Annotated in this window: 228 protein-coding genes, 3 tRNA genes and 1 riboswitch (1 of these 232 running past the window's edge); of the genes, 136 read left to right on the top strand and 95 right to left on the bottom strand. The window is 64.7% G+C overall.

Annotated elements, in window-relative coordinates:
• On the bottom strand, positions 1–518 hold the start of the coding sequence (locus ABLE86_RS18305) for an ABC transporter ATP-binding protein/permease (RefSeq protein ID WP_348780400.1). It extends 1,300 nt beyond the left edge of the window; only the first 518 of its 1,818 coding nucleotides appear in the window; the start codon lies at positions 516–518; its stop codon lies off the left edge, out of view.
• A 171-nt stretch (positions 519–689) separates the two neighbouring features.
• Between ABLE86_RS18305 and ABLE86_RS18300 the strand changes: the two genes are divergently transcribed.
• From ABLE86_RS18300 to ABLE86_RS18285, 4 genes are all read left to right on the top strand, one after another.
• Entirely contained in the window at positions 690–1,226 is a 537-nt protein-coding gene (locus tag ABLE86_RS18300) for a cytochrome b (protein ID WP_348780399.1), read from the top strand.
• A 79-nt stretch (positions 1,227–1,305) separates the two neighbouring features.
• A complete protein-coding gene (locus ABLE86_RS18295) occupies positions 1,306–1,629 on the top strand; it encodes a hypothetical protein (protein WP_348780398.1) in 324 nt (107 codons plus the stop codon).
• A 205-nt stretch (positions 1,630–1,834) separates the two neighbouring features.
• A complete protein-coding gene (locus ABLE86_RS18290) occupies positions 1,835–2,611 on the top strand; it encodes an ABC transporter substrate-binding protein (RefSeq protein ID WP_348780397.1) in 777 nt (258 codons plus the stop codon).
• A 196-nt stretch (positions 2,612–2,807) separates the two neighbouring features.
• Positions 2,808–3,125 (top strand): glycine zipper domain-containing protein, encoded by a 318-nt coding sequence (locus ABLE86_RS18285; protein ID WP_348780396.1) that lies wholly within the window; start codon positions 2,808–2,810, stop codon positions 3,123–3,125.
• Positions 3,126–3,327: 202 nt separating this feature from the next.
• Here ABLE86_RS18285 and ABLE86_RS18280 read toward each other — a convergent pair.
• A tRNA-Leu gene (locus ABLE86_RS18280) sits at positions 3,328–3,412 on the bottom strand.
• Positions 3,413–3,555: 143 nt separating this feature from the next.
• On the opposite strand from ABLE86_RS18280, the gene ABLE86_RS18275 reads away from it, so the two are divergent.
• Positions 3,556–4,143 carry a YqaA family protein gene (locus ABLE86_RS18275; RefSeq protein ID WP_348780395.1) on the top strand — a complete coding sequence of 196 codons (588 nt, stop codon included), beginning with the start codon at positions 3,556–3,558 and terminating at the stop codon, positions 4,141–4,143.
• A 38-nt stretch (positions 4,144–4,181) separates the two neighbouring features.
• Entirely contained in the window at positions 4,182–4,697 is a 516-nt protein-coding gene (locus ABLE86_RS18270) for a disulfide bond formation protein B (RefSeq protein ID WP_348780394.1), read from the top strand.
• 46 nt (positions 4,698–4,743) lie between these two features.
• Here ABLE86_RS18270 and ABLE86_RS18265 read toward each other — a convergent pair whose 3' ends face one another.
• Both ABLE86_RS18265 and ABLE86_RS18260 read right to left on the bottom strand, forming a co-directional pair.
• A complete protein-coding gene (locus ABLE86_RS18265) occupies positions 4,744–5,301 on the bottom strand; it encodes an HNH endonuclease (RefSeq protein WP_348780393.1) in 558 nt (185 codons plus the stop codon).
• Between the two features lie 109 nt (positions 5,302–5,410).
• Entirely contained in the window at positions 5,411–6,070 is a 660-nt protein-coding gene (locus tag ABLE86_RS18260) for a DNA-3-methyladenine glycosylase (RefSeq protein ID WP_348780392.1), read from the bottom strand.
• 73 nt (positions 6,071–6,143) lie between these two features.
• Between ABLE86_RS18260 and gluQRS the strand changes: the two genes are divergently transcribed.
• A complete protein-coding gene (gene gluQRS / locus ABLE86_RS18255) occupies positions 6,144–7,028 on the top strand; it encodes a tRNA glutamyl-Q(34) synthetase GluQRS (protein WP_348780391.1) in 885 nt (294 codons plus the stop codon).
• Between the two features lie 9 nt (positions 7,029–7,037).
• Here gluQRS and ABLE86_RS18250 read toward each other — a convergent pair whose 3' ends face one another.
• A complete protein-coding gene (locus ABLE86_RS18250; RefSeq protein WP_348780390.1) occupies positions 7,038–7,346 on the bottom strand; it encodes a hypothetical protein in 309 nt (102 codons plus the stop codon).
• Between the two features lie 128 nt (positions 7,347–7,474).
• Between ABLE86_RS18250 and ABLE86_RS18245 the strand changes: the two genes are divergently transcribed.
• Positions 7,475–8,368 (top strand): DMT family transporter, encoded by an 894-nt coding sequence (locus ABLE86_RS18245; protein WP_348780389.1) that lies wholly within the window; start codon positions 7,475–7,477, stop codon positions 8,366–8,368.
• Here the strand turns inward: ABLE86_RS18245 and ABLE86_RS18240 are convergent.
• Positions 8,335–9,186, bottom strand: coding sequence for a YihY/virulence factor BrkB family protein (locus tag ABLE86_RS18240; RefSeq protein ID WP_348780388.1), 852 nt, complete (start codon positions 9,184–9,186; stop codon positions 8,335–8,337). The genes ABLE86_RS18245 and ABLE86_RS18240 overlap by 34 nt on opposite strands.
• Positions 9,187–9,461: 275 nt before the next feature.
• On the opposite strand from ABLE86_RS18240, the gene ABLE86_RS18235 reads away from it, so the two are divergent.
• The 6 genes from ABLE86_RS18235 to ABLE86_RS18210 all read left to right on the top strand — a co-directional run bounded on the left by ABLE86_RS18235 (position 9,462) and on the right by ABLE86_RS18210 (position 14,009).
• Entirely contained in the window at positions 9,462–9,656 is a 195-nt protein-coding gene (locus ABLE86_RS18235; RefSeq protein WP_348780387.1) for a twin transmembrane helix small protein, read from the top strand.
• 23 nt (positions 9,657–9,679) lie between these two features.
• Complete coding sequence (locus tag ABLE86_RS18230; RefSeq protein ID WP_348780386.1) at positions 9,680–10,261, top strand: cob(I)yrinic acid a,c-diamide adenosyltransferase; 582 nt, start codon at positions 9,680–9,682, stop codon at positions 10,259–10,261.
• A gap of 30 nt (positions 10,262–10,291) precedes the next feature.
• Positions 10,292–11,062, top strand: a complete 771-nt coding sequence (locus ABLE86_RS18225) for a rhomboid family intramembrane serine protease (RefSeq protein WP_348780385.1) — start codon at positions 10,292–10,294, stop codon at positions 11,060–11,062.
• A gap of 247 nt (positions 11,063–11,309) precedes the next feature.
• A complete protein-coding gene (locus ABLE86_RS18220; RefSeq protein ID WP_348780384.1) occupies positions 11,310–12,059 on the top strand; it encodes an electron transfer flavoprotein subunit beta/FixA family protein in 750 nt (249 codons plus the stop codon).
• A gap of 25 nt (positions 12,060–12,084) precedes the next feature.
• Entirely contained in the window at positions 12,085–13,014 is a 930-nt protein-coding gene (locus ABLE86_RS18215; protein ID WP_348780383.1) for an electron transfer flavoprotein subunit alpha/FixB family protein, read from the top strand.
• Positions 13,015–13,127: 113 nt separating this feature from the next.
• Complete coding sequence (locus ABLE86_RS18210; RefSeq protein ID WP_348780382.1) at positions 13,128–14,009, top strand: 3-hydroxybutyryl-CoA dehydrogenase; 882 nt, start codon at positions 13,128–13,130, stop codon at positions 14,007–14,009.
• A 62-nt stretch (positions 14,010–14,071) separates the two neighbouring features.
• Here the strand turns inward: ABLE86_RS18210 and ABLE86_RS18205 are convergent, their stop codons facing one another.
• Both ABLE86_RS18205 and ABLE86_RS18200 read right to left on the bottom strand, forming a co-directional pair.
• On the bottom strand, positions 14,072–15,514 hold the full coding sequence (locus ABLE86_RS18205) for an FAD-binding oxidoreductase (RefSeq protein WP_348780381.1): 1,443 nt from the start codon (positions 15,512–15,514) through the stop codon (positions 14,072–14,074).
• 120 nt (positions 15,515–15,634) lie between these two features.
• Positions 15,635–16,342, bottom strand: a complete 708-nt coding sequence (locus tag ABLE86_RS18200) for a TlpA disulfide reductase family protein (RefSeq protein ID WP_348780380.1) — start codon at positions 16,340–16,342, stop codon at positions 15,635–15,637.
• 30 nt (positions 16,343–16,372) lie between these two features.
• Here ABLE86_RS18200 and argH point away from each other — a divergent pair, with 30 nt between their 5' ends.
• From argH to ABLE86_RS18180, 4 genes are all read left to right on the top strand, one after another.
• The gene (gene argH, locus ABLE86_RS18195) at positions 16,373–17,773 is read left to right on the top strand and encodes an argininosuccinate lyase (protein WP_348780379.1); all 1,401 of its coding nucleotides are present in this window, start codon (positions 16,373–16,375) and stop codon (positions 17,771–17,773) included.
• Positions 17,774–17,884: 111 nt separating this feature from the next.
• Positions 17,885–18,091 carry a lipoprotein gene (locus ABLE86_RS18190; protein ID WP_348780378.1) on the top strand — a complete coding sequence of 69 codons (207 nt, stop codon included), beginning with the start codon at positions 17,885–17,887 and terminating at the stop codon, positions 18,089–18,091.
• A gap of 16 nt (positions 18,092–18,107) precedes the next feature.
• Entirely contained in the window at positions 18,108–19,373 is a 1,266-nt protein-coding gene (gene lysA, locus ABLE86_RS18185) for a diaminopimelate decarboxylase (RefSeq protein ID WP_348780377.1), read from the top strand.
• 106 nt (positions 19,374–19,479) lie between these two features.
• A complete protein-coding gene (locus tag ABLE86_RS18180) occupies positions 19,480–22,074 on the top strand; it encodes a TIGR02302 family protein (RefSeq protein WP_348780376.1) in 2,595 nt (864 codons plus the stop codon).
• Between the two features lie 42 nt (positions 22,075–22,116).
• Here the strand turns inward: ABLE86_RS18180 and ABLE86_RS18175 are convergent, their stop codons facing one another.
• Positions 22,117–23,001 carry a LysR substrate-binding domain-containing protein gene (locus ABLE86_RS18175; protein ID WP_348780448.1) on the bottom strand — a complete coding sequence of 295 codons (885 nt, stop codon included), beginning with the start codon at positions 22,999–23,001 and terminating at the stop codon, positions 22,117–22,119.
• A 230-nt stretch (positions 23,002–23,231) separates the two neighbouring features.
• Between ABLE86_RS18175 and ABLE86_RS18170 the strand changes: the two genes are divergently transcribed.
• The gene (locus tag ABLE86_RS18170; RefSeq protein WP_348780375.1) at positions 23,232–24,155 is read left to right on the top strand and encodes a DMT family transporter; all 924 of its coding nucleotides are present in this window, start codon (positions 23,232–23,234) and stop codon (positions 24,153–24,155) included.
• Between the two features lie 73 nt (positions 24,156–24,228).
• Here ABLE86_RS18170 and ABLE86_RS18165 read toward each other — a convergent pair whose 3' ends face one another.
• Genes ABLE86_RS18165 through ABLE86_RS18155 form a run of 3 tightly spaced genes read right to left on the bottom strand, consistent with a single transcriptional unit; the run spans position 24,229 to position 26,076 of the window.
• A complete protein-coding gene (locus ABLE86_RS18165) occupies positions 24,229–24,870 on the bottom strand; it encodes a glutathione S-transferase family protein (protein ID WP_348780374.1) in 642 nt (213 codons plus the stop codon).
• 5 nt (positions 24,871–24,875) lie between these two features.
• Positions 24,876–25,418: a hypoxanthine phosphoribosyltransferase gene (hpt, locus tag ABLE86_RS18160; RefSeq protein WP_348780373.1), complete on the bottom strand. Its 543-nt coding sequence runs from the start codon at positions 25,416–25,418 to the stop codon at positions 24,876–24,878.
• A 4-nt stretch (positions 25,419–25,422) separates the two neighbouring features.
• A complete protein-coding gene (locus ABLE86_RS18155; RefSeq protein WP_348780372.1) occupies positions 25,423–26,076 on the bottom strand; it encodes a hypothetical protein in 654 nt (217 codons plus the stop codon).
• Positions 26,077–26,267: 191 nt separating this feature from the next.
• On the opposite strand from ABLE86_RS18155, the gene ftsE reads away from it, so the two are divergent.
• The 4 genes from ftsE to ABLE86_RS18135 all read left to right on the top strand — a co-directional run bounded on the left by ftsE (position 26,268) and on the right by ABLE86_RS18135 (position 29,588).
• Complete coding sequence (gene ftsE / locus ABLE86_RS18150) at positions 26,268–26,927, top strand: cell division ATP-binding protein FtsE (RefSeq protein ID WP_348780371.1); 660 nt, start codon at positions 26,268–26,270, stop codon at positions 26,925–26,927.
• Positions 26,920–27,885 carry an ABC transporter permease gene (locus ABLE86_RS18145; RefSeq protein ID WP_348780370.1) on the top strand — a complete coding sequence of 322 codons (966 nt, stop codon included), beginning with the start codon at positions 26,920–26,922 and terminating at the stop codon, positions 27,883–27,885. Before ftsE ends, ABLE86_RS18145 begins: the two co-directional genes overlap by 8 nt.
• Before the next feature lie 228 nt (positions 27,886–28,113).
• A complete protein-coding gene (locus tag ABLE86_RS18140; RefSeq protein ID WP_348780447.1) occupies positions 28,114–28,710 on the top strand; it encodes a YdcF family protein in 597 nt (198 codons plus the stop codon).
• A gap of 89 nt (positions 28,711–28,799) precedes the next feature.
• Positions 28,800–29,588 carry a 1-acyl-sn-glycerol-3-phosphate acyltransferase gene (locus ABLE86_RS18135; RefSeq protein ID WP_348780369.1) on the top strand — a complete coding sequence of 263 codons (789 nt, stop codon included), beginning with the start codon at positions 28,800–28,802 and terminating at the stop codon, positions 29,586–29,588.
• A gap of 50 nt (positions 29,589–29,638) precedes the next feature.
• Here ABLE86_RS18135 and ABLE86_RS18130 read toward each other — a convergent pair whose 3' ends face one another.
• On the bottom strand, positions 29,639–30,151 hold the full coding sequence (locus ABLE86_RS18130; protein WP_348780368.1) for a gamma-glutamylcyclotransferase: 513 nt from the start codon (positions 30,149–30,151) through the stop codon (positions 29,639–29,641).
• Positions 30,152–30,307: 156 nt separating this feature from the next.
• On the opposite strand from ABLE86_RS18130, the gene ABLE86_RS18125 reads away from it, so the two are divergent.
• Positions 30,308–31,294, top strand: a complete 987-nt coding sequence (locus ABLE86_RS18125; RefSeq protein WP_348780367.1) for a DUF2125 domain-containing protein — start codon at positions 30,308–30,310, stop codon at positions 31,292–31,294.
• Positions 31,295–31,572: 278 nt separating this feature from the next.
• On the opposite strand, the gene ABLE86_RS18120 is transcribed toward ABLE86_RS18125, so the two are convergent.
• Both ABLE86_RS18120 and hisC read right to left on the bottom strand, forming a co-directional pair.
• Positions 31,573–32,517 carry a prephenate/arogenate dehydrogenase family protein gene (locus ABLE86_RS18120; protein WP_348780366.1) on the bottom strand — a complete coding sequence of 315 codons (945 nt, stop codon included), beginning with the start codon at positions 32,515–32,517 and terminating at the stop codon, positions 31,573–31,575.
• Between the two features lie 3 nt (positions 32,518–32,520).
• Positions 32,521–33,633 carry a histidinol-phosphate transaminase gene (gene hisC / locus ABLE86_RS18115; RefSeq protein ID WP_348780365.1) on the bottom strand — a complete coding sequence of 371 codons (1,113 nt, stop codon included), beginning with the start codon at positions 33,631–33,633 and terminating at the stop codon, positions 32,521–32,523.
• Positions 33,634–33,959: 326 nt separating this feature from the next.
• Positions 33,960–34,038: riboswitch (SAM riboswitch) on the top strand.
• Between the two features lie 54 nt (positions 34,039–34,092).
• On the opposite strand from hisC, the gene metA reads away from it, so the two are divergent.
• The gene (gene metA, locus ABLE86_RS18110; RefSeq protein WP_348780364.1) at positions 34,093–35,025 is read left to right on the top strand and encodes a homoserine O-succinyltransferase; all 933 of its coding nucleotides are present in this window, start codon (positions 34,093–34,095) and stop codon (positions 35,023–35,025) included.
• A gap of 237 nt (positions 35,026–35,262) precedes the next feature.
• The gene (locus tag ABLE86_RS18105; protein ID WP_348780363.1) at positions 35,263–36,465 is read left to right on the top strand and encodes an AI-2E family transporter; all 1,203 of its coding nucleotides are present in this window, start codon (positions 35,263–35,265) and stop codon (positions 36,463–36,465) included.
• A gap of 15 nt (positions 36,466–36,480) precedes the next feature.
• Here ABLE86_RS18105 and ABLE86_RS18100 read toward each other — a convergent pair whose 3' ends face one another.
• Entirely contained in the window at positions 36,481–37,113 is a 633-nt protein-coding gene (locus ABLE86_RS18100) for a TetR/AcrR family transcriptional regulator (RefSeq protein WP_348780362.1), read from the bottom strand.
• A 71-nt stretch (positions 37,114–37,184) separates the two neighbouring features.
• On the opposite strand from ABLE86_RS18100, the gene ABLE86_RS18095 reads away from it, so the two are divergent.
• Entirely contained in the window at positions 37,185–38,471 is a 1,287-nt protein-coding gene (locus tag ABLE86_RS18095; protein ID WP_348780361.1) for an MFS transporter, read from the top strand.
• 3 nt (positions 38,472–38,474) lie between these two features.
• Here the strand turns inward: ABLE86_RS18095 and ABLE86_RS18090 are convergent, their stop codons facing one another.
• Positions 38,475–39,230, bottom strand: a complete 756-nt coding sequence (locus ABLE86_RS18090) for a class I SAM-dependent methyltransferase (protein WP_348780446.1) — start codon at positions 39,228–39,230, stop codon at positions 38,475–38,477.
• Between the two features lie 115 nt (positions 39,231–39,345).
• On the opposite strand from ABLE86_RS18090, the gene gloB reads away from it, so the two are divergent.
• The gene (gloB, locus tag ABLE86_RS18085; protein ID WP_348780360.1) at positions 39,346–40,113 is read left to right on the top strand and encodes a hydroxyacylglutathione hydrolase; all 768 of its coding nucleotides are present in this window, start codon (positions 39,346–39,348) and stop codon (positions 40,111–40,113) included.
• The gene (locus ABLE86_RS18080) at positions 40,110–40,556 is read left to right on the top strand and encodes a cupin domain-containing protein (protein ID WP_348780445.1); all 447 of its coding nucleotides are present in this window, start codon (positions 40,110–40,112) and stop codon (positions 40,554–40,556) included. The genes gloB and ABLE86_RS18080 overlap by 4 nt, the downstream gene beginning before the upstream one ends.
• Before the next feature lie 18 nt (positions 40,557–40,574).
• Here ABLE86_RS18080 and ABLE86_RS18075 read toward each other — a convergent pair whose 3' ends face one another.
• The 3 genes from ABLE86_RS18075 to ABLE86_RS18065 are packed head-to-tail and all read right to left on the bottom strand — an operon-like array spanning position 40,575 to position 42,953.
• Entirely contained in the window at positions 40,575–41,246 is a 672-nt protein-coding gene (locus ABLE86_RS18075) for a lysoplasmalogenase (protein ID WP_348780359.1), read from the bottom strand.
• Positions 41,243–42,130, bottom strand: a complete 888-nt coding sequence (locus tag ABLE86_RS18070; RefSeq protein ID WP_348780358.1) for an EamA family transporter — start codon at positions 42,128–42,130, stop codon at positions 41,243–41,245. Before ABLE86_RS18070 ends, ABLE86_RS18075 begins: the two co-directional genes overlap by 4 nt.
• Positions 42,131–42,158: 28 nt before the next feature.
• Entirely contained in the window at positions 42,159–42,953 is a 795-nt protein-coding gene (locus ABLE86_RS18065; RefSeq protein WP_348780357.1) for a DUF3108 domain-containing protein, read from the bottom strand.
• A gap of 252 nt (positions 42,954–43,205) precedes the next feature.
• On the opposite strand from ABLE86_RS18065, the gene ABLE86_RS18060 reads away from it, so the two are divergent.
• From ABLE86_RS18060 to ABLE86_RS18040, 5 genes are all read left to right on the top strand, one after another.
• Positions 43,206–43,796: a biotin transporter BioY gene (locus ABLE86_RS18060; protein WP_348780356.1), complete on the top strand. Its 591-nt coding sequence runs from the start codon at positions 43,206–43,208 to the stop codon at positions 43,794–43,796.
• A gap of 4 nt (positions 43,797–43,800) precedes the next feature.
• Positions 43,801–44,244, top strand: a complete 444-nt coding sequence (locus tag ABLE86_RS18055; RefSeq protein ID WP_348780355.1) for a DUF1284 domain-containing protein — start codon at positions 43,801–43,803, stop codon at positions 44,242–44,244.
• Between the two features lie 118 nt (positions 44,245–44,362).
• On the top strand, positions 44,363–44,656 hold the full coding sequence (rpmB, locus tag ABLE86_RS18050; RefSeq protein WP_348780354.1) for a 50S ribosomal protein L28: 294 nt from the start codon (positions 44,363–44,365) through the stop codon (positions 44,654–44,656).
• Between the two features lie 97 nt (positions 44,657–44,753).
• Positions 44,754–45,437: a queuosine precursor transporter gene (locus ABLE86_RS18045; protein ID WP_348780353.1), complete on the top strand. Its 684-nt coding sequence runs from the start codon at positions 44,754–44,756 to the stop codon at positions 45,435–45,437.
• 3 nt (positions 45,438–45,440) lie between these two features.
• Positions 45,441–46,136: a hypothetical protein gene (locus ABLE86_RS18040; RefSeq protein ID WP_348780352.1), complete on the top strand. Its 696-nt coding sequence runs from the start codon at positions 45,441–45,443 to the stop codon at positions 46,134–46,136.
• Positions 46,137–46,160: 24 nt separating this feature from the next.
• Here the strand turns inward: ABLE86_RS18040 and ABLE86_RS18035 are convergent, their stop codons facing one another.
• Positions 46,161–46,589 (bottom strand): Lrp/AsnC family transcriptional regulator, encoded by a 429-nt coding sequence (locus tag ABLE86_RS18035; protein WP_348780351.1) that lies wholly within the window; start codon positions 46,587–46,589, stop codon positions 46,161–46,163.
• A gap of 127 nt (positions 46,590–46,716) precedes the next feature.
• On the opposite strand from ABLE86_RS18035, the gene ABLE86_RS18030 reads away from it, so the two are divergent.
• Complete coding sequence (locus tag ABLE86_RS18030; protein ID WP_348780350.1) at positions 46,717–47,817, top strand: saccharopine dehydrogenase family protein; 1,101 nt, start codon at positions 46,717–46,719, stop codon at positions 47,815–47,817.
• Positions 47,818–47,990: 173 nt separating this feature from the next.
• Here the strand turns inward: ABLE86_RS18030 and ABLE86_RS18025 are convergent, their stop codons facing one another.
• The 4 genes from ABLE86_RS18025 to ABLE86_RS18010 all read right to left on the bottom strand — a co-directional run bounded on the left by ABLE86_RS18025 (position 47,991) and on the right by ABLE86_RS18010 (position 52,627).
• Complete coding sequence (locus ABLE86_RS18025; protein WP_348780349.1) at positions 47,991–49,013, bottom strand: esterase-like activity of phytase family protein; 1,023 nt, start codon at positions 49,011–49,013, stop codon at positions 47,991–47,993.
• The gene (cobT, locus tag ABLE86_RS18020; RefSeq protein ID WP_348780348.1) at positions 49,010–50,905 is read right to left on the bottom strand and encodes a cobaltochelatase subunit CobT; all 1,896 of its coding nucleotides are present in this window, start codon (positions 50,903–50,905) and stop codon (positions 49,010–49,012) included. The genes ABLE86_RS18025 and cobT overlap by 4 nt, the downstream gene beginning before the upstream one ends.
• 4 nt (positions 50,906–50,909) lie before the next feature.
• Positions 50,910–51,896 carry a cobaltochelatase subunit CobS gene (gene cobS / locus ABLE86_RS18015; protein WP_348780347.1) on the bottom strand — a complete coding sequence of 329 codons (987 nt, stop codon included), beginning with the start codon at positions 51,894–51,896 and terminating at the stop codon, positions 50,910–50,912.
• Between the two features lie 119 nt (positions 51,897–52,015).
• Complete coding sequence (locus ABLE86_RS18010) at positions 52,016–52,627, bottom strand: J domain-containing protein (RefSeq protein ID WP_348780346.1); 612 nt, start codon at positions 52,625–52,627, stop codon at positions 52,016–52,018.
• A gap of 163 nt (positions 52,628–52,790) precedes the next feature.
• Here ABLE86_RS18010 and ABLE86_RS18005 point away from each other — a divergent pair, with 163 nt between their 5' ends.
• The 4 genes from ABLE86_RS18005 (at position 52,791) to ABLE86_RS17990 (ending at position 54,795) form a co-directional block, all read left to right on the top strand.
• Positions 52,791–53,093 carry a BolA family protein gene (locus tag ABLE86_RS18005; RefSeq protein WP_348780345.1) on the top strand — a complete coding sequence of 101 codons (303 nt, stop codon included), beginning with the start codon at positions 52,791–52,793 and terminating at the stop codon, positions 53,091–53,093.
• 111 nt (positions 53,094–53,204) lie between these two features.
• Positions 53,205–53,558 carry a metalloregulator ArsR/SmtB family transcription factor gene (locus ABLE86_RS18000; RefSeq protein WP_348780344.1) on the top strand — a complete coding sequence of 118 codons (354 nt, stop codon included), beginning with the start codon at positions 53,205–53,207 and terminating at the stop codon, positions 53,556–53,558.
• Positions 53,555–54,082 (top strand): arsenate reductase ArsC, encoded by a 528-nt coding sequence (locus ABLE86_RS17995; protein WP_348780343.1) that lies wholly within the window; start codon positions 53,555–53,557, stop codon positions 54,080–54,082. Before ABLE86_RS18000 ends, ABLE86_RS17995 begins: the two co-directional genes overlap by 4 nt.
• Positions 54,082–54,795 carry an MIP/aquaporin family protein gene (locus ABLE86_RS17990; protein ID WP_348780444.1) on the top strand — a complete coding sequence of 238 codons (714 nt, stop codon included), beginning with the start codon at positions 54,082–54,084 and terminating at the stop codon, positions 54,793–54,795. Before ABLE86_RS17995 ends, ABLE86_RS17990 begins: the two co-directional genes overlap by 1 nt.
• Here the strand turns inward: ABLE86_RS17990 and ABLE86_RS17985 are convergent.
• From ABLE86_RS17985 to ABLE86_RS17975, 3 genes are read right to left on the bottom strand one after another with little or no spacing between them, the layout of a single operon-like run.
• Complete coding sequence (locus ABLE86_RS17985) at positions 54,740–56,038, bottom strand: HlyC/CorC family transporter (RefSeq protein WP_348780342.1); 1,299 nt, start codon at positions 56,036–56,038, stop codon at positions 54,740–54,742. The genes ABLE86_RS17990 and ABLE86_RS17985 overlap by 56 nt on opposite strands.
• On the bottom strand, positions 56,035–57,156 hold the full coding sequence (aroB, locus tag ABLE86_RS17980) for a 3-dehydroquinate synthase (RefSeq protein WP_348780341.1): 1,122 nt from the start codon (positions 57,154–57,156) through the stop codon (positions 56,035–56,037). Before aroB ends, ABLE86_RS17985 begins: the two co-directional genes overlap by 4 nt.
• A complete protein-coding gene (locus ABLE86_RS17975) occupies positions 57,153–57,761 on the bottom strand; it encodes a shikimate kinase (protein ID WP_348780340.1) in 609 nt (202 codons plus the stop codon). Before ABLE86_RS17975 ends, aroB begins: the two co-directional genes overlap by 4 nt.
• A gap of 115 nt (positions 57,762–57,876) precedes the next feature.
• Between ABLE86_RS17975 and ABLE86_RS17970 the strand changes: the two genes are divergently transcribed.
• From ABLE86_RS17970 to ABLE86_RS17950, 5 genes are all read left to right on the top strand, one after another.
• Positions 57,877–58,026, top strand: coding sequence for a histidine kinase (locus tag ABLE86_RS17970; protein ID WP_348780339.1), 150 nt, complete (start codon positions 57,877–57,879; stop codon positions 58,024–58,026).
• Between the two features lie 7 nt (positions 58,027–58,033).
• Entirely contained in the window at positions 58,034–58,957 is a 924-nt protein-coding gene (locus ABLE86_RS17965; RefSeq protein ID WP_348780338.1) for a site-specific tyrosine recombinase XerD, read from the top strand.
• Between the two features lie 87 nt (positions 58,958–59,044).
• Entirely contained in the window at positions 59,045–59,995 is a 951-nt protein-coding gene (locus tag ABLE86_RS17960; RefSeq protein ID WP_348780337.1) for an acetyl-CoA carboxylase carboxyltransferase subunit alpha, read from the top strand.
• A gap of 275 nt (positions 59,996–60,270) precedes the next feature.
• Positions 60,271–61,578 carry a murein L,D-transpeptidase family protein gene (locus tag ABLE86_RS17955; protein ID WP_348780336.1) on the top strand — a complete coding sequence of 436 codons (1,308 nt, stop codon included), beginning with the start codon at positions 60,271–60,273 and terminating at the stop codon, positions 61,576–61,578.
• Positions 61,579–61,589: 11 nt separating this feature from the next.
• Complete coding sequence (locus ABLE86_RS17950; protein WP_348780335.1) at positions 61,590–61,826, top strand: sulfurtransferase TusA family protein; 237 nt, start codon at positions 61,590–61,592, stop codon at positions 61,824–61,826.
• A 28-nt stretch (positions 61,827–61,854) separates the two neighbouring features.
• Here the strand turns inward: ABLE86_RS17950 and ABLE86_RS17945 are convergent, their stop codons facing one another.
• Positions 61,855–62,982: a GTP-binding protein gene (locus ABLE86_RS17945; protein ID WP_348780334.1), complete on the bottom strand. Its 1,128-nt coding sequence runs from the start codon at positions 62,980–62,982 to the stop codon at positions 61,855–61,857.
• A gap of 2 nt (positions 62,983–62,984) precedes the next feature.
• Positions 62,985–64,139, bottom strand: a complete 1,155-nt coding sequence (locus ABLE86_RS17940) for a D-alanyl-D-alanine carboxypeptidase family protein (protein ID WP_348780333.1) — start codon at positions 64,137–64,139, stop codon at positions 62,985–62,987.
• A gap of 211 nt (positions 64,140–64,350) precedes the next feature.
• Between ABLE86_RS17940 and ABLE86_RS17935 the strand changes: the two genes are divergently transcribed.
• From ABLE86_RS17935 to ABLE86_RS17910, 6 genes are all read left to right on the top strand, one after another.
• Positions 64,351–65,514, top strand: a complete 1,164-nt coding sequence (locus ABLE86_RS17935; protein ID WP_348780332.1) for a M20 aminoacylase family protein — start codon at positions 64,351–64,353, stop codon at positions 65,512–65,514.
• Between the two features lie 129 nt (positions 65,515–65,643).
• A tRNA-Arg gene (locus ABLE86_RS17930) sits at positions 65,644–65,720 on the top strand.
• Between the two features lie 226 nt (positions 65,721–65,946).
• The gene (locus ABLE86_RS17925) at positions 65,947–66,288 is read left to right on the top strand and encodes a YciI family protein (protein ID WP_348780331.1); all 342 of its coding nucleotides are present in this window, start codon (positions 65,947–65,949) and stop codon (positions 66,286–66,288) included.
• A gap of 326 nt (positions 66,289–66,614) precedes the next feature.
• Positions 66,615–66,932 carry a hypothetical protein gene (locus ABLE86_RS17920; RefSeq protein WP_348780330.1) on the top strand — a complete coding sequence of 106 codons (318 nt, stop codon included), beginning with the start codon at positions 66,615–66,617 and terminating at the stop codon, positions 66,930–66,932.
• A 455-nt stretch (positions 66,933–67,387) separates the two neighbouring features.
• Positions 67,388–68,095, top strand: coding sequence for a carbonic anhydrase (locus tag ABLE86_RS17915; protein ID WP_348780329.1), 708 nt, complete (start codon positions 67,388–67,390; stop codon positions 68,093–68,095).
• Between the two features lie 518 nt (positions 68,096–68,613).
• Positions 68,614–69,207 (top strand): DNA-3-methyladenine glycosylase, encoded by a 594-nt coding sequence (locus ABLE86_RS17910; protein WP_348780328.1) that lies wholly within the window; start codon positions 68,614–68,616, stop codon positions 69,205–69,207.
• Here the strand turns inward: ABLE86_RS17910 and ABLE86_RS17905 are convergent.
• From ABLE86_RS17905 to ABLE86_RS17885, 5 genes are read right to left on the bottom strand one after another with little or no spacing between them, the layout of a single operon-like run.
• Positions 69,171–70,631: an aldo/keto reductase gene (locus tag ABLE86_RS17905; RefSeq protein ID WP_348780327.1), complete on the bottom strand. Its 1,461-nt coding sequence runs from the start codon at positions 70,629–70,631 to the stop codon at positions 69,171–69,173. The two genes, ABLE86_RS17910 and ABLE86_RS17905, sit on opposite strands and share 37 nt — an antisense overlap.
• Before the next feature lie 12 nt (positions 70,632–70,643).
• Entirely contained in the window at positions 70,644–71,642 is a 999-nt protein-coding gene (locus ABLE86_RS17900; protein WP_348780326.1) for a branched-chain amino acid ABC transporter permease, read from the bottom strand.
• Positions 71,639–72,550: a branched-chain amino acid ABC transporter permease gene (locus ABLE86_RS17895; protein WP_348780325.1), complete on the bottom strand. Its 912-nt coding sequence runs from the start codon at positions 72,548–72,550 to the stop codon at positions 71,639–71,641. Before ABLE86_RS17895 ends, ABLE86_RS17900 begins: the two co-directional genes overlap by 4 nt.
• The gene (locus ABLE86_RS17890) at positions 72,547–73,287 is read right to left on the bottom strand and encodes an ABC transporter ATP-binding protein (protein WP_348780324.1); all 741 of its coding nucleotides are present in this window, start codon (positions 73,285–73,287) and stop codon (positions 72,547–72,549) included. Before ABLE86_RS17890 ends, ABLE86_RS17895 begins: the two co-directional genes overlap by 4 nt.
• The gene (locus tag ABLE86_RS17885; protein ID WP_348780323.1) at positions 73,284–74,099 is read right to left on the bottom strand and encodes an ABC transporter ATP-binding protein; all 816 of its coding nucleotides are present in this window, start codon (positions 74,097–74,099) and stop codon (positions 73,284–73,286) included. The genes ABLE86_RS17890 and ABLE86_RS17885 overlap by 4 nt, the downstream gene beginning before the upstream one ends.
• A gap of 181 nt (positions 74,100–74,280) precedes the next feature.
• On the opposite strand from ABLE86_RS17885, the gene ABLE86_RS17880 reads away from it, so the two are divergent.
• From ABLE86_RS17880 to ybaK, 8 genes are all read left to right on the top strand, one after another.
• Positions 74,281–75,006: a GntR family transcriptional regulator gene (locus tag ABLE86_RS17880; protein ID WP_348780322.1), complete on the top strand. Its 726-nt coding sequence runs from the start codon at positions 74,281–74,283 to the stop codon at positions 75,004–75,006.
• Complete coding sequence (locus ABLE86_RS17875; RefSeq protein ID WP_348780321.1) at positions 74,999–75,349, top strand: TIGR04076 family protein; 351 nt, start codon at positions 74,999–75,001, stop codon at positions 75,347–75,349. Before ABLE86_RS17880 ends, ABLE86_RS17875 begins: the two co-directional genes overlap by 8 nt.
• Before the next feature lie 7 nt (positions 75,350–75,356).
• A complete protein-coding gene (locus ABLE86_RS17870; RefSeq protein ID WP_348780320.1) occupies positions 75,357–76,406 on the top strand; it encodes an aldo/keto reductase in 1,050 nt (349 codons plus the stop codon).
• A gap of 86 nt (positions 76,407–76,492) precedes the next feature.
• Complete coding sequence (locus ABLE86_RS17865) at positions 76,493–77,758, top strand: ABC transporter substrate-binding protein (protein ID WP_348780319.1); 1,266 nt, start codon at positions 76,493–76,495, stop codon at positions 77,756–77,758.
• 255 nt (positions 77,759–78,013) lie between these two features.
• On the top strand, positions 78,014–79,213 hold the full coding sequence (locus ABLE86_RS17860; RefSeq protein ID WP_348780318.1) for an aromatic ring-hydroxylating dioxygenase subunit alpha: 1,200 nt from the start codon (positions 78,014–78,016) through the stop codon (positions 79,211–79,213).
• Positions 79,214–79,433: 220 nt separating this feature from the next.
• Positions 79,434–80,984 (top strand): hypothetical protein, encoded by a 1,551-nt coding sequence (locus ABLE86_RS17855; RefSeq protein ID WP_348780317.1) that lies wholly within the window; start codon positions 79,434–79,436, stop codon positions 80,982–80,984.
• Between the two features lie 221 nt (positions 80,985–81,205).
• A complete protein-coding gene (locus tag ABLE86_RS17850) occupies positions 81,206–81,928 on the top strand; it encodes a DUF1868 domain-containing protein (protein WP_348780316.1) in 723 nt (240 codons plus the stop codon).
• An 83-nt stretch (positions 81,929–82,011) separates the two neighbouring features.
• Positions 82,012–82,485, top strand: coding sequence for a Cys-tRNA(Pro) deacylase (gene ybaK / locus ABLE86_RS17845; RefSeq protein WP_348780315.1), 474 nt, complete (start codon positions 82,012–82,014; stop codon positions 82,483–82,485).
• A 57-nt stretch (positions 82,486–82,542) separates the two neighbouring features.
• Here the strand turns inward: ybaK and ABLE86_RS17840 are convergent, their stop codons facing one another.
• Together ABLE86_RS17840 and ABLE86_RS17835 are read right to left on the bottom strand one after the other, a co-directional pair.
• Positions 82,543–82,842: a putative quinol monooxygenase gene (locus ABLE86_RS17840; protein WP_348780314.1), complete on the bottom strand. Its 300-nt coding sequence runs from the start codon at positions 82,840–82,842 to the stop codon at positions 82,543–82,545.
• 70 nt (positions 82,843–82,912) lie between these two features.
• A complete protein-coding gene (locus tag ABLE86_RS17835) occupies positions 82,913–84,325 on the bottom strand; it encodes an aminotransferase (protein ID WP_348780313.1) in 1,413 nt (470 codons plus the stop codon).
• Between the two features lie 253 nt (positions 84,326–84,578).
• Between ABLE86_RS17835 and ABLE86_RS17830 the strand changes: the two genes are divergently transcribed.
• Genes ABLE86_RS17830 through ABLE86_RS17820 form a run of 3 tightly spaced genes read left to right on the top strand, consistent with a single transcriptional unit; the run spans position 84,579 to position 87,428 of the window.
• Positions 84,579–85,496: an ABC transporter permease gene (locus tag ABLE86_RS17830; protein ID WP_348780312.1), complete on the top strand. Its 918-nt coding sequence runs from the start codon at positions 84,579–84,581 to the stop codon at positions 85,494–85,496.
• The gene (locus ABLE86_RS17825) at positions 85,493–86,314 is read left to right on the top strand and encodes an ABC transporter permease (protein ID WP_348780311.1); all 822 of its coding nucleotides are present in this window, start codon (positions 85,493–85,495) and stop codon (positions 86,312–86,314) included. The genes ABLE86_RS17830 and ABLE86_RS17825 overlap by 4 nt, the downstream gene beginning before the upstream one ends.
• A gap of 40 nt (positions 86,315–86,354) precedes the next feature.
• Positions 86,355–87,428: an ABC transporter ATP-binding protein gene (locus tag ABLE86_RS17820; protein ID WP_348780443.1), complete on the top strand. Its 1,074-nt coding sequence runs from the start codon at positions 86,355–86,357 to the stop codon at positions 87,426–87,428.
• Between the two features lie 237 nt (positions 87,429–87,665).
• Here the strand turns inward: ABLE86_RS17820 and ABLE86_RS17815 are convergent, their stop codons facing one another.
• The 4 genes from ABLE86_RS17815 to ABLE86_RS17800 are packed head-to-tail and all read right to left on the bottom strand — an operon-like array spanning position 87,666 to position 91,581.
• The gene (locus tag ABLE86_RS17815; protein WP_348780310.1) at positions 87,666–88,955 is read right to left on the bottom strand and encodes a flavin monoamine oxidase family protein; all 1,290 of its coding nucleotides are present in this window, start codon (positions 88,953–88,955) and stop codon (positions 87,666–87,668) included.
• Positions 88,952–90,034 carry a polyamine ABC transporter substrate-binding protein gene (locus ABLE86_RS17810; protein ID WP_348780309.1) on the bottom strand — a complete coding sequence of 361 codons (1,083 nt, stop codon included), beginning with the start codon at positions 90,032–90,034 and terminating at the stop codon, positions 88,952–88,954. Before ABLE86_RS17810 ends, ABLE86_RS17815 begins: the two co-directional genes overlap by 4 nt.
• 26 nt (positions 90,035–90,060) lie before the next feature.
• Positions 90,061–90,753 (bottom strand): transcriptional regulator BetI, encoded by a 693-nt coding sequence (betI, locus tag ABLE86_RS17805; protein WP_348780308.1) that lies wholly within the window; start codon positions 90,751–90,753, stop codon positions 90,061–90,063.
• 27 nt (positions 90,754–90,780) lie between these two features.
• Positions 90,781–91,581 (bottom strand): methyltransferase domain-containing protein, encoded by an 801-nt coding sequence (locus tag ABLE86_RS17800; RefSeq protein ID WP_348780307.1) that lies wholly within the window; start codon positions 91,579–91,581, stop codon positions 90,781–90,783.
• A gap of 167 nt (positions 91,582–91,748) precedes the next feature.
• Between ABLE86_RS17800 and ABLE86_RS17795 the strand changes: the two genes are divergently transcribed.
• From ABLE86_RS17795 to ABLE86_RS17780, 4 genes are all read left to right on the top strand, one after another.
• Entirely contained in the window at positions 91,749–93,368 is a 1,620-nt protein-coding gene (locus ABLE86_RS17795) for an NAD(P)/FAD-dependent oxidoreductase (protein WP_348780306.1), read from the top strand.
• The gene (locus ABLE86_RS17790; RefSeq protein WP_348780305.1) at positions 93,355–95,058 is read left to right on the top strand and encodes an NAD(P)/FAD-dependent oxidoreductase; all 1,704 of its coding nucleotides are present in this window, start codon (positions 93,355–93,357) and stop codon (positions 95,056–95,058) included. The genes ABLE86_RS17795 and ABLE86_RS17790 overlap by 14 nt, the downstream gene beginning before the upstream one ends.
• Before the next feature lie 220 nt (positions 95,059–95,278).
• Positions 95,279–96,499 carry an aminomethyltransferase family protein gene (locus ABLE86_RS17785; protein ID WP_348780442.1) on the top strand — a complete coding sequence of 407 codons (1,221 nt, stop codon included), beginning with the start codon at positions 95,279–95,281 and terminating at the stop codon, positions 96,497–96,499.
• A 2-nt stretch (positions 96,500–96,501) separates the two neighbouring features.
• Positions 96,502–96,747 carry a hypothetical protein gene (locus tag ABLE86_RS17780; protein ID WP_348780304.1) on the top strand — a complete coding sequence of 82 codons (246 nt, stop codon included), beginning with the start codon at positions 96,502–96,504 and terminating at the stop codon, positions 96,745–96,747.
• A 198-nt stretch (positions 96,748–96,945) separates the two neighbouring features.
• On the opposite strand, the gene ABLE86_RS17775 is transcribed toward ABLE86_RS17780, so the two are convergent.
• Genes ABLE86_RS17775 through ABLE86_RS17765 form a run of 3 tightly spaced genes read right to left on the bottom strand, consistent with a single transcriptional unit; the run spans position 96,946 to position 98,863 of the window.
• Positions 96,946–97,245, bottom strand: a complete 300-nt coding sequence (locus ABLE86_RS17775; RefSeq protein WP_348780303.1) for a GNAT family N-acetyltransferase — start codon at positions 97,243–97,245, stop codon at positions 96,946–96,948.
• Positions 97,242–97,883 (bottom strand): alpha/beta hydrolase, encoded by a 642-nt coding sequence (locus tag ABLE86_RS17770; RefSeq protein ID WP_348780441.1) that lies wholly within the window; start codon positions 97,881–97,883, stop codon positions 97,242–97,244. Before ABLE86_RS17770 ends, ABLE86_RS17775 begins: the two co-directional genes overlap by 4 nt.
• A gap of 47 nt (positions 97,884–97,930) precedes the next feature.
• Positions 97,931–98,863, bottom strand: a complete 933-nt coding sequence (locus ABLE86_RS17765) for a VOC family protein (RefSeq protein ID WP_348780302.1) — start codon at positions 98,861–98,863, stop codon at positions 97,931–97,933.
• A gap of 210 nt (positions 98,864–99,073) precedes the next feature.
• On the opposite strand from ABLE86_RS17765, the gene ABLE86_RS17760 reads away from it, so the two are divergent.
• Positions 99,074–100,621, top strand: coding sequence for an alkaline phosphatase family protein (locus ABLE86_RS17760; RefSeq protein ID WP_348780301.1), 1,548 nt, complete (start codon positions 99,074–99,076; stop codon positions 100,619–100,621).
• Positions 100,622–100,686: 65 nt separating this feature from the next.
• Here ABLE86_RS17760 and ABLE86_RS17755 read toward each other — a convergent pair whose 3' ends face one another.
• Entirely contained in the window at positions 100,687–101,541 is an 855-nt protein-coding gene (locus ABLE86_RS17755; protein ID WP_348780300.1) for a PRC-barrel domain-containing protein, read from the bottom strand.
• Positions 101,542–102,026: 485 nt separating this feature from the next.
• On the opposite strand from ABLE86_RS17755, the gene ABLE86_RS17750 reads away from it, so the two are divergent.
• Positions 102,027–103,553 carry an HWE histidine kinase domain-containing protein gene (locus ABLE86_RS17750; RefSeq protein WP_348780299.1) on the top strand — a complete coding sequence of 509 codons (1,527 nt, stop codon included), beginning with the start codon at positions 102,027–102,029 and terminating at the stop codon, positions 103,551–103,553.
• A gap of 46 nt (positions 103,554–103,599) precedes the next feature.
• On the opposite strand, the gene ABLE86_RS17745 is transcribed toward ABLE86_RS17750, so the two are convergent.
• From ABLE86_RS17745 to ABLE86_RS17730, 4 genes are all read right to left on the bottom strand, one after another.
• Entirely contained in the window at positions 103,600–104,061 is a 462-nt protein-coding gene (locus ABLE86_RS17745; protein WP_348780298.1) for a hypothetical protein, read from the bottom strand.
• A gap of 76 nt (positions 104,062–104,137) precedes the next feature.
• Positions 104,138–104,473, bottom strand: a complete 336-nt coding sequence (locus ABLE86_RS17740; RefSeq protein WP_348780440.1) for a hypothetical protein — start codon at positions 104,471–104,473, stop codon at positions 104,138–104,140.
• A gap of 199 nt (positions 104,474–104,672) precedes the next feature.
• Positions 104,673–105,221, bottom strand: coding sequence for an RNA polymerase sigma factor (locus ABLE86_RS17735; protein WP_348780297.1), 549 nt, complete (start codon positions 105,219–105,221; stop codon positions 104,673–104,675).
• Between the two features lie 5 nt (positions 105,222–105,226).
• Positions 105,227–105,415: a NepR family anti-sigma factor gene (locus ABLE86_RS17730; protein WP_348780439.1), complete on the bottom strand. Its 189-nt coding sequence runs from the start codon at positions 105,413–105,415 to the stop codon at positions 105,227–105,229.
• Between the two features lie 212 nt (positions 105,416–105,627).
• On the opposite strand from ABLE86_RS17730, the gene ABLE86_RS17725 reads away from it, so the two are divergent.
• From ABLE86_RS17725 to ABLE86_RS17710, 4 genes are all read left to right on the top strand, one after another.
• Positions 105,628–106,422 (top strand): response regulator, encoded by a 795-nt coding sequence (locus ABLE86_RS17725; RefSeq protein ID WP_348780296.1) that lies wholly within the window; start codon positions 105,628–105,630, stop codon positions 106,420–106,422.
• Between the two features lie 123 nt (positions 106,423–106,545).
• Positions 106,546–106,710: a DUF1328 domain-containing protein gene (locus tag ABLE86_RS17720; RefSeq protein ID WP_018429836.1), complete on the top strand. Its 165-nt coding sequence runs from the start codon at positions 106,546–106,548 to the stop codon at positions 106,708–106,710.
• Positions 106,711–106,846: 136 nt separating this feature from the next.
• Positions 106,847–107,878: an HWE histidine kinase domain-containing protein gene (locus ABLE86_RS17715; RefSeq protein ID WP_348780295.1), complete on the top strand. Its 1,032-nt coding sequence runs from the start codon at positions 106,847–106,849 to the stop codon at positions 107,876–107,878.
• Positions 107,879–107,998: 120 nt separating this feature from the next.
• On the top strand, positions 107,999–108,298 hold the full coding sequence (locus ABLE86_RS17710) for a hypothetical protein (protein ID WP_348780294.1): 300 nt from the start codon (positions 107,999–108,001) through the stop codon (positions 108,296–108,298).
• Positions 108,299–108,317: 19 nt separating this feature from the next.
• Here ABLE86_RS17710 and ABLE86_RS17705 read toward each other — a convergent pair whose 3' ends face one another.
• The 4 genes from ABLE86_RS17705 to xylF all read right to left on the bottom strand — a co-directional run bounded on the left by ABLE86_RS17705 (position 108,318) and on the right by xylF (position 113,503).
• On the bottom strand, positions 108,318–109,976 hold the full coding sequence (locus ABLE86_RS17705) for a CHASE domain-containing protein (protein WP_348780293.1): 1,659 nt from the start codon (positions 109,974–109,976) through the stop codon (positions 108,318–108,320).
• Between the two features lie 59 nt (positions 109,977–110,035).
• Positions 110,036–110,854 (bottom strand): ATP-binding cassette domain-containing protein, encoded by an 819-nt coding sequence (locus tag ABLE86_RS17700; protein ID WP_348780438.1) that lies wholly within the window; start codon positions 110,852–110,854, stop codon positions 110,036–110,038.
• A gap of 14 nt (positions 110,855–110,868) precedes the next feature.
• The gene (locus ABLE86_RS17695) at positions 110,869–112,218 is read right to left on the bottom strand and encodes a sugar ABC transporter permease (RefSeq protein WP_348780292.1); all 1,350 of its coding nucleotides are present in this window, start codon (positions 112,216–112,218) and stop codon (positions 110,869–110,871) included.
• A 241-nt stretch (positions 112,219–112,459) separates the two neighbouring features.
• Positions 112,460–113,503 carry a D-xylose ABC transporter substrate-binding protein gene (xylF, locus tag ABLE86_RS17690; RefSeq protein ID WP_348780291.1) on the bottom strand — a complete coding sequence of 348 codons (1,044 nt, stop codon included), beginning with the start codon at positions 113,501–113,503 and terminating at the stop codon, positions 112,460–112,462.
• A gap of 190 nt (positions 113,504–113,693) precedes the next feature.
• Between xylF and ABLE86_RS17685 the strand changes: the two genes are divergently transcribed.
• Entirely contained in the window at positions 113,694–114,929 is a 1,236-nt protein-coding gene (locus ABLE86_RS17685) for an ROK family protein (protein ID WP_348780290.1), read from the top strand.
• Between the two features lie 18 nt (positions 114,930–114,947).
• Here the strand turns inward: ABLE86_RS17685 and phoB are convergent, their stop codons facing one another.
• The 7 genes from phoB to ABLE86_RS17650 form a co-directional block, all read right to left on the bottom strand.
• Positions 114,948–115,637 (bottom strand): phosphate regulon transcriptional regulator PhoB, encoded by a 690-nt coding sequence (phoB, locus tag ABLE86_RS17680; RefSeq protein WP_348780289.1) that lies wholly within the window; start codon positions 115,635–115,637, stop codon positions 114,948–114,950.
• A 19-nt stretch (positions 115,638–115,656) separates the two neighbouring features.
• Positions 115,657–116,370, bottom strand: a complete 714-nt coding sequence (gene phoU / locus ABLE86_RS17675; protein ID WP_348780437.1) for a phosphate signaling complex protein PhoU — start codon at positions 116,368–116,370, stop codon at positions 115,657–115,659.
• Between the two features lie 47 nt (positions 116,371–116,417).
• The gene (gene pstB / locus ABLE86_RS17670; RefSeq protein WP_348780288.1) at positions 116,418–117,242 is read right to left on the bottom strand and encodes a phosphate ABC transporter ATP-binding protein PstB; all 825 of its coding nucleotides are present in this window, start codon (positions 117,240–117,242) and stop codon (positions 116,418–116,420) included.
• Positions 117,243–117,259: 17 nt separating this feature from the next.
• Positions 117,260–118,579, bottom strand: coding sequence for a phosphate ABC transporter permease PstA (pstA, locus tag ABLE86_RS17665; RefSeq protein ID WP_348780287.1), 1,320 nt, complete (start codon positions 118,577–118,579; stop codon positions 117,260–117,262).
• The gene (gene pstC / locus ABLE86_RS17660) at positions 118,576–120,042 is read right to left on the bottom strand and encodes a phosphate ABC transporter permease subunit PstC (RefSeq protein WP_348780286.1); all 1,467 of its coding nucleotides are present in this window, start codon (positions 120,040–120,042) and stop codon (positions 118,576–118,578) included. Before pstC ends, pstA begins: the two co-directional genes overlap by 4 nt.
• A gap of 71 nt (positions 120,043–120,113) precedes the next feature.
• Positions 120,114–121,151 carry a substrate-binding domain-containing protein gene (locus tag ABLE86_RS17655; protein WP_348780285.1) on the bottom strand — a complete coding sequence of 346 codons (1,038 nt, stop codon included), beginning with the start codon at positions 121,149–121,151 and terminating at the stop codon, positions 120,114–120,116.
• A 199-nt stretch (positions 121,152–121,350) separates the two neighbouring features.
• Positions 121,351–124,620 carry a response regulator gene (locus ABLE86_RS17650; RefSeq protein ID WP_348780284.1) on the bottom strand — a complete coding sequence of 1,090 codons (3,270 nt, stop codon included), beginning with the start codon at positions 124,618–124,620 and terminating at the stop codon, positions 121,351–121,353.
• A gap of 198 nt (positions 124,621–124,818) precedes the next feature.
• Here ABLE86_RS17650 and ABLE86_RS17645 point away from each other — a divergent pair, with 198 nt between their 5' ends.
• The gene (locus tag ABLE86_RS17645) at positions 124,819–125,079 is read left to right on the top strand and encodes a hypothetical protein (RefSeq protein WP_348780283.1); all 261 of its coding nucleotides are present in this window, start codon (positions 124,819–124,821) and stop codon (positions 125,077–125,079) included.
• Positions 125,080–125,084: 5 nt separating this feature from the next.
• Here ABLE86_RS17645 and ABLE86_RS17640 read toward each other — a convergent pair whose 3' ends face one another.
• Positions 125,085–126,005: a LysR family transcriptional regulator gene (locus ABLE86_RS17640; RefSeq protein ID WP_348780282.1), complete on the bottom strand. Its 921-nt coding sequence runs from the start codon at positions 126,003–126,005 to the stop codon at positions 125,085–125,087.
• 91 nt (positions 126,006–126,096) lie between these two features.
• Here ABLE86_RS17640 and ABLE86_RS17635 point away from each other — a divergent pair, with 91 nt between their 5' ends.
• From ABLE86_RS17635 to ABLE86_RS17595, 9 genes are all read left to right on the top strand, one after another.
• Positions 126,097–126,909, top strand: a complete 813-nt coding sequence (locus ABLE86_RS17635) for a phytanoyl-CoA dioxygenase family protein (RefSeq protein WP_348780281.1) — start codon at positions 126,097–126,099, stop codon at positions 126,907–126,909.
• Positions 126,910–127,122: 213 nt separating this feature from the next.
• Entirely contained in the window at positions 127,123–128,184 is a 1,062-nt protein-coding gene (locus tag ABLE86_RS17630; protein WP_348780280.1) for a dipeptidase, read from the top strand.
• Positions 128,185–128,224: 40 nt separating this feature from the next.
• A complete protein-coding gene (locus tag ABLE86_RS17625; protein WP_348780436.1) occupies positions 128,225–129,868 on the top strand; it encodes an ABC transporter substrate-binding protein in 1,644 nt (547 codons plus the stop codon).
• Positions 129,869–129,887: 19 nt separating this feature from the next.
• Positions 129,888–130,952, top strand: coding sequence for an ABC transporter permease (locus ABLE86_RS17620; protein WP_348780279.1), 1,065 nt, complete (start codon positions 129,888–129,890; stop codon positions 130,950–130,952).
• Positions 130,949–131,866, top strand: coding sequence for a nickel transporter permease (nikC, locus tag ABLE86_RS17615; RefSeq protein ID WP_348780278.1), 918 nt, complete (start codon positions 130,949–130,951; stop codon positions 131,864–131,866). The genes ABLE86_RS17620 and nikC overlap by 4 nt, the downstream gene beginning before the upstream one ends.
• Entirely contained in the window at positions 131,863–132,696 is an 834-nt protein-coding gene (locus tag ABLE86_RS17610) for an ABC transporter ATP-binding protein (RefSeq protein WP_348780277.1), read from the top strand. Before nikC ends, ABLE86_RS17610 begins: the two co-directional genes overlap by 4 nt.
• A complete protein-coding gene (locus tag ABLE86_RS17605; RefSeq protein WP_348780276.1) occupies positions 132,693–133,442 on the top strand; it encodes an ABC transporter ATP-binding protein in 750 nt (249 codons plus the stop codon). Before ABLE86_RS17610 ends, ABLE86_RS17605 begins: the two co-directional genes overlap by 4 nt.
• 234 nt (positions 133,443–133,676) lie before the next feature.
• Positions 133,677–133,937: a hypothetical protein gene (locus ABLE86_RS17600; RefSeq protein WP_348780275.1), complete on the top strand. Its 261-nt coding sequence runs from the start codon at positions 133,677–133,679 to the stop codon at positions 133,935–133,937.
• Between the two features lie 254 nt (positions 133,938–134,191).
• The gene (locus ABLE86_RS17595; protein WP_348780274.1) at positions 134,192–135,706 is read left to right on the top strand and encodes an ATP-binding protein; all 1,515 of its coding nucleotides are present in this window, start codon (positions 134,192–134,194) and stop codon (positions 135,704–135,706) included.
• Between the two features lie 22 nt (positions 135,707–135,728).
• Here ABLE86_RS17595 and ABLE86_RS17590 read toward each other — a convergent pair whose 3' ends face one another.
• Positions 135,729–135,908, bottom strand: a complete 180-nt coding sequence (locus tag ABLE86_RS17590; protein ID WP_348780273.1) for a hypothetical protein — start codon at positions 135,906–135,908, stop codon at positions 135,729–135,731.
• Between the two features lie 366 nt (positions 135,909–136,274).
• Between ABLE86_RS17590 and ABLE86_RS17585 the strand changes: the two genes are divergently transcribed.
• Positions 136,275–136,424, top strand: coding sequence for a hypothetical protein (locus tag ABLE86_RS17585; RefSeq protein ID WP_348780272.1), 150 nt, complete (start codon positions 136,275–136,277; stop codon positions 136,422–136,424).
• Positions 136,425–136,460: 36 nt separating this feature from the next.
• Here the strand turns inward: ABLE86_RS17585 and ABLE86_RS17580 are convergent, their stop codons facing one another.
• Positions 136,461–136,742 carry a hypothetical protein gene (locus ABLE86_RS17580; protein ID WP_348780271.1) on the bottom strand — a complete coding sequence of 94 codons (282 nt, stop codon included), beginning with the start codon at positions 136,740–136,742 and terminating at the stop codon, positions 136,461–136,463.
• Positions 136,743–137,247: 505 nt separating this feature from the next.
• Here ABLE86_RS17580 and ABLE86_RS17575 point away from each other — a divergent pair.
• On the top strand, positions 137,248–138,444 hold the full coding sequence (locus ABLE86_RS17575) for a phosphoglycerate kinase (protein ID WP_348780270.1): 1,197 nt from the start codon (positions 137,248–137,250) through the stop codon (positions 138,442–138,444).
• A gap of 172 nt (positions 138,445–138,616) precedes the next feature.
• Positions 138,617–139,642: a class I fructose-bisphosphate aldolase gene (locus tag ABLE86_RS17570; protein WP_348780269.1), complete on the top strand. Its 1,026-nt coding sequence runs from the start codon at positions 138,617–138,619 to the stop codon at positions 139,640–139,642.
• A gap of 241 nt (positions 139,643–139,883) precedes the next feature.
• On the opposite strand, the gene ABLE86_RS17565 is transcribed toward ABLE86_RS17570, so the two are convergent.
• Positions 139,884–140,798 (bottom strand): hypothetical protein, encoded by a 915-nt coding sequence (locus tag ABLE86_RS17565; protein ID WP_348780268.1) that lies wholly within the window; start codon positions 140,796–140,798, stop codon positions 139,884–139,886.
• Positions 140,799–141,330: 532 nt separating this feature from the next.
• Between ABLE86_RS17565 and ABLE86_RS17560 the strand changes: the two genes are divergently transcribed.
• Both ABLE86_RS17560 and ABLE86_RS17555 read left to right on the top strand, forming a co-directional pair.
• The gene (locus ABLE86_RS17560; protein WP_348780267.1) at positions 141,331–141,861 is read left to right on the top strand and encodes a dihydrofolate reductase family protein; all 531 of its coding nucleotides are present in this window, start codon (positions 141,331–141,333) and stop codon (positions 141,859–141,861) included.
• 32 nt (positions 141,862–141,893) lie between these two features.
• Positions 141,894–142,613: an SGNH/GDSL hydrolase family protein gene (locus ABLE86_RS17555; protein WP_348780266.1), complete on the top strand. Its 720-nt coding sequence runs from the start codon at positions 141,894–141,896 to the stop codon at positions 142,611–142,613.
• 374 nt (positions 142,614–142,987) lie between these two features.
• On the opposite strand, the gene ABLE86_RS17550 is transcribed toward ABLE86_RS17555, so the two are convergent.
• Positions 142,988–143,149 (bottom strand): hypothetical protein, encoded by a 162-nt coding sequence (locus ABLE86_RS17550; protein ID WP_348780265.1) that lies wholly within the window; start codon positions 143,147–143,149, stop codon positions 142,988–142,990.
• 358 nt (positions 143,150–143,507) lie between these two features.
• Here ABLE86_RS17550 and ABLE86_RS17545 point away from each other — a divergent pair, with 358 nt between their 5' ends.
• The 5 genes from ABLE86_RS17545 to ABLE86_RS17525 all read left to right on the top strand — a co-directional run bounded on the left by ABLE86_RS17545 (position 143,508) and on the right by ABLE86_RS17525 (position 147,641).
• Positions 143,508–145,415: a propionyl-CoA synthetase gene (locus ABLE86_RS17545; protein ID WP_348780264.1), complete on the top strand. Its 1,908-nt coding sequence runs from the start codon at positions 143,508–143,510 to the stop codon at positions 145,413–145,415.
• A 132-nt stretch (positions 145,416–145,547) separates the two neighbouring features.
• Positions 145,548–145,715 (top strand): hypothetical protein, encoded by a 168-nt coding sequence (locus ABLE86_RS17540; protein ID WP_348780263.1) that lies wholly within the window; start codon positions 145,548–145,550, stop codon positions 145,713–145,715.
• Between the two features lie 19 nt (positions 145,716–145,734).
• Complete coding sequence (locus ABLE86_RS17535; RefSeq protein WP_348780262.1) at positions 145,735–146,316, top strand: DJ-1/PfpI family protein; 582 nt, start codon at positions 145,735–145,737, stop codon at positions 146,314–146,316.
• Between the two features lie 103 nt (positions 146,317–146,419).
• Positions 146,420–147,139, top strand: a complete 720-nt coding sequence (locus ABLE86_RS17530; RefSeq protein WP_348780261.1) for a YafY family protein — start codon at positions 146,420–146,422, stop codon at positions 147,137–147,139.
• 70 nt (positions 147,140–147,209) lie between these two features.
• Complete coding sequence (locus ABLE86_RS17525) at positions 147,210–147,641, top strand: GFA family protein (RefSeq protein WP_348780260.1); 432 nt, start codon at positions 147,210–147,212, stop codon at positions 147,639–147,641.
• Positions 147,642–147,703: 62 nt separating this feature from the next.
• Here the strand turns inward: ABLE86_RS17525 and ABLE86_RS17520 are convergent, their stop codons facing one another.
• Together ABLE86_RS17520 and ABLE86_RS17515 are read right to left on the bottom strand one after the other, a co-directional pair.
• Complete coding sequence (locus ABLE86_RS17520) at positions 147,704–148,411, bottom strand: DUF1013 domain-containing protein (protein ID WP_348780259.1); 708 nt, start codon at positions 148,409–148,411, stop codon at positions 147,704–147,706.
• Between the two features lie 295 nt (positions 148,412–148,706).
• Positions 148,707–149,804 (bottom strand): choloylglycine hydrolase family protein, encoded by a 1,098-nt coding sequence (locus ABLE86_RS17515; RefSeq protein WP_348780258.1) that lies wholly within the window; start codon positions 149,802–149,804, stop codon positions 148,707–148,709.
• Between the two features lie 295 nt (positions 149,805–150,099).
• Here ABLE86_RS17515 and ABLE86_RS17510 point away from each other — a divergent pair, with 295 nt between their 5' ends.
• On the top strand, positions 150,100–151,578 hold the full coding sequence (locus ABLE86_RS17510) for an amino acid permease (RefSeq protein WP_348780435.1): 1,479 nt from the start codon (positions 150,100–150,102) through the stop codon (positions 151,576–151,578).
• 11 nt (positions 151,579–151,589) lie between these two features.
• Here the strand turns inward: ABLE86_RS17510 and ABLE86_RS17505 are convergent, their stop codons facing one another.
• Positions 151,590–152,624 carry a hypothetical protein gene (locus ABLE86_RS17505; protein WP_348780257.1) on the bottom strand — a complete coding sequence of 345 codons (1,035 nt, stop codon included), beginning with the start codon at positions 152,622–152,624 and terminating at the stop codon, positions 151,590–151,592.
• A 799-nt stretch (positions 152,625–153,423) separates the two neighbouring features.
• The gene (locus tag ABLE86_RS17500) at positions 153,424–154,404 is read right to left on the bottom strand and encodes an NAD(P)H-quinone oxidoreductase (protein WP_348780434.1); all 981 of its coding nucleotides are present in this window, start codon (positions 154,402–154,404) and stop codon (positions 153,424–153,426) included.
• A gap of 148 nt (positions 154,405–154,552) precedes the next feature.
• Between ABLE86_RS17500 and ABLE86_RS17495 the strand changes: the two genes are divergently transcribed.
• The 3 genes from ABLE86_RS17495 (at position 154,553) to ABLE86_RS17485 (ending at position 156,634) form a co-directional block, all read left to right on the top strand.
• Positions 154,553–154,747 (top strand): DUF1192 domain-containing protein, encoded by a 195-nt coding sequence (locus ABLE86_RS17495; protein WP_348780256.1) that lies wholly within the window; start codon positions 154,553–154,555, stop codon positions 154,745–154,747.
• A gap of 95 nt (positions 154,748–154,842) precedes the next feature.
• Positions 154,843–156,090, top strand: coding sequence for an MFS transporter (locus tag ABLE86_RS17490; protein WP_348780255.1), 1,248 nt, complete (start codon positions 154,843–154,845; stop codon positions 156,088–156,090).
• A 91-nt stretch (positions 156,091–156,181) separates the two neighbouring features.
• Positions 156,182–156,634 carry a hypothetical protein gene (locus tag ABLE86_RS17485; RefSeq protein ID WP_348780254.1) on the top strand — a complete coding sequence of 151 codons (453 nt, stop codon included), beginning with the start codon at positions 156,182–156,184 and terminating at the stop codon, positions 156,632–156,634.
• On the opposite strand, the gene ABLE86_RS17480 is transcribed toward ABLE86_RS17485, so the two are convergent.
• A complete protein-coding gene (locus tag ABLE86_RS17480; RefSeq protein WP_348780253.1) occupies positions 156,609–157,373 on the bottom strand; it encodes an NnrS family protein in 765 nt (254 codons plus the stop codon). The genes ABLE86_RS17485 and ABLE86_RS17480 overlap by 26 nt on opposite strands.
• Before the next feature lie 606 nt (positions 157,374–157,979).
• Between ABLE86_RS17480 and ABLE86_RS17475 the strand changes: the two genes are divergently transcribed.
• From ABLE86_RS17475 to ABLE86_RS17450, 6 genes are all read left to right on the top strand, one after another.
• Positions 157,980–159,620 (top strand): sodium:solute symporter family protein, encoded by a 1,641-nt coding sequence (locus ABLE86_RS17475; protein WP_348780252.1) that lies wholly within the window; start codon positions 157,980–157,982, stop codon positions 159,618–159,620.
• A 17-nt stretch (positions 159,621–159,637) separates the two neighbouring features.
• Complete coding sequence (locus tag ABLE86_RS17470) at positions 159,638–159,769, top strand: putative transporter small subunit (protein ID WP_348780251.1); 132 nt, start codon at positions 159,638–159,640, stop codon at positions 159,767–159,769.
• A 50-nt stretch (positions 159,770–159,819) separates the two neighbouring features.
• Positions 159,820–160,011, top strand: a complete 192-nt coding sequence (locus tag ABLE86_RS17465; protein ID WP_348780250.1) for a hypothetical protein — start codon at positions 159,820–159,822, stop codon at positions 160,009–160,011.
• Positions 160,012–160,150: 139 nt separating this feature from the next.
• Positions 160,151–160,720 carry a hypothetical protein gene (locus tag ABLE86_RS17460; protein ID WP_348780249.1) on the top strand — a complete coding sequence of 190 codons (570 nt, stop codon included), beginning with the start codon at positions 160,151–160,153 and terminating at the stop codon, positions 160,718–160,720.
• Positions 160,721–160,955: 235 nt separating this feature from the next.
• Positions 160,956–162,272, top strand: coding sequence for an MFS transporter (locus ABLE86_RS17455; protein ID WP_348780248.1), 1,317 nt, complete (start codon positions 160,956–160,958; stop codon positions 162,270–162,272).
• Positions 162,269–162,415, top strand: coding sequence for a hypothetical protein (locus ABLE86_RS17450; protein WP_348780247.1), 147 nt, complete (start codon positions 162,269–162,271; stop codon positions 162,413–162,415). Before ABLE86_RS17455 ends, ABLE86_RS17450 begins: the two co-directional genes overlap by 4 nt.
• Before the next feature lie 645 nt (positions 162,416–163,060).
• On the opposite strand, the gene ABLE86_RS17445 is transcribed toward ABLE86_RS17450, so the two are convergent.
• The 3 genes from ABLE86_RS17445 to ABLE86_RS17435 form a co-directional block, all read right to left on the bottom strand.
• A tRNA-Glu gene (locus ABLE86_RS17445) sits at positions 163,061–163,135 on the bottom strand.
• 98 nt (positions 163,136–163,233) lie between these two features.
• Positions 163,234–163,635: a VOC family protein gene (locus ABLE86_RS17440; RefSeq protein WP_348780246.1), complete on the bottom strand. Its 402-nt coding sequence runs from the start codon at positions 163,633–163,635 to the stop codon at positions 163,234–163,236.
• A complete protein-coding gene (locus ABLE86_RS17435; protein ID WP_348780245.1) occupies positions 163,632–164,021 on the bottom strand; it encodes a fimbrial protein in 390 nt (129 codons plus the stop codon). Before ABLE86_RS17435 ends, ABLE86_RS17440 begins: the two co-directional genes overlap by 4 nt.
• A 30-nt stretch (positions 164,022–164,051) precedes the next feature.
• On the opposite strand from ABLE86_RS17435, the gene ABLE86_RS17430 reads away from it, so the two are divergent.
• From ABLE86_RS17430 to ABLE86_RS17420, 3 genes are all read left to right on the top strand, one after another.
• Positions 164,052–165,080: an RluA family pseudouridine synthase gene (locus ABLE86_RS17430; RefSeq protein ID WP_348780244.1), complete on the top strand. Its 1,029-nt coding sequence runs from the start codon at positions 164,052–164,054 to the stop codon at positions 165,078–165,080.
• Between the two features lie 176 nt (positions 165,081–165,256).
• Entirely contained in the window at positions 165,257–166,168 is a 912-nt protein-coding gene (rpoH, locus tag ABLE86_RS17425) for an RNA polymerase sigma factor RpoH (protein WP_348780243.1), read from the top strand.
• Between the two features lie 617 nt (positions 166,169–166,785).
• Positions 166,786–167,076: a GIY-YIG nuclease family protein gene (locus ABLE86_RS17420; RefSeq protein ID WP_348780242.1), complete on the top strand. Its 291-nt coding sequence runs from the start codon at positions 166,786–166,788 to the stop codon at positions 167,074–167,076.
• 482 nt (positions 167,077–167,558) lie between these two features.
• Here the strand turns inward: ABLE86_RS17420 and ABLE86_RS17415 are convergent, their stop codons facing one another.
• Both ABLE86_RS17415 and ABLE86_RS17410 read right to left on the bottom strand, forming a co-directional pair.
• Positions 167,559–167,924, bottom strand: coding sequence for a cell division protein ZapA (locus ABLE86_RS17415; protein WP_348780241.1), 366 nt, complete (start codon positions 167,922–167,924; stop codon positions 167,559–167,561).
• A gap of 6 nt (positions 167,925–167,930) precedes the next feature.
• Positions 167,931–168,203 carry a DUF4164 domain-containing protein gene (locus ABLE86_RS17410; RefSeq protein ID WP_348780240.1) on the bottom strand — a complete coding sequence of 91 codons (273 nt, stop codon included), beginning with the start codon at positions 168,201–168,203 and terminating at the stop codon, positions 167,931–167,933.
• Between the two features lie 260 nt (positions 168,204–168,463).
• On the opposite strand from ABLE86_RS17410, the gene tkt reads away from it, so the two are divergent.
• The 3 genes from tkt (at position 168,464) to ABLE86_RS17395 (ending at position 173,516) form a co-directional block, all read left to right on the top strand.
• On the top strand, positions 168,464–170,461 hold the full coding sequence (tkt, locus tag ABLE86_RS17405) for a transketolase (protein WP_348780239.1): 1,998 nt from the start codon (positions 168,464–168,466) through the stop codon (positions 170,459–170,461).
• A 26-nt stretch (positions 170,462–170,487) separates the two neighbouring features.
• A complete protein-coding gene (gene gap / locus ABLE86_RS17400) occupies positions 170,488–171,498 on the top strand; it encodes a type I glyceraldehyde-3-phosphate dehydrogenase (protein ID WP_348780238.1) in 1,011 nt (336 codons plus the stop codon).
• Between the two features lie 194 nt (positions 171,499–171,692).
• Entirely contained in the window at positions 171,693–173,516 is a 1,824-nt protein-coding gene (locus ABLE86_RS17395; RefSeq protein WP_348780237.1) for a potassium/proton antiporter, read from the top strand.
• Between the two features lie 197 nt (positions 173,517–173,713).
• On the opposite strand, the gene ABLE86_RS17390 is transcribed toward ABLE86_RS17395, so the two are convergent.
• Positions 173,714–173,893, bottom strand: a complete 180-nt coding sequence (locus ABLE86_RS17390) for a YdcH family protein (RefSeq protein ID WP_348780236.1) — start codon at positions 173,891–173,893, stop codon at positions 173,714–173,716.
• Between the two features lie 233 nt (positions 173,894–174,126).
• Here ABLE86_RS17390 and ABLE86_RS17385 point away from each other — a divergent pair, with 233 nt between their 5' ends.
• From ABLE86_RS17385 to ABLE86_RS17365, 5 genes are all read left to right on the top strand, one after another.
• Positions 174,127–174,330 carry a DUF465 domain-containing protein gene (locus ABLE86_RS17385; RefSeq protein WP_348780235.1) on the top strand — a complete coding sequence of 68 codons (204 nt, stop codon included), beginning with the start codon at positions 174,127–174,129 and terminating at the stop codon, positions 174,328–174,330.
• Between the two features lie 199 nt (positions 174,331–174,529).
• A complete protein-coding gene (purE, locus tag ABLE86_RS17380; RefSeq protein WP_348780234.1) occupies positions 174,530–175,027 on the top strand; it encodes a 5-(carboxyamino)imidazole ribonucleotide mutase in 498 nt (165 codons plus the stop codon).
• Positions 175,024–176,112, top strand: coding sequence for a 5-(carboxyamino)imidazole ribonucleotide synthase (locus ABLE86_RS17375; RefSeq protein ID WP_348780233.1), 1,089 nt, complete (start codon positions 175,024–175,026; stop codon positions 176,110–176,112). Before purE ends, ABLE86_RS17375 begins: the two co-directional genes overlap by 4 nt.
• A 199-nt stretch (positions 176,113–176,311) precedes the next feature.
• Positions 176,312–176,437, top strand: coding sequence for a type B 50S ribosomal protein L36 (ykgO, locus tag ABLE86_RS17370; RefSeq protein WP_348780232.1), 126 nt, complete (start codon positions 176,312–176,314; stop codon positions 176,435–176,437).
• A gap of 96 nt (positions 176,438–176,533) precedes the next feature.
• Positions 176,534–177,124 (top strand): hypothetical protein, encoded by a 591-nt coding sequence (locus ABLE86_RS17365; protein ID WP_348780231.1) that lies wholly within the window; start codon positions 176,534–176,536, stop codon positions 177,122–177,124.
• 58 nt (positions 177,125–177,182) lie between these two features.
• Here the strand turns inward: ABLE86_RS17365 and pyk are convergent, their stop codons facing one another.
• The gene (gene pyk, locus ABLE86_RS17360; protein WP_348780230.1) at positions 177,183–178,619 is read right to left on the bottom strand and encodes a pyruvate kinase; all 1,437 of its coding nucleotides are present in this window, start codon (positions 178,617–178,619) and stop codon (positions 177,183–177,185) included.
• Entirely contained in the window at positions 178,616–179,170 is a 555-nt protein-coding gene (locus ABLE86_RS17355) for a DUF1036 domain-containing protein (RefSeq protein ID WP_348780229.1), read from the bottom strand. Before ABLE86_RS17355 ends, pyk begins: the two co-directional genes overlap by 4 nt.
• 177 nt (positions 179,171–179,347) lie before the next feature.
• Here ABLE86_RS17355 and ABLE86_RS17350 point away from each other — a divergent pair, with 177 nt between their 5' ends.
• From ABLE86_RS17350 to ABLE86_RS17340, 3 genes are all read left to right on the top strand, one after another.
• Positions 179,348–180,145, top strand: coding sequence for an N-formylglutamate amidohydrolase (locus tag ABLE86_RS17350; RefSeq protein WP_348780228.1), 798 nt, complete (start codon positions 179,348–179,350; stop codon positions 180,143–180,145).
• Between the two features lie 11 nt (positions 180,146–180,156).
• Positions 180,157–180,465: a DUF1244 domain-containing protein gene (locus ABLE86_RS17345; protein WP_348780227.1), complete on the top strand. Its 309-nt coding sequence runs from the start codon at positions 180,157–180,159 to the stop codon at positions 180,463–180,465.
• Positions 180,466–180,590: 125 nt separating this feature from the next.
• Positions 180,591–180,851, top strand: a complete 261-nt coding sequence (locus tag ABLE86_RS17340; RefSeq protein ID WP_348780226.1) for a DUF2312 domain-containing protein — start codon at positions 180,591–180,593, stop codon at positions 180,849–180,851.
• 172 nt (positions 180,852–181,023) lie between these two features.
• Here the strand turns inward: ABLE86_RS17340 and ABLE86_RS17335 are convergent, their stop codons facing one another.
• The 10 genes from ABLE86_RS17335 to ABLE86_RS17290 all read right to left on the bottom strand — a co-directional run bounded on the left by ABLE86_RS17335 (position 181,024) and on the right by ABLE86_RS17290 (position 192,121).
• Positions 181,024–181,809 carry an IclR family transcriptional regulator gene (locus tag ABLE86_RS17335; protein WP_348780225.1) on the bottom strand — a complete coding sequence of 262 codons (786 nt, stop codon included), beginning with the start codon at positions 181,807–181,809 and terminating at the stop codon, positions 181,024–181,026.
• 72 nt (positions 181,810–181,881) lie between these two features.
• Complete coding sequence (locus ABLE86_RS17330; RefSeq protein ID WP_348780224.1) at positions 181,882–183,198, bottom strand: TRAP transporter large permease; 1,317 nt, start codon at positions 183,196–183,198, stop codon at positions 181,882–181,884.
• A gap of 21 nt (positions 183,199–183,219) precedes the next feature.
• Positions 183,220–183,768 (bottom strand): TRAP transporter small permease, encoded by a 549-nt coding sequence (locus tag ABLE86_RS17325; protein WP_348780223.1) that lies wholly within the window; start codon positions 183,766–183,768, stop codon positions 183,220–183,222.
• A gap of 28 nt (positions 183,769–183,796) precedes the next feature.
• A complete protein-coding gene (locus ABLE86_RS17320) occupies positions 183,797–184,792 on the bottom strand; it encodes a TRAP transporter substrate-binding protein (RefSeq protein WP_348780222.1) in 996 nt (331 codons plus the stop codon).
• A 71-nt stretch (positions 184,793–184,863) separates the two neighbouring features.
• Entirely contained in the window at positions 184,864–185,847 is a 984-nt protein-coding gene (locus ABLE86_RS17315; protein ID WP_348780221.1) for a hypothetical protein, read from the bottom strand.
• An 8-nt stretch (positions 185,848–185,855) separates the two neighbouring features.
• Positions 185,856–187,220 carry an MmgE/PrpD family protein gene (locus ABLE86_RS17310; RefSeq protein WP_348780220.1) on the bottom strand — a complete coding sequence of 455 codons (1,365 nt, stop codon included), beginning with the start codon at positions 187,218–187,220 and terminating at the stop codon, positions 185,856–185,858.
• A gap of 3 nt (positions 187,221–187,223) precedes the next feature.
• The gene (locus ABLE86_RS17305; RefSeq protein WP_348780219.1) at positions 187,224–188,150 is read right to left on the bottom strand and encodes an NAD(P)-binding domain-containing protein; all 927 of its coding nucleotides are present in this window, start codon (positions 188,148–188,150) and stop codon (positions 187,224–187,226) included.
• A 384-nt stretch (positions 188,151–188,534) separates the two neighbouring features.
• Positions 188,535–189,395 carry an alpha/beta hydrolase gene (locus ABLE86_RS17300; protein ID WP_348780218.1) on the bottom strand — a complete coding sequence of 287 codons (861 nt, stop codon included), beginning with the start codon at positions 189,393–189,395 and terminating at the stop codon, positions 188,535–188,537.
• An 8-nt stretch (positions 189,396–189,403) separates the two neighbouring features.
• A complete protein-coding gene (locus ABLE86_RS17295; protein ID WP_348780217.1) occupies positions 189,404–190,879 on the bottom strand; it encodes an NAD-dependent succinate-semialdehyde dehydrogenase in 1,476 nt (491 codons plus the stop codon).
• 15 nt (positions 190,880–190,894) lie between these two features.
• On the bottom strand, positions 190,895–192,121 hold the full coding sequence (locus tag ABLE86_RS17290) for an iron-containing alcohol dehydrogenase (RefSeq protein WP_348780216.1): 1,227 nt from the start codon (positions 192,119–192,121) through the stop codon (positions 190,895–190,897).
• 400 nt (positions 192,122–192,521) lie between these two features.
• On the opposite strand from ABLE86_RS17290, the gene ABLE86_RS17285 reads away from it, so the two are divergent.
• The 6 genes from ABLE86_RS17285 (at position 192,522) to ABLE86_RS17260 (ending at position 198,004) form a co-directional block, all read left to right on the top strand.
• A complete protein-coding gene (locus tag ABLE86_RS17285; protein ID WP_348780215.1) occupies positions 192,522–193,220 on the top strand; it encodes a GntR family transcriptional regulator in 699 nt (232 codons plus the stop codon).
• Positions 193,221–193,224: 4 nt separating this feature from the next.
• Positions 193,225–194,820 (top strand): sugar ABC transporter ATP-binding protein, encoded by a 1,596-nt coding sequence (locus tag ABLE86_RS17280; protein ID WP_348780214.1) that lies wholly within the window; start codon positions 193,225–193,227, stop codon positions 194,818–194,820.
• Entirely contained in the window at positions 194,817–195,809 is a 993-nt protein-coding gene (locus tag ABLE86_RS17275) for an ABC transporter permease (protein WP_348780213.1), read from the top strand. The genes ABLE86_RS17280 and ABLE86_RS17275 overlap by 4 nt, the downstream gene beginning before the upstream one ends.
• 59 nt (positions 195,810–195,868) lie before the next feature.
• Positions 195,869–196,822, top strand: a complete 954-nt coding sequence (locus tag ABLE86_RS17270) for a substrate-binding domain-containing protein (RefSeq protein WP_348780212.1) — start codon at positions 195,869–195,871, stop codon at positions 196,820–196,822.
• A gap of 67 nt (positions 196,823–196,889) precedes the next feature.
• Positions 196,890–197,483, top strand: a complete 594-nt coding sequence (locus tag ABLE86_RS17265; RefSeq protein ID WP_348780211.1) for a DJ-1/PfpI family protein — start codon at positions 196,890–196,892, stop codon at positions 197,481–197,483.
• A 134-nt stretch (positions 197,484–197,617) separates the two neighbouring features.
• Positions 197,618–198,004 (top strand): VOC family protein, encoded by a 387-nt coding sequence (locus ABLE86_RS17260; protein ID WP_348780210.1) that lies wholly within the window; start codon positions 197,618–197,620, stop codon positions 198,002–198,004.
• A 115-nt stretch (positions 198,005–198,119) separates the two neighbouring features.
• Here the strand turns inward: ABLE86_RS17260 and ABLE86_RS17255 are convergent, their stop codons facing one another.
• The 3 genes from ABLE86_RS17255 to ABLE86_RS17245 all read right to left on the bottom strand — a co-directional run bounded on the left by ABLE86_RS17255 (position 198,120) and on the right by ABLE86_RS17245 (position 200,185).
• On the bottom strand, positions 198,120–198,485 hold the full coding sequence (locus ABLE86_RS17255; protein WP_348780209.1) for a DUF488 domain-containing protein: 366 nt from the start codon (positions 198,483–198,485) through the stop codon (positions 198,120–198,122).
• 4 nt (positions 198,486–198,489) lie between these two features.
• The gene (msrB, locus tag ABLE86_RS17250; RefSeq protein WP_348780208.1) at positions 198,490–198,891 is read right to left on the bottom strand and encodes a peptide-methionine (R)-S-oxide reductase MsrB; all 402 of its coding nucleotides are present in this window, start codon (positions 198,889–198,891) and stop codon (positions 198,490–198,492) included.
• Between the two features lie 103 nt (positions 198,892–198,994).
• Positions 198,995–200,185 (bottom strand): VWA domain-containing protein, encoded by a 1,191-nt coding sequence (locus tag ABLE86_RS17245; protein ID WP_348780207.1) that lies wholly within the window; start codon positions 200,183–200,185, stop codon positions 198,995–198,997.
• A gap of 177 nt (positions 200,186–200,362) precedes the next feature.
• On the opposite strand from ABLE86_RS17245, the gene ABLE86_RS17240 reads away from it, so the two are divergent.
• Complete coding sequence (locus ABLE86_RS17240; RefSeq protein ID WP_348780206.1) at positions 200,363–201,427, top strand: GH25 family lysozyme; 1,065 nt, start codon at positions 200,363–200,365, stop codon at positions 201,425–201,427.
• A gap of 38 nt (positions 201,428–201,465) precedes the next feature.
• Here ABLE86_RS17240 and ABLE86_RS17235 read toward each other — a convergent pair whose 3' ends face one another.
• Both ABLE86_RS17235 and ABLE86_RS17230 read right to left on the bottom strand, forming a co-directional pair.
• On the bottom strand, positions 201,466–201,912 hold the full coding sequence (locus ABLE86_RS17235; protein WP_348780205.1) for a GNAT family N-acetyltransferase: 447 nt from the start codon (positions 201,910–201,912) through the stop codon (positions 201,466–201,468).
• 122 nt (positions 201,913–202,034) lie between these two features.
• Positions 202,035–202,874, bottom strand: coding sequence for a MoxR family ATPase (locus tag ABLE86_RS17230; RefSeq protein ID WP_348780204.1), 840 nt, complete (start codon positions 202,872–202,874; stop codon positions 202,035–202,037).
• Positions 202,875–203,003: 129 nt separating this feature from the next.
• Between ABLE86_RS17230 and ABLE86_RS17225 the strand changes: the two genes are divergently transcribed.
• The 6 genes from ABLE86_RS17225 to ABLE86_RS17200 all read left to right on the top strand — a co-directional run bounded on the left by ABLE86_RS17225 (position 203,004) and on the right by ABLE86_RS17200 (position 211,594).
• The gene (locus ABLE86_RS17225; protein ID WP_348780203.1) at positions 203,004–203,786 is read left to right on the top strand and encodes a 3-hydroxybutyrate dehydrogenase; all 783 of its coding nucleotides are present in this window, start codon (positions 203,004–203,006) and stop codon (positions 203,784–203,786) included.
• An 84-nt stretch (positions 203,787–203,870) separates the two neighbouring features.
• Positions 203,871–204,329: a (2Fe-2S)-binding protein gene (locus ABLE86_RS17220; RefSeq protein WP_348780202.1), complete on the top strand. Its 459-nt coding sequence runs from the start codon at positions 203,871–203,873 to the stop codon at positions 204,327–204,329.
• Position 204,330: 1 nt separating this feature from the next.
• Positions 204,331–206,598 (top strand): molybdopterin cofactor-binding domain-containing protein, encoded by a 2,268-nt coding sequence (locus tag ABLE86_RS17215; RefSeq protein WP_348780201.1) that lies wholly within the window; start codon positions 204,331–204,333, stop codon positions 206,596–206,598.
• 357 nt (positions 206,599–206,955) lie between these two features.
• Positions 206,956–208,089: an efflux RND transporter periplasmic adaptor subunit gene (locus ABLE86_RS17210; protein WP_348780200.1), complete on the top strand. Its 1,134-nt coding sequence runs from the start codon at positions 206,956–206,958 to the stop codon at positions 208,087–208,089.
• A 40-nt stretch (positions 208,090–208,129) separates the two neighbouring features.
• Positions 208,130–211,294, top strand: coding sequence for an efflux RND transporter permease subunit (locus tag ABLE86_RS17205; protein WP_348780199.1), 3,165 nt, complete (start codon positions 208,130–208,132; stop codon positions 211,292–211,294).
• A 141-nt stretch (positions 211,295–211,435) separates the two neighbouring features.
• Entirely contained in the window at positions 211,436–211,594 is a 159-nt protein-coding gene (locus ABLE86_RS17200) for a DUF3309 family protein (RefSeq protein WP_348780198.1), read from the top strand.
• Positions 211,595–211,659: 65 nt separating this feature from the next.
• Here the strand turns inward: ABLE86_RS17200 and ABLE86_RS17195 are convergent, their stop codons facing one another.
• On the bottom strand, positions 211,660–212,616 hold the full coding sequence (locus tag ABLE86_RS17195; RefSeq protein WP_348780197.1) for an NAD-dependent epimerase/dehydratase family protein: 957 nt from the start codon (positions 212,614–212,616) through the stop codon (positions 211,660–211,662).
• Positions 212,617–212,713: 97 nt separating this feature from the next.
• Here ABLE86_RS17195 and ABLE86_RS17190 point away from each other — a divergent pair, with 97 nt between their 5' ends.
• Positions 212,714–213,601: a LysR family transcriptional regulator gene (locus tag ABLE86_RS17190; protein ID WP_348780196.1), complete on the top strand. Its 888-nt coding sequence runs from the start codon at positions 212,714–212,716 to the stop codon at positions 213,599–213,601.
• Here ABLE86_RS17190 and ABLE86_RS17185 read toward each other — a convergent pair.
• On the bottom strand, positions 213,586–214,767 hold the full coding sequence (locus ABLE86_RS17185) for an MFS transporter (protein WP_348780195.1): 1,182 nt from the start codon (positions 214,765–214,767) through the stop codon (positions 213,586–213,588). The genes ABLE86_RS17190 and ABLE86_RS17185 overlap by 16 nt on opposite strands.
• Positions 214,768–215,133: 366 nt before the next feature.
• Here ABLE86_RS17185 and ABLE86_RS17180 point away from each other — a divergent pair, with 366 nt between their 5' ends.
• The 6 genes from ABLE86_RS17180 (at position 215,134) to ABLE86_RS17155 (ending at position 221,518) form a co-directional block, all read left to right on the top strand.
• Positions 215,134–216,333, top strand: a complete 1,200-nt coding sequence (locus ABLE86_RS17180; RefSeq protein WP_348780194.1) for an integrase arm-type DNA-binding domain-containing protein — start codon at positions 215,134–215,136, stop codon at positions 216,331–216,333.
• Positions 216,334–216,840: 507 nt separating this feature from the next.
• Positions 216,841–217,293: a hypothetical protein gene (locus ABLE86_RS17175; RefSeq protein WP_348780193.1), complete on the top strand. Its 453-nt coding sequence runs from the start codon at positions 216,841–216,843 to the stop codon at positions 217,291–217,293.
• A gap of 63 nt (positions 217,294–217,356) precedes the next feature.
• The gene (locus ABLE86_RS17170; RefSeq protein ID WP_348780192.1) at positions 217,357–217,599 is read left to right on the top strand and encodes a hypothetical protein; all 243 of its coding nucleotides are present in this window, start codon (positions 217,357–217,359) and stop codon (positions 217,597–217,599) included.
• A 388-nt stretch (positions 217,600–217,987) separates the two neighbouring features.
• A complete protein-coding gene (locus tag ABLE86_RS17165; RefSeq protein WP_348780191.1) occupies positions 217,988–219,070 on the top strand; it encodes a toprim domain-containing protein in 1,083 nt (360 codons plus the stop codon).
• A complete protein-coding gene (locus ABLE86_RS17160; protein WP_348780190.1) occupies positions 219,067–220,512 on the top strand; it encodes a phage/plasmid primase, P4 family in 1,446 nt (481 codons plus the stop codon). Before ABLE86_RS17165 ends, ABLE86_RS17160 begins: the two co-directional genes overlap by 4 nt.
• A gap of 673 nt (positions 220,513–221,185) precedes the next feature.
• Complete coding sequence (locus tag ABLE86_RS17155; protein ID WP_348780189.1) at positions 221,186–221,518, top strand: hypothetical protein; 333 nt, start codon at positions 221,186–221,188, stop codon at positions 221,516–221,518.
• Positions 221,519–222,011 lie beyond the last annotated feature (493 nt).

The following is a 222,011-nucleotide window of genomic DNA, read 5'->3' as shown; positions in this document are numbered from 1 at the left end:
AGGAGCACTGTCGCCTGCAGGAGCCCGACGCCAAGGTCGGTGGTGAGTTCGCTGAGATGGCGCGCATCCTCGTGCACCCGCTGGTCGGGGTTGACCCCGATGGCGCCGGCATTGGCTAGGCGGAACGCCCGGCGCGGCCGCATCCATTCATTGATCAGGTCGCGCGTCAGCCCTTCGCGCAGCCGCAGCCGGAGATTCTGGTTGAGCCAGGTCTGGGCCACGTTGAGCAGCAGCAGGAAGATCGCGATCACCGCGAACACCGCCAGCTGGTGCAGAAATTCCTTGAGGTCGCGCCGCTCCAGTGCATCGTAGAAGGGCCGGTTCCACCTGTTGAGCTGGACCTGGCCGTATCCGGTCGTCATAACCGTGATCACCATCGCCACGCCCAGGCTGAAAAGCGAGTTGCGAACCGGCGATTTGACGAACGCCCCCCACATCAACGCGAGCTGGTTGCGCAGACTTTCCTCGTCACCCGCCGGCGGTGGGTTCTGCGGCGTGACCTGTGCCTGATCCGCCATGGCATGGATCCTTTTTTGGGGTTGCGCCCTCCCTTGAAAATATAGTGCGCCTGCAGGGGCGCTGCCGTCCATCGCCCGCCGGCATCAGCCACTTGCAGGAATTGCAGACCGCCACATGTCTGACAAAATCCGACTAGCTCTATAGGACAGCCCCAACACGGAAGGCGCGCCATGCGATCCAGCAGCTACACTCCGTCGCAAAAGCTCCTGCACTGGCTGATCTTTCTTCTTGTGATCGGGCTCTATGCCCTCACCTACGGCGAAGACATCTTTCCGCGGGGCGATCCGAGAAGAGACACGGCCTGGTGGCTGCACATCTCCTTCGGGCTCGCGCTGTTCGGTCTCGTCGCGGTCCGGGTTGCGATGCGCCTGGCGTACGGCGCGCCCGAGCTTCCCGCATCGATGAGCGACCTGGAACGCAAGCTCGCCAGGGTGGCGCATCTTGCACTTTACCTGCTTCTCGTCGCCATTCCCGTTCTGGGCATATGGCTCACCTGGCTCAGGGGCGATGCTTTGACCTTCTTCGGATGGTTCACCGTGCCCTCGCCTGTAACGCCCGACCGGGAGCTTGCTCACACCATCAAGGAAGTGCATGGCGTGTTGGCCAACATCATCCTTGCGGTGGTGGCCCTGCATGCGGTGGCCGCTTTGCTGCACCATTTCGTCCGCAAGGATGACGTGCTGAAGAGAATGCTGCCAGGCGGCTAGGCCGCGCGCTGCCAGGCTTGACCTCTTCGACCTCCACCCCATGTGCGCAGGGTGCGAACTGCGCGAGAAGGATCCGTCGATGGCCTCGAGGACGCTCTTCCACATCGCAGCCGCGGCGATATTGGCCGGAGCTGCGGCGGCTATCGTTCCGACTTCGGCCATTTCCGGCCCCAACGCGGCCGATCGGCGCACATCCCTGACCGATCCGGCGGTCGTCGCTCCCCTCTTTTCAGACGACGCCATGACTATCCTGCGCCCACTGCAGGAGATGAAGAACGCCTGGGCGAAAATGCCCGAGGAAAATCGCATGAGGGTGCGCGAGGACTGCAAGAGGCCCCAAGACACCAGGGAGCAGGATCTGTGCGCGGCGGTGGAAAGCATGGAGCGGCAGCAGGCCTACTGAAGCCCGCGCGGGCTGGCCCCAGACATTTTCCCGCACCCCGGCAATTGGCGTATGGCGGCATGCGCTGCGAGCCTGCTAAAAGCCGCCCGCCATTCATGAGGCGTTCACAACGAACTTCGTAGATGGCGAACTGGCTTGCACCTTTTTGGTGCAGGCTCCGGATTTCGTCCGCGGCTGGTGCGGCGGCATTATTGAGAGGAACACTATGCGTATTGCAATGCGTCTTGCCCTTGCGGCTTCGGCCATCGCGCTCGCGATCGGCGCCGCGCAGGCGGAAGAGAAGGTCCTGAAGATCGGCACCGAGGGCGCCTATCCTCCCTTCAACAACCTGACCGCCGACGGCAAGCTCGAGGGCTTCGACATCGACATCGCCAACGCGCTCTGCGACGAGATGAAGGTGAAGTGCGAGTTCGTGACCCAGGAATGGGACGGCATCATCCCCGCCCTGCAGGCCGGCAAGTTCGACGCCATCATCGCGCAGATGTCGATCACCGACGAACGCAAGCAGCAGGTCGATTTCACCAACAAGTATATCGACACCCCGCCGGCGATCGCCGCGCGCAAGGATGCCGACATCAACGGCACCACCAAGGAAGACCTGGCCGGCAAGACCATCGGCGTGCAGGGCTCGACCATCCACTTCAACTATGCCGAACAGGCCTTCACCGACAGCACCGTCAAGGCCTACCCGACCGCGCAGGAATACCAGCTCGATCTGGCCAACGGTCGTCTCGACGCTATCAACGACGACATCGTCTCGATCCAGGAATGGCTGGATTCGCCGGAAGGCGACTGCTGCAAGCTGGTCGGCACCTTCAAGTCCGTCGAGGAGATCCACGGCCCCGGCGCCGGCATCGCCTTGCGCAAGGGCGAGGACGAGCTTCGCGAGAAGCTGAACGTTGCCATCGACGCGATCCGCGCCAACGGCAAGTACAAGGAAATCAACGACAAGTACTTCAAGTTCGACGTCTTCGGCGAATAAGCCGCAAGCGTCGGCTTGTGTCGAGCTTTCGAACGGCGGGCAGCAACCTCGCCGTTCGATCCTGGCCGCGTTGACGGCGGCGGCCGCGCCGGCATTCCTGCCGGCAAAAAGCCCCGCCCACACATCGCCCGCTCGCCCTTGCGACGTGCGGGCAAGCAGGCCTGGGGCGGGGGCTTACAAGGAGAGGACTACCCGAATGAAACTGTTCAAGATCACCACCGTCGTTGCCCTGCTTGCCATGGTTCTGGCCGGCTGCGCCTCGACCGAACGAGAGCAGCGCGCCGGCACCGGTGCACTGATCGGCGCTGCTGGCGGCGCGCTCGTGGGCCAGGCGCTGGGCCGCAACACCACCAGCACGGTGGTTGGCGCCGCGGGCGGCGCCCTGCTGGGTGCGGCGGTCGGCAACATGACGACCCCCAAGCGCGGCGGCGAGGAAATGTGCCGCTATCGCGCACATGACGGCCGCGTCTACACCGCGCCCTGCGACGACCGCTACTACAACGGCCGGTACTGAGGACTGCACCCCATGGGGGTTTAACGAACTTCGCACCGGCCCGGCAGAACAGCTTCCGGGCCGGTGTGATCCTTGCCGCAGGGATGCCGACAGCCGCTGCCGCATCACCGGCGCGCAGAACGACCGAGACGGCGCCCGCCGAATCCGAGGCTGCATCCGAAAGCAATATGTTCGAGAAAATAGCGCCGAACTGTGGCGGCGGTGGTGCCCCCTGCCGGGATCGAACCAGCACTCCTCTCGGAACCTGATTTTGAGTCAGGCGCGTCTACCAATTCCGCCAAGGGGGCCCTGCCCTTGCGGGCGGACGGTTGCGGACTATACGGTCCGGCCTGTCGCCGTCAACTGCCCAGTTATCGAATTCGTTGCGCAACGCCATTGTTAAGCCCTGGAATTCTCTCTAGACAGAACCGGCCCATCAACGGAACCCTCCATGCTTCGCAGACTTTACGACTGGACCCTGTCGCTGGCGGCACGCAAATCCGCCGAATGGTGGCTCGCCTTCATCGCCTTCGTGGAAAGCTCCGTCTTCCTGATTCCGGCCGACGTTCTCTATCTGCCGATGGCATTGTCGCGGCCCAACCGCGCCTATCGCTACGCGCTGGTGGCGACGGTGGCATCGGTGCTGGGCGGCATCGCCGGCTGGTACATCGGCTATCACGCCTATGAAAGCATCGCCAAGCCGGTGCTGGAGTTCTACGGCAAGCTCGACCAGTTCGAGGCGCTGAAGGCCTCGTCCGGCGCCGGCTTCATCCTGCTGCTGCTGCTGACGTCGGGCGCCACGCATCTGCCGCCGATCAAGGTGGTGACCATCCTCGCCGGCGTCATCCATGTGGACCTGGGACTGTTCGTGGCTTCCGCGATCGTCGCCCGCGGCGGCCGCTTCTTCTTCCTGGCCTGGCTGCTGCGCAGCTATGGCGAGCCGATCCGCAACTTCGTCGAGGAGCGGCTGGGCCTGCTCGCCGGCGCGGGCGCAGGCGCCCTCATCGTGCTATACCTCGCCGCGAGATACGTGCTTTGACCGCCCCCAACGCCCGAGGCGCATCGGATAATCGGATCATGTCCAGCCTTACCCAACCCACCAGCAGCGTCCAGACCGTCACCGCGATCATGCTGCTCGTCGCCATGGCCGCCGTGGTGGGCACCGCGCTGGGCTTCGAGCATCTCGGCGGCTACATTCCCTGCAAGCTCTGCCTGGAACAGCGCACCCCCTATTACGCCGGCATTCCGCTGATGGCGGTCGCCGCCTTGTCGTCGAGCCTCAACTGGCCGGCGGCGGTGACGCGGGGCCTGCTGCTGATCGGCGCGCTGCTGATGGCCTATGGTCTCTACCTCGGGGTGTTTCACTCCGGCGTCGAATGGGGCTGGTGGCCCGGTCCGACCGATTGCGGCGCCGTCTCCACGCCGGTGGACACGGGCGGCGGTGGCATCCTTGATGCGCTCAACACGGCAATGCCGCCCTCCTGCGAAAAGGCCGCCCTGCGCATCCTCGGCCTCTCCATGGCCGGATGGAACGCCATTGCCAGCCTGGTTCTGGCAATCATCGCCTTCCGCGGCGCCGTCGGCAAACCCTAGTTCAAGGAAACGGCGACAGCCGCAAGAGCCGGCAGAAGCGCGCGCCTCACGGCTCCAGTTCGACGTCCCAGTAGAGATAGTCGAGCCAGCTTTCGTGCAGATAGTTCGGCGGAAACAGCCGGCCATTGTTGTGCAGATCGTGCACCGTGGGCTGGTAGGGCGTCTGCTTGGGCCACATCTTGGCCTGCGCCGGCATCATGCCGCCCTTCCTGAGGTTGCAGGGCGAGCAGGCAGCCACGACGTTTTCCCAGGTGGTGGCCCCACCGCGATGGCGCGGAACGACATGGTCGAAGGTGAGTTCGTCCGACGCGCCGCAATACTGGCACTCGAAACGATCGCGCAGGAACACGTTGAAGCGGGTGAACGCCGGGTGGCGCGACGGCTTTACATAGTTCTTCAGGCAGATGACGCTCGGCAGCCGCATCGAGAACGAGGGCGAGGAAACTTCCTGGTCGTATTCTGCAACGATGTTCACCCGGTCGAGGAACACGGCCTTGATGGCGTCCTGCCACGACCAGAGCGACAGGGGGTAATAGCTGAGCGGGCGATAATCCGCGTTCAGCACCAGAGCAGGCAGGCCATCCGGAGATACGGTGACCGTCACTGACTCACCTCCTTGTCCTATGAACCTTTCGGCATAGATACTGTAAGCGCGACGTGACAGTGATGTGAAGCGTTTCGCTGTTGTCGCCCGCCTCCAAAAATCATCGATTTCAGGCTTTTTTTGGCATTTTCGACGGTGGAGCCCCCTCGCGGCCCCTGATTTCACGATAATATGACCAGAAGAGGCGTGCCGCGACCCCGCGCCAGGGGGCCCATGATTCGGCCAGCCCGGCCAGAATCTTCTCGCCCGGGCGGGGGTCGAGCCCCAGCGCCTGGCCCACTGCCGTCTGCAGCGCCACGTCGCGCGCCGGGAAGATGTCCGGGTGGCCGGCCGCGAACAGAAGGTAGACTTCGGCCGTCCACGGCCCGATCCCGGGCACGGCCGTCATGTGCCCGATCGCCTCGGCGGCATCGAGTTCGCACAGATGGTTCAGGTCGAGCCCGTCTTCAACCGCCTGAGCCACGGCCAGCAGCGTGCGCACCTTGGGGCGCGACAGGCCGGCCTCGCGAAACACCGCCTCGCCCGCGCCGAGCAGCGCCTGCGGCGTGAGCGGCGAAAGCAGGGTGATCAGACGCCCGAATATCGCATCGGCGCTCGCGCGAGACACCTGCTGCGAGACGATGATCGATGCCAGGCTGACAAAGCCCGGTTCGGACAGGCGCAACGGCACCTCGCCCGCCAGCGCGCGCACGCCGTTCAGCCGCGGGTCGATGGCGCAGAGCGCGGAGAGCCCTTCGGAGATGTCGTCAAGCGATCTGATGCGGCGCATGCGTCTTGTCCCGGGTTCGGCGGCAAAGTAGCAATCAGGGCATCGCCCGTTCAACCCGATATGTGCTTTTGCGATGAACACTCCTGCCGCGCCCGTCTTTCGATTCGCACCGAGCCCGAACGGCGAGCTGCATCTCGGCCATGCCTATTCGGCCCTGCTCAATGCGCGCCTGGCACAAGCCAGGGCCGGGCGGCTGCTGCTGCGCATCGAGGACATCGACATCACGCGCTGCACGCCGCAGTTCGAAGCCGGCATCTATCGCGACCTCGCCTGGCTCGGCATCGAATGGGAGCTGCCGGTCCGCCGCCAGTCGGAACATCTGGCGGAATACGAGGCGCTTCTGCAAAAGCTGATCGACGCCGAACTCGTCTATCCCGCATTCATGAGCCGCGGCGAGATCCGCGCCCATATCGCCGAGGTCGAGGCAACCGGTCGGCCCTGGCCGCGCGACCCCGACGGCGCACCGCTCTATCCCGCCGCCGACAAGACGCTCTCGGGGGCCAAGCGCCGGCGCCGCATCGAAGACGGCGCTGCCTTTGCCTGGCGCCTCGACACGCAAGCCGCGCTTGCGCGGCTCGAAGCCCCCTTGTTCTGGAACGAGTTCTCCGACGAGACGCTGCTCGACACGCGGGCCATCGAAGCGCGGCCGCAGGACTGGGGCGACGTGGTCATCGCCCGCCGCGAGATCCCCACCAGCTATCATCTTTCGGTGGTGGCCGACGACGCCTTGCAAGGCGTCACCCACGTCGTTCGCGGCCGCGATCTCTACGCCGCAACCGGCATGCAGCGGCTGCTGCAAAGCCTGCTCGGCCTGCCGGCGCCCGGCTATTTCCATCACAGGCTGATCCTCGGGGCCGATGGCCGCAAGCTGTCGAAAAGCGAGAACGCCAGCGGCCTCGCCGAACTGCGGCGCGCCGGCGTTTCGCCGGCCGAGGTCCGGCGCATGGTCGGCCTCTGAAAGACCAGCTCAGATGCGCGAAAGGCCCGCCTTGGCCAAAGCCAGGACGGCGATTGTCACGAAGGCACCGCAAAGGCCGGTCGCCGTGGCAAGGGTAAGGTCGCGAAGCGGGATGCCGTAGCAGTTGACGGCAAATATGGCGGCGAAGAAGCCGGCCGTGAACAGTGTCATGTTGCCGATGGGGCCGAAGCCGTCGTCACGCATGAGCACGTCCAGCGCCGCGCCAAAGATGAAGGCGATCACCGCCACCATCGCGACGGCCATCATCAGCCAGCCATATTCGAGATTCCAAAGCACGCCCGCTCCTTTCGAAGCCATGACGGCATCCGCCCCACACTTCTCCAATCTAAGGATCAAACGTTTCCCTTTGCTTGAGAAAATGAATGGCATTAGAGCAGACGCCGCAAGCCAAAGGGGTAGAGGACCCCGTGCACCGGGGGTCATGCATGCCGTCAAGCCTCAAGAAACTGGTTCCCGCGGCTTTCGTGCTGTTCTGGTCCACCGGATTCATCGGCGCCCGCTATGCGATGCCCTGGGCCGAGCCTTTCACCTTCCTGGCAGCGCGGTTCGCACTCGCATTCCTGCTTCTGGGCCTGCTTTCCGTTCTGGTCGGCGCGCGCTGGACCGGGCGCCGGCTTGCGCTGCATTCCGCGATCGCCGGCGCGCTTATGCACGGGGTCTATCTCGGCGGGGTGTTCTGGGCGATCCATCGCGGCTTGCCGGCCGGGCTTGCCGCGCTGATTGCCGGACTGCAGCCCCTGGTCACCGCCCTCGTGGCGGGCCGAGTGCTTGGCGAGCGGGTGCTGCCGCGCCACTGGGCGGGCCTGGCGGCGGGCTTTGCCGGCGTCGCGATCGTGCTTTCCCCGCAGCTCGGCGCCATTGACGGCGGCGTGACATGGCAGACCCTGTCGGCGGCATTCGTCGCCATGGCCGGCATGACCGCCGGCACAATCTGGCAAAAGCGCTTCGGAGCCGGGGGCGACCTGGTCACCGGCACGGTCTTTCAATATCTCGGCGTGGCCGCGGTCATGACCGCCGCCTCCTTCGCCGTCGAAACCCGCACCGTTACCATCAATGGCGAACTCGTCTTCGCCATGCTCTGGCTGGTCCTGGTGCTTTCCATCGGCGCCATCTTCCTGCTCATGGTGATGATCCGCGATGGCGAGATGTCGAAGGTCTCGTCGCTTTTCTACCTGGTGCCGGCTGTCACCGCGATCATGGCCTGGGCTCTGTTCGGCGAGACGCTGACGCCGCTGCAACTGGCCGGCATGGCCCTGACGATGCTGGGCGTCGGCCTGGCCATGGCTCAGCCGGGCACGCGGGCTCGCGCTTCGACATAGCGCAATATGGCCGCGTTGAGCTCTCCGCCCAGGATGAAGACGGCCGAGATGATGTAGAGGAACACCACCGCGATCATGATCGAGGCGAGCCCCGCATAGGTCGTCACATAGGACGAGAAATTGTCGAGATAGGTCGCGAAGACCGCCGACCCCACCAGCCAGCCCACCAGCGTGAAGCAGATGCCAGGCGCTATTGCCACCAGGCTGCGCCTGCCGGCCGGCAGCCAGACATGCACGGCAACCAGCGCCAGAACCAGCACCGTTGCAGCGATCACATAGCGCCACAGCGTGATGGTGCCCATGTAAGGCCTCATCCATTCGAACTTGGCCATTGCCAGGCGCACCAGCAGCGGCGCCAGCACAAGCAGCACGCTGATGGCCACAAAAACGACGGTGGCGATCAGCACGAATGCCAGGCTCTGCAGCCGCCGAAAAAAGACGGAGCGGGTTTCCCTGACGCGATAGGCGCGGTTGAGCGCGCTGCGCAGGGCCTCGACGCCGTTCGAGGCGAAAAACCCCGCCAGTAGCGCGCCATAGGTCAGCAGGTCGCCGCGCTGGACGGTCAGCACCTCCCGGACCTGATCGGCGATGGGCGCGGCAATCTCGGTCGGCCAGGTGTCGAAGACAAGGTGCACCGCTGTGTCGGCAAACGCCTTGGCTCCCAGGAAGCCCGCCAGCGTGGTTGCGAAGATGAGGAAGGGAAACAGCGCCATCAGCGCGGTGATCGCCAGATGACTCGCCATCGCCCAGCCGTCATCGTCATAGAAATGGCCAACGGCATCGAACAGGATGCGCTTTATCGCGACGATCGTTCTCATCCTGCCCGCATCCGATTCTTCTCCCTGGCCTCATACGGCCGGGAATATGGGAAGGCATGCCCGGCATTGGCAACCCTGAAAGCCGCTGCTGCCCGGCGCCTGCGGAGAGACCGGAGGCGCCGTGCGGTAATGAGCCACGCCCTCCTATCGTCATCCGGCAGATCGGGTTATGTCATGGCATCGCCTGCCGGCATTGCCCGACCGCGCCCGTGCCCATGCACGCCATGCGGCCAGACAATCGGGGGCCAGACCGAAGCAACGAAGCTGGAAAACAAATGGCAACCGTCTTCAACATTTTCGCCATCGTCATCATGTTCGCCGTGGTGGTCGTGCTGATCCGCGGGCTGATGAACATGATGCGCGGCGGCTCCGGCAACACCTCGAACAAGTTGATGCAGATGCGCGTGTTCCTGCAGTTCATCGCGCTGGTGCTCATTCTGGTCGCCCTGTATTTCAGCCGCGGCGGTTGAGCGAACAAACCGGGAGGAGGCAAATGGTAAAGCTCAACAAGATCTACACCCGAACCGGCGACGACGGCACCACCGGCCTGGGCAGCGGCGAACGGCGCCTGAAGTCGGACCTGCGCGTGGAAGCCTACGGCACGGTGGACGAAGCCAATGCCTGCATCGGACTGGCCCGGCTGCACACGCAAGCCGTCCACCCCGAGATCGACGCCATGCTGGCCCGCATCCAGAACGACATGTTCGACCTCGGCGCCGACCTCGCCACGCCGGACACCGGCAAGCCGCTGAGCTACGAGCCTCTGCGCATCGTTGCGGCCCAGACCGCACGGGTGGAGGCCGACATCGATCTCCTGAACAAGGACTTGCAGCCGCTGCGCTCCTTCGTGCTGCCCGGTGGCTCGCCGGCGGCCGCCGCGCTACACCTGGCCCGCACCGTGGCGCGCCGTGCCGAGCGCATGATGGTAGCGCTGGCGCAGGACCCGGCCGAGCACGTCAACCGCGACGGCATCAAATATATCAACCGGGTCTCGGACCTGCTCTTCGTGGCCGCCCGTGTCGTCAATGACAATGGAGCGGCCGATGTGCTATGGGTGCCCGGCAAGAATCGATAGCGGCATGCCAGAGGAGCGGACGACAAGCCGATGTTCATTCCGCTCTACGATTCCAATCATCTCAGGCACATCAAGCATCAATACGTCACGATAGGGCTGATCGCGGTCAACGTCGCGGTCTTCTTCCTCACTTCGTTTTCAGACGATTACACCGTGCAGGCCCGGATGCTGGGCCTTGGCTACATCCCGTCGGTGGCCTTCGAAAGGGCCGAGCTGCCGCTCGACCTGATGCTGGTGCCGACGCTGCTCACCTATGTGACCTACGCCTTCCTGCACAACGACATCCTGCACCTGGGCGGCAACATGCTGTTTCTGTGGGTGTTCGGTGACAATGTCGAGGATGCGCTCGGCTATCTCCGCTACCTGCTGTTCTATCTGCTCTGCGCCATCAGCGGCGCGGTGGTGCACGGTCTCGTCGCGCCCGATTCGCAGGCTCCGCTCATCGGTGCGTCCGGTGCCGTTGCGGGCATCGTGACGGCCTATCTCATCCTCTATCCGCGGGTGAAGGTGTGGGTACTGTTCTTCGGCCGCGTCCCGCTGCGCATCCCGGCCTACATCACGCTCGGCCTCTGGATCGCCTTCCAGCTTTCGATGCTCGTCCTGGGCGGCGACGACCAGATCTCCTGGGCCTGCCATGCCGGCGGCATCGCGGCAGGTGCCGTGCTGGTGGTGTTCTTGCGCAGCCGCGACGTGCCGCTTTTCGACCAGGAGGGGGCGGAAGCCCCGGCGGCGGAGGCCGCGCAGCCCGAACCGGCGCCGCCGGCGGATGGCACGGGCCCGTGGCCATGGGGCCGTCCCTGAACCGGGGTTCTGGACCTATCGAAACGGGCTCGATCGCGCCACGTTCAAACGATTTGCCGCGGTTCGGGATATTGACGCGCTTTTCGCCGCTAACTAGGGTCCGGCCGCTTGCGGGCGCTTGGTTGCCAGCGGAAGTACAGATCGGAATTTGCCGGTTTTTCGACTAATATGTCGTCAATCGGCAAATGGGAGGAGCCTCGCTCTGGTAGGGAGCGCTCCAAAGTATCATCAGAGAGGTGAGAAACACATGAAAGTTCTCGTCCCGGTCAAGCGGGTTGTCGACTACAACGTGAAGATCCGCGTGAAGTCGGATGGCTCGGGCGTCGAGCTCGCCAATGTCAAGATGTCGATGAACCCGTTCGACGAAATCGCGGTCGAGGAAGCGATTCGCCTGAAGGAGGCCGGCAAGGTCGAGGAGATCGTCGTGGTGTCGATCGGCCCGGCCCAGGCGCAGGAAACGCTGCGCACGGCGCTGGCGATGGGCGCGGACCGCGCGATCCTGGTCAAGACCGAAGGCGAAACCGAGCCGCTGGGCGTGGCCAAGGTGCTGAAGGGCGTGGTCGAGGCCGAGAAGCCGGGCCTGGTCATCCTCGGCAAGCAGGCGATCGACGACGACGCCAACCAGACCGGCCAGATGCTGGCCGCACTGCTGGGCTGGGCGCAGGGCACGTTTGCCTCCGAGATCGAGATCGACGGCGACAAGGCCAAGGTCACCCGCGAGGTCGACGGCGGCCTGCAGACGGTCGAGCTGAAGATGCCCGCCATCGTGACCACGGACCTGCGCCTCAACCAGCCGCGCTACGCCTCGCTGCCCAACATCATGAAGGCCAAGAAGAAGCCGCTGGACGAGAAGACCCCGGCCGACTTCGGCGCCGACGTGACCCCGCGCCTGAAGGTCTTGAAGACCGAGGAGCCGGGCGGCCGCAAGGCGGGCGTGAAGGTCGGCTCGGTTGCCGAGCTGGTCGACAAGCTCAAGAACGAAGCCGGCGTGCTTTAAGGTTCGGAAGGAAAGGGAACAGACAATGGCAATTCTCCTCATCGCCGAACACGACAACGCAACGCTCTCCGAGCAGACCGCCAAGGCCCTGTCGGCCGCGCTGAAGATCGGCTCGGACGTCGACGTGCTGGTCGCCGGCAAGGGCGCCAAGGGCGCCGCCGACGCCGCCGCCAAGCTGCAGGGCGTGCGCAAGGTGCTTCTGGTCGAGGCCGACGAGCTCGAGCAGCGCCTGGCCGAGCCGCTGGCCGACACCGTGGTGGCGCTGGCCGGCAACTACGACACCATCGTCGCGCCGGCGACCGCGTCGGGCAAGAACGTCGCCCCGCGCATCGCCGCCCTGCTCGACGTGTCGCAGATCTCGGAAATCGTCGAGGTCGTGTCGCCCGACACCTTCAAGCGCCCGATCTATGCCGGCAACGCCATCCAGACCGTGCAGTCGCCGGAGGCCAAGAAGGTCATCACCGTGCGCACCGCCGGCTTCCAGGCCGCAGGTGAAGGCGGCTCGGCTCCGGTCGAGACGGCTTCTGCCGCCGCCAACCCGGGCCTGTCGACCTTCATCGAGAACAAGCTGTCGGAAAGCGACCGTCCGGAGCTGACGTCCGCCCGCATCATCATCTCCGGCGGCCGCGCGCTCGGCTCTTCCGAGAAGTTCCAGGAGGTCATCCTGCCGGTGGCCGACAAGCTCGGCGCGGCGGTGGGCGCCTCGCGCGCCGCGGTCGACGCCGGCTATGCCCCCAACGACTGGCAGGTCGGCCAGACCGGCAAGGTGGTCGCGCCCGAGCTCTACATCGCCGTCGGCATCTCCGGTGCGATCCAGCACCTGGCCGGCATGAAGGACTCCAAGGTCATCGTCGCCATCAACAAGGACGAGGAAGCACCGATCTTCCAGGTGGCCGACTACGGCCTCGTCGGCGACCTCTTCACCATCCTGCCGGAACTCGAAAAGGCGCTTTGACGCCTCCGCGACAAGCATATTAAATTGGAATGGCCGGGGTGGACGAAACCGCCCCGGCCATTTAGTTTGCACTGCACAAAATGTCTGAAAGGGCCCTTCACGGGATCAAAATAATGAGCAGCACCATCGAGACGATCGGCATCATTGGCGCGGGCCAGATGGGCGGCGGCATCGCCCATGTCTCGGCGCTCGCGGGATACAAGGTGCTGCTGTACGATATCTCCGGCGAACGCATCGAAAAGGGCATCGCCACCATCAGCGGCAACCTGGCCCGCCAGGTCAGTGGCGGCAAGCTGTCGGAAGACCAGCGCAAGGCCGCCATGTCGCGCATCTCGGCCGCCCATGACATGGCCGACCTCGCCGGCGCAGATCTCGTCATCGAGGCTGCCACCGAGGACGAGACGGTCAAGCGCAAGATCTATGCCCAGCTCTGCCCGCTGCTCAATCCCGAGGCGATAGTGGCCACCAACACCTCGTCGATCTCGATCACGCGGCTGGCCTCGCAGACCGACCGGCCGGAGCGCTTCATCGGCATACATTTCATGAACCCCGTTCCGGTCATGAAGCTGGTCGAGCTGGTGCGCGGCATCGCCACCGAGGACAAGACCTTCGAGGCGGCCAAGGAATTCGTCCACCGGCTCGACAAGACCACCACCGTTTCGGAGGACTTCCCGGCCTTCATCGTCAACCGCATCCTGCTGCCGATGATCAACGAGGCGATCTACACGCTCTATGAGGGCGTCGGCACGGTTGAAGCCATCGACACCGCGATGCGGCTCGGCGCCAACCATCCGATGGGGCCGCTGCAGCTTGCCGACTTCATCGGCCTCGACACCTGCCTGTCCATCATGCAGGTGCTCCATGACGGCCTGTCGGATTCGAAATACCGCCCCTGCCCGCTGCTGGTGAAATATGTCGAGGCCGGCTGGCTCGGCCGCAAGACCGGCCGCGGCTTCTACGACTATCGCGGCGAGCACCCGGTGCCGACGCGCTAATCCTATGGCGGCGGCCTGCATCCGCGACGGCCGCCGCACCCCTGACTTCTCAAGAACTCGCCCTATTCGGCGGCCCGCAGCCCCGTCTTCGGCCGCACATTCTGGTTCAGCCGGAACATGTTTTGCGGGTCGTAGCGCTGCTTGATCTCTGCAAGACGCTGATAGTTAGCGCCATAGGCCGCCTCCACGCGCTCGACCTCGTCGCCCGGCATGAAGTTGACATAAGCCGTGCCGATGGCGAGCGGCCTGGCATCTTCGTAGAGGCGCCGTGCCCATTCGATGCACGCCTTGTCCATTGCCGGATCGCGCCAGCGCGCATGCACGTTCATGACGAAGTGCGGAAGCCGCTGCGGGAAGGCCGTCGCGCCTGCCGGGACGCGGCTGGCGGCACCGCCGACATATCCGATGAATATCTCGCATTCGGGCCCGGGCAGTTCGCGAACCGCGCCGATCAGCAGGTCGATGCCCGCGTCTGAAAGCTCGGCAAAGTCGTGGCTCTTCCAGTAGTTGCGCGCGCCCGGCGCCAGCAGCGGGTCGAAGGCCTGCTGCCAGCCGGTAAACGGGTGGGGGCTGACGACGTCGGCAATGGGCGTGCCGATTGCGCGCATCCGGGCTGCCGCTTCCTCGCCCTTTTCGATCGGGCCGCAATCGCACATGGCCAGAACCAGCACCTCCTTGCCGTGCCATTCGGCGGGCAGGAACGGAAGCGGCGGCGCCTTGCGCATTACCACCCAGGTGGTGAACTCGTCGGGCGCGGCCGCAAGTGCTTCGCGGTATTCGCGCAGCACCGCCCGCGCATCCTCGAACGGATGCACGACCAGGCCGGACAGAACCTCTGGGCCGACCTTGTGCAGCTGGAATTCGAAGGCCGTGACGATGCCGAAATTGCCGCCGCCGCCGCGCAGCGCCCAGAACAGGTCCGGATTTTCCGTGGCACTCGCGCGCACCAGCTCGCCATTGGCGGTGACGACGTCGGCCGACAGGAGGCTATCGCATGTCAGCCCGTATTTGCGGGTCAGCCAGCCGAATCCGCCTCCCAGCGTGAGCCCGGCAATGCCGGTGGTCGAGTTGATGCCGGTGGGCACCGCCAGGCCGAAGGCCTGCGTTTCCTTGTCCACGTCGGCAAGCGTCGCGCCCGGCTCCACCCAGGCTCGCTCGGCTGACACATCGACCCGCACCGACTTCATCGGCGACAGGTCGATCATCAGCCCGCCGTCGCACAGCGCACTGCCGGCAATGTTGTGACCGCCGCCGCGAACGGCGACCAGAAGCTGGTTGTCGCGCGCGAAGCGGATCGCCTGCATGACGTCCGCTGCCCCGGAGCAGCGCACGATAAGCCCCGGCTTCCGGTCGATCATGGCGTTCCAGATGACGCGCGCCTCCTCATAGGCGTCGTCGTCTTCGCGCAGCAAGCTGCCGCGCAGGCCGGCTGGGAGCGCTTCCAGCGCCGCCGCGTCGATGGCGATCTTGCCTGCTCCGAGGGTGGTGAGATTGAGGCTGGTCATGAACAGTCTCCCGTTTGGGTGTGACCGTCCCCCAGCAAATTTTGCGCCTGCGCAGGTTCACGCACAAGCCAGAGCGCAAAAAAACCGGACAGGCTGGCGCCTGCCCGGCAAACCGCCAGGTCAGTTGCCGATCGCCGCCTCTACCAGGCGCTTGGCATCGGGGCTCGCCCATTCGGCAGGCCCGTTCATGTGGGCAAGCAGGCAGCCCTCGCCGTCGACCAGCAGCGTCACCGGCAGGCCCAGCGCCAGTCCTTGCGTCTTCAAGGTGTTGAAGAGGCCAAGCGTGTTGTCGCGGTAGAGGCCAAGCTGGTCTACGCCGATCTCGGAGAGGAACTTCTTCGGCTTCTCGTTGTCGCCGGTGTCGACATTGACGGCGAGGACCTCGAAGTTTTCGCCGCCCTTTTCCTTCTGCAAGGCGTTGAGCGCCGGCATCTCGGCCCGGCAGGGCGCGCACCAGGTGGCCCACAGATTGACCAGCAGCGTCTTGCCGGCGTGGTCCCCCAGCGTCATCGGCTTGCCGTCGGGCGAGGTGAAGGCCAGGCTGCTGACCGATCGCGGCGGGTCGGCCGGCATCATCGCCGCCACTTCGCCCACCGCCGCCGCAGCGGCACCCTTGCTCTTGTCGGCCTTGGCCGCGCAGGCGGCGTTGTCGGCACTGTCCTCGACCGGAGCGCTGGCGGAAAGCTGCGGTTGCGGCGCACCGGCCGGCGCCGTGTTGCCAGACCACATGTTGGTGGCATATACCGCGATCGCGCCGGCAAAACCGCCGGCCACAGCCGCCATCAGCAGAAGACGCGTGGTGGGTATCAGTTTCTTTTCGTCAGCCATTCACTTTATCTCCGGAGCCCGGTTACCACGATGAGCGACAAGAAGGCCAGCAACGCGATGTGGGGCGGACGTTTTGCCTCGGGCCCGGCCGCGATCATGGAAGCGATCAACGCCTCGATCGACTTCGACAAGAAGCTTTACGCGCAGGATATCCGCGGCTCGATCGCCCATTCCGAAATGCTTGCCGAGACGGGCATCATTGCGACGGAAGATCAAGAAAAAATCGCTCACGGCCTGAACACGATATTGAAAGAGATCGAAAGCGGCGCGTTCGAGTTCTCGACCAAGCTGGAAGACATCCACATGAACGTGGAAGCGAGGCTGGCCGAGCTGATCGGCTCCGCCGCCGGGCGCCTGCACACCGCCCGCTCGCGCAACGACCAGGTGGCTGTCGATTTCCGCCTCTGGGTGAAGGACGAACTGTTCCGCGTCGCCGACGCACTGAAGGGCCTGATCGAGGCATTCCTGGTGCGCGCCGAAGAGCATGCCGCAACCGTGACGCCAGGCTTCACCCACATGCAGACGGCGCAGCCGGTGACCTTTGGCCACCACTGCATGGCCTATGTCGAGATGTTCAGCCGTGACCTGTCGCGGGTGCGCGACGCGATCGAGCGCATGGACGAGAGCCCGCTGGGTTCGGCGGCACTCGCCGGCACCGGCTTTCCCATCGACCGCTTCCGCACCGCCAAGGCGCTCGGCTTCCGCGAGCCGACCCGCAATTCGCTGGACAGCGTGTCGGACCGCGACTTCGCGCTGGAGTTTTTGTCGATTGCCGCCATCTGCGCCACGCATCTGTCGCGCCTGGCCGAGGAGATCGTGATCTGGTCGACGCCGCAGTTCGGCTTCGTAAGGCTGTCCGACAGCTTTTCGACCGGCTCCTCGATCATGCCGCAGAAGAAGAACCCAGATGCCGCCGAACTGGTGCGCGCCAAGACCGGCCGCGTCAACGGCCATCTGATCGGCCTGCTGACGGTAATGAAGGGCCTGCCGCTCGCCTATTCGAAGGACATGCAGGAAGACAAGGAAGCCGTCTTCGACGCGGCCGAAACGCTCGACCTGATGCTGGCGGCCATGACCGGTATGGTCGGCGACATGACCATCAACGAAGCGGCGATGAAGAAGGCCGCCGGCTCAGGCTACTCCACCGCCACCGACCTTGCCGACTGGCTGGTGCGCACGCTTAACCTGCCCTTCCGCGACGCACACCATGTCACCGGCCGCGCCGTGGCACTGGCCGAGAGCAAGAAGGTCGGGCTGGAGAAGCTCGCGCTGGAGGACCTGCAGTCGATCCATGCCGGCATCACCGAGGACGTCTTCTCGGTTCTGTCGGTGCAAAATTCGGTGAAAAGCCGCACCTCCTTCGGCGGCACGGCGCCAGCCGAGGTGCGCCGCCAGATCCGCTACTGGAAGAAGCGCATCGCCAAGGCCTGAGGCGCGCCTTCCCGCGGCCCCATTTGCGCGGACGCTGGATCGCCGGGGGTGCAAAGCGTGCAAAACTTCGCTACAAGCGGCGGACGGATTTTTCACGCACGGATGACACGGATGACCGGCAGCAGACTTCTCACCACGCTCGTGCTTCTGGCCGCGGTCGCCGCGGTCTCGGCCTGCGGGCGCAAGGCCGGCCTCGACTCGCCCTACGAAGCCGCCGTGCAGGCGCGCAAGGACGCTGAAAAGGCCAACGAGCCGCTGCCGCCCGAGCCGGCGCCGCCGGTTGCCGACAAGCCGTTCATCCTCGATGGCCTGATCTGATCGGAACCGAACTGCCGTGAACCACTTCGAATACCGCAACGGCGTGCTGCATGCCGAAGACGTGCCCCTGCCCGAAATCGCGACGGCTGTCGGCACCCCGTTCTATTGCTATTCCACGGCGACGCTGACCCGGCATTTCAACGTGTTCAGCCAGGCATTCGCCAGCCTCGACGCGTTGGTCTGCTATGCGCTGAAGGCCAACTCCAACCAGGCGGTGCTGAAGACGTTGGCGATGCTGGGCGCCGGCGCCGACGTGGTCTCTGAGGGCGAACTGCGCCGCGCGCTTGCCGCCGGCATTCCTGGCAGCAAGATCCTGTTTTCGGGCGTCGGCAAGACCGCGCGCGAAATGGACCTTGCGCTGTCGGCCGACATTCTCTGCTTCAACGTGGAGTCGGAGCCGGAGCTGGAGCTTCTTTCGGCGCGCGCCGTCGCGATGGGCAAGCAGGCGCCGGTGTCGCTGCGCATCAACCCCGACGTCGACGCCAAGACCCACCAGAAGATCTCCACCGGCAAGGCCGAGAACAAGTTCGGCATTCCGTGGCAGCGGGCGCGCGCCGTCTATGCCCGCGCGGCCGAGCTGCCGGGCATCCGCATCACCGGCATCGACATGCATATCGGCAGCCAGATTACCGAGCTGCAGCCCTTCGACGACGCCTTTGCGCTGCTTGCCGAACTGGTCGAGACGCTACGCGCCGACGGCCATGCCATCGACCATGTCGATCTCGGCGGCGGGCTCGGCATTCCCTATCGCACCGACAATTCGCCCCCGCCCCTGCCCGACGCCTATGCGCAGGTGGTGAAGGAGCGTGTCGGCAAGCTCGGCCTGAAGGTGATGTTCGAGCCCGGCCGGCTGATCGTGGGCAATGCCGGCATCCTGGTTTCGGAAGTGATCTACCTGAAGGAAGGCGACGCCAAGAACTTCCTGATCGTCGATGCCGCCATGAATGACCTGATCCGGCCGACGCTTTACGAAGCCTTCCACGAGATCCGCCCGGTGGTGCAGCCGCCGGTAGACGCGCCGCGCATGGTGGTCGATGTCGTCGGCCCGGTCTGCGAAACCGGCGACTTCCTCGGCCTCGACCGCGACCTGCCGCGCCTGCAGGCGGGCGACCTGATCGCAGTCAGCACGGCCGGCGCCTATGGCGCGGTGCAGTCGGGAACCTACAACACCAGGCTGCTCGTGCCCGAGGTTCTGGTCGACGGCGACCGCTTCCACGTCATCCGCCGCCGACAGAGCTACGACGAGCTGATCGGGCTCGATTCGCTGCCCGACTGGCTTTGATCACGCCCGGGACAAGCAATCACGATTTCTTGCCCGGCCTCGTCTTCGCCGTGTTTGCTGCTATGCTTTCCTGTCAGGTAGCGCCTTTGCGCGCCCGGAAAGGCCAATGACGGAAACGCCTGCAAATACAGCCGACGGCCGGTTTGTCCGGCGCCTGCGCCGCGCAAGGCTGGCCACGCTTGCCTCCATGATGGTGGAGCGCGGCTGGCCCTTGGTGCTGCCGCTGCTGGTGACGGCGAGCCTGTTCGTCAGCCTGGCCTGGCTCGGCGTCTTCCGCATCGTGCCCGAACTCGTCCGCTTCGGGCTGCTGGGCGTCTTTGCCCTGGCAGCGTTGGCCGCGCTCTATCCGCTTCGCTTCTATCGCCAGCCCTCGCCGGCCGAGGTCGACCGGCGCATCGAAGCCGCGAGCCGGCTGCCGCATACGCCGGTGCTGGTGCAGACCGACCGGCCAAGCGGCCCGCCGAGTGCCTTCGCGCAGGTGCTGTGGCGCGAACACCAGCGGCGCATGGCCGAGAAGCTGGGCGATATCGACAGCGACGCGCCGCGCCCGCGCGTGCCGGAGCGCGACCCGTGGGGCCTGCGCGACGCGGCAGCGCTGTTGCTATTCGTGGCCTTTGCCTTCTCGCAAGGGCCGTTGGGTGGCAGCATAGCCGATGCCTTCCGGCCCGGTTCGGGCTTCGAAAGCATCCCGCCTCGCATCGATGCCTGGGTTACCCCGCCGGCCTATACCGGCAAGCCGCCGATGCTGCTGACCTCTGATGCAAAGGATGCTTACGAGGCCAACTTCACCGTGCCGCAGGGCAGCGAGGTTTCGCTGCGCGTCTCCGGTGGGTCGGGCAACGAAACACTGACCTTCACCGACGCCAGTGGCGCGGAACACGAGATCGCCACCAAGGCCGCCACGCCGGTGGCCACTGCGGCAACGGCCGCACGCGAGTTTGCCGGCAAGCTCGATGCCGATGGCGTGCTGAGCCTCACCGCCGGAAGGCGCGAACTGCGCCAATGGACCTTCTCCATTATTCCCGACAAGCCGCCGACGATCCGCTTCCTGGAGGATCCGAAGCAGGCGGCCAACGGCGCCCTGGAGCTCAACTACGAGATTCTCGACGACTACGGGGCGGCATCCGCCAAGGCCGAGTTCGAGTTGGCCTCGCCGCAGGCCGCGTACGCCCACCCGCTCTACAAGGCTCCCGAACTGAAGCTCGCCCTGCCCCGCCGCGGCGGCGATGGCAAGGCCCGGACCTCGCGCGACCTGACCGACCATGTCTGGGCCGGCAGCACGGTGCGGCTCACGCTGAAGGCGACCGACGACGCCGGCCAGGAGGCGGTCAGCGAGACCAAGACCTTCACCCTTCCCGAGCGGCCCTTCGCCAACCCGCTGGCGCGCGCCGTGACCGAGCAGCGCCGCATCTTCTCGCTCGATGCCAATCGCAAGCCCTATGCGCTCGAGCTCATCGATGCCATCACGCTGCGCCCGGAAGAGACGTTCGACAGCCTGGCGAACTTCCTCGGCCTGATGGCCGGTCGCACGCAGCTCAAGATTGCCCGCTCGGATGACCAGTTGCGCGCCACCTCCGACTATTTCTGGCAGATGGCTCAGGCAATCGAAGACGGCTCGCTTTCGACCGCCGAGAAGCGCCTGCGCCAGGCGCAGGAGGCGCTCAAGCAGGCGCTGCAGAACGGCGCCAGCGACGACGAGATCGACAAGCTCATGAAGGAGCTGCGGCAGGCGATGAGCGACTTCCTGCGCGAATTTGCCGAGCGCGCCAAGCGCGACCCCAACCTTGCGCGACAACAGCAGCAGGACGGACAGGAGCTGCGCCAGAGCGACCTCGAGCGGATGATGGACCAGATCGAGAACCTGGCGAAGTCCGGCAACAAGGACATGGCCGAGCAGCTTCTGTCGCAGCTGCAGGACATGATGAACAACCTGCAGGCGGGCCGCCAGCAGCAGGGCCAGGGACAGGGCCAGGGGCAGAGCGAAACGCGCCGGCAGATGGACAAGCTGGGCGAGATCATGCGCCGCCAGCAGGAGATGATGAACGACACGTTCCGCCTGGACCAGATGCAGCGGGGCCAGCAGGAAGACGAATTCAGCGAATGGCAGCGTGGCGGACCGCTGCCGCACGAGGGGCGCGGCCGGCAGGACGGCCATCAGGGCAAAGGTCAAAAGCCGGGCAAGCAGCCGGGCTCGCAGCCGTCGCCGGACGACCTGGCGGATGCGCTCAAGCAGCTCCAGCAGGGCCAGGGCAAGTTGCGCAAGGACCTGCAGGGACTGACCAAGGACATGGAAAAGCTGGGCATTCAGCCGGGCAAGGATTTCGGCGAGGCCGGCGACGCCATGGGCCAGGCCGAGGACGCGCTGGGCGACGCCGAAGGCAATCGCGCAGTCGGCGAGCAGGGCCGCGCGCTGGAAGCGCTGCGCCGCGGAGCCCAGGACATGATGAAGCAAATGCGGCAGGCGATGCAGGACGAACAGGGCGGCAGCAAGCCCGGCGGCCAGCAGAATTCCGATCGCGATCCGCTCGGCCGCCCGCGCGCCACCACCGGCCCGGACTTCGGCAATTCGGTGAAGGTGCCGGACGAGATCGACGTGCAGCGTGCCCGCCAGATCCTCGACGCCATCCGCAAGCGGCTCGGCAATGCGCTCAGCCCGGAAATCGAGAAGCGCTATCTGGAGCGGCTGCTGGAGATGCGGTGAGTCTTCCAGCTCGCCGGTGCAAGCCAGCGCCGCATGCCGCGGTCAGTCGTCGGGCAGCACGGTGACGGTCAAGCGCGAGTAGAAGGCCTCGCGGATCGCTTCCGCCATGCCGTTGATCGCCTCGCTCGCCTCGCCCGGCGCGCGGTGCAGCACGACATTCGAGGCGTCGATGTCGCCAAAGCCCTCGGCCGCGGTCAGTTCGCGGCAGTCGGGCGGAATGTTGGAGCGCGACACCGGCGCGATCGCGAGGCCGGAGGCCACCGCCAGTTTGAGCCCGCCCGTGGTGTCGCTGGTATAGGCGACGCGATAGGCGTGGCCGCGATCCTCCAGCGACTTCAAGGCGAAGTCCTTGCACCAGCCGCCGCGGTTGTAGAGCGCCACCGGAAGCGGCTGCTCCTCGTGCTGGAGATGCACGTTGGACGTCACCCACACCGTGGGATCGCGCATCAATATCTCGCCGTCGGAAAAGTCCTGCCATTCGAACACCACGGCAAGGTCGAGTTCGCCCGCCTCCAGCGCCTCCATCTGCGAGGCGGAATGGGCGTAGCGGACGGTGATCTCCACCTTCGGATGCCGCTTGGCGAAGGCCCCCAGCGCCCGCGACAGGATCGAATAGCTGTATTCCTCCGGAATGCCGATCCGCACCGGCCCGTCCAGCGGTTCGGCGCGCATGGACGCGGCCGTCTCGTCGAGCAGCGAGACGATGCGGCGCGCATTATGGATGAGGTCCTGGCCCTTGCGCGTCAGCGACACGCCGCGCGAGCCGCGATCGAACAGCGGTTCGCCGACCATCTCCTCCAGCCGCTTGATCTGCATCGACACTGCCGACTGCGTGCGGCGCACCTGCTCGGCAGCCTTGGTGAAATTACTGGCCTCGGCAACCGCCACGAAGGTGCGCAACAGGTCGCTGTCGAGGTGAACCGTCATTGCCTTGGCCATAAGAATTTCTGATTGCTGGCATCATCCCAATTCGTTTGAAACATGTCAATCAACGGACGATATTGCGTGAGAGATCGAGAGTTTCATGCGAATGCGCCGGCACTGCAGGCGTGGAAATGAGCACAGTCCTCACTCACCCGCTGTCCCCCTGGGGCTGCGGGTTCTTTTTATCCGGCCGCCGGACCGCTTCCGGCTGTTGTGCGAGGGCGCTGAACATCATGCATAACCGGACTGTCCTTGGCATCGCCTCGCTGTGCATCGGCATTCTGGTGTTTTCCGTGCAGGACCCGCTGATCAAGGCGGTGTCGGACCGCTATCCGGTCATGGAGGTGATGGCGATCCGCTCCATCGTCGCGCTGCCCATCCTGCTCTTCATCGTGCACCGCGATGTGGGGCTGGCCGCGCTCGCTTCGCGCCGCTTCGGCCTCTTGACCTTGCGGGCGCTGACCCTCTTCACCTCCTATACCTCCTACTATCTGGCGCTCGCCGCCCTGCCGATGGCCGATGCCGTGGCGCTCTATTTCACCGGACCGCTGTTCATCATGCTGCTGGCCGGCCCCTATCTCGGTGAGCGGGTGGCGTGGCAAAGCGTGGTCACGGCCTCGATAGGCCTGACCGGCGTGCTGGTGATGCTGCAGCCCGGCAATTCCGTGCTCGACTGGGCGGCATTCCTATCGCTGATGTCGGCCGCCCTCTACGGCTTTTCGCAACTGGCGGCGCGCAAGCTGGGCTCTACCGAATCCTCGACCGTGATGAGTTTTTACCAGAACGGCGCCTATCTGCTCGGCGCCATCATCGCCGGCGTCATCTTCACGGTCGCCGATCTCGGCGAGATGACGCATCCGAGCGTGAGCTTCCTCACCCGCCCCTGGGTGTGGCCGACGTCTATCGACTTCGCAATGATGGCATCATGCGGCGTGGTGGCTTCGGCCGGCATGATCCTGCTTTCCCAGGCCTACCGGATGGCCCCGGCCAACGTCGTTGCCACTTTCGAATACAGCGGCATCCTGTGGGTGCCGCTGTGGGGCTTCCTGTTCTTCGGCGAAGTGCCGCAGGGGCCGACCCTGGCAGGCGCGGCGCTGATCGTCGGCGCGGGCCTCTTTGCCCTCAACTCGAGGCAGCGGGTGAAAGCGCCGGCTTGAGGCGGGCACCGTGCATAATGGCGCGGCCCTTTGATTTGGCGGACGAAAATGAGCGCTTCGGAGGAGCCGCCGTTCAAGCTGCGGGCAGTCCCGGCTCCGTAAGCGCAAGGCTTTCGCGGCCTTTCAGAGTCTGCCACCAGGCATCCAGCTTGGGAAATGCCCGCAATTCGGCCGCCCCTTCCTCGGCGGCGGCGAAATAGGCCATCATCGCGCCCAGATGCAGGTCGGCAAGGCTGAGCGCGTCGCCAGCCAGAAACTCGCCGCCAGTCGCCATGTCCTCCACCGTAGCCAGCACGCGACGGGAAGCGAGCAACCCCTCGGCAAGAACGGCTTCGTCGGCCTTCGACCCTCTGGCCTGGTTGAACACGCGCTGCACGAAAACCTGTCTCACCATTGGCCAATAGCCATAAGCGTCAACGACGGCGATGATCTGGTTCATGCGCGCCCGACGTCGTGCGTCCGAAGGCTGGAGCGGCCTTCCTGGCAAGGCATCATCGACGTAGCGCGTTATCGCCGTGGTTTCGTAGAGCACGAAATCGTCGTGCACCAGCGTAGGCACCCGCCCGAACGGCTGCAGCGCCAGATAGTCCGCAGGGATCGTGTCAGCGAACGGATCGATCTCCACGTGGTCCCACGGCACGCCCTTTTCGAGGAGAGCCAGCCGCGCAATCCGGAGGTAGACGCTGTAGCGATAGCCATAGAGCGTCACCCCCATGGCCCTCAGACCTCGCCCTTGACCACGCCGACGAATGGCAACTCGCGGAAGGCATGCGCCACGTCCATGCCATAGCCGACCACGAAGTAGTCGGGGCAGTCGAAGCCGACATAATCGGCGTTCAGCTCGGTCTGGCGGCGCATGCGCTTGTCCAGAAGAACGGCGATGGAGCAGCTCTTGGCGCCGCGCGACATCATCAGCTCGCGCGTGTAGGACAGCGTCTTGCCCGACTCCAGAATGTCGTCGATGAGCAGCACGTCGCGGCCCGCCACCTCGTTGTCGATGTCGCGCAGCACGCGCACCTCGCCGCTGGTGGTGCCGGTGCCGTAGCTGGAGATGAAGATGAACTCGACCTCCGGCGACAGGCCCGCATCGTGCATCGCGCGGATCAGGTCGGCGGCGAAGATGAACGAGCCCTTCAGCACCGATATGACCAGCAGGTCGGTGTAGTCGCGCGAGGCGATTTCCTTGGCCAGCTCGAGATTGCGCCGGGCAATCGCCGAGGCGCTGAACAGAACTTCGATATCCTTGCCGCGAACAGCCGGCATGCTCTTAGTCTCCAAAGGCGACCGCTACGGTCTTCACGCCGTTCTTAGGCACCGCAAGGCGCGAGGAAAAGGCAAATCTGCCGCCCGGCGCCAGGGGCGTCTGCGATGTCCCCAGCTTGTACAAGGTAGCGCGCCCGTCCTCGCCGGTCACGCGGATTTCCAGCGCCGGCAGCAGCGCGGCCCTGTTGCCGTCATTGGTGGCCTCGCCATCGACATAGAGGATCGGCCTGCCGGCAGCGGTGTCGACGCGCGACTTCACCCCGCTGATCGTGAAGGCGGGTGCTGCCTGCGCGACCTCGGGAAAGGGCAGCTGGCGAAGCAGCGCGTGCCCGCCCGAACTCCAGAATGCCGCGAGCACGAGCCCCAGCCCGAAGGCCCAGAAGGCAGGTCCTCCGCGCCGGGAAAAGGGGCGCGCGCCTAAGCGGGGAAGCGTCCTGTTCTTGCGCAGAATCTCCATGCCGGCCGCCGGCGAAAGGCCGGGCGCCACGGCAACCGCATCGGATTGGGGGAATACATGAGCGGGTGCGGCCGAAGGTACAGTCTCGAAATCGGCGTCGATCACATCGGCACGGGTCTGACGGCGCGGCAGCACCTCGACGGCCGCGGGCGACGCTATGATCTCGCCGGAAACCGGGCGCGCGGTGCGACCGTCTGACATAGCCGAAAGGATATCCTTTTCGAATGTTCCCGGATTCCGGAGGTAAACGGAATTGGTTAATGCTTCCCCACCAGACAGCGAATCAGGCCCGCTTTTGCCGTGAAATTTAACCGATCGTTAACCCTCCGGCCCGAAGGTCGTCTCGAACAGTCGGCCCGCTTTGGGGGCCCCAACACCCAAGGGCTCTGCATTTGATCCGCTTCGAGAACGTCGGCCTGCGCTACGGGATGGGCCCGGAAATTCTCCGCGACATTTCCCTGCACATTCCCGAACGCTCGTTCCAGTTCCTGACGGGCCCCTCCGGCGCCGGCAAGACCACCCTGCTGCGGCTTCTGTTCCTGTCGCTGAAGCCGACGCGCGGGCTGATCACCGTCTTCGGCAAGGACCGCTCGCGTATATCGCCGCAGGAGCTGCCGCTGATGCGCCGTCGCATCGGCGTGGTGTTCCAGGACTTCCGCCTGCTCGATCACATGACGACCTACGAGAACGTCGCGCTGCCGCTGCGCGTGCGCGGACGCGAGGAGGCAAGCTACCGCGGCGACGTGACCGAGCTGTTGAAATGGGTCGGCCTTGGCGAGCGCATGCATGTGCTGCCGCCGGTGCTGTCGGGCGGTGAAAAGCAGCGCGCGGCAATCGCGCGCGCCCTGATCGAGCAGCCCGAATTGCTGCTGGCCGACGAGCCCACCGGAAACGTTGACCCGCCGCTTGCGCGGCGGCTGCTGCGCCTGTTCATCGAACTCAACCGGCTGGGAACGGCGGTGGTGATCGCCACGCACGATCTCGCCCTGATGGAACAGGTCGACGCACGGCGCATGATCCTGGCCGACGGAAGGCTCGACGTCTATGACTGAAGCGCCCGACGAGGCCCCGCAGGCGCCCCGCCACGCGCGGCGCAAGACCGCGCCCATCGTACCGCCGCAGAACATAGCCGGGCGCGCGCTGGTGTTCGTCATCGCCATCATGACCTTCCTGTCGTGCCTGACGCTGGGCGCCGTGACCCTGGTGCGCGACACCGCTTCGACCTGGGAAAGCCAGATCGCGCGCGAGGCGACGATCCAGATCAGGCCGGTCGACGGGCTCGACATGGAGGCCGCACTGCAAAAGGCCGCCGAGATCGCCGGCCAGTTCACAGGCGTGCGCGGCGTCAAGATCGTGGACCGACAGGCCACCGCCCGCCTGCTCGAACCATGGCTGGGATCGGGCCTCGACATGGACGAGCTGCCGGTGCCGCGGCTGGTCATCGTTACAATCGACGAGGACAACCCGCCCGACTTCGTGGCCATGCGCCAGCATTTGCTGCCGGCCGTGCCCAGCGCCACGCTGGACGACCACCGGACCTGGGTCGACCGGCTGGTCGCCATGGCGCACACCACCGTCACGCTCGGCATGGCCGTGCTGGTGCTGATGCTGTCGGCAACGGTGCTCACCGTGGTGTTCGCCACCCGCGGCGCCATGTCGGGCAACGGCCACATCATCGAGGTGCTGCACTTTGTCGGCGCGGAGGCGCGTTTCATCGCCGCGCAGTTCCGCAAGCATTTCCTGCTGAGCGGCATGAAGGGCGCGGCCGCCGGCGGCCTGGCGGCAATGATCGTCTTCGTCTTGTTTTCGTGGTGGTCGTCGCGCAACCTGGCCACGCCGCAGGCCGACCAGGCGACCGCGCTGTTCGGCAATTTCGCCATTGGCGCGGCAGGCTATGGCGGGGTCGCGCTGGTCGTACTGCTCATCGGAGCGCTGACGGCCGCCACCTCGCACGTGACCGTGGTCACCTACCTCAAGGACATCGAGGTCGGCCATCACGACGGGCTATAGACCGGAGGCGGACTGATCGCATCATCCTCTCACGCAGCACGACCGGCCGTAACCGAATGTGCGGAAACCTGCATGGCGTCCATTCGCAAATTTCCATGATATGATGACGTGGTTCGAAAAGAGGATGCCAGCGACGGCATGAGGGACGATCCGGTGGCGGCCACAGCACAATCCAAGCGCACAGGCGACGTTCTGCGCACGGCGGCCGTGGGGTTCGTCTGCGCAGGCATGCTGTTTGCCGCCGGCTTCGGCGTGTTTGCCCACCATATCAGCAGTCTCACCACGCCTAAAAATCCGCCGAGCGCCGATGGCATCATCGTTCTGACCGGCGGCCAGGCGCGCCTCGACGCCGCGCTGGAACTGCTCAAGTCGGGCAAGGGCAAGCGCCTGCTCATCAGCGGCGTGCACCCCTCGGCCGGGCGCAAGTCGCTGCAGATCGCGACTGGCGCCGACAAGGCGCTGTTTTCCTGCTGCGTGGATATCGACCATGCCGCGCTGGACACGATCGGCAATGCCGAGGAAAGCGCCAAGTGGATCGAGGACCACGCCTATTCCAGCGTCATCCTCGTCACCAACAACTATCACATGCCGCGCAGCATGCTGGAACTGGGCCGTCTCATCGCCGATGCCGACCTGAAACCCTATCCGGTGGTCAATACGCGGCTGGACGGCGGCGGCTGGATGACCAATCGCGGCGCGCTGAGGGTGCTGTTCACCGAATACACCAAATATGTCGCCGCGCTGGCACGGGCCGTGGTGCCGTTGCGCTCGACGGCGGGCGGTGTCGCAGTGGTCGATGCTTCCTCGAAAACCGCCGCCAACTGAGATCTCTTGCCGTCACGGCGTCGCGCCATGGTTTTCCTTTGGCAGTTCTTGGTGTAACCAGCCCTGACCTTCCGTCTCAGGTTTCATCCATGGTTCAAATTCGCTCGCTGGCGTTCAACATCGTCTTCTACGCCAACCTGATCCTCCAGATGCTGTTCTGGACGCCGTTCTATTTCCTGGCGTCGCGCCAGCGCGCCTGGTTCGTGCCGAAATTCTGGGCCTGCTCCAGCCTGTGGCTGCAGGAGAAGATCGCCGGCACGAAAAGCGAGGTCACGGGGCAGGAAAACCTGCCGCATGGCTCCTACATCCTCGCGCCCAAGCACCAGTCCTTCTGGGACACGATCGCATTCCTGCCCTACATTCCCGATGCGCTCTACATCCTCAAGCGCGAGCTGACCTGGATACCCTTCTTCGGCTGGTATATCGCCAAGATGCGCATGATCCCGGTCAATCGCGGCAGCCGCTCCAAGGCGCTGAAGGCCGCCGTGGCCGCCACCAAGGCGGAGCTTGACCGCAACAGCCGCCAGCTCATCATCTATCCCGAAGGCACCCGCCGCGCGCCCGGCGCCGAGCCGGCCTACAAGTGGGGCATCGTGGAACTTTATTCGCAGCTCAACCTGCCGGTGGTGCCGGTGGCGCATGTGGCCGGGCTCTACTGGCCGCGCCGCAAGTTCCTGCGCCATCCGGGCACCATCCACGCGCGCTTCCTGCCGCCGATCCCGCCAGGGCTGGGCAAGGAGGAGTTCATGCAGCGGCTTATCGCCGAAACCGAAGCCGCCTGCGACCAGCTTCTCATCGAGGCGGCGAGGTCGAAAAACCCGCCGCCGCTGCCGCCGACGGCCGTGGAGCGGCTGAAGGAACTGGGCGCGAAGGTCTAGGGCCCGTTTTCCTCAGCCCCTGGCCCGCGCGCCTGGCGAGGGCCGGTTGGCTAGAGCCGCCGCGCCACGGCTTCCAGCCAGTGGTCGCGAATGCCGAGCGCTTCCAGATGCCGAAGCGTGTTGAGCACATATTCCTCGTTCGGACCCGACTGCCCGACCGCGCCGGCAACGATGCGCGCCGCCTCTGCCTCATGGAGGTTGCCGGCATATTGCTCATGCGCGCGGTCGACGATGTAGCAGAGCGCCTCCACCCTCTCGCCAGCGGCGAGGCGCACGACATGGGTGCGCTCGACATAGACATTGGTGACCAGTTCGCGCTCGCGCAGATAGCTCACCACCTCCTCGCGCAGCTCGCCCGGAACGCGGAAGGCAAGGCCGACACAGGAGCCGCCTCGGTCGAGCCCCAGCACCAGGCCGGGACGTTCCTTCGTGCCGCGATGGACGTAGGATTGCACGCATAATGAACGGCGAAAGCCATGCAGATGCGCGCGCTGGGTCTCGACATGCGCAAAGCCGGGACGCCAGATCAGCGAGCCATAGCCAAAAACCCAAAAATCGCCCATATCGAGAAGCCAACTCCGAATGCAGCGCACTGCTGCCTCGAAGCCATGCATAAAATATCGCCGCCGAAAGGAAAGACAGGATTTTGCCGGGTCGGCCCGTTTCGGAAAAAGGATGCTCCCGAAAGGAGCGCCCGGAAGAAGAGGATCTTCGCCAAGATGCCGTCAGACGACAGCCGCAAGCCAAACTACAGCCGCCGCTTCATGTGGCTGGCGCTTTTCATCGTGGTGCTGTTCGGCGGCTACAGCCTTGGCTGGTTCTACCTTGCCGACAAGCTGGAGGCGCAGGCAAAGTCCCGCATCGCGGCGCTGAACCATGACGGCGTGACCGCCGACTGCGCCAACCCGGTGGCGCGCGGCTTCCCGTTCAGGCTCGGCCTGTTCTGCGACCGCGTCGCCTTCACGGACCCGGCGCGCGGCATCAGTATCACCGCCGGCAGCTTCCGCTCGGTGGGCCAGATCTACGATCCCGCCCATCTCATCGCCGAGCTTGACGGCCCCGCCCGCATCGACGTGCCACAGGCACTCTCGCTCGCGCTCGCCTGGGGCAATCTTCGCGCCAGCGTGCGGCTGGCCCAGCCGCTGCCGCAGCGCGTCTCGCTGGAAGGCAGTCAGCTGAACGCAGACACCACTGACGGCGCGCACCTGGCAACCGTGGAGACCTTCGAGGGCCACATGCGCCCCAACGGTGCGGACGTGGACCTGGCCGGCACATTCTCCAGCCTCTCGCTCGACCCGTCCGTCGTGGACGGCCGCACCGTGCCGCCGCTGTCGGGTGAAACCGACCTCACCATCAACAACGGGGTCCAGCTTATCGGCAGCCGGACGCAAAGCCTGCGCGGCCAGTCCGGCACCATCCACACACTCGACCTCTCCACGGCCCAGACCACCGGCCTCTCACTGAGCGGGCCGTTCTCGGTCGATCAGGACGGCCTGCTGGACGCCGATTTCAAGGTGAAGGTTCGCGACCCACAGGGCCTGGCCACCGTGCTTGGCGGCGTGCTGCCGGAAAAGAGCCGGGAAATCCACCAGGGCTTCATGGGCCTTTCCCTGCTCGGCAGGGAGCCGTCATTGCCGCTGAAGATCGTCAAGGGCAAGGCATCGCTGGGCTTCATCAAGCTCGGCCAAGTGCCGCCGCTGCAGTAGAGCGATGAGCAACTGAATTCGACCCCCCACTCCGGTTTGCTTCGCAAACCACCATTCCGGGGCGAGCCGCGGGTCTCGCCCGTCCTTCGGACCCCCCGCTCGACGGGGGAGAGGGAAGAGCCGGCCGCGAGCCTGGCGCCCTTCCTCTCCCCTTTTGAGGGGGAGAGGTGCCGAGCGACGCGAGGCGGAGTGGGGGTAATCACACCATATGCGATTGCCTCCCTTCGGGAGAGGACGCGAGCGAGGCAACTGTCAACGCAGCCCCAAACCAGCAGGGCTCAGCCCTTCGCCAGCTTCTCCGGATGCGCCACGACCTGGCGGCCGAAGTCGGGCGCGTCGATGTCCTGGCCGGCGTCGATGATCGAGCGGCGGATGGTGCGGGTGCGCGTGAACAGGTCGAACAGCTTCTCGCCGTCGCCCCAGCGGATGGCGCGTTGCAGCGAGGCAAGATCCTCCGAGAACCGCGCCAGCATTTCCAGGATCGCGTCCTTGTTGTGCAGGCACACGTCGCGCCACATGGTGGGGTCGGATGCGGCCAGGCGCGTGAAGTCGCGGAAGCCGGAGGCCGAATACTTGATCACCTCGGACTTCGTCACCGTCTGCAGGTCATCGGCGGTGCCGACGATGTTGTAGGCGATGATGTGCGGCAGGTGCGAGACGATCGCCAGCACCATGTCGTGATGCTCGGGGTCCATGGTGTCGATGTTGGAACCGCAGCGGCGCCAGAATTCCGACAGCTTCTCCAGCGCCTCCGGGTCGGTGCCCGGCAGCGGCGTGAAGATGCACCAGCGGTTTTCGAACAGTTCGGCAAAGCCGGCGTCGGGACCGGACTTTTCCGTGCCCGCCAGCGGATGGCCGGGAATGAAATGCACATGCGCGGGCATGTGCGGCTGCATCTGCGCGATCACCGAGCCCTTGGTCGAGCCGACATCGGTGACGATGGCGCCGGGCTTCAGCGCCGGCGCGATTTCCTCGGCGACAGCGCCGGACGAACCGACCGGCACCGAGACGATGACGAGGTCGGCGTCCTTCACCGCCTCGGCGGCGCTGGTGGTGTAGGAATTCCCGAGATCCAGTTCCTCGGCACGTTTCAGCGTGTCGGGGCTGCGGGTGGCGATGGCGACATGGCCGGCGAGGCCCTCGCGGCGAATGACCCGCGCCAGCGACGACCCGATGAGGCCGATGCCGACGAGGGCGATCTTCTCAAACAATGGAGCGGACATTTTCTAGCTTTTCAAAAACTCGGTGAGAGCGGCGACGACGCCGCGATTGGCTTCTTCGGTTCCGACTGTCATCCGCAGCGCGTTGGGAAAACCGTAGCCTGCAACGCGCCGCAGAATATAACCGCGCTCGCCTAGATAGTCGTCGGCCGCCGCCGCCGAGTGCTTCCCGTCATCGGGGAAGTGAATGAGGATGAAATTGCCGACGCTGGGCGTAACGCGAAGGCCGAGCCTGGTCAGCTCTTCCGTCAGCCATGCCAGCCACTGCTCGTTGTGCGCCACGGTGTGCTCGACATGGGCGCGGTCGCGCATCGCCGCCACGCCCGCCTCGATGGCCGCGGCATTGACATTGAAGGGCCCGCGCACCCGGTTCAGCGCATCGACGACATGGGCGGGCGCGTAAGCCCAGCCCAGGCGCACGCCGCCAAGCCCGTGGATCTTGGAGAAGGTGCGGGTCATGACCACGTTCTGCGAGTTCGAGACCAGCTCGATGCCGGCTTCGTAGTCGTTGCGGCGCACATATTCGGCATAGGCCGCGTCCAGCACCAGCAGCACGTTCCCGGGAAGGCCGGCGTGCAGGCGGCGCACCTCCTCGAAGGGAAGGTAGGTGCCGGTCGGGTTGTTCGGGTTGGCCAGGAACACGATCCTGGTCTTGTCCGTCACCGCCGCGAGGATGGCGTCGACATCTGCGGTCTCGTTCTTCTCCTTGGCCACGACCGGCACCCCGCCCGCTGCCTGGATGTAGATGCGGTAGACCAGGAAGCCGTGCTCGGTGAAGATGCCCTCGTCGCCCGGCTGCATGTAGGTCTGCGTCAGCAGGCCGATGACTTCGTCCGACCCGTTGGAGCAGATGATATTGGCCGGGTTCAGGCCATAGGCCTCGCCGATAGCCTCGCGCAGCCTGGTGGCCGAGCCGTCGGGGTAGAATTCGAGCCGGCCTGCAACCTCGCGCACGGCCTCGATGGCGGCGGGCGAAGCGCCGAGCGGATTTTCGTTCGACGACAGCTTGTGCACCTTGGTGACGCCCGCAGGCGCGCTGCTCTTGCCGGGCACATAGGCAGCGATGTCCATGATGCCGGGCTTCGGCTGCGGGCGGCTCACGTCATTCGCTTGCGTCATGGCTGAAAAATCCGGCTTTCCACGGTCAAAAGGGACGCGAGGGAAATACCCGCCAGGGCGCGGATTGTCGAGAAAAAGCTTTTGGTCCTGGGCTCGAGGACACCGGTCGGCTTATACCCCCACCCCTGCCCCTCCCCACAAGGGGGAGGGGTTTCTTGCGGCGTGGCTGCCCGGCGCCAACTTTCGCCGTTTCGGGTGGCAACGGTCCCGAAAATCGTCCCCCTCCCCCTTGTGGGGAGGGGTTAGGGGTGGGGGTCCATCGGGTGCAATTGCAATGCGACACCCCTAAGTGATTGACGCCGCCCGGGCACGGACGTAAAAAAGCTGCAACGTTCCGTGGTGATTTGGCCGGTCGGCTTGCAGCCACGTTAAACAAGTCGCTAAAGGGACCGATTACGACAAATTCGTTCGGACCGGTCGCGATTTCGCCACCGGTCTTTTTTGTTTGGAGTTTGTGCGATGCCGATCAAGATCCCCGATCAGCTCCCCGCCCGCGAGGTGCTCGTGCGCGAAGGCGTGTCCGTGATGGACGAACGGACGGCGCTGCGGCAGGACATCCGTCCGCTGCAGATCGGGCTCCTGAACCTCATGCCGAACAAGATCCGCACGGAAACGCAGATCGCCAGACTGATCGGCGCCTCCCCCCTCCAGGTGGAGCTGACGCTGGTGCGCATCGGCAACCACAAGGCCAAGAACACGGCCGAGGAGCATCTCATCTCCTTCTACCAGACCTGGGAAGAGGTCAGGCACCGCAAGTTCGACGGCTTCATCGTCACCGGCGCGCCCATAGAGTTGCTGGACTTCGAGGAAGTCACCTATTGGGACGAGCTCAAGTGCATCTTCGACTGGACCACCACTCACGTCCATTCCTCCTTCTTCATCTGCTGGGGCGCGATGGCGGCTGCCTGGCACTTCCACCGCATTCCGAAATACACGCTCGACAAGAAGGCCTTCGGCGTCTTCCGGCATAGCAACAATGCGCCCGCCTCGCCCTATCTGGCCGGCTTTTCGGACGATTTCGCCATTCCCGTCTCACGCTGGACGGAGGTGCGCAGCGCCGACATTCCCACGGGCGCGGGGCTGGACCTGCTGATGGAATCGGACGTGACCGGCCCCTGCCTGCTGGCCGAGGCGACCGGCAACCGGCTCTACATGTTCAACCACATCGAATACGACTCCACCTCGCTCAAGGAAGAGTATGACCGCGACGTGGCCGCCGGTACGCCAATCGAGGTGCCGCACGGCTATTACCCCGACGACGATCCGGCCCGCCGGCCGCTGAACCGGTGGCGTTCGCACGCCCATCTTCTGTTCGGCAACTGGATCAACCAGGTCTATCAGACCACGCCCTACGACCTGGAAAACGTCGGAATGTCCCTCGACACGCCATGACGCTGAGGCTTCCGCAATCTCTCGCCCGGCAATGGCGGCGGATCGCATTGTCCGGCGAAAACTCCTGGCTGGTCACAAAGCGGTACCCTTCCGCTGCTATCCTTCCGGCAGTCGACTTCGCCGGGCCCCGAGCTTCCGGCGTGCGGCAGATGCTCCCCGTTGCGCGAAATCCCTTGGTGCGGCCCGCGCAAGAGAGTAGTGAAGAAGACGCCGCGTCAAGCTGAGGAGAAAAGGCATTTGAGCGAACAGGAACTCGGGCCCTCGAAGCGGGAACCTCGCCTGCTCGGGCTTTCCACGCCCGCCCGCATCCCGCTCATCCCGCCACTCACGGCGGCCCGATGGCTGTTGGTGCTGATCATCGCGGCGGGCGTCTATTTCTTCAACGGCTTCCTGGTACCGGTGCTCGCGGCGCTCGTCATCGCCTTTGCGAGCTGGCCGCTCTACCAGCGGCTGCGCGACGCCGTTGGCGGAAGTCGCACCGTCGCGGCCACGCTGGCGCTCGTCTTCATCATCACCTTCCTCGTGGTGCCGATCGTTCTGGCCGGAACCTACACCGTCAACGAAGTGCGGGAATGGTTCAGCTGGGCGGTCGAAACCAACCGCAACGGCGCGCCGACGCCCGAATGGATGACCGCATTGCCGGGCGTGGGCGAATGGCTGGACCAGCAATGGGTGCGCCACATCGGCCACCCCGGTGCCATCGGCGAGCTTATCCAGATCGTCAGCGGCGCCAATATCGGCAGCATCTATCGCGGCGTGCTGGCGGCCGGCGGCGGCGCCTTCAACCTGCTTTTGACGCTGCTGTTCATGCTGATTGCGCTGTTCTTCGTCTATCGCGACGGCGAAAGCTTCGCCAGGCAGATAGACAAGTTCGGCGAGCGCATCCTGCCGACCCGCTGGGAACGCATTTCCCGCGTGGTGCCGGCAACCATCAGCTCCACCGTCACCGGCATGACGCTGATCGCCATCGGCGAAGGCGTGGTGCTCGGCACCGCCTACTGGATCGCCGGCGTACCCTCGCCGGTCACGCTCGGCGTGCTCACCGGCGTCATGGCCCTCATCCCCGGCGGCGCGCCGCTGTCGTTCACGCTGGTGTCGGCCTATCTGGTCGCGCGCGGCACGCCCATCGCCGGCGTCGGGCTGTTTGCCTGGGGCTCGATCGAGCTGTTCATCGTCGACAAGACGCTGCGGCCCAGACTGGTCGGCGGGCCGATCAAGCTGCCCTTCCTCCCCACCTTCTTCGGCCTGGTGGGCGGCGTGAAGACCATGGGCTTCCTGGGCCTGTTCATCGGCCCGGTGCTGATGGCGCTTCTGGTCGCGGTCTGGCGCGAATGGCTGCGCGAACTCGACCAGCCCGAAAGCCCTGCTGGCGCCGTAGTCCAGGCAACCGAGGAACTTCTGCCCGAGCGGGAACCGAAACGGCTCGTAAGTTCCGAATAGTCTTCCCGGCGGCCGTCAGCGCTGCTTCAGGCTCGCTGCAATCAGACGGTCGGCATTGTCGGCTACGCTCGCCGCAGGCCCTCCGGGTCCGAAGAGTTGGCCCGAGACATAGGCGCCCTCGATCAAGAGCAGCAGCCCGTCGCCGAGCGTGTCGGCATCTTCCGCGCCCATTTCCGCCGCCATGGCGCGCAATCGCCGCCGCAACTCGCGCTTGTTGGCTTCGCTGACCAGCCGCGCCGGGTGGCCATGCTCCGGATATTCGATCGCGGCGTTGGTCATGCCGCAGCCGCGGTAGTCCGGCTGCACCGCGCGCTGGCCCACCCCTTCCAGGAACGCGAGTATCTGGCCGCGCGGATCGCCCGGATGGTCGGCCACCGCCTTGTCGAAGCGCTCCCAGAACTCCGCCTCGTAGCGGCGCAGATAGGACGCTGCGAGTTCGTCCTTGGACGAGAAACTGCGATAGAGGCTGGGCTTGGTCACGCCCGCCTGGCGCACGATCTCGTCGACGCCGATGGCGCGGATGCCCTGGCGATAGAACAGGTTGCGCGCCGCGCCCAATATGCGCTCTGCCGCGCGCGGCTGGTGCTGCGCTGCATCGTCCGATCTGGCAGCATCTGGCAGCTTCGTGATGCTCGTCTTGGTCGACATGCACTGGCTCTCTTGACTTTGTTACTGACCGGTACGTACAAATGACAACCCGCAACGTACCGGTCAGTAACATGAGCTTAGTTCAAAAGCGCCCCTTTGGCCAGCGTTACGCCTTCGTGGTCGTGGCGGTGATCTTCCTTTCGCTGCTGATCGCGGCCGGCTTGCGCTCGGCGCCGGGCGTGCTGATGCTTCCCCTGGAAGAAGCCTTCGGCTGGCGGCGCGACGTGATCTCGTTTTCCGCAGCCATCGGCATTTTCCTCTACGGACTTGCCGGCCCCTTCGCCGCCGCGCTGATGGAGCGCGTGGGCCTGCGCCGCACGCTGCTGGCCTCGCTGGCGCTGATGTCGGCCTCCACCGGGGCCAGCCTGCTGATGAGCGAGCCCTGGCACCTGATCGCAAGCTGGGGCGTGTTTTCCGGCATCGGCTCGGGCGCCGTGGCTTCCGTGCTCGGCGCAACCATCGTCAACCGTTGGTTCAAGACCAATCGCGGCCTGATGATGGGGCTCATGTCGGCCTCCAGCGCCACCGGCATGCTGGTGTTCCTGCCGTTTCTCGCCGCCCTTGCCCAGTCCGGCGGCTGGCAGCCGGTGGTGATCGCGGTTTCGGTCGCCACCGCCGCGCTCATCCCGCTGGTCTATCTGCTGGTGCCCGAGCGCCCGGCCTCCATCGGCATCACGCGCTATGGCGCCGAGCCGGGCGAGAAAGAGCAGCCATCGCTCGCCGCCAGCGGCAACTTCCTGACCGCGACCCTGAGCACGCTCAGGCAGGCGGCGGGCACGCGCGTGTTCTGGTATCTCTTCGCCACCTTCTTCATCTGCGGCTTCACCACCAACGGGCTGGTCGGCACCCATCTCATCGCCTTCTGCGGCGACATGGGCATTCCGGAAGTGCGCGCGGCGAGCCTGCTTGCCCTGATGGGCATATTCGACCTCGTCGGCACCACGCTGTCGGGCTGGCTCACCGACCGCTTCGACCCGCGCAAGCTGCTCGGCATCTATTACGGCGTTCGCGGCCTGGCGCTGGTCTACCTGCCCCTTTCCGGCTTTTCAGGCACCAGCCTGACCATCTTCGCCATCCTCTACGGGCTCGACTGGATCGCCACCGTTCCGCCCACGCTCAGGCTCTCCAATGAAGCCTTCGGCGACCGCTCGGGCCCGCTGGTGTTCGGCTGGATCGTGGCCGGCCACCAGATCGGCGCGGCCACCGCCGCCTATTTCGGCGGTGCCTTGCGCGAGATGCAGGGCGACTATGCGCTGGCCTTCCAGATCGCCGGCATGACGGCGATCGCCGCCGCGGCCCTGTCGCTGCTGATCGAACCCAGCGAGACCCTGCGCCGCCGGGCGCCGCAGCCGGCGTGAAACCTAACGGCCTTTCGCGGCTTTCCGCGCGTGGCCGCTAATGCCTTGCGGCGTTAGCACCGGCACGAAGACCCGGCGCGAGGCGCGCTGGGCCACCGGCACGCCCTGATACAGGCGCTTCTGCGCCTCCACCACGACGACGCCGGAAAAGATCGGCCAGAAGCGGCGGCCGGTGCGCTCCAGCAGATTGTGGAAGCGCATGACGAGGCCGCTGTGCGAGGGCGGAAACAGCAGCGCCTCCGTCCAGGCGGCGGGCGTGAAATTCGCGTCGCGCAGCAGTTCCATGAGCTGGCCGCGCGAGAACGGCCGCCCGGTACCGAAGGGCGTGTGTTCGAAGCGGGCCCAGACGCCGCGCCGGTTCGGCACCACGATGACGACGCGCCCGGCCGGAGCCAGCACCCGCCAGATTTCCTTCAGTGTCTCGCGCGGGTTCTCGGCGTGCTCCAGCGAATGCACCAAAAGCATGCGGTCTATCGAGGCGTCGGGCAGCGGCAGTTCCTCGTCGAACACCAGCGCCGTGGCCGAAGGCTGCGCCGGCGGCCAGGACACCGCACCTTGCGTGGCCGGCATGAAGGCAAAGACGCGCTCGGCATCGGCGCCGAATCGGTCGAGCCAGGGCAACGCATAGCCAAGCCCCACCAGCCGCTCGCTGGGAATGCTGGCCCAGACCGAGGTCAGCGCCATGCCGATCGCGTCTGCGACCGCATGGCCGAGCGGCGTGCCGTAGAAGGAGCGCAGGTCGACGATATCCGAATTCATGGCCCCGACGGTAGCGACCTTGCGAGGCGAGTTCAACAAAGCCTTCTTGGAAGCGTCGCGGGGATGACAGGAGGCACCCGCCGCCCTATCGTCCCCGACAGCAAGGAGAGTAGCGATGACGCTCGAGTTCGAACAATTCATGTGCCGCAGCGACAATTTCGGCGTGCTGGTGCACGACGCCGCAAGCGGACAGACGGCGTTGATCGACGCGCCGGAGGAAGCGTCAATCCTCGCCGCGGTCCAGCGCACCGGCTGGAAGCCGACGATGATCCTCACCACCCATCACCACGGCGACCACGTCGAGGCCAATCTGGCGCTGAAACAGCGCTTTGGCCTGCGCATCGTTGGGCCGCAGGCCGAAGCCGAAAAGATCCCCGGCATCGACCACGGCGTGGAGGAAGGCGCCACCATCCCCTTCGGCGGCCACCTCGTCTATGTCATCTCCACGCCGGGCCACACTGCCGGCCATGTGTCCTACTACATTCCCACGGCGAATGTGGTGTTCACCGCCGACACGCTGTTTGCGCTGGGCTGCGGGCGGCTGTTCGAGCGCCCGGCGGCGGTCATGCTCGAATCGCTGAGGAAGCTTGCCGCCCTGCCTCCCGAGACGAAGGTGTTTTGCGGCCACGAATACACGCAGGCCAATGCGCGCTTCGCCCTCACCATCGATCCCACCAACTCGGCGCTTAAGGAACGCGCCGCCCGGATCGACCGCCTGCGCGCCGAGGGCAAGCCGACGCTGCCCACCACCATCGGCGAGGAGCTTGCCACCAACCCGTTCCTGCGCTGGCACGACCCGGCGATCCGCAGGAACCTCGGCATGGAAAATGCCGCCGACGAGGCGGTGTTCGCCGAAATCCGCAAGCGCAAGGACCTGTTCTGATGTCGGCCGAGATGACCGCAGCAGCCATCATCCAAACGCTAGGTATGCAGCGGCATCCCGAGGGCGGCTGGTATGTGCAGACCTTCCGTGACGCGACTGCCTTCAACCCGCGCGGCCATTCCACCGCGATCTATTTCCTGCTCGAGGCAGGCGACGTTTCGGCCTGGCACCGGGTGAAGGATGCGGCCGAGGTCTGGCACTTCTATGCCGGCGCGCCGCTGGAAATCACCATGCACGAAGAAGGCGGCGAGGTGACCCGCCATCGCCTCGGCCCGGATCTTGCCGCCGGCGAGCGCCCGCAGCAAATCGTGCCGGCAGGAGTATGGCAGACGGCGAAAAGCCTCGGCGAGTGGACCCTTGTCGGCTGCACGGTCGCGCCGGGCTTCGAGTTCTCGCAGTTCGAGCTGGCAAAGGAAGGCTGGGAGCCGGGCAAGGCGGAATAGCTTCCCGCCCCGCCAGGTTCACGCCACTGTCAAAAATCCGAGCGCGATCAGCGCCTGCGCGGCATAGTAGAACGCCCACACCCCGTGGAGCATCCAGAAGCGAAGCGACTTGCTCGGGCCCAGCAGGAACCTTTCCGTCGCCAGCAGCGCATCGGACGCGATGAACAGCACCGCGCCGACAATGATGCGCCAGTCGGCCAGCGTCAGCGCGGCCAGGCCCATGGCCAGGATGGCGACGACATAGATGGCGATCGGCACCCGGAGGCCGGCCTCCACGCGCGGCCACAGCACGGCCAGCATCCCCAGCGCGAGCACGACAATGACGGCCGCCAGCAGCAGGCGAGGCGTCGAAAACAGGACCCCGGCCCCGCCGCCGGCATGCAGGAACAGCACGACATAGAGCAGATGCGCGGCAAGGAAGCTGGCGAGCCCACTCAGGAACGCCTTCTCGCCCTCGCGCGACAGGAAGGCATCGCCCAGCGCGCTGAGCGCCAGCGCGCCTGCCAGCAGCTTCGGCCCGCCAACCGTCACCGTCAGCGCCGCCAGGAGGGCCACCGGAACTGTCTTCACCACCGTGCGCCTGATCGACACCGGCGCGTCGAGGAGAAAGAAATAGATGCAGGCCGCCGCCACCGAAAACAGCAGCATGCCATTGGCCGTCGCTTCAATGCCGCCGGAAAAGGGCATCATGCCTCGGCTCCCGCAGGCTGGTTCCTTCCGAACAGCATCGATTTTGCGGCCAGCACCGCGCCGCCGGTGATCAGGATGCAGGCGGCGATGATGCTGGGCGTCGGCGCGGCAAATCCGGCCACGATCAACACCAGCGTCGACAGCAGCGGCGCGGCATAGCTCGCCGCCCCCAGAACCTGGATGTTGCCGCGCTTGACGCCGTGGTCCCAGGCGTAGAAGGCGGCGCCCACCGGCATCAGCCCCAGGCCGATAACGGCCAGCCACTGGCCGGCATTTGCCGGAAGCACCGTCTCTTCAAGCGCGAAGTGGCACAGCAGCGACAGAACGGCCGTCGCCGCGCAGAACCAGGTGACGATGGTGGTGGGCACGGAAGGGAAGCGGCGCGACAGCAGCGAATAGCCCGACCACAGGAAGGCGCAGACACCGGCCATTGCGTAGCCGAAGGTATAGCGGCTGTCGAAGGAAAGCCCGCCGCCCTTGGTGACGATGAGAAAGGTGCCGGCAAGCCCCAGCAGCGCGCCGGCAATGTGGTTCCAGCGCAGCCGCTCGCCCGGCATCAGCGCCGAGCCGAGCACGATGAACAGCGGCCACAGATAGGCGATCAGGCTCGCCTCCACCGCCGGCGCATTGCGCAGCGCGGTGAAGTAGAAGAAGTGGTAGCCGAACAGGCCGGCAATGCCGATCAGCCAAACCTGCGGCGGGATCTTCGGCTGTTCCGCCGGTTGTGCCATGAACAGACGCGCCACCAGGCCGACGCCGGTGCCGATGGCGAAGGTGATGGCCGAGAGCAGGAATGGCGGAACCTGGCCGGATGCGTCTGTCAGAAGCGCCAGCAGCGCCCACATGGCAACCGCCGAAAAGCCGATAAGCGTGGCACGACCCATATTCCCCCCGGTCGGGGCTGCCAGGCCCCTAGTTCACAGCCTCGAAATTCCGCGCCCGGATTGTTATTGTGCCGATCTGCGTGCCGACCGTGGCGTGGACAGGCGCATATACCCCGGTTGTGCCGATGGGCGCAAACGAGATGGCTATCTTGCTGCGGTTTTTCAGGTACTCGATCGACTTGTGGCCGCTGCGATAGCCGCCCACGGGCACGAAGCGCGCGCTGCAGGTCACCGCCTCGCCCGAATAGCCTGGTATCGAAACCGTCCCCGTCGAGACGTAGCTGAGCACGAGGTTGGCGCGCATCTCGCCGTCGAACATCTTGACCGTGCGGCCGCAGACCTGCTCCGGCTTGTCGGCGCGCACCAGCGTCGCCGACAGCGGGTCCAGCACGGCGCGCAGGTCGGATTTCGCCACCGGCACCCAGTCGTCGCCGCGCTTCTTCGGCGCCGGCACGTTCACCACCTTGCTCACATTGCCGCCGGCAAAGCCGATCTCCGTCTTCTTGGCTTTGCGGCCCGACACATAGTTGGTCACGAAGCCGTCCGGTCGGGGCGATGTGCCGGAGAATCGGCCGGAAGCCGACACCGTGCCCTTGGTGTCGTCGAATATCTGCGCAATACCGGCGCTCGACATGCTGCCGCGCACCCGGAAGCGGTCGCCCTCGAAGCTGCTGTCGAATTTCGAGCGCGCGAGAGTGAGCCCGAGGAAGGAAATGGTGTATTCGCTGCGGAACGACTGAGCCGCCGCAGCCCCCGACAAAAGCGGGGTGAAAACAATGACAGCCGCAATCGCGACCGAAACCGGCTTGAAAATGCTCGCCATGGCTGGCGCCCTCTATGCTTTGCGCGTCCGAAGCGCGACGCGCGAAAATCCCTTCGCGGCGATAAAACGTATAATTTCGGCGGATATATGGGCCGCGGCCGGTAGCCGGCCAGCCCCAGCGCGCACGCCGCGCGGGTTTTGCAGCCGGCCTTATTGCACTGCATCATCAGACTGTGGAATACCATGCGCCCGCGATGCGCGCCGGCAGAGGCCTGCGCCGTCCACGGAGCATCTGATATCTGGAGACCCGAGATGAACAACCTTTCCACCGCGACCGCCAGCAGCGCCTATGTGCCGCTTCGCCTGCGCGACCGTCCGCTTGCGCTGCGCGCCGCCGTCGTGGCGCTGGGCACGCTGTTTCTGGCCGCTTCGTCCTGGGTCGAAGTGCCGATGGTGCCTGTGCCCATGACCATGCAGACCTTCGCGGTCACCCTTATCGGCGCGCTCTACGGCTGGCGCCTCGGCGCCATCACCGTTCTGGCCTGGCTGGGCGAAGCAGTGGTGGGCATGCCCGTTCTGGCAGGCGGCGCCGGCGGCCTTGCCCACTTCGCAGGCCCGACGGCCGGCTACCTATTCGCCTTCCCGATTGCTGCGGCCATGGTTGGCTGGCTGGCCGAGCGCGGCTGGACCGGCAGGGGCAACCTGCTGAGCAGCTTCATCGCCATGCTTCTGGGCAACGCCTTCATCCTGGTGATGGGCGGCGCCTGGCTGGCCGCGATGATCGGCGTGGAAAAGGCCATCACCTTCGGTGTCACGCCCTTCATCCTCGGCGCCATCGTCAAGTCCGCGCTCGCCACGGCAAGCGTCGAAGCCACCCGCCGCGCCGGCAAGCCCACGGCCTAAGGCTGTGACAGTCCGTATTCGCGCCCACCATCTCCTGTGCATGCTGACCTATGTCGGCAAGGGATACAGCGGCGCGTTTACGGCAAATTTCGACAAGATCGTCGAAAGGCTCGGCAATGGCGAGGACCTGATTCTCGTCACCGGGCCCGACGACATCTGCGCACCGCTTCTGGCCGACAAGAACGAACATTGTTTCGGCCAGAGCGTTGTCGAGCGCGACGAAAACGCCGCGCGGGCAGTGGAAACGCTGCTCGGCCGCCCGATGCGGCCGGGCGAGCGATTCTCGCTGGATGGGGAATGGCTGGCGCGCATGCGCAAGGCTTTCGCGGCCGGGGCAACCCGCCAGCCTTGCGAAGGATGCGAATGGCACGACCTGTGCACCGAAATCGCGGGAAAAGCCTATCAAAACACCCGCCTCGCAATCGAAGCGCCGAAGCCTCGCCCTTGACGGGTCAGCCAAACCCGATTAAGGAACGCCAACTTTTCCATGCGGCCGCTTGACCAGATTGCGCGCCATGCACTTTTGGTGCGCCGCATTTGGCCGTCTCGAACCGAAGGTAAGTAATATGTCTCGCGCTTGTGAATTGACCGGCAAGGCCGTTATGACCGGCAACAACGTAAGCCACGCCAACAACAAGACCCGGCGCCGCTTCCTGCCGAACCTGGTCAACGTGACGCTGATTTCCGAAGCGCTGAACCAGAACGTGCGCCTGCGCATTTCGGCCAACGCCCTGCGCTCGGTCGAGCACCGCGGCGGCCTCGACGCCTTCCTGGTGAAGGCCGACACCGACGAGCTGTCGCAGCGCGCGCGCCTGCTGAAGAAGCAGATCGCCAAGAAGCTGGCCGAGCAGACCGCCTGATCGCCTTTCCGGCGGGGGACGACCGCCTGACAGAGAGCGCGATTCGGCCATTTTACCGGCGTCGCGCTCCACTGGTTCCATCACCCAGGTTAAAAAAATGAACTTTTCAGCTCGTTATTTGCCCTTCGTGGCTGCCATGGCGATTGTCGTCGTGGCGTCGAACATTCTCGTTCAGTTTCCCGTACAGGGGCAGCTCGGCTCTCTCGCGCTTGCCGACCTCCTGACCTGGGGCGCCTTCACCTACCCCGCCGCCTTCCTCGTCACCGATCTTGCCAATCGCCGCTACGGCCCGCAGATGGCGCGCCGCGTCGTGTTCATCGGCTTCATGACGGCTGTTGTCTGCTCCATCGTGGTGCCGCCGCTGCTGTTCCAGCATGGCTTCATCGAGTATGGCACCGCCGCCGACCGGCTGGCGCGCATCGCCGCCGCGTCCGGCGCGGCCTTCCTGTTCGGCCAGTTGCTCGACGTCACCGTGTTCAACTGGCTGCGCCGCCAGAGCTGGTGGCGCGCGCCGGTGTTCGGGTCGCTGTTCGGCTCGGTCATAGACACCATCATCTTCTTCTCCATCGCCTTTGCGCCGGCCTTCTTCTTCGTCGGCCCGAGCGACGATTTCGCGCTTGAAATGGCGCCGCTGTTCGGCGTGTTGCAGCACGAGGCGGCCCGCTGGCAGTCCTGGGCACTGGGCGACCTGTCGGTAAAGCTCATCATCGCCGTCGTCGCGCTGATTCCCTACCGCCTCATCGCCGCCCGCTGGAACCAGCCGGCAGTGGCAACGGCATAGCCGATGCTGCCCTGGGTCCAGCTTGATTCGGCGACGACGCCGGGCGGCGGAGAGCTTCGCCTGAAAAGGCGCGGCGGCGAGTTCTCGATCATGCTGGGAACGAACGAGCTGATGAACAGCCGTCTCAGCGGCTCGGAGGAGGCGCTGGCGACATTGTCCTGCCAACGGATCGGCGGGCGCCGTTCGCCTCACATCCTGATTGGCGGGCTGGGCATGGGCTTTACGCTTCGCGCCGCGCTTTCCGCGCTGGGCGCCGATGCCCACGTCACCGTCGCGGAACTGGTGCCCTCGGTCGTCGCCTGGGCGCGCGGCCCTATGGCGGAAGTCTTCGGCGGCTGCCTCGACGACCCGCGCGTCACGATCCGCGAAACCGACGTCGGCCTCCTGATAAAGGAAGCCTCGGCCACCTATGACGCCATTCTGCTCGACGTGGACAACGGGCCTGAGGGGCTTACCAGGCAAGCCAATGACGCCCTCTACAGCCTGCCCGGCCTGCACCGCGCACGCACCGCGCTGCGGCCAGGCGGCGTCCTGTCCGTATGGTCGTCGGGGCCGGATCGGTCGTTCACGAACAGGCTGCGCCAGGCAGGATTTTCGGCCGAGGAAGTGAAAGCCCGCGCCGGCGGCAAGCGCGGCGCGCGCCACGTCATCTGGCTGGCCACCAAACAGGGCGAAGCAAGCTCAGGAAAGGCCGGCTGATCCCATCAGGCGGCACGGCCCGCTTCAGCGATCTATCCGGGTAGACAGGATAATCGACGACAGGGTGCGTTCCACACCTTCCAGCGCACCGATCCGGTCGATCAATATGTCGAGGTCGCGCACCGAAGGCGCCTCCACCACAATGATCATGTCGAAGCTGCCGCTCACCGAATGCAGCGTGCGCACCTCGGGAATACGCCTCAGCACCGTCTCGACCGAGGCCGACAGCTTTGGCAGCGCCGTCACCAGGATATGCGCGCGCACGAGGTTCTTTTCGTAGTCGGCCGACAGCTTGACGCTGTAGCCCGCAATCACCCCGCTTCTTTCCAGCCGCTCCAGGCGGCTCTGCACCGTCGTGCGAGAAACGCCCAGCCGGCGCGCCAGTTCGGCGGTGGAAGCGCGCGCATCCTCCCGAAGCAGGGCGATCAGGGCGCGGTCGGCGTCGCTCGTCATTATGTCCAGTCCTCTCGGCAGATTAGCAATCATGTACCGATATTTTGCGCAAAGTGATACTGCCTTCCGACGTGGCGCCGGATTACGATTTGTCATTCTTTGCATTTGCATTTCGAGGGGCACTACCATGCACGAGATCGTCGTCGTCGGCGCAGGCAAGATCGGCGCAACCATTGCAGACATGCTGGCGGGCAGCGGAGACTATAGCGTCACCGTCGTCGATCGTTCGCAGGCGCAGCTCGACGCGCTGGATGTCGGCGCCGGCATCGCCACGCGCCAGATCGACATCGGCGAGGCCGGCGCGCTGGAAGCCGTACTCGCCGGCAAGTTCGCCGTGCTGAGCGCCGCGCCCTTCCACCTCACCACGCGGATAGCCGAGGCTGCGGCCGCGACCGGCGTGCATTATCTCGACCTCACCGAGGACGTTGCCAGCACCCGCCGCGTGAAGGAACTGGCCGCCAGCGCCTCCAGCACCTTCATCCCACAGTGCGGGCTTGCGCCGGGGTTCATCTCCATCGTCACCAACGACCTGGCCAGGAACTTCGACACGCTGGACAGCGTGCGCATGCGCGTGGGCGCGCTGCCGCAATATCCGTCCAACGCGCTGAACTACAATCTCACCTGGAGCACCGACGGCGTCATCAACGAATATTGCGAGCCTTGCGAGGCGATTGTCGATGGCGAACTGACCGAGGTGCCGCCACTGGAAGAGCGCGAGGAATTCTCCCTGGACGGCGTTACCTACGAGGCCTTCAACACTTCGGGCGGGCTCGGCACGCTGTGCGAAACCTACAAGGGCAAGGTGCGCACGCTGAACTATCGCACCATCCGCTATCCCGGCCATGCGGCCATCATGAAGGCGCTGCTCAACGATCTTGGCCTGCGCGACCGCCGCGAAGTGCTGAAGGACATCCTGGAAAACGCCCTGCCGGCCACGCTGCAGGACGTGGTGGTGATCTTCGTCACCGTTTCGGGCCGCAAGAACGGCCGCCTGATGCAGGAAACCTACGCCAACAAGATCTACAGCCGCCGCGTCGGCAACACCGTGCGCAGCGCCATCCAGATCACCACCGCCTCCGGCATTTGCTCCGTGCTCGACATGCTGGCTTCCGGCGCCCTGCCCGCCAAGGGTTTTGTCCGGCAGGAAGACATCGCACTCGACACGTTCCTGGCCAACCGCTTCGGCCGCAACTACGCGCTGGCTACCAGCACCACGCTGGCAGCCTGAGGCGCCTTGGCGGCAAGGGAGGAGATGAACGCGTCTTCTCCCGATGCCGGACCGCAGCATCCTCCTCCCAATATGCTTTGCCTCACCACCTCTCCCTCACGAAGGAAGAGGTGGTTTTTTTACGCCAGAGAGCCGCAAAGGGGCACGCGATTCGGCGCCTTGAGGAAAAGCGCTCATTCCTCCCGCAACAAGAACTCCAGATAGAGATTGCGCTGCAGGATGGACTGGTTGTCGTCCGACATCAGCGATACCACCAGCGCGCCGTCGGCGCGGCGCCACACGTCCATCGCTTCCATATTGTCGATCTGGTAGTTCATGTCGGCCTGCATCAGCACCGGCCCGTCGGCCACCTTGCCCTTGCCGATGGCGGAAGCCGGAAGGCGGCGCAGGCGCATCTTCACGCCCTGCATCATGGAAAAGCTTCGCTCGAGCAGCAGCAGGTCGCCGTTCGGCAGGAAGGCGCCGTCGGTTATGTCGAAGCCGTCGCTGCGCACCACGGTGAAGACGCCCTTGCGCGGCCCGTCGAGCACGGCGGCAAAGACGTTGCCTTGGCTGTCGAGGCTGCGTTCGGTGACGACGACCAGCGCGCCCTTCAGCGCACCGTCGGCCGGCGCATAGGCCACGGTCTCGAAGCTGCGGTTCATGCGCAGTTCATGCTTCGGCACCAGGAAATCGAGCTGCCGGAACGGCGCGCGCATGTCGTCCGGCTGGATGCGGAACTGTGCCACGCGGTGGTCGCGCTCGAAGCCGACGGTGGCCACGCCGTCTCTCACCGCCAGTCCCTCGGCGTCGACCCGCCATTTGTCGTCGATCGGCTGCCCGGCCGCATCCACCATCTGCACCATGCGGAAATCGCCAATGCCGGTGGGGCGTTGCCCGGCGTCTCGCGTCACCTGTCCGAAGAACCAGAAGCCGGTGTCGGCCACGCCGATGAAGCGGCCTCCCGGCGTCAGGAAGCGCATGGCCGAAAAGCCGCCGAAGTTGCGCGACGACGAAACCATCTCCAGCCCGCCGACAAACTCCAGCGGGCCGAAGCGGGTTTCGTCGCGGCCTATGTGAAACTGGGTGATCTGCCGGGTTGAGACTTCTGCCCGCTCGACCGGAGCGGGCTCGGCCTGAGCCGGCGCGACAATCGCCGCCCCGCTCAGCGCTGCCGCCAGCAACAGGCCGAGCAAGCGCGCCGGAAAGAGCCTCATCCGGCCCGGCGGCGGCCGCCGCGGCGAACCTCGCGCACGGTCTCCTCGCCGAACAGCGAGGCGAGCTGCTCGGTCATCGCCCCGGCCAGCTCCTCCGCGTCGACGATGGTGACAGCGCGACGGTAGTAGCGGGTCACGTCATGTCCGATGCCGATGGCCAGAAGCTCGACCGGCGAGCGCGTCTCGATGAGCTCGATGACCCCGCGCAGGTGGCGCTCCAGATAGTTGCCCGGATTGACCGACAGGGTCGAATCGTCAACCGGCGCGCCGTCCGAAATCATCATCAGGATCTTGCGCTGCTCGGGCCGGGCGATCAGGCGCTGATGCGCCCACAGCAGCGCCTCGCCGTCGATGTTCTCCTTCAGCAGGCCCTCGCGCATCATCAGGCCGAGATTGCGCCGCGCGCGCCGCCAGGGCGTGTCAGCACTCTTGTAGATGATGTGGCGCAGGTCGTTCAGGCGGCCGGGATTGGCCGGCTTGCCGTCCTTCAGCCACTTCTCGCGGGCCTGCCCGCCCTTCCAGGCGCGGGTGGTGAAGCCGAGAATCTCGACCGAAACGCCGCAGCGTTCCAGCGTGCGGGCCAGGATGTCGGCGCAGGTCGCCGCCACCGTGATCGGCCGGCCGCGCATGGAGCCCGAATTGTCGAGCACCAGCGTCACCACCGTGTCGCGGAACTGCGTGTCGCGCTCCTGCTTGAAGGACAGCGGCTGCATCGGATCGATGACGACGCGCACCAGGCGCGCGGGGTCGAGGTAGCCCTCCTCCAGGTCGAAGTCCCAGGAGCGGTTCTGCTGCGCCATCAGCCGGCGCTGCAGCCGGTTGGCAAGCCGCCCGACCACGCCCTGCAGATTGGCAAGCTGCTTGTCGAGGAAGGCCCGCAGGCGGTCGAGTTCCTCGGCCTCGCACAGGTCTTCGGCGCCCACCGTCTCGTCGAAGGCGGTGGTGTAGACCTTGTAGTCGATATCGCGCGGCAGGTTGGCGAAGGGGTCGTCCTTGCGGCGGGCCTCGCCCGGCGTCTCGGCGTCGGCGTCCTCTTCGTCCGACATCTCGTCGGTGTCGGCGTCGGCCGCCTCCATCTCGCCGGCCTGGTCCTGCTCGGAGGCTTCGGTTTCCTCGGGCTGCGACTGCTCGGAGCCGGTGTCTTCCTCGCCGGCTTCCTCGCTCTTCTCGCCGCCTTCCGGCTGGTCCTCGGTCTCGTCCTCGCTTTCCTCGGACTGCTCCTCGTCGCCGAGTTCCTCGGCCATGTTCATCGAGGCAAGCATGTCGCGCACAACGCGCGCGAAGGCATTCTGGTCGTTCAGGTTTTCGGCCAGGTGGTCGAGGTCGGCGCCGGCCTTCTCCTCCACCCAATTGCGCCACAGCGAAACCAGCTTCTCGCCGCTCTTGGGCGCCGGCCGGCCGGTCAGCTTCTCGCGCACCAGCAGCGCCACGGCTTCCTCGAGCGGCGCGTCGGCCTGCTCGCGCACGTCGGCCAGATTGGCCTTGGCGTATTTGTCCTCCAGCATCTGGCCGATGTTTTCGGCCACGCCTGCCATCGCCCGGCTGCCGATGGCCTCGACGCGGGCTTGCTCGACCGCGTCGAACACGGCGCGAGCCTGCTTGCCCTCGGGGGCCAGCTTTGTGTGGATGCGGTTGTCGTGGCAGGCGCGCCGCAGCGCCATGGAATCGCCCAGGCCGCGCGTGATCGCGATGTCGGCCTTGGACGCCTTCTTCGGCAGCTCGGGCAGCCGCGCCCGGTTGCCGGCCAGCGCCGGCCGGTCCTTGGCAAAGGCGACCTCGAGCTCGTTGTCGCCGGAAATGGCACGCATGCAGACAGTGACGGCGCGCTTGAACGCGTCCGTATCGGCGCCCGCCTTGGACCTGCCGCGTATATTGTCGCCCGGACCCGCCACCTGCTTATCCCAAAACGACGTTGGCCGAAGATTCCGGCAGATCCTCGCCGAAGGCGCGCTGGTAGAACTCGGCCACGATCGGCCGCTCCAGCTCGTCGCACTTGTTGACGAAGGTCAGGCGAAATGCCAGGCCGACATTGTTGAAGATCTCGGCGTTCTCCGACCAGGTGATGACCGTGCGCGGGCTCATCACGGTGGAAAGGTCGCCATTGACGAAGGCCGAGCGCGTCATGTCGGCCACGCGCACCATCTTGTTGACGATGTCGCGGCCCTTGTCGTTGCGATAGTGCTTCGACTTGGCCAGCACGATCGCCACTTCATTGTCATGCGGCAGGTAGTTCAGCGTGGTCACGATCGACCAGCGGTCCATCTGCGCCTGGTTGATCTGCTGCGTGCCGTGATAGAGGCCGGTCGTGTCGCCCAGGCCCACCGTGTTGGCGGTGGCGAACAGGCGGAAGGCCGGATGCGGGCGGATGACGCGGCTCTGGTCGAGCAGCGTCAGGCGGCCCGAGGATTCCAGCACGCGCTGGATCACGAACATCACGTCGGGGCGGCCGGCGTCATACTCGTCGAACACCAGCGCGACATTGTGCTGGTAGGCCCAGGGCAGGATGCCGTCGCGGAATTCGGTGACCTGCATACCTTCCTTGACCACGATGGCGTCCTTGCCGACGAGGTCGATACGGCTGACATGGCTGTCGAGGTTCACGCGCACGCAAGGCCAGTTGAGACGCGCCGCGACCTGCTCGATATGGGTGGACTTGCCGGTGCCGTGATAGCCCGAGACCATGACGCGGCGGTTATAGGCAAAGCCCGCCAGGATGGCCATCGTCGTCTGCTGGTCGAACAGATAGTCCGGATCGATGTCCGGCACATGTTCGGTGGCCACCGAATAGGCGGGCACAACCATCTTGGACTCGAAGCCGAATTTTTCTTTCACCGACACAGTCGTATCGGGCAGGTTTGCGATGTCGCGTTCGACCTTGTTCATCACATCTCCACGCGCGGAAGCAAATCTTCCGCCGTCATTCTAGCCTTGTTCGGGAGCGGTCTTAGAGCTTTTTCCTTTCGGGCGAAAGCCGTAGCGGAACGCTCGTTCAAACCTGTCGCTCAACACAAGCCGGCTTGCTTGAGCACGCGATACGCCTGAAGCACATCGCGGAATCGATCTTCCGAACCCCTGTCTCCACCATTGGCATCCGGATGGTGGCGTTTCACGAGTTCCTTATAGCGCGCCTTGATCTCGGTTCCAGTCGCCTTTGCGGTAAGGCCAAGCGTTTCCAGCGCCTTGGCCTCAAGGGGCCTGGCCTTGCGCTGTCGCGGAGCGGCGGTGTCGCTGCCGAACATGTTGAACGGATCGCGGATGTTGCGATAGTAGCCGGCACGCCCCGAGCGGTGCTGTGCCATCTCCGGCGCGGAGCGGTAGCTGCTATTGGTGCCCATGGTCCAGGTCGGGCGGTGACCGGTCAGCGCCTCTTTCTGGAAGCGGGCGATCTCGCTGTCGGCCAGGCCGGAAAAATAGTTGAAACCCTTGTTGTATTCGCGCACGTGCTCGAAGCAGAACCGGAAATACTCGCCTTCCCGCATCCGCCCCACAGGCGCGCGGTGGGTGCCGGCTTCCTGGCAGCCGTCCCACTGGCAGATCGGCGCATGCGCCTTGGCCTCGGCCTGCGGGTCCGGGCGCACGCGGATCTTCTCGAAATATTTCGGATAGGGTTTCATGTCGGCCCATTTAGGGGATTTCCCCCCACGGAAACAAGAATTGACATTTCGACAATCATCACCCTAACCGCTGAATCGACGGTGAACGGTCGACAGACCGCCAATCGGCGCTTACGGCACCTATATTGGGTGAACGTGACATATGTGGGCAAAGGAGATGGCAATGTCCATGAAGACGACGATGGAAACCAAGCTGAAGAATGCCTTCCAGCCGCAACGCCTGGAGGTCGTCGACGAAAGCCATCTCCATGCCGGGCATCATCACGAAGAATCAGGCCACCACGTGACCTATGACGGCACGGGTGAGACGCATTTCCGCATCCGCATCGTTTCAGGCAAGTTCGAGGGCATGAGCCGCATTGAGCGCCATCGCTCGGTCAACGAATTGCTGGCCGACGAGTTGAAGGCCGGCGTGCACGCGCTGGCGATCGAACCGGCAGCCCCCGGCGAGAAGACGCGCTGGTAAGACACTCGGACCGGCGCGGGCACCAATTCCGGTTCTTGCCTGCGCCACGCCGGTTTCCCCGACCGGGCCCGTCGTCACGCGGCTGTCATACGTATCCACTATTCTGGATATATGGATGACCAACGCACCATCGACGCGCTTTCGGCACTTGCCCAGCCGACCCGGCTCGACGCCTTCCGCAGGCTGGTCGCCGCCGAGCCCGAAGGCATCGCTGCCGGCGAACTGGCCAGCCTGCTGGCCGTCCCCCAAAATACCCTGTCGGCTCATCTCGCCATCCTTGCCCGCGCCGGGCTGGCAACGAGCGAGCGCCGGGGCCGCTCGGTCATCTACCGGGCCGGCATGGAGACGTTGCGCGAAATGCTGCGTTTCCTCGTGAAGGACTGCTGCGGCGGCAGCCCTGAGGTTTGTACCCCCTTGTCCGTTGACCTCGCCCCCTGCAACCCTCCCGCACGAGCCATGCCATGACCAACCGGCCCTACAACGTGCTTTTCCTGTGCACTGGCAACAGCGCCCGCTCCATCCTCGCCGAGAGCATCCTGCGCAAGGACGGCGCACCGCACTTCCACGCCTTTTCGGCGGGCAGCCAGCCCAGGGGTGCGGTACACCCCCTCGCTTTCAAGGTGCTCGAAAGCTACGGCTATCCGGTCGACGAATTGAGGTCGAAGAGCTGGGACGAGTTCGCCGACCCAGGCGCCCCGCAGATGGATTTCATCTTCACCGTCTGCGATAGCGCTGCCGGCGAAGCATGCCCGGTCTGGCCCGGCCATCCGGCCAATGCCCACTGGGGCATCGACGACCCGGCCCATGCCGAAGGCAGCGCGCTGGAGAAGGAGGCGGCCTTCGTCACGGCATTCAAGCACATGCGGAACCGTATTTCCGCCTTCATCGCGCTGCCGCTGTCCAGCCTCGACCGCATGGCGCTTGCCAGCCACCTGACCGAGATCGGCAGGCAGGAGGGAGCCTCGGCAAAGACGGCCGAGAACTCATGATGCGCGAGCCTCTCGCCCGTCGCCTGCTCGCCGAAGCGCTGGGAACGGCGCTGCTGCTGGCGACCGTCGTCGGCTCCGGGATCATGGCCTCCAGGCTCGCCGGCGGCAACGCGGCCCTGGCGCTGCTCGGCAACACCTTGCCCACCGGCGCGATGCTGGTGGTGCTCATCCTGATCTTCGGACCTGTTTCAGGCGCCCATTTCAATCCCGTGGTCAGCTTTGCCCTAGCCCTGCGCCGGCGCTTCGCGCTGTCGGACTGCGCGCCCTATATTTTGGCCCAACTGGGCGGGGCGGTTCTCGGCGTGTGGGCCGCCCACATGATGTTCGAGCTTCCGCTTTTGCAGGTGTCGATGACGGCGCGCACCGGAACCGGCCAATGGCTCGCAGAGGCAATCGCCACTTTCGGGCTGGTCCTGGCCATATTCGGCTGCGCGGCGCGCACGCCCGCCGCCGTGCCTTTCGCGGTCGGCCTCTACATCACCGCCGCATACTGGTTCACCGCCTCGACATCCTTCGCCAATCCAGCGGTGACGGTCGCGCGCGCCCTATCCGATACGTTTGCCGGGATTGCGCCAGCAGACGTCCCGGCCTTCGTCGCCGCGCAATGCATCGGCGCGTTCGCCGCGGCCGCGGCCAGCATGCTCCTATGGCCGGCGCCTATTGAGGAGGACGCGGTATCGGCTGGGTCAGGGGCTCCGCAGGCCGGATCCTGATGCGGGTGATGCGGTTCTTGTCGCGCTTCATCACGATGAAACGCTTGCCGTGGAAGGTGAAGGCCTGCTTCTCTTCCGGGATCGACTGCGTCTCATGGATGACCAGACCGGCGATGGTGGTCGCCTCCTCGTCGGGCAGGTTCCAGTCCAGCGCACGGTTGAGGTCGCGGATCGGCACCGAGCCGTCGACCACGATGGAGCCATCGGATTCCTGGCGCACGCCCTGCACGTCGACATCGTGCTCGTCGGCAATTTCGCCGACGATTTCCTCGATGATGTCCTCCAGCGTCACCAGCCCTTCCAGCTCGCCATATTCGTCGACGACGAGGGCGAAATGGGCCTTGCGGCGCAGGAAGGCACTGAGCTGATCCTGAAGCGAAGTCGTGTCGGGCACGAACCAGGGCTTCGAGGCAATCTTCAGCAGGTCGATCCTGGAAAAGTCGTTGCCGACTTCCTCCAGCGCGCGCAGCAGATCCTTGGCGTGCAGAACGCCGACGATGTTGTCGGAAGCGCCGCGCCACAGCGGCATGCGCGTATGCGGGCTCTGCAAAATCTCGCGCACCACCGTCTCGGGCGGGTTTTCGACATTCACCGAGCGCATGTTGGTGCGGTGCACCATGACGTCGGAGACCTCCAGCTCGTGCAGGTCCAGCAGCCCGCCCATGCGGTCGCGATCCTGCTTGACCACGCCGCCCTCGCGATGCAGCACCGCCACCGTGCCGCGCAATTCGTCATGCGCCGACAGAAGCGGCTTGTCGCTCGACAGGCTGACGCCGAACAACCACAGCAGCATGCGCACGGCCCAGTTTGCCGCCACCGACAGATAGCCGAACACCAGCACCGCCAGCCGCGCGAAAGGCGCCACCCGAAGCGCAAACTGCTCCGGCCGCGCCAGCGCCCAGCTCTTGGGCAGGATCTCGGAGAAGATCACCAGCATCACCGTCATGACTGCGGTGGCGTAGGCGACGCCCTTGGCGCCGAAGAGCTCCAAAAGCAGGCTGGTGGCCAGCGCCGAAGCCAGGATGTTGACCAGGTTGTTGCCGATGAGCAGCGCGCCCACCAGCCGATCCTTGCGCTCCAGCAGCCGCTGCACCAGCCCGGCGCGACCGTCGCCCGCCTGTTCAAGCGAATGCAGACGGGCGCGCGAAGCGGCCGTCATGCTGGTTTCGGTCCCGGAGAAGAAAAAGGACAGGACCAGGAGTACGAGGATGATGCCGATCGTAATCCAGATATCCCAATTCATCCGGGATGATTCTCCTTCAGGAAGGCCAGCACCTCGGCAGCCGGCACGTCCTTGGCAATGAACGACTTGCCGATGCCGCGCGTCAGGATGAAGGTCAGCGCGCCGCGCGACACCTTCTTGTCCTGCGCAATATACTCCAGAAGCCGCTCTGCGTCGGGCAATTCTCCCGGAATATCGGCCATGCGCCACGGCAGGCCGACCGCTTGCAGATGCGCTTCCACGCGAGCAGCATCGTCGGGCGAGCAGAGATTCATGCGCGCGGAGAAACGGTGCGCCAGCGCCATGCCGATGGCCACGCCCTCGCCATGCACCAGGCGCGTGCCGTCATAATTTGTCGCCGCCTCCAGCGCGTGGCCGAAAGTGTGGCCGAGATTGAGCAGCGCGCGATCACCCGTCTCGAACTCGTCGCGGGCAACCACATCGGCCTTGGCTCGGCACGATTCGGCAATGGCCTGCGCGCGCGCCGGCCCGCCGGCAAAAACGTCCTGCCAGTACCTTTCCAGCCAGGCGAAGAAATCCGGCCGGTCGATCAGGCCGTATTTGGCGACCTCGGCATAGCCGGCGCGGAATTCGCGAGCCGGCAGCGTGTCGAGCACGTCGGTGTCGGCCAGCACCAGCCGCGGCTGATGGAAGACGCCGACCAGGTTCTTGCCGTGCGTGCTGTTGATGCCGGTCTTGCCGCCGACCGACGAATCGACCTGCGCCAGCAGAGAGGTGGGCACCTGCACGAAATTCATGCCGCGGCGCACGATGCCTGAGGCGAAACCGGCAAGATCGCCGATCACGCCGCCGCCGAGCGCCACCACCGCGTCGCGCCGCTCCAGCCGTGCGGCCAGAACGCCGTCGACCACCTGCTGCAAATGGGCGAAGCTCTTTGTCTTCTCGCCGGCCGGCAGCACGATCGCGGTCGACAAGATACCGGACTTCTCCAGCGAATTCGTCAGCTTATCGAGATGCGCACGCGCAACATTCTCGTCGGTGACGATCGCCACCCGGACGCCGGGCAGTCGAGCCGCGATCTCGGCGCCGGCGCGAGCGACCAGCCCCGAGCCGATCAGGATGTCATAGGCCCGCTCGCCCAGCCCCACCTCGACCTTGACCGTGTCGCTACCCGTCATATCGCGTTCTCCCTGGCGCCCCGGCCCTGTCCGCCCAGATATTCGTGCAGCGCCGCGATCACCTCGTCGGCGATGACCTCCTTGCGCTCGTCGCGCGTCAGCACCGTCACATCCGCCGTCGCGTAGACGGGATAGCGCTCGGCCATCAGCCGCTGCATCACGCCGCGCGGATCGGGACCCTGCAGCAACGGCCGGTTCGGCTTCTTCCCCACCCGCTCCATGAGCGTGTCGATATCGGCCTTGAGCCATACCGAGACACCCTGATCGAGTATCAGGCCGCGCGTCTGCGCGTTCATGAAAGCGCCGCCGCCGGTGGAAAGCACCTGCGGGCCGCTCTCCAGAACACGCTGGATGACTCGCTGTTCCAGCGCGCGAAACTCCGGCTCGCCATAGCGTTGGAACAGTTCTGGAACCGTCATGCGCGAAACGGTCTCGATCTCATGGTCGCTGTCGATAAAGGGCAGGTCCAGCGCCGCCGCCACCTTGCGGCCGATCACCGTCTTGCCCGCGCCCATCAGGCCGACGAACACGATCGAACGCTTGCCGAGCCGCTGCAGCAGCTCCTCATGTTTGTCGGCCGTGTCGTGGGGCGTTTCGCTCGTCATGCTGGCGTTTCGACATGAAAATACCTGACACGTCAAGGCTTCGAAGTACCCTTGAAATGACATCCGTACGGACCCATAACGGGATGGACGAGCAGAGACGGGGCGCAACCGAAAAATGCCGACCTTATTCCGGTTTCTCGTGACGCTTGGCGTCCTGGCGGGTCTCGCCTATGGCGCGATGTTCGCGCTCGTCACCTTCGTGCAGCCCAAGCGCGGCGAAATCACCATCCGCATCCCGGCCGACAAGCTCAATCCCAAGAAGTGACGCGACGATGAAAAGCGGCGCGCGCATCGAGGCGTTCCTGGAAATGATGAGCGCCGAGCGCGGTGCTGCCGACAACACGTTGGCCTCCTATCGGCGCGACCTGGAAGACGCAGCCGAGCATGTCGGCGACCTTGCCGGCGCGGATGCGGCGGCCATACGCTCCTATCTCGGCGAAATCGCCTCGCGCGGCTTTGCCGCCAGCTCGCAGGCGCGCCGGCTATCGGCGCTGCGCCAGTTCTACAAGTTCCTCTATGCCGAGGGCCTGCGCCCCGACGACCCCACCGGCACGCTCGATAGCCCCAGGAAGGACCGTTCGCTGCCCAAGATCATGAGCGAGGCCGAAACCGGCCGCCTGCTCGACCGGGCAGCAGCGGAATCCGCCGACGCCTCGCTCGGCGACAGCGCCCGCATTTCGGCGCGGCGCATGCATGCGCTGGTCGAGGTGCTCTACGCCACGGGCCTGCGCGTTTCCGAGCTGGTGGCCCTGCCGGTAACGGTCGCCCTGCGTGACGAGCGCTTCTTCATCGTGCGCGGCAAGGGCAACAAGGAGCGCATGGTGCCGCTGTCGGGCAAGGCGCGCGCGGCGATGCGCGCCTGGCTTGCCGAGCGCGACAGCGATCCGGCGCTGGCGGAAAGCCCTTACCTGTTTCCGGCCGCGTCCCAGAGCGGCTACCTGCCCCGCCAGGTCTTTGCCCGCGAGCTGAAGGGGCTGGCCGCCCGCGCCGGCATTCCTGCGGCCAAGATCTCGCCGCACGTGCTGCGCCACGCCTTTGCCAGCCACCTGTTGCAGAATGGCGCCGACCTGCGCGCGGTGCAGCAACTGCTCGGCCATTCCGATATTTCCACCACCCAGATCTACACCCATGTGCTCGAAGAACGGCTGGTGCGACTGGTCAACGACCATCATCCGCTTGCCGATGAAGGGCGCTGAGGTTATGTGAAGGCAAGTTTTCGCGGCGCCGGCCTATCTTTCGAGGCGTCGGCGGTCTTTTCTTCAGGCGTATCGGTCAGCTCACGCATGTACAATTACCTCGATTTCGAAAAACCCGTCGCAGATCTCGAAGGCAAGATCCTGGAGCTCAAGAAGCTTGCCGAGAACGGCGAGGCCGTGGACGTGGCCGAGGAGATCGCCCGGCTGGAAAAGCGCTCGCGCGATGCGCTTCGCGACATCTACAAGTCGCTGACGCCGTGGCAGAAGGTGCAGGTGGCCCGCCACCCCGACCGCCCGCACTGCCTGGATTATATCGACGCGCTGTTCACCGAGTTCACGCCGCTCGCCGGCGACCGCGCCTTCGGCGAGGACAAGGCCATCGTCGGCGGCTTCGCCCGCTTCCGCGGCCAGCCTGTCGCCGTCATGGGCCAGGAAAAGGGCTCCGACACCAAGAGCCGGCTGGCGCATAATTTCGGCTCGCCGCGGCCCGAGGGCTACCGCAAGGCCGTGCGCATCATGGAACTGGCCGACCGGTTCTCCATCCCCGTGGTGACGCTGGTGGACACCGCCGGCGCCTATCCCGGCGTCGGCGCGGAAGAGCGCGGCCAGGCCGAAGCAATCGCCCGCTCCACCTCCGCCTGCCTGTCGCTCAAGGTGCCGTCGATCTCGGTGGTGATCGGCGAAGGCGGCTCCGGCGGCGCCATCGCGATCGCCACCGCCAACCGCGTCTTCATGCTCGAGCACGCGATCTATTCGGTGATCTCGCCGGAAGGTGCTGCCTCCATCCTGTGGCGCGACACCACGCGCTCCAGGGACGCCGCCACCAACATGAAGATCACCGCGCAGGACCTGCTGGCGCTGAAGGTCATCGACGCCATCATCCCCGAGCCGCTGGGCGGCGCCCACCGCGGGCCGGAAACGGTGATCCAGGCCGCAGGCGACCTGATCGCCCGGACGCTGGCCGATTTTGCCGCCAGCCCCGTCGACTTCCGCGAACAGCGCCGCGACAAGTATCTCGCCATCGGCCGCAGCCTCTGACGGATTTTCGGCCGGCACGGCTGCCCTTCTCGGTGCAGCCGCAGCGCTCGCATTGAGGCCGTTTGGTGGAGCCGCTGAGGCAGAAGGCGGCGCATTGCCCATTCCTGCCACAAAATTGCCGCCACTCTTTCGTCAAACGGCCATCTGCCGCCAGGCGCCGTTAACCCTTGCGGTAATCAATTCGCAAGGTTAACGGTTTATGGTCTAGCCTGAACATAGGTCGGCAGGGGGATTGCAGTTCCCGCCGTAACCGACGGAAACGAAGACGACATTTGATGCCGAAACTCGCCAGTATCGCTCGTTCTGGTCTGCTGGTCGCGGCGCTCGCTGTGGCCGGCTGCAATGAATCCCAGTCCACCTTCGAGGGTTTGACGGCCAAGGGCGAGCTGCATATTCCGCAGAAAGTCCTGGACGAGATGAAGGCCAAGGACATGCCGCGCACCTCGCCGGTGCTGGCGCGCATCTTCAAGGAAGAAGGCAAGCTGGAAATCTGGAAGCAGAAGTCCAACGGGCGCTACGACATCATCGCCAGCTACGACATCTGCAAATGGTCGGGCAAGCTCGGGCCGAAATTCATCGAAGGCGACCGCCAGGCGCCCGAAGGCTTCTACACGGTGCGCCCGTGGCAGATGAAGCCGAACTCGCAGTTTTACCTCGCTTTCAACATCGGCTACCCCAACGCCTATGACCGGGCCAACGGCCGAACCGGCTCCAACCTGATGGTGCATGGCGCTTGCTCCTCGTCGGGCTGCTATTCCATGACCGATGCCCAGATCGAGCAGATCTACGCCTTCGGCCGCGATGCCTTTTCCGGCGGCCAGACCGAGTTCCAGGTGCAGGCCTTCCCCTTCCGCATGACGGCAGCCAACATGGCGCGCTATCGCGACGACCCGAACTACGAGTTCTGGAAGATGCTGAAGGAAGGCTACGACCAGTTCGAGATCACCAAGGTGCCGCCGAAGGTCGACGTCTGCGAGAAGCGCTACGTCTTCAACCAGATTCCCGAGAACGGCGCCGCCTTCTCGCCGACCGGCGCCTGCCCGGCCTCGACCATGCCCGATACGCTGAAGATGGCCTATCAGAGCTACGTGTCGGACTACGAGAAGGCCTTTACCAGCGCCATCAAGAGCTCGACCCCGGAGCCCGCACCCACCATCGCCGGCCTCAACGAAGCCACTCTCGTCTCGGACTGGACCCGCAAGCGGGCGCGCGGCGAGCGCGTGCCGGTCGAGCCGCCGTCACTCGAGCCGGACGGCAGCGTCAAGGTGACGAGCCAGATGGGCCGCATCGACTCTCCAGCCGGCCGCCGCATGGCAGCCCTCGAGGCAGCCGAGGCGGAAAAGAAGCGGCTCGCCGAAGAGAAGAAGCGCGCTGCCGAGGAAAAGGCGACAGCGATCGCTCTCGCCAAGGCTGAAAAGGCTGCGGCTGAAGCACTGGCCAAGGCCGGTCCCGCGCCGGCGCCGACCGCCTCGCCCGACGCCAGCCAGGTCGCGGCTGCGCCGGCCGACGAGGCCGCCGCTGCTGAAAAGCCCGGCCTTCTGGGCGGCGTGCGCAAGCGCATGGCCAGCCTCTTCGGAGGCTGAAGGCTAGCTTCGTGACAAGCGCTGCGGACGTCTACGATCTCAAGGGGCTGAACTGCCCCCTCCCCGTCCTGAAGGCGCGCAAGCGGCTGGCCGCCATGGCTCCGGGCAGCCTGCTGTGGCTCGAAACCACCGATCCTCTGGCGGTCATCGACATTCCAGCCTTCTGCACGGAAAGCGGCCACCGCCTGGTGGAAGCGCAAGCTCAACCCGGCGGCCACCGGTTTCTGGTCGAGCGCGGGGCCGCGTAGCCCAATTTTCCCGACGTGAAGACGCCGCTTATCGGCGCATGCCCGCAATCGCCAGCGGGTTGTCCTCGATCGCTGCGCGGTCGGGCGTATCGATCGCCGGCCGATTGGTGATGGCGGAAAACAGGCGCTGCACATAGTCTTCCGGCATGTCCAGCGTGATCAGCACCAGCCGCGTGCCGCGCCGCTCGTCGGGCCAGAAAGGCAGGCGCGCTGGCGGGTGCAGGATCTTCTGCACGCCGTGAACGACCAGCGGCCGCGCGGGGTCCTCGGCCAGTTCGATGACGCCCTTCATGCGCAAAAGCCGCTCGCCATGGGTCGAGCGCAGCAGGTCGAGGAACATCTCGATCGCGGCATAGGGCACCGGCCCGTCATGCACCAGGCTGAAGGAGCGCACGCGCCCGTCGTGGTGATGGTGGTGGTCATGGCCGTGGTGGTGGTCGTGGTGATGGTCGTGCCCGCAATGATCGTGCGAGGCATGCGCCGCCTCTTCGCCCAGCCAGCGGCGCACGTCGGCCGTCTTCGTCTCGGGATCGAAGAGGCCGCATTCGAACAGCGCGGCCACGCCGGTGGCCTCGTCCGAGACGTCGAGCTGCGGCGCCGACGGATTGATGCGTGCAAGCCGTGCATTCAGCGCCTGGAGCGCTGCGGCGGCGTCCGCCAGATCGGTCTTGGTGATCACCAGCCGGTCGGCCACCGCCACCTGCTTCACCGCCTCGACATGAGCGTCGAGCGTCGCTTCGCCATTCACCGCGTCTACCAGCGTGATGACGCCGTCGAGCCGGAACGCCTGCACCAGGGCGGGGTGGCCCATGATGGATTGCAGCACCGGCGCCGGGTCGGCGAGGCCGGTGGTTTCGATGATCACCCGCTTCAGCTTCGCGATGCGGCCGGTCTGCAACCGGTCGACGAGGTCGGCCAGCGTGTCGACCAACTCGCCACGCACCGTGCAGCACAGGCAGCCGTCCGAAAGCTGGATGACCCCGTCGGATGCCTGCTCCACCAGCAGGTGGTCGATGGCGACGTCGCCGAATTCGTTGATGATGACGGCGGTGTCAGTAAGCGCCGGGTCTTTCAGGAGCCGGTTGAGCAGCGTGGTCTTGCCGGCGCCGAGAAAGCCGGTCAGTACCGACACGGGAATGGGGTTGAGGTCCTGCATGGCTATTGCGGCCGGCTCGCGGCGTCGCCCTGCGCCGCCACCGGCGCTGTCGGCGCCGGCCTGTCGGGCCGCCAGGTCGGTATCGGCACGTTGGCCTGGTTGTTCTTGGCGTCAATCGCGGCAAAGGCCGCCGGCGCCGGGCCGGTCGCGCCGCCCAGCCCCACCCGCACGAACTGCAGGTCGCGGTTCAGCTCTGCCATGTAGGGCGATTTGAACTTCGGCTTGCCATTGGCGTCGAGCCCGTCGGAGCGCTCCGAGGCACCCGCCTTGCTGCAGACGATTTCGCGCATGTCGGTCGGCGTCGTCAGGTTCTCGCCATAGGGCTGCAAGGTGCCCAGCGTCACGCTTCCGCTGGCCGCGGTGGAAAAACCCTGCCCCAGGAGGTCTGCCGCCCGGTCGGCGCGGCCCCACGGCGTGCGCTCGCCCAGAACCACCGCCGCAAGCGTGCGCCCGTCACGCGTGGCCGAGCCGGCGAGATTGTAGCCGGAAGCGCAGACGAAACCCGTCTTCATGCCGTCGGCGCCGGCAAAGCGCCCGAGAAGCGGGTTGAAGCCGCGTATCCTGTTCTTGCCGTTGGTGGTCAGCCCCTCGATCGTGAAATAGGAGCCATATTGCGGGAACTCGAGCCGGATCGCCCGCACCAGCAGCGCCATGTCGCGCGCAGTGGTGTAGTTTTCGGGGTCGTGCAGCCCGTTGGGGTTGGTGAAGTGGCTGCCGGTCATGCCCAGCCGCTGCGCTTCCGCATTCATGCGGCCGGCGAAGGCAGGCAACGTGCCGCCGACATTCTCGCCAATGGCGGCGGCAATGTCGTTGGCCGACTTGCCCAGCATCATCTTCAAGGCGTTGTCCAGCGTCATCACCGAGCCGGGCTTGTAGCCCATCTTGCTCGGCGGCTCGGCCGCGGAAATCTTGGTGATCTTGATCGGCGACTGCAGGGTCAATTCCCCGGCATTGATCGCGCGGAAGGCGACATAGGCGGTCATCATCTTGGTCAGCGATGCCGGATGCCAGCGCTTGAACGCCTCCTCATGCTCCAGCACCTGGCCCGTCTTCACGTCGAACAGAATCGACGGATTGGCTCCCGCCGGGCCGGCCACCGAGGCGCCAAGTACGACCAGACCCGCGAAAAGTCCTTTTGATAAAAAGAGATGCCGCATGGTTAATTCCGAATTCGCCTCTTGCCGTATCCGCCTCGGGGTCCTTAAGATTTTCGGATCGGGTCTCGAAAAGCGCGGGAATTGAGTTGAGATGCCCCGGACCGCGCGCCCTGCGTGCTATTTAGCCTATGTGACCTCAAGATGGCAAAGCGTATGCGATCAACATTGCGAATAGCGGGGCCAACCTTTTGAACAGCGAAAGTCCTAAATCATGCCGATCCTGAACCGAGCTGCCGAACTTCAAGACGAGGTCACCGGCTGGCGCCGCATGCTGCACCAGAACCCCGAATTGAACTATGACGTATTCCAGACCGCGCAATTCGTGACCGACAAGCTGAAATCCTTCGGCTGCGACGAGGTAGTGGGCGGCATCGGACGCACCGGCGTGGTGGGCGTCATCCGCGGCAATCTCGGCGCAGGCAGCACGATTGGCCTGCGCGCCGACATGGACGCGCTGCCGATGACCGAGGCATCCGGCAAGCCCTATGCCTCGGCCAATCCGGGCAAGATGCACGCCTGCGGCCATGACGGCCACACCGCCATGCTTCTTGGCGCGGCGAAGTATCTCGCCGAAACGCGCAATTTCGCCGGCTCGGTGGCAGTGATCTTCCAGCCGGCGGAAGAAGGCGGCGCCGGCGGCCTGGCCATGGTGGAAGACGGCATGATGGATCGCTTCGGCATCTCCCAGGTGTTCGGCATGCACAACATGCCCGGCCTGCCGGTGGGCCAGTTCGCCACCCGCCCCGGGCCGATCATGGCCGCAACGGCCGAATTCACCATCACCGTGAAGGGCAAGGGCGGCCATGCCGCGATGCCGCATCTGGCGATCGACCCGATCCTGATCGGCAGCCAGATCGTCGCCGCCTTCCAGACCATCGCCTCGCGCACAATCGACCCGCTGGAGTCGATCGTGGTCACGGTGACCAAATTCCACGGCGGCGATGCCTACAACATCATACCCGAACAGGTGCAGCTTGCCGGCACCGTGCGCACGCTGAAGAAGGAAGTGGCGGCCATGGCGCGCGAGCGCATCCACGCCATCTGCGCCGGCATCGGCGCCGCGCACGGCGCGAGCGTCCATGTCGACTACGATGCCAATTATCCGGTCACCTTCAACCATGCCGCTGAAACGGTCCTGATCGGCGACGTCGCCGCCACCATCGCCGGCGAGGCGCAGGTTCACCGCGAAATCCAGCCGCTGATGGGCGGCGAGGATTTTTCCTACATGCTGGAAGCGCGCCCGGGCGCCTTCATCTTCATCGGTAATGGCGACAGCGCCAACCTCCACCACCCCGCCTACGACTTCAACGACGAGGCGATCTCGCATGGCATCAGCTACTGGGTGAAGCTCACCGAAACCGCGCTGGCGGCATGATCGTTGCGGCGGGCGCCGGCCAGCGCCCGCCAGCAAGCCCCTGCGGGCCGCCGCGTGGAGGCCAACATTGGAAAATTGTCCGAAACCCGTTGGCGAAACGGCCTGAAGCGGCTATGTGTCGTCTCGGCTGGTCCCGTAGCTCAGTAGGATAGAGCGGCAGATTCCTAATCTGTAGGTCACAGGTTCGATTCCTGTCGGGATCACCAGCAAAATCAGAGATCTCGTCAGTCCATAACGACGGCGCCGCATCAGTGTCGGTGCAATCCGCGCCGGCCACGACGCCTCGAGATGGCTTATGGCTCGCCTGCATTCGTTCAAGTAGCAGAGGACCGAAATTTCCTGCACTATTTGTCGGATTCCGGCCCGCCCGTTCGTCAATGTCGTGAAGGCAGGTCAATCGGGCTGTCCGAAGACCGTTGCAGGAGAGAAGCCATGGCGCGGTACCTGGTCGCCATTCACCATCCCGACGACTACGACCCGTCCGTCGCGGAGGACGAAGCGATGGCCCGCGATATCGACGTGCTGAACGAGGAGATGGAGGCTGCCGGTGTCAGGATCTTCGTTGGCGGCCTGCACCCGGCAAGCAGCGCGAGGTCATTGCGGGCACAGCGCGATGGCGAGGTGGTCATCACCGACGGGCCGTATCTGCAGACCAAGGAGCACGTGGGCGGTTTTTGGGTGCTGGAAGCCGCTGACCTGAACGAGGCGCTGGCGTGGGGGCGAAAGGCCGCCATCGCCTGCCGGGCGCCCGTCGAGGTGCGCCCGTTTCACTGACGGCTGCCACACACCGCCGGACAGCTTTCCCGAAACGCAAAGAACCCGCCGCCACGGAGAGCGGCGGGCCGGCAAACTTCACGTCAGTGACGGTATACGCAAACGCGGTGGCCCCGGTGCCAGCGATAGTGATGGCGACACCAAGCGGAGTGCCTGTGGTGCCATCCGCCGTAGTAATACGCCGGACGATAGCCGTAGTAGCCTCCGTCGTAATAGCCTGCGTACCAGGGGTATAGCCAGGGCAGGCCCAGACCGAACCAGCCCCACCCCCAATCATCCCAGTCTCCGCCGCCGCCAAAGAAGCGGTTGCCGTGGAAGTGTCCGCCATGGAATCCATGGAAACCGCCATGCATGCCATGGAATCCATGGAACCCGCCGCCCATGCCATGGAAGCCTCCGTGGAAGCCTCCACCCATGCCGTGGAAGCCACCGCCCATGCCGTGGAAACCGCCCCCGAAGCCGCCTCGGACGAACTGAAGGCCGCTCGCCGTGCTGTCAGAGGACTTTTTCACAAGCACGGCTGGCTCAAGCGTGCCTTGGCAGGGGGCCGAGCCGCATGTCTGGCCGGCTTCCGTTGGCTGCGCCATTGGAGTGCGGAAAGCCCCACCGGCCGCTTCGACCGTCGGGGCAATCTCGGGAACTGACCTTGGAATGCCTGCGGCAAACGCGGATGCGCCTGCGAGCGCTCCAATGCTCAGCAACCCCGACCATGCGAGTGTTGAGAGATAGCGTTTCATCTTCTTCTCCAAGGAAACACGTCCGTGGAGCTCAGGCCTGCGATGAACGCGGGAAATGGGCCTCCAGGCGACAATCGCGAAGGCTGGCCCTATCGAACGAACCTTTAGAAACGAATAGGGAACAGAAAAGTTCCACGCGCGGCAAAACGTTGCCCCATCGAGGCGACAACGCGACTCGCAGACGCGCCCTTGTTCCCATCAGTGCGCGAACGAGGCGGCCAGCAGCGGCCGCTCTCCGCTGGTGCAGGTGCCGATAGGGAAAGTCGTGCATCGGACGTGATTTGGATTGACCCGCAGGGCGAATTTGCGCACCCTTTCGGCAACGTAAAAGGCTAGTGCCTGCAGCAGCTTGTGGAGAAGATATGCTGACGAGACGTAATTTCTGCGGCTGTCTTCTGGGCAGCCTGCCGTTGATCGCCACCGCCGCTCATGCGCAGCAGCCCGAATGCGCGGTTTTCACGCACACGCGCCAGGAAGAGACCTCGCCAGACGACGCGATTTCCCTGCTCAAGGCCGGCAACGAACGGTTTGTAGGCGGCCACTCGATCAACTGCGACCTCATGGAGCAGGTCAAAGGGACGGCGGGGCAACAATCGCCCTTTGCGGCAATTGTCGGCTGCATCGATTCCCGGGTGCCTCCCGAGATCGTCTTCGACCAGCGGATCGGCGACGTTTTCTGCGCCCGCGTGGCAGGCAATTTCGTCAATGTCGATATTCTCGGCAGCCTCGAATACGCCACTCAGGTGGCCGGCGCCAAGGCGATCGTCGTTCTCGGTCACAATTCCTGCGGGGCGATCAAGAGCGCCGTGGATGGCGTGAAGCTGGGCCATATCACGGACCTGCTCGAGAACCTGGACCCGGCCCTCGCCACCCTCACGCCAGCCGACGGGCCGCACGATTCGCACAACACAAAGCTCGTCCAGAAAGTGGCCGAGGCAAACGCAAGGCTGACCGCCGCAAGCCTGACAGGCCGCAGCGAAATCATCGCCAAGCTGGTCGATGGCGGCAAGCTGAAGATCGCGGCCGCGATGCACGACATCACGACAGGCCGGGTTTCCTGGTTGACCTAGGCAGCCCCAATCGAGCCTCGCCGTCGCCGGCAGAGATCTACCACCTGTTGGCGACGCAGAAGCCTCGCGGCGTGAGGTGCATTCCTCTCGGGCACGGCCGGACGAACTGACGGTTGGGAACACACCTGCCGAAGCGATTGAGATGCCAGCCTCTGCCGCAGACGCCCCGCAGCCTTGCCCGGTTCGGAACGCAGCGGCCCCAGCGGTTCATGTGCCATCCTCGCCCGCATCGCCAGCCGACATATTCGACCGAGTTGCCCGTTGCTTGCTGCGTCTGCTCGGGCACGACCGGATAGGAAAAGGCCGGAAATGCAAACGTCATCAACGCGCCGGCAGCCGCGAGCGCCACGAAGTTCTTACGAGAGAACATCTTTGTATCCTCCAGTACAGCACTCCCCGCGCGAAGAACTAGGGCCTTCGGCTGGGAAAGGAAGGTGACCGGCAGCTTCTCCAGCGGCTATGAAAATAGTCGAGCCGGCGAGGCAGGCAGATGGAGCCGTGATATTCTCCGACACGCCATGAACAACCGAAGCTTTTTCGAACGAGATGCGGTTGCCGTCGCGCCGGACCTGATCGGTGTCGAAATCCGTGCCCATGGCGTCGGCGGCATCATCGTTGAGACCGAGGCCTATCGCCGCGACGACCCGGCCTCCCATGCCTTTCGCGGCCCCACCGAGCGCAACGCCGCCATGTTCGGGCCGGCGGGCCACGCCTATGTCTACCGCTCCTACGGCATCCACTGGTGCCTGAATTTCGTGTGCGAGCCGGGCAGCGCGGTGCTGATCCGTGCGCTGGAGCCAACCGCCGGCATCGAGACAATGCAGGCGCGGCGCGGACTCACCGACATCAGGGAACTGTGTTCCGGCCCCGGAAAGCTCTGCCAAGCGCTGGCCATCGACCGCTCGCATGACGGGCTGCCGCTCGGCGGGCCGGAGATCACGCTATCGCCGCGCAACGGCAAGGTCGGCATCGTGGCCGGCCGCCGCATCGGCATCAGCCGCGCGGTCGAGCACCCCTGGCGCTTCGGGCTCGCCGGCTCACGCTTCGTCAGCCGGCGCTTTGCTCACGAAGAGGTTCAGACGATAGCCTCGGCCTCGATTTCCACCTCGTAGTCGCCGACCAGATCGCCCGCCTCGATCAGCGTGTTGGCAGGCAGCACCTCGCCGAACACGCGGCCATGTGCGCGCGACACCGGCTCCCATTTGGCGGCGTCGCGAATGTAGATGCGCGTGCGCGTCACGTCCTCGATGCGGCCGCCAAGTGCTGAGATGGCGGCGGCGATCTTGTCGAGGATGTAGGTGGTCTGCGCGCCGGCATCGCCCGGCGCCACGCAGCGGTCGGCGCCATGGGTGGCGGTGGTGCCCGAAACGCGGATCACGTCTTTCACCCTCACCGCGCGGCTGAAGCCGGCGATCGGCTCCCAGACGCTGCCGGAGGAGACGCGCAGCCGGTCGGGCCGGCCGGGCATAGGCTCCGCCTTGTAGACCGACGGAATGGCGTCGAGATGGTGGCTGAGGTCGCCCGAGGCGGTGAGGAAGGGCGGGCGGCGATATTCATCGCCGCAGTCTCCCGGGATCGGCTTTGTGGCCGCGAATGCCTCTTCCAGCCGGGCCTTGTCTTCGGCATCCAGCGCGAAATTGAAGACGTTGAGGTTGTCGGCGCGGTGCTCGTTCTCGCTGATGCGCGCGCCGATGATGGTCGCGGCCACCGCCTCGTGCTCCAGCACCCAGCGCGACGCGACGTTGGAGATCGAAACGCCATGCTTCCGGCCGATCTCGGCGGCGGCAGCCAGAATGCCCTGGAACGGCTCCCAGCCGCCGGCAGTGTCGATGAAGCGCTTGTATTTCGAGCGGCTCCAGTCGGGTATCTCTGTCGGCTCCGACTTGCCCAGCCATTTGTCCGACAGGAAGCCGCCGCACAGCGTGCCATAGGCAAACAGTTTTGTCCCGGTGCGGGCACAGAGTTCGGCAAGCGCGCCGGCGGCGCGGCGGTCGACCAGCGAGAACGACACCTGGTTGGTGGCCAGCGGCACGCCATCGGCCAGCGCCACCGCCAGATGCGCGGCATCGAAATTGGTGACGCCGATGGCGCCGATCAGCCCCTCCTCCTTCAGCCGCGCCATCTCGTGCAGCGCGTCGAGCCAGGCCGGATGCTCGAAGGTCCACCAGTGGAACTGCAAAAGGTCGACCTTGTCGACGCCGAGCCGATCGAGCCGCTCCTGCACGCCCTTGCGCACGATCTCGGCCGTCATCGGCCCCGGCTCCGGGCACCATTTGGTGAAGGCCAGCGGACGCTTTTGGTCCTTGCCGTAGCGTGCCAGCAGCCGCCCCGTGATGATCTCGGCGCTGCCGTAGTGGTCGGCCATGTCGAATGTGTCGAAGCCCGCCTTCGCGTAGGCTTCCAGCGCGTCGGCCGCCTTTTCCGGGTCGAGCGTGGTGCCGTCCTTCTCCAGGTCGGCCACCTGCCACAGCCCGCAAACCAGGCGGCTGATGTTCAGCCCGCCGCCGAGCTCGATGTGGTCAGGAATTTTCTGCATGGAAGGCACCGTTCATTGCTTGGGAGTTGCCGGCTTTGCGCCGGGGCGCAAGGCGGAGGAAAGCTTGCCGAGATGGCGCGACACCACCTTCTCCTCGCCCAAAATGCCGCGCGGGCGCAGGAGCAGGATGGCGCAGAGCCCGACGCCGATCATGACGATCTGCAGCGCGGCCGCGCGCGCCTGCTGCCCGGGCGGGAAGAGTGACGCAATCGCGCCGGCCGAGGCCGCCCACAGCCCCCACACCAGCACCGCGCCGAGGATGGCGCCGCGATTGTTGCCCGAGCCGCCGACGATCAGCATCGCCCAGACCTGGAAGGTCAGCATCGGCAGGTAGTTTTCCGGCGCGATGAAGCCGATGAAATGCGCCTGCACTGCGCCGGCAAGCCCCATGATGCCGCCGCCGATGGCAAAGGCCTGCAGCCGGAATTTCACCGCGCTCTTGCCCAGCGCGAGTGCCGCCGTCTCGTCCTCGCGGATGGCGCGCAGCACGCGCCCCCAGGGGCTGCGCACCAGCCGCTCCAGCGCGAGATAAAGCAGCGCCACCACCACCACGAGCACGCCGAGATTGAACAGCGAAAACAGCAGCGGGTCGCCGGCAAAGCTGGCGAATGGCCGCGGAATGAAGCCGATGCCGAAGGGCCCGCCGGTGATCGGCTCGAGATTGAGCGCGCAAAGCTGCACCGTCACCGCCACGCCGAAGGTGGCGATGGCAAGATAGTCGGCCCTGAGCCTTATCGTCAGCGCGCCTATGAGGAAGGCCAAAAGTGCCGCCACGAGCGATCCGCCCAGCCAGCCGACCAGGATCGGCATGTCGAAGCCACCGAAGCGGTTGGCGGTTTCGGGCGTGGTCAGAAGCGCCGAGACATAGGCGCCGATGGCAACGAAGCCGGCGATGCCGACATTGAACAGGCCGGTCTGCCCCCACTGGACATTGAGGCCCAGGCACATGATGGCATAGGTCAACGCCATGGTCAGGAAGAAACAGCCGTAGCCGATCAGCTCGACGCTCATTCGGGCCTCCCGAACAGGCCCTGCGGCCGCATCAACAGCACCAGCACCAGGATAACGAAGGCCACCGCCGCGCGCCATTCGGCGCCCACAAGCTGCACCGCGAAGGCTTCGGCCAGGCCAACGATAAGGCCGGCCAGCATGGCGCCCGGCACGCTGCCGATGCCGCCCAGGATTGCGGCGGCAAACAGCGGCAGAAGCAGGTCCAGGCCCATATGCGGGCGGATCTGCACCAGCAGACCGGCCATGATGCCGGCCATGCAGGCAAGCCCCGCGCCGAGCATCCACACGATGCGCACCACCTTGCGCACGTCGATGCCGACGACGCCGGAAAGCTGCTGGTTTTCGCTGACCGCGCGCATCGAGCGGCCGATGGCCGTGCGCGTGAGCAACAGGTGCACCGCCACCACCAGCACGGCCGCGACGCCCAGCGACAGCAGCTGGTCCGGCGTGGCGCGCAGGCCCCCGCCCAGCGGCAGCGCGATCTGCAGCGCCTTGGTGTAGTAGGCCGGCTTGGAAGTGAAGATGAATTCGAGCAGGCTGCGCAGGGTGAGAGCGGCGCCGAAGCTCGCCATCACCATGATGATGACCGAGCTGCGCTGCGCCCGCAGCCGGCCGAACAGCAGCGCATCCACCAGCAGCGCCAGGGCGCCGGTGAGCACGACCGCCACCACCGCCGCAACCGGCAGCGACCAGCCGAAGGAAAACGGGCCGATGGGCGTCGGCAAGCCGCCGGCCAGGTAGCCCAGGGCGCTGCTGACTGCGAGCGCGATATAGGCGCCCCAGGCGATGAATTCGCCATGGGCGAAATTGGCAAAACGCAGGATCGAATAGGTCAGCGTCACGCCGATGGCGCCGAGCCCGATCATCGAGCCGGTGATCAGCCCGTCCATGAGTGCCTGCGGGTTCATGGCGTCACCGTCCGGGTTTCTCGGCGCGCGCCGAGATAGAGCTCGGCCACGATCGGGTCATCGCCAAGCGTCGCGGCCGGGCCTTCGTGGCGCAGCCGACCTTCCACGAGGATCACTGCGCGGTCGGCAATGGCCAGGGCCGCCTTCACATTCTGCTCCACCAGCACGATGGTGACGCCCGCTTTGTTGATCTCCTTCAACCGGGCGAACACCTCCGCCACGATCTTCGGCGACAGGCCGGCCGACGGCTCGTCCAGGATCAGCACTGAGGGCTCGACGACCAGCGCCCGCGCCACGGCCAGCATCTGCCTCTGGCCGCCCGAAAGCTGGCCGGCGCGCAGCGAAGGCCGCGCGGCAAGGTCGGGGAACATGGCGTAGACATCGGCAATGCGACGGCTGCGCTTCTCCTTGGGCAGGATGTTGGCCGCCAGCAGCAGGTTGTCGTTGATCGACATCGTGCCAAAAATGTTTTCGGTCTGCGGCACGAAGGCCAGGCCGTGCCTGATCTTCTCATGCGCCGGGACAGTGGTGATGTCGAGGCTGCCGAGCGCAGCGGTGCCCGAATGGATCGGCACCAGCCCGGCAATCGCCTTGACCAAAGTGGACTTGCCGGCCCCGTTCGGGCCCAGCACCACCACCAGTTCACCCTGCTTCACGTCGAGGTCGACGCCGCGCACGATGGGCAGGTCGCGCTCGTAGCCGGCGACCAGCGCGCGGGTGGAAAGTGCCGCCGTCATGCCGCGACCCCGCCGAGATAGGCTTCGATGACGGCCGGGTCGCGCGCCACCACGTCGGGCGCGCCTTCGGTCAGATATTTGCCGGTGGCCATGACGACCACGCGCCCACACAGCCGCGCCACCATTTCCATATTGTGCTCGATGAGTAGGATCGACTTGCCCTGTGTGTTGAGTTCCAGCACGCGGTCGATGATGAGTTCCAGAAGGCTCGGATTGACGCCGGCAGCCGGCTCGTCGAGCAGGATCGCCTCCGGATCGGCCATAAGGATGCGCGCGAGTTCGAGCAGCTTGCGCTGGCCGCCCGAAAGCACCCGCGCCGGTTCATGCTCCAAGGCCGAAAGCGTGACGAAATCGAGCAGCGCCCGCGCCTTCTCGACCGCTGCCCGCTCCTGAGCCGCCACACGGCCGGGTCGCAAAAAGTTCTGCCAGATGTGCTCGCCGGCCTGGCCCTGCCCGCCGGTCAGCACGTTTTCCAGCACTGTCATTTCGGCGAAGGGCCGCGGGATCTGGAAGGTGCGGCCGACGCCGCGTGCGATGCGCCGGTCCGGCCCTTCCTGCGCCACCTCGCGGCCGGCGATGCGGATCGAGCCGGAATCCGGCTTCAGGCTACCGGCCAGAAGATTGAAAAGCGTGGTCTTGCCCGCTCCGTTCGGGCCGATCAGCCCGGCCATCTCGCCGCGCCGCAAGGTGATCGACATGCCGTCGACGGCAGATACGCCACCGAACCGCTTGGCAAGGTCGCGCGCCTCGATGAACGGCGGCGGCGCTTCGGCGTCTCTTTGGCCGTTCTGGGCGGGGGAAGCGGTGGGCATGGTTCCTGGCATCAAAATTCTGATCGATGATGTTTGATCAAACTTTACATCATGCATGATTGCAACTAAAAATTTGCCGTCGCAGACCTGCGGCATCCGAGTTTCGAATGGCGGTACCCATGCCCGATCGGAAACATCATCAAATGAAGCAGGGCGGCTCGCCTTGGCCGGGGCCGCGTCCATGAGCAGCCAGCGCAGTGCCCTCTCGCCCGTCGGCCGCGAAACGCTGCACGAGCGTGTCTATGCCGAACTGCGCCGTTCGCTCATCTACGGCATGTTCGACGCCGGCGACATGCTGCGCATCCAGGACCTTGCGGCAACTCTCCAGACCAGCACCATGCCGGTGCGCGACGCGCTGGGCCGGCTGGTCTCCGAACAGGCGCTGGAGGCGCTGCCCAACCGCTCTGTGCGCGTTCCCGTCATCACCCGCGAGCGGCTGGAGGACCTTGCCCGCGCGCGTTGTTTGATCGAGGGCCAGATGACCGCGCTGGCCGTGCCCAATCTCACGGCGGAAGACTTCGTCCGGCTCAAGGAGCTGACGGTCGCCTGCGAGCAAGCCTTCCGCAGCCATGACGACGAGATCGACAAGGCGCAGGCCACCTCCGAGCTTAACCATGCCTTCCACTTCTACATCTACCGCGCCGCCGGCTCGGAGGTGCTGATCCCGATCGTGGAAAGCCTGTGGCTGCAGTCCGGCCCCTATGTGCGCGCCGCCGCCCACATCCACGACGAGTTCCGCGACATTTCGGCCACCCATCACCACTGGGCGCTGATCGAGGCGCTGGAACGTCGCGATACCGCGGGCTCGGTCAAGGCGCTGACCGACGACATCACCCGTTCCTTCAATCTCATTCGCGGCCGCCTCGACGCCGAGGAAGTCGCAGAAAGGGCCCCGCACAATGGCTGACGCAAAGGACGATTCCTTCGAGCTCTACGACCTGCGCGTCGAAGTGGTCGCGCCCGAAGGCGGCGCCATCTATTGCGGCGCCAGGGTCGGCGATTATTTCGAGATGCACGGCGAAATGCTGCACCTGCCGCCCGGCCAGGGCTTTTCGATCTATTCGCTCGCCTCGCTGCTGCCGCTCCTGCCGGCCAAGCAGCGGCCGACCCACAAGAACGACTGGATGACCACCGACGCCGAGGTGGCCTGCCCCGACCCCAACTGCACCTCGCGCTTCCGCATTACCCGCACCGGCCTGCGCCGCTTCAGCCATGCCGCCACCACGGCAGTGCCGCTTCAGGACGATTGAGACAAGCATGCAAAGAACCAGACTGACACCGGACTACGAAATCTCGCGCGTCATCCGTGGCGGCTGGCAGATGGCCAGCGGCCATGGCGCGCTGGTGAGCGACGATCCGGTCTCCGACATGGTGGCCTTCGCCGATGCGGGCATCACCACCTTCGACTGCGCCGACATCTACACCGGCGTCGAGGAGCTGATCGGCCGCTTCCGGCTGCACTATCGCGACCTGCGCGGCGAGGCAGCGCTGAAGCGCATCGGCGTGCACACCAAGTTCGTGCCCGACCTCAACGTCCTGCCGCGCCTCACCAAGTCGCATGTCGAGGACATCATCGACCAGTCGCTGCGGCGACTCAACGTCGAGCGGCTCGACCTCGTCCAGTTCCACTGGTGGGACTATGCCGCGCCGCGCTGGGTGGAAGCGGCGCGTTGGCTGGAAGAGCTGCGCCGGGCCGGCAAGATCCGCAACATCGGCGCCACCAATTTCGACACGCAGCACATGCTGGACATCATCAAGGCCGGCGTGCCGCTGGTGTCGATGCAGGTACAGTATTCGCTGCTCGACAACCGCCCGGCCAAGCAGATGGCGGCGGCAGCGGCCGAGCACGGCGTCTCCTTCCTCTGCTACGGCACGGTGGCCGGCGGCTTCCTCAGCGACCAGTGGCTGGGCGCACAGGAACCGGGCGACGACCTGGAGAACCGCTCGCTGGTCAAATACAAGCTGATCATCGACGATATCGGCGGCTGGGAGCTGTTCCAGGCCCTTCTGCGGACGCTGCGCGGCATCGCAGACCGGCACGGCACCGACATCGCCACGGTGGCGAGTGCGGCCATGCTCAAGCGGCCCGGCGTCGCTGCCGTCATCGTCGGCGCACGCAACCGCTCGCACCTGCCCTCCAACCTCGCCATCTCCGACCTCGCGCTGACGGCGGATGACCATGCCCAGATCGACAGTGTACTGGCGCAGGCCAACGAGCTCGACGGCGACGTCTACACGCTCGAGCGCGACCGCCACGGCCGCCACGGCTCGATCATGAAATACAATCTCAACAAGGGCGCGGCATGAGCGCGGCGCCTTCGACAGACAGCCCGGAATCGAAACAAGACCGGCATCCGGACGACAAACCGGCAGCCACAACCAAGGGGAACCAAATGCGCAAGACACTTCTCGCCACCACCCTGCTGACGGCGCTCGGCGCCTCGGCGCTGCCGGCGCTGGCCGCCGACTGCGACATCACCGTGGGCCTCGTGATGGAACTGACCGGCCCTGCCGGCGAATACGGCCAGGCCGGCGCCAAGGCCGTCGAAATGGCGTTTCGCGACGTCAACGAGGCCGGCGGCGTCGACGGCTGCAAGCTGGTGACCGACACCCGCGACAGCCAGAGCCAGGGCAACGTCGCGGTCGACCAGGCCACCCAGCTCGTCAACATCAAGAAGGTGCCGGTCGTCATCGGCGGCATCATCTCCTCGGTGTCGATCCCGATCCTCACCTCGGTCACGGCACCTGCCGGCGTGGTGCAGGTTTCGCCCGCCTCCTCCTCGCCGACGCTGACCGAGCTCGGCCGCGAGGGCAAGACCAACGGCGTGTTCTTCCGCACCATAACCTCGGATGCGCTTCAGGGCACGGCCGCGGCGAAATACGCGCTCGACCAGGGCCTGAAGAAGCTCGCCATCGTCCACGTCAACAACGACTTCGGCGTGAACATGGTGCGCGAGTTCAAGGCGGCCTACGAAAAGCTCGGCGGCACCATCACCTCGGTCACGCCTTACAACGAGAAGCAGGCCAACTATTCGTCCGAAGCCAGCGCAGCGATGAACGGCGACCCCGAAGCGCTCTACCTGATCAGCTATCCGGTCGACGGCGCCACCATCGCGCGTGCCTGGATCTCGGGCGGCGGTGCCGCGAAATTCCTGCTCAATGACGGCATGAACTCGGCCGAATTCGTCGAGAGCGTCGGCGCGCAATATCTCAACGACGCCTTCGGCACCTCGTCCGGCACCAGCCCGACGGCCTCGACCGAATATTTCAACGGCAATTTCGAAGCCTTCTCCGGCGGCATCAAGGCCGATGCACCGGCCGCCGACCGCTCCTATGACGCCGGCGCCATCGTCGCCCTTGCCATCGCCAAGGCCGGCAAGGCCGATGCGGCGGCAATCAAGGCCGCCATCCCCGAGGTGGTGGCCGAGGGCGGCGAGCCGATCCACGCCGGCAAGGAAGAATTCGCCAAGGCGTTGGCCCTCATCAAGGAAGGCAAGCCGATCAAGTATGAAGGCGTCATCGGCCCGGTCAGCTTCGACCAGTATGGCGACATCACCGGCCCGTTCCGCCTGTGGCGGATCCAGGACGGCACCGTGACCACGGTGGGCGAACTGAGCGCCGACGAGGTCGGCAAGATCAAGGCCGAAACCGAAAAATAAAGCCGCTTCCGCGGCACATTCCTACAATCAGAATCCCCTCTGCGCCGGCCTCCGAGCCGGCGTCTTTTTTTGTTGCCCCTGCTTTCGATTAACGCCCGGAAAAGACGCGGCTTTTTCGGCTCGCAGAGGCTCTGCAGCCAGCCGAGAATGCGGCTCGCGCCACCCTTGGAAAATCGTTTGAAATCATAAACTATTGCAAATAAACGATAAATATGTTTATATTGAACAACAATTCAATATAAGGGAGGTGGAGCAATGAACCCGCACATTCGCGATATAAGGGTTCCAACCGACTGGGATCGGCGCGGGCTGCCCGGCTGGGCCTATCACAGCCCGGCCCTGCTGGAGCTGGAAAAGGAGCACCTTTTCCGCAATCACTGGCAGATCATCGGCCATGTCTCGGATTTGCCCGAGCCCGGCGACTACCTCACCATGGACATCGTGGGCGAGCGCGCGCTGGTGGTGCGTGGCAAGGATGGCGTGGTGCGCGGCTTCCACAACATCTGCCGCCACCGCGGCAGCCGCGTGGTGGCCGACGAGCGCGGCAACTGCAAAAACGCGCTGGTGTGCCCGTTCCATGGCTGGGTCTACAATCTCGACGGCACGCTGCGGGGTGCGGCACGTCCGAAATCCTTCCCCGAGCTCGACAAGAACGAGTTCGGCCTGCCCCCGCTCGATCTCGAGATCTGGATGGGGCTGATCTTCATCCGCTTCCGCAAGGGGCCGCAGCCCGCTGTGGCCGAGTTGCTGAAACCCTTTGAGGAGGAGCTCTCGCACTACGGCATCCCCGAAATGGTGCCGGCCAACGGCGTGTGGACGCAGACCAGCCCGGTCAACTGGAAGTCGGTGCGCGACGTCGACAATGAGGGCTATCACGTCGCCATGGCGCACCCGGCGCTGCAGGACCTCTATGGCGCGAGCTATTATGACGAGCCCTTCGTCAATGGCGTCTCGCGCTCATTCGCTACCTACAATCCGCATGCCGGCCGCCGCTGGAGCGTGGGGCGCTACATCAATGTCGCGCCCGAGCCGGCACACCTGCCCGAGCGGCTGAAGAAGGCGTGGATCTATTACGGCATGTTTCCCAATGCGGTGATCGCGGTGACGCCGGAGACCGCGCAGTTCTACCAGGAATTCCCGCTGTCGACCGGCGAGACGCTGCTGCGCGGCGCCATCTACCGCTACCGCGACGAAAGCCGCGAAGGGGCCGCCGCGCGCTACCTCTCCTATCGCATCGACCGCGACACCCAGGCCGAGGACGTGCAGCTCTCCGTATGGTCCAACGAGTCCACGCTGTCGAAGGGGTTTGCCGGCTTCTACCTCTCCGACCTCGAATATGGCGTGCGCACCCACCACGACCATATGCGCGCGCAGATCCCGGTGCTGTCGCTGGAGACCGCCCCGGAGGAGAATGACATGGCCAACATCAACGCGGCGATGCGGTCGCGCGCATAGCGCAGTGCTGCTTCCGACGACCGTTTCTGGCAGGGCCGCGATCCGTCGCGGCCCTCGTTCTATAGTCGATCGGAAGCCACAGCCCAGGCAGGCATGGCGGCACAAGTAACGGTGGGACGAAGCTCTTGCCGAACGGCAAGCGCGGCCTAGCTCTCTGACAGCAATTGGCAGGCATTCGACGCGAATTTCGAGCCACCCGCTCGCTCCAGAGGAGCCGATCATGAAAAGGCGTACGTTCCTGACCGGCGGCGCAACCGCCGCCGCTGCCGCTTTGTCGGCAAATGTCGCTCATCCGCAATCGCCGCCAGCGCCCGGCCAGCCCCTGTCGCCGGCCGACGCCGCTTCGGCTGCGGCTCGTCTGCGAGCCCAGTTCGCCGCCGGGTTCGACCCCGACTACTTCGAGAACGTCATCGTCCCCTATTTCCTCGTGAGCACCTATCACGGGGAGGAGCCCATGCTTCCCATGATCGGTGTTGCCCTCACTAAGGAAAACGCCCTGCCCTACGACCTCTGGGGCCTGCTGAGCGACAGCTGGCGGCCGGCTCCCGAACACGGCGTGACGGTTTTCCTGCAGGGGCTCGAAAAACGCGGCCCGGACAATCGCAGGAAGCGGATCTACATGTCGGCCGTGACGCCTGATCTTTACCGGGAGAAATACGGCGGGAAAGTCACGACATTTTTCGACAAGCTGATGTCGGAAGAGAATGCCAGGAAGCCGCTGATGCGGCCCTATCTCGAGGCCTATTGGGATCTCTATTGGGACCTGCACCTCGGCCTGACGCACGACCAGATACCGGACCGCATCCGGCAGATCGGAAATGCCTTCAATACCGTCCTTGCCTACCGCGATCCGACGCAACGCATCGTCTTCGACAACTACATGATCGTCCACTCGAACCTGGACTACCTCAAGGCCTGGATCGACGAGAAGATTGCCGACCTGAAAGGCGGAAAGATTCCGAACCCGGACAAGACCTTTGCCTGGTACTGGATCAAGAACGCCGGGGACGGCGAATTTTTCAGCCCCAAGGACGTCGTCTTCGAATGCTTCCACAATTTCGTGGCGTTCAGCCAGTGGGGGAACACGCTCTACAACATCATGCTGAAGCTCGGCACCGGCACCGGCGACCCGGAAGCCAGGTCATGGTTCAAGCAGACCATGGAGAGCGACTTCGACAACGCCAATGGTGCTCCGTTCACGCCGCTGGAGCGCTTCACGATGGAGCTGTTCCGCACCATTTCGCCCAATGGCGGCAGCATTTCAGCCCTGACCGAAACCAGGCCGCCATATTTCGAGCGGCATGGCTATATCGTGACCCCGCACACTTCAACGAGCAAGGATCCGGTGCACTGGAAGAACCCCACCGACTTTGATCCGTCCCGCTATGAAAGCCAACCCACCAGCCAGGACATCGATGAAGCCAAGGCGCTTTCGATGGGCTTTGCAAGATGCCCGTTCGACAAGACGAGCTTCGAACTGAAGGATGGCCGCAAGGGGTCGATGGAAAACAGCGCCTTCGGGACGGTGTTCGGCAAGGTCGACAACAGGCCGCTTCCCGTGTGCGACTATGCCGGCTTCGCGCCTTTCGGGTTCGGCTACCGGCGCTGCCCGGGCGAACAGCTCACCATTCTCGCCTTCTCGGACTTTCTCAAGAAGGCATGGAAGGACAGACTGGAGTTCGTGCAGCTTGAAATCAGCGATCCCGAACCGCTGCCAATCGGCCCAACAACCGTCATCGGCGACAATATGGGCTTCGTGAGAGCTGCCTGACGGCGCGAACCCTCGGTTCCGTCAAGCGGAATGACAGCGCAGCAGAGCCGGGAACCGCCCTTGTTCCCGGCTTGCTGCCATGGGCACATGACTGGCAACTGCCCAATCCCCTGTCCGCAACCATCCATCTTGCGCGATGTCCTCAACCGACCGCCGGGCCGTCATCCATCCTTCTTGGTCGGCACGTAAAGGCTGAGATCCACCAACCGATGGGTAACACGATGCTTCTCGATTCTGTTTCTCCCGAACTGCTTGCCTATGCCAGGACCCGCAATTCGACCCCGCCGCCACATCTGGGAACCCGCTATGGCAAAACCGGGGGCTTTCTGCCCGAACCCGGCAACACCATTGTCAGCCATGTGACGAAGGGTTCGCGCACGCAGGATGTCCTGATCGAAGCGCGCAACAAATACCTGGCCATGCCCGAAGCGCCCCAGTTCGTCTTCACGCCAATCACCAGCCTGCACATGACGCTCTTCCAGGGCATCATCGAATACCGCCGGAAGCCGGAATATTGGCCGGAGGGCATTTCGCTCGACACCCCGATCGACGAAATGACCGAGATCATGGCCGATCGGCTGGAGGCGCTTTCCTTCTTCGAGCCGTTTCAGGTCGAGGTGACGCATGCCCGGCCGTCAGGGCTGCTGGTCGAGGGTGCGACGCAGCATGACCGCAAGGTCGTGCGGGACTGGCGCAACGCTCTCGCCGACCTTCTCGGCTATCGCCATCCCGACCACGACGAATACCCCTTCCACATCACTTTCGCCTACGCGATCGATTGGCTGGAAGAGGACGCGCTGCCGCGCTGGCAGGCCATGCTGGACGAGGTTGCCGCCGATATTCGCCGGCAGATGCCGGTCCTCGAACTCGATCCGCCGGCCTTCTGCTCGTTCGAGGACATGAACCACTTCAGCGAGCTGCTGATATTCGACTTCGAGGGCTGACCGCCGCCCGGCTTGCCGGGCTACCGGGGCCCTTCCCCGGTAGCCTGCTTGCCCGGCGCACCCGCTCTGCTACAGAAAGGGCCATGTCCAAGACAACGCCCGCCACGCTCGCGCTGACCAAGGCCGGTATGCCCTTTACGGTGGCTGCCTATGACTACGACGCCAATGCCGAGCGGGTGGGACTGCAGGCTGCCGAGGCGATGGGCGTTCCCGCTTCCATCGTGCTGAAGACGCTGATGGTGGAGGTCGACGGCAAGCCGGCCTGCGTGGTGGTTCCCTCCGATCAGGAGGTCAACATGAAGAAGGTCGCCGCCGCCTTCGACGGCAAGTCGGCCAACATGATGAAGCCCGCCGACGCCGAGCGCCTGACCGGCTACAAGGTCGGCGGCATCAGCCCCTTCGGCCAGCGCAAGCAGGTGCCGACGGCGGTGGAGGAAATGGCCACGCTGGAGGGCGAGATTTTCCTCAACGGCGGCCAGAGGGGCCTGCAAATTCGCATGCGCCCCGACGATCTTGTTCGGGCTCTGGGAGCCAGGGTGGCGGATCTCATTCGCTGAAATCCTGAGACGAACAGCCAGGGCGAACGTCCGTCAGGTGGGAACTCGGCTCCCTATTCAGGTCGAGCGAGGGGGCCCCACCTCGTAAACCCGCAGGTTACGCTCGCCTATCCCAAGTTCCTGCCATGTCGTGCGCCATGCCGCGATGTGTTCCGAGGCAAAATGCCGATCCAGCGCCGCCTGGTCGCGCCACATCTCTTTGACGTGGATGAGCCCGGGATCGAGAACATCTTCCGCATAGGAATATTCCTCGCAACCATCCTCAGCACGGCTGGCCAGAACCATCCGAGCCATCACTGGACGCGCAGCCATTAGGTTGTCAGGCGGCAACCGGATTGTTCCAACAATCAGCAACATGCGGCATTCATATCGTGGGAATCTGCGTCGGTGAAGGGTTCACGCCAGCGTTCGTCGCGCCATCCCCCCCTCATCCCCGCCAAACGCCCTCTTTCCTGAGATCGTCCATCGTGCGCGAAATGCCCTCGCGCAGGATTCCCACCATGTCGTCGATCTGCGCCCTGGTGATGATGAGTGGCGGCGACATAACGCACATGTTGATCAGCGGCCGCACCAGCAGGCCAAGCTCGTGGCAGTGGGCATCGATGCGCATGCCGACATTGCGATCCAGCTCCAGCGGGTTCCTGCTCTCGCGGTCGGCCACGCATTCCACGCAGGCCATGAGGCCGAGGCCGCGTACCTCGCCCACCAGCGGCAGTTCCTCCAGCGTCTTCAGCTGCGCCTGGAAATAGGGCGCCACGGCCTGCGCATGGGCAAGCACGCCGCCTTCAAGGAGGTCGAGGTTCTTCAGCGCCACCGCGCAGCCAACCGGATGGCTCGAATAGGTCAGGCCATGGGCATACATCGCCGTCGGATGGTTGGAGCGGCGCAGTTCCTCCAGCAGGCGCTCCGACACCACCATGCCGCCGAGCGGGAAATAGCCAGAGGTCACGCCTTTGGCGAAGGTGATGATGTCGGGCTCGATGCCGAACACGTCCTGCGAGCCGAAGACGTGGCCAAGGCGGCCGAAGGCGGTGACGACCTCGTCGGAAATGAACAGGATGTCGTTGTCGCGGCAAATTTTGCGGATGCGCGGCAGATAGCCTTCCGGCGACACGATGACCCCGCCCGAGGCCTGCACAGGCTCACCCACAAAGGCGCCGATCTTGTCGGCGCCGATCCGCTTCACCGTCTCCTCGAACTCGGCAACCAGTTGGTCGGCGAAGGCCGTCAGGCTCATGCCCGACGGCCGCCGGAACGGATCGGGCGACGAAAGTTTTATCACCAGATCGTCGGCGCCATCCATCCAGTCGCGGTCGCGCGGGCGGCCGTTGAGCGAGGCAGACAGATAGGTCGAGCCGTGATAGGCGCCGCCGCGCGACAGGATCAGCTTCTTCTCCGGTCGGCCGCGCACATTGTTGTAGAACTGCATGAAGCGCAGCGCGCTTTCCACCGCCGAAGAGCCGCCGGTGGTGAAGAAGACATGGTTGAGATCGCCCGGCGCGTGCCCCGCGATGCGCTCGGCAAGCACGGCGGATGCCTCGCTCATCGTGTACCAAGGCGTATTGTAGGAGAGCTGCATGGCCTGGTCGTACATGACCCGCGCCAGCTCCTCGCGGCGGTGGCCGACATTGACGCACCACATGCCCGCCGGCCCGTCGATCAGCCGCCTGCCGTCGCCGTCGGTGATATAGATGCCCTCGCCCTCGCCGATCAGGCTGCGCGCCTCCGCGCCGATTTCGCCGGCTGTCGGCCAGGGCTGTATCAGATGGCGCCTGGCAAGCTCGACCGCCTCCTCATGGCCCAGCGCATTCGCCGCCGTCATGTCCTGTGCCGCCGCCATTTTCCTAGCCTTTCCATGAGCCTGGTTTCGCGTTTCCGGACCGCTCCGCGCTTTGGAATCGTCTGTTTCCAAAGCCCTCATATTGAATGTCCGTTCAATCAATATCTCAGAAATAGCGCTTGATTTCAATCCACGAATGGGCTCTTGTTGAGAGAAAGAAAGCACGGTGCGCGACGGGAACCGCGACGCCGGCAACGAATGGGTGGGACATGCCGGAAGCCTGCGCAGCCGCACTTTTGCGAGAACCGCACCAATGACAGCGGCCGCGGAAGGGTCACCGCCGCTCGCTTTGGGCCGGCGCCGAAGAAGCTCCCTTCTGCAAACCGAATCCGCGCAGGGCTTTGCCCTGATCAGCCCGACCTTTCTATACGCGCTTGTGCTGCTGGTGGTGCCGATCCTGGTGGTGGTCGCGCACAGCTTCTGGACCCAGAACTATCTCACCATCGACCGCACCTTCACGCTGGAAAACTACCGCGTCGCCCTGACCGAGCCGATCTACCGCGACCTGCTCATGCGGTCGCTGTGGATATCGCTTTTGGTCAGCTTGTTCACGGTCGTGCTGGCCTATCCGATCGCCTATTTCATTTCCTTCCACGGCGGCCGACACAAGGGGCTGTGGCTGTTCCTCATCACCATTCCCTTCTGGACCAGCTATCTGCTGCGCGTCATGTCGTGGAAGGTCATCCTCGGCTACAACGGCGTGCTCAATTCCGGCCTGATGGGCCTCGGCCTCATCAGCGAGCCCTCCACCGCCCTGCTCTACAACACCAGCGCAGTGGTCATCACGCTCACCCATGCCTGGGCCGCCTTCGCCATCCTGCCCATCTTCGTGTCGCTGGAGAAGGTAGACCGCTCGCTGATCGAGGCTGCCACCGACCTCGGCGACGGGCCGCTGCGCCGCTTCCTGCGCATCACGCTGCCGCTGTCGTCGCCGGGCGTCGTCGCGGCGCTGCTCATCGTCATGATCCCGACGGTGGGCGACTTCGTCACGCCGCGCCTCGTTGGCGGCAAGGATGGCGTCATGATCGCCAATGCCATCCAGGCGCAGTTCAGCAAGGCCGCCAACTGGCCGCTGGGCGCGGCACTTGCGGTCACCACCATGGTCATCGTCACTGCCATGGCGGCGGCCGCGGTCCTAATCATCCGCAGTGCATCGAGGCTGGCGCGATGAAAGTCCTGCGCAAGATTTTTTCCAGGTGGCTGCCGGTCTATGCCGGCCTCTACATCGTCTTTCTCTACCTGCCGGTGGTCTTCCTGCCGATCTTCTCGGTCAATACCGCGGTCACTCCCAAATTCCCGCTCGCTGGCCTCACCCTCAAATGGTACGAGGAGCTTCCCAACACGCCGGCCCTGCTCGATGCAGCCTGGAACAGCTTGCTGGTCGGCATCGCCGCCGCCATCCTTTCCACCGTGCTCGGCATCTGCGCGGCACGCGCCATCACCCGCTATCGCTTTCCCGGCCGCCGCACTATCAACGGGCTGATCATGGCCCCGCTGGTGCTGCCGGAGATCATCGTGGCCGTGTCCATGCTCCTGGTCATTATGCAGATGGGGCTCGACCTGTCGCTCATGACCGTGGTTCTTGGCCACGTGCTGGTCTGCATCCCCTATTCGCTGACCGTGCTGACCTCGGGCTTCGAGGGCTTCGACCGCAGCCTTGAGGAAGCCTCAGCCGACCTCGGCGAGACCGCCTTCGGCACCTTCCGGCGGGTGACGCTGCCGATGGTGTCGCCGGCGATCATCTCCAGCCTGCTCGTCTCGTTCACCATCTCGCTCGACGAGTTCATCATGGCCTTCTTCCTCACCGGGACCAAGCCGACGCTGCCGATCTACATCTGGGGCCAGTTGCGCTTCGCTGCCAAGCTGCCGGGCGTGCTGGCGCTCGGCACGCTGCTGCTGGTCGGCTCGTTCCTGCTGCTCACCATTGCCGAACTGCTGCGCCGCCGCGCCGCGCGCCGCACACAAAACACCGGAGGCGTCCTTGCCTGAGAAACCGATGCCCGAACGCACGTCCGCCGATCATCGCACGATGATCGAGATCTCACATGTCACGCGCAGCTACGGGGCCTTCAAGGCGCTGGACGACGCCTCGCTGACCATCCGCGAGGGCGAGTTCTTCTCGCTGCTGGGGCCATCCGGCTGCGGCAAGACCACGCTTCTGCGCATGATCGCCGGCTTCGACAACCCCACCAGCGGCACCATCGCCGTCGACGGCCAACCAATGGACGGCATCCCGGCCAACCGGCGCCCCACCAACATGGTGTTCCAGAGCTACGCCATCTTCCCGCATCTCAATGTCGAGCAGAACGTCGCCTACGGGCTGAAGCGCCTGAAGCTCGGCGCGGCGGAAGAAAAGCGCCGCGTCGAGGAGGCGCTGGCGCAGGTCTCGCTCACCGGGCTCGGCAAGCGCGGCGCCACCGAGCTGTCGGGCGGCCAGCGGCAGCGCGTCGCGCTCGCGCGTGCGCTGGTCATGCGGCCCAAGGTGCTGCTGCTCGACGAGCCGCTTTCGGCGCTGGACAAGAAGCTGCGCGAGCAGATGCAGGTGGAGCTGCGCCGGCTGCAGCAGGCGGTGGGCATCACCTTCATCCTGGTCACCCACGACCAGTACGAGGCGCTGGCCATGTCGGACCGCATAGCGGTGATGTTCGGCGGGCGCATCGCGCAGGTCGCCTCGCCCAAGGAGATCTACCAGCGCCCGGTGAACCGTCAGGTGGCCGACTTCCTCGGCGGCATGAACTTCGTCAAGGCCGAGATCGTGGAGGAGAACGGCGCCTCGCTGGTCGTCGACACCCGTGGCTTCGGCCGCGTCAGGACCGACAAGCCGGCCGCCTTCGTACGCAACGGCAAGGCGGCCACGCTCGGCATCCGGCCCGAGCGCCTGCGCGTGCTGTGGGACGACGCGGAAGCGAAATTCGAAGTGGCCGGCCGCGTGGTCGAGCGCCACTATTTTGGGGAGATCACCCATCTGATCGTGGAAATACCGGGGCTGGAAAAGCCGCTCTCCGTCACCGAGACCAACGATTTCGGCGCCGACGACATTCCGGTCGGCGCACCCATCCGCCTCGCCTACGATCCGGACGCACTGGTGGCGCTGGCGGATTGACGGTGCGCCCTTCGAGGCTCGCTGCGCTCGCACCTCAGGATGAGGACCGCCGGCACTCAGGGTCACACCTCAGGATGAGGGCGGCCTGCGCATTTCAAGCCAATTCCTGAGACGCTCTGCCCGACACGCTTCGGATGAGAGGGTGAGACAGGCTCCAACCTCCCTCATCCTGAGGTGCTCGCCCTTTGGGCGAGCCTCGAAGGACGCACCAATCGACCTTGGGAATTGCACTGCAACTCAGGTCGTTTCCTGCAAATCAGCCATCACCTTGTGCGCCGCAATCCGACCCGCCACGATCGCTCCCTCGATATAGCCGGGGAAGGACGGCGACAGCTCCGACGACGCGAAATGCACCGGCGAAGCGCCGGCCAGAAGCACGTCTTCCGCATCCGTGGCATTTACATCGAGAATGAGGTCGCTGTAGGCGCCGCCGCTCCAGGCATCATCGATCCAGCTTCTGTAGCTGAAGTCGAGGATTGCTCCGGCCTCGGGCCCCAGCGCCGCCACCAGCCGCGACATCACTTCGCCGCGCAGTGCGGTCTCGTCCAGGCCACCCCAACGCAGCGCCAGCGGTCCGCCGATGAAGACGACCAGCGCCGGATGGTTTTCATCCTTGCCGGCATCGCAGGCGAACAGCCCCGGCAGGTTGCGCCACATGACCATGCCGCTCAGCCCCCGCTCGCGCCAGAAAGCGCGGGAGTAGCGCACCAGAACCTTGATCACCACTCCGCTGTGCCAGACCCCGAGCGCCTGGGTCAGCCGAGCCGGCGACGGCGGCGAGAAGGCGAGCTTTGAGGCCATCATCGGCGGCACCGCGACCAGCACCGAACGGGCTTCGAACACGCGGTCGCCGGCCATCACCTTCACGCCACCCGACGCATGTTCGATTGCCGTCACCGCCGCGCCGAGCCGCAGCCGGTCGCCAAGATCGCGCGCCAGGTCGTCGGCCAGCGACTGCATGGTCTCGGCCAGAAAATACTGCAGCTCCGACTGGTCGTTGGTGATGCGGCGGTCATTGTCGATCAGGTGCCACAGCGGCACCTTCTCCAGCGCCTGGCACCACAGGCCCTCGATCATCGAGCGAAAACCTGCCTTGGCGTCCACCGGGTCGTGCTGCCGCTCCAGCCATTCCGCAACGGTCAGCCCGGCAATTGCCGGATCGTCCGGCTCGATGCCGTTCATGCGCTCGCGGATTTCCATGACACGGAGATAGTTCCGTTCGGCCTCATCGCCCGGCAAGGGCGGCTGGGCGATGAATTCGCCGTCGACATGGGCCTCCACCCGCGTCTTGCCGCGCGCCTTCACCAGCGCCATCAGTTCCGGCATGTCGTCGCACAGAAACTGCCCGCCGGTGTCGACCAGTTCGCCGAGGCCGTTGCGCCGCGCCTCGACGCGCCCGCCCACCCGGTCGCGCGCCTCGAGGATCACGAAGTCCACGCCGGCGCGGCGCAGTTCCTGCGCCGCCGAAAGGCCGGTGAACCCGGCCCCGACGATCACGACATCCGTCTTTGCCTGCTTGCGGCTCAATAACCCGCCTTTATCTTCTCGAACTCGGCGATCATCTTCAGCTTGAGCTCGTTGGGCAGCGGCGACTGGAACAGCGTCTTGTCGAGGAACTTGTCGACATCGGCATAGCCTTTCTCCTCGAGCACGGCCGGATCGACCGAGGCCATGCCCTTGGCGTTGGCCTGGCCATAGCCCCAATCGCCCACGAGGTAGCCCGCAATGGCCGGGTCGTTCACCGCGTTCAGATAGTCATAGGCCTTTTCCTCCGAGCCCGGTGCGTCCTTGTAGCGGACATAGCCGCAGACCCAGGTGGAGATGCCCTCGTCGGTGTCGCGCTTCATCTTCACCGGCGCGCCATCGTTGGCGAGCTGCGTGGCGGCGTCGTTCCAGGCCCAGGCGAGCTCGACCTCGCCGCCGCTCATCGCCTGCACGATCTCGGTGTTGTCGGTCCAGTAGAGGCGGACATTCTTGTGCACCTGGCGCAGGAAGTCGGACGCCTGTTTGAACTGCTCGTCGGTCATCTGCGTCCAGTCGCGCAGGCCGATGGCCAGGCTCGCCAGCGCATAGGCGTCGTCGACATTGTCGCCGATCGAAACCCGCCCCTCGAACTTTGGATCGGCGAAGGCCTTCAGCGACTGGATGTCCTTCTCGTCCACCTTCTCGCTGTTGAAGGTCACGGCGGTGTTGCCCCAGTCCCAGGGCATGAACCAGACCGTGCCGTTCTCGTCGGTGGCGAGGTTCTTCATCGCCATGATGCCGGGGTTGAGATCATTCCAGCCGGTGATCTTGGAGGTGTCGAGCGGCTGCAGCAGCCCTGCCTCGCGCCACTTCACCACGCTCTGCGAGCAGGGATGGCCGAGATCGGCCTTGAAGCCGGAGCGCGTCTTTTCGAAGGCCTCGTCCTCGTCGCCGAAGAAGGTGAAGGTTGGCGAATCCCCGTGCTTTTCGGCATAGGCGGGATGGAATGCGGGGTCCTCGTAGCCGGCCCAGTCGAAGATGACCAGATCCTTGTCGGCGGCTGAGGCAAGGCCGGCAGCAGACACCCAGAGCGCTCCTCCCAGCGCCAGTTTCATCGAAAGCCTTCTGGTCAATTCCCTCATCGTTCCACCCTCTGGTTGTTATCGTGTCATGAGATCTTCCGCCGGCCTGCGGCTTCCCGCGAAAAATGCTTCGGAAAGACCGAGGCCAGATAGTCCACTGCTGCCTGATGGGCCGTTTCGCGGGTCACGCTCTCGGCGTTGATCATCAGGCGCAGCCACAAGCCTTCCAGCATGGCGCTCAGGCCCAGCGCAGTCGCCTCCGCGTCGTAGTCGTAGGCGGCATCCTGCTTCAGCTGCGTGCACAGCTCGACGATGGTCTGCTGGTAAGCCTCGTCGCGCGCGCCGCTCAGCATCTGGTAGGTCGGGCGCGACTTGGCCTCGCCCCAGAAGGCGCACCAGGCGGCCAGCTTGCGCTTGTTGCAAATCGAACGGTCGAAATCGGCCGCCACCAGCGCCTGCAGCCGGCGCGCCGGATCGTCGCCGGCCTTCTGCAGCGCGTTGCGCCAATGCGCGGAATATTCGTCATACATGTGCTGCAAGGTGGCGACGAGCAGCTTTTCCTTGCTCTCGAAATGGAAGTTGACGATGCCGCGCGACAGCCCCGCGCCATCGGCCACATCGGCCATGGTGGTGTCGGAATAGCCGCGCTTGGCTAGTGAATCGATCGTCGCCTCAATGAGCTGCAGCTGCCGCGTCTCCTTGGAAGCCTTGCGGCCGCGCCGTTCCGCATCGCCCTTGCCGGCGGCCTTCTCGGCCTCCTTCTGTGTCGTCGATCCCATCCTTGCCGCCATGCTCCACATCGCCGGCTAACGACCCTCGTCCGGCTTCCATCCGCGCAGATGAGTGGGGCGGTGCTCCCCACTGTCAAGCACCTTTTGCATGGCCTCCCAGGTTGTGATGTTCCTGTCGACATAGGCAGCGCCCACCACCGCCGCGACCGGTGCATAGAGCGGGCCTTTCAGCCTTTCGAGCTCGCCGCGCGCCACCTCGCGATACCACGGGTTGCGGTCGGTCACGGTGATGTCGCGGAAGCCCGCCGCCTCCATCGCCTTGCGATAATGCGTGGGCGAGCGCATGGCAAAGCTCAAGCCCTCCGCCGCCACATAGGCTTTCATCTCGGGCGACGGCTCGCCGTCATGGCCGATCATCCAGTTCGAGGCGGCAAAAACCCCGCCTGGCTTCAGCACGCGAAAAATCTCGGCAAACAGCGCCTGCTTGTCCGGAACGTGCAGCAGCGCATCCTTGGAGAAGACAACGTCGAAAGTTGCATCCGCGAAAGGCAGCGGGCCGGGCGGCGCCTGCACAAAGGAGACGCGATCGGAAAGGCCGCGCTTCTCGGCCCGCCCGCGCGCGACTTCCAGCACCGGCGCCTCGACGTCGAAGCCGGTCACATGCGCCGCGCCGTGCCTCTCCACCAGATGCAGCGCGATGCCGCCAGCCCCGCAGCCGATGTCGAGGATTTTCTTCCCCGCCAGCGACAAGCCTTCGACCACCCGATCCACCTCCTCCGGCCCGCCGGGCGACAGATAACCCTCGCCCCACAGCGCCTCCAGGAAGCGGATGGCGGTGTCGTCATATTCCGGCTCTGCACTGGCCGTTTCGATCATTGCCCCACCCCTCCAAGCGGAAAAGTCCAACGTCGAAATTTTCCGAAGACTACTCCACTTGCCGCAAAACGCAACGCTCATTTGTTGAACATTCATTCAAAATGGCTGGACAGCATCCAGGCCCTCGTGCCAGACTTGTGAAAAAGAAAACAAGAGCGGGAACCGGAATGAAGACTTGGGACGCCATCGTCATCGGCGCCGGGCACAACGGGCTCGTCAACGCCTGCTATCTCCAGCGCGCCGGGCTCGACGTGCTCGTTGTGGAGAAGAACGACTGGATCGGCGGCGCCGCCACCAGCCGCTCGCTCACGCCCGGCTTCCTCTACTCCAACTGTTCCTATGTCTGCTCGCTATTCCGGCCCGAGATCATGCGCGACCTCGAGCTGCCGCGCTTCGGCCTGCAGGTCATCTCCTATGAGGGCGGCGCGGTGTTCACCCGAGATGGCGACTATCTCGCCAACTACCGCGACCACCACGCCCACCGCCGCGAATTCGCGCGCTTTTCCGCCCGCGACGCCGAGGCCTATGACCGCTACGCCCGCGACGTGACGCGGCAGTGCCGCTTCATCCAGCCGCTCTTGATGCGCACCGCCCCCGATCCGACCAGTTTTCGCCCGCGCGACATCGGCGAACTCATCTACCTCGGCAAGAAATTCGCCGGGCTTGGCGCCGCCGAAATGGCCGACACGCTGCGCTTCTGGACCATGTCGATCTCCGACTTCCTCGACGAATATTTCGAGACCGACGTCATCAAGGCCAATTTCGCGCTCTCGGGCATCATCGGCACCGCGCTCGGCCCCATGTCACCCGGCACGGCCTATGTGCTGCTGCACCACTATATGGGCGAGGTGGATGGTTCGGTCGGCGCTTGGGGCTATGCGCGCGGCGGCATGGGCGCGGTGACGAAAGCTCTGGCCGACAGTTTTCGCGCGTCCGGCGGCACCATCCGCACCGGCGCGGAAGTGGAGCAGGTGCTGGTGAAGAACGGCAAGGCGCGAGGGCTGGTCCTGGCCGGCGGGGAGGAGATCTTCGGCAGGCTCGTGGTCTCCAACGCCGACGTGAAGCGCACTTTCCTCAAGCTCGTCGAGGAGAAGGAACTGCCGGATACCTTCCTGCGCCGTGTCAAAAACTTCAAGATGCGCGGCTCGTCGGGCAAGGTGAACATCGCGCTGGATTCGATGCCGGAATTCCCCGCTTTGCCGAAGGATTCGCCCTGCTATCGCGGCGACATGCACTTCACCGACTCGGTCGAGCGCATGGAGCGCGGCTATGACGACTGGAAGGCCGGGCGCTGGTCGGCGGACCCCTTCCTCGACATGATGATGCCCACCATGCTCGACCCGACCATGGCTCCGCCCGGCAAGCATTTCATGAGCTGCTTCGTGCAATATTGCCCGCCCAAGGTGGAAGGCCGCGACTGGACCGACGCCGACCGCGACGCCTTCGCCGAGACGGTCGTCTCGCAGATCGCCGACTATTCGCCCCGTTTTCGCGATCGCATCGTGCACATGGAAGTGCGCACGCCGCGCGAACTGGAAGCGGAAGTCGGCCTCACCGAAGGCAACATTTTCCAGGGCGAGCTGACCTTCGACCAGTTGCTGTTCAACCGCCCGGTGCCCGGCTACGCGCAATACCGCTCGCCCATCGACGGGCTCTACATTTGCGGCTCCTCCACCCATCCCGGCGGCGGCGTGATGGGGGCGCCCGGCCGTAACGCGGCGGGCGAAATCCTGCGCGACCTCTCCCGCCCCACCAAGCATATGAGCCCGGCCCATGACGTCATTTGATGCAATCGTCATCGGCGGCGGCCACAACGGTCTTGTCGCCGCAGCAACCCTGGCCAAGAGCGGTCGCAAGGTGCTGGTGCTGGAGGCCGCCGGCGAGATCGGCGGCGCGGCCCGCACCGAAGAGTTCGCGCCCGGCTTTCGCGCAGCACCCGCACACTTGCTGAACCGCCTGCACCCTGAAGTGGTGAAGACGCTGGAGCTGGAGAAGCATGGGCTCGTTTTCTCTGGAGGCACCCCCACCCCTAACCCCTCCCCACAAGGGGGAGGGGAACCTGCTGCCGGCTCCGTCCAGCGCCAGCCTTCGACGGCGATGGCGGAACCAGGGCCAATATCCCCCTCCCCCCTGTGGGGAGGGGTTAGGGGTGGGGGTATCCAGCTTGCTCCCAGCGTTGCGCTGTCGCGCGACGGCAAGCCGCTCACCCTTCATGGCGCCTATGGCGAAAGCCTCTCCGGCGCCTCGGCCTCGGAAGCCGCGGCGTGGCAGGAATTGCGGGCGCAGCTCCTGCGTTATGCCGGCATCCTGAAGCCGCTGCTCGCGCGCCGGCCACCCGATCTCGGCAACATGTCGCTGATGGAGACCTCGGCCTTCGCCATGACCGGCCTGTCGCTGTGCCGGCTCGGCAAGGAGGACATGCGCGATTTCCTGCGCATGCTGCTGATGAACGTTTCGGACGTTGCCGACGAACATCTGGACGACGACCGGCTGAAGGGCCTGCTGGCCTTCGACGCCACGCTCGGCAGCCATCTCGGGCCCCGCTCACCCACCTCGCTGCTCGGCCTCTATTATCGCCTTGCCGGCGAGATCGGCGGCCAGACGGGCGCACAGGCGCTGCCGGCCGGCGGCATGGGCGCGGTGGTCGCAAGCATCCTGCGCGCGGCAGAGGCTGCCGGGGTCAGCATCCGCACTGAGGCGCCTGTGGCAAAAATCCTCGTCGAAGAGGGCCGCGCCGCCGGTGTCGCGCTCGACGGCGGCGAGGAAATCCGTGCCCGCACGATCGTCTCGGCCATCAACCCGCGCAGCACTTTTTTGGACCTCGTCGGCACGCGCGAGATCGACACCGGTTTCGTCCGGCGCATAAAAAACATCCGCATGAAGGGTAATGCGGCCAAGCTTCATCTGGCGCTCGACCGGCCGCCGGAATTTGCGGGCGTCGATGCCGCCGGCCATCGCGGCCGCCTCGTGATCGCACACTCGTCCGACCATGTCGAACGCGCCTTCAATCCGGCAAAGTATGGCGAGTTTTCTCCCGAGCCGGTGATTGAGATCACGCTTCCGAGCCTGTCCGACCCCACCCTTGCGCCGAGCGGTGCCTGCGTGCTTTCGGCCATCGTTCAAGATGCGCCCTATGCGCTGAAGGAAGGCTGGGAGGAGGGCAAGCCGAAGTTTCTGGCCGCCATCATGGCCCAGCTCGAACTCTACGCGCCGGGCATCGGCAAGCTGGTTCGCCACGCCGAACTCTTGACGCCCGCCGACCTCGAAGCGCGCTACCGCATGCCCGGCGGCCACTGGCACCATGGCGAGTTGCAGGCCGACCAGATGCTGATGTCGCGCCCCGCCTTGGGTGCTGCCGGCTACGACACGCCGGTGGACGGGCTGTTCCTGTGCGGCGCCGGCTCGCATCCGGGCGGCGGCATTTCCGGCGTACCGGGCCTCAACGCAGCGCGGCGCATCATCGAGATGAGGGGATAGATATGCACATGATAGCAGCAGGCGTCGCGCCTTGCGTTACCCCCCCCTGCCCTGCCGGGCATCTCCCCCACAAGGGGGGAGATCAGCTGGCCGCAGCCGCACCGCTTCTTTTGCGACGTTGGAGATTGGCAGAAACCGACGAGACATCCAATCTCCCCCCTTGTGGGGGAGATGCCCGGCAGGGCGGAGGGGGGTGTGAAGGAGTGTGGCCATGAACCAGATGCCCAAATTGCCTTCAGCCCACTCTCCCGCCCAGCTCCACTTCCGCACGTTGCGCCTCGACACGCCGTTCCAGCCGCGCATCGACGCGTTGATGAAGACCAATGACTGGTACGACTGGGGCGGGTATCGCGCGCCCGCCTCGCTGTGGGACGAGGAGCTGGAATATTTTGCTATTCGCAGCCAGGCGGCGCTGTTCGACATCTCGCCGATGACGAAATATCGCGTCGAGGGTTCGGATGCCGAAAGCTTCCTCAACCGCGTCACCTTGCGCGACGTGACCAAGCTGAAACCCGGCCGCGTCCACTACACCGCCTGGTGCGACGATGCCGGCCGTGTTCTGGACGACGGCACGCTGTTTCGCCTCGCGCCAAACCGTTTCCGGCTCTGCTGCCAAGAGCGGCATCTGCCCTGGCTGCTCGACAGCGCCATCGGCTTCGACGTCACCGTCTCGGAAGAAACCGAGGCGGTCGCCGCGCTCGCCCTGCAGGGCCCGACCTCCTTCGCCATCCTACGCGAGGCGGGCTTTGCGGGCGTGGAGCGGCTAAAAATCTTCGACCTTGCCGAATTCCCGCATGAGGACGGCAGCGTCACCATCTCCCGCACCGGTTTTACGGGCGATCTGGGCTACGAGCTGTTCATCGAAACGCGGCTCGCGCTGAGCCTCTGGGATCGTCTCTGGCAGGCCGGGCAGTCGCGAGGAATCCGCGCCATCGGCTACACCGCGCTGAACCGCGCGCGGCTGGAGGCCGGGCTGATCGTCGCCAATGCCGATTTCGTCACCGCCGAACACGCCATCCGCGCCGACCGGGTGCGCATGCCCGACGAGATCGGGCTGGGCTTCATGGTCGATCTCGAAAAGGGCCATTTCAACGGCCGCCGCGCCATCGCTGGGGCGCGCGCCAAGGGCACGCTGCAGCACGTTCTGGTCGGGCTGGAAATCGAGGGCAACATTCCCGCCGAACATGCCATCGTCTATCATCGGCAGAAGAAGGAGGTCGGGCTGGTGAGTGCGGCCATCTGGTCGCCAATGGCCAAGCGAAACATCGCCCTGGCGAGCCTCGCCCGGCCCTATGGCGATACGGTTACCGACGACCTCTGGGTCGAGATCTACGCCATGCGTGAGCTGAAATACGAGCGGCTGATGAAGCGGGCGAAGGTGGTGCAGCGGCCCTTCATTAAACTCGACCGCCGCACCGCGAGCCCGCCAGCGGAGTTCTGAGCATGAACGTCGCCGAATTCGCGGAACAGTGGCGGCTGGTAAACACGCCGCTGGGCGAGGAATGGTCGGGTCGCGCGCGCTACGCGGCCGCCATGTGGTTCCACAAGCACGGCGACATGGATGCCGAGACGCTGGAGGTCTACCGCATCTGCTCGCGCCTCGACGCGACAGACCCGCTGCCAATCATCCGCGACCGCGGCGTCGGCAAGGACTGGCTGAAGCGGATGGAGGAAGGGAAGCGGGGTTGAGGTGTCAGCTTTGGCTTTGAACCCCCACCCCTAACCCCTCCCCACAAGGGGGAGGGGAACTTTGCTGCATGTCTGCCCGGCACCAACTCTCACCGTTTTGGATGGCAAGGGCTACGAGATCGTTCCCCTCCCCCTTGTGGGGAGGGGTTAGGGGTGGGGGTCATTTCAAATGCAATTGCCCTTGGCCGTGCCGCGCTCTTACCCTTCCAGCACATCCGCCCATTCGGGGTGGTGGCGGAACTGGGCGTGGGCGAAGGGGCAGAGCGGAATGATCTTCTTGCCCGCTGCGCGGGCGTCCTCGATGGCGCGGGTCAGCAGCATCAGGCCGATCCTTTGGCCACGAAAGATGTCCGGCACGCCGGTGTGGTCGATGATCATCCGGTGCTCGCCAACGCGCGTAAAGGTCAGTTCCGCCTCAGCGCCGTCCGGCCCGCGCAGCACATAGCGGCCTTTGCTGCCGGTCTCTTCCAGCTGAATCTCAAGCGTATTGTCGGTCATGTCCGCACCTCCTGTTCGGCCTGCGCCAGGCGATAGGGCGCCAGAAAATCCCTGGCCGCGACAAGCTCGTTCTGCCGCATCTCGTGGCCGCCCTCGTGCCATTCGAGTGTGACATCGGCGCCGTCGGCGCGCAAATAGCTGTCGAGCCGCGAAGTCAGTTCCGGCGGGCAGATCGGGTCATGGCGCCCGGCGGTGATCAGGATGCGTTTTCCCGCAAGGCTGCCCTTCACCTCGGGCTCGAACGGGATCAGCGGGTGCATCAGGATCGCTGCGTCGAACAGCTGCGGCTCGGCGAAGATCAGCGATGCCAGGATGTTGGCGCCGTTGGAAAAGCCGATGCCGATGACCGACGACGGCCTGGCCGCCTCCACATGCGCCTTCACGAAATCGCCCATCTTCGCCGTGCGCGCGGCAAGGTCGTCCATATCGTAGACGCCCTCACCGGTGCGGCGGAAGAACCGGGCGGAGCCGAATTCCGAAACGTCGCCGCGCGGCGAGATCGCCGCCGCGCCGGGCAGCAGGTCCAGCGCAAGGCCGGGCATCTGGTTTTCGTCGCCGCCGGTACCGTGGAAGAGGAACAGCAGCGGGCCGTTCTTCTTGCCGGGCAACTGCGTGTAGATGTAGCTGTCCTTTGCCATGTCGTTCTCCTGTGCGGGCTTCATGGCCCGGTCCGTCTCAACGGCCTTCAGTCGCCCAGCGGCTGCAGGTGCTTTTCCAGCCACGGGCGCAGATGCGCATGCTGGCTCGGCAGCTTCAGCGCCTCGCCCAGATGCGCCGTGTCCTCGTCGCGGTCGAAGCCGGGCTCGTTGGTCGCCACCTCGAACAGCACGCCGCCGGGGGTGCGGAAATAGATCGCCCAGAAATAGTCGCGGTCGATCACCGGCGTCACCTGGTAGCCCGTGTCCATCAGCGCCTTGCGCACCTCCAGCTGCTTGGTGCGGTTCTCCACCGCGAAGGCCACATGGTGCACCGAGCCCGCACCGAGATCGGCATAGGGCACGCCGGGCAAGGTCTCGATGTCGACGAAATCGGCACCGTTGCCATCCTTCACCGCCAGCCGCTTCACATTGCCGGCGGTGTCGACCTCCTCGTAGCCCATGAACTTCAACAGTTCCCCGGTCGCGCCGCCATCCTTCAGCCGCAGCGATACCGAATGGAAGCCGTGGATGGCGTCATCCTCCGGCACGCCGCCTTTCAGCCAGGGCAGCCGCTTGTCGTCCCTGACCTCCACGAGGGCAAAGCTGTCGCCGTCTGGTCCGTCGAAAACGAGCCGGTTCTGGCCGAACAGCGTTTCGCGCTTCAGCCCGGTCACGCCCTGTTCGGCAAAGCGCTTCTCCCAGAAGTCGAGCGTGCCTTGTGGCACGGAATAGACCGTGGTGCCGACCTCGCCGGTGCCGCGCCTTCCCTGGCCGATGTTCGGGAAGGGGAAATAGGTCATCACCGTGCCCGGCGTGCCCACCTCGTCGGCATAGTAAAGGTGGTAGACGTCGGGCGCGTCGAAATTCACCGTCTTCTTCACGCGGCGCAGGCCGAGCTTGTGGGTGAAGAAGTCATTGTTCTGGCGTGCATCCTTGGCCATCGAAGTGACGTGATGCAGGCCCTTGATCTGGTCCAGCATGTCCAGGTTCCCTTTCGCTGTGCAGCCCCGCTGCATGTGTTGCCCCATATGTCGGTCAAGCGGCACAAAGGGGAAGAGCCCGGGCGCAGAATGGACTGTCTTCGGTTATCGAACGATAGCGCCAAAGCGTTCATAGCTTCATGAAAGCTTCGCTTGCGCCGTGCCAGAAATTCGGCTCCATGTGCACGACGCATGATGGGGGAAGCGCGCGTGGCACGCAAAGGCAATCGTCCGAACATTCTTCTAATCACCTGCGACCAGTGGCGCGGCGAATGCCTTTCGGCGGCCGGGCATGGCGTGGTGAAGACGCCCAATGCCGACGCGCTCGCCGCCGAGGGCGTGCTGTTTCGCCGGCACTATGGGGGCGCTGCCCCCTGCTCGCCGGCGCGCGCCTGCCTCTATACCGGCCTCTACCAGATGAACAACCGCGTCTGCCGCAACGGCACGCCGCTCGGCGCGCGCCACGACAACATCGCGCTCGCCGCCCGCCGCCTGGGCTATGACCCGACGCTGTTCGGCTACACCGACGTCTCGCCAGACCCGACCATCCTGCCTCCCGGCGACCCTTTCCTGCGCAGCTATGAGGGCGTGCTGCCGGGTTTTTCGGTGCGCCAGCTCTTGCCGGAGCACCAGAAGCAGTGGCTGTCCTGGCTGGCAGGGCGCGGCATCGACACCAGCGCCGGCAGCCCCGACATCCATCGCCCCGCCGACAGAGTTGCCGGAGACGACGTGACCAACGCCCCGCCCGTCTATTCGAAGGACGAGACGCCGACGGCCTTCATCGCCGGCGAGTTCATCCGCTGGCTCGGCGAGCAGGAGGAAGCGCAAAGCTGGTTCGCGCATCTTTCCTTCATCAGCCCGCATCCGCCCTTCATCGTGCCCGAACCCTATAACACGATGTATGATCCGGCCGACGGCCCGACCTTCCATCAAGCGAAGGATTGGGAAGAGGAAGCGGCAACGCACCCCTACCTCGCCTATGAATACGAGAACCAGAAACGCTCCAAATTCATCCCCGGCGCAGAAGGTAAGGTGCGCAACTGGGGAGACCAAAACTACCGCCGCATCCGCGCGCTCTATTACGGCATGATCTCGGAGGTGGACGCGCAGCTCGGCCGCCTTTGGGCAGCCCTGAAAGCGGCTGGTGCGTGGGAAAACACCATCATCGTGCTGACCTCCGATCACGCCGAGATGCTTGGCGACCACTTCATGCTCGGCAAGGGCGGTTTTCACGACCAGAGTTTTCATATCCCGCTGATCGTCCGCGACCCGTCGCGCCGGCAGGCCGCGGGCACGCAGGTCGAGCATTTCACCGAAGCGGTGGATGTCATGCCGACGCTGCTCGACCTTCTGGACCAGCACGTGCCGCCCCACCTCGACGGAAGCTCGCTGAAACCATTCATCGAGGGAGAGGCGCCGAAAAACTGGCGCGACGCGGCGCATTGGGAGTTCGATTTCCGCTCGGTTTCGAAGGGCACCGCCGAGCGGCATTTCGGCATCGGCCCGCGCGATTGCAACCTCGCCGTGATCCGTTCGGAACGGTTCAAATACGTCCATTTCGGCGGCGGCCTGCCGCCCCTGCTGTTCGATCTGCTGGAAGACCCCGGAGAGCTTCGCAACCTGGCGAGCGACCCGGCTTTCGCCTCTGTCAGGCTGGAATTCGCCGAGCGCCTGCTTTCCTGGCGCGCCCGCCATCTCGACCAGTCGCTGGCGCTGGTCGAGCTCACGGACCGCGGCGCGCTGACCTACACGCCCTGACGCAGAAAGGCCCGCGCCGTTCCCGGCGCGGGCCTCGTCGCTACCCGGCAGTGGGCACAGGCACACTACTCGACGATGATCATGCGCTGCTCGTCGCGCTTCTGCGTATAGGTGCTCTTGTCATAGGCCGGCTGGGCTTCGAGCTGGTCCTTGGTGAAGTCCGTGTAGAGATATTTCTTGCCGTCCTTGTCGGCCATGAAGGCCAGGTTATCCATGCCGACGGCGACCTCCTTCTCGCCAATGCCGAGGAAACCGCCCACGTCGATCACCACCGCGTCGACCTTGCCGTCACCCGAAAGCACCACGTCGCCGATCTCGCCCACCTTGGCGTCCTCGGCACCATAGACGGTGGTCCCGGTCAGGTCGGTGGAGCGGATCTCGCCCACCGGCACCTTGGTCATCCGCGACTTGTCGTAGGCCGCCGTCGTGGTCGGATCGACTGTGGTCGAGTCGGCAGCCGGGGCCTGCGACACGCTGCTGCTGGCCGGCGCGGCCTCATAGGCGCGGCGGTCGAACTCGGGCAGTGCCTCCAGCTGCTCCTTGCTGGTGTTCACCACCAGCCACTGGTCGCCGTCCTTCGCGGCCCAACTGGCATCCGAATAGGCCACAGCCACATATTTCTCGCCAATGCCGAGGAAACCGCCCACGCCGATCACGATCGCATCGACCGTGCCGTTGGGCGAAATCACCAGGTCATTGACCTTGCCGATGTTCTGGGCGTTGCTCTCCGTGCCGTTATAGACGGTCTCGCCGATGATGGCGCTGGCGAGATGTCCATCAGCCCGTTCCACCGGGGCCGCCTGCGTAACGCCTTCCGTCGGCGCGGGGCGGGCCGGCGCCGGCGTCATCGTCTCCTGGGCATGGGCAGCGGTCGTCAGAAGCGCGGCGATGGCGGTCGTAGCCAAGAGGTTGCGAAACATGATAATCTCTCCTTGTGCGTGAACCCTATGCACTGCCGCGCTTGGTCTGACCGTGGCAGGGAACACCAGGCGCGGCATCACGTGTTCACAACGTCGTGACCAAAGGGCTGGTTCCGAATTTTTTCCTGGCGGCCGTGCCGCCGGGCAGGTTGTCGCACTCGTCCAAACGGGCGGAACCATTCGCCGGCTTCCGCATTTTCCGCAGGCAAAGTTTCAATTGGGCGGGTCGGGGACGGCCTGCCCTTCCACGCGTTTGGAGACCGGAAAATGCATTTCGTTGTCGTGCTTGACGGCACGCCGCGCATGACAAGCGCACCTCCGCAAAACTGCCATCGCCGTCCCCACCAGGCTCGCCGCACGCACATCCGCCGGAATGGAAAATTGACCTTCAGCCTCTCTCTGTCCGTCCGCTGCTCCGTTTGCAGCCGGAAGCACTTTTCAAGCCTGCCTCACAGGCATAGAAATGCTACGGAAGAGGACTGAGCGTGCGGGGCACACTGAACACAGCACAGAAGTTGCCAACCGACGTTCTGCTGGCGGTGAATGACGACCGGCGGAACGCGGTGCTGCGCGGCCTCGACGTGCTCGATGCGGCAGGCGACGCCGATTTCGACCGCCTGACCGGGCTTGCCGCCTCGCTGATGGAAACGCCCGTCGCCTTCATCAGCCTTGTCGACGCCCAACGCCAGTGGTTCCGGTCCTGCGTCGGCATGGAAGATGCCGAACTACCCGTCGAACTGTCCTTCTGCGCCCACACCATCGCCGGCGACGAGGTACTGGTCGTGCCCGATGCCAGCGCCGACCCGCGCTTTGCGGTGAACCCGCTGGTCACCGGCAAGCGCGTGCGTTTCTATGCAGGCGTGCCCATCGTTGTCTCGGGGCAGCCCATCGGCACATTATGCGTCGTGGACACCGTGCCGCGGCCGCGGCCCGACGAAGCGCTTCTCGAGCAGTTGCAGGCGCTCGCCGCCCTGGCCGCCAGCCTGTTCAAGCTGAAAGAGGAAAACCACGCCGGCCTGGCGGCCCAGGCAGCGCTTGCCCGTGAGATGGAGCGCCGCGTGGTTGCGGTGGAAGCGTCGTCACTGGCCAGCTGGGCCTGGGACGTGCGCACCGACACCATAGAATGCGACGCGCTGTTTGCCGAACTTCTGGACCTGCCGGCCTCCTCGCGCCTCACCGCCCGTCGCATCTTCCGCGCCATCGACCGCCGCGACGTCAAGAAGGCCGAGGCGGAATTCCGCGCCGCTCTGGCGAGCGGCCAGGACTATATAGGCGAATACCGCATCGCCGGCGTGCATCCCACGCGCTGGCTGGCCGCGCGCGGCCGCGTCATCGAACGCGACGAGAACGGCGAGCCGACCCTGGTCTTCGGCGTCAATTTCGACATCAGCGAGCGAAAGGCCGCCGAAGAGCGCCAGCGCCTGCTGCTGCGCGAACTCAACCACCGGGTCAAGAACACGTTGGCCACGGTGCAGGCGCTGGCCACGCAGACCGTGCGCCACGCGCAAAAGCCCGGCGAGTTCCTCGAGGCCTTCAGCGCCCGCCTGCGCGCGCTCGGCATGGCGCACAACCTCCTGTCCGATTATGAATGGCGCGGCATCGCCCTTTCCGAGCTTGTCCGGCTGGAGGTGATGCCTTTCGACGACGCCGAAAACCCACGCATCAGGGTTTCGGGCGAGCACCTGCTGCTGTCGCCCGACCAGGCGCTGGGGCTCGGCCTCATCCTGCACGAACTCGGCAGCAATGCGCTGAAGCACGGCGCGCTCGCCAGCCCGGAAGGCGTGGTGGATCTGGTTTGGGAGATCGAGCGCGGCCGGCTCTCCAGGCGTCTGGTGCTGACCTGGACGGAAAGCGGCGGCCGGCGCGTCGAGCAGCCGCGCCGCCACGGCTTCGGCTCCATCCTCATCCGGCGCAGCCTGTCCAAGATCCTGTCCAGCGAAGTGAGGCACGAATTCCTGCCCGAAGGCGTGCGGGCGGAGATCTCCATGCCCCTGGACGAAACATTGCTTTGACTGGCGGCGCCGTGGGCGCCGCCGCTTGCCGCGCGGGTGCGGTCGCTCAGCCCTCGCCTCGGGGACCTGTATCTCTTGGAGGCCGGGCCGCGTTCTCGCGATAGATGGCGTGGGCCAGCAACGCCGCCGCCGGCATGAGAAGAACCCCCACCCCGGCCCGGCTGCGCAGCAATGTGGGCAGCACGGCAAGCGCCGACGCGGCAGCCACCGCTGTCAGCTCCTTGTTGCGGCGCCGGATTTCGCGCTGGCGGCGCCCGCCATCGCCCATCAGCTTGTGGATGAGCAGCACGATGCCGGCCAGCACCAGGAAGCCGACGCCGAAGGCCAGGGTCGCCTCCAGCGATCCCAGCCTGCGGGCGGTCCAGATGTAACCGGCACCGATGAAAAAGCCGAGCGCGCACAGGATGGCGGCACCGGCCAGCAAGAAAGCGATCGCCGCGCGGCGTGCGCGGCGCAACACATGCATTGTTTCGCCGGAAGCGAAACTGGCGATCAGCGATGCGATCATCACTCTTCCCCCTCCGTCGCGGCCTAAAACAGGACCGACTGATCTCGTCAAAAATGGTTAAACGCAGGTCCGAACTCTAGCGACGCGACATCAGCGCAAGCAGATAACCAAGGCCCGCCGCGACCGCCAGCGAAGTGACCGGCTTCTCGCGCACCGTGGCCATCAGCTGCTCCTCTATGTCCCGGGCGTTGCTGCGCAGGCCCTCCATCGCGGCCTCGCCTTGCTGGCGCAACTGTTCCACGCCCTCGCGCGCGGCGCGCCGCGCCGTGCTGTAGGTATGCTCGCCGGTGAGGTTCAGCTGTGCAGTCAGCCTGGCGATGTCCGCACGCAACTGGCGGATGTCTGCATCCAGCTCGGCGCTCGTGCCGACGCCCAGGTCGGCGCTTGTGCTGGCTTCCAGTTCGGGGCTCATGCCGGTTTCGGTCTGGGCCTTGTCGGTTTTGCCTGGGGCTGCAGCCATGTTTCAACTCCTTGTTGGTGACGAGTTGGTAACGGCTTGCCTGCCGCAAAGTTCCGGCATGAACTGCACTGAACGGGGCCATGCGGCGCGTGCGCGCAAACGCGCGCAGGAGCCCGCAGGCTCCCATGCTTAGACGCCGAGTGCGGCCGCCTCAGGCGGCGTTCGACCCGGTCACCTGCGCAGAAATCGCGTCGGGGCCGTATTCGGCCTCGCCGGAGATGTCGAGGATTTCCTGGAGCCTGTTTCGGGCGCGGCTCACCCGGCTCTTGATGGTTCCGACCGCGCAGCCGCAAATCTCCGCAGCCTCCTCATAGGAGAATCCGGAGGCGCCTATGAGAATGATGGCCTCGCGCTGGTCCTGAGGCAGTTGCTCCAGCGCCCCGCGAAAGTCCTTGAGGTCGAGCAGGCCGTGCTGGCTGGGATGCACCGCCAACCGCTCGGTCATCACGCCGTCGCTGTCCTGAACCTCGCGCCCGCGCTTGCGCATCTGCGAATAGAATTCATTGCGAAGGATGGTGAAGAGCCAGGCCTTGAGGTTCGTTCCCATCTGGAAGCTCTCGTGCTTGTCCCAGGCCTTGACCAGCGTCTCCTGCACCAGATCGTCGGCCTTGTCGGCATTCTGGGTGAGAGAGACCGCGAAAGCGCGCAGGTTTGGAATTGCTCCGAGCAGATCCTTCTTGAAGGCGGGAGAAACGGCCATGCGGATCAACCCTTCCCTTTCTGAAGAGGCTCCGTTTCCTCCAGCTGCAACAGCAACTGGGTGAAACGCTCCGGCACCTCGTCAGTTATCAGCTGATCATAATATTGCTTCAGTTTGCGGCCAATTTCTGAATTTGCCCCCAGTGGGTCGCCCGAGCCCTCCTGGTGCAAGGCGGCAGTCTGCTGTTTTGTCATGCTGTAGTTTTGTCCCGTTCTACCCACCGAGCGGCTCGTCATCTTCCTGAAAGCAAAGCGCACGAAGCCGCTCCCCGGCTGCCCAATTTTGTTTCTAACGCCCATCGGCCAGATTCGTTCCAATCGAGCGGAACTTTTTGGGATGTGCGTCGTTGAACCTCCTGGTGTTTCAAATTATCAATTCTGAGGTCATGCGAGGGAAACATCCTATCATGAGTCTATCCGCTACCATCTCCCCCCATCTGCCCTATCTGCGGCGCTTCTCACGGGCGGTCTCCGGATCGCAGCAAAGCGGCGACGCCCTGGTGGCGGCCGTGCTCGAAGCCATCATCGCAGATGTAAGCATCTTTCCCAAAGCATCCAGCGATCGCATCGCGCTCTACAAGGTCTTCGCCAGCCTCTTCACGTCGGTTGCCATCCGCGTGCCGCAGGAAAAGGCGGAATCGGCCTGGGAGCAGCGCGCCGCGGCCAATCTGACGGCGCTGTCACCGCTGCCGCGACAGGCGTTCCTGCTGGTCACCGTGGAAGGCTTCACGCACGAGGAGGCGGCCGAAATCCTCGGCGTCAACGAGGCGGAGTTCGCCGACCTGCTGTCGCAGGCCAGCAACGAGATCTCGCGCCAGGTCGCAACCGACATCCTCATCATCGAGGACGAGCCGCTGATCGCGATGGACATTGAGCAGATGGTCGAGAGCCTCGGCCACCGCGTCGTGGGAACGGCGCGCACCCATGCCGAGGCGATCGAGATGTTCGCCAAGGCGCGGCCGAAAATGGTACTGGCCGACATCCAGCTCGCCGACGGCAGCTCCGGCATCGACGCGGTCAACGAGATTCTCGCCGCCACCCCGGTGCCGGTGATCTTCATCACCGCCTTCCCGGAGCGCCTGCTCACCGGCGAACGCCCCGAGCCTGCCTTCCTTGTTACCAAGCCGTTCAACCCGGAAATGGTCAAGGCCTTGATAAGCCAGGCACTTTTCTTCGATCGCCAGGCCAAGGCCGCGGCCTGAGAGCCTCCGGCACAGACATGTTGAAAAGGCCGTCCCCGTGGCGGCCTTTTTCGCTATAAGGGCGCGATTGGAACCAAGCGCGTGCGTGCACGTTTCTCCAGCATTACGAAAGGGAGATGAAAGATGCTGTATTGGGCCCTCGTATTTCTCGTAGTCGCCATTATCGCCGGTGCCCTGGGCTTCGGCGGAATAGCCGGTACGTCGGCTGGTATCGCACAAATTCTTTTCTTCATTTTCCTGGCGTTCCTTGTAATCTCGCTGATAGCCGGTCTTTTCCGCAGGGCCTAGCGGGAAGGCCTCCGTCCGCTACGCGGGCGGAGGCGGTCCGGGGGAAGCATTCGAGAGCACAAGCCTACCAAGGGTATCTAGCGGGAAACCCATCACAGATTGAAATCGTTCAACCTGCGCTGGGGATAGTTGGACGATGATCACAACGGCCAGCGGGCAAGGGAAAGACGGCAAGGAAAGGCAGACCGCCAATCCGAAAGCGCCGGTTGTCGCCCGCGGGCTCGTTCAGGCCATGCACAATGCCGGCGTGGCCGCGATCTACCAGGACAATAACCTTCGCGTGCTGTGGGCTCACAACCTCCCCAGTTCCTGGACCTCCGACGCTGCGGCCGGCAAGACCGACGCCGACTTCCTGCCCGCCATCCAGGCCGAACGCATGGCCGCAGCCAAGCGAGCCGTCCTTGAAAGCGGCAAGCCGATGCGGCTGGAAATCCGCGTTCCGCAGGACGAAGGCGCCAGATGGTTCGAAATCTGGATCGATCCCGACAGGGAAGGCCCCGAGAGGCCTGTCCAGGGCCTCATCACCACCGCAGTGGACATAACCGAGCACAGGCGCCGGGAGCAGACGCTGCGGGCGCTGCTGCGCGAACTCAGCCACCGCTCGAAGAACCTTCTCGCCATCATCCAGAGCATCGCCACTCAGACTGGCCGCTATTCGGGCTCGATCGAAACCTTCCTGTCGCGCTTTCGCGGCCGCCTGCAATCGCTCGCCGCGTCGCAGGACCTGGTCACGTCGTCCAACTGGCGCGGCGCCGACCTGCACGAACTCGTGCTCAGCCAGGTCGGCCGCTACAGCGCCGACATCAGGCATGCCGTCGTGTTCGAGGGCATCAACCCCTATCTCAATCCCAATGCCACGCTGCATATCGGGCTCGCCCTGCACGAACTGGCAGTCAATTCGGCCAATTACGGCGCGCTCGCCAAGCCGGGCGGCTTCGTCACCGTTGCCTCCAGGCTCGTGCCGGACGGCGACGGCGAGAATTCGCTGTCGCTTGCATGGACGGAGGCGATCAGCGCCGACCAGGCTCGCAACGAGAAGCGCTTCGGCAGCGTGACGCTCGAGCGCGTCGTGCCCACCTCGCTCAACGGCGCAGCCAGCTTCCAGATGGACAGCGGTCGGCTCCGCTACGAACTGGTGATCCCCGCCGAAAGTTTCGAAATCGAATAGGCGGGCCAGCCTCCCCCATTTCCGCAGGCGATCTCCGACGAACGGGTGACGGTTTTCATTCCCGGACGGCGGAACTTTGCGGCGCTTCCAGTCGTTTCCCCTGCGGAAGGGAGACACCCCATGGAACACGTTGCTGCACTGCTGCTGATCATCGGCTGTTCGGGCGATCTGAAGCAATGCGGCGAGCTGCCGGCGCGGGTGCCGCTGTACGAAACCGCCGAGGAATGCGCAAGCGCGCTGCCCTTCGCCTTGCAGGACTGGCAAGGCCGCAAGCCGCGCGTGTTCGCGCGATGCGTGCCCGTGGATCCGGCCATGGAGGAGGAGGATGCCCAGCTGGCCTGGAGCGTTTCGCCGGAGGGAGGCCTGACCGCATCCGTCTACGCGGCGGAACCCGATGCGGTCGCCATGTCCGGCTTCTAACGGCTCTTGATCGTCCCGCCTAAAAGCTTTCCGGCGCATCCGTCAGGGGAATCTCGATCTTTACCTCCAGGCCCGTCAGGCCATAGCTGCGCTGGATCGTCCCGTTCAGCTCGCGTTCGATGTTCATGTCGATCAGCTTGGTTCCGAAGCCGACCCTGTTGGGCAGCTCGATCGGCCTGCTGCAGTGTTCGGCCCATGCCAGCTGGAGGCGCCTTTCGCTCCCTTCCGAAACCGACCATCTGACGGTCAGGGCGGACATCGACTCGCCGACCTCGCCATATTTCAGCGCATTGGTGGCCAGTTCGTGGAAAGTCAGGCCAAGAGCCTGGGTCATCGTCTCGTCCAGCAGCACGGGCGGGCCCGACAGCATCTCATCCGGCAGCTCCTTGCCAAAGACCTGCCTAAGCTCGATCTCCACCAGTTCGCGCAGGTCGGCCTTTTGCCAGCGCGAGCGGGTCAGCATGTCCTGGGAGGCGGCCATCGCCTGCAGGCGGTCGGAGAAGGAAGCGGAGAATTCGTCGAGGTTCTGCGAATGCACGGCGGTCTGGCGCGCGATCGCCAGCACGCGGCTGATCGAGTTCTTGATCCGGTGCTTCATCTCCTGCAGCATCAGCTCCCGCTCCAGCAGGCTCTTCTCGGTCGTCGCGTGAAGCTGCGAGGCCGCCTCATAGGCGCGCTCCTGGTAGCGGGCAATCATCGCCATCGCGCCGGCCAGCAGCAGGCCCGCCACGCCCAGCATTACCGGTATGCTGGGCGAGGTCGGCTCGGAGAAGCCGTTGGTCGGGCGAAAGCGCAGCGTCCACGGGCGTCCGCCCAACAGAATGGTCCGCACCACCTGGAAGTCCCGGCCATAGGCCGCAGACGGTTCGTCCCTTGACCGGTAGAACAGGTTCTTGTCCTCTGCCGTGCCGTCGAAGACCTCGGCGGCGACCGGCAGGTGCGGCGGGGCGCCCATTGCCGCCTGGAAGAGGTCGCCGGTGCGGAACGCCACATAGACCAGGCCGGAGACAGCGCCCGGGTCGGCTGCCGTTTCCTGCGGGCCGGAGATGCCGCCTATGCTGGCAAAGATCAGGAAGCCGGGCACGAGATCGCTGCCGTGGCTTTCCTTGCCCAGCAGCACGCGCCCCGTCGCCCGCGGCTCGCCCGACTGCACCGCCAGCTCGATGGCCGAACGACGCGCCGGATCGGTGAACATGTCATAGCCGATCATGTCGAGATGATTGCTCTGCAGCGGCTCGTACAGCAGAACCGGCGTGCGCCACTGCTGTGTCGAAGGCGGGTGTATCGGCATCGCGTTGCCGTGGACTTCCGCGATACGGCTTTCCAGCGAACGCTCATTTCCGTGCTTGTCGAGACCGAGCAGCCCGATGCCGTGCAGGCCCTTGAAATTCTCGGGGACGTCGAGCGCCGCGAAATAGGCGGTGAACTCCGCGCTCGACATTTCCCCGCCCCGCGCCTGCAGGAAGGCCTGGGTGGAACGCAGGAGCGAAAGCTGCAGGTCCAGGCGGCCCTCGACGCGGTTCATCGCGTCGTCCACGACCGCCTCGAACTTGAACCGGGCCGCCTCCTTGGAGGCGACATAGGCGAAGCCCGCCATTCCCAGGCTGGCAAGCGCTACAGCCAGGAACGCCGCAAGGGAAAAGACCTTCTTCACAGGGCGGGCTTGTCCGTCGCTCATATCAAACCCTTCTTAAGGGGTGATAAGACTATTGCAACGACGAGGCCATGGAAACGGTTCTAAGCGGCATCAACCATTCGGCCGATGCCATTTATGCCGCGCGCGCCATGGCCCGGCCCGGGTATCGCACCGGGCGGGCATTTGCCGAGAATGATCATGCCGAGCACCTCGTCCTTGGTAACGTCGTGCGTGTGTGCGGTGCCCACGACCTGCCCGTTCTTCATCACGCAGACGCGGTCGGCGAGGTCGAAGACATCGTGGATGTCATGGCTGATCAGGAAGATGCCGATGCCGTCGGCCTTGAGCTGCCTGACCAGTTCGCCCACCTGCGCCGTTTCCTGAGGCCCGAGTGCCGCCGTCGGCTCGTCCATGATCAGGATGCGGGCGTTGAACAGGATCGCCCGCGCAATCGCCACCGACTGGCGCTGGCCGCCCGAAAGCTTGCTCACCGGCTCCTTGAAGCGCTGGAAGCGCGGGTTGAGCCTGCCCATCACCTTGCGCGCCTCGGCCTCCATGGCCACGTCGTCCAGCGTGCCCCAGCCGGTCCTGAGTTCCCGGCCCAGGAACAGGTTGGCGGCGGCATCGACATTGTCGGCCAGCGCCAGCGTCTGGTAGATCGTCTCGATGCCATATCTCTTGGCGTCGCGCGGATTGCCGATCGTGGCCTCCTCGCCATTGACGAGGATGGTGCCGGCATCGCGCCGGTAGGCGCCCGACAGGATCTTGATCAGCGTCGACTTGCCGGCGCCATTGTGCCCGAGCAGCGCCACCACCTCGCCCGCATGCAGGTCGATCGAGGCATCGTCGACGGCGCGGATGCCGCCGAAGGCGATGGAAATGTTCCTCAGTTCCACGAGGGGAGTGCGCATCTGGTCCATCATGCCCTCCGGTTTCACTGCACGCGACGGCGGTAGAGCGTGTCGAGCCACACGGCCGCGACCAGCACGATGCCAACCACGATGTTCTGCAGCGGCGTGTCCATGCCCAGAAGCACCATGCCCGACTGCAGCGACTGCATCAGCACCGCGCCCAGCATGGCCCCGGCTACCGTGCCGACGCCCCCCGAAAGCGAGGTGCCCCCGATGACCGCTGCGGCGATCACCAGCAATTCGTCCAGGGTGCCCTGCGCATTGGTGGCCGCGTTCAGCCGCGCCGTCGAGATCGCCGCGCCGATGGCCGCCAGGAAGCCCATGAGCATGAAGATCTTCATCGTCACCCAGCGGGTGTTGATGCCGGCCAGTTCCGCCGCCTCCGGGTTGCCGCCGATGGCGAAGACATAGCGGCCGAAGCGGGTGCGGATGGCGATGAAGGTCATGATGATGCCCGCCGCGATCGCGATCAGCACCGGAATGGCGATGCCATGGGCGACGAACAGCCCGCCATCGGGAATCGCGATGTTATTGGCCTCGGCATATTTCTTCACCGTGCCGCTCGGCCATGGGTAGGAATTGGCGACCCACACCGCCAGCAGGATGACGAGGCAGGCGACAGCGCCCAGAAACATTTCGGCCCAGACCGGGCGGAGCGGAAAGCGGAAGCGCTTGCGCTGGTTTCTGCCCGAGACCAGCATCAGGATCACCGCCGCGCAGGCAACGAGGCCGACGACCCAGCTCCAGGTCGCGCCGATCGCCCCTTCCGGTCCCCCGCCCATCAGGCGGAAGGTGGCATCCATCGGCGCCACCGTCTGACCGCTGGTCACCCACCAGGCCGCGCCGCGCCACACCAGCAGCCCGCCCAGCGTGACGATGAAGGCGGGGACCCCCAGATAGGCGATGATGAAGCCGTGCAGTGCCCCGATGGCAAGGCCGACGGTCAGGCCAGCCGCCAGCGCGATGATCCAAATCGATGGATCGCCGAGCGAATAGCCGGCGAAGCGCGGCAGGATGATCGCCTGGGTCACGCCCATGATCATGCCGCATACGCCCAGGATCGAGCCGACCGAAAGGTCGATGTTGCGCGTGACGATGACCAGCACCATGCCCGTCGCCATGACAGCGACCGACGAGGACTGCACCGAAAGGTTCCAGAGGTTGCGCGGGGTCAGGAACAGGCCGTTCGACAGGATGTGGAAGCCGATCCAGATCAGCAGCAGCGCGCCGACCATGCCCAGCATGCGCGTGTCGAGTTCCGTCGCCTGCAGGAAACGCCCGATGGCCCCGGCCTCCGAAGCTCGCGCCCGGTCCGCAAGCCCATGCCCGGCAGTGTCCTGCGCCGCGGGCTCCTGCGTTGTCACTTCGGTCATGACGTCCTCCCGCCCGGTCCGGTCTTGCGCCGGTCTCAGGACCTCATCCTAGCGCACGCCCTTGGAAACACGGAATCGATTTTCCGGAGAGGCACTTTGTGCGAACTGAACACCGCGTGCCCGGCGGCATGCGGCGGCGAATGAAACGCCGCGGTTTCTCCTCAAACCGCGGCGTCCAACGAGCCGGACAGCGGCAGGCGGCCGCGTCTTGCCCGCCCCGTGCGGAACCGAACGAGCCGGCCTAGTCGCAGGCCGCGACCGAACCCGCCTTCACGCCCTGGCAGACCACGTCCTTGGAAACCCAGCCGGCGTCGATGACGACGTTGAGGTTGTCCCTGGTGATCGGCATCGGCTTGAGGAAGACCGAGGTCATCTCGACCTTGCTGGGGCCGTCCGACCACTTGGTCGCGTTCGGGATCTCATCCATCTTCTTGCCGTCGGCGAGCTGTGCGGCGATCTCGGCCGCGGCCTTGCCAAGCTCGCGCGAGTCCTTCCACACCGACACGGTCTGCGTGCCGAGCGCGATGCGGTTGAGCGCGGCATGATCGCCGTCCTGGCCCGAAACCGGCACCGAGCCGGCCAGGCCCTGTGCCTCGAGCGCGGCCACCGCGCCGCCGGCGGTGCCATCGTTGGAGGCCACCACCGCGTCGACCTTGTTGTCGTTGGCGGTCAGGAACTGCTCCATGTTCTTCTGGGCGTTGGCCGGCAGCCAGCCGTCGGTATAGGCCTCGCCGACATTCTTGATCTTTCCGGCGCCGATGGCCTCCTTCAGCACTTCCATCTGCCCGGCGAACAGGAAGTCGGCGTTCGGGTCGGCGCCGTTGCCCTTGATGAAGACGTAGTTGCCTTCAGGCTTCACGGCATAGACGGCCTTGGCCTGCAGGCGGCCTACTTCCTTGTTGTCGAAGGTCAGGTAGAAGGCATCCTTGTTCTCGATCAGGCGGTCGTAGCCCACCACCGGAATGCCCTCGGCCACGGCCTTCTCGACCGCCGGCCCGATGGCGCTGGCGTCCTGCGCCAGGATGATCAACGCGTTGGCGCCCTGCGAGATCAGGCTTTCCACGTCGGTCAGCTGCTTGGCCGCCGAGGACTGGGCGTCGGCGGAAATGTATTTGTCGCCCGAAGCTTCGAGCGCGGCCTTGATCGCCGCTTCGTCGGTCTTCCAGCGCTCCTCCTGGAAGTTCGACCAGGAAACGCCGATGATCTTGTCCTTCGCCTGCGCCACGCCTGCCAGCGACACCGACAGCGCGACACCCGCCAGCAAGGCGGTTGCAAACATCTTCATGATTTCCTCCCTGCGCCCCCTCCAGGGCGCGATGACGATGGCCTGGGGCCCTTGTCGAGGCTATTATTTCGAACCTCGAAAAAATAGTGTCGTAACCCTGAAGTTCTGTCAACATCCCGCCGAAGGTTGACGCGGCGCACGCGAACTGGAATCTGCGCAGCGCAACAAGGCTCCGGGAGGAAATGCCGAAATGCCGGTGGCGATCCGTCACGACGATCTGCGCAAGCGCAACCGCGCCATGGTCATCGCGGCCGTGCGGCGCGCGGGCCAGCCGTCCCGCACCGAGATCGCGGGGACCACGGGCCTCAGCCATTCCACCATCTCGGCCATTTCCGCCGACCTCATCGCCGAAGGCATCCTCGCCGAAAAGGCGGCTGAAGCCGCAAGCTCGAAGCGCGGCCGCCCGCAGGTAGCGCTCGGCCTCGCCCCGGAAGCTGCCGAAGTCATCACCGTGGTGCTGTCGCTCAATTTCCTGTCGGTCGCCGTGGTCGACTACGCCGGGCAGGTGGTCGCATCGGAAGAGCGCCGGCTGGAGACGCTGGCCACCGGGCGCGAAGCGCTGCTCGGCGACTGCGTCGCCATGGTGCGCCGGCAGGTCGAGGCCCGCCGGGCCGTAGGCCATCGCGTGCTGCGCATCGGCATGGCCGTGCAGGGCATCACCGATGCCGGCTCGCGCATGATGCTGTGGTCGCCGATCACGCCGCACGCGCATCTCGAATTCGCCGACCGGATCGAAGCCGCCACCGGCATCCCCGCCACCGTGGAGAACGACTGCAACATGATCGCGGTGGCGCTGCGCTGGCGAAAGCCCGAGCGCTACCGCAACGACTTCATCGCCATCCTGCTCTCGCACGGCATCGGCATGGGCATGGTGCTGAAGGGGGAGCTGTTCACCGGCACGCAATCGTCGGGCTGCGAGTTCGGCCACATGATCCACCGGCCCGACGGGGCGCTGTGCCGCTGCGGCCGGCGCGGCTGCGTGGAAGCCTATGCCGGCAACTACGCCATCTGGCGCAATGCGCGGGGCCAAAGCGAGGACCAGGCGCCGCTGGCAGACATTTCGGACGAAGAGATACGCGCCATGGCCGACAGGGCGCGGGCGGCCGACGGCCCGGAGCGCGAGGCCTTCCGCATCGCCGGCGAAGCCATCGGCTTCGGCCTCGGCAGCCTGTTTGCGCTGATCGACCCCGCACCCGTCGCGCTGGTCGGCATCGGCGCGACCGCCTTCGACCTCATCGAGCCGGCGCTGCGCTCAGCTATCGACAAGACCGCGGGCGGCCAGCACAACAAGGCGATCTCCTTCGACACCTTGCCGAACGAACGGCCGCTGATCCGCGAAGGCTGCACAATGACCGCCCTCACCTTCCTTGACCGCGAAATCTTCGCGCCGGGCCCTGCGCCGCTAAGCGCCGCGGGCGCGGCTTGAGCGGCGGCCGGGCCGGGCTCAGTCCTCGCGGATGGCGTAGCCCGAGCCTCGGATGGTGCGGATCACATCCGGCAGGTTGCCGGGATTGATCGCCTTGCGCAGGCGGCCCACATGCACGTCCACCGTGCGCTCGTCGATATAGATCGTCTCGCCCCAGACATTGTCGAGCAGCTGCCCGCGCGAGAAGACGCGGCCGGGGTGGCGCATCATGAATTCCAGCAGGCGGAATTCGGTGGGCCCGAGCTTGATCTCGCTCTTGCCGCGATAGACGCGGTGCGCCTCGCGGTCGAGCATGATGTCGCCCACCTTCAGCACGCTGGACAGAACCTCGGGCTTGGCGCGGCGCAGCAGCGCCTTCACCCGCGCCATGAATTCCGGCGTCGAGAACGGCTTGACCAGATAGTCGTCGGCGCCGGTGGAAAGGCCGCGCACGCGGTCGCTCTCCTCGCCGCGCGCCGTCAGCATGATGATGGGCAGGCGCTCGGTCTCGGGGCGCATCCTCAGGCGGCGGCACAGTTCGATGCCGGAGACCGCCGGCAGCATCCAGTCCAGCACCAGAAGGTCGGGCACATTCTCCTGCAGGCGGATTTCCGCCTCGTCGCCACGTGGCACGACCTCGACCTGATAGCCTTCCGATTCCAGATTGTAGCGGAGCAGGACGCCCAGCGGCTCCTCGTCCTCCACTACCATGATTTTCGGGGCGATCATCACTTTTCCGGTCTCCCGCTCAGGTCGTCGATTCCGGCGCCGAAAGCGAGGTCTCGTCGAACTTCGGCCGGTTGGGCGGCAACTGCTGGCCAGTCATCACATAGTAGGCGTTCTCGGCGATGTTGGTGACATGGTCGCCGATGCGCTCGAGGTTCTTGGCGCAGAACAGAAGATGCGTGCAGGCGGTGATGTTGCGCGGATCCTCCATCATGTAGGTCAGCAGCTCGCGGAACACGGAGGTGTACTTCACGTCGATGTTCTCGTCCGCCGCGCGCAGCGCCTTCAGGCCTTCGGGCTGGCGGGTCACATATCTGTCGACCACGCCGTTGATCTGCTCCAGCACCATGTCCGACATCGTCTCGATGGAGTGGGCGAGGCTGCGCGGCGTGGCGCTCTCACCCACGGCGCCGACGCGCTTGGCGATGTTCTTGGCAAGGTCGCCGATCCGCTCCAGGTCGCCGGCCATGCGGATCGCGCCCACCACGGCGCGCAGGTCCTGCGCCATGGGCTGCCGCTTGGCGATCAGCGTGATGGCGCGGTCGTCCAGCTCGCGCTGGCGCGCGTCCATCACCGCGTCGTCGGAAATCACCCGCTGGGCAAGCGCATTGTCGGAATTGACCAGCGCCCGGATGGCGCCACAGACCATGGCGCCGGCCAGATCGCCCATGTCGCGCAGCAGCCGGTCGATGTGCCCCAGTTCCTCGTCAAAGGACGTGACGGTGTGTTTGCCCATGATCATGTCTTTGCAATCCTTTGTCCGGCGTGCGGATCAACCGCGAGTCAGCCAAACCGGCCGGTAATGTAGTCCTGCGTGCGCTTGTCGTCGGGGTTGGTGAACATCTTGTCGGTGTCGCCCTCCTCGACCAGCTGGCCCAGATGGAACATGGCCGTGCGCTGCGAAACGCGCGCCGCCTGCTGCATGGAGTGGGTGACGATGACGATGGTGTAGTTCTGGCGCAGCTCGTCGATCAGCTCTTCCACGCGTGCGGTGGCGATCGGATCGAGCGCCGAGCATGGCTCGTCCATCAGGATCACCTCTGGCGAAACGGCGATGGCGCGGGCGATGCACAGGCGCTGCTGCTGGCCGCCGGAAAGCCCGGTGCCCGGCTCGTTCAGGCGGTCCTTCACCTCGTTGAACAGGCCGGCCTTCTTCAGGCTGGTCTCGACGATGGCATCCAGGTCGGCCTTCTTGCGGGCGAGGCCGTGGATGCGCGGGCCATAGGCCACGTTCTCGTAGATCGACTTCGGAAACGGGTTCGGCTTCTGGAACACCATGCCCACGCGGGCGCGCAGCTCCACCACGTCGATGCTCTTGTCGTAGATGTCCTGTTCGTCCAGCGTGATCTGGCCGGTCACGCGGGCGCCGTCGATGGTGTCGTTCATGCGGTTCAGGCAGCGCAGGAAGGTCGACTTGCCGCAGCCCGAAGGGCCGATCAGCGCCGTCACCTGGTTTTCGCGCACGTCGAGGTCGACGTCGAACAACGCCTGCTTGTCGCCATAGAACACGCACACCTTGCGGCCGCGCATCTTGATGATTTCCTTGGGCGTACCGTTCATCTTGTCGTTCACCGCGTTCTCGAGTGCCACTTCCGTCATGATGTTCATACTAAAGCATCCTTCGCCTACCAGCGCCGCTCGAAACGCCGTCGCAGCACGATGGCCGTGATGTTCATCGCCATCAGGAACACGAGCAGGATGATGATGGCGCCCGACATGCGCTCCACGAAGGCGCGCTCGGCCTCGTTGGCCCACATATAGATCTGCACCGGCAGCGCCGTGGCAGGCTCCAGCGGCGTGGCCGGATAGTCGGCCACGAAAGCGACCATGCCGATCAGCAGCAGCGGCGCCGTCTCGCCCAGCGCGCGCGCCAGGCCTATGATGGTGCCGGTGAGGATACCGGGGGTTGCCAGCGGCAATATGTGCTGGAACACCATCTGCATCTTGGAGGCGCCCAGCCCAAGGGCGGCCGAGCGGATCGAGGGCGGCACGGCGGCAAGGGCGGCGCGGGTCGCGATGATGATGGTGGGCAGCGTCATCAGCGTCAGCACCAGTCCGCCGACCAACGCCGCCGAGCGCGGCAGGCCGAGGAAGTTGATGAACACCGACAGGCCCAGCAGGCCGAACACGATCGACGGCACCGCGGCCAGGTTGTTGATGTTGACCTCGATCAGGTCGGTCAGCCGGCTCTTCTTGGCGAATTCCTCGAGATAGATCGAGGCGGCCACGCCGATGGGCAGCGCCAGCAAGAGCACGATCACCATCATGTAGAAAGAGCCGATGATCGCCACGCCCATGCCCGAGGTTTCCGGCCGGCTGGAGGCGCCGAAGGTGAACAGGCCCTTGTTGAAATGCTCGGCCAGCGAACCGTCGGCGGCAAGCTGCTTCATCCATGCCACCTGTTGGTCGGAAACCTTGCGCCGGCTTTCGTCCACCGAAAGGTCGATCTGGCCCTTGAAGGCGGAATCGATGTTGGCGGCAACAAGGATGTCGACATTGCGCGTCGTGCCGATCACCGACGGGTCGTCCATCACCACCGAGCGCAGCTGCGCCCGCACGCCGTCCGAAAGGAAGCCCTTGAGCTTGCGAATGGCAGCCTTGTCGTGCGGGTCGATGCCGAGCTTGGCCACAAGCGCGCTTTCGGCCAGCTTGGGATAGTTGGCCGTGATGAGCACGTTCGGGTCGGTCGCGCGCTTGCCTTCGGGGTCGATGACCTTCTCGTTGAAGGTTATCGGCAGGGTCACCGTCGTCTGCCAGAAGGCGGTGTAGCCCTTGGAGACCACGGAGGTCAGCATTACCGCCAGGAACACCAGGCCGATGGAAATCGCCAGCAGGCCATAGAAGCGGAAACGACGCTCGGCGGCGTAGCGGCGCTTCAGGCCGATGTCGCGGCGCGGGCGCGCAACGGTGCCGCCGGCAATGCCGTTCAAGGGAATGTCGGTCATTCGTACTGTTCCCGGTACTTGCGCACGATGTAGAGCGCGAAGATGTTCATCACCAGCGTCAGGGCAAACAGCGTGATGCCGAGCGCAAAGGCCACCAGCGTCTGCGGCGAGTTGAACTCGAGGTCGCCGGTGAGCTGGTTGACGATCTTCACGGTGATGGTGGTCATCGCCTCGAACGGGTTGAGCGTCAGATTGGCGGCCACGCCGGCGGCCAGCACCACGATCATGGTCTCGCCGATGGCGCGCGAGGCGGTGAGCAGGATGGCGCCGACGATGCCCGGAAGTGCTGCCGGCAAAATAACCCGCTTGATGGTTTCCGAGCGCGTCGCGCCAAGCCCAAGCGAGCCGTCGCGCAGGGCGCGGGGAACTGCGGTGATGATGTCGTCGGAGAGCGAGGAAACGACCGGGATGAGCATCACGCCCATCACCAGGCCGGCGGTGAGGATGCTCTGCGCCTGGATGAAGCTGGTGCCGCCGGCAAGTGCCGCACTCAGGTCGCGCAGGAAGGGCCCGAGCGTCACCAGCGCGAAGATACCGTAGACGATGGTCGGGATGCCCGCCAGCAGCTCCAGCGCCGGCTTGACCGTGGCGCGCAGCCTGGGCGAGGCGTATTCGGCCATGTAGACGGCCGACATCAGCCCGACCGGCACGGCCACCAGCATGGCCACGAAGGCGATGTAGAGCGTGCCGGCCAGGAGCGGGATCAGGCCGAACTGGCCTTCCGCACCTCCCGAGCCCGCGGCTGCGAAGCGCGGGTCCCACACGGTGCCGAAGAAGAAATTGGAAAGCGGCACGCGCTCGAAGAAGTGGATGGTCTGGAACAGCATCGACAGAACGATGCCGATGGTGGTCAGGATCGCGATGGTGGAAGCGGCCAGCAGGCCCCACAGCACCACCGTCTCGACATTGTTGCGCGCCCGCGCGCGCAGGCGGATCTGCGAGAGGCCGAAGGCCGCACCGGCCACCGAGAGCGCAAGGATGGCCACCGCGCCGACCGTGCGCAGCATGTCCTGGGTGCGATTGGCGTCCAACGCAATCGGGATCATGTAGTCTTGGGTATCGGGCGCCAGCGCCACGCCACGCGCGGCCAGCAGCGGCTGCAATTCGGCAAAGCTGGCCGGCGGATTGGTCGACATCGGCGCATCGAGCCGGCGCAGGCCGTTGGCGAGGCTCTTGGTCAGGCCGGCGGCAAGCGTGCGGCTGGCAATGGTGCTCTCGGCCGTCTGCTCGGGCAGTTGCCCCTTGATGCGGGCTTCGACGTAGAGGTTGGAGCCGACGCCCCAGACGACGATCAGAAGCAGCGCCGGAAGCGTGGCAAGCAGGGCTGCCCACCAGCCGTGGTAGTGTGCGCGGGAGTGCGGCTTGGCCGTGCCGTCGTCCTGCGCAATGGCGCGCTGGCGCCCGACAAGGAAGGCGGCGGCGCCGACGACCAGCACGAGCGCAAAGACGAACATCAACGACATGGGCTACTCCGGGCGGACAGGCTGCCCCGGGGCGCGGTAGTCTGGCGCGCCCCGGGGCATCGGTGTTCTATTTACATGGTCTTGCCGGCATCGAAAGCCTCGCGCTGTTCCTTGCGCTCGGCTTCAGGGGCGGCGACCAGGCCGTAGTCGGCCAGCGGGCTGTCGGGGCCGACCATCTGGTCGTCGAGGAAGAAGTCGACATATTCCTTCAGGCCGGGCACGACGCCGAGATGCGCCTTCTTGACATAGAAGTACAGCGGACGCGACACCGGATATTCGCCCTTGGCGATGGTCTCGGTCGACGGCGTCACGCCGTCCACGGTGGCGACCTTCAGCTTGTCGGCGTTGTTTTCGTAGAAGGAGAGGCCGAACACGCCCACGCCGGTCTTGTTGGAGGCGATGCGCGCCAGCGTCTCGGTGTAGTCGCCGTCGATGTCCACGGCCTTGCCGTCCTTGCGCACGGCCACGCAGGTCTTGCCGGCAGCCTTGTCGTCCTGGCCGGCGGCCTTGATGGCGTCGAGAGCGCCGGTGGCCTTGCAGCCGATCGACAGCAGCTTCTCTTCGAACACTTCGCGGGTGCCGTGCTTCTCGCCCGGAATGTAGGCGGCGATGTCCCAGTCGGGCAGGTTCGGGTTGACCTGGTTCCACTTGGTGTTCGGGTTGTCGACCAGCTTGCCGTCAACGACGATCTGGGCGGCCAGGGCCGTGTAGACGTCGGAAGGCGTCAGCGCCCAGTCCGGACCGTTGATGTCGGTGGCAAACACGATGCCGTCATAGCCGATCTTGACTTCCTGGATTTCCTTGACGCCGGCGTCGGCGCAGGACTTCACTTCGTCTTCCTTGATCTTGCGCGAGGAGTTGGCGATGTCGATGGTGTTCTCGCCCACGCCCTTGCAGAATTCCTTGATGCCGGCGCCCGAACCGCCCGACTCGACCACGGGGGTCTTGAAGTTGGTGAAGGTCTCGCCGAAGTTCTCGGCCACGATCTTGGCATAGGGCAGAACGGTGGACGAGCCGGCAATCTGGATCTGGTCGCGGGCGGCGGCAGTGCCGGCCGACGCGGCAATCGCGAGCGCGGCGGCGGAAGCCGTAAGGAAGTATCTGGTCATGAACCCTGACTCCTGTCGGAATTGACTTGCAACGCTTTTTTCGCGTCGCCAGTGGCCTTACCGACAGTTTGTAACAGTCACATGACAGTTTCGTGTCAGCCCGATTAAGTTGAAAAGCCGTCCCACGGCCGCCTTCGCCGGCGGCTTTTCGGCTATCCCGCATCTCCTGAAAACCGCGCGTTGCCCGGTGCGTGGAGCGTCATCCCGCCGATCCGGCTGCACAGCGTTCGGCGGCGTCATCGCCGCCCCAGCGCTCCACCTTCGCCAGCAACGCCTTGGGGCTGATCGGCTTGGCGAGATAATCGTCCATGCCCGCTTCCAGGCAGCGCTCGCGGTCGCCCTTAAGGGCGTGGGCGGTCACGCCTATGATCGGCACCCGGGTTCCGGACGCCGCCTCCAGCTCGCGGATCGCCGCCGTCGCCTCCAGCCCGTTCATCTCCGGCATCGAAACGTCCATCAGGATCATGCGCGGGTTCATTTCCTGGAAGGCGGCCACCGCCTTGCGGCCATTGCCCACGATCTCGAAGGTAAGCTCGGTCTCGTCCAGTATCTGGGTGAAGACGAGCTGGTTCACCTCATTGTCCTCGGCGACGAGGATATCGACGCGGTGGTCGGCCGCCCCTGCCCCGCGGCTGCGCTGGCGCAGGCCGCCGGAAAGCTTTGCCGGCTCGGTCGTGACCACCGGCCCCGCCGCAGCCGGCCCCGGAAGGCCGGCCGCTCCGCCGGCGCGCCGGCGCTGGATGGAGGTCACCAGCGCTTCCAGCAAGGTGGAGGAACGCGACGGCTTGACCAGCTGCGCGTCGATGGCAAGGTCGCGGTAGCTGGCGTTGGCGAGCGACTGGTCGACCGAGGTCAGCATCACGATGGGCGTGCGGGCAAGCTCCGGCGTCTGGCGAACGATGCGCGCCATGTCGGCGCCGGTCATGCCCGGCATCTGGTAGTCGAGCACGATGCAGTCCACCTGCACCCCCATCGCCGCGGCGGCGTGCAGCACCTTCAGCCCCTCCGCCCCGCTTTCGGCCGCGCAGGCGTCGAAGCTCCACGACGTCATCTGCTCCATCAGGATCGCGCGGTTCACCGCGTTGTCGTCGACGATCAGTATGCGCGCGCCGGTCACGTCCACCGGCGTCGTGCTGCGCCTTTCGGGCGCGCCGGCGTTTGGCAGCGCCAGCGTGAACCAGAAGGTCGAGCCCTTGCCCTCGATGCTTTCCACGCCGATCTCGCCGCCCATCAGCCCTACCAGCCGCGAGGTGATGGCCAGTCCCAGGCCGGTGCCCTCGTGCCGCCGCGTCGAAGAGGCGTCAACCTGGCTGAACTTTTCGAAGACGAGCTTCAGCTTGTCGGCCGGAATGCCGATGCCGGTGTCGGTCACGGCGATGTGCAGATGGGTGGCGCCATCCGCCGTCTCGCCGGTCACGTCGATCAGCACATGGCCGGCATCGGTGAATTTCACCGCATTGCCGAGGAGATTGGTGATGATCTGGCGGATACGGCCGACATCGCCCACGAACATGTCGCCCAGGCCGGGCGCCACGCGCACGATCAGCTCGAGGTCCTTTTCCTTGGCACGCGTCGACACCAGCGTGGCCACGTCCTCGATCGCCTCGGTCAGGTTGAACGGCGCCGGGTCCAGCACCAGCTGGCCGGCATCGATCTTGGAGAAATCGAGGATGTCGTTAATGATGGTCAGCAACGCATTGCCCGACTTCACGATGATGTCGGTGAAGGTGCGCTGCTTGGGGTCGAGCTCCGACTTCGACAACAGCTCGGCCATGCCGAGAACGCCGTTCATCGGCGTGCGGATCTCGTGGCTCATATTGGCCAGGAATTCGGACTTGGCGCGGTCGGCCAGCACGGCGCGGGTCTGCGCCTCCTGCAGCTCGTTCTCGCGCTCCTTCAGCTCGGAAATGTCGGTGCTGGAGCCGATCAGGTGCACCGACCCGTCGCGGGAAACCAGCCGGCTCTTCCTGGCGATGAGATGGCGCATGCTGCCGTCGGGATGGGTCAGCGTCTCCTCGGTCTCGCTCAGCCTGCCGCTGCGCAGCACCTCGAAATCGCGCTCGGCGAAACCGTCGCCCTCGGCGCCGAAGAAGTCGCGGTCGGTGCGGCCGATGGCTTCTTCCTTGGAGATGCCGCCGAAAGTGCACCACATCTTGTTGACGAATTCGAAGGCGAGATCGGCATTCTTGACATAGGCCGACACCGGCAGCTCGTCGAGAACGTGGCGGTAGAGCTCGATCTGGGCCATGCTGTCGCGCAGCGCCTTTTCGCGCGTCTTCAGCTCGGTGATGTCGACGCGCACGCCGATATAGGTGCCGTCCTCCATGCGCATGTCGAAGGCCTTCGCCCAGCGACCGCTGGGGTCGACGCGCTCGTAGACCAGCTGCCTTGCATAGTAGCGCTGCAGATAACCGTCGATCCACGCCTCGCGGTCGGTGTCGTAGAGCCTGTCCAGCCTCTCGTCGCCGCTTTCGCGGAAATAGCCGACATCATGCGCCACCTCGATCGCCTCGCGCAGCGTGCGCCCGGGAACCCACACTTCGGCCATCGCCGGCAGCGACGATTTCAGCTTCTCGTTCGCCAGCACGAAGCGGTCGTTGCGGTCGTAGATGATGACGCCGGCCGGCAGCGATTCCAGCAAGTTGGCCAGCCGCAGCCGCGCCTCCTCGGCCTCGTCCTCGCGCGTCTTGATCTCGGTCACGTCGACAAGGAAGCCGGCTACGTAGTTCTTGCAGCCCTCCAGGGTCACGCGGGTCTTGCGCACGATGCGCGTGCCCTGCCTGCTGTCGTGCTCGAAGTTCTGCTCCACCTCGAAGGGCTGGCCTGTCGTCAGCACGTGCCGCTCGGTCTCCTCGAAGCGCATTCCGCTGCGCCCGCCGACGAACTCGCGATAGGTGCGGCCCAGCATCTCGCGAGGCCGGCGGCCGTGCAGCGAGGCATAGGCCTCGTTGACGAACACGTAGCGCAGCTCGGAATCCTTGACGAAGATCGGGTCCTTGATGGCGTCGATCACCGCTTCGGCCAGCCGCGTCTTTTCCAGCATCTGGCCAAGCTGCTGCTCGCGGCGCTTCATTTCGCTGATATCGTAGTAGGAAACCAGCCGACGGCCGCCGGAAAGCGCGGTCACCGAATAGATCATGGTGCAGCCGTCGGCGCGCACGAATTCGCGCGGGGCCACGTCGCCGGCGCGGATTTCGGCCAGCCGGTGGGCGACATAGCCGTCCCAGTTTTCCTCGGCAACTTCGTAGACGCCGGCGTAGCGGCTGATCTCCAGCAGCGCCTGGAACGGCGAACCGGCGCCGACATCCTGCGGCGACAGGTTCCAGATCTGATAGAACTCGTTGTTGACGATCTCGACGATCAGGTCGGCGTCGAGAAGCACGACGCCCATCTTCATGGCATCGAGCACTCGCTTCAGATCGGATGGCGTTCCGGGTCCGTCCGACCCATCGGCGATTGCCATGTCCATGGTGCGTCCCCCCACCGCGCAACATCTTGGCCGGCTCGCCTTGCGACGGCCCTTTTGCACGCATCGTGTCAGACAACGCTTAACGATTGACTAACCTTAACGTCGGGGTTTCGCACCGGCCCGCCGTTGCCGTTCGCGTCAACCGGCCTAGCTTTCCAAGGGCGGGCAGCCCGCCCGCGCATATGGGGAGACTTGCCGATGCGCGACACCAGGCCCATCGCGACCGCGCCGAAGAACGGCAGCAAGGTCCGCGTGTTCTGGACCGATGCCGACGGCCAGGAGAACGAGTCCATCGCCCAGTACCGCTCGGCCGAGATGCTGAAGGCGCTGGGCGGCGATTGCGATGCGACCGATATCGGCTGGTGGGCCTTCGTCGATTCCACGACCCAGAAGAAGATCGAGCCGCATTCCTGGGAGCCGCCGAACAGCGACGACGAGGAAGAAGAAGAGGATGAATAGCCGCCTCAATCCCGCGCGGGCGAAAAAACCTCGTGCTGCGAAAACCACTCCTTCGCCACCTCGATGAAGGCGCTTGCCGCCTTCGACAGGCGATGGCGCGCGTCATAGGCAAGGATGATGCGCTGCAACGGCACCGCCTCGCTCAGCGGCTTGCAGGCCAGGCGCTGACCGTCATAGCTGCGGTCGCCGGCGGGCCGCGTGTAGGAAACCGCCACGCCGAAACCGTTGGCCACCAGGCTGCGCTGCAGCTCGAAGGAGCGCGTCTTCGCCGCCACCGAAGGCGAATGCCCGTGGGCACGAAACAGGTCCAGCATGTGCTGCCAGCTATAGGGCTGGTCGGTCACGATCAGCGGCTCGCCGGCGAGATCGGCAAGGCTCACCGCCTCACGCTTCGCCAGCTTGTGGCTTGCGGCCAGCAATGCGTGCGGCGCAAGTTGGCTCAGCAGCACGCGGGCGGCGTTCGGCGGCAGGCCGAGATCATAGGTCAGCGCAATGTCCACCGCGGCGTCGCCAAGCCGCTTCTCCAGCGTCTCGAAACGCTCCTCGCTGACCGTGATGCGCACTGCCGGATGCAGCTCGGCCATGCGCCGGATCAGTGCCGGCGCGAAATGCGGCGCAAGGTCCTGGAAACAGCCCAGCACCAGTTCGCCGCCCACCGACGCCCGGCCGCGCGCCAGCGCGTCGAGGTCGTCCATATCGTCCAGCACGATCTTCGCCTTGGCGATGAAGGCCTGGCCGAAAGGCGTCAGCGCGATACCCGCGCCGCGCTGGCGCACGAACAGCTTCTGTCCCGTCCGCTCCTCGATCTGGCTGATCGCCACCGAGATCGACGGCTGCGAGACGTTGAGCTCGCGCGCGGCTGCGCTGATGCTTTCATGGCGTGCCGCCGCCACCGCATAGCGAAGCTGGCTCAGCGAATGACTCATTAAGGACGCCTATATTTGATATGAAGACATATTATTTTATCCAAATATGAAAGCGCGCGATAGTCGCTCCGGTCCCAACGCGGAGAGAGCCATGAAGCCCGCCCCCTATGCCCTGAACCCCGAGATCATTTCCGACTACCAGCGCGACGGCGCCGTCTGCATCCGCGGCGCCTTCAAGGGCTGGGTCGACACAATTGCCGCCGGCATCGAGCGGAACCTGCGCGAAAAGAGCGCCACGGCAGTCGACATTGCCGGCGGCAAGGGCAGCTTCTTCGACGACTACTGCAACTGGGAGCGCATCCCCGAATTCGTGCAGTTGGTGCGCGAATCGCCCGCCGCTTCCATCGCCGCTGCCGTCATGCAGTCGCAGACCGCGCAGTTCTTCCACGACCACGTGCTGGTCAAGGAGCCGGGCACCCAGAAGCCCACCCCCTGGCACCAGGACATTCCCTACTACTTCGTCGACGGCCAGCAGACGGTCAGCTTCTGGATCCCGATCGACCCGGTGAAGGAGGCCACGCTGCGTCTCGTCGCCGGCTCGCACAAATGGGACAAGATGGTGCTGCCGGTGCGCTGGCTGGACGACGGCAATTTCTACGCCGGCGAGGGCGACTACCTGCCGGTGCCGGACCCGGACAACGACCCGGAGATGAAGGTGCTGGAATGGGAGATGGAGCCGGGCGACGCGGTGCTCTTCGACTTCCGTACCGTACACGGCGCGCGCGGCAATCTTGCCCCCAGCCGCCGCCGCGTGCTGTCGCTGCGCTGGGTGGGCGACGATGCCCATTATGTCGAGCGTCCGGGCCGCACCTCGCCGCCCTATCACGGCCACGACATGCAGCAGGGCCAGAAGCTGCGCGAGGACTGGTTCCCCGTTGTCTGGGACGCAAGCGCCGCTGCCTGAAACTGACCTTGCGGCATCCATCCAGCGGAGTGTTTTTGGTCGAGCCAACCCACAGCGGCTGGCTCGATTCCTCTTGATATTGGCCCGGTCATCTGCATTCATCGGCGCCCAAGGGACCGCCTCCCCGTTCGTCGCGACAATGCCGGCGCCGATGCGCCTCGACGCATCGCCGCCATACGAGCCTGCCCGGCGGTCTCCAAACCGGGGTTTTTGATGCACGCTGTATTCGACGGCCACAATGATGTCCTGCTGCGCCTCTGGCAGCACGAGAAGAAGGGCGGCGATGCCGTCGCCGAGTTCACCGAGGGCACCCACAAGGGCCACATCGACCGGCCCCGCGCGCGGGCCGGCGGCCTGGCCGGCGGTCTCTGCGCCATCTACGTTCCCTCGGGCGATCTCGTCCTGAAGGCGCCCGCCGCCGACGGCAGCTATGTCACGCCGCTTTCGGAGCCGCTCGAGCGCGCGCCCTCGCTCGACATCGCCATGGAGATGGCCGCGATCGCCCTTCGGCTGGAGCGTGCCGGAAGCTGGCGCCTGTGCCGTACGATGGCCGACATCGACAACGCCATGGCCGACGAGCAATTCGCCGCCGTGCTGCACATGGAAGGCTGCGAGGCAATCGACGCCGATCTTTCGGCGCTTGAGGTGTTTTATGCCGCCGGCCTGCGTTCGCTCGGCCCCGTATGGAGCCGCAACAACATTTTTGGCCACGGCGTTCCCTTCGCCTATCCCATGAGCCCAGACACCGGCCCGGGCCTGACCGACGCCGGCCGCGAGCTGGTCAAGGAGTGCAACCGCCTCGGCATCCTCATCGACCTGTCCCACATCACCGAAAAGGGTTTTTGGGACGTCGCAAAGCTTTCCGACCAGCCGCTGGTGGCCAGCCACTCCAACCCGCATGCGCTGGTGCCGGTGGCCCGCAACCTCACCGACAAGCAGCTCGACGCCATCCGCGAGAGCAAAGGCCTGGTGGGCCTGAACTTCGCCGTCACCATGCTGCGCGCCGACGGCCGCGAGAATGCGGACACGCCGCTTTCGGAGATGGTTCGCCACATCGACTATCTCGTCGACAAGCTCGGCATCGATGGCGTGGCCATCGGCTCCGACTTCGACGGCGCGCTGATCCCGCAGGAAATCGGCACCGCCGCCGGGCTCCAGAAGCTGATTGTCGCGCTGCAGGAGGCCGGTTATGGTGGCGCCGAACTGGCGAAACTATGTCGCGAGAACTGGTTCCGTGTCCTGCGCTCGGCCTGGCACGAAACCGACAGCGACTGACAATAAAGACATCGTCACAACAGGGGAACAATTCGACATGATGATCGGAAAAATGAACGCACGCTTCCGTCCGCTTCTGGCGGGCGCTGCAGCCCTCTCCATGCTGGCCTTCGCCGGCGCTCCGGCCTTCGCCGCAACGCCCGCCGACACGCTGGTCCTGGCCTGGGCCATTGACGACACCATCACGCTTGACCCGGCCGAGTCCTTTGAGCTCAGCCCCGCCGAATTCCTCGGCAACGCCTATGACATGCTGGTGCGCCTCGACACCGACGACACCACCAAGGTCAGGGGCGGCATCGCCGAAAGCTGGACCGTTTCCGACGACGGCCTCACCTACACCTTCAAGCTGAAGCCCGGCATCAAGTTCGCTTCCGGCAATCCGGTTACCGCCGAGGACGTCGCCTGGTCGTTCGAGCGCGCCGTCAAGCTCGACAAGAGCCCGGCCTTCATCCTCACCCAGTTCGGCCTCACCGGCGACAACGTTACCGAGAAGGCCAAGGCCGTCGACGAAAACACCTTCGTGTTCACAGTCGACAAGTCCTACGCGCCGAGCTTCGTGCTCAACTGCCTCACCGCCACCGTCGGCGCCGTGCTCGACAAGAAGCTGGTGATGGAGCACGCCGAGGCCACCACGCCGAGCGACGACTACAAATACGAGACCGACTTCGGCTACGCCTGGATGAAGACCAACTATGCCGGCTCGGGCCCCTTCAAGATCCGCGACTGGCGCGCCAACGAAATCCTGGTGATGGAGCGCAATGACAACTACTACGGCGAAAAGCCCGCGCTCGCCCGCGTCATCTATCGCCACGTCAAGGAAAGCGCCACCCAGCGCCTGATGCTCGAGGCCGGCGACATCGACGTGGCCCGCAATCTCGAGCCGGGCGACTACGAGGCGGTGATGAAGAACGCCGACCTCGCCACCACCTCGGCGCCGAAGGGCACGGTCTACTACATCAGCCTCAACCAGAAGAACCCGAACCTAGCCAAGCCGGAAGTCCGCGAGGCCTTCAAATATCTCGTCGACTACGACGCGATCGGCGCGACCCTGATCAAGGGCATTGGCGAGATTCGCCAGACCTACCAGCCCAAGGGCGTTCTCGGTGCACTCGACTCCGATCCGTTCAAGCTCGACGTCGCCAAGGCCAAGGAACTCCTGGAAAAGGCCGGCCTGAAGGACGGCTTCTCGGTCACCTTCGACGTGCGCAACGGCCAGCCGGTCACCGGCATCGCCGAGTCGTTCCAGCAGACTGCCGCCCAGGCGGGCGTGAAGATCGAGATCCTGCCCGGCGACGGCAAGCAGACGCTGACCAAGTATCGTGCCCGCAACCACGACATGTATATCGGCCAGTGGGGCATGGACTACTGGGATCCGAACTCGAACGCGGAAACCTTCACCTCCAACCCGAACAACGCCGACGACGGCACGGTCAAGACGCTGGCCTGGCGCAATGCCTGGGATGTGCCGGAGCTGACCGAGCAGACCAAGGCCGCCCTTCTGGAACGCGACAACGACAAGCGCGCCGAAATGTACCAGAAGCTGCAGCAGGAAGCGCTCGACACCAGCCCCTTCGTGATGCTGTTCCAGCAGACCGAGGTCGCCGGCGTGCGCGGCAACGTCAAGAACTACAAGCTCGGGCCGAACTTCGACTCGAACTTCCTAGCGCCCGTGACCAAGGATTGATCCGGAAAGGATCGCTCCGTTGAGTACGGAAACGCTTTTGCCGGCAGGGCGCGCCAAAAGGCGCGCCTATGCCACCGCCGCCTCGATCGCCAGTTTTCTGGTCATTGTGGCCACGACCTATCTCGGCCTTCTGGCCGTCACCTTCTTCATCGGCCGCGTCGTTCCCATCGATCCGGTTCTGGCCATCGTCGGCGACCGCGCTCCCGCCCATGTGGTCGAGCGCACGCGCATTGAGATGGGCCTGAACCTGCCCTACTACCAGCAGTTCTTCCTCTATGTGAAGGGCGTGCTGTTGGGCGATTTCGGCACATCGGTGCTGACCACCAACCCGGTCATGACCGACATCCGCCGCGTCTTCCCGGCCACGATGGAGCTCGCCACCGTCGGCACCATCATCGGCGCCGCGTTCGGCATTCCGCTTGGCGTGCTGGCCGCCGTCCGGCGCGGCAGCTTCGCCGACCAGGTCGTGCGCATCATCGGCCTCATCGGCTATTCGGTGCCGATCTTCTGGCTCGGCCTGCTGGCGCTGCTGGTGTTCTACGCGCGGCTCGGCTGGACCGCCGGCCCCGGCCGCATCGACGTGGTGTTCGAATACACCTTCACCCCGATCACCGGCTTCTATCTGCTCGACGCGATCCTCAATCGCGACTGGGCGGCCTTCCGCGACATCTTCGCCCACATCATCCTGCCGGCCTCGCTGCTGGGCTATTTCTCGCTGGCCTATATCAGCCGCATGACGCGCTCCTTCATGCTGAACGAGCTGCAGCAGGAATACATCGTCGCCGCCCGCGCCAAGGGCCTGTCGGAAACGCGCATCATCTGGGGCCACGCGCTGCGCAACGCCGCCGTGCCTTTGGTCACCGTGATTGCGCTTTCCTATGCCGGGCTGCTCGAAGGCTCGGTGCTGACCGAGACCGTCTTCGCCTGGCCGGGCCTTGGCCTCTACATCACCAATTCGCTGCAGAACGCCGACATGAATGCCGTGCTGGGCGGCACCATCGTCATCGGCTCGGTCTTCATCGCCATCAACCTTCTTTCCGACGTGCTCTACCGCATGCTCGACCCGAGGACGCGCGCCAGATGAGCGAACTTGCCCTCTCCCGCCGCGAATGGCTGCTCACCGACAGGCCGCAATCGCGCATGCAGGCCCGGCTCGGCCGCGCCTATGTCACCTGGCGCCGTTTCACGGCCAACAAGCTTGCCGTCATCGGCATGCTCATCATCCTGGCGCTGATCTTCGTCGCCATCTTCGCGCCGTTGCTTGCGCCCTATTCGCCCTATGTCGGCGATCTCGCCAAGTCGCGCCTGCTGCCGCCAGATACCGAGCACTGGCTGGGCACCGACGACCAGGGCCGCGACATCCTCTCGCGGCTCATCTACGGCTCGCGGCTCACGCTCCAGGTCGTCGTGCTGGTCGCGGTCATCGCCGCCCCTATCGGCCTGCTGGTCGGCACCGTGGCCGGCTATGCCGGCGGCTGGGTCGACGCGGTGCTGATGCGCATCACCGACATCTTCCTCGCCTTCCCCAAGCTGGTGCTGGCGCTGGCCTTCGTCGCAGCACTCGGGCCCGGCATCGGCAACGCCATCATTGCGATTGCCATCACCTCCTGGCCACCCTATGCCCGCATCGCGCGCGCCGAGACGCTGACGGTGCGCAATTCCGACTACATCGCCGCCGTGCGGCTGATGGGCGCCTCGCCCTGGCGCATCGTGCTGCGCCACATCATGCCGCTGTGCATCTCCTCGCTCGTCGTGCGCGTCACGCTCGACATGGCGGGCATCATCCTCACCGCCGCCGGCCTCGGTTTCCTTGGCCTCGGCGCGCAGCCGCCGCTGCCCGAATGGGGCGCGATGATCGCGTCGGGCCGCCGCTTCATCCTCGACCAGTGGTGGGTGGCCGCCATGCCCGGCGTCGCCATCCTCATCGTCAGCCTCGGCTTCAACCTGCTGGGCGACGGGCTGCGCGACGCGCTTGATCCACGGGGCAACAGCCAATGAGCGCGCTTCTCCAGGTAGAAGACCTGCGCGTCGCCTTCCCCACCCGCACCGGCCTGGTGCAGGCGGTGCGCGGCGTTTCCTTCTCGCTCGGCAAGGAACGGCTGGGCATCGTCGGCGAATCCGGCTCCGGCAAGTCGCAGACCGGCCGCGCCATCATGGGCCTGACGGCGGAACATGCCGAGATCACGGCCAGGAGGCTCGATTTCAACGGCATCGATCTCCTGAAGGCATCGGCCGCCCAGCGGCGCGCGCTGCGCGGCAAGCGCATCGCCATGATCCTGCAGGACCCGAAATATTCGCTCAACCCGGTCATGACCATCGGCCGCCAGATCGTCGAGGCGCTGCGCGCGCATGAACCGGTCGGCAGATCCGAAGCGCGCCGCCGCGCGCTCGACATGCTGGCCGCCGTGCAGATCCGCGATCCCGAGCGCGTCTTCGACCTCTACCCGCACGAAGTGTCGGGCGGCATGGGGCAGCGCGCCATGATCGCCATGATGCTGGTGGCCGGCCCCGAACTGCTGATCGCCGACGAGCCAACCTCGGCACTGGACGTCACCGTGCAGCTCGAAGTGCTGGGCATCCTCGACCGGCTGGTGGCCGAGCGCGGCATGGGCCTGATCTTCATCTCGCACGACCTGCGCCTGGTCTCATCCTTCTGCGACCGCGTCATCGTCATGTATGCCGGCCGCATCGTGGAGGAACTGCCCGCCTCGAAGCTCTCGGAAGCCGAGCACCCCTATACGCGCGGCCTGCTCAACTGCATGCCCAAGATCGGCGCCGACCGGCACCCGCTGCCGGTGCTCGACCGCAAACCGGAATGGGCGCTATGACCCCCGCACTCGCAATCGACAGCCTCCGCGTCGTCTTTGACGACTTCGTCGCGCTCAAGGATGTCAGCCTTTCGGTCGCCCCGGGCGAATCCTTCGGGCTGGTTGGCGAATCCGGTTCCGGCAAGTCCACCCTGCTGCGCGCGGTGGCCGGCCTCGCACCCGTCACCGGCGGCACCATCGACGTGAGCGGCAGGCCGCTGGGCAAGACCCGCGACAAGGCCTTCTACCGCCAGGTGCAGATGGTTTTCCAGGACCCCTACGGATCGCTGCACCCGCGCCAGACGGTCGACCGTCTGCTGCTCGAACCGCTGGCCATCCACGGCTTCGACAACACCGAAAGGCGCATCCTGCGCGCGCTGGACGAGGTGGGCCTCAGCTCCGCCTTCCGTTTCCGCTACTCGCACCAGCTTTCCGGCGGCCAGCGCCAGCGCGTCGCGATCGCCCGGGCGCTCATCCTCGAACCCTCCATCCTGTTGCTCGACGAGCCGACCTCGGCGCTCGATGCATCGGTTCAGGCCGAAGTGCTCAACCTGCTCGAACAGGTGCGCGCGGACCGAAACCTCACCTTCGTCATGGTCAGCCACGACCTCGCCGTCGTTACCCACATGTGCGACAGGCTGATGGTGATGCAGCACGGCCAGGAGGTGGAGCTGCTGTCCTCCGCCGACCTCGCCGCGCGCAAGGTGGCGCAGGAATACACGCGCAACCTGCTCGTCACCAGCGAAGGGTTCCGGCGCAGCGCGTGATCTCCTGATTTCGGCCGTCGCACAAATTGAGATACCCCCACCCCTGTCCCCTCCCCACAAGGGGGAGGGAGACGATTTCATCATCCTGCCCGCCACAAACGGCGAAGCTTGATGCCGGGTTGTCATGCAACAAAGTTCCCCTCCCCCTTGTGGGGAGGGGTTAGGGGTGGGGGTACAAGACCGGCGATAGCGCTCGCGCACATCTTCAACGTCGGCGATTTGCGGCGAGCCCACATGAAACCCGTCATCCCCGACCTCGCGGGCGGGCGAAGTGAGCGGAGAGTGTCGAGAATGACGAATGCAATTGCGCTCGCGCACATCTTCATCGTCGGCGATTTGCGGCGAGCCCAGATGAAACCCGTCATCCCCGACCTCGCGAGCGGGCGAAGTGAGCGGAGAGTGTCGAGAATGACGAATGCAATAGCGCTCGCGCCCATCTTCAACGTCGGCGATTTGCGAAAACGCTACATGAAATCGTCATTCCAGACCTCGTGAGCGAACGAAGTGAGCGGAGAGTGTCGGGAATCCATGCCTCTACGGTGGGGACGTCCGCTCCGGTCCAGATAAGCTCGATTGTCATCGCCCCGCGACCTTTCACCTGTGGGTTTCACCACGGGCTTGCGCAACCGCCCTGCCAAAATGTTAAAGAATGCTCGCGCTTGCGAGGCTTGAAGTGAGTCTCCCCGCGCCTGCCCCGCAGGCAAACCGTTGAAACCCACGAAACTCATCCGATGCGTCGAGGAGGCGCAATGAAGGTAGGCATTGACATAGGTTCGGGACCCAACGGAACCCCTGCAATGCTCGACCTCGAGGAATTGCTGGCGACCCGTCTGCTCGTGCAGGGCAATTCCGGCTCGGGCAAGTCGCACCTCCTGCGCCGCCTGCTGGAACAGAGCGCGCCCTGGGTGCAGCAGTGCATCATCGATCCCGAGGGCGACTTCGTCTCGCTGGCGGACAGGTTCGGCCACGTCGTGGTCGATGCCGCGCGCACAGAGGCCGAGCTCACCCGCATCGCCGCCCGCATCCGCCAGCACCGCGTTTCCGTCGTGCTGAACCTCGAAGGCCTCGACGTCGACCAGCAGATGCGCGCCGCCGCCGCTTTCCTCGGCGGCCTGTTCGATGCCGAACGCGACTACTGGTATCCGGTGCTGGTGGTGGTGGACGAGGCCCAACTCTTCGCGCCCGCCGCTGCCGGCGAGGTCGCCGACGACGCCCGCCGCCTGTCGCTGGCGGCCATGACCAACCTGATGTGCCGCGGCCGCAAGCGCGGCCTGGCCGGCGTCATCGCCACCCAGCGCCTGGCCAAGCTCGCCAAGAACGTCGCCGCCGAAGCGTCGAACTTCCTGATGGGCCGCACCTTCCTCGACATCGACATGGCGCGCGCCGCCGATCTGCTCGGCATGGAAAAGCGCCAGGCGGAAATGTTCCGCGACCTTGGCCGCGGCCATTTCGTGGCGCTCGGCCCGTCCATCGCGCGCCGGCCGCTGCCGGTGACCATCGGCCCGGTCGAGACCGCGGCGCGCTCCACCAGCCCCAAGCTGATGCCGCTGCCCGAGACCGCGCCGGAAGAAGCCAGCGAGCTCATCTTCACACCCGGCCCGGAGGAACGGCGCCCGGTGGTCAAGCGCACGCCCCCGCCGCCTGCGCCAACGCCCACGGCCGACATTCTCGCACAGCTTTCGCAGCCCAAGCCCGCGCCGGAGGCGCCCGCCGAGCCGGTCTTCGCCATTATCGACGAAGCCGACCGCGATGAACGCATCGAGCTGGTGCTGAAGGAGATATTGGAAGACGCGGACTCCTCCTTCCGCACCGACGCCATCCTCTATCAGGATTTTCTCGTCCGCTGCCGCATCCGCCGCGTGCCGGGCGAGCCCTTGTCGCTGCCCGCCTTCCGCCGCAGGCTTGCGGTGGCGCGCGCCGGCGTCGACAACACCACCGCCTCCAGCGATGGCTGGCAACAGGCGCTCGAGCTTTCGGCCACCGTTCCCGATGATGTGCAGGGCGTGTTCCTCGTCGTCGCGCAGGCTGCGGTCACGGGCGCGCCCTGCCCCTCGGATGCAGCACTCGCGCGCGCCTACGGCACCCACTCCGCGCGGCGGGCGCGGCGCGTGCTCACCTATTTCGAGGAACGTGGATTGTTGGTGGTGCGGACTGATTTTCGCGGCAACCGGGTCGTTGCCTTCCCCGATCTCGACTGCGAAACCGCCCCTGGCGATCCCAACCTGCCGGACGAAGCGGAAGATGCGCAATTTGCTGCCGAATAGCAGCCAGTCAGTTCAACTGCGGTCAGGCCCTGCTTTCGTTTTCCCGCAACCTGTGCAACGCTTCCTGCTCGGCTACCGATAGAAGCGCACCCAGGTCGTTCAGCACGTAATCGCTGTCCACCGCGGCGATGGTGCGGCGCAGCAGCCTCAGCGTGTCGCAGGCTTGACGTAAAGTATCCCGTATTTCGTTGTGTTCTTCCACGGTCGCGCTCGCCCATCTTGGCGCATTTCGGCTACAACAGTTCAGTCTTGGGAAAGTTCCAAGCCTACGCCCATTTGCCGAGCCGCCTCCTGCGTAACGATGGGTTGAAGCCGATTGCACCACCGCTTCAAAAAAAATTCTCGAAGGCACGGAACCTTTCTCCCTCCAAATCCTTTACCCTGCACGTCAGGTAGAGCCCCCCTTCAGCCTGCCGTGCCCTTACTCAAAAAGCCGTCTCAACTTTGAGACGGCTTTTTTTTTGAGCACATCTATGCGTTAATCTCGCCGAAAGCTTGCTGAAGGCTTGATGAAGCGGGGCGATATCCTGGCGGCGGGCAAAAGGGCCTTTCGATAGGGTGCACGCGGATGCTGCTTGCTCGCATGACACTGGTGCTGTTGCTGTCGGCCGCCTTTGCCGGTGCCTTTGCCGGGGTCGTCCGCTATGCCGCCCATTCGAATTTTCGTGGCGACGAATGCCGGGTGATCGACAACCGGGCCTGCTACGGCCCCTATTAACCCTGACCCGCGCCGCACGCGCCGGCGGTCAGGGCGTCACTCACACACCACCTTCACGCGGCCTGTGGGCTGGGTCACCTCGTGGCACAACAGCGAGGCGGCCGGGGCCGCCGCAGGCTCGGCCTGTGCCATCTCGGTCTGCACAGCCGCCTGGCGCTTGGCCGGGGGCGTCTTCTTGCGCGGCGCCTTTCGCGCCCGCTCCGAGGCGGGAATGGGCGGCACCGGCGGGAAGGCCGCCACGGCCAGCGGCTCGCTGCTCAGCAGGCCCGGCGCCGAACCCAGCGGCCGGAACTCGATCGAACCATCGGATGTGCGCATGCAGCCCCCCGCCGCGAGCAGACCGCCGCATGCAAACGCAGCCAACATCGGCCGAATGCGATCAACCATCATGACGTCCCCCTCGCCGCGAAACCGGCGACCTGTTGCGCCACGTCCCAACCCCTTTCAAGTCAACGGAACATCCGCAGAAATTCAAGGTGGCTGGCAGGCGTTTCTGGCGCTTCGCCCAACAATCTCGGCATATGTTGTCGCGCAGCAACGCAAAGCGCGCAATCCCTCGCCGCCACCAGCCCGCCAGCTCCGCCTTTGTGCGGTCCACAGAAACTTTCGACGTGGTTCACCACACCTGGCGGGCAGCGACAGCGGCGGCGGCTGCGCCCGCGCCGGCCGGATCCCTTCGCCTTCCGCGGCTAGGCGGCAAAGCCTCTGCCTCACCGGCCGCGGGGGCGCTGCGATTGGTCGCGCGTTCTCCACCAATTGCCAATCTTGCATCCGACGGAAGCCGCTATACAGTTTCGCCATTGCAGCTAGGAGAGAATTGCCCATGGCCGGTTTCAAGACGCTCGATGACCTTGGCGAGGTCAAGGGCAAGCGTGTCCTCGTGCGCGTGGACCTCAACGTCCCCGTCGCCGACGGCAAGGTCAGCGACGCCACCCGCATCGAGCGCGTCGCGCCGACCATCACGGAACTCTCCGGCCGCGGCGCCAGGGTCATCCTGCTCGCCCATTTCGGCCGGCCCAAGGACGGCCCCGACCCGGCCCTGTCGCTGTCGCCCATCGCAGAGGCCACCGCGCAGGTGCTTGCCCGTCCCGTCGCCTTCGCGTCCGACTGCGTCGGCGACGCCGCCGCCAAGGCGGTCGCCGCCATGAAGGACAGCGACGTGCTGCTTCTGGAAAACACCCGCTTCCACAAGGGCGAGGAAAAGAACGATCCCGAATTCACCAAGGCGCTCGCGGCCAATGGCGAGATCTATGTCAACGACGCCTTCTCGGCCGCGCACCGCGCGCACGCCTCCACCGAGGGCTTGGCGCATTTGATGCCGGCCTATGCCGGCCGCACCATGCAGGCCGAGCTGGAAGCGCTTGAGAAGGGCCTCGGCAATCCGGTCCGCCCCGTGGTGGCCATCGTCGGCGGCGCCAAGGTCTCGACCAAGATCGACCTGCTCATGAACCTCGTGAAGAAGGTCGACGCGCTGGTCATCGGCGGCGGCATGGCCAACACCTTCCTCGCCGCGCGCGGCACCGATGTCGGCAAGTCGCTGTGCGAGCACGACCTTGCCCAGACAGCCAAGCAGATCATGATCGAGGCCGCCCAGACCGGCTGCGCCATCATCCTGCCGTCCGACGGCGTGGTGGCGCGCGAGTTCAAGGCCAACGCCGCCAACGAGACCGTGGCGATCGATCAGGTTCCGGCCGACGCCATGATCCTCGACGTGGGCCCCAAGACCATCGAGACCGTCAACCAGTGGATCGACCGCGCCGCTACACTGGTCTGGAACGGCCCGCTCGGCGCCTTCGAGATCGAGCCCTTCGACCGCGCCACCGTCTCGGCGGCGAAGCATGCGGCCGCCCGCAGCAAGGAGGGCAAGCTGGTCTCCGTCGCCGGTGGCGGCGACACCGTCGCGGCCCTCAACCATGCCGGCGTGGCCGACGACTTCACCTATGTCTCCACCGCCGGCGGCGCCTTCCTGGAATGGATGGAAGGCAAGCCGCTGCCCGGCGTGGACGTGCTGAAGGCCTGAAGCTGTCTTGCCAGAGAAAACCCCGGTCTTCACGGCCCTTTTCGCCCCTTTCGAGGGGCGAAATGCTTTATCCGGGGACCGTCCAGCCTTTCAATCGATTCAAGCATTTGACCGCCATTCCGTTGTGCGGATACTTCTGTTATGCGCCCCTCGAACGACATAGGAGGGTTTCATGACCGAACGTCTCGAAGACATCGCCGCCGCCATGGTGGCAAGCGGCAAGGGTATTCTGGCGGCCGACGAGAGCAGCGGCACGATCAAGAAGCGCTTCGACGCGATCGGCGTCGAATCCACCGCCGACTCGCGCCGCGACTACCGCGAGCTGCTTTTCCGCTCGACCAACGCAATGAAGAACTACATCTCGGGCGTCATCCTCTATGACGAGACGATCCGTCAGAAGGCCGCCGACGGCACCCCGCTGGTCGATCTCATCAAGGCCACCGGCGCCATCCCCGGCATCAAGGTCGATGCCGGCGCCAAGCCGCTGGCCGGCTTCCCGGGCGATACCATCACCGAGGGCCTCGACGGCCTGCGCGAGCGCCTGGCCGAGTACTACAAGCTCGGTGCCCGCTTCGCCAAATGGCGCGCGGTGATCGACATCGACACCACCAGGGGTGTTCCCTCGGCCACCTCCATCGGCTCCAACATGCATGCGCTGGCCCGCTATGCGGCCCTTTGCCAGGAAGCCGGCATCGTGCCGATCGTCGAGCCGGAAGTGCTGATGGACGGCGCCCATGACATCGACACCTGCTACGAGGTGACCAAGGCCGGCCTGGTGAAGCTCTACGGCGAACTCTATGCCGCGCGCGTCAAGCTGGAAGGCACGGTCCTGAAGCCGAACATGGTCATCCCCGGCAAGAAGTCCGGCAAGACGGCCTCGGCCGAAGAGATCGCGGAAAAGACCCTGCGCCTGTTCCGCGAGACGGTGCCGGTCGCCGTGCCGGGCATCGCCTTCCTGTCGGGCGGCCAGTCCGACGAGGAGGCCACCGCCAACCTCAACGCCATGAACGCCGCCAGCGCGCAGCCGTGGAAGCTCACCTTCTCCTACGGCCGCGCCCTGCAGGCCGCCCCGCAGAAGGCATGGAGCGGCAAGGCCGAGAACGTCGCCGCCGCGCAGGCAGCCTTCGCCCACCGCGCCCACATGAACAGCCTTGCCACGCTCGGCGAGTGGCAGCAGCAGCTGGAAAAGGCCGCCTGAGGCTTTTTCCCAAGGCTTTTTCCGAGCATCGAAGCCCCGCCTCGCGCGGGGCTTTTTCTTTTGGGCGGCAGGTGTCCAGCTGGCCTTCGCTAAGAAGGTCTCAGATGGGGTGGGTAGCGGACTGTCTCCTTCTGACGCATCAGGTCGAAAAGCAGACATTCGGTGATCGGCTAATTTGGCGCTATTGGCGGACAGGCCACCATTGGAACTGAGGCCTGTGAGGCAGAAATTGTGAGGGAAACTAATCCGTAGACCATTTTGCCATGCGCCCATCTGAGATCGTTGTGTCGTACCGCTCAATGAACTTCAACATTTTCTCTGTATCGGCATAGGTCTGCGCCCATTTTGCCGCACCGTCGGCGACGGCCAACATCAATAGATAGAGGTTGAACGGCTTGGGCATACGCGGGTCTAATCGTGGCATTAACGGGGTCCTTCCAATGTAAGGCGCTATGGAAGACACCTTTCCAGCGAGGACCTGTCGCGATGCGAGGTTGGTCATGTGGAGAATCGAGTTTCGAAATTCCCAGACCTCAACGGCGCTGATTCCGATTGGCTTGAGGTCCACATATGTGTCCAGCCAGTCGGTGAAATTGCCGCGAACGTCGCCGTGTTCCACAAAAGCGAGCGTATCGACGCACGACATAAGCAACTTTGCCGATGATACATGGTGGCCTGAGTTGAAAAGTAACTTGATAGCTTTGAAATAGTCGTCGTTTAGCAGTTCGGCCAAGCAGAATTTATTTTCCCGCACGTATGTGACCAAATAGTCCGGGACAGATCCGCGCCCTTCGATCTGTGTCACGGCATCGCCGCGAAACGGGCCGGTGGAAACCTGTTGACCTGCAGTCGGCACACCATCGACAACTGGCGTCACACAATAAATTACCTCACGAGGCGCTCTAAAGTGACAGAACGCCTCCTCGAAATAGTGAGTTACTTCGCTAAAGCGTTGCGCTGCAACCCACTCATCGGGGGTGAAGGTCCGTTCGAAATCAAAACGCTTGGCGTTTGTGTGGTCGGTCTCAACGTTGGCTAACAAGTGTTTTAGTTTAGCCTCGTCACTGCCCGTTAGACGGTGATGGCGAGCGCCATATTGCCGAGCTAATCCCTCATCAAAATAAACAAAAAGGTTGAAGGCGCGTTCCACAGACATCGACGCTCATTTTTTTGCTTGATCGTTAATTTATTGCATAATTTTGCGCGGCACCATTACTAGTTGCAACGTGGATCGATAATGTTTGCCCCGGTAGGTCTTCCCTTCCCGGCTGCATGAAAGCGAGCGATTACATTGACCATTTAAATCATTCTGCCGCGACCTGGCGGTGGATTTCAGGACACCGCCAGTACGATCCGGCTGGTTGGAATGTGGCATGCCGGTCTTGCCTTACGGCAGCGATCGGAAGCTTTAGGAATTCGTACTATGGCTCAAACGACCACAATGGGGTCGTGAGCTGACTGCCCCGCTAGGTCTCCGGCTTCTCTCCCAAGTCAGTACCGCGCAAGCCGGGTTTCCGCCTCTCCGGTCACGCTCCATAACCGGCCCCGCGCCGTGCGCTGGCGTGCGGCGGGCTTCAACTCGGCCATGGCCGGAGAGTTGCGCGACCATCTGCTGCCCCGGATTGTAGCCCGCTTCATTTCTACGTACCCTCGGCAGCTTCCAGGAGGTAGCGAGGAGGATATCCCACATGGCGAGGCTCGTCTTTGCATTGAACCAGTCGCTGGACGGCTATGTCGACCACATGGCATTTGCGCCCGATCCCGTGGTTTTTCGTCATTTCATCGACGACGTGCGCGGGCTGGCCGGCACTGTCTACGGTCGCCGCATGTACGAGGTGATGCGGTATTGGGACGAAGACCATTCCGAGTGGGACGAGGCGGAACGTGACTATGCGGCGGCGTGGCGGAGCCAACCGAAATGGGTCGTGTCACGCTCGTTGAAGTCGGTTGGCCCCAACGCCACTCTTGTCAAGGATGACGTCGAGGCGGCGATACGCGGGCTGAAAACTCAGCTCGATGGTGAGATTGAAGTTTCCGGACCAGAGCTGGCGGCAGGTCTGGCCGAGCTGGGCCTTGTCGACGAGTATCGATTGTACCTCCATCCGGTTGTGCTCGGCGGCGGCAAGCCGTTCTTCGCCGGGCCGCGGCCCCGACTGCGCCTCGTGGCGAGCGATCGCATCGGCGAGGAGGTGATCAGGTTGACATATGTTCCGGCATAGTCACGGCAATTGGCTCGCTCTATAACCGGCCCATGTCGCGCCTTGCCCCGCTCCTCACCTGGCTCGCTTTTCCCGCCTATGTCTGGCAGGGGCTTGGGGTGCGCCGCCGTACCTCGCGCATGCTGCCGGCGCGCGGGCCGGTTCTGCACGCCATCGAAGGCAGCCAACCTGCCGTCTCACTTCTGGTGCTGGGCGATTCCTCGGCCGCTTCCGTCGGTATCGACCATTCGCAGGACGGGTTAGCCGCGCAGCTGGCATCGCTGATCTCGGCCCGCACCGGCCGCGCGGTTCGCTGGCGCGCAGCAGGCTTCAACTCGGCCACGGCCGGAGAGCTGCGCGACCATGTGCTGCCCAACCTCTCGCCCGACCCGTGGACGCATATCGTGCTGTCCATCGGCACCAACGACACCAAGAATTTCCACACGCTGCGCCGCTTCAAGAAGGAGTTTGGCGGCCTCCTCTACGCGCTGCGCGCCAAGTGGCCGGAGGCGCGGGTGGTGTGGTCGCCAGTGGTGGAGTTTACGCGTGTGCCGGCGTTGCCGCCGCTGCTTGCCAAGATCCTCGAAATCCGCGCCGGCGCGCTCAACGCGCTCGGCACGCGGCTGTGCCACGAACGTGGCGCGGTGCCCGCCACGCGCCTGCCCATCCCCGACCCGCAGGCCGGCTTTTCCACCGACGGCTTCCACGCCTCGGCCGCCGGCTACCGCGCCTGGGCCGAGCACCTGGCCGACCTTGTTCTGGCGGAAGGCTGAGCCGGCAGGCGGTCGAGTGTTGCGAAGGGGCACCGGCGAAAGTCCCCGATCCCGCATCCCCGCAGCTTGATTCTGCAGCTACTTCGGCTGCGCGACTGTCGAGGCATGGGTCCCCGTAACCCCTCGCTGGCTCGCTACGCTCGCGCTCGGGGCACGAGGACGACGGCGGAAGAATGGCTCGCGCAAATCTCGAACGTTCCCAATTATCCGGGTCTCTACCAGTCCGTCGTCCTCGGACCGGAGCATGAGCGAAGCGAGATGCGGAGGTTCCGGGGACCCATGCCTCGGACTATCAACCGGCAGACCGGTGCTCGGACAGGAAATTGCAGCGCCACCCGAACCGGCGACCGACAGACCGGTCTTGTCCGCGCCCGTCAGTGCCCGTGGCTGAGAAGCACGGTCAGCGCGATCGCCCCCAGCGCCAGAAGCGCCAGCTTCCAGAAGTCGCGCCGCTGCCTCAAGCCCGGCAGGCCGAGCGGCTTGATGACCTGGATCAGCATGATGCCGATGATGACGAGCGACAGCGCTTTGGACATGGCGTGTTTGAGCAGCAACGCCGGGTTTTGTCAAAGCGCCGGCGAGCAAAGGAGGTGCGATATGGAAATCGACCCCCACTCCGGTTTGCTTTGCAAACCACCTCTCCCCCGCTCGACGGGGGAGAGGAAGCGCCGACCGCAGGCTCGCACCCTTCCTCTCCCCTTTTGAGGGGGAGAGGTGCCGAGCGAAGCGAGGTGGAGTGGGGGTAAGTCATGCCGCATGCGATTACCCCGCCCATCCAGTGGAGGAATTAGGCGCTTATTTCCATAGCCAGACCCGCACCGGCCGCTATGATTATCCCGGGAAACTGGAATGCCGGCCAGCAACAAGCCGGACCGATACTTGGGAGGTATCTTGATGTCTTCGCGCTACCATGAAGTCTATGAAAGCTGGAAACGCGCCCCGGAAGAATTCTGGGCCGAGGCCGCGCGCGACATCGACTGGTTCAAGCCGTGGGACAAGGTCTTCGACCCCGACACTGGCGTCTATGGCCGCTGGTTCGCCGGCGCCGAATGCAACACCTGCCACAATGCCGTCGACCGCCACGTCGCCGGTGGTCGCGCCGATCAGGTCGCGCTCATCTACGACAGCCCGGTCACCGTCCGGCAGCAGAAATTCACCTATGCCGAGATGCTGGCCGAGGTCACGGCCCTTGCCGCCGTGCTGCAGGACCAGGGCGTCGGCAAGGGCGACCGCGTCATCATCTACATGCCCATGGTGCCGGAAGCGGTGTTTGCCATGCTTGCCTGCGCGCGGCTGGGCGCCATCCATTCCGTGGTGTTCGGCGGCTTCGCCGCCAAGGAGCTTGCCACCCGCATCGACGACGCCACGCCCAAGCTGATCGTCTCGGCCTCCTGCGGCATCGAGCCCGGCCGTATCGTCGCCTACAAGCCGCTTCTCGACGGCGCAATCGAGATCGCCCGCCACAAGCCCGAGCGCTGCATCGTCCTCCAGCGCGACGAGCAGCGCTGCGGGCTTACCCCCGGCCGCGACGTCGACTATGCGGACGCCGTCGCCGCCGCGAAGGCGTCCGGCCGCCAGGTGCCATGCGTGCCGGTGCTCGCCACCGACCCGCTCTACATCCTCTACACCTCCGGCACCACCGGCCAGCCCAAGGGCGTGGTGCGCGACAATGGCGGCCACATGGTCGCGCTGAAATGGTCGATGGAGAACGAATTCGGCGTGAAGCCCGGCGAGGTGTTCTGGGCCGCGTCCGATGTCGGCTGGGTGGTCGGCCACTCCTACATCGTCTATGCGCCGCTCTTCCACGGCTGCACCACCGTCCTGTTCGAAGGCAAGCCGGTCGGCACGCCCGACGCCGGCACCTTCTGGCGCGTCATTTCCGAGCACGGCGTGGTCGCCCTGTTTACCGCGCCCACCGCCTTCCGCGCTATCCGCAAGGAAGACCCGAACGGCGAGCATCTTGCCCGCTACGACCTCAAAAAGTTCCGCACCCTGTTCCTGGCCGGCGAGCGCGCCGACCCCGAGACGATCAAATGGGCCGAGCAGCGGCTGAACCGCCCGGTCATCGACCATTGGTGGCAGACCGAGACCGGCGGCCCGATCAGCCACAACCCGGTCGGCCTTGGGCAGCTGCCGGTCAAATATGGCTCGCCGGGAGTCGCCATGCCCGGCTACGACGTGCAGGTTCTGGACGACGCCGGCCACCCGGTCGCCCCCGGCACGCTCGGCAATGTGGTGATCAAGCTGCCGCTGCCGCCCTGCTGCCTGCCCACGCTCTGGCACGCCGACGAGCGCTTCCGCCGCGCCTATCTCGACGAGTTCCCCGGCTACTACAAGACCGCCGATGCCGGCTATCTGGACGAGGACGGCTATCTCTTCATCATGGCCCGCACCGACGACATCATCAATGTCGCCGGCCACCGGCTCTCCACCGGCGGCATGGAGGAAGTGCTGGCCGAGCACCCGGATGTCGCCGAATGCGCGGTGGTCGGCATCAACGACCCGCTCAAAGGCCAGGTGCCCTGCGGCTTCGTGGTGCTGTCCTCCGCCGCCACGCGCGATCCGGCGATCATCGAGAAGGAGATCGTGCAGCTTGTGCGCGACCGCATCGGCGCCGTCGCCGCCTTGAAGCTGGTGGTCACCATCAAGCGCCTGCCCAAGACGCGCTCGGGCAAGATCCTGCGCTCCACCATGCAGAAGATCGCCGACAGGGAAGAGTGGATCATGCCCGCCACGATCGACGATCCCGCCATCCTGGAGGAGATCAAGGCAGCGCTCGCCGCGCGCGGCATCGGCGTCTGACACAGAGCGTGACCTCGAAAAGTGGAAACCGTTCGCGCTGGCGGCTGCCCGCCTGCGCGGGCGGCCACTCCTGACGCACCGCTGTCAGGATGGGTGTGAGACAGTGTCTCCTGCAAGCCGAGGAGAGTCGCCATGTTCACGCCAGATGTTTTTAACGCCGTCCGCAAGTATGTCGGCAAGTTCCAGACCTTGCGCGACCAGGTCCGCACGGAACGCTTCATGAATTCGCTTCCCGAAAGCCTCCTGAAGGACATAGGCTGGCCGGACAGATATGCGGCCCGGCGCGCGCACCGCGGCTGAAATGCTGGAGGGACCTGCCATGACACGCCAGAAATCGGTCGGCTTCGTCTTTGTCGAAGGCTTCGCCGACTGGGAATACGGGCTGCTTTCCGGCTCGCTCGCCGAATGGTTCGATGCGCGAGCCGTGTCGCTCACGCCCACCGGCGAGGCCGTCACCTCCATGAGCGGCTTTCGCCTCACCCCGCAGCGCGGCGCCGATCCGGCCGAAAACGCCGATCTCGACGCCATTGCGGTCATCGGCTCCGATCTCTGGGCAACCCCACGCACGCCCGACATCTCGGCCCTGCTGTGCACGGTCGAGGAGCGCGGCGGCGTGGTCGGCGGCATCTGCGGAGGCACGCTGGCGCTTGCCCGCGCCGGCCTGTTCGAAGATGCCGACCACACCAGCAACGGCCGCGAGTGGCTGCTGAAGCATGAGCCCGGTTATGCCGGGGCGGCGCGCTATCGCGACGTGCCTTGTGCGGTCGCCGACAACCGCATCGTTTCCGCGCCCGGCTCGGCGCCCGGCACCTTCGCGCTCGCTTTCCTGAAGGCGCTCTATCCCGAGCGCGCGGAGCATGTGGCGGAAATGGAAAGGCTTTTCGCGCGCGAATTTTCCTGACAGACGCCGAACGCTCCTGACATTATGTTGTCAGGAGACCCATGCCAACATGCGGCCCTCGATAGCCAGCTTTGACAGTGGCCAGCTTTGATAGTGGATTGCCATGCGACGCGCCGACCGGCTCTTCCAGATCGTTCAGCACCTGCGTGGCGGGCGCCTCGTCACCGCGCAGAAGCTCGGTGCGTGGCTCGAAGTGTCCGAGCGCACCATCTACCGCGACATCGCCGACCTGCAGTCCACCGGCGTGCCCATCGATGGCGAGGCCGGCGTCGGCTACATGATGCGCGAAGGCTTCGACCTGCCGCCGCTGATGTTCACACGCGACGAGATCGTGGCGCTGGTGGCGGGTGCCCGCATGGTGCGCGCCTTCGGCGGGGCCACCATGGCCCGCGCGGCCGACGAGGCTCTGGTCAAGATCGGCGCCGTGCTGCCCGATTCGGAAAAGAGCCGCATCGCCCGCACCGAGATCCACACGCCGATGTGGGTGGTCAGCGACGCCGACCGCGACGCCATCGACATCCTCGAACGCTCCATCGAAAAGCGCGACGTGCTCGCCCTCGACTATCGCGACGAGGCCGGCCGTGGCACCATGCGCGACGTGCGCCCGCTCGGCCTCTGGTTCTGGGGCAAGGTGTGGACGCTGGTGGCCTGGTGCGAGATGCGCGACGATTTCCGCGCCTTCCGCATCGACCGCATCGCCAGGGTCACCGCGGCGGGGCGCAGCTTCCGGCCCGAGCGCGGCAAGCAGCTCGCCGACTTCTACCGCCGCGTCGAGCGCAACGAATATTCCGGCGACGGCATCAGCCGCTCGATGCGTGTCTGAGGCCGTCCGGCCTGCCTCGCCCGATCAGGCTTCGGCACGGATGCTCAGGCGCCAATCGACGGAGACCCAAATGGACATGGATATTCGCGAGATCGACGGAGCGTGCCACTGCGGCACGGTGCGCCTGCGCGTCAAGCTGACCGATGGCCTGCGCTCCGCGCGTCGTTGCACCTGTTCCTATTGCCGCATGCGCGGCGCGGTCGCGGTAACGGCCGAGCTGGGCGGCGTGGAAATCGTCTCCGGCGCCGACGCGCTGACCCTCTACCAGTTCAACACCGGCACCGCCAAACACTACTTCTGCTCGAAATGCGGCATCTATACCCATCACCAGCGCCGGTCGAACCCCAACCAGTTCGGCGTCAACGCCGCTTGCCTGGAAGGGATAAGCCCGTTCGATTTCGCCGAGGTCGCCGTCACGGACGGCGTCAACCATCCTTCCGACCGGAAGGAGGATTCCGGGTCCGACATCGTCGGCGTCCTGAAGTTCATCCCCAACGCCTGAGCCTGCCTTGCGCCCAACAAAAAACCCCGCCAAAGCGGGGTTTTTTGTTGTTCCAATGCTATTCAGCGGCGGTGAAGATCGTCCTCGTCTTCGTCGTCGTGGCTGGACTTCAGCGAGGAAAGCTTGGCGAACACCGCGTTGGCGTCCAGCTCCTTCTCTTCCTCGGCGTGCTTCTCCAGCTCCGGCTCCATCCGCTCGGTCATGGAGGCCGGCAGCAGGGTCTCGCCCGTGGGGGCGGCGGCGGGGCGGCCATGCGAGGCGCGCTGCACCTCGATGTCGAGGTCGATCTGCGAGCACAGGCCCAGCGTCACCGGATCCATCGGCACCAGGTTGGCCGAGTTCCAGTGCTTGCGCTCGCGGATCTGCTCGATGGTCGACTTGGTGGTGCCGACCAGGCGCGAAATCGCCGCGTCCTTCAGCTCGGGGTGGTTGCGCACCAGCCACAGAATGGCGTTGGGGCGATCCTGGCGCTTGGAAAGCGGCGTGTAGCGTGGGCCCTTGCGCTTGGTCTCGGGCACCCGCACCTTGGGCTCGGAAAGCTTGAGGCGATGGTTGATGTCACGCTCGCCGCGGGCGATCTCCTCGCGCGAGAGCTGGCCGGTCATGACCGGGTCCATCCCCTTGATGCCCTGGGCCGATTCGCCGTCGGCAATCGCCTTCACTTCCAGCGGGTGCAGCGAACAGAACTGCGCGATCTGGTCGAAGGAAAGCGCCGTGTTGTCGACCAGCCAGACGGCGGTCGCCTTGGGCATAAGCAGCGTATTGGCCATCGAAAATATCCTCTCGTTCGCCCGCGTCCCTTTACGCGGGCGGTGGATCAAGACCACCGAAATCGGGAATTCGACGGTTATATAACGCTGTTCGGGCCCTGGAGCAAGAAAACTTCACGAGATTCCCATGATCGGGAAACCGCCGCCGGCCTCCGTCCCCGACAAAAAACGCCGAGGAATGGCAAGTCGAACGCTTGCCGCCCGCCCGCGCGCACCGCACCCCACCGGTGAAAACTGCGCGCAAACGGGCGTGTTGCGCGCGCTCCGCCCAATTCGACGCCGCCAGCACTTCCCGTTACTTCACCTGATCAGTCATATCCACGACCGGCTGCGCGCCCCTGGTGCTCAACAGCCGGATTTTCTTGCCCTCGGGATCGAATTTCGTCAGGTCGACCATGCGGATCGTCTGGTCGTCGTAGGTCTTGTAATAATAGCGCAGGCTCTGCGGATCGCGGGCGGTGGTAACCATCGTGTAGTCGGTGTGCATAACACCGCCATCCTCTTCCCGCGCCACGCCCACCGGAATGTCGAAATTGTTGAGGATGTGGAAGACCTGCTCGATGCCTTGCGCGGCATTGTCGGACGGGATGGCCGTGGCGCTGAACACGGCGGCGCGCACGAAGCGCGAAGGCGGCGTGAAGTCGCCGGGCAGGCCCAGCATGCCGCTGCCCTGCCCCAGCTGCTGGAAAACCTTCCCGTCGATGGTGATCGGCGGCACGTTGCGCGGATTGAGCGCGATGTAGTTGCGCAGATTGGTCATGTGCCAGTCGAATGCCGGCGAGTTGGTCATCACGCCCAGCGGGTTGTCGTGCACCACGAGCCGCCCGGCTATCGGCTCGATGACGATGCTGGCGCCGGTCCTGTCATAGACGACATAGTGGAACGGCGGCGGCTCCGGTCCCCACCCCTGCAGCACGGTGGGCGCGATGATGACAGCCTCGCTCTCCACCGCCTCGCGCGCCTCATCGACCGACCCGAACTGCGTCAAAAGCCAGTTGGTGAAATCGGCCGGGGATAGCGCCTTTTCCTGGTTGGCGGGCGTGACCGCCGTATAGCCGGCAAAGGTCGGGAAATAGAATGCCCCGACCGCCAGCCCAGCGTCGTTGAGCCCGTCCAGAAGCTTCAGGTCCTTGAACGCGATCGCCCCGACGGCCGCGTGCTTGGCCGAATATTTCAGTCCGTCGCCGCTCGGGGTCTGGCCGACGAAAGCATATCCGCGCGGAACCACGGCGATGGAGCTTTCGATGGTCGTGCCGAATTCGACCGTGCGTCCATGCACGATGGACCCGTCCTTCGTTTTCAGCATGATCCCGGTACAGGCGGCGGCCGGCGGGATGATTGCGGCTGCGGCTACCGCGGCAAGAAGAACGGCCTTTCCGATCAGGGCATTCATGGCGCAAAACTCCGTGAGCAGCCCGCGCGAGCAGAATTGCGGGCCCGCAACTCTAGCGCGCATAGCGCCCCCGCATCATTGACCGCGATCAAAGCGTCATCGCCACAGCCGCCTGAACGCTGGAAGCGAACGGCACGCGCCGACGCCTACACGACTTCGCGATTTTCGCAGCCGGCCGGAACCCGCGCCCGCCATGGCGAATTGTCGGACCGAAATCCGCAATTCGTGGCGCGGCCGGCCAGGCGGCAGGAGCACTCGGCGCCCAGGAAATGAAGCCATGTCCCTGGCCGACTACATGCACCGCAAGCCCCTGGCCGAAATCGTCCGCGGCGCAAGGGGGCACAAGCTTGTGCCCAGCCTGGGAGCGTTCAGCATCACGGCGCTCGGCATCGGCTGCATCATCGGCGCCGGCATATTCGTGCTGACCGGAACCGCGGCGGCGCAGTTTGCGGGGCCGGGTGTCATGCTCTCCTTCGTCCTGGCCGGCATCGCCTGCAGCTTCGTCGGGCTGTGTTATGCCGAGCTTGCGGCGCTGATCCCGGTTTCGGGCAGCACCTACACCTACACCTATGTCACGCTCGGCGAACTCGTGGCCTGGATCATCGGCTGGGACCTCATCCTCGAATACGCCATGGGCGCGGCAACCGTTTCCGTCGGCTGGTCGGGCTACGTCGTCAGCCTGCTGAAGAACTTCGGCATCGCCTTTCCGCCGGCCTTCGCGGCGGCGCCGGGAACGGTGGCCGACAAGCTTGCCGACGGCACGGTGGTCCACGGCATCGTCAACCTGCCGGCGGCCTTCATCGTCGCCGTGCTGACCTACCTGCTCGTCATCGGCACATCCGAATCGGCGCGGCTCAACAACGTCATGGTCGCGGTGAAGCTCGCCGTGGTGCTGGCCTTCATCCTCATCGGCGCGGCCTATGTCTCGCCGGCCAACTGGCATCCGCTGATCCCCGAAAACACCGGCGAGTTCGGGCAGTTCGGCTGGAGCGGCATATTGCGCGGCGCGGCGGTGGTGTTCTTCGCCTTCATCGGCTTCGACGCGGTTTCCACCGCAGCCCAGGAAGCCAGGAACCCGCAGCGCGACATGCCCATCGGCATACTGGGCTCGCTTGCCATCTGCACCCTGCTCTACATCGCGGTTGCGGCGGTACTCACCGGCATCGTGCCCTATCAGGACCTCAACGTCGCCGACCCCATCGCAAGGGCCGTCGACGTCATCGGGCTTACCTGGTTCTCGGTGCTGATCAAGGTCGGCGCGATCGCCGGCCTGACCACGGTCATCCTGGTCCTGCTCTACGCCCAGAGCCGCATATTCTTCACCATCGCCCACGACGGCCTGCTACCGCCAATATTCACGGAGATCCACCCCGTCCGCAGAACGCCATGGAAGAGCCAGATCGTGATCGGCACGGTGGTCGCCATCATCGCCGCGCTTACCCCGATCGGCATCCTGGGCGAGATGGTCAGCATCGGCACGCTGTTTGCCTTCGTGCTGGTGTGCGGCGCGGTACTCTATCTACGCAGGAGCGACGCCACCGCCGCGCGGCCGTTCCGCGCCCCCGGCGTTCCGGTGGTGCCCATACTGGGCATATTGTTCTGCCTGCTGCTGATGGCCGGCCTGCCGCTCGACACCTGGCTGCGGCTGATCGTGTGGCTGGCCATCGGCCTGGCAGTCTATTTCCTCTACGGCCACAAGCACTCGGTGCTGATGAGGCGGCGCTCGGCGGCCGTGGGCCAGGAGCCGTCGGACGCCGCCGGCCCCGTGGGCTGAGTTCTACAGTCTTACGGCGCCGCCCAGTAGTTCAGCACCGCCGACGATGCCGCGCCACCCACCACGCAGGGAATGCCGAGCGCCACCTGGCCGGTTGCCGCGGCCGCGATGCACCCTATCGAAAGCGCGCCCTGCCCCAGCTTGCCCCACCATGCCACGTCGCGCTTGGAGCCGGGGCCCATCCGCTTGAGGTCCTCGAGCCGGTCCATCGCGGTCTTGCGCAGCGACGAGATCTCGACGGTCTCGGCGGCTTCGATCGTTTCTGCAAGCTGCTTCGCCGTCTCCCTGTCGGTCTGCTGCCCATGCAGCTTCTTCAGCTGCTGCAGCAGCTTCTGGTCGCGCGAGGCGTTCATGGCCAAGGTGAACTTGGCCATGCTGCCGATCGTCAGCTTCTCGACATTGTCGCGCTCGACCGACCACGGCAGCATCCTGATCATGCGCTGGAGCGGAGCGGCGCTGCGGGCGGCGTAATAATAGCCCCAGTAGACGTCCAGCATCTCCGGGCGCTGCTCCAGCGGAATCTCCCTGTCCTCCTTCTTCCGGGCAAACCATTTGGCCGGGTTGGCACGGTCCTTCCACGTGGTCTTCTCTTCGGCCACGGGCGTGTCCGGGGTCGGCAGCTTGCCCTCCAGGTAGCGCTGCGCCATCAGCTTGCGCGTCGGTATCTTCGGCGCCGACCGCGTCATCAGCCCACGCCAGTCGGGGTGGCCGGAATAGGCGATGGCGCGCACGATGGCCCAATGATCGGCCGTGCGCAGCACCAGCAGCTTCTTGACGGTGTCATCGGCGCTTTTCGGCTTCGAGCCGATCATGCCGGCCATGAAGCCGACATACATGCCCGCCGCTTCCGGATCGTTCAGCAGGCCGATTTCGCTCGCCGCCTTCATCACCGATGGCGCCCGGGCAAGGTCGCGGCTCGGATTATAGGCGTTCATCCAGGCCAGCACATCCTGCTTGGTAGGTTGCGGCCGCGGTGCCGCCAGGGCCATATCCGAAGCCGTCACCGCGGCAATCAATGCAACCAGTGCAACGAAAAAAGCTCGCATATTCCAGATCGCGCATCCCGCGCGCCCATTTCTTGATTGTCGTAGGGTGTCCATCACCGCGGTGGACTCAACAGGCATGTGGGACCGTTTCAGGACCCACTCGCGACCATTTTGCGGCGGAAGTGCCCAGAAAACGGCGCATTTCGGCCGGCCGGCGCCAACTTCATCCGGCCGTCTCGACCAGCTTCGCCCGCGCGGCTGCGCGTTCAGGTGGATGAAATCCGGCCGCGTCCGGCCGCAAGTCCTTGAACCGGTTGCGATCTACGAAATAGTTCCGCCTCCTTCATCCCCGCCTTTTGCGCAGCCGGCATAATGGCCGCATCGCCCTCGCGGGAACACGGGTCATGAACCGGATGCGCGTGGAGGGCGACGGCGTCCGGGCTGGTGGCGCTACGTGGCGTGCTGGGTGACGAGCCCCCAAGCCGGGCCTCGGCGGCGGCTGGCCACGCGAATGTGGAGGGTGAGGAATGGTCCGCGAAGCGGACGAAAAGCCAACGATTTGGCTTTTCGAATGACGAACGCCCGGAGCCATAGCGGAGGGCCGGTGCGGCGCAAGAGCGCTGGGTGGGCGCATGGCAAGCGTCAATCACTCAAGCGGCCTTGTACCCCCACCCCTAACCCCTCCCCACAGGGGGGAGGGGGACGATTTCGTCCGCGTCGTGGCCCCCAAAAACGGTGAAGGTTGGCGCCGAGCGGCCACGCAGCAAAGTTCCCCTCCCCCTTGTGGGGAGGGGTTAGGGGTGGAGGTACGTGCGGGGCAGGATGCCGGCAACGACATGCGCCTTACGCCGGCATGCCCCTACGCCACGTCGAGCACGATCTTGCCGATATGCTGGCCTTCCTCCATGCGCTCATGGGCGCGCCACGCCTCGCGCAGCGGGAAGATCATATCCATCACCGGCGAGATGCGGCGGCTGGAAAGCAGGGGCCACACATGCGCCTCCAGCCCCGCCGCAATGTCGGCCTTGACCTCCACCGGGCGCGGCCTGAGCGTGGAACCGGTGTGAACCAGCCGCTTCACCATCAACCTGGAAAAGTCGGTGCTGGCCACCGCCCCGCCCATCGTGGCGATCTGCACGATGCGGCCCTCCACGGCAGCTGCTTCGTAATTGCGGGCGACATAGTCGCCGCCGACCATGTCGAGGATGACATTGGCGCCGCGCCCTTCGGTCGCCTGCTTGACCGCAGCCACGAAATCCTCGGTGCGGTAGTTGATTGCGCGGTCCGCCCCCAGCCGCAGGCAGGCTTCGCATTTCTCCGCGCTGCCGGCGGTGGTGATGACATAGGCGCCGAATGCAGCGGCAAGCTGGATCGCCGTGGTGCCGATGCCCGAGGAGCCGCCATGCACCAGAAACGCCTCGCCGCCCTTCAGCCCGCCGCGCTGGAACACGTTGTGCCACACGGTGAAGAAGGTTTCGGGCAGGGCTGCCGCCTCGGTGTAGGTGAAGCCGGCGGGGATCGGCAGCGCATTGGTCTCGTGCACCCTGGCATATTCGGCATAGCCGCCGCCTGGGGTCAGCGCGCAGACCTGGTCGCCGACGCGCCAACGCTTGACCTCGGCGCCAAGTGCGGCGACCTCGCCCGATACTTCCAGCCCCGGCAGGTCGGAAGCGCCTGGCGGCGGTGGATAGACGCCCTTGCGTTGTGCCACGTCCGGCCGGTTGACGCCGGCGGCCTTGACCCGGATGAGGATTTCGCCGGGGCCGGGAAGCGGCACGTCGCGCCGCTCGGGCTTCAGCACCATCGGGCCGCCGGGGGTGGTGATCGCCACCGCCATCATCTTCTCGGGCAACGTCACGCCGCTGGTCATCGCTCGCCTTCCTTTCTTCGGCCGCCTGTCGGGCGTCCGGAATTTGCATCTTGTGCCCCCCCTTATGTAGGCTGGCGCCTCGACTGGCAAACCGGCAGGAAGCACTGGCGAGGCGACAATGGCGATCTTCGACGACGAACCCAGGAAACCCACAGCTCAGCATGTCGTCGGGCAGGACCTTTCGCTGCTCTCGGTCGGCGACCTTGCCGAGCGAATCGCCCAGCTCAAGGCGGAGCTCGCGCGGCTGGAGGCAGAGCTGAAGTCCAGGGATGCCACCAAGAACGCCGCCGAGGCCTTGTTCAAGCGCGGTTAATTGGCCGAACATGTCGCAGGCGCGCCGCCGAAAAGTCGGAATGTCGGTATCTTCAAGGGATACCCCTCCTCAATTCCGATTCGCCGGACAGACGCATGCTTGCAGCCTATAAACCGATCTTCTCGCTCCTGCGTGGCACCGCCTTCCTGCTGGCGGCTTCGGGCCTGCACGGCCTGCTGCTGCCCCTGCGTGGCCAGGAAGAAGGCTTTTCCACCGCGGCTCTCGGCCTGATGGGCACCGCCTGGGCCGGCGGATTCGTGGCCGGCTGCTACTTCGCCCCACGCCTGGTGCGCCGGGCGGGCCATGTCCGCACCTTCGGCACCTTCGCCGCCTCGGCAGCGATCATCGCGCTGCTCACCGGGTTGTGGATCGACGAGTGGGTGTGGATCGTGCTGCGCGCCTTCACCGGCTTTGCCATGGCCGGCGCCTTCATGGTCATCGAAAGCTGGCTCAACGAGCGCGCCACCAACGAGAACCGCGGCACGGTGTTCGGCCTCTACATGATGGTCACCTATGCCTCGATCATGGCCGGCCAGATGATGGTGGCGGCGGGCGACGTGAGCAACGATTCACTATTCATGGTCGCCGGCATCTTCTTCTGCCTCTCGCTCATCCCCACGGCGGTGTCCAGCGCCGCCCATCCCAAGCCGCTGCAAGACGTGTCGCTGGACCTGAAGGGGCTTTACGCCAACTCGCCGGTCTCCTTCGTCGCCTGCCTGCTGATCGGCGTGGCAAACGGCGCCTGGGGCACGCTGGGTGCGGTCTATGGCGCACGGATCGGCATCTCGACCGCCCAGATCGCTCTGATGATGAGCCTGGTGGTGGTGGCGGGTGCTGCCATGCAGATGCCGATGGGCCGCATCTCCGACAGGACCGACCGTCGCTACGTCCTTGCCGCCGCCGCTTTCGGCTCTGCTGCGGTCGGCGTGCTGATCTTCCTGGCCGCCCCCCGCAGTGGCGTCATGGTCATCGCGATGACCGCCGCCTATGGCGCGCTCGCTTATACGCTCTATTCGCTGGCCGTCGCGCATGCCAACGACCACGCCCGCCCGGAAGATTTCGTCAAGGTTTCGGGCGGCTTGCTGCTGCTCTACGGCTTCGGCACGATGATCGGCCCGGTCATCGGCGCCGGCCTGATGGGCTCGATGAGCCCGGAAAGCCTGTTCCTGTCCACCGCCCTCGCGCACTTCATGCTGGCCGGCTACACGCTGCTGCGCATCAGCCGCCGCGCGCCGGTGCCGGTGGAAGACCGCGAAGCGTTCAAGACCTTGCCCTCCGAGCGCGGCGTCACGCCCGAGGCGGTCCGCCTCGACCCGCGCACACCGGCCGAGCAGGAGGCCTGAGCCGGCAGGCAACATCATGCGATCCTATCCAGACCAGGGGAATCGCTTTAGAGCTTCCTCCCGTCAATGCACGGAGCGAGGAGGCTCTACTTTGAAGCGCATCGGTACTGTTTCCGTCTTTATTGCAACCGCACTGGTCAGTGCTTGCACGGCAGACAAACACCCTGAGCAGGAAAGCCGCGCGGTGCTGCCTGCGAAGACTGCCGACCCTGCAGCCGCGTCGGCACCTCCCAAGCTTGTCGAAACCTACACGACCCACATCAGCGAAAAGGACAAATTCGACAACAACGGCAAGCGGCTGACCAGCGCCAAGGAGATCGTTCTCCAGGATCGGAAGAACTTCTACGATTTCAACCTGCGCGACCCGAACGACCGTCCGGACAAATTCTTTAGCTCAAAGCCCAACCGATGGGGCGAGACTACCCCCGTCCACGACTGGCGGATGGGCAGCGGCGTCGAATACGAGGTCCAGAAAGGCAACCCGAACCTGAAGGTGCAGGTATACGACAACGGGCACATCAACGTGAAAATCGAAGGCGATTGAGCCGCGCGGTGCGGGCGGCAAGCAGGGCTCCCGCGACGATCTGCGCGATGCCTGTGACGATCGATTCCGGAACGGTTACCCAGAGGCTCATGGCGGCCGCCGTCGCCACGAGCGCCGCCTTGTCGAGGCGCCCGAACACAGCCGGCAAGCGGGCGTCGCCGTTTTTGACCAGCCAGTTGCGCGTGAAGCTGGGGACGATGCGCCCGCCGATCAGCGCGATCAGCATGGCAACGACAGCAAGCGCGAGCCGCGGGCCAAGGCCCGAAGGGGTCAGTCCGAGGTTCGCTGTGTGATGCAGCGCGTTTGCCGCGCCGAAAAGCGTGATCATCGCCGCGACCGGCAGGTTTTTCCAGTTCCGTCCGGCAATGATTTCTCGCCACAGGGCCAAGGCCAGAACTGCCGGAAACGCGAGGTCGACCGCCATCGCGAGCGACGGAACGGGCAGGAACGCGCAGGCGGCCCGGCCGGCCAGCCATAGCCCGACCAGCCCGACAAGCGGCCAGCCACTGAGTGGAAGGCGCCCCGTCCAGTTCGGAACCGCGGTCAGAACAAAGCCGGTGATCACAGCCGCGAGATAGCCGAACAGCATCTCGTGGACATGCCAGTCGAGGCTTGGAAATGGCCCCGGAAGAGACCCGCCCGCCGCATAAATCCAGAGCCAGGCCGGAATTGCCAACCCCGCATAGAGCGCGGCCAGGAAGAAGAACGGCCGGAAGCCGTATTGCAGGATCGGCGGCATCGACGCGATGCGGCCGCGGCCGTCTCGCTCCGTCTCGCCGGACTTGCGAAGGCTGCGCAGCATCGAGCGGTCGTGCCCTGAGGGGTGTTGATAGGCGGCCATCAGCTGTTTCCCATCCCTGCCTCGCCCAGTTCACGCCTCAGGCGCTCGACGACGGCTACACCGGAATCCAGCCGAACCTTGCATTTGGCTGAGTTGGACACGGGATTGCGCATGGGGGCTCTCTTTCTGAACACAGATGTGGATCGATCAGCGCCGTCGTCCAGCCTTCTTTCTTCTCGCACAAAGAGCCGCGTTCCTGATCTGCACCAAGTCGTATCCTCGCAGATTTCTGTCTATCGCTCGGTCAATGAGTGCGCGATCCCGCACGCGTTTTCAGACACCCAGACTTGCATATTGCGCCAAGTCGGATAGAAATCCCCGGCTGCCTTCGCAGCACTCATCGGCGACGCGCGCTTCTTGCGCATGTAATCCGGCCTGATTCCGGATCGCCTGTCTCGGCACTTGGTTGCCGCTTATTGGCCGCGCGGACATGTCCTTCCTGCACTCGCTGCAGGACGGGTCTGCATTTTCTTCGAGCCGCGCGACGAAAGCGTGAAAATAGGAATGATGCAACTTCAACAACTAGGAACCCCTCTCACTCTTCTGCTTTTATTTCTCTTCTTCGGACTAACCTTCATCATCTCCCTGTCCATCGGTCAGAAGCGGGAAAACGCCGACAGCTACATGACTGCCGGCAACCGGGTCGGCTTCGGCGTCTCCGCCGCCTCGATGACGGCAACCTGGATCTGGGCCTCCTCTCTCTATGCCTCCGCCACCTCCGGCTACACCTATGGAGTTTCGGGCCCGATCCATTACGGGCTTTGGGGCGCGCTGATGATCCTGTTCATCTATCCGTTCGGAAGGCGCATCCGCTCGCTTGCGCCCGAAGCGCACACGCTGGCGGAGATCCTGCATGCGCGGCACGGCCGGTCGAGCCAGCTGATCCTCGCCGGCTCCAATGTCGTCGGCAGCGTCATCAGCCTGACCTCGAACTTCATCGCCGGCGGCGCACTGATCGCGATGCTCTCCCCACTCTCCTTTTCGACTGGCATCCTGATCGTAGCGGCAGGTGTTCTGCTCTACACGCTCTGGTCCGGTCTGCGAGCCTCGATCCTGACCGACTTCATCCAGGTCTGCGGGATGCTCGGTGCAGTCATCGTGATCGTGCCCGCGATCTTCTTCAGCACTGGCGGCCCTTCGCTCTTCGAGGCCGGCGTTCACAATTTGACGGCCGAGCAACAGAACTTCTTTTCCTCGGAAGCCTTCTTCAACCAGGGCGCGCCCTATATCTGCGCGGTTCTGGCCTACGCGATCGGCAACCAAACCATCGCCCAGCGCCTGTTCGCGGTGCGCGAGGACATGATCAAGCCGACCTTCGTCACGGCAACGATCGGCTATGGCGCAACGGTGATCGGCGTCGGGATGCTCGGCGTTCTGGCGCTCTATCTCGGCATCGAGCCGCTCGACGGCGACACGAACAATCTCGTGCCGCAGTTGGCCGCGAGCTATCTCGGTATCGGGATGCTGTGCGTGTTCTTTCTGCTGATCATCGGCTCGCTGGCCTCCACGGCGGATTCCGACCTGTCGGCTCTGTCGTCGATCGCGATGGCGGATATCTACGGACGCAACATCGCCAATGGTGATGCCAACCCGCAGCTGATGCTGCTGATCGGACGCCTGACGATGATCGTGGCGACCGGCGCAGCGCTTTATTTCGCCAGCAGCCGTTTCAATATCCTCGAACTGCTGGTGCTGGTCGGCGCCATCTGGGGAGCACTGGTGTTCCCGGTGATTGCCAGCTTCTACTGGAACAGGGTGACCAACACGGCGTTCACGGTCTCGGTGCTTGCCGCACTGGTTGTGTTCTTCCCCGTCCGGTTCGGCCTGATCGAGCTCTCCGGAGGCATCGCCGTCATCTCGGATATCATCGCTTCGGTCGGTGTCGGCGTGATCATGGGCCTGATGGCGTTCGGCTTTTTTGGCATTCGTGTCGGCCTCTTCGCCGGTGCCGTCGCCTTCGTCGGCGTGCTGCCTTTCGCCGTCGGCTTCATGCACACCCATTCGGTGCTGACGGCCTCGCTGCTCGCCTATGCAGTCAGCGCCATCCTGTGCATCGCGCTCTCGCTCACAAGCTCCAGCCGTTTCGACTTCACGACGATCCGAAAGATGACGAGCCGTTTTGACGATGAGCAGGCTGTCGCCTGAATTGGAAAGGAAACCTCATGTCCACCTTCGCACTCACAGCCTATGTGCTGATGTGGCCGGTCCTTGTTGCCGGCGTCCTGTTTGTGTTGGCGTCGGCCTTCACGCGTGAATGGCGCGAAGCGCGCGCTGAGGGGCGCCCGCTCGTCTAGGACCATACATGCCGGGGCGCTCCAGCCCCGGCACGACGACACCTTGACGCGTGCACGTTTTGGCCCGCAAGGCTGGTGTCATTCCAGTCATTCCGCACAAGGCCAATGAGAAGGATAAGCCGGGCTTCTTCACCAATCCTGTCGAGCGGCCCGTGGATTCGATCAATATCATGATGCTCACCCTCACGCCGGCATTGGAGATGTTCCGAGGCCTGGCGGATGAGCGCGAGCAGTTTCAGTAATATCCTCGTGGAACTCCGCAGTCCTGTAACAAAAATATCTCCGGCTGACCTATGATGGTATTTAGTGCTCGTGCAGCATCTCGCCGCGCGATGTGCCTTAACCGGGCAACGATCTTCGTACTTGAACGGAGTATATTCGATGCCGACCCGCCGCAGCCTCCTTCTGGCCTTACTCCTGCTACCGTGGCCCACCTTCGCGCAAGGCAGCGATGACGCCGCCGCGATGCGCCGCGACGAACTCTTCAGGCGGCTGCGCAACGCGATGACGGAGCGGGAAGGCCGGCTGGCCGAGGATGCGGTCTGGCGCATGTGGATGGAGATGGCGCCCAGCCTCGACATCGCCCGCGCCGTCGCTGACGCGATGGACGCGCGAGAGAGCTATGATTTCGACAAGGCGCTGGTGATCCTCGACCGCGTTGTCATGCAGGCGTCCGGCTACTCCGAGGGCTGGAATCAGCGCGCCTTCGTCCGTTTCCTGAAAGAGGATTTCGACGGCTCGCTGGAAGACATCGAGCGGGCGCTGGCGCTCGAGCCGAAGCACTTCGCTGCGCTCGCCGGCAAGGCGATGATCCTGATGCGCCAGGGCCGCATGGAACTCGGTCAGGAGGCGTTGCGTCAAGCGGTGGAAATCCACCCTTGGCTGCGCGAGCGTTCGATGTTGCTTCCAGTGCCAAGTGAGGCGACGCCCGGCCCGGGCCGAGATATCTGACGACCATATGGCCACGTCCTTTCGCGGGTCGCCTCGGTGTGGCACCCGTGCCTATGATCGTAGCCATCCTCATAGCGCTCGTGGCAGTCGCGCCTGGCCGCTGAATTTTCGTTGCGCAAGCCTCATCTCGGCTATGGTAAGCTGACGACGGAACCACGTTGCGCCGACGCATATGCCTTGACCTGTTTTCCGGCCCGCATTTTGCGACCGCCGGCTGTCAAACTTCGAGGCCTGCATGGAATATGCTGTCACCGATACCTATCGCGGCAATGATCGCCTGCTGTTCGGCATCATCCTGGGCGTTCTGGCCTTTTGGCTGTTTGCCCAGACGACGCTGAACATCGCGCCGGCGATGGCCGCCGATCTTCAACTGGAACAGTCCTTCATGAATATCGCCGTGTCGATCACGGCGCTGTTTTCGGGCATCTTCATTGTCGTCATTGGCGGTCTGGCCGACAGGGTCGGCCGCGTCAGGATATTGATGCTGGGCTTTGTTTTCTCGATCGTCGGCTCGCTGCTGGTCGGGCTGGCCCCGTCGGGGGCGATGGGCGGCACCTTCCTGATGCTGGGCCGGATCTTTCAGGGCCTGTCCGCCGCATTCATCATGCCGTCCTCGCTGGCGCTGGTGAAGGCCTATTGGGACGGCGCGGAACGCCAGCGTGCGATCTCGCTGTGGTCGATGGGGTCGTGGGGTGGCTCGGGCTTTGCGGCGCTGTTTGGCGGGCTGATGGCCGAGAACATCGGCTGGCGCTGGATCTTCATCATTGCCGCCGTCGTGTCGCTGGTCGGCATGCTGATGGCGCGCGGCACCCCGGAAAGCAAGGCGCCCCCGAAAGAGGGGTATAAATTCGACCTGCTTGGCGTGCTGACATTCATGGTCACCATGGTTGCGCTGCAGATTTTCGCGACACAGGGCGCAGAGTGGGGCTGGACCAGCCCTGCCTCGCTGGGGTTGCTGGCCGCAGCGGTGATCTTTGGCTTTTCCTTCTACAAGATCGAAAGCGGCAATCCCAACGCCTTTGTGCAGTTTCGCCTGTTCGGGAACCTGACCTATACCGGAGCCACGATCTCAAACCTGCTGCTGAACGCGACGGCGGGGATCATCATGGTTGCAATGCTGCTTCTGCAACAGGGCGGGGCGATGACGGCGCAAAAGGCCGGTCTGCTGACCATCGGCTACGCCGTAACCATCATGGCGTTCATCCGCGTCGGTGAAAAGCTGCTGCAACGCCTTGGCCCGCGCAAGCCGATGCTGTGGGGCAGCTATATCGTCGGCCTGTCGATCATCCTTTTGATGCCGACCAACCTGATGCTGGGCGCCTACACCGTGCTGGCCGTGATCTCTTTCTCGCTCGGCTTGGCCTGGCCTTCTATGCCACGCCCTCCACCGATGCGGCGCTGTCGAACCTGCCCGAGGACCAGGCGGGTGCCGGTGCCGGCATCTACAAGATGGCGTCGTCGCTGGGAGCGTCCTTCGGCGTCGCCATCTCCGCCACGATCTATACCGCCATTGCCGGCAATCCCGCGGGCGTACGCTGGATCGAGGGCGTGATCACCTTCGTCGGCAATCAGGAAAACCTGGCCTCGCGCGAGGCGGCATTCTTTGCGCTGCTGGCCAATCTGGTGATGGTGGCCGCGGCCGTTCTGTCCATCGTGATCACGGTGCCCAAGGGTAGATCCGTCCTACGCGACTGACCCGGACCCCATGCAGCCGTCGCGATGATCCCGTCGAGACGACGGGCCGCTCGCGGCTTTCGGCAGGAAGCACCGTCCTCCCGGGATTTTGCATCGGCATTATGTGTGTCAGCTCAGGCACATAGCGCCTTAGTTTGGTGACATTTGTCGTCTCCGAGGACGGTGGCGCCCGCGCCATTTCCAGAGTTCCCTAAGCCGCGCCCTCAATCGCTGATTTTGAGGGCCAGAGGAGGTCAATGATGTTTTCTCTCAGGTTCTGTTCATCCTGTGCAGGGCCACGTCCTCGAGCCGCAATTCGGTGCCCATGGTGCCGGCGCGACTACGATGTTGCGCGAAGCATGCCGGAGCATCTCTTCGAATCGCTACGCGGAGAGAAAAGGTCGACATCGATCGAGTGTGGCAACGTCGAATAGGCGCCTATGACGCACACCATCCCCGGCTCGGAAAAGGGCCGGGGATTGCGGCCCCCATCCGTATTGGGCCGGCCAGCAATAAGCCGAAGGGCGTGTTTGGGGACCTTTTGAACACCGCCCTCATAGCCAAGATGACAGCCCGCTCGCCAGGGGGGCGCACGAGCAGAACAACCCAGCCGGACAACTTATTTGACGACTTTTCCGCGGGACAGGCGCAAATGTTTGAAAAGTCTGGCACGCCCAAGGGGAATCGAACCCCTGTTTGCGCCGTGAGAGGGCGCCGTCCTGACCGCTAGACGATGGGCGCGTGAGACTTGCGCCATATAGGCGAGCCTTTTGGAAAACGCAACCGGGATTGTTGCTTCCTGCCACGATGTTTTTCGCTGTGGCCGAAAAGCCTCGCTATCAGCGCCGCGGCTCGATCAGATCCCACAGGTTGCCGTAAAGATCGGCGAATACCGCAACCGAGCCATAGGCCTCGTGGCGCGGCGCCTCGCGGAACTCCACGTCGGCGGCCTGCATCGCCGCATGGTCGCGCGCGAAATCATCGGTTTCCAGGAACAGAAACACGCGGCCGCCGGTCTGGTCGCCGATTCGCGCAAGCTCGGCCTCGTCCTTGGCCTGGGCGAGCAGCAGGCGCGCGCCGTTGCCGCCGGCAGGCCCTACCGTCACCCAGCGCTTGCCGGCGCCCAGATCGACATCCTCCAAGAGTGCGAAGCCGAGCTTTTCGACATACCAGGCGACCGCCTCGTCGTAGTCGCGCACCACCAGCGCGACCGTTGCCACCTTGCGGGCGGTCGAGCTCACTGGGCCTTCACCGCAAAGCGGCCGATGATCCTGCGCTCGCCGATGTCGAAGAGGAAGATTTCGCGGCTACCATCGGCAAGCTCGACATCGATGGAGATGCGGTTGCCCGACAGCGACTGCGAGACGATTTTCGCACCCTCCGGCAGCGCGATATCGCCGGACAGGAAGGCGCCTTCGGCCGGCGACGGCACGCCGATGCTAGTCGAAACGGGCACGTCGGGCTTGTGGCTGCGTTTGTAGACAATCGCGGCCACTACAGCCATAAGGGCGATCAGCAGCACCCCGAGATTGATGGCCATGAAGCGTATCAGCTTACGGCGGACGCTTTCGACCGCGGGGTCGAGCGGCTTTTCGTCGTCGTCATCATTCAGGTGCGGCGATGCCATTTCCATACGGTTCCGGATTGTTGAAGCACAATGAACGACCCTGATAGCGAAGCCGACGGCCTAATGAAAGAGTTTCGCGCCGGCGCCGATGCCGCGGGCGTGCGGCTCGACCAGTGGCTGGCGGCTGAATTGGGGCCGGATTTCTCCCGCAATCGCGTCCAGGCGCTGATCCGCCAGGGTGCGGTAGCCGTCAACAGCGGCGCCGTAACCGAGACCAAGCGCAAGCTGGCCGAAGGGGATCTCGTCACGGTGGCGATGCCCGAGCCGGAACCCGCCGAGCCGCTGGGAGAAAACATCCCGCTCGACATACTTTATGAAGACGACCAGCTCATCGTCATCAACAAGCCCGCGGGCCTGGTGGTCCACCCCGGCGCCGGCAACTGGACGGGCACCCTGGTCAATGCGCTGATCCATCATTGCGGCGACAGCCTGTCGGGCATCGGCGGCGTGAAGCGGCCGGGCATCGTCCATCGGCTCGACAAGGATACGTCCGGCGTCATGGTGGTGGCCAAGACCGACCGCGCCCACAAGGCACTTTCGGAGGCCTTTGCCGATCACGGCCGCGAAGGCGATCTCGAGCGTGCCTATGTCGCGCTGGTGTGGAACATCCCGCCCCGCATGACCGGAACGATCGACGCGCCCCTCGGCCGCGCCGCCGACCGCGTCCGACGTGCGGTGGTGCCCGAGACCCGCGACGACGCCCGCCATGCGATAACGCACTACACGGTGCTTGAGCGCTACGGACAGGGGCAGAAGCAGGCCGCCGAAGCGGCGCTGATGGAGTGCCGGCTGGAAACCGGCCGCACCCACCAGATCCGCGTCCATCTCGCCCATATCGGCCACCCCGTGATTGGCGATCCGGACTACGGCACGGCATTCCGCACCAAGTCCAACCGCCTGCCCGAGCCGCTCAGGGCAAAGGTGCAGGCCCTGCCCCGCCAGGCGCTGCACGCGCGACTACTGGCATTCCGCCATCCCGATACCCATATGACAATGCGGTTCGAGGCACCTTTGCCCGCCGACATGGCGGAGATTGTCGAGGATTTTCGCAGGCTGTAAAAACTTGACCCCGTTTGTTCACTTTGGCGTGACAATCTGTTTCACGTTGAACAAATGGGTGCTTTTCTCGATTTGTTCCTATATAAAGGTATTTGACGCCGGAGAGCATGAGGCGCCGGCGCCGCATGCCTGCCTGATTGAGGGGGCAAATCCTGAGAAGAGGGAGGGCGCAGTTCATGGCCCAGACACTACCAAGCATTGTTTCCGGGGAAGGCGGCCTCAGCCGCTACCTAGAAGAAATCCGCCGTTTTCCAATGCTTCAGCCGCAGGAAGAGTACATGCTCGCCAAGCGGTACCAGGAGCACGATGACACCAACGCTGCCCACAAGCTGGTGACCAGCCATCTGCGGCTCGTGGCCAAGATCGCCATGGGCTACCGCGGCTATGGCCTGCCAATCGGCGAAGTCATATCCGAGGGCAATGTCGGCCTGATGCAGGCCGTGAAGAAATTCGAGCCGGAGCGCGGCTTCCGCCTTGCCACCTACGCGATGTGGTGGATCAAGGCGTCGATCCAGGAATACATCCTGCGCTCGTGGAGCCTGGTCAAGATGGGCACCACCGCCAACCAGAAGCGCCTGTTCTTCAACCTGCGCAAGGTGAAGGGCAAGATCCAGGCGCTCGACGACGGCGACTTGAGGCCGGAACAGATCGCCGAGATCGCGACGCGCCTGAACGTCAGCGAGGAAGAGGTGGTCTCGATGAACCGCCGCCTGTCCGGCGACGCCTCGCTCAATGCGCCCATCCGCGCTACCGAGGGCGAATCCGGCGAGTGGCAGGACTGGCTGGTCGACGACCGCGAGAGCCAGGAGGAGATGCTGGTCGAGCAGGACGAGCTGGAAAACCGTCGCCGCATGCTAGCCGGCGCCATGTCGGTGCTGAACGAGCGCGAGCGGCGCATCTTCGAGGCGCGTCGGCTCTCGGAGGATCCGATGACGCTGGAAGAGCTGTCGACCGAGTTCGACATCAGCCGCGAGCGCGTTCGCCAGATCGAGGTCCGCGCCTTCGAGAAGGTGCAGGACGCCGTCAAGGCGGCCGCCAAGCGCCAGGCCCAGGCCCTGCGCACCATCGAGGCGCAACCCGCCGCGTGATTTTTGGCCAGGCGGCGCCGGCCCGGAACACAGCAATCGCGTCGGCTTCGCCGGCGCGATTTTCATGTTTGCCTAGCGGGCTTTAATGGCGAGTGCACTTTTCTCTCCGTCGTCCTCCGGCCCGAAGCCCCGTAGGGGCGCAGGGTTCCGGGGACCCATGCCTCGCCGCTGGTGCAGCCAGAGCCGTTCCCAAAGCGCAACCCCTATTGGCATGACATTGCACGGCATCTGCTGTGAAGCTTTGCGGGCCCGAATTGGACGGTGGTGGCGACGGCTCTGTCGAGGCATGGGTCCCCGGAACCTCCGCACTTCGCTGCGCTCATGCTTCGGCCCGAGGACGACGGATGAGTGGTCGTTTCCAGCCAATCCGAGGCGTTGCTGCCGTTGAGAAGTCGCCAGGGAGACTTAGGGCGGGAGACCAAAGCTCAAGCGCCGAGGATTTGCGCGCGTCTTATCTACCGTCGTCCTCGGGCCCGAAGCCCGCAGGGGCGTAGGGTTCCGGGGGACCCATGCCTCGCCCTTCATGTAGCCAGAGCGGGGCAGTGTCAGGTGCCGCCCCGTGCAAGCGGAAGCGCCCCTGCCCTTGCCTCGGTCAACGAGGTAGCTAAACTCCCCAAATGAGTCGGCGGGGATATGTCTACATTCTTGCGTCGCAGAAGAACGGCACGCTTTACATCGGCGTGACGTCGGATTTAGCCGGCCGCCTCCAGCAGCATCGAACCGGTACCGGCTCCAAATTTGCCGCGCGCTACGGCGTCATGCGGCTTGTCTGGTTCGACGAGTATGATCTCGTTACCGACGCCATCGCGCGGGAGAAGACACTGAAGAAGTGGCCGCGCCAGTGGAAGATCAACCTGATCGAGGAGCATAATCCGCACTGGCATGACATTGCATGGCACTTGGTTTGAGGGATCCGCGAGTTGCAGTTTCTGGACCGTGGTGTTGACGGCCATGTTGAGGCATGGGTCCCCGGAACCTTCGCACTTCGCTGCGCTCGTACTCCGGCCCGAGGACGACGGAGACAAAAATCGCCTGCGTAAATCTTCGAGGCCGGCGTTGGTATCTCCCCTTATATCTCACCCTGAAAGCCCCCATGGCCGCAAAGCTGCAGATTGGCCGGCAACGACACTACCTCCGTCGTCCTCGGGCCGGAGCACGAGCGATAGCGAAGTGCGGAGGTTCCGGGGACCCATGCCTCGTCCTTCATGCAGCCAGAGCGGGGGCAGAAATAGATGCCGGCCTGACTCGCTCAAGCCGGCACGCGCCAGCTTGCCTTGGATGACGAGGCATCTACCACCTGCGGCCACTGTCCGACGGACTTGGCTTCCCCGAAATCTCTGCACTTTTTGCGCGTCGCGCGGGCTCCGGCTCATAGGCGCCTGTGACCGCCCTACCCCTTCCGCGCCGCCAGCTTTTCGGCAAGGTCTTCCATGCGCTGGGCGAGCGTGCTCAGTGCGCCGGTAAGGGCTGCGTCGTTCTTGTCGGCCTTCATCAGCGCTTCGTCACGGGTCTTGCGCAGGGTGCTGATTTCGCTTTCCATGCCCTGCACGCGCTTGCGCTGTTCGGACAGCTCGTCCATCACCATGATGCCGGCCATCACCGTCAGCCGCTGGTCGCCGATCTCGCCGAAAGAGTCCTTCAGGTGCGAGACATAGAGGTCGAAACTCTGCGCGAGGTCGATCAGGTGTTCTTCCTGGCCCTCGTCGCAGGCCATCCGGTAGGCCTTGCCGTCGATCGTGACAGTCACTTGCGCCATGACACCCTACCTGTCCAGCACTGCGCGGATGGTCTCCATTGCGGTCACCAGCCGGCGCGACACCTCCTTGTTGGCCTCCTCCAGGCGCTCGGCCCGCGCCTCGGAGTTGTCGAGTTCCTGGGCCAGGCGGCTCCTGTCAGCGTTCATGCGCTGAACCTCGGCCTCGGCTTCCAAATAGTCCTGTTCATGTTCAAGGCGCGCGGCGACGCTCTGCTCCAGGGCATCCATGGCCCTGCCGAGCCGGCTTATTACCTCTTTGAGCGTGCTTTCCCCGGTCATGGCTCCGTCAAAACTCCCGCCCATCACCGAATCGTTCGCGTTCAGAACGACTTACACTCAAAACATTATGCTCCGTGCAAACGCGTCGTCAACAAAGCGATTCGGGCTTTCCCCTGCTATCGTGCCGCATCTCGTCGCAAGGGCCGCAAGTTCCCCGCGAAAAGCCGGTGCTTTGGTTGACTCATCCGGCGTGCCTGCTATGTGTCCACTGCTTTTTTACAGGGGTGAAGCCCCCAAAAATCAAGGCTTGGCGAGCAATCATGACCTCACGAGAAAAACACGACCGGATGGCCAACGCGATCCGCTTTCTGTCCATGGATGCCGTCGAGAAGGCGAATTCCGGCCATCCCGGCCTGCCCATGGGCGCGGCCGACATCGCCACCGTGCTCTACACGCGCTTCATGAAGCACGACCCGCAGAACCCGCACTGGCCCGACCGCGACCGTTTCGTGCTGTCGGCCGGCCATGGTTCGATGCTGCTTTATTCGCTGCTCTATCTGACCGGCTACGAGGACATCACCCTCGACCAGATCAAGAATTTCCGCCAGCTCGGCTATCGTACCGCCGGCCACCCAGAGTACGGCCATGCCGCCGGCATCGAGACGACCACCGGCCCGCTCGGCCAGGGTATCGCCAATGCGGTCGGCATGGCGCTGGCCGAGCGCATCCTGAACGCCAAGTTCGGCGACGAGCTGGTCGACCACTACACCTATGTCCTTTCGGGCGACGGCTGCCTGATGGAGGGCATCAGCCAGGAAGCCATCGCGCTTGCCGGCCACCTGAAGCTCAACAAGCTGATCGTGATGTGGGACGACAACAACATCACCATCGACGGCGACCTGTCGCTGACCGACTCCACCGACCAGCTTGCGCGCGTCGCCGCGTCCGGCTGGAATACGGCGCGGGTCGACGGCCACGATCCGGAAGCCATCGCCGGCGCGATCGAAGCGGCCCGCCGTTCCGACCGGCCGACGCTGATTGCCTGCAAGACCACCATCGGCTTCGGCGCACCCACCAAGTCCGGCACCAGCAAGGTCCACGGCTCGCCGCTTGGCGCCGAGGAAATCGCCGGCGCCCGCAAGGCCCTCGGCTGGGACTATCCGCCCTTCGAGGTGCCTTCCGACATTCTCGACGCCTGGCGCGTCTCGGGCCTCAACGCCTGCAAGAAGCGCAACGAATGGGAGGCGCGCCTTGCTGCCGCCGACGCCGAGATCCGCGCCGAGTTCGAGCGCCGCATGCGCGGCGAGCTGCCGGGCGGCTTCGATGCCGTGATCGCCGAGTACAAGCAGAAGCTTGCCGCCGACAAGCCGAAGGTCGCCACCCGCAAGTCTTCGGAAATGGCGCTGGAGGTCATCAACGCCGTGGTGCCCGAGACGATCGGCGGCTCGGCCGACCTGACCGGCTCCAACAACACCAAGACCAGCCAGACCAAGCCGATCGCCCCCGGCGACTACAGCGGCCGCTATGTCTACTACGGCATCCGCGAGCACGGCATGGCCGCTGCAATGAACGGCATGACCCTGCATGGCGGCGTCATCCCCTATGGCGGCACGTTCCTGACCTTCTCCGACTACGCACGTCCGGCCATGCGCCTGGCGTCGCTGATGGGCATCCGCTCGATCTTCGTCATGACGCATGATTCCATCGGCCTCGGCGAGGACGGCCCGACCCACCAGCCGGTCGAGCATCTGGCCGCGCTGCGCGCCATCCCCAACCACAACGTGTTCCGCCCGGCCGACGCCACGGAAGCCACGGAGTGCTGGCAGCTAGCGCTGGAGACGACCAAGACCCCGTCGACGCTGGCGCTGACCCGTCAGAACCTGCCTGCGGTGCGCACCGAGTATGTCGAGGAAAACCTGTGCGCCTACGGTGCCTACGAGCTGGCCACGGCCGAGGGCGAGGCGGAGGTGACCATCTTCGCCAGCGGCTCCGAGGTCGAGATCGCGCTTGCCGCGCGTGACCAGCTGCAGGCACGCGGCCACCCGGCGCGCGTCGTCTCGGTGCCCTGCTTCGAGCTGTTCGAGCAGCAGAGCGACAGCTACAAGGCCGCCCTCATCGGGGACGCGCCGGTCAAGATCGCCATCGAGGCGGCGATCCGCATGGGCTGGGACCGCTTCATCGGCGTCGACGGCATCTTCATCGGCATGCATGGCTTCGGCGCCAGCGCGCCCATCGAGCAGCTCTACCAGCACTTCGGCATCACCGCCGAGGCTGCGGTTCAAGCCGCCGAAGCGCGCCTGTCCAAGAAGTCGAACTGAATTTTCGCTCCCAGGGAGAACCACATATGACCGTCAGAGTAGCCATCAACGGGTTCGGCCGCATCGGCCGCAACATCCTGCGCGCCATCTACGAATCCGGCCGCAACGACATCGAGGTCGTCGCCATCAACGACCTCGGCCCGGTCGAGACCAACGCGCACCTGCTGCGCTACGATTCCGTTCATGGCCGCTTTCCGCACGAGGTGAGGGTCGACGGCGACACCATCAATATCGGCAGCGGCGCCATCAAGGTCACCGCGATCAAGGACCCGGCGCAGCTGCCGCATGCGGAGCTGGGCGTCGACATCGCGCTCGAATGCACCGGCATCTTCACCTCGAAGGATAAGGCTTCCGCCCATCTCACGGCCGGCGCCAAGCGCGTCATCGTCTCGGCCCCGGCCGACGGCGCCGACCTCACCGTCGTCTACGGCGTCAACCACGACAAGATCAGCAACGACCACGTCGTCATCTCCAACGCGTCGTGCACCACGAACTGCCTGGCGCCGGTGGCCATGGTTCTCAACAATGCCTTCGGCATCGAGAAGGGCTTCATGACCACGGTGCACGCCTATACCGGCGACCAGCCGACGCTGGACACCATGCACAAGGACCTCTACCGCGCCCGCGCCGCGGCCATGTCGATGATCCCGACCTCGACCGGTGCTGCCAAGGCCGTCGGTCTGGTGCTGCCGGAGCTCAAGGGCAAGCTCGACGGCGTGTCGATCCGCGTGCCGACCCCGAACGTCTCGGTCATCGATTTCAAGTTCGTGTCGAAGAAGCCGGTCACGGTGGAGGAGGTCAACGCCGCGCTGGTGGCGGCCGCCGATGGCCCGCTCAAGGGCATCCTCGCCTACACCAACGAGCCGCTGGTCTCGATCGACCTCAACCACAACCCGGCCTCGTCCACCTTCGCGCTCGACCAGACCAAGGTCATCGACGGCAACCTGGTGCGCGTCATGTCCTGGTACGACAACGAGTGGGGCTTCTCCAACCGCATGGCCGACACCGCCGTCGCCTTCGGCAAGGTCATCGCCTGACGCGACCAGCGGCAGCAGCCTATATCCTCTGAAACGCCCGGCTTCGGCCGGGCGTTTTGTTTTCCGGACAGGAAAATTTCTCTCTTCCTGAAAAAAATGCATGCGCCATAGTGACTTTGCTTGCGCATCGCCTTGTCTTCGCCTCACTGTAGGAAAATTCAAAAAGCAGCGAAGCCAGGGGAAATGCGCCGTCAATGGATCAGGCAATCTATCTCGCGACGCTGGTCGGTACGGCACTGGTGGTCGCTGCGGCATTCTCCAGCCTGATCGCCTTTCGCTTCGGCGCGCCGCTGCTGCTTCTGTTCCTGGGCATCGGGCTTCTGGCCGGCGCAAACGGCCTTGGCCTGCAGTTCGACAACGCCAATGTCGCCTATTTCGTCGGATCGCTGGCGCTGGCGGTCATTCTGTTCGACTCAGGATTCGGCACGCCTGTCAGCGTGCTGAGGCAAGCCGGCATGCCGGCCCTGACGCTGGCCACTGTCGGTGTGGCTCTGACCTCGATCATCTTCGGCGCGATGAGCCGCTACCTGACTGGGTTCAGCTGGATGGAATCCTTCCTGCTCGGCGCCACCGTCGCCTCCACCGACGCTGCGGCGGTGTTCTTCCTGCTGCGCGCGGGCAACATCAACCTGCGCGAACGCGTGCGCTCGACGCTCGAAATCGAGTCCGGCACCAACGACCCGATCGCCATCTTCCTGACCCTGACGCTGGTCGAGCTCATCGCCATCGGCGTAAATCCAGAGGCCCAGGTGCTTTTCACCGATCTGGTGCTGGGCTTCTTCGTCACCATGGGCCTTGGCGCGGCCGTCGGCATGCTGGGCGGCTTCGCCATCGTGCGCCTGGTTGAAAGGCTCAATCTCGACCGGGGCCTGATGCCGATCTTCGTGCTGACCCTGTCGCTGCTGGTGTTTGCCGCCGCCGGCGCCATCGGCGGCTCGGGCTTCCTGGCGGTCTATCTGGCGGGCATGGTTGCCGGCAATTCCGACATGCGGGCCCAGGCTGCCGTCAAGCGCTTCCAGAGCGGCATGTCATGGCTGGCCCAGATCATCATGTTCCTGGTGCTGGGGCTGTTCGCCACGCCTTCGCAGTTTCCCGCCATCCTTCTCGGGGCGATCGCGCTCGGCCTGTTCCTGATCCTCGTCGCCCGCCCCATCGCGGTATGGCTGTGCCTGAAGCCGTTTCCGCTGCCCCAGGCCGAGGTCGCCTTCATCTCCTGGGTGGGCCTGCGCGGGGCGGTCTCCATCCTGCTTGCGATCACCCCGCTGCTGGCGGGCCTGGAACATGGCCGCGCCATCTTCAACACGGCCTTCATCATCGTGCTGGTCTCGCTGGTCGTGCAGGGCTGGACGGTCGGTCCCCTCGCCCGCCGGCTCGGCCTGATCGTGCCGCACCGTGCCGGCCCGATCGAAAAGGTGGAGCTGGAATTGCCGGGTTCGGCCCACCACGAACTGCTGAGCTACCGTGTCGTACCGGGCAGCCCGGTGCTGCGCGGCGAGCGCCTGCCGCGCTGGGCCCGCCCCTCGCTGGTGGTGCGCGACGGCGTTTCGATGAAATTCCCCGACTTCGGCCGCCTGGTTGCCGGCGACCGCGTCTACATCTTCGTCTCCGACCGCTACCCGGCATTGCTCGACCGGCTGTTCACCAGCCGCGTCGACGTGGACCCGGAGGATGCCGAGTTCTTCGGCGCCTTCGCACTGGACCCGGACCGGCCGGCTTCCGAGCTCGAGGCCGCCTATGGAACCGGCCTGTCGGAAGACGAAATGAAGATGACCATCGGCGAGTTGCTGCTGGCGCGCTTCGGCGGGCATGTCGAATATACCGACCGCCTGACGCTCGGCCCCATAGAGCTCATCGTGCGGGACATCGACGAAAACGGCCGGATCACCGGAGTGGGCCTGTCCTTCGAACCGACCCAGCCGCAGCCCCTGGTGCCGGAAAAGCTGCGTGAGTACGCTCGTTGGCTCCTTGGACGCCCAAGCGCCCGCCCCGGGGGAACCAAGGCTCAAGGCGAGGCGTAGCCGCGGCGACCGGCCCACGCGCCTCCAAGTTGCTGCGGCGCAGACCTGCAGCGCTCACCCAAGTTCCAGAGGTTTGCGGGTTGTTTTCGCGAGCTTAATTCGGTCGCGGCGTGGAGAATTGCTTCCCATGACCCGGCGGCAGGGTGCTGCCGCCGGAATGTAGAACGCGCCCGCTAGCGCGTCGGTTGAAAAAGCCTTCAGTGCGTCGTCGTAGTCGCCTTCAGTTTTTCAATCTCGTCCTTGATTGCCAGCTTGCGTCGCTTGAGAGACGCGATTTCAAGATCGTCAACCGACGGGTGGCTCATCGCCGTGTCGATTTCGCGATCGAGATCGCCGTGCTTCCGCTGCAACTCTTCAAGATGGGTGGCAAGAGACATGATTGGTACTCCCGTTCTGGTTTCCTCGATCATACCGCCACAGGGCGCTCCCACCGCCGGCATTGCTCTGTGACGGTATGATGACAGTGTGCCACCAGATCGTCCGCATGTCGAATGCGGCGTGGTAGCATTTCCTGAAAGCTTGAAATGTGGTATGAAGGCTGCATTGGTGGGTGGCTGCGTCCAGCCTGCCCGTCAGCGCTTTAGCGCCATATTTTTGCAGACGGTAGGACATGTCAGACCAGGAACAGACCGAAATCCGTCTTGAATTTGCAAAGCTGAAGCAGGAGCACGCCGATTTCGACGCGGCGATCAACGCGATGATTGCGACTGCGTGCGATCCGCTGCAGATACAGCGCATGAAGAAGAAGAAGCTGCAGCTGAAGGACAAGATGTCCAAGCTGGAAGACAGGATCATCCCGGATATCATCGCCTGAGGGCACTGTCCGATCCGGCGGAGGCATCGGGCCGATACTGCGCCGCCAATCGCCCGAGGGGCTCCAACAGGCACATGGCCGGAGCTGACCGCGGCAATTTCGTTTCCGGCCGTGAAGCGCTTGCGGGAGCGGCGGCATTTCGTTAATGCCCCGGTACGCTGACTTCCAGCAGGCCAGTTCGACAACCGGAGGCCAGACATTGGACAAGGGACGCGCCGACGTCGCTATCATCATGGGCAGCCAGTCCGACTGGGCAACCATGCGCCACGCCGCCGAGACGCTTGCAGCGCTAGGCATTTCCCATGACAGCCGCATCGTGTCTGCGCATCGCACGCCGGAGCGCCTCTACGACTTTGCCCGCGGCGCGAAAGCTGAAGGCTTCAAGGTGGTGATCGCAGGCGCTGGCGGGGCGGCCCATCTGCCCGGAATGACCGCGGCGCTGACATCCTTGCCAGTGTTCGGCGTGCCGGTGGAATCCAAGGCGCTGTCAGGCCAGGACTCGCTGCTGTCGATCGTACAGATGCCGGCCGGCATCCCCGTCGGCACACTGGCCATCGGCAAGTCGGGCGCGGTCAATGCCGCCCTGCTCGCCGCCGCAGTGCTGGCGCTGGGCGACGAGGCACTAGCCGCGCGGCTGGATGCCTGGCGCGCCGAACAGACCGCCAAGGTCTCGGACCGGCCGGTGGAGGAATCATGACCGCCCCGCTCCCCGCAGGCTCGACGATCGGCATCATCGGCGGTGGCCAGCTTGGCCGCATGCTGGCGATGGCCGCCGCCCGGCTGGGCTACCGCACCATCGTTCTGGAGCCGCAGGCGGACTGCCCGGCGGCCCAGGTCGCGAACCACCAGATCGTCGGCGCCTATGACGACGCGGTCGCCTTGCGCGAGCTTGCGCGTCGCTGCGACGTGGTGACCTACGAATTCGAGAACGTGCCCGTGAACGCGGCGCAGGTGCTGGCGGAAACGGTGGCGGTGCTGCCGCCGCCGCGCGCGCTTGATGTGTCGCAGGACCGGTTGACCGAAAAGACCTTCCTCAACGGCATCGGCCTGCGCACGGCGGATTTTCGCGCCGTGGAAGCTGACGAAGACCTTGGCGCCGCCCTGCGCGACTTCAAGGGCCTTGGCATCCTCAAGACCCGGCGCATGGGCTATGACGGCAAAGGGCAGCGCGTGTTCCGCAATGCCAGCCCCGACGAAGCCAGCGGTGTCTTCAAGGCCATGGGCGGCGTGCCGCTGATTCTCGAGTCCTTCGTGAGCTTCGAACGGGAGATTTCGGTCATCGCGGCGCGCGGAAGCGGCGGAGCCCTTTGCGCCTACGATCCGGCCGAGAATGTCCATCGCGACGGCATCCTGCACACTTCCACCGTGCCTGCCGGCGTCGGCCTTGGCGTGGCTGCCGCAGCCAAGCAGGCCGCCTTCGCCATTCTCCAGGCGCTGGATTATGTCGGGGTCATCGGCGTCGAATTCTTCGTGCTTGCCGACGGGTCGCTGCTCGTCAACGAGATCGCGCCGCGCGTGCACAATTCCGGACACTGGACCGAGGCAGCCTGCACGATCTCGCAATTCGAGCAGCACGTTCGCGCCGTTGCCGGCCTGCCTTTGGGCCTTGCCGCCCGGCATTCGGACTGCGTGATGGAAAACCTGATCGGGGATGAGGTGCAAAGGGCTGCGCAACTGGCTCATGAGCCGAACCTGATGCTGCATCTCTATGGCAAGGCCGAAGCCCGGCCGGGACGCAAGATGGGGCATTTCACCCGCCTGGGCCCGCTGACGGAAGCCTGATCGGCACCGCCAACGCGGCCGGTTGGGGCAGCGGCGTTTTGCCAATTTCGGCAACCATAGGCGAAGCGGGATGATTCATCGCGGGGCGCGGTTGACAGAATGGCGGAACCTCGTCTATGAGCTTTTCACAAATTCGGACGCGCTCTCGGGCGCGTCTTTCAATTCGGCCGGTCAACGGCCCAGTTCGACGGATCAGACCATGAAGATCAAGAATTCGCTCAAGGCCCTCAAGGCCCGCCATCGCGACTGCCAGCTGGTTCGCCGCAAGGGTCGCGTCTATCTCATCAACAAGACCGCCCCGCGCTACAAGGCGCGCCAGGGCTAAGCCCGGGCCGGAAGGCTTCGCGCTTTCCGAGACGGCTTGCCCGTTTCACGCGAAATTCAATTTGACGTTCCCATGCCGAAGGTTAAATCCTTGGGCATGCGGAGCGTTTTTGCATTCTGTATCGGCTTGGCGTTGATCGGCGCGTCTGGCGCTGCTCGGGCGCAGTCGGCCGCACCTCACCGCGACGCCCCTCCCCTGGCCAAAACCGAAACCAGGCTCGACACGCTCTTCGGCGCCCTGAAGCGCGAGCGCAACGAAAAGGCGGCCGAGCGAATCGCCGCCCGTATCCAGGAACAGTGGAACAAGTCCGGCAGCGCCTCGATCGACCTGATGATGCAGTGGTCGCAGAAGGCCATCCAGGGTCAGAAATTCGACGTCGCGCTCGACTTCCTCGATGAAGTCGTGACCCTGGCACCGAATTACGTCGAGGGCTGGAACCGGCGGGCGACGGTGCATTTCCTGATGCAGAACTATCGCAAGTCCATGGCCGACATAGACCGGGTGCTGCAGCTTGAGCCGCGCCATTTCGGCGCCCTGGCCGGTATGGCACAGATCCTGGAATCGACAGGCCGCAAGCAGCTGGCGCTGCAGGCCTGGCAGAAGGTGCTCGACATCTATCCGATGCAGCGCAGCGCGCAGGAGAAAGTGTCCAAGCTGTCGGAAGAACTGGCCGGCGAGGCGATCTGACCGGCGAACCGGCCAAGACCACCCTTCCGAACTCCAGATACGGCGTCAGAGCAACGGCTCAGGCACCGCCACGCCCTTCCGCCCCCACATAGGCAATGCGCAGCATGTTGGTGGCGCCCGGCGTGCGCAGCGGCACACCTGCAGTGATGATGATGCGGTCGCCCGGGCGGCCGAAGCCTTCCTCATAGGCGATACGGCAGGCGCGGTTGACCATGTCGTCAAGATCCTGGGCATCCTCGGTGACCACGCAATGCGTACCCCAGACCAGCGACAGCCGACGGGCGGTTTCCACGACCGGCGACAAGGCGATGATGGGCACCTGCGGCCGCTCGCGCGCGGCGCGCAACCCGGTGGTGCCGGAAGAGGTGTAGGTAACGATCGCCGAAAGCTTCAGCGTCTCGGCGATCTGCCGCGAGGCCAGCGAAATGGCGTCGGCACCAGTCGCCTCCGGCTCGGAACGCTGCGCGTTGATGATGGTGGCGTAGGTGGGGTCCTGCTCGACGCGCTGCGCGATCCGGCTCATCGTGGCGACCGCCTCGACGGGATATTCCCCCGCCGCCGACTCGGCCGAGAGCATGATCGCATCCGCCCCTTCGAACACGGCCGTCGCCACGTCCGAAACCTCGGCGCGGGTCGGCACCGGCGCAGAAATCATCGATTCCAGCATCTGCGTGGCGATCACCACCGGCTTGCCGGCGCGCCGCGCGGCCCGGGTGATCTGCTTCTGGATGCCGGGCACGGCTTCCAGCGGCATTTCCACGCCGAGGTCGCCGCGCGCCACCATCAGCGCGTCGGACAATTCGATGATCTCCGCAAGGCGTAACACAGCCTGCGGCTTCTCGATCTTCGACAGGATCAGGGCACGGCCGCGCGCGATCTTGCGCGCCTCGGCAAGGTCCTCCGGGCGCTGGATGAAGGACAGGGCGATCCAGTCCACGCCCTCGGCCAGAACCGCATCCAGATCAGAACGGTCCTTTTCCGTCAGCGCGCCGACGGGCAGGTCCGTGTCGGGCAGGCTGACGCCCTTCCGGTCGGAAATCCTGCTGCCGGCGACAACCGTGCAGGTGATCGACCTGCCGTCGCAGGCGACGGCGCGAAGTTCCAGCCGGCCGTCGTCGATGAGCAGGCGATGCCCCGGCTGCACCGAGACCAGTATCTCCGGGTGCGGCAGGCAAACTCGCGTCGCGTCGCCGGGCTTTGGGTCGTCGTCCAGCGTGAAGGTCTGGCCGATCTCGAGCATTTCCTTGCCATTGGCGAACTTGCCGACGCGCAGCTTCGGCCCCTGCAGGTCGGCCAGGATGCCGATTGGACGCCCAAGTTCGGTCTCGACCGCCCGAATGCGGCGGACGAGCTCGCGCATGAGGGTGTGGTCGGCATGGCTCATATTGATGCGGAAGACGTCGGCTCCCGCCTGGAAGAGGCTTTTGATCATGGCCTCGGAGGAGGAGGCCGGACCAAGCGTTGCGAGGATTTTTACCTTTCGGCTGCGTCTCATTGAGAATTGGTTCCCGTGACGGCGGCGGCGCCGTCCGTTGCGGGTTCGTCGGTCAGTTGGACCATCCAGCTTGCCTGCTCGCCCGTATCATATTCCTTGAAGCCTGCGCGCTGGAACCCGCGGGCGACGCAATCGGTCACGCCAGCGATCTTGAACTCTTTTTCGGCAACGCACATGGTTATCGGACCGTCCCAGCGCCCACCGCGCTCGGCATCCTCTGCATAAAGATAGTAAAACCGCGATGACAAGGGCCCCTCGATCAGTGTCTTGCAGGTGGAGCCTTCGATATGCCACCAGCCTTCCGTGACCCAGCCCGCCTTGGCGCGGTAGCCGATGCCGACGCCAACCAGGTTCTGCGTGGCATTGCACACCCGAAAATCGGCGTGCGCCGTGCTTGCAGTCACGACGAAGAACAGCGGCACGACGAGGGAGAACAGCAACGCAGCCCACGCAGAATGAATGCGCGGTGCCACGGCAAAACTCATCCTCGACCCCCTCTTGCTTCGTATCGGCATGTCCAGGTGCTCCTTTTCGGCAAAGTCCGGGCGCATGTCAACGCGCCGTCGGCCGGAATCCAATCGATTTAGATGTACGTGAGCGGCAGGTTTGGTCGCGCAGATAAGGTTTCGGCCACAACATTGACCAAACAACGACATTGCATGCAGCCTGACTTCGTGGAATGACCAGCCTATCCCATCAACACCGCCAGACGGGACAGTTGCAAGCCCATGACTCGATCCGCAGTTTTTGCCCCCTTCGAAATCGTCGAGGGCGACCGCAAGCGAGGCATCGTCCTGTTGGCCGATCATGCCAAGCGCGACCTGCCCGACGAGTATGGCGACCTTGGCCTGCCGCCTGCCGAGTTCCAGCGCCATATAGCCTATGACATCGGCGTGGAGCAGCTGACGAGAAGGCTCGCGGCGCTGCTCGGCGTGCCGGCGATAATGGCCAATTTCTCGCGGCTGCTGATCGATCCCAATCGCGGCGAGGACGACCCGACGCTGATTCGCCAGCTTTACGACGGCACGGTGGTGCCCGGAAACTATCCGATGGCGCCCGAAGAGCGCGAGAAGCGGCTCGAGAAATATTACCGCCCCTACCACGACGCGGTCGGGGCGATGGTGGCTTCGGTGGCGCGGGAAAGCGGAAAGGCGCCTTTCCTGCTCTCCGTCCATTCCTTCACGCCGGTCATGCAAGGGCACACCCGGCCGTGGCATGTCGGCCTGCTGTGGGACCGCGACGACCGCGCGGTGCGGCCGCTGATCGAACTTCTGGCGCAGGATAGAACCCTGATCATCGGCGACAACGAGCCTTATGACGGAGCGCTGCGCGGCGACACCATGTTCAGGCACGCCATCGTCAACGGCTATGCGCACGCGCTGATCGAGATCCGTCAGGACCTGATCGCCGACGAGGCCACTGCCGACGACTGGGCGGCGCGGCTGGCACCCATCGTTGACGCCATCAACGATCGCCCCGATATACATCAGGTAAAGCAATTCGGCTCGCGCACCGGGCCGCTGTGACGGAGGACGCCATGGCAGAACTGAGCAACGACCAGCAACGCGACTTCGAGGCCGCCGCCTTTCGCAGGCTGGTCCGGCACCTGCGCGAGCGCACCGATGTGCAGAACATCGACCTGATGAACCTTGCCGGTTTCTGCCGCAACTGCCTCTCCAACTGGTATCGCGAAGCCGCCGAGGAGAGCGGCGTGGCCCTATCAAAGGAAGAGTCGCGAGAGATCGTCTACGGCATGCCTTATGCCGAGTGGCAGGCGAAGTACCAGACCGAGGCTTCCGACGCGCAGAAGGCCCGGTTCGAGGCAAGCCGGCCGAAGGACCACTGACGGCCTCTCGCATTTTCCGGACGATTGTGTTGCCATTCCGCCCTTGACCCCTCAGGACGGGTAAGGCATCGAACGGCTACCCATACGCCGCGCCGAGTCGCGGCTTTTTCATCCGGAGCATAAGAATGGCCGACGAGATCACCGAAACCAGCCAGACCGTTGCCGCGGGCCAGTTGCGCGCGTTCATCGAGCGCATCGAGCGCCTTGAGGAAGAGAAGCAGACAATCGCCGACGACATCAAGGACGTCTTTGCCGAGGCAAAAGGCACCGGTTTCGACACCAAGGCGCTGCGCACCATCATCCGCCTGCGCAAGAAGGATGCTGCCGAGCGTCAGGAAGAGGAAGCTATCCTCGACCTCTACAAGGCCGCGCTGGGCATGGAGTGACGCCGGGCGGCGCGCATCCATTGAGCGTGTCGCGGAAGCTGGCTGCTGGTGGACGGTGTATCGCCAATAGAGGCGGGCGACTCAGTGGCTGAAGGCCAACAGTCGCGGGGGTGAAGCGCAGAGCTGCACCCGCCTTTGTGCGGCCCCGGCCCACTGCACGCCCCTACGCGAGTTAGCGAGAACGGAATCCGATAGATGCGCTGAACTCCGCGGCCTGCTCGATTAACGAGGTTGCGAGAGCCTTTTCCTTTCCGGGGTCGAACCGGATTTCCGGAACTGTGATGCAAAAGCTTCCGATGACGGTGGCACTGCCGTTTCTGACAGGAGCCCCGATACCGACGGCACCACTCAATTTCTGGCTGCGTGTCAGTACGTAGCCGCGATCCCTGATTGCGTCGAGTTCCGCTTTCAGGATTTCCCACGCGGGTGGAGGAGCACCGGTTGCGGGTGAGCGGTCACCCTTGGCTGCGATGGCACGCTGCTCTTCTTCCGGAAGGAAGGCGAGAATCGACCTTCCCGTCGCGCCCCATAAAACGGTATGCGGAACGTACAGCTCCATCTCGTAGCGCAAGGGGTGCAGCGAGTTTACAGCTGCCATGACGCTGACCTGATGGGTTGCCGGAAGGTAGGCAACAAACATGCAGGCCTCTCCGCACTGGGCGACGATCCGTTCCAGGTAAGGAAGCGTAAGGTCCCGGAACCCCTTCTTGTAGCTGAGAAGCGAACCCAGCCGCTCGAGGTCTATGCCTGCACGATAGCGGGATGTCTTGGGGTCCTTGGCGACCATCCCTTCCTGCATGAGCACGCGCAGCAGGCGATGCGTGGTGCTTGCGGGCAGATCCAGATGACTTGCCGCGTCCTTGATCGAGATGTCGCTATCTATCTCCGCCAGCAGACGGATGAGCTTCACACAACGAACGATCGGTCCGTCAAGACGTGCAGCATCTTTCGTGGTCATACGGCAGCCTGCGTTCAACTCAGTAGAACTTGCCGACCCTTGTTCAGGGTCGGCAGATTGTTGTCAAGAAAATCAGCGGGGACCAAGCAGCAAGTCGGGCAGCCACAGGCTGATCTGCGGGAAGATGATGAGGACGATCAGCATCAAGCCCAACAGCAACGTGTAGGGCAAAGCACCCTTCACCACATCGATCATCGGCTCGCCCGAAATCGCCTTCACAACAAAGAGGTTCATGCCGACCGGCGGGGTGAGCAGGCCGATCTCGGTGTTGACGACAAAGATGATGGCGAACCAGACCGGGTCGTAGCCATAGGAGGTGATCACCGGAAACAGCAGCGGAATGGTGATGACGGTCATCGCCGCGCCGTCGAGGAACATGCCCAGGAACAGCAGCAGCAGCATGATCCACATGATCACCATCCAGCCAGGCTGGCCGGTGCCCTGGATCAGATCGACCAGATCCTGCGAGATGCCGAGCATGGTGACCGCGCGGCCGAGGATGAGGCCGCCGAGCAGGATCGTCCCGATCATGGTGATCGAGTAGATCGAACGGACGGCGGCCCGGTGCACGCCCTTCCAGCTCAGCCCCTTGAGCACGTAGACGCCGGTCAGCATCGCGGAGAGGGCGCCGAGGGCGGCGGCTTCGGTCGGGGTGACCACGCCGAAGAAGATGCCGCCGAGAACCGCCGCCATCAGCACGATGGCCGACCAGATCTGGCGCAGCGACGCCCAGCGTTCCACCCAGGTCACGTCTGGCGTGTCGACCGGCGGCGCCTTGCGCTCTTCCGCATGCGACACGATCATCGTGTAGACGATGAACACCGCCAGGATCAGCACGCCTGGAACGACACCCGCCATGAACAGGCGGGCAACCGAAGTTTCGGTGAGTTCGCCATAAATGATGAAGGCGGTGCTCGGCGGAATGAGGACGCCCAGCGTGCCGCCGGCGGCCACCGCGCCCATGCCTCGCTTGACGTTGAGGCCGCGGCGCTTGAACTCGGGAATGACGACGCCGCCAATGGCGCCGGCAGTCGCGACGCTCGATCCGGAAAGGGTCGAGAAGGCGCCGCAAGCCGCAAGGGCTGCATTGTAGAGCGCCCCAGGCATCTTCGAGAACCACTTGTCGGTGAAGTCGAGCAGCTTCGGCCCCATGCCGCTCTCGGTGATGTAGGCGCTCATCAGCATGAAGAGCGGGATGGCGAGCAGGCTGGAGCTGGACAGGTGGAGCGCTGCGCCGGAAGTCAGCGACAGCCAAGCGCTGGTCCCCCCGGTTGCCGAGAACAGGCCAAAGATGCCCGTCATGCCAAGGACATAGGCGATGGGAATGCCAAGCAGCAGCAGCGCAATCAGACCGGCGGTCACCAGACCGGTAGTGATACCGATATTCATTTTGTATCTCCCGTGAGGCGATCAGTCTTGCGTGGTCAGATCACGGGTTTTCGCCCGGGAAATACGGCGCACGAGATGAAGCAGAAGAATAAGAACCAGAAGGCCGCAGCCGATCGGAATTACCGAGGCGATCGGCCAGAGCGTGATGTATGGCTGGCTCGGCGTAGTCGTTCCCTGGGCGAACATCTGGGCCGTCGCCACCCAGCCCGACCACCCGAGAAGGCTGAGATGGAAGATGCTCGCGACAGGCACGAGATAGCCGGCGATCAGTTCCTTGGCGCGATCCGGCAGCGCCGACAGCAAGAGGTCGACGCGGACGTGCCCGCCGACGATATGGGTGCCGGCGAGACCGAGGAACACCACGATCAAGAGCGAGAAGCGGGTCGCTTCGGAGATGAGCGTGAACCCGCCTCCAACCGTGTAGCGATAGGCGGCATTGACGACGAGGGCCACCGCCGCGATCTGGAGGATGAGCGCAGCCACATGCACTGCCCCAGTTGCGATCTTCTCCAGTGGGTTCTGTCCAATCGGTTCGATCGTATCGTCCGAGTGACCTGAATTGTGAGACATTGGGAAGTCCTCGTCGTCCACCGATGCGTCAGCGCGCCGCTTCTACGATCTTCAGCACGTCGTCGAGAATTGGCAGCGTCACCCTGTAGTCGTCATAGACCGATGCGACGGCCGCCTTCAGGGCAGCCTTCTGCTCAGGTGTGGTGACCTGGACGTTGACCTTGCGCTCTTCCCAATCTGCGAAGCAGTCCTTGGATTCGACGCGCTCCATCAGTTCCCACTCGAATGCTTCCATTTCGGATGCCGCGTCCAGCACGACCTTCTGCTGTTCCTCGGTCAATCCCTTCCAGACATCGAGATTGAGGCCGAGGCTCTCGATGTCGTTCTTGAGCGAGACGACGGAAGCATAGGGCGCCTGCTCGAACCAGGAGCGGCCGATATGGGCAACGCAATTGGTGACGATGCCGTCGACGACGCCGCGCTGCAGGCCCTGCGTCACTTCAGTGGTGGGCAGGCGCACGACCTTGGCTCCCAGAGCGGTCAGCACAGCGTCGGATACGCCGCCGACGCCGCGAATCTGGGCGCCGACGAAGTCCTCCGGATTGGTCAGGAATTTCGACTTGTGGAAGACCTGGTCGTTGCCCTTCGGGAAGAAGCTCAACAGCTTGATGTTCTTCGCCTCGTACCAGCCCGAAACCAGCTCGCGCAGGCCGCCGTCGACCGCACGCTTGTAGTGGCCGTAATCGTCGAAAAGGAACGGCATCGTGATCGCTCCCAGTTCCGGGATGTCACCTCCCTGGAAACCGCCGATCATGTTCGAGGCGCTGACGGAGCCGGTCGAAACCGCCGAGAAGGACTCGTCGCTGCCGATCAGCGTGCTACCTGGAAAGACGCGGACCTTGATGTCGCCGTTGCTCAGTTCCTCAACGCGCTTGGCCCAGAGATTGTAGCCGTCGCCGATCGGCTGCGTGCTCGGATATTGGTGTGCCAGTGTCAGCGTGACCGACTGGGCCAGAGCGGCACCCGATGCAATGAGCAGCGCGGCGGCACTGGCGGCAAGTGTGGCAAGCAGTTTACGTGTCATGGTTGGATTTCCTCCGGCTGTATTGGTGCGTCGGAGCGCCAGTGGCCCTGGCGCTCCGATAGTTTTGGGACTTAGTCGACGAGTATCTTGCCCTGGCTGGACACAACGACGCCGTCGACTGTGATTTCGGGTTTGCTGATGACGCCTTCCAGACGCAGCTTCGCGTGGCAGGTGCCGCCGAGCGTGACGGTATCGCCAAGGCCGATATGGGCCGTGCCATACATCTTCTTGTCGGTACGCATGGAGCCGACAGGCTTCACCTTGGGGTTCAGGCCGAGGGCGATCTCTGCGGGCGCGTTGTAGCTTCCGGCATCGCCATGCGTCGCGAGGATGTTCTTCCAGACGTCAGCCTGGGCGCCGCCCTCGATCTTGGTGACGAAGCCCTTCTCGATCGTCAGGATGATCGGCTCCTTGAGCGCGCCGACCGAGTGCGCCGTCAGGTCGAATACCACACGGCCCTCGCCGGTGCCCTCAACCGGGCAGATGTGGGTCTCGCCATCCGGGAACGCGCATCCGCCGCCGCCGTTCTCGCGCATCTGGAACACCTTGCCGGTGATCGCCCGGCCGGGACGGCCCTCGATGCTTGCGGTCAGGTCGGTGCCGTTCGGGCAGGTGACGCGGATAGTCTTCCCGTCGCTGAAGATCTTCTCAACCTTCTTGCCGAGCACATTCATCGCCGGGTAGTCGGCTCCTGCCGGACCGTCGGGGTTCAGCATTGCCGTCGTCAGCTCTTCCATCAGCAGGTGACGCTTGCCAATCTCCAGCAACTCGGCGTTGAGCGGCGAATGCGCCAGAGCCGTGCTGGTCAGATAGATCACCAGGTCGGTGTCGGGGTCCTTGGCGGCCGAGCAGATCGCGCTGGTCGGGTTCAGCGCGTGGGTTGCGCGCGGCGACATCATCGCGATCGTATATTCGATGCCCATGGTGCCTGCGGCAGCGGCGAGCGACTGCCAGAGCACCGTTTCGATCGCCGTGTCGGTGACGATCAGGATCTTGTCGCCCGGCTTGGCGTTAAGCTCAAGCGGCGTGCGCAGGATTTTGACAAGATCGATCATTTGTACGCTCAAGACTTCACTCCGTATGTATCAGGTGCATGGTCATCCCCGGCATTGGCCGCATCTGGCAGCCAGCCTTCGATTCCGAGGCCCGGCGCCCGGGCGGGCAGCGGAAACGCCTGGCCGCTCCACCGCTCGTAGACCGAGAGGCAGCCGGCAAGCTTTTCTCTCAGCGCATCCGGCGCGGGCGGGTCGAGCGGAGAGCCCGGAAGCGCCGCGCGAACGAAACGCCGCTGGCCGCCCGACGGCATTTCGATGGTCAGCGCAACCTGGCCGAACTCGATATCGCCGCCGCTCGGTTGGGTCTCGTCCTCGACGATCTCCAAACGCTCCATCAGTTGCGTCATTTTTGCCTCGCCCACCCCGCTGTCAGTAAAGTCGGCAAGGGTCGGCGTGCCGCGCAGAAGCGCCACCGCAAAGGGATAGGTGGCTGAAAATTTCGCCTGCATCCCGTCACGAGGGCGGTTGTGCTTCAGGAGACCGATGCTGGAGGCGGGCACGCTGAGCGTGTAGCGCGCACCAGGTTGCAGGGCTTTGTCGCCGAGCGCGGCGCGCGCGTCCAGCGCGATGCCGACAAGACGATGCGATGCATAGCAGCAGGGAAAGAGCTTGACCGAGATGAGGTCGGGCCGAAGCTCGAACGCGTCATTTCCAGGCGCTTCCTCGCCGTCGCCTGCCCCATAGAGGCCGGGATAGCCACGCTCTGAAAACACCGTGCGAGAGCCGGTGACGCCGGCTCTCGCAAGCCGCGCCGCGCGATAGCCTGCAGCAGCGGCGAAGCCCGCATGGACCGGCTTGGTCTGGGTCGAGAAATTCGCCTGAAGCCCGCTCGACAGCGATGCCGCGATGGCGAGCGCGTTGGCCATCTGCGCCGGGTCGAGGCCGGCCAGGCGCCCGCAGGCAGCGGCAGCGGCAAAAGTGCCGATCGTGCCGGTGCCGTGAAAGCCCTTGTGGTAGTGGCCGGGACCGACACGGCGCGCAACTGCCTTGGCGGCAATCAGCCCGGCTGCAAACGCCGCGATGACTTCGTCCGGATCGTCATCGCCGTGGCGTAGCACTGCCGGCAACAGCACAGTGCTGATATGCGCCATGCTTTCAAGATAGACGTCATCGAAATCGAGTGCATGCGAGGCGACGCCGTTGACGAGGATCGCCGCTTCTGCGCTCTCGCAAGGTTCTCCGGACCAGGCGCGCGGCCCGTTGCCGCCATAGGCGGCGAGGACGTTGCGGGTGACGGGTTCGGGGAAGCCCGCGGCCGCAACCGCAATCGTGTCGGCCATGGCGCGCGCGATCAGACGGCGCTGCTCCCGGGTCGTGACGATGGCGGGCTCGAGTACCGCGTCGCAAAGGCGGTCGAGAAAGTCGTTCGACATCGTCTAGTTGTTCCTGTTGTTCAGCCTGGCGTCGTAGACTGCGTGTGCGAGTGCGATATCGAGCGCGGTGGTTCCCTGCACGATCGCCATGGCGATGCCGTCAGACGGCCGGTCCGGAACGCGCCCTGCAGCGAGTTCGCCGATCGTGCCGGAAAGGCTCGCCTCGAACCCGGCCGCATCGATAAGGCCGCCCGCTATCCAGGCATGGGCATCTCCCTGGAGGAGCGCGTAGCTGAGGTCGTCGACGAAGCGAACGGCAGCCGAGGCCCAGATTACGTGGTCGATCTCAAGGCCGCCGCCCATCGAAAGAACCGTCGCCCCATCCTTCAGATGCTCGCGCCGCACGAGCACTTCATTGGCGGTGGTGATCGTGACGACAAGGTCCGCCTCATGCACTGCCTCAGGGGCGGATTGCGCGGAAGAGGCCGGAAGCCCGGAGGCACGACAATCGGCGGCGAAACGCTCCGCGGACTCTGGACTGCGCGATGCGACGACGATCTGTGACGGCTTCAGCAGTTCATGGATTGCCAGGGCAATCTGGCTTGCTATCGGGCCGGCGCCGATGATGGCGGCGCGGCGAAGCGGACGCGCCCGCAGCAGGTATCCCGCGACGACCGCCGCTGAAACCCCGGTGCGGAACCTGTACATCGTACGCTCGTCAAAGAAGGCAACCGGTTCACCTGTCTCGAGCGACCACAGCATCAGCCGCGGCGCGGCGCGAGAGGTAAGCCGGACGCCGGCAACGCCGAGATGGTCGAGCACGGCACCCTTGGCCCCCAGGCGGTGCGGCGTGGTTCCGATCCGCATCATAGACGGCGCCGACGCATGGACGCGCCCTTCCCCGATGGCACGGTAGGTGTCGTCGATAATCTGCGCCGCAAGCGCAATCTCGATCGCGCCCCGGCTGTCTGCCTCGGCAAAATAGAGCATGGCCCCCCTAGCCTCCGTTGGCGGGGAACCTTCCACGAAGGGTACATAATGTCAACAGATGAAATTATATTCTACTGGATGGAATGATATGGCAGATGTCGTGGGCAGTCGTGCAAAGCTTTTAGTGGGTTTTGTTGGCGAAGAGCCGCTATATCCGGCAGCGGTTCCGTGGCACAAAGATCGCGCGTGCCAAGGCAGTCGACTACCGGACATCCGATTGTCATGAGCGCTGTGACGACGCCGGACGAAGGGAAGAATGGCGCAGGGGCTACAACGGGTACGATCCCACAGCGCTCAGACGGCGCCGATTCGCCGTGGACGGCTCTTCGGCACCACTGCCGGACGATGTCTGGTCCCGGAAAGTATTAACACGGGCTGGCCGCACTAGATGACGCTTGGGTGCATCGCGGGTGCTGCGTCATACCCAAGCTCTATGACCTCCATCAAACGCCGACCAGCCTCGGAGGAGGCGATTCCTAGGTCTCTGACGCTATCCATATGATTGCGGCCGGCCAAAGTTATGGATGAGACCGGCAGGCCCTGCGACCGAAGGGAGTTCGCGAATTTCTCCGCCTGATCGTGGAAGGGCGGGGTTTCGTCTGCTCCGACCATGATCGCGACCCTGGTGTTCCGGTCATGCCGGTGGGTCAAGGGCGTAAAGCTGGCGACTTCCCCGTTGGTGATGCCGATCTCGCTCTGCAGGAAGGATGATTGCAGCGGCTCGAGTTCGTAGAGACCGCCGAGCAGCAGCGCAGCCTGTATGCTCGATGGCCTTTCCGCTTCGTTGAACAGGAATGTCGCGAGATGCGCGCCGGCGGAGTGGCCGCTCACCGTCAGCCGCGCCGGGTCGCCGCCGAACTCGGCGATGTGGTCGACAATCCAGCGTTTTGTCCGTCGCACCTGGTCGACGATTGTAGCCATCCTGACCGACGGCATCAGGGCATAGTCGACAATGACGGCGATTGCCCCGGCCTTGGTGACGGTTTCGGCGACATAGGAATAGTCGCGCTTGGAGAACATCCGCCAGTAGCCGCCGTGGATGAACATGTGCACCGGCATGCTTTCCTGCCGGACGGCCGGAAAGAAGAGATCGACGGTCTCGGTCGGGTCGGCGCCATAGGCGACATCGGCGACCATGGGCAGTTGCAGGCGCGTCTTCTCGCTTCTGCTGACGATTTCGCGAACGATATCGTCGAACTCGGCAACATGATCGCGGATGCGGAAAGGGTCGGTCGTCGATGCCATCTGCCCTCTCAAAAGCTGGCGGCGAAGTATTTCATCTCGAGGAACTCGGCGATGCCGTGGTGCTGGCCGCCTTCTCGCCCCAGGCCGCTTTGCTTCATCCCCCCGAATGGCGCAGCCGGATCGGACACGAGCCCCCGGTTGAGGGCGATCATGCCCGCTTCGATCTTTGACCCCACCTGCATTCCGCGCGCAAGATCGCGCGTGTAGATGTAAGCGACAAGGCCATATTCGGTGTCGTTTGCCTTGGCGATGACTTCATCCTCGCTATCGAAGCGCGAAAGCGGCGCGACAGGTCCGAATATCTCCTCATGCGCCATCTCGGCATCGGCTGGCACGTCCGACAGGACGGTTGGCGGGTAGAAGAAACCGCTTCCTTCAGGAACGACGCCGCCGCAAAGAACCTGCGCGCCGCGGGAGACGGCGTCGGTCACCAGGCGGTCGAGCTTTTCGACCGCCCTGCGCGTGATCATGGGGCCGCATTCCGTCGCGCTGTCGACGCCGGCTCCCACCCTCAAAGCTGCCATGCGGCTTCGCAGGCCTTCCGCAAAGGCCTGGTAGATGCCCGATTGGACATAGATGCGGTTTGCCGCCGTGCAGGCTTCGCCGGCATTGCGCATCTTGGCGATCATGGCGCCATCGAGCGCGGCCTCAAGATCGGCATCGTCGAAGACGATGAATGGCGCATTTCCGCCAAGCTCCATCGAGCAGGAGATGACGTTCTTCGCGGCCTCCGCGAGCAGCACCCGGCCAACGCCGGTCGATCCGGTAAAGGACAGCTTGCGCACGCGAGGATCGGCCAGCATCGCCGCAGTGAGGGGGCCGGGCCGCGACGTCGTCAGAACGTTGACGACGCCTGGCGGAACGCCGGCTTCCTCGTAGAGGGCCGCGAGCGCAAAGGCGGTCAGCGGCGTTTCACTGGCAGGCTTGAGGATTACCGTGCAGCCGGCCGCGAGAGCCGGCGCGATCTTGCGGGTCGCCATCGCGGCCGGGAAATTCCACGGCGTGATGAGCACGCAGATGCCGATCGGCTGATGGTCGACCACTATGCGGTTCGTGCCGCCGGGCGCGATTGCGTATTCGCCCGTGATGCGGACTGCTTCTTCCGCGTTCCAGCGAAAGAACTCCGCGGCATAGGCGACCTCGCCGCGCGCATCGCGCAGCGCCTTGCCGTTTTCCAGCGAAATCAGGGTCGCGAGCATTTCCGATCGCTCGACCATGAGCTCGAAACAGCGCCGGAGGATCTCGGAGCGCTTGCGCGGTGCCGTCTCGCGCCAGCCGGCGGCAGCCCTGGCGGCCGCCTCGACGGCTGCTGCGGCGTCTTCGAGGGTCGCGTCCGGAACCGCGGCGATCACGGCTTCAGTCGAAGGATCGACGACCTCGATCAGCTCTCCGCTTCCGGACGGACGCCATTCGCCGTCTATATAGAGGCCGCGCGAAAAGGCGCTGATGTCGTGTTGATGGGCAGACTGATGGGAAATGTTCATCGGAGGTCCTGATTGTCAGACGGCGGAAGCGGCAAGGTCGCCGTCATAGGCGGCCTGGAGGAGACGCCTCATTGCAGCGAGATCGAAGGTGCGGGGGTTGTTCTTGATGAGCCGGTCGATGCCGAGGGCTTGCTCTGCCGTCCAGTCGAGCTTGTCGGCGGGAAGCCCCAAAGAAGCGAGAGTCGGCGTGATGCCTATTGCGGCGAAGAGCCTGCCGATTTCGGCAATCGTCGCATCGGCCATCTCCTCGGTGCCGCGGCCGGTGACGTCGAGCCCCAGGGCCGCGCCGATCTGCGCGATCTCGGCGGCGGCGACCGCCCGGTTATAATTCATCACATAGGGCAACATGGTCGCGACCCCCAGGCCGTGCGCGGTGTGGGTGAGGGCGCCTGCGGGGTACTGGACGGCGTGCGCGGCGGCGGTTCCCGCTGTGCCGAAGGCGCAGCCGGCGGCAAGAGCGCCCATCATCACATCGGCGCGGGCCGCCTCGTCGGAGCCATCGCGGCATGCCTTTTCCAGGCTGCGCCCGAGCAGCCTGATCGCAAGCAGCGCAAAATGGTCGCTCATGGCATTCTTGCCGACGAAGACGTGCCGCTGGGCGAGCTCGTGGCCGTTGCCGCGCCTTGCGGCAGTGAAGGCCTCGATGGCATGCGTCAGCGCGTCGGCGCCCGCTATCGCCGTCAAACCCGCCGGGCATGTCAAAGTCAGGTCGGGATCGCAGATGGCGCAGGAGGCGATGAGATGGGGGCTGGAAATCCCCACCTTCAGCGTTCGGTCGGGATCGGAGATCACGGCCACCGGCGTCACTTCCGATCCGGTGCCAGAGGTCGTCGGCACCGCGATGACCGGCAAGATCGGGCCAGGCACCTTGAACTCCCCATAATAGTCCGGGAGCGCGCCCCCATGCGTGAGCAGCAATGCCGCGCACTTGGCCATGTCCAGGCAACTGCCGCCGCCGATGCCCATCACCATATCCGGAAGGAAGGAGCGAACCTCCTCCACGCATGAGGCGACCGTGTCACGGGGAACGTCAGGCAAGACACGATCGTAGACGACAGCATCGATTGCTGCTGCCTTCAGCCCTTGCAATATTTCGGCGAAGAGCTCGGTGCCTGCAAAGCGCTCGTCGGTACAGATCAAGGCCCGCTTGCCGTGCTTCAGGGCGACGCTGGGCAATGCCCGGCGCTGGCCTTGTCCAAACAGAATCTCCCGCGGCAGCCTCATGGCGGCATAGAGCGTCATTATCGATTTCCTTCGAAGGCGGGGGAAAGAGCACGTGATCTCGGAAGGGCGGCAGCCCACGGCTTGAGATTGGCCGTGGCGCGCAGCCGAAATGGTGCCGCAAGCATCAAGGCTGCGGCCTTGGTCGCGTAGGGGGCTATCCGGACCGTGGCATTCAGCAAGCGCAGCAAGGCTACGGGAAATTGGCCCAGCGCTGAACCGCGAGCCAATGGAAACCAGGGAAAAGCTAGTTTTTTCAAGGCAGAACTCTCCTCCAAGAGAACCGCTGGCGAGCGCAGAGCGCGCCCGGAGCAGAAATAAAATCGTCTCCTATATAAAATCGTATAGGATATAGTATTGCATTACGCGAAGCATCCATGCTAGCGATGCGACCTGTCAAGACGAAAAAAGACGGCAGGTCATGAATTCACCCAGGCTTTCGGATGCGCCCGATGGAACCCATCATATCCATCGCGCCAACAGTCTCTCGGATGACGTGTATGAGGCGATCTTTGCGCAGCTCATGTCGCTGAAGATCGCTCCGGGCGAGCGGATCACCGTCGACACGCTCGTCAAGCAGTTCAATGTTTCCCACACGCCCATTCGCGAGGCGCTGGGGCGCCTGGAAGGCGAAGGGCTGGTGGTCAAGACGCATCTGGTGGGCTATCGGGCCGCGCCGCAGATCACGCGGCGCCGCTTTGACGAGCTTTACGAGCTGCGCCTGCTTCTGGAGCCGGATGGGGCTGCAAAGGCAGCGGCCTCAATGGATGAGGAGAAGCTCAAGGTCCTGCAGGACGCTGCCGGAGTGATGGCCCGCCGCGACGACAAGGACGAGCGCCTCCACTATTCCACCTTTGCCCGTCAGGATGGGGTCTTTCACGACAAGATCATGGAGTTCGCCGGAAATCAGCTCATCCGGCAGACGCTGAGCTTCCAGCACACCCATTTCCATATTTTCCGCCTGATGTTCCATTGGCGCGTCACCGAAGAGGCGCTGGACGAGCACCAGGCCCTGCTCGATGCGTTTGCGGCCCGCGACCCTGAAGCCGCAGCAAAAGCCATGCGCCTTCACATCGAGCGTTCGCGAGACCGGCTGCTGCCGGCATTCGAGCGGGACTGAGTCGATGTCCGCTGCCGAGAGCGTCGACGTGCTTGAGGACCACACGCCGTCTCATGACGTCAGCCGCAGCACTGGGCAGCATGCCTCGGCGTTGCTGCGCGCGGAGGGCTTAGGCAAGCAGTATGGCGCGGTAACGGTTCTGTCGGACATCTCGCTGGACATCGTTCCCGGTGAAATACACGCCATCATCGGAGAAAACGGCGCGGGCAAGTCGACCTTGATGCGCCTCTTGTCCGGCTATGCCGACCCGACGGACGGGGCTCTGTTCCTGGAGGGCAAGCCGGTCAGCTTCGCCAATCCGCATGCGGCGCAAGATGCCGGAATTGCGCTCGTCCACCAGGAGATCCTCCTTGCCGATGGATTGACCGTCGCCGAAAACGTCTTCCTCGGACAGGAGTTGACCCGGAACGGCATGGTCGACGACCGCACGATGAGGCGCAGGACGGCGGAAAAGCTCGCAGAGCTCGGATGCCACATTTCTCCCAACGCGCTCGTGCGGAACGTGGCGCTGGCGGATCGGCAGCTCGTTCAGATCGCCCGCGCGCTGCTCGATCACCACAAGCTCGTGATTTTCGACGAGCCCACGGCGGTGCTGACCGGCGAAGAAGTCGAGAGGCTTCTCGAGATCATCTTTCGCCTGAAGTCCGAGGGCATCGCCGTTCTCTACATCAGCCACCGGCTCGACGAAGTGCAGAGGCTGGCCGATCGGGTGACCGTATTGCGCGATGGCAAGATGGTTGGCACCTATCCGGGCCGCACGCTGAGCCAGATGGAGATGGCGCAGCTCATGGTCGGCCGCGAGCTGGCGGCGCTCTACCCCCCGAAGGGAGCGTTCAAGACGGCCGAGGCGATCCTCAGCGTCCGGAACGCCCGTGTCGCGGGATTTGCCGAAAACATCTCCTTCACCGTCCACAAGGGCGAGATCCTTGGCTTCGCCGGCATGATCGGCGCCGGCCGGACCGAGCTGTTCGAGGGCATCGTGGGATTGCGCCCCGCGGTTGCGGATGTGGAGCTGAACGGCAAGCCCATCCACATCCGCTCCCAGCGCGAAGCGATCGAGGCAGGCATCGGCTATCTGACGGAGGATCGCAAGGGCAAGGGCCTCTTGCTGCAGGAACGCCTTGCTGCGAATCTGACGCTCTCGGCGCTCGCCCGCTTCCATCCAGGGTTTTACATGCGCCGTGCCCGGGAGGCCGAGGCGCTCGCGGAGGCGGTGGAGAACTACGACATCCGCCTGAAGAGCATGCGCGCCAGGGCCGGCCAGCTTTCGGGCGGCAACCAGCAAAAACTGCTGCTCGCCAAAGTGCTCCTGACCGATCCGTCGGTCGTCATCATCGACGAGCCGACACGCGGCATCGACATCGCCAACAAGGCGCAAATCTACGCCTTCATCCAGCAGCTCGTCGCCCAGGGCAAGGCCTGCATCGTCATCTCGTCCGAGATGCAGGAGCTGATCGGCATCTGCGACCGCATCCTGGTCATGCGCCAAGGGCGGATCACGGGCGAAGTCTCCGGAGACGAGATGACCGAAAAGAACATTGCATTGTTGGCGACCAGCGATGCTGGCGCCGGAAGCGTCGCCCGAGGGGGGAGATCATGACAACCATCAGCCAGACCGCCCGTCTCGCGCGCGACAAGGAATTTTTTGTCACCTGGGCCGATGCTGGGCCGTTCCTCGCCCTTGCCGCGCTCCTGGTCATCGGCTTTGCGATCAATCCCGATTTCCTCTCGGCCACCAATCTCGGCAATGTCATCACCCGTAGCGCCTTCATTGCGATCATCGCCGTGGGCGCGACATTCGTGATCTCGTCCGGCGGTCTCGATCTTTCCGTCGGCTCCATGGCTGCGTTCATCACCGGCATCACCATCATGTTCATGAACATGATGGCTCCCAGTTATGGCGCCTGGGCCATTCCCGCGGGCATGGCGATCGCCATTGTCGCCGGAGGAGCATGTGGATTGGCCAACGGCCTGATCGTCACGGTCGGCAGGATAGAGCCGTTCATCGCCACGTTGGGAACGATGGGTATCTTCCGCGCGCTGATCACCTACATGTCCGACGGGGGAACGATCCCGATCGACCGCACCCTGCGCGAAGCCTATCGGCCGGTCTATTTCGGCACGGTGGTGGGTATTCCAGTGCCGATCCTCATCTCGCTTGCGGTGGCGGCGGTCGGCTCCTTCATCCTCTACAGGATGAAGTACGGCCGCAAATGTGCCGCCGTCGGCGCCAACGAGGACGTGGCCCGCTATTCGGGAATTTCCGTCATCAAGACCCGGACCCTGGCCTACCTGATCCAGGGTGTGTGCGTCGCGATCGCGGCCATCTGCTACGTGCCCCGCCTGGGCGCCGCAACGCCGACCACCGGTGTTCTGTGGGAGCTGCAGGTCATTACCGCCGTCGTCATCGGCGGCACGGCGTTGCGAGGCGGCAAGGGGCGGGTATGGGGGACCGTTGCCGGAGCCGTCATCCTCGAACTCATCGCCAACCTGATGGTGCTTTCGGACTTCGTTTCCGAGTACCTCGTGGCCGCGGTGCAGGGGGTCATCATCATCATCGCCATGCTCATCCAGAGGTTTTCCAAGTAGCCCGCGTTCGGACCAGGCGGGTGCCGTTTTCAATCGGTCCATTTCAAAGGGAGGTATCAATGTTGAGAGCAAGTTGGATTGCGACGGCCGCGCTGGGCGCACTGCTGGTCGCCGGGCAGGCCTGGGCGGCCGAGAAGAAGGTCGTCGCCGTGTCGATCCCGGCAGCCGACCACGGCTGGACCGCGGGCGTTGTCTACCACGCACAGGCTGCGGCCAAGGAAATCAATGCCGCCTTTGCGGACACGGTAGAAGTGGTCGTGAAGACCTCGCCGTCGGCCAGCGCGCAGGTGAGTGCGCTTGAAGATCTCTCGGCGGGCCGCAAGCTCGATGCGCTGGTCATTCTCCCGCACACCTCCGAGGAGCTGACGATGCCGGTGAAGGCCGTCAAGGACGCGGGCACCTTCATCACGGTCGTCGACCGCGGCCTCAACGACCCGACCATCCAGGACCTCTATGTCGCCGGCGACAATATCGCCGTGGGCAAGAACACGGCGAAGTATCTGGTCGACAAGCTCGGTGGCAAGGGCAATCTCGTGGTGCTTCGCGGCATCCCGACGGTCATCGACGACGAACGCATCAAAGGTTTTCAGGAAGGCATCGAAGGCTCCGACCTCAAGATCCTGGATATCCAGTATGCCAACTGGAACAGCGATGACGCCTTCAAGCTGATGCAGGATTATCTGGCCAAATATCCGCATATCGATGCGGTCTGGGCCAATGACGACGACATGCTGCTTGGCGTGCTCGAGGCCGTCAAGGAATCGGGACGCAGCGAGATCAAGTATGCGCTTGGCGGCAACGGCATGAAGGAAATCGTCAAGAAGGTCATCGACGGCGATCCGGTGACGCCGGTCGAGACGCCCTATCCGCCGTCGATGATCAAGACGGCCGTCTACATGACCGTCGCCAATCTCGTGGGGCATGCGCCGGTGCGCGGCGCCGTCAAGCTCGACGCGCCGCTGATCACCCAGCAGAACGCCGAGGAATTCTACTTCCCGGATTCACCCTTCTGAGCACCCAACCAAAAGCGGGACGGTGGCTTTGCCGTCCCGCATACCCGAACTGGAGGAGGACTTCATTTTGCCAGGCAAGAAAATACTGATGCTGACCGGTGAATTCACCGAGGAGTACGAGATCTACGTATTCCAGCAGGCCATGGAAGCGGTGGGACACACCGTACATGTCGTCTGCCCCGACAAGAATGCCGGCGACCTGATCAAGACGTCGCTGCACGACTTCGAAGGCGACCAGACCTATACGGAAAAACTGGGTCACTACGCCCTGATCAACAAGACATTCTCGGAAGCCGAACGGCAGCTCGACCAGTATCACGCGGTCTACTGCGCCGGCGGGCGCGGCCCGGAATACATCCGCACGGACAAGCGGGTCCAGGCGATCGTCCGTCACTTCCACGAGGAACAAAAGCCCATTTTCACCATCTGCCACGGCGTTCAGATCCTGATTGCAGTGGACGGCGTGGTGCGCGGAAAGAAGGTCGGGGCCCTCGGCGCCTGCGAGCCGGAGGTAACCCTTGCCGGCGGCACCTATATCGACCTGTCGCCGACGGAAGCCTATGTCGATGGAACGATGGTGTCGGCCAAGGGCTGGACCGCGCTCGCCGCATTCATCCGGGAATGCCTGAAAGTGCTGGGCACCGAGATCCGCCACAGCTGACCCCACCAATCAGGCTGCCGCCATACAAACGTGTGCGCGGCAGCCTCGGCGGTGCCAGTGACTGCTGGTGCCGATTGCGTCTGACAGCGACATCAGTCATTGAGGTGGACCATGAAGTGGCAACAGGAGGCAACATGGCAGCCGATACCGTCAGCGTCCGCTACATCGTCGATGACGTCGAAGCCGCGGTCGCGTGGTACACCGCGCATCTCGGGTTCACGCTCGCCTTCAAGCAGAGCCCGGCCTTCGCCGACGTTCGGCGCGGTTCGTTGCGGCTGCTGCTGAGCGGGCCGACCAGCTCCGCCGGCAGGCCCATGGCCGATGGCGAGCAACCCCGGCCCGGCGGCTGGAACCGCATCCATCTGATCGTCGAGGATATTGCCTCCGAGGTCTCTCGCCTCAAGGCTGCCGGCGTGCGCCTGCGCAACGACATCGTGTCGGGGCCGGGCGGATCGCAGGTTCTTCTGGTCGATCCATCCGGAAACCTGGTGGAACTCTTCCAACCGGCGCGCCGGGATTAGCGCCCAAACGCCTTGGCACGGCAGACGCAGTTGCCAGCGCAGTGTTCCCTTCGCGAGCCTGATTACCCTAGGTGCCGCGCACGCGGGCCGATGCCTAGCGGGGCACAGTCAGCGCTCATTCCAGCAGCACTTCGCGCAGCACGACTGCATCGTTGTGCTCCTCGTCATGGGCTGCATAGACCAGCGTCAGGGCACCCTTGTGGGCCAGATTGCGCAGACGATCCAGTTCGGCGCCGCGCGCAGTGAGTTCGGCGCGATAGCGGCGGCGGAATTCTTCCCACTTTTCAGGATCGTGGCCGAACCATTGGCGCAGTTCGGTGCTCGGGGCGATTTCCTTCAGCCATTCGTCGATTGCGGCGTCTGCCTTGGCGACGCCGCGCGGCCAGAGCCGATCGACCAGGATGCGAATGCCATCCCCGGAAGTCGGCGGCTCATAGGCCCGCTTGAGCCTAATCCTTTCCGCTGGGATGGGCCCGGCCATGTCGTCACGCCGGCTGGAAGTTCAGCGCCACGCCATTGATGCAGTACCGCAGGCCCGTCGGCGGCGGGCCGTCCTCGAAGACGTGGCCGAGATGGCTGCCGCAGCGCGCGCAATGCACCTCCGTGCGGACCATGCCGTAGCTGCGGTCGACGGTGGTTTCCACCGAGCCTTCTACCGGGTCGTTGAAGCTTGGCCAGCCGGTGCCGCTCTCGAATTTCAGCTTCGATTCAAACAGCGGCTGGTCGCAGCCGGCGCAGGTGAAGGTGCCGGCGCGCTTCTCGTGAAGCAGCGCACAACTGCCCGGCCGCTCGGTGCCATGGCCGCGCATGACCGCATATTGCTCCGGCGTCAAAAGCGCGCGCCATTCCGCGTCGGTGCGCGTCACCGGAAAGCGATGTTCGTCCATTTTCTCAAACTCCCTGAATCGCCGGCTCGATTTTCGACAGTCCGAGCCGAAATGTAGTGCCGCAGCCTGCCCGCTGCAAAGGCCGAGGGCATTTCGCTGGTGCTCAGTGCTTCCTTGACAGCTCCCTGGTCGCGCTTTCCAGCCCCGAAAGCGTCAGCGGATACATGCGGCCCGCAAAAATCTCGCGGATCATGCCGATGGAATGCGTATAGCTCCAGTGCTTTTCGGCCGTCGGGTTGAGCCAGACCGCGTTCGGCCATTGCTGGAGCACGCGTTGCAGCCACAGCGCGCCGGGTTCGAGGTTCCAGTGCTCGACGGAGCCGCCCGCATAGGTGATCTCATAGGGGCTCATCGATGCGTCGCCGACGAAGATCACCTTGTAGTCGTGTCCGTATTTGTGGAGCACGTCGAGCGTGGAGACGGTCTCGGAGTAGCGGCGGCGATTGTCCTTCCAGACGCCCTCATAGAGGCAGTTGTGGAAATAGAAATATTCGAGCTGCCGGAATTCGGCCCGCGCCGCCGAAAACAGCTCCTCGACCACCTGGATATGGTCGTCCATCGAGCCGCCGACATCAAAGAACATCAGCAGCTTCACGGCGTTGCGTCGTTCGGGGCGCGTGCGCACGTCGAGATAGCCATGCTCGGCCGTGGCATGGATGGTTCCGGGCAGGTCGAATTCTTCATCCGCCCCTTCCCGCACCCAGCGCCTCAAGCGCTTCAACGCCACCTTGATGTTGCGTGTGCCGATCTCAACGGCGTCGTCGAAGTTGCGGAACTCGCGCTTGTCCCACACTTTCACCGCGCGGCGATGGCGGCTTTCGTGCTGGCCGATGCGCACGCCCTCGGGATTGTAGCCATAGGCACCGAAGGGCGAAGTGCCGCCGGTGCCGATCCATTTCGAGCCGCCCTGATGCCGCCCCTGCTGCTCCTGCAGCCGCTGCTTCAACGTCTCCATCAGCTTCTCGAAGCCGCCCAGCGCCTCGACCAGCTTTTTCTCTTCCTCGGTCAGGTGCTTTTCGGCCAACCGCCGAAGCCATTCCTCCGGAATGTTGGCGACGTCGACAGCCCCCTCGCCCGACACCGCCTCCACGCCCTTGAAGACATGCGCAAAGACCCGGTCGAAGCGGTCGATATGCCGCTCGTCCTTCACCAGCGCCGAGCGTGCGAGGTAGTAAAAACCTTCGACATCATAGTCGACCAGGCCCGCCTGCATGCCTTCGAGCAACGACAGGTATTCTCGCAGCGAAACCGGGACCTTGGCTGCCTTGAGCTCGAGGAAGAAGGGTATGAACATGCTTTCACTTTGCGTCGCATAAGCCGTCGAGGCAAGCCGCGGTTCCCGAATCGGTGCGGCGCCACATTGGTAAAAATTCGGATTCAGTCTTTCTTGGTAATTTCCCGTTAGCAATTCGGGCAGTGGGTTCCGATGGCGCCGATTTCGCCGTCGATTCTGTTTTGCGTGCGGGTTCCTATGCGTTTCTCAGGCGTGTCAGCAATTCTCTTGGCGTGCATGTCGCTTGCCGGCTGCTCATCCAGTTCCGGCCTGGCCGACCTGATGGCGCAGGTTCAGCCGCCATCTCGCGAGACGACGAATTCCGTCACCAGGCCAAGCAGCCCCGTCCCGTCGGCAGATGTGGGGCCGGCGGTCGCGGAGCAGCAGGTGCCGACGATCTCGGTGGAAACGATGCCACCGGCGCAGATGGCAATGGCCGCGCCCATGCCCGTGCCGATGGCGCTGCTGCCTCCCAGGCCAGAGCCGGAGTTGCCCATTCCCTCGGCGAAGCCGGCGGCGTTCGTGGTGCCGGCCAAGCCGTCCACCGGCGCGAGGCCGCATGGGCGGGGCAAGATCTACGGCCACCGCTTCCGCGACGCCAAGCCGATCAATTTCGGCAAGGCCTCGCCGCGGGCGCTCGCCGTCCACGGCGTCGACGTTTCCCGGTGGCAAGCCGACATCGACTGGCCGAAGCTGCGCACGCAGGGCGCGAACTTCGCCTTCATCAAGGCGACCGACGGCGGCGACCATCTCGATCCGATGTTCAGGAAGAACTGGCGCGCCGCCCACGAAGCCGGGCTGAAGCGCGGCGCCTATCATTTCTTCTACTGGTGCCGCACCGCCGGCGAGCAGGCCGACTGGTTCATCCGCAACGTTCCGAGGGAACCGGGCGCGCTGCCACCGGTCATCGACGTCGAATACAACGGTGAATCGAGCTGCAAGCGGCGGCTGTCGCCCGAGACGATCCGCGAGAAGATGCAGGTGTTCATGGACAAGCTGGAACGCCATTACGGCCAGCGTCCGATCATCTACACCGCGCCGGACTTCTATCGCGACAACCTCCAGGGCGCGTTCCCGGACTATCCATTCTGGCTGCGCGCAGTGGCGGAGCATCCGTCAAAGGTCTATCCGGGACGGAAGTGGGTGTTCTGGCAGTATTCGGGCTCGGGCCTCTCGCAGGGCGTGGACGGCAAGATCGACCTCAACGTCTTCCACGGCAGCGAGGACGACTGGCACCGCTGGGTCGCGGCAAAATCGAGCTAGCTTGCCGCGACACGAGAACCGACAGCAGCCGGCGGGAACTAGAGCAGATCGTATTCGATAAAGCCGGTCTGTCGCGCGACGCGGTCGTAGAGCTTGCGCGCGGTGGCGTTGGTTTCGTGCGTCATCCAGTAGACATTGGCCACGCCGATCTTGGCCGCTTCTTGCTTGACCGCATCGATCAACGCCGCGCCCACGCCCTTGCCGCGCGTTTCCGGCGCGGTGAACAGGTCCTGCAGGTAGCAGTTGTTCACGATCGACCAGCATGAGCGGTGGTAGAGATAGTGCACCAGCCCTACCGGCTTGCCGTCAATCAGAGCAAGGAAGCCTTTGGGTTCGAACTCGCCATTGGTGAACAGGCGCTTCCAGGTGGTCTGGTAGACCTCTTCCGAAACAGTCGCCTTGTAGAATTCGAGATAGGCTGTCCAGAGGCGCCGCCACTCGTCATGGTCGGCCTGCTGGAGAGGGCGGATGGTGACGTCGCTCATCGGCTGTCGCTTTCCGTGGTTGTTAACTGAATGCGGCAGCCTGCCCGAGCATCGTTTCAACGCCAACGGGCCAGATAACGAAAACCGCTGGCCTGCCCCTCACCCGGCGGCTTCGCGGCCCCCTATCCCTGCCGTCTCGCCATGAACGCCAGGCGCTCGAACAGATGCACGTCCTGCTCGTTCTTGAGCAGCGCGCCATGCAGCTTGGGCAGCGCGTTCTTGGGGTCCGCGCGCAGGTCGGCCGGATCGACATCGTCGGCCACCAGCAGCCTGATCCAGTCGAGCGCCTCGGAGGTGGACGGCTTCTTCTTCAGCCCCGGCACCTCGCGCACCTCGTAGAACTGCGTCAACGCCGCGCGCACCAGGCTCTGCTTGATGCCCGGATAGTGAACCTCGACGATCTTCGCCAGCGTCTCGGCATCCGGAAAGCGGATGTAGTGGAAGAAACAGCGGCGCAGGAAGGCGTCGGGCAGCTCCTTCTCGTTGTTGGAGGTGATGATGACGATGGGGCGGTGCTCCGCGCGGATCGTCTCGCCGGTTTCGTAGACGAAGAACTCCATCTTATCGAGTTCCTGCAAGAGATCGTTGGGAAACTCGATGTCGGCCTTGTCGATCTCGTCGATCAGCAGCACCACCTTGCGGTCGGCTGCAAAGGCTTCCCACAGCTTGCCGCGGCGGATGTAGTTGTTGATGTCGTTGAAGCGGTCGTCGCCGAGCTGGCTGTCGCGCAGGCGCGAGACGGCGTCATATTCGTAAAGGCCCTGCTGCGCCTTGGTGGTGGACTTGATGTGCCATTCGAGGAGATCGAGGCCAAGGGCCGCGGCCACCTGCTTGGCGAGCTCGGTCTTGCCGGTGCCGGGTTCGCCCTTGACCAGCAGCGGCCGCTCCAGTGCGATCGCCGCATTTACGGCCACCATCAGATCCTTTTCGGCGACATAGGCCGAAGTGCCTTCGAAACGCATTCCAAACTCCGCTTTCATGCCGGCGGCGACACTAGGTGCCACGACACCTCGCGACAAGGCGCTGTTCGCAAACTTGCTGCACTTCAATATATAGAATGGGATCGCACCCTCGGACAAAGGACGCACGCAATGAGCGCCAGGAAGACCGCCATCGTAACCGGCTCCACTTCGGGCATCGGCCTCGCAATCGCCCATGCGCTGGCGGCAGAAGGCTGCAACATCGTCGTCAATTCCTTTTCCGACACGGAAAGCGACCATGCGACAGCCAAGGGGATTGCCGGGGACCACAAGGTCGAGGCTGTCTACATACAGGCCGACATGTCGAAACCGGCCGAATGCCGCGCGCTGGTGGACAAGGCAGCCGAACGTTTCGGCTCGGTGGACATTCTCGTCAACAATGCCGGCATCCAGCATGTCGCGCCGGTGGAGGATTTTCCGATCGAGAAATGGGATGCGATCATCGCCATCAACCTTTCCTCGGCCTTCCACACCATCGCGGCTGCCATCCCGCTCATGAAGAAGCAGGGCAAGGGACGCATCGTCAACATCGCCTCCGCCCACGGCCTCGTCGCCTCGCCGTTCAAGTCGGCCTATGTTTCGGCCAAGCACGGCATCATGGGGCTTACCAAGACAGTGGCGCTGGAGGTCGCGACCTTCGGCATCACCTGCAACGCCATCTGCCCGGGCTATGTGCTGACGCCGCTGGTCGAGGCGCAGATTCCCGACCAGATGAAGGCGCACCATATGGACCGCGAAACCGTGATCCGCGAAGTGATGCTGGACAAGCAGCCGACCAAGGAATTCGTGACCGTCGAGCAGATCGGCGCCGCCACGGTGTTCCTCTGCTCCGACGCGGCAGCCCAGGTCAACGGGACCCATCTTTCCGTCGACGGCGGGTGGACGGCGGCTTAGCCGGATGCCTCAAGGTTGGCGGAGGGACTTTCGAAACTCATGACATGCTAGTTTCGAAAGTCGCAAGTTCAGGAAGGAACTGCCATGCGCCTTGTGGTTGACGGAAAGCCGATCGAGATCGATGCCGATCCCGACATGCCGCTCTTGTGGGCGCTGCGCGACCTTGCCGGCAAGAGAGGCGTGAAATTTGGCTGCGGCATTGCCGCCTGCGGCGCCTGCACGGTGCACATCAACGGCGAGGCGGTGCGCTCCTGCACGCTGCCGGTCGGCCAGGTGGACGGTGCCATCACCACCATCGAGGGCCTTTCGACGGATGGTAAACTGCACCCGGTCCAGCAGGCCTGGCTGGAAGAGCAGGTCGCGCAATGCGGCTATTGCCAAACCGGCCAGATCATGAGCGCCGTGGCGCTGCTCGAGCATACGCCGGAGCCGACCGACGCCGATATCGACGAGGTGATGAGCGGCAATCTGTGCCGCTGCGGCACCTATCCACGCATCCGCGCGGCCATCAAGCGCGCGGCATCGCTGAAGGCGGGAGCCTGACATGGTCGGAAAGATTGCACGGCGCACCTTCCTTATCGGAGCCGCCGCAGTCGCCGGCGGCGTCGCCTTCGGTTACTACAGCTATCGCAAACCCTTCCCCAACCCGCTCGAGGGCGATCTGTCCGACGGCGAGACCACCTTCAACCCCTATGTGAAGATCGCGCCCGACAACACGATAACCGTGATCGCGCCGCGCGCGGAGATGGGCCAGGGCGTGGAAACGACGCTGGCGGCACTGGTGGCGGAGGAGCTCGACGTCGACCTGGCTGCCGTCAAGGTCGAGCACGGGCCGGTGGCTTCCGCCTATGCCAACATCGCCCTTCTGACCGACGGCTTGCCCTTCCCGGTGTTCGACCAGTCCACGCTGGCCAAACTGGCTCGCGACGGCATGGCCGTTATCGGCAAGTTCCTGGCCGTGCAGGCGACCGGCGGGTCGACCACGACCATCGATGCCTTCGACAAGATGCGCCGTGCCGGTGTCGCCGCCCGCGAGATGCTGAAGGCGGCGGCGGCAAGGGAATTCGGCGTCGCCGCATCCACACTGACTACGGGGGACGGCAAGGTCACGGATCCCGCGTCCGGCAGGAGCATGACCTATGGGGCTCTTGCCGCGGCTGCCGCGAAGCTTGCGCCGCCGGCAGACATTGCGCTGCGCAAGCGCGGCGAGTGGCGCCTGCTCGGCAAGCCGCAGATGCGCACCGACATGCTCGCCAAGGTCACCGGGCAGCCGATCTTCGGCATCGATGTCGATCTGCCCGACATGGTCTTCGGCACCGTGCGCATGAACCCGCGTCTCGGCGGCGCGCTCGTCTCGATCGATGCGTCCGAAGCCGAGAAGATGCCCGGCGTCATAAAGGTCGTGCCGATCCGCACGCATCTCGGCAACGGTTTCGGCGTGATCGCGAAGACGACATGGCACGCCTTCCGGGCGGCCGATGCGGTCAAGGCGGAATGGGGCCAGGCCCCCTACCCCGCCGACAGCGCCGGGATGTGGCAGGTTCTGGTCAATGCCGCGGCCGGAAACGGCTCGGTGATGCGCGACGACGGCAATGTCGAGAACGAATTCGCCGACGCGCCGCGCGAGAGGCTGGTCGAGGTGGAGTATCAGGTGCCGTTCCTGGCGCACGCGGCAATGGAGCCGATGAACGCTACGGCGCGCCTGAAGGATGGCGTGCTCGATATCTGGGTGCCGAACCAGGCGCCGTCGCTGCTGCGCACTGTCTGCGCCCGCGAGGCCGGCATCGGCGAGGCAAAGTGCAACGTCCACGTGACCTATCTCGGCGGCGGCTTCGGGCGGCGGCTGGAGGCGGATTACGCGCTCTATGCCACCAAGCTCGCGCAGGTCGCCGACGGGCGGCCGGTGAAGGTGACCTGGACGCGCGACGAAGACATCACGCACGACACCTATCGCCCGGCAGCACTTGGCCGCTTCCGCGCGAGGCTGGACGAGGCCGGCATGCCGGTGGCGGTGGACCTGAAGGTGGTCTCGCCCTCGATCATGGCCAGCGTGCTGCCGCGCTTCTATCCGATGCTTTCGGCGCTCGGCCCCGACAAGACGCTGACCGACGGTCTGTTCAACCAGCCCTACCAGATCCCGAACTATCGGGTTTCCGGCGTGAAGGCCGCGCTTGCCGTACCGGTCGGCTTCTGGCGTTCGGTAGGCAATTCCATCAACGGCTTCTTCCACGAAGCGTTCATGGACGAGATTGCGACGGCCGGGGGCATCGATCCGGTCGAACTTCGCAAGCGGCTGATGGCGGCCTATCCCACTGCCGTGAAAGTGGTTGAGAAGGTCGCAGCCATGTCGCACTGGGGCGAGACGCTGCCGAGCGGCAAGGCGAAGGGCTTTGCCTTCGCGCTGAGTTTCGGAAGCTGGGTGGCCCAGGCGGTGCAGATCGCCGAAACGCCGCAAGGTATCCGCATCGAAAAGGTCTGGATCGCCGCCGATGTAGGCACCGCGCTCGACCCCGGCATCATTGAGGCGCAGCTTACCTCGGGCGCCGTTTTCGGCCTGTCGGCTGCGATGGGGCAGGAGATTACTTTTGCAGAGGGCATGGTCGAGCAGTCGAATTTCCATGATTTCGACGTAATGCGCATGTCTCAGTGCCCGCAATTCGAGGTCGCCATTCTGGAGAACGCGCCCGAGATGGGTGGTGTCGGTGAGGTCGGGACGCCGCCTTCGCTCCCCGCGCTCGCCAACGCAGTCTTCGCCCTTACCGGCAAGCGGATCCGTGAATTGCCCTTGAACAAGCAGGTCAGGTTCGCCTGAACCATCGATTTCCTGGAGAGGGGATCGCATGATGCAAGCTCTAGGTAACATTCGTATGCGAAGGGCCCGGTCGAGCTCTTGCAGCCGGAAATATTTCGCCGACATGTCGGCTATGTCGAAAGATAAGCGTCTTTCGGAGACTCTTGTGTGAAGCGAGGTTCCTGACAACCCATTGTCAGTAATTGTCGGTCGATGAATTTTTCTGACTGTTTTGCGTCTGGACTTTGATGTAGAAACCGCCGCCTGTCGGCTTAGGTGGATAAACCGATTGAATCGTCCGGGGAACGGACCCCTTATAGAGCGGCACGCCTGCAAACGACCGTGGTCTCGCCGGGGACCCAAATATTGGAATTGATCATGGCCAGGTTTAGGTTTCACAAGCTTGCCGCTATCGGCGTGCTCATCGGCTTTGCAGTCTGGATGGGCACGGGCGAATTTTCATCGGTCGGCAGCGCGGCAGCCGAAAATGACAAGAAGCCCGCGGAAGCGGAGCAGGTCAAGCCGCCGGTGAGGACGGTGGCGGTGATCACGCCGCCGCGCACGCAGCATGCCCGCGCCATCCGCATGTCTGGCCAGACCGCGGCCGACAAGCGCGCGGTTCTTGCAACCCGCGCAGGCGGCATCATCGCCAAGCTGCCGGTCAAGCAGGGACAGCACGTCAAGGCGGGCGACCTGGTGCTGATGCTGGATGCCGAGGAAAAGACCGCCGCCGTGGAAACTGCGCGCCAGCTGGTCGCGCAGCGGCAGGCGGAAGCGGAAGCCCAGGAGCGCCTGGTCAAGTCCGGCAACTCGCCCAAGCTTCAGGGCGACATCGCCCGCTCCGCGCTGGCAGCCGCCAAGTCGCAGCTCGAGGCCGCCCAGGCAGAGCTTGCGCGCACCGAGGTCAAGGCGCCGTTCGACGGCGTCATCGACCGCCTGCCGGTCGAGCTCGGCAGCTCGATCATGACCGGTGGCGAAGTCGCAACCATTCTCAGCCTCGATCCCATCGTCGCCAAGGGTGAGATCAGCGAACGCGACCTGAGCTATGTGAAGCTCGGCGACGAGGCGCAGGTGAAGCTGGTTGATGGCCAGACCGTCAAGGGCACCGTTCGCTACATCAGCCGCGACGCCTCCGCCCCGACGCGCACATTCCGCCTCGAAGTCGACGTGCCGAATGCCGACGGTGCGATACCGGCTGGCATGACGGCCGAGATCACCCTGCGCGCGAAACCCGCCGACGCGGTCATCCTGCCGCGTTCGGTGGTGACGTTGAGCGACAATGGCGACCTCGGCATCCGCGCTGTCGACCAGGAGGGCAAGGTCACGTTCCACCCGATCGACCTGGTGGACGATACGCCCAACGGGCTGGTGCTCGGCGGAATTCCGACGGAAGCCCGCATCATCGTCGCCGGCCAGGACCTGGTCAGCGAGGGCGACGAGGTCGAGGCCGTCGAGGCAGACGCCGAAACGATCAAGAAGCTGGCCGGCGAAGTGACCGGAAGCGTTCAGTAGGGCCGGCAGAACACCTGCCCACACGATAAAGGTTACAACAATGGGTATCGTCGGCTACGCAATCCGCAATGCGCGGCTCACGCTTTCCTTTATGGTGTTCTTCCTGATCGCCGGCGCGCTGGCCTATCAGTCGATCCCCAAGGAAGCCGAACCGGACGTCAAGATTCCGATCATCTATGTCAGCCTGGCCTATAACGGCATCTCGCCGGAGGATTCCGAGCGGCTGCTGCTGAGGCCGGTCGAGACCCGGATGAAGAGCCTCTCCAACGTCAAGGAGATGCGCTCGGCCGCCTACCAGGGCGGCGGCTACGTGCTCGTCGAGTTCAATGCCGGCGCAGACCTTTCCAACGCGCTGGAAAACGTCCGCGCCAAGGTTCAGGACGCCAAGCGCGACCTGCCGCAAGGCGCGGAAGAACCGACCGTAAACGAGGTCAACCTGTCGGAATTTCCGGTTCTGGTGGTCACGCTCGCCGGCAACGTGCCCGAGCGCACGCTGACCGGGGCGGCGCGCGAATTGCGTGATCGCATCGAGGAAGTTCCGGGCGTGCTGCAGGCGGACCTGCGGGGCGCTCGCGACGACCTGGTCGAGGTCATCATCGACCCGGTCAAGCTCACCTCCTACGGCCTGCGCCTCGACCAGCTCATTCAGGGCGTCAACGCCTCCAACAGCCTGGTCGCCGCCGGCAATATCGAGGGCGCGGAAGGTCGCTATGCGATCAAGGTGCCGTCGCTGATCGAAACGCCGGAAGACATCGCAAACCTGCCGATCGTGGCCGGCCCCAACGCCGTGGTGCGGGCCCAGGATGTCGCCACCGTCCGTTCGACCTACAAGGACGCCGAGACCATCACCCGTCTCGACGGCAAGCCGGCTATCGCCATCGAGGTCAAGAAGCGCGTCGGCGCCAATCTGGTCGAGACGGTCGACGCGGTGAAGGTGGTGGCCGATGAGTTCGCCAAGAAGCTGCCCGAGGGCAGCGTCGTGTCCTACAGCCAGGACAAGTCGACCTCAATCCGGCAGTTGCTCGGCGACCTCCAGAACCATGTGATGATCGCCGTCATCCTGGTGTTCATCATCATACTTTACGCGCTCTCAGGCCGCGCCTCCATATTGATCGGCCTGGCGATCCCGACCTCGTTCCTGCTCGGAATATTGCTGCTCTCGCTGGCCGGCTTCACGGTCAACATCGTGGTGCTGTTCAGCCTGATCCTTGCGGTCGGCATGCTGGTCGACGATGCCATCATCGTCACCGAATTTGCCGAGCGGCGCATGGCCGAGGGCATGGACAAGAAGGAAGCCTACGCGCTGGCGGCAAACCGCATGGCCGGCCCCGTCATCGCCGCCACCATGACCCGCATCGCCGCCTTCTCGCCGCTGCTGTTCTGGCCGGGCATCGTCGGCGAGTTCATGAAATACATGCCGATCACGCTGATCGTGACGCTGTCGGCCTCGATGCTCTATGCGCTGGTGTTTACGCCGACGCTGGGCGCGATCTTCGGCAAGGCGCACCACGAGCCGGAGCACAAGGACGGCCTCTACATGAACACGGTCAAGCTTGCCGTGCGCCATCCGATCAGCACGCTGATGCTGGCGGCCGCCCTGCTGGTCGCGGTGCCTTGGGTCTACGCCCACAAGGGCAAGGGGGTGGAATTCTTCCCCAGCGTCGAGCCGGAATACGGCCTGCTCTACGTCCATGCGCGCGGCAACCTTTCGCTGGCGGAGATGGACGCGGCTGTCAGCCAGGCGGAGAAGCGCATCCTGGGCTGGCCGGGCGTGAAGTCCGTCTATACGCGGGCCGGCAAGACCACCGGCGGCGGCAACAATGTCGACGAGGATGTTGTCGGCGTGATCCAGTACGAATTCGTCGACTGGCGCGAGCGCAAGCCGGCACACGAAGTTCTGGACGAATTGCGTACCGCCATGGCCGGCATTCCGGGCGTGAGCGTGGAAGTGCAGGTGCCCGAGGCCGGGCCGCCCACCGGCAAGGCGATCCAGGTGCGACTTTCGGCTGTCGACCCGACCGGGCTCAACGACAAGGCGCGCGAAGTCGCGGCAATGCTGAAGACCATCCCCGGCGTCATCGACGTCTCGGATGGCCTGCCGCCGCCCGGCATCGACTGGGCGCTGAAGATCGACCGCAGCAAGGCCGCGCAATATGGCGTCAGCCCCTTTGCGGTCGGTTCGGTCGTTCAGCTCGTCACCACCGGCCTGAAGCTGTCGGATTACCGCCCCGCCGGCGCGGACGACGCCGTCGACATCCGCCTGCGGCTTCCGGAGGACCGCCGCACATTGTCGACGCTCGACCAGCTTCGGGTGGAGACCGCGCAGGGGTCGGTGCCGATCTCGAACTTCGTCACCCGCCAACCCGAGCCGAAGATCGGCATCCTCAACCGCATCGACGGCCAGCGCACCATCGTCGTGCAGGCCAACGTCGCCAGCGGCGTGCAGCCGGCAGCGGCGCAGGCGCAGGTGACCGAGGCGATGAAGAAGATGGACCTGCCCGGCATACGCTGGAAGCTTGCGGGCCAGGACGAGGAAAGCAAGGCGGCCGGCGAGTTCCTGAGCAAGGCCTTCGGTGCGGCGCTGTTCCTGATCTTCATCGTGCTGCTGGCGCAGTTCAACAAGTTCGGCAGCGTGATGATGGTTCTTTCCTGCGTGGTCATGTCGACCATCGGCGTGTTCCTGGGGCTGCTCATCACCGGCCAGCCCTTCGGCATCGTCATGTCCGGCATCGGCGTGATCGCGCTGGCCGGCGTGGTGGTGAACAACAACATCGTGCTGATCGACACCTACGACCGCCTGCGCCACGAGGGCTGGGACAAGATGGAAGCGGTGCTGCAGACCTGCCGCGAGCGCGCCCGCCCTGTCGTCCTCACCGCGCTTTCGGCCATCTTCGGCGTGTTGCCGATCGCCTTCGGCCTCGGGCTGGAAATCTTCCATCACGAGACCACGATCAATGCCCCGTCGACGCAGTGGTGGATCTCGCTGTCGAGCGCCATCGTCTTCGGCCTGTCCTTCGCGACAGTCCTGACGCTGATCGTCACGCCGGCGATGCTGATGGTGTTCACGCGCAGCAAGAACAGCCGCGTCAGCCGCTTCCTCGGCCGGGTGTTCCGCCGCGGCGGCAAGGCCGAAAATGCGGCCGGGGCAACCACGGAACCGGCCGTCGGCTCCGGCGGGGTTGCCTATCCCAAGGCCGCGGAGTGATGCGCCCGCGCCGTACGCCGCCTGGACGGCGTGCGGCACGTCTCGCCGGCCGCGAGTTCTGCTCCGGCCGGCGCGCAGGGAACCACAATTCCCGTCAAGCATTGTCAACCCATTGAAACTTTTCAATGGAGGGAGACACTCATGACGCTATCCACACTGCTGATCATAATCCTGATCCTTATCCTGGTCGGCGCCTTTCCGGCGTGGCCCTATTCACGCGGCTGGGGTTATGGCCCCTCCGGCATCGTCGGTATTTTGTTGATCGTTCTGGTGATCCTGTTGCTGACGGGCCGCGTCTGACCGTCTCGTCAAAAGAACGCCCGCAGCAATTGTGCTCCGGGCGTCCTTGTCTTTTAGAAACGAGTTCACGCCGCCTGCCGGCGCACTTCTCCCGCGGTAACAAGATCGGCGAGCGCCTGCGCCACGGCCTCGTCCAACGGTGTGTGCGGGACAGTTCCGATAATGCCTTCCAGCCGCATCGACGCCAGTCGGTGTTCCTCGAAGCGCAGATAGGACATCGACAGGATGGCCTTCCACATCGGCACGAACGGGCTGCCAGCCCGCAGCACCCACCAAGGCATCGATGCAAGCTTCAGCGTGTGCCCGACAGCCTTGTCGGCCGCCGCCTTCATCTGCAGGTCGGTCACGGCATGGCCCGGGAAATTCAGGTTTTCATAAGCGCCCAGCAGGTCGTGCTTTTCGGCCAGTGCGACGAAGGCGGCCGCGAAATCCGGCAGATAGGTCCACTCGTGCACGAGATCGACCGGACCCGGCGCGGTGTAGACGCCCTTCGCGATCTTGGAGGCCACGACCAGGTCGAACCACGATCCCGCGCCCTTGCCGCCAAAGAAATCTCCGGCGCGGAGCAAAGTGGTGCGAACCCGGCCGGCGGCGGCCTCACTGCGAAACAGGTCTTCCATCGCGACCCGAATGCGGCCCTTTTCGGTGGAAGGGTGCTGCGGAGTTTCCTCGGTGATGACCGCCGGCATCGGCGATCCGAAATTGTAGACCGAGCCCGGGAACAGGTGCAGGGCGAGGTTGGCGTGGCAGGCGGCCATCACGTTTTCCGCCATGGGCAGGCAGGTGCTCCAGTCGGAATAGATCGGGCTCAGCCCGTTGAAGACGATGTCCACGCCTTGCGTGGCGCGGATCAGCGACTGCCTGTCGAGCGCGTCGGCGGCGACAGCTTCCGCGCCGGAGAGTTCCGGCGGCAGCTTGCCGTCGCGGGTCACCGCCCGCACCTCATAGCCGGCGTCGAGAAAGGCGTTGGCCACCATGCGGCCAAGCCGGCCGCGGGCGCCTAGAATTGCGATTTTGGTCATTTCGGTCACTCGTGTTTGTGTGAGTAACCTTCATATGTTCCATGCATAGTCGAATTGAAATTGACTGAAATCGGCACGTCGTTATTCACTTTCGAATATGAACGAGATCGACTGGAACCTCATCCGAAGCTTCGTGGCCGTCGCCGAGACAGGCAGCCTTTCGGCTGCCGCACGGCAACTTGCCGCCAGCCAGCCGACGCTCGGCCGCCACATCGCCGAACTCGAGCAGGCGCTGGGCGTCACGCTCTTCCGGCGCGGTCGGCAGGGCTATGTTCTGACCGAGGCCGGCAGCCTGTTGTTCGAGCGCGGGCGGGCCGTGCATGAGGAAGCGACCGCCTTTTCGCGCCTGGCGCTTGGGTCGGTCGAGGCCATCGAAGGCACGGTCCGCATAGCGGCAAGCGAGATCGTTGCGGCCTACGTGCTGCCCGACATGCTTGCCAGGCTGGGCATCGAGGAGCCGGGCATAGAGGTCGAGATCGTCGCCTCGAACCAGATCGAGAACCTGCTGCGCCGGGACGCTGACATTGCTCTGCGCATGGTCGAGCCAACGCAGAACGAACTTCTGGCGCGCAAGGTGGCCGACCTCCCCCTTTGCGCCTGTGCGGCAAAGAGTTACCTGGCGCGGCGCGGAACGCCCAAGAACGCCTACGATCTCGTCGGACACGACCTGGTCGGCTACGACCGTGGTGACGAGATCATCAAGGGCTTCGCCGCCTTGGGGGTCAAGCTCGACCGCCACGCCTTTCGTTTCCGCACCGACAACCAGATCGTGCTTTGGGAGGCAATACGCATGGGCAATGGGATCGGCTTCGCCCAGGAGTCGCTGGTGCGGGCCGACCCGCTGGTCGAGGCAATCCTGCCGGACCTCCAGCTACCCGTGCTGCCCATGTGGTTGGCCATGCATCGCGACGTGCGGAGCAGCCTTCGCATCAGGCGGGTAGCGGACTTCCTTTTTGTGGCTTTGAAGCGCTATTCGGCCGGTTGAGACGCGGGCATGAAATCGGCCCCGCGCGCCAGGCCAGCCATGAGGCAGACCACCACCAGCAGGCAGGACATGGCAACGAAGATCGGGGCGAAACCGGTATGCTCGCCGACGAAGCCGATTGCCGACGGCGCCACCAGGATGCCCGAATAGCCCATCACGGTCACCACGCTCATGCCGGCGCCGGGCGACATGCCGCGCTGGTTGCCGGCGGCCGAGAAGGCGATCGGCACCATGTTGGCAACGCCAAGCCCGGCAAAGGTGAAGGCGCAGATCGCCATCCAGGGCGACGTGGCAAGGCCGGCCGTGAGCATGCCGGCGGCGGCGATAAGGCTCGAAATGCGAAGCGTGCGCACGGCGCCGAAACGGTTGCGCACGCCATCGCCGAGAAACCTCATGGAAGCCATCGTCGCCGAGAAACCGGCGAAGGCGAAGCCCGCGGTGGCGATATCCGCGCCGAGTTCCTCACGCAGGTAGAGCGCAGCCCAGTCGAGCACCGTGCCTTCCGGCACCATGGAGAACAGCGCGACGAGGCCGACCAGATAGATCAACGGATTGGACGGCAAGGATAGTTTGCGGTGCTCGCGCACCACCGGCTTGTCCTCGGCCATGATATGGCGCAACGCCAGCGCGACGATGACAAGTGCCACCACCGTCACCAGGACGGCGTGGGCAGCATGGCCGTAAAGCTGGATCGCCAGGCCGCCAAGGCCGCCGCCGGCAAAGCCGCCCAGGCTCCAGAAACCGTGCGAGGACGACATGATGGCGCGCGAGAGCTTGCGCTCCACCGCCACCGCATTGGCGTTCATGGTGACATCCATGCCGCCGATGACCGCGCCGAAGACATACATGGCCAGTGCCGCGAACGGCACGTTCGGCGCCAGCGCGACCGGCAGCAGACCGACGGTCGCCACAACGGAGAAGATCCTGAGCACCTTGCGCGAACCGTGCCGACCGATGAGATAGCCGCACCATGGCATCGCCGTGAGCGCGCCCAGACCGAAGGCAAGGATCAGCAGACCAAGCGTGAATGGGCTGATGCCGAGCCGGGGCAGGAACAGCGGGATCTGCGGCGCCCAGCTGCCGGTCAGGAACCCGTTGGCGAAAAACATCGCCGCCACAGCCCAGCGGCCGCGCCTGGCAGTTTCAAGGATCTGGGTGGAAGACATGAACGGATTCCGCAAGAGGCGTTGGCGCGCGCGAACTTAAATCGGTTTAACACTTAGTCAACACGATAAGAGCGGCGAAAGATTGGACCAGCCTGTCCCTATGCCAAGGATTATTGCGGATCAAATGCCTGGGCGAAGTGTCGCCTGCGCCAAGCCGGAGAGAGCTGGCGATCAGCGCCAAAAGCGGTTGGGTATCAATCAGATGGAAATTGTATGGCGGAGAGGGAGTCCGCCATACTAACGTCCTTCTGAGTTTCTAGGTGTTCCTCAAATCCAGCAATCCGAGGCAATGGCGATCTCTAATGTCTCCAAATGTCCTCTGCGATGCGCTATGATCCCCACTCGTAAGTGGGGAAGGAAGTGGGGATGACTCGAGCACTACACAAATTGTCCGACGCCGCGGCAAAGGCCGTGAAGAAGCCGGGGCGGCACAGTGACGGCGGCGGCCTCTATCTCAACGTGGCACCATCAGGGTCGAAGTCGTGGCTCTTCATGTGGGTGCGTGACGGCAAGCGCCGTGAGATGGGGCTGGGGCCCTATCCGGCCGTGACACTCGCCAAGGCGCGCGCCAAGGCGGTCGAATACCGGGCTGCGGTCGAGGATGGCCGGGATCCGATCATCGAGCGCAACAAGGAGGCGGAGCCGACCTTCGCGGAATGCGTTGACCAGTTCCTCGCCTCAATGGAAAGCTCGTGGCGCAACGAAAAGCACCGCGCGCAGTGGCGCATGACCCTGACGGCCTACTGCAAGCCGATCCAGACCCGGAAGGTGTCCGCGATCGACACGGCCGACGTGCTCGAGGTGCTGACCCCGATCTGGAAGGAGAAGGCGGAAACCGCGTCGCGCCTGCGCGGCCGGATCGAGCGCGTCCTCGACTTTGCCAAGGCCAAGGGCTGGCGGACCGGAGAAAACCCGGCCTTGTGGCGCGGGCATCTGAAGAATGTTCTGCCCGCCCGCCAGCGGCTGACGCGCGGGCACCATGCTGCGATGCCCTATCGCGACGTACCCCAACTGATCACCCGGCTGCGGGCCAGCGAGGCAATGGCCGCGCGGGCGCTGGAGTTTCTCATCCTCACGGCGGCCCGCTCGGGCGAGGTGCTGGGCGTGCAGTGGCCGGAAATCGACTTCGAGCGGGCGATCTGGACGGTGCCGGCCAACCGAATGAAGGCCGGCAAGGAACACCGCGTGCCGCTGACGGAGCGGGCGCTCGCCATCCTGAAGTCGCTGCATGACGTGCGGGGTTCGACCTATGTCTTTCCCGGGCACAAGGTCGGGCGTCCGCTTTCGGGCATGGCTATGGAGATGCTGCTGCGCCGGTTGAAGGTGGAAGACGTCACCGTGCACGGCTTCCGCTCCTCCTTTCGCGACTGGGCCGGCGACGCGACGACCTTCCCGCGCGAGATCGCCGAGGCTGCGCTGGCGCATGAGATCGGCAATGTCGTGGAGCGCGCCTACCGGCGCGGAGACGCCATTGAAAAGCGGCGCCGGCTGATGATCGCGTGGGCCGATTACTGTGAGGGACAGACACCGGACAATGTAATTCCGCTTAGTGCCCACCACTACTGAAATGCCGCCAATAGGAGCACCGACAGGGCAGCGTAGAACAGGCGAGCGCTTCGTGCTTTCCGATTGGAGTCCGGGACGTTGATCTGTGCGGCCAACGTCCGGGCAGTTTGCCGTGGCCAAGGCGTTCCGGCCGGCTCTCGCAAGCTGGACACCTGCTTCATGAAGGTCACCCGGCATCCACGATGTCGTAGTTTGTGCCATGCGCGCAAGTTTCACCCGTCTAATATGTTACTCAATGCGAGATAACTAGGGACGGAGTGGCGCATGAAGGGCGCCTGCCGCACATTTGAGAGGCTTCTCCCGATGGACAAGGGTGAATGGATCTGGGGCGGTGAGTGGGCAAGCGATCCTCGAGAGGGCAGGCCATCGGCCGGGCACCCATACCGACATCCGTACTCCTCGCTCGGGCGCTCGTATGGGCAGGCGCTCGCGCGGGCGCTTTCGAATTCATTGCGCGCTGGCCAATCTCGCCGCGCGACACTTCCTGGTGACCCACGGAACTGAAGCTTGAGCATCCTGTACAGACTTTTCCCACCTGGCCTTGATCCCTCAAAATCGTTGGAGCGTGAGGCAGACCTCCGCCGGTTTGCCGAGAAGCGCGGAATCGACATGTCACATGACGGCTGGATGGAGACGGTCGTCATTTGGGCCGCGCGAGAACACCCGGAACTCAACCCTCCTAAACGTGGGGCTCCCCGCAAGAGCGCGTGGGATGAGGCGCTCGAGGCGCGAGATTTCCTGGCATATTACGAAGAGCAGAAGCGGGAGCTTGAGGAGACGCAGGGAAATAAGGTGAGCGATCGCGATGTGGCCAAGAGAATGGCCGTCCTCGAGGCTCACAGGGCCGGGCGAAAGGATGCCCTGTCTTCCAACCAAGCGTCTGAAGCGGCAGTGAGGAAGATGGCCAACAAGATCTCGGCGGCCCGTCGCATCATGAAAAACTCAGGCCTTATTTTATGACAGACGACAACACCTAACTGCGCATATGGAGACACACCGCAAAACGAATTGTGAGGTGTCTCAATGAAAAATCGGACAGCCGAGCTGACAATTAAGGTATCTAAAACGCCCGCTGGCGCCCCTGAGCGCGAACACGACCTGCCGCTCGCAGTGACGATCCAGCAGGCGCTGGAAATCACGAGCCTCTCGCGCAGCTTCCTTTATAAAAAGTTCGAAACAGGTGAGCTGACGCGCCTCAAGGCTGGCCGGCGCGTGCTCATCATGCGAGATGAATTGCTCTGCTACCTGAGCTCGATCCGCAAGTGAGCGTACTCGCAGCAATGATCCAAATTTCGACAGTGCCTGCTTGCCCAGCGCGCCCGCAGCAGTCCGCCTCCTCACCGTCCCGCGAGAAACCTCCTCCGGAAACGAAAACTGCCAACCCGATCGCCATCAGCGGCGGCATCCGCGCCGCCAGTTTGCAGGCCGGCACCTGCCGATCCAGCCGCTCCCAAAGGGCGTGTCCGTCGCCCTCGAGTCGGCCAGCAGAGGCGACCTTCCACTAACAATTGCGAAAGAGAAAGGCCCCCAGAACGTCGCCGTTCCGGAAGCCTCATCGTTGTGACAGACGCACAGGCACCACCTCCGGACCGCAAAGTCAATAGCGGCGCGCTCACGGCACCAGTCTCTTTGGCCCGAGCCTGAAAGCGAGGTCATGTTCAAGCGATTTGCGGCGGCGTCTGATGGCGCCGCACCCTCTGACACGTCCGAAGTTCTGGACCAGCGCCTCCCCACACAGCGTTCCCGCAGGAACCATCCGGCGATCGCCTTGCCTGGGCGAGGTGGCGGCATGAGCATTACTACCGCTGCCAAGCTACTCGGAGGGAACACTTACAGCCGCGACACGGTCCTTTGCCCCGGACCCGGGCACACGCACGACGATCGGTCGCTGTCGGTCTTGTTCGACCAGAACGCCCCTGACAGCTTTATCGTCTATTCCTTCGCCGGCGACGACTGGCAGGCCTGCCGAGACCACGTCCGCGCGCGGCTCGGGATCCGCGCTTTCGATCCCAAGCGCAAGGACGAGCGCCTCATGCGCGAAATCCCCCAGCAACCCACCCGTCCCATCACCCTCAATCCTGAGGCAGCCTGCAAGCGCGAATATGCTCGGAAGCTTTGGAGCGAGGGGCGGCCGATCGGTGGGACCCGCATTGAGACCTATCTCCGCGGCCGTGCCCTTGTGCTGACGGATGAGGCCTTCACGGGCCACGCGCTCCGCTACCATCCGAAATGCCCATTCCGTCTCGAGAGCGGTGAGACTGTATTTTTGCCAGCGATGCTGGCCGCAATGGTGGGGATCAACGACAACGAGTTCCGCGGCATCCATCGCACGGCAATCGTCCCGGACGGCAGCGGCAAGGCCAAGGTCAGCGGCCTCGGCAATCCCCGCAAGATGCTTGGGGACGCCAGGCGCGCCTGCGTCAAGCTCTGCCGCGACGAGGAAGTGACGCTCGGGCTCGCCATCGCAGAGGGCATTGAAACCGCGCTTGCCGTTATGAGTCTCGGCTACCGGCCGGTATGGGCTGCGCTTTCGGCCGGCACCATGGCTCAGTTTCCGGTTCTGGCGGGGATCGAGACGCTCTCCTTGTTTGTGGACAATGATGCATCGGGGACCGGGCAGAGGGCCGCCGAGGCTTGCGCCGCACGCTGGGTGGCACAGGGTCGCGAATGCGTGGTCCGAACTCCACTCGAAATCGGTTCGGACTTCAACGACCTGGTAGCGTGGGGCAAGCTATGAGTAGCCCCGAGGACAAACTGAAGGCGCTCGGCGTCATCGAACAGTTGAGAGGACCGGTCCCGTCGCATGAAGCTAGCACGGCCGATGCGGCGCAGCGCGAAAAGGAGCACACATCGCCCGCCACGGAAACGGGACTGATTTCTGAGGATCATGCCGCAACAGTTTTCGTCGACGCCTACAGAGATCGCATACGCTACGATCCTGACCGGAAGACGTGGCTGACCTGGAACGGCAGCTACTGGGAGCAAGACTCAACGGGCCGCGTCTTTTCGTGGATACGGGAAGCCGTCCGGGATTATGGGAGCGCCCGCGCCAAATCGCTGTCGGAAGTCGCGAAGGTGGGCAGCGTCAACTTTGCCAAGGGCGTCGAAACCTTTGCCCGCACGACGCAGTCGATCGTCTGCCCATCTGACCGATGGGACGCGAACCCCGACCGGCTTGGGACCCCTTGCGGAACCGTCGACCTCAAAACCGGGCGCCTTCTGCCAGCTGACCTTGCTGACCTCATCAGCATGACGACCACCGTCGCGCCAGCGCCAGCACATACGGATTGCCCGCGCTGGCTGGCGTTCCTGACAGTGGCAACCGGCGGAGATCCCGAGCTGATGGATTTCCTGCAGCGTTGGGCCGGCTACTGCCTGACTGGGCACACGCGGGAGCACACCCTGGTGTTCCTTTACGGTGGCGGCGGCAACGGCAAGAGCGTGCTCGTCAATACTCTGGCGCGCATCATGGGCGATTATGCCCGCACGGCACAGATGGACACCTTCACGGCTTCGCATTTCGACAAAGGCAGCGAGGGGCTCGCTGCACTGCGCGGCGCGCGTCTGGTGACGGCCTCCGAAACAGATGAGGGCCGGCGCTGGGATGAGGCGCGGCTCAAGGCCGTGACGGGCGCCGACACGATCCGGGCGCGGCGGCTCTATGAGAACTCCACAGAATACAAACCAACCTGGAAGCTGACATTCCTCGGCAATCATACCCCCGCGATCCAGAACCTGGACGACGCTTTGCGGCGGCGGATTGTGATGGTTGCGTTCACGCGCAAGCCCTCTGCTCCAGATCCCCAGCTCGAGGAGAAGCTGCAGGTCGAATGGCCGGCCATTCTGCAGTGGATGATCGAAGGGGCCGTGGCCTGGCACCGCGATGGCCTGACACGGCCGAAGGCGGTGGTCGAGGCGACCGCCGAGTATTTCGCGGAACAGGACACGTTCGGCAGCTGGCTGGCCGAGCGGTGCCAGGTCGAGCTCGGATCGGTCACGCTGAAGGAAAAGGCCATATCACTATACGAAGACTGGCGCGCATTCGCCTCGCAGCAAGGCGAAGATCCCGGCTCGATCAAGACCTTTGGTGCCGCTATGCGCAAGCGCGGCTTCCAGAAGAAGCAGGACAGGGCCTGGGGGACAAAGGCCTTTTTCGGAGTTCGGCTCAAACAGCGGTGAGGGGACGGCGAAGAAAGGTTTCCGGTTTCCGAATGTTTCCGGAATTCTTGCAAGTTCCTCTATATATGCGCGCGCGATAGGGACTTTTCACCGGTTTCCGGAAACATTTGGAAACCGGAAACAGACTCCCATCATGCAGGCGCACGATTGTAGCCTCGGCGACCTGGTCGGAGCCAGCACACAAGCCTTCATCCAAACCTTCATCCAAATCCGGTGCATGGTGGCAAGGTGGGCAAAATGTAAGGAAACTGACGCGATGGGCGATTGCCGTCACATTGCATGAAAATTGGACGGGTAATCGCAGGCGAACGGGACAGCAAACGGCGGCTATAGTGGCGACGGTCTTCCGTACAGCCGAGAAGATGCGCGCATGCGGCCTATCAGTTCCCCCGGTGTAGCTGTAGATCGAAAACAGCCGTCCGCTCCTCAATCGGCCTGCGCGGTAGCGCCAACCTCGCCGCACGCGGCCCTAAAGCGCCATGCCAGAAAAGCGCTTTTTACGTCGCCAAGGTCGCCGAGCGCGAGGCGCAAGTTTCGGGGCTGCAGCTGGTACCGGCTCCTGGGAGGGGAGCGGTTCAGGCGGTGGGGTGCGCAGCTTCTGCCAGCGGCGTTTCTGGGCGGCTGCAATGCGGGCGCGGCCCTCGGCCGTCTTTGGGCCCGATGATGACCCGCCATGCAGCCGGCAGCGCGCCTTGCCGGCAACCACAGCCATGGCACAGGGGTGCCCCCGCCGCGTCCGCGCCCCGCATCGGACCCGCTCGCGTTTCGGGACCGGCTCGCCGGTGCCGAGCAGGCCGATGGAGGCCATGCGCTCGCAGCGCAGGCCTTGCTGGCATGTCTCACGCTCGCAGGCGTATCGGCCCTTCTGGCCTGGGCAGACCACATATTCGTAGCGACACCATTTTTCCCAGGTCGACTGGCTGATGCGCTTGTCAGGCGGCCCGCCGGCGATGCGCAGTTCGAGCGCCCGTTCTTCGGCCGCGCGCTCTTCCTCGATCTCCGCTAAAATACGCCGGTGCCAATTCCGCACGCTAACAATCCTCAACAGGCGTATAAGACCCCATAACGAACTCTATGCGCCCCGGCCGTAGCAGTCAAAGGCCCGAGCCATGCCCGTAGGATTCGGGTGAACGCCTCCGGTGTGTGCTCCCGTGCTCGCCGACCAAGGCCTGACCGCGCCTGCCATGACGCGCCATCGCGCTGTGTTGGCTCAAGGCTGTCAGAATGGTTTTCCAAAATGTTGGCAATTGTGAACAGCGCTGTAATACCCCATGACGAAAGTAATCGTAGCTGCCGGGTGCTGTGCCTTATCTGCTGACGTCCGCACCTGACCCGCCGGAGACCTTCAAGCGGCGAATGACCGTTTAGCGCCCATATTGTTGATTTCCACCAGGAACTGACCCGGGATTAGCGGATATTTCCATCGAGAAGTGACCCATGTTTGAACCTTGCCCCGCGTGTTTTCAGCGGGGGCTATGGAGTGATCGACATGGCGTTAT

This window comes from Mesorhizobium sp. KR2-14 (assembly GCF_040049255.1).
Taxonomy (GTDB): domain Bacteria; phylum Pseudomonadota; class Alphaproteobacteria; order Rhizobiales; family Rhizobiaceae; genus Pseudaminobacter.
The sequence above is the reverse complement of the archived record's forward strand: the minus strand, read 5'-3'. Positions and strand labels throughout refer to the sequence as shown.

Coding starts and splice junctions, on each gene's coding strand:
- ABLE86_RS17865 (WP_348780319.1), top strand. CDS start 76,493: ATGCGCAAGACACTTCTCGCCACCACCCTGCTGACGGCGCTCGGCGCC.
- ABLE86_RS18130 (WP_348780368.1), bottom strand. CDS start 30,151: ATGGGCGATTTTTGGGTTTTTGGCTATGGCTCGCTGATCTGGCGTCCC.
- ABLE86_RS17900 (WP_348780326.1), bottom strand. CDS start 71,642: ATGAGCGTCGAGCTGATCGGCTACGGCTGTTTCTTCCTGACCATGGCG.
- ABLE86_RS17870 (WP_348780320.1), top strand. CDS start 75,357: ATGCAAAGAACCAGACTGACACCGGACTACGAAATCTCGCGCGTCATC.
- ABLE86_RS17260 (WP_348780210.1), top strand. CDS start 197,618: ATGGCAGCCGATACCGTCAGCGTCCGCTACATCGTCGATGACGTCGAA.
- aroB (WP_348780341.1), bottom strand. CDS start 57,156: ATGACGGGTAGCGACACGGTCAAGGTCGAGGTGGGGCTGGGCGAGCGG.
- ABLE86_RS17240 (WP_348780206.1), top strand. CDS start 200,363: ATGCGTTTCTCAGGCGTGTCAGCAATTCTCTTGGCGTGCATGTCGCTT.
- ABLE86_RS18000 (WP_348780344.1), top strand. CDS start 53,205: ATGGATGACCAACGCACCATCGACGCGCTTTCGGCACTTGCCCAGCCG.
- ABLE86_RS17780 (WP_348780304.1), top strand. CDS start 96,502: ATGAACGTCGCCGAATTCGCGGAACAGTGGCGGCTGGTAAACACGCCG.
- ABLE86_RS17495 (WP_348780256.1), top strand. CDS start 154,553: ATGGCGATCTTCGACGACGAACCCAGGAAACCCACAGCTCAGCATGTC.
- ABLE86_RS17510 (WP_348780435.1), top strand. CDS start 150,100: ATGCACCGCAAGCCCCTGGCCGAAATCGTCCGCGGCGCAAGGGGGCAC.
- ABLE86_RS17635 (WP_348780281.1), top strand. CDS start 126,097: ATGAAGCCCGCCCCCTATGCCCTGAACCCCGAGATCATTTCCGACTAC.
- ABLE86_RS18005 (WP_348780345.1), top strand. CDS start 52,791: ATGTCCATGAAGACGACGATGGAAACCAAGCTGAAGAATGCCTTCCAG.
- ABLE86_RS17790 (WP_348780305.1), top strand. CDS start 93,355: ATGACGTCATTTGATGCAATCGTCATCGGCGGCGGCCACAACGGTCTT.
- ABLE86_RS18285 (WP_348780396.1), top strand. CDS start 2,808: ATGAAACTGTTCAAGATCACCACCGTCGTTGCCCTGCTTGCCATGGTT.
- hpt (WP_348780373.1), bottom strand. CDS start 25,418: ATGCCGGCTGTTCGCGGCAAGGATATCGAAGTTCTGTTCAGCGCCTCG.
- ABLE86_RS17340 (WP_348780226.1), top strand. CDS start 180,591: ATGGCCGACGAGATCACCGAAACCAGCCAGACCGTTGCCGCGGGCCAG.
- ABLE86_RS17165 (WP_348780191.1), top strand. CDS start 217,988: ATGTTCAAGCGATTTGCGGCGGCGTCTGATGGCGCCGCACCCTCTGAC.
- ABLE86_RS17375 (WP_348780233.1), top strand. CDS start 175,024: ATGACCGCCCCGCTCCCCGCAGGCTCGACGATCGGCATCATCGGCGGT.
- argH (WP_348780379.1), top strand. CDS start 16,373: ATGAGCGACAAGAAGGCCAGCAACGCGATGTGGGGCGGACGTTTTGCC.
- ABLE86_RS17625 (WP_348780436.1), top strand. CDS start 128,225: ATGATCGGAAAAATGAACGCACGCTTCCGTCCGCTTCTGGCGGGCGCT.
- phoB (WP_348780289.1), bottom strand. CDS start 115,637: ATGATCGCCCCGAAAATCATGGTAGTGGAGGACGAGGAGCCGCTGGGC.
- ABLE86_RS18065 (WP_348780357.1), bottom strand. CDS start 42,953: ATGGCGAGCATTTTCAAGCCGGTTTCGGTCGCGATTGCGGCTGTCATT.
- ABLE86_RS17985 (WP_348780342.1), bottom strand. CDS start 56,038: ATGAATTGGGATATCTGGATTACGATCGGCATCATCCTCGTACTCCTG.
- ABLE86_RS18235 (WP_348780387.1), top strand. CDS start 9,462: ATGGCAACCGTCTTCAACATTTTCGCCATCGTCATCATGTTCGCCGTG.
- ABLE86_RS18215 (WP_348780383.1), top strand. CDS start 12,085: ATGGCAATTCTCCTCATCGCCGAACACGACAACGCAACGCTCTCCGAG.
- ABLE86_RS17210 (WP_348780200.1), top strand. CDS start 206,956: ATGGCCAGGTTTAGGTTTCACAAGCTTGCCGCTATCGGCGTGCTCATC.
- ABLE86_RS17570 (WP_348780269.1), top strand. CDS start 138,617: ATGACCGAACGTCTCGAAGACATCGCCGCCGCCATGGTGGCAAGCGGC.
- ABLE86_RS17700 (WP_348780438.1), bottom strand. CDS start 110,854: ATGGACCAGATGCGCACTCCCCTCGTGGAACTGAGGAACATTTCCATC.
- ABLE86_RS17390 (WP_348780236.1), bottom strand. CDS start 173,893: ATGTCTCTTGCCACCCATCTTGAAGAGTTGCAGCGGAAGCACGGCGAT.
- ABLE86_RS17695 (WP_348780292.1), bottom strand. CDS start 112,218: ATGACCGAAGTGACAACGCAGGAGCCCGCGGCGCAGGACACTGCCGGG.
- ABLE86_RS17575 (WP_348780270.1), top strand. CDS start 137,248: ATGGCCGGTTTCAAGACGCTCGATGACCTTGGCGAGGTCAAGGGCAAG.
- ABLE86_RS17255 (WP_348780209.1), bottom strand. CDS start 198,485: ATGGCCGGGCCCATCCCAGCGGAAAGGATTAGGCTCAAGCGGGCCTAT.
- ABLE86_RS18165 (WP_348780374.1), bottom strand. CDS start 24,870: ATGGGGGTGACGCTCTATGGCTATCGCTACAGCGTCTACCTCCGGATT.
- ABLE86_RS18230 (WP_348780386.1), top strand. CDS start 9,680: ATGGTAAAGCTCAACAAGATCTACACCCGAACCGGCGACGACGGCACC.
- ABLE86_RS17180 (WP_348780194.1), top strand. CDS start 215,134: ATGACTCGAGCACTACACAAATTGTCCGACGCCGCGGCAAAGGCCGTG.
- ABLE86_RS17155 (WP_348780189.1), top strand. CDS start 221,186: ATGCAGCCGGCAGCGCGCCTTGCCGGCAACCACAGCCATGGCACAGGG.
- ABLE86_RS17530 (WP_348780261.1), top strand. CDS start 146,420: ATGCGACGCGCCGACCGGCTCTTCCAGATCGTTCAGCACCTGCGTGGC.
- ABLE86_RS17735 (WP_348780297.1), bottom strand. CDS start 105,221: ATGGCCGTTTCTCCCGCCTTCAAGAAGGATCTGCTCGGAGCAATTCCA.
- ABLE86_RS17335 (WP_348780225.1), bottom strand. CDS start 181,809: ATGACCACGAAAGATGCTGCACGTCTTGACGGACCGATCGTTCGTTGT.
- ABLE86_RS17170 (WP_348780192.1), top strand. CDS start 217,357: ATGAAAAATCGGACAGCCGAGCTGACAATTAAGGTATCTAAAACGCCC.
- ABLE86_RS17895 (WP_348780325.1), bottom strand. CDS start 72,550: ATGAACCCGCAGGCACTCATGGACGGGCTGATCACCGGCTCGATGATC.
- ABLE86_RS17835 (WP_348780313.1), bottom strand. CDS start 84,325: ATGGCGGCGGCACAGGACATGACGGCGGCGAATGCGCTGGGCCATGAG.
- ABLE86_RS18075 (WP_348780359.1), bottom strand. CDS start 41,246: ATGATGCCCTTTTCCGGCGGCATTGAAGCGACGGCCAATGGCATGCTG.
- ABLE86_RS18225 (WP_348780385.1), top strand. CDS start 10,292: ATGTTCATTCCGCTCTACGATTCCAATCATCTCAGGCACATCAAGCAT.
- ybaK (WP_348780315.1), top strand. CDS start 82,012: ATGTCCAAGACAACGCCCGCCACGCTCGCGCTGACCAAGGCCGGTATG.
- ABLE86_RS18140 (WP_348780447.1), top strand. CDS start 28,114: ATGCTGTTTGCCGCCGGCTTCGGCGTGTTTGCCCACCATATCAGCAGT.
- ABLE86_RS18135 (WP_348780369.1), top strand. CDS start 28,800: ATGGTTCAAATTCGCTCGCTGGCGTTCAACATCGTCTTCTACGCCAAC.
- ABLE86_RS17630 (WP_348780280.1), top strand. CDS start 127,123: ATGCACGCTGTATTCGACGGCCACAATGATGTCCTGCTGCGCCTCTGG.
- ABLE86_RS17705 (WP_348780293.1), bottom strand. CDS start 109,976: ATGAGCGACGGACAAGCCCGCCCTGTGAAGAAGGTCTTTTCCCTTGCG.
- ABLE86_RS17500 (WP_348780434.1), bottom strand. CDS start 154,404: ATGATGGCGGTGGCGATCACCACCCCCGGCGGCCCGATGGTGCTGAAG.
- ABLE86_RS17855 (WP_348780317.1), top strand. CDS start 79,434: ATGAAAAGGCGTACGTTCCTGACCGGCGGCGCAACCGCCGCCGCTGCC.
- ABLE86_RS17475 (WP_348780252.1), top strand. CDS start 157,980: ATGATGCAACTTCAACAACTAGGAACCCCTCTCACTCTTCTGCTTTTA.
- ABLE86_RS17925 (WP_348780331.1), top strand. CDS start 65,947: ATGGCGCGGTACCTGGTCGCCATTCACCATCCCGACGACTACGACCCG.
- ABLE86_RS17580 (WP_348780271.1), bottom strand. CDS start 136,742: ATGCGCACATCCGATGGTTCGATCGAGTTCCGGCCGCTGGGTTCGGCG.
- ABLE86_RS17960 (WP_348780337.1), top strand. CDS start 59,045: ATGTACAATTACCTCGATTTCGAAAAACCCGTCGCAGATCTCGAAGGC.
- ABLE86_RS17795 (WP_348780306.1), top strand. CDS start 91,749: ATGAAGACTTGGGACGCCATCGTCATCGGCGCCGGGCACAACGGGCTC.
- rpoH (WP_348780243.1), top strand. CDS start 165,257: ATGGCCCAGACACTACCAAGCATTGTTTCCGGGGAAGGCGGCCTCAGC.
- ABLE86_RS17970 (WP_348780339.1), top strand. CDS start 57,877: ATGCCGACCTTATTCCGGTTTCTCGTGACGCTTGGCGTCCTGGCGGGT.
- ABLE86_RS17905 (WP_348780327.1), bottom strand. CDS start 70,631: ATGCAGAAAATTCCTGACCACATCGAGCTCGGCGGCGGGCTGAACATC.
- ABLE86_RS17770 (WP_348780441.1), bottom strand. CDS start 97,883: ATGGCAAAGGACAGCTACATCTACACGCAGTTGCCCGGCAAGAAGAAC.
- ABLE86_RS17325 (WP_348780223.1), bottom strand. CDS start 183,768: ATGTCTCACAATTCAGGTCACTCGGACGATACGATCGAACCGATTGGA.
- ABLE86_RS17205 (WP_348780199.1), top strand. CDS start 208,130: ATGGGTATCGTCGGCTACGCAATCCGCAATGCGCGGCTCACGCTTTCC.
- ABLE86_RS17560 (WP_348780267.1), top strand. CDS start 141,331: ATGGCGAGGCTCGTCTTTGCATTGAACCAGTCGCTGGACGGCTATGTC.
- cobS (WP_348780347.1), bottom strand. CDS start 51,896: ATGAACAAGGTCGAACGCGACATCGCAAACCTGCCCGATACGACTGTG.
- ABLE86_RS18070 (WP_348780358.1), bottom strand. CDS start 42,130: ATGGGTCGTGCCACGCTTATCGGCTTTTCGGCGGTTGCCATGTGGGCG.
- ABLE86_RS18090 (WP_348780446.1), bottom strand. CDS start 39,230: ATGAATTCGGATATCGTCGACCTGCGCTCCTTCTACGGCACGCCGCTC.
- phoU (WP_348780437.1), bottom strand. CDS start 116,370: ATGGGCAAACACACCGTCACGTCCTTTGACGAGGAACTGGGGCACATC.
- ABLE86_RS18270 (WP_348780394.1), top strand. CDS start 4,182: ATGTCCAGCCTTACCCAACCCACCAGCAGCGTCCAGACCGTCACCGCG.
- ABLE86_RS17540 (WP_348780263.1), top strand. CDS start 145,548: ATGTTCACGCCAGATGTTTTTAACGCCGTCCGCAAGTATGTCGGCAAG.
- ABLE86_RS17945 (WP_348780334.1), bottom strand. CDS start 62,982: ATGCAGGACCTCAACCCCATTCCCGTGTCGGTACTGACCGGCTTTCTC.
- ABLE86_RS17365 (WP_348780231.1), top strand. CDS start 176,534: ATGCGGAGCGTTTTTGCATTCTGTATCGGCTTGGCGTTGATCGGCGCG.
- ABLE86_RS17765 (WP_348780302.1), bottom strand. CDS start 98,863: ATGCTGGACCAGATCAAGGGCCTGCATCACGTCACTTCGATGGCCAAG.
- gloB (WP_348780360.1), top strand. CDS start 39,346: ATGACGCTCGAGTTCGAACAATTCATGTGCCGCAGCGACAATTTCGGC.
- ABLE86_RS18125 (WP_348780367.1), top strand. CDS start 30,308: ATGCCGTCAGACGACAGCCGCAAGCCAAACTACAGCCGCCGCTTCATG.
- metA (WP_348780364.1), top strand. CDS start 34,093: ATGCCGATCAAGATCCCCGATCAGCTCCCCGCCCGCGAGGTGCTCGTG.
- ABLE86_RS17935 (WP_348780332.1), top strand. CDS start 64,351: ATGCCGATCCTGAACCGAGCTGCCGAACTTCAAGACGAGGTCACCGGC.
- ABLE86_RS17270 (WP_348780212.1), top strand. CDS start 195,869: ATGTTGAGAGCAAGTTGGATTGCGACGGCCGCGCTGGGCGCACTGCTG.
- ABLE86_RS17710 (WP_348780294.1), top strand. CDS start 107,999: ATGGAACACGTTGCTGCACTGCTGCTGATCATCGGCTGTTCGGGCGAT.
- ABLE86_RS17200 (WP_348780198.1), top strand. CDS start 211,436: ATGACGCTATCCACACTGCTGATCATAATCCTGATCCTTATCCTGGTC.
- ABLE86_RS17295 (WP_348780217.1), bottom strand. CDS start 190,879: ATGAACATTTCCCATCAGTCTGCCCATCAACACGACATCAGCGCCTTT.
- pstC (WP_348780286.1), bottom strand. CDS start 120,042: ATGTCGTTGATGTTCGTCTTTGCGCTCGTGCTGGTCGTCGGCGCCGCC.
- ABLE86_RS17755 (WP_348780300.1), bottom strand. CDS start 101,541: ATGTTTCGCAACCTCTTGGCTACGACCGCCATCGCCGCGCTTCTGACG.
- ABLE86_RS18210 (WP_348780382.1), top strand. CDS start 13,128: ATGAGCAGCACCATCGAGACGATCGGCATCATTGGCGCGGGCCAGATG.
- ABLE86_RS17610 (WP_348780277.1), top strand. CDS start 131,863: ATGAGCGCGCTTCTCCAGGTAGAAGACCTGCGCGTCGCCTTCCCCACC.
- ABLE86_RS17430 (WP_348780244.1), top strand. CDS start 164,052: ATGAACGACCCTGATAGCGAAGCCGACGGCCTAATGAAAGAGTTTCGC.
- ABLE86_RS17605 (WP_348780276.1), top strand. CDS start 132,693: ATGACCCCCGCACTCGCAATCGACAGCCTCCGCGTCGTCTTTGACGAC.
- ABLE86_RS17885 (WP_348780323.1), bottom strand. CDS start 74,099: ATGCCCACCGCTTCCCCCGCCCAGAACGGCCAAAGAGACGCCGAAGCG.
- betI (WP_348780308.1), bottom strand. CDS start 90,753: ATGGGATCGACGACACAGAAGGAGGCCGAGAAGGCCGCCGGCAAGGGC.
- ABLE86_RS17565 (WP_348780268.1), bottom strand. CDS start 140,798: ATGTCTGTGGAACGCGCCTTCAACCTTTTTGTTTATTTTGATGAGGGA.
- gluQRS (WP_348780391.1), top strand. CDS start 6,144: ATGAACACTCCTGCCGCGCCCGTCTTTCGATTCGCACCGAGCCCGAAC.
- ABLE86_RS17455 (WP_348780248.1), top strand. CDS start 160,956: ATGGAATATGCTGTCACCGATACCTATCGCGGCAATGATCGCCTGCTG.
- ABLE86_RS17550 (WP_348780265.1), bottom strand. CDS start 143,149: ATGTCCAAAGCGCTGTCGCTCGTCATCATCGGCATCATGCTGATCCAG.
- ABLE86_RS17955 (WP_348780336.1), top strand. CDS start 60,271: ATGCCGAAACTCGCCAGTATCGCTCGTTCTGGTCTGCTGGTCGCGGCG.
- ABLE86_RS17350 (WP_348780228.1), top strand. CDS start 179,348: ATGACTCGATCCGCAGTTTTTGCCCCCTTCGAAATCGTCGAGGGCGAC.
- ABLE86_RS17585 (WP_348780272.1), top strand. CDS start 136,275: ATGCTGCTTGCTCGCATGACACTGGTGCTGTTGCTGTCGGCCGCCTTT.
- ABLE86_RS17910 (WP_348780328.1), top strand. CDS start 68,614: ATGAACAACCGAAGCTTTTTCGAACGAGATGCGGTTGCCGTCGCGCCG.
- ABLE86_RS18100 (WP_348780362.1), bottom strand. CDS start 37,113: ATGTCGACCAAGACGAGCATCACGAAGCTGCCAGATGCTGCCAGATCG.
- ABLE86_RS17995 (WP_348780343.1), top strand. CDS start 53,555: ATGACCAACCGGCCCTACAACGTGCTTTTCCTGTGCACTGGCAACAGC.
- ABLE86_RS17990 (WP_348780444.1), top strand. CDS start 54,082: ATGCGCGAGCCTCTCGCCCGTCGCCTGCTCGCCGAAGCGCTGGGAACG.
- msrB (WP_348780208.1), bottom strand. CDS start 198,891: ATGGACGAACATCGCTTTCCGGTGACGCGCACCGACGCGGAATGGCGC.
- ABLE86_RS18250 (WP_348780390.1), bottom strand. CDS start 7,346: ATGGCTTCGAAAGGAGCGGGCGTGCTTTGGAATCTCGAATATGGCTGG.
- ABLE86_RS17720 (WP_018429836.1), top strand. CDS start 106,546: ATGCTGTATTGGGCCCTCGTATTTCTCGTAGTCGCCATTATCGCCGGT.
- tkt (WP_348780239.1), top strand. CDS start 168,464: ATGACCTCACGAGAAAAACACGACCGGATGGCCAACGCGATCCGCTTT.
- ABLE86_RS17830 (WP_348780312.1), top strand. CDS start 84,579: ATGACAGCGGCCGCGGAAGGGTCACCGCCGCTCGCTTTGGGCCGGCGC.
- ABLE86_RS17285 (WP_348780215.1), top strand. CDS start 192,522: ATGAATTCACCCAGGCTTTCGGATGCGCCCGATGGAACCCATCATATC.
- xylF (WP_348780291.1), bottom strand. CDS start 113,503: ATGAAGATGTTTGCAACCGCCTTGCTGGCGGGTGTCGCGCTGTCGGTG.
- ABLE86_RS18025 (WP_348780349.1), bottom strand. CDS start 49,013: ATGAGGCTCTTTCCGGCGCGCTTGCTCGGCCTGTTGCTGGCGGCAGCG.
- ABLE86_RS17490 (WP_348780255.1), top strand. CDS start 154,843: ATGCTTGCAGCCTATAAACCGATCTTCTCGCTCCTGCGTGGCACCGCC.
- ABLE86_RS17330 (WP_348780224.1), bottom strand. CDS start 183,198: ATGAATATCGGTATCACTACCGGTCTGGTGACCGCCGGTCTGATTGCG.
- ABLE86_RS17600 (WP_348780275.1), top strand. CDS start 133,677: ATGAAACCCGTCATCCCCGACCTCGCGGGCGGGCGAAGTGAGCGGAGA.
- ABLE86_RS17520 (WP_348780259.1), bottom strand. CDS start 148,411: ATGGCCAATACGCTGCTTATGCCCAAGGCGACCGCCGTCTGGCTGGTC.
- ABLE86_RS18240 (WP_348780388.1), bottom strand. CDS start 9,186: ATGAGAACGATCGTCGCGATAAAGCGCATCCTGTTCGATGCCGTTGGC.
- ABLE86_RS17290 (WP_348780216.1), bottom strand. CDS start 192,121: ATGACGCTCTATGCCGCCATGAGGCTGCCGCGGGAGATTCTGTTTGGA.
- ABLE86_RS17235 (WP_348780205.1), bottom strand. CDS start 201,912: ATGAGCGACGTCACCATCCGCCCTCTCCAGCAGGCCGACCATGACGAG.
- ABLE86_RS18180 (WP_348780376.1), top strand. CDS start 19,480: ATGACGGAAACGCCTGCAAATACAGCCGACGGCCGGTTTGTCCGGCGC.
- ABLE86_RS17470 (WP_348780251.1), top strand. CDS start 159,638: ATGTCCACCTTCGCACTCACAGCCTATGTGCTGATGTGGCCGGTCCTT.
- ABLE86_RS18295 (WP_348780398.1), top strand. CDS start 1,306: ATGGCCTCGAGGACGCTCTTCCACATCGCAGCCGCGGCGATATTGGCC.
- ABLE86_RS17525 (WP_348780260.1), top strand. CDS start 147,210: ATGGACATGGATATTCGCGAGATCGACGGAGCGTGCCACTGCGGCACG.
- pstA (WP_348780287.1), bottom strand. CDS start 118,579: ATGACCGACATTCCCTTGAACGGCATTGCCGGCGGCACCGTTGCGCGC.
- ABLE86_RS17725 (WP_348780296.1), top strand. CDS start 105,628: ATGAGTCTATCCGCTACCATCTCCCCCCATCTGCCCTATCTGCGGCGC.
- ABLE86_RS17785 (WP_348780442.1), top strand. CDS start 95,279: ATGCCCAAATTGCCTTCAGCCCACTCTCCCGCCCAGCTCCACTTCCGC.
- ABLE86_RS18300 (WP_348780399.1), top strand. CDS start 690: ATGCGATCCAGCAGCTACACTCCGTCGCAAAAGCTCCTGCACTGGCTG.
- ABLE86_RS17745 (WP_348780298.1), bottom strand. CDS start 104,061: ATGATCGCATCGCTGATCGCCAGTTTCGCTTCCGGCGAAACAATGCAT.
- ABLE86_RS17160 (WP_348780190.1), top strand. CDS start 219,067: ATGAGTAGCCCCGAGGACAAACTGAAGGCGCTCGGCGTCATCGAACAG.
- ABLE86_RS17355 (WP_348780229.1), bottom strand. CDS start 179,170: ATGCGCCCGGACTTTGCCGAAAAGGAGCACCTGGACATGCCGATACGA.
- ABLE86_RS17820 (WP_348780443.1), top strand. CDS start 86,355: ATGATCGAGATCTCACATGTCACGCGCAGCTACGGGGCCTTCAAGGCG.
- ABLE86_RS17190 (WP_348780196.1), top strand. CDS start 212,714: ATGAACGAGATCGACTGGAACCTCATCCGAAGCTTCGTGGCCGTCGCC.
- ABLE86_RS17225 (WP_348780203.1), top strand. CDS start 203,004: ATGAGCGCCAGGAAGACCGCCATCGTAACCGGCTCCACTTCGGGCATC.
- nikC (WP_348780278.1), top strand. CDS start 130,949: ATGAGCGAACTTGCCCTCTCCCGCCGCGAATGGCTGCTCACCGACAGG.
- pyk (WP_348780230.1), bottom strand. CDS start 178,619: ATGAGACGCAGCCGAAAGGTAAAAATCCTCGCAACGCTTGGTCCGGCC.
- ABLE86_RS18030 (WP_348780350.1), top strand. CDS start 46,717: ATGCACGAGATCGTCGTCGTCGGCGCAGGCAAGATCGGCGCAACCATT.
- ABLE86_RS17975 (WP_348780340.1), bottom strand. CDS start 57,761: ATGACGAGCGAAACGCCCCACGACACGGCCGACAAACATGAGGAGCTG.
- ABLE86_RS17385 (WP_348780235.1), top strand. CDS start 174,127: ATGTCAGACCAGGAACAGACCGAAATCCGTCTTGAATTTGCAAAGCTG.
- ABLE86_RS17875 (WP_348780321.1), top strand. CDS start 74,999: ATGGCTGACGCAAAGGACGATTCCTTCGAGCTCTACGACCTGCGCGTC.
- ABLE86_RS17310 (WP_348780220.1), bottom strand. CDS start 187,220: ATGTCGAACGACTTTCTCGACCGCCTTTGCGACGCGGTACTCGAGCCC.
- ABLE86_RS17300 (WP_348780218.1), bottom strand. CDS start 189,395: ATGGCATCGACGACCGACCCTTTCCGCATCCGCGATCATGTTGCCGAG.
- ABLE86_RS17185 (WP_348780195.1), bottom strand. CDS start 214,767: ATGTCTTCCACCCAGATCCTTGAAACTGCCAGGCGCGGCCGCTGGGCT.
- ABLE86_RS17245 (WP_348780207.1), bottom strand. CDS start 200,185: ATGTTCATACCCTTCTTCCTCGAGCTCAAGGCAGCCAAGGTCCCGGTT.
- ABLE86_RS17840 (WP_348780314.1), bottom strand. CDS start 82,842: ATGTTGCTGATTGTTGGAACAATCCGGTTGCCGCCTGACAACCTAATG.
- ABLE86_RS17595 (WP_348780274.1), top strand. CDS start 134,192: ATGAAGGTAGGCATTGACATAGGTTCGGGACCCAACGGAACCCCTGCA.
- ABLE86_RS17345 (WP_348780227.1), top strand. CDS start 180,157: ATGGCAGAACTGAGCAACGACCAGCAACGCGACTTCGAGGCCGCCGCC.
- ABLE86_RS17515 (WP_348780258.1), bottom strand. CDS start 149,804: ATGAATGCCCTGATCGGAAAGGCCGTTCTTCTTGCCGCGGTAGCCGCA.
- ABLE86_RS18040 (WP_348780352.1), top strand. CDS start 45,441: ATGCTGCCCTGGGTCCAGCTTGATTCGGCGACGACGCCGGGCGGCGGA.
- ABLE86_RS17810 (WP_348780309.1), bottom strand. CDS start 90,034: ATGAGGGAATTGACCAGAAGGCTTTCGATGAAACTGGCGCTGGGAGGA.
- ABLE86_RS17645 (WP_348780283.1), top strand. CDS start 124,819: ATGCGCGACACCAGGCCCATCGCGACCGCGCCGAAGAACGGCAGCAAG.
- ABLE86_RS17435 (WP_348780245.1), bottom strand. CDS start 164,021: ATGGCATCGCCGCACCTGAATGATGACGACGACGAAAAGCCGCTCGAC.
- ABLE86_RS18220 (WP_348780384.1), top strand. CDS start 11,310: ATGAAAGTTCTCGTCCCGGTCAAGCGGGTTGTCGACTACAACGTGAAG.
- ABLE86_RS18245 (WP_348780389.1), top strand. CDS start 7,475: ATGCCGTCAAGCCTCAAGAAACTGGTTCCCGCGGCTTTCGTGCTGTTC.
- ABLE86_RS18205 (WP_348780381.1), bottom strand. CDS start 15,514: ATGACCAGCCTCAATCTCACCACCCTCGGAGCAGGCAAGATCGCCATC.
- ABLE86_RS17555 (WP_348780266.1), top strand. CDS start 141,894: ATGTCGCGCCTTGCCCCGCTCCTCACCTGGCTCGCTTTTCCCGCCTAT.
- ABLE86_RS17890 (WP_348780324.1), bottom strand. CDS start 73,287: ATGACGGCGGCACTTTCCACCCGCGCGCTGGTCGCCGGCTACGAGCGC.
- ABLE86_RS18200 (WP_348780380.1), bottom strand. CDS start 16,342: ATGGCTGACGAAAAGAAACTGATACCCACCACGCGTCTTCTGCTGATG.
- ABLE86_RS18035 (WP_348780351.1), bottom strand. CDS start 46,589: ATGACGAGCGACGCCGACCGCGCCCTGATCGCCCTGCTTCGGGAGGAT.
- ABLE86_RS18045 (WP_348780353.1), top strand. CDS start 44,754: ATGAACTTTTCAGCTCGTTATTTGCCCTTCGTGGCTGCCATGGCGATT.
- ABLE86_RS17305 (WP_348780219.1), bottom strand. CDS start 188,150: ATGCTCTATTTTGCCGAGGCAGACAGCCGGGGCGCGATCGAGATTGCG.
- hisC (WP_348780365.1), bottom strand. CDS start 33,633: ATGACGCAAGCGAATGACGTGAGCCGCCCGCAGCCGAAGCCCGGCATC.
- ABLE86_RS17535 (WP_348780262.1), top strand. CDS start 145,735: ATGACACGCCAGAAATCGGTCGGCTTCGTCTTTGTCGAAGGCTTCGCC.
- ABLE86_RS18290 (WP_348780397.1), top strand. CDS start 1,835: ATGCGTATTGCAATGCGTCTTGCCCTTGCGGCTTCGGCCATCGCGCTC.
- ABLE86_RS17415 (WP_348780241.1), bottom strand. CDS start 167,924: ATGGCGCAAGTGACTGTCACGATCGACGGCAAGGCCTACCGGATGGCC.
- ABLE86_RS17650 (WP_348780284.1), bottom strand. CDS start 124,620: ATGGACATGGCAATCGCCGATGGGTCGGACGGACCCGGAACGCCATCC.
- ABLE86_RS17480 (WP_348780253.1), bottom strand. CDS start 157,373: ATGCCGCCGATCCTGCAATACGGCTTCCGGCCGTTCTTCTTCCTGGCC.
- pstB (WP_348780288.1), bottom strand. CDS start 117,242: ATGAACATCATGACGGAAGTGGCACTCGAGAACGCGGTGAACGACAAG.
- ykgO (WP_348780232.1), top strand. CDS start 176,312: ATGAAGATCAAGAATTCGCTCAAGGCCCTCAAGGCCCGCCATCGCGAC.
- ABLE86_RS18010 (WP_348780346.1), bottom strand. CDS start 52,627: ATGAAACCCTATCCGAAATATTTCGAGAAGATCCGCGTGCGCCCGGAC.
- ABLE86_RS18060 (WP_348780356.1), top strand. CDS start 43,206: ATGAACAACCTTTCCACCGCGACCGCCAGCAGCGCCTATGTGCCGCTT.
- ABLE86_RS17825 (WP_348780311.1), top strand. CDS start 85,493: ATGAAAGTCCTGCGCAAGATTTTTTCCAGGTGGCTGCCGGTCTATGCC.
- ABLE86_RS17965 (WP_348780338.1), top strand. CDS start 58,034: ATGAAAAGCGGCGCGCGCATCGAGGCGTTCCTGGAAATGATGAGCGCC.
- ABLE86_RS18120 (WP_348780366.1), bottom strand. CDS start 32,517: ATGTCCGCTCCATTGTTTGAGAAGATCGCCCTCGTCGGCATCGGCCTC.
- ABLE86_RS18175 (WP_348780448.1), bottom strand. CDS start 23,001: ATGACGGTTCACCTCGACAGCGACCTGTTGCGCACCTTCGTGGCGGTT.
- ABLE86_RS18155 (WP_348780372.1), bottom strand. CDS start 26,076: ATGTCAGACGGTCGCACCGCGCGCCCGGTTTCCGGCGAGATCATAGCG.
- ABLE86_RS18095 (WP_348780361.1), top strand. CDS start 37,185: ATGAGCTTAGTTCAAAAGCGCCCCTTTGGCCAGCGTTACGCCTTCGTG.
- ABLE86_RS17640 (WP_348780282.1), bottom strand. CDS start 126,005: ATGAGTCATTCGCTGAGCCAGCTTCGCTATGCGGTGGCGGCGGCACGC.
- ABLE86_RS17655 (WP_348780285.1), bottom strand. CDS start 121,151: ATGACCAGATACTTCCTTACGGCTTCCGCCGCCGCGCTCGCGATTGCC.
- ABLE86_RS17800 (WP_348780307.1), bottom strand. CDS start 91,581: ATGATCGAAACGGCCAGTGCAGAGCCGGAATATGACGACACCGCCATC.
- ABLE86_RS17730 (WP_348780439.1), bottom strand. CDS start 105,415: ATGACAAAACAGCAGACTGCCGCCTTGCACCAGGAGGGCTCGGGCGAC.
- ABLE86_RS17545 (WP_348780264.1), top strand. CDS start 143,508: ATGTCTTCGCGCTACCATGAAGTCTATGAAAGCTGGAAACGCGCCCCG.
- ABLE86_RS17920 (WP_348780330.1), top strand. CDS start 66,615: ATGGAATCCATGGAAACCGCCATGCATGCCATGGAATCCATGGAACCC.
- ABLE86_RS17940 (WP_348780333.1), bottom strand. CDS start 64,139: ATGCGGCATCTCTTTTTATCAAAAGGACTTTTCGCGGGTCTGGTCGTA.
- ABLE86_RS17280 (WP_348780214.1), top strand. CDS start 193,225: ATGTCCGCTGCCGAGAGCGTCGACGTGCTTGAGGACCACACGCCGTCT.
- ABLE86_RS17215 (WP_348780201.1), top strand. CDS start 204,331: ATGGTCGGAAAGATTGCACGGCGCACCTTCCTTATCGGAGCCGCCGCA.
- ABLE86_RS17775 (WP_348780303.1), bottom strand. CDS start 97,245: ATGACCGACAATACGCTTGAGATTCAGCTGGAAGAGACCGGCAGCAAA.
- ABLE86_RS18145 (WP_348780370.1), top strand. CDS start 26,920: ATGACTGAAGCGCCCGACGAGGCCCCGCAGGCGCCCCGCCACGCGCGG.
- ABLE86_RS17220 (WP_348780202.1), top strand. CDS start 203,871: ATGCGCCTTGTGGTTGACGGAAAGCCGATCGAGATCGATGCCGATCCC.
- ABLE86_RS18260 (WP_348780392.1), bottom strand. CDS start 6,070: ATGCGCCGCATCAGATCGCTTGACGACATCTCCGAAGGGCTCTCCGCG.
- ABLE86_RS17850 (WP_348780316.1), top strand. CDS start 81,206: ATGCTTCTCGATTCTGTTTCTCCCGAACTGCTTGCCTATGCCAGGACC.
- ABLE86_RS17320 (WP_348780222.1), bottom strand. CDS start 184,792: ATGACACGTAAACTGCTTGCCACACTTGCCGCCAGTGCCGCCGCGCTG.
- ABLE86_RS17915 (WP_348780329.1), top strand. CDS start 67,388: ATGCTGACGAGACGTAATTTCTGCGGCTGTCTTCTGGGCAGCCTGCCG.
- ABLE86_RS17860 (WP_348780318.1), top strand. CDS start 78,014: ATGAACCCGCACATTCGCGATATAAGGGTTCCAACCGACTGGGATCGG.
- ABLE86_RS17315 (WP_348780221.1), bottom strand. CDS start 185,847: ATGATCGATCTTGTCAAAATCCTGCGCACGCCGCTTGAGCTTAACGCC.
- ABLE86_RS17460 (WP_348780249.1), top strand. CDS start 160,151: ATGCCGACCCGCCGCAGCCTCCTTCTGGCCTTACTCCTGCTACCGTGG.
- ABLE86_RS17685 (WP_348780290.1), top strand. CDS start 113,694: ATGCCGGTGGCGATCCGTCACGACGATCTGCGCAAGCGCAACCGCGCC.
- ABLE86_RS18170 (WP_348780375.1), top strand. CDS start 23,232: ATGCATAACCGGACTGTCCTTGGCATCGCCTCGCTGTGCATCGGCATT.
- ABLE86_RS17740 (WP_348780440.1), bottom strand. CDS start 104,473: ATGAGCCCCGAACTGGAAGCCAGCACAAGCGCCGACCTGGGCGTCGGC.
- ABLE86_RS17230 (WP_348780204.1), bottom strand. CDS start 202,874: ATGCGTTTCGAAGGCACTTCGGCCTATGTCGCCGAAAAGGATCTGATG.
- ABLE86_RS17395 (WP_348780237.1), top strand. CDS start 171,693: ATGGATCAGGCAATCTATCTCGCGACGCTGGTCGGTACGGCACTGGTG.
- ABLE86_RS17275 (WP_348780213.1), top strand. CDS start 194,817: ATGACAACCATCAGCCAGACCGCCCGTCTCGCGCGCGACAAGGAATTT.
- rpmB (WP_348780354.1), top strand. CDS start 44,363: ATGTCTCGCGCTTGTGAATTGACCGGCAAGGCCGTTATGACCGGCAAC.
- gap (WP_348780238.1), top strand. CDS start 170,488: ATGACCGTCAGAGTAGCCATCAACGGGTTCGGCCGCATCGGCCGCAAC.
- ABLE86_RS17410 (WP_348780240.1), bottom strand. CDS start 168,203: ATGACCGGGGAAAGCACGCTCAAAGAGGTAATAAGCCGGCTCGGCAGG.
- ABLE86_RS18275 (WP_348780395.1), top strand. CDS start 3,556: ATGCTTCGCAGACTTTACGACTGGACCCTGTCGCTGGCGGCACGCAAA.
- ABLE86_RS18190 (WP_348780378.1), top strand. CDS start 17,885: ATGACCGGCAGCAGACTTCTCACCACGCTCGTGCTTCTGGCCGCGGTC.
- ABLE86_RS17420 (WP_348780242.1), top strand. CDS start 166,786: ATGAGTCGGCGGGGATATGTCTACATTCTTGCGTCGCAGAAGAACGGC.
- ABLE86_RS17195 (WP_348780197.1), bottom strand. CDS start 212,616: ATGACCAAAATCGCAATTCTAGGCGCCCGCGGCCGGCTTGGCCGCATG.
- ABLE86_RS17505 (WP_348780257.1), bottom strand. CDS start 152,624: ATGCGAGCTTTTTTCGTTGCACTGGTTGCATTGATTGCCGCGGTGACG.
- ABLE86_RS17715 (WP_348780295.1), top strand. CDS start 106,847: ATGATCACAACGGCCAGCGGGCAAGGGAAAGACGGCAAGGAAAGGCAG.
- ABLE86_RS17880 (WP_348780322.1), top strand. CDS start 74,281: ATGAGCAGCCAGCGCAGTGCCCTCTCGCCCGTCGGCCGCGAAACGCTG.